A 225,111-nucleotide genomic window follows, 5' to 3' on the forward strand; every position below is an offset into this window, starting at 1 on the left:
GCCGCGGTGCACCTCGAAGTAGCCGAGCACCTCGTCGACGATGCGGTCGAAGTGCCGGGTCTTGTAGCCGTTGGAGGACTCGTGCGTGTTGCCGTGCATCGGGTCGCACTGCCAGACGACCTTCGCGCCGGCGGCGGTGACCTTGGCGACGATCGGCGGCAGCGCGTCCCGGACCCGGTGGTTGCCCATCCGGCTGATCAGCGTGAGCCGGCCGGGGATGTTGTCCGGGTTGAGCTTCTCGCAGAGCTCGATCGCCTCGTCCGGGGTGGTCGTCGGGCCGAGCTTGACGCCGATCGGGTTGGCGATGCGGGAGATGAAGTCGATGTGCGCGCCGTCGATCTGCCGGGTCCGCTCACCGATCCAGAGGAAGTGCCCGGACAGGCCGTACGCCTTGCCGTTGGAGATCCGGGTCAGCGCCCGGTCGTACTCCAGCGCCAGCGCCTCGTGCGAGCAGTGCAGCGTGACGGTGCGCAGCGCCTCGTCGTCGGTCATCCCGCAGGCCCGGATGAAGGCCAGCGCCCGGTCGATCTCGCGGGCGATCGCGTCGTAGCGCTCACCGGCCGGGGACCGCCGGACGAAGTCCTTGTTCCAGTCGTGCACGGCGTGCAGGTCGGCCAGCCCGCCGGCCAGGTACGCGCGGAGCATGTTCATCGCGGCGGCCGAGTTGGCGTACGCCCGGATCATGCGCTGCGGGTCGGCGACCCGCGCCTCCGGCGTGGCCTCCAGGGCATTGATCATGTCACCGCGGTAGGCGGGCAGGCCGCGGGCGTCGGTCGGCAGGGACCGGGGCTTGGTGTACTGGCCGGCGACCCGGGCGACCTTGACCACCGGCAGCGACGCGCCGTAGGTGAGCACGATGGCCATCTGGAGCAGCGTGCGGGCGTTGGCGAGCAGGTGGCTCTCGGTGTTGTCGGCGAAGGTCTCCGCGCAGTCACCGCCCTGGAGGAGGAACGCCTTGCCCTCGCAGACCAGCGCGAGCCGCTGCCGCAACTGGTCGACCTCGTAGGGCGCGACCACGGAGGGCACCGTGTCCAGCACCCGGCAGACCTCGGCGACCTGGGCCGGGTCGTCCCAGGGCGGGGTCTGCGCGCGCGGCAGCTCCCGCCAGCGGTCGAGGCCGAGGGCCGCGTCCTCGGCGGAGTCGGCGGTCGGGCGGCTGGTCTGCAGACCTGGGCTACCCACGGCGGGATGACTCAGCTGATGCCACTCATGGCGCATGAAGGAAAGCGTACGGCGACCGTCGCGATCACTCGCCGCCGAGGGGGATGGTTCCGGTCACTGGGAGGACACCGGCGAGGGCGCCATCGCCGGCGGCGCCGGCTCCGCCGGGTCGGCGGTCGGCTCGACCGCGCGCTCGCCGGGCGCCTCGCCGGAGATGCACCAGTCCGCGCCGTTGCGGGTGACGGTGAACAGCAGCGACCGGGCGGCCTTGCGCGAGCCGGCGGCAACCGTGATCGAGGCGCTGACCTCCTGGCCGTTCGGGCCGGAGCGGACCTCGGTGATCGTCGCCTCGGGCACCGTGAAGTGGTCGGCGAAGTCGCCGTTCGGGCCGGTGGCGGCGGAGTCGAAGGCGGCGTGCATGGGCGCGCAGAGCTGGCTGCGGCCGGCGGCGGCGTCGCGGGCGGTCAGCGCGTCCAGGTACGCCTGCACGCGTTCCCGGCTCTTGGCCGCCGCCTCCTCGGCCGGCGCCTTCCCGCTGGGCGGGGTGTCGCCGCCCTGGCCGCCCGAGCCGCAGGCGGCCAGAGCCGCCGGCAGGAGCGCGAGGAGGGCGAGCCCGGCGAACCGGTCCCGGTGGCTGCGACCCATCTGTCCTCCCGTCGCGTGGACTCGTCGAGCGGCGAGTGTGCCACATCCGGCCCGAGCGGCCGGGTGACTCCCCATCCTGACCCGGATCGGCGCACTCGGCCAGGACGGCACGCGGGCGGGGAGGGGCCGGTACGGCCCCTCCCCGCCGGGTGGGTGGTGCGTCGGCCCTCGGCTCAGCCGAGACCGCCCTTGATGGCGCCGATCAGCTCACCGTTGCTGGTGTCACCGGAGAGCTCCCAGAAGAACGCGCCACCGAGGCCCTGGCTGTTGGCGTAGCTCATCTTCCCGCCGATGGTCGACGGGGTGTCGTAGCTCCACCAGTTGCTGCCGCACTTGGCGTACGCGGTGCCGGCGACGGTGCCGGTGGCCGGGCAGCTGTTCTTGAGCACCTTGTAGTCCTCGATGCCGGCCTCGTAGGTGCCGGGGGCCGCGCCGGTGGCGCTGCCGCCGGGTGCGGCCTGGGTCACGCCGGTCCAGCCGCGTCCGTAGAACCCGACGCCGAGCAGCAGCTTGCTGGACGGTACGCCCTTGGACTTCAGCTTCTGGATCGCCGCGTCCGACCAGAAGCCCTGCTGCGGGATGCCCGCGTAGGAGTAGAGCGGCGAGTGCGGCGCGGTCGGCCCCTGGGCGTTGAAGGCGCCGAAGTAGTCGTACGTCATCGGCATCAGCCAGTTGAGGTTGTTCGCGGCGCCGGCGTAGTCGGTGGCGTCGATCTTGCCGCCGTTGCTGCCGTCGGCGGTGATCGCCGCGGTGACCAGGAAGCTGGAGCCGAACTTGCTCCGCAGCGCCGAGACCACGTTCTTGAACGCGTTCGGGCCGCTGGTGTCGCACTGGAGGCCGCAGGCGTTCGGGTACTCCCAGTCGACGTCGATGCCGTCGAAGACGTCCGCCCAGCGCGGGTCCTTGACCAGGGAGTAGCAGGAGTCGGCGAACGCGGCCGGGTTCTGCGCGGCCTGGGTGAAGCCGCCGGACCAGGTCCAGCCGCCGAAGGACCAGAGCACCTTCAGGTTCGGGTACATCTTCTTCAGCTTGCGCAGCTGGTTGAAGCTGCCGCGCAGCGGCTGGTCCCAGGTGTCGGCGACGCCGTCGACGCTGTCCGCCGCGGTGTACGCCTTCTCGTAGTCGGCGTAGCTGTCCCCGATGCTGCACCGGCCGCCGGTGGTGTTGCCGAAGGCGTACAGGATGTGGGTCAGCTTCGCGGCCGAGCCGCTGGTGTGGATGTTCTTGACGTGGTAGTTGCGGGCGTAGACGCCCCACTCGGCGAAGTAGCCGACGATCTTCTTGCCACCGGGCGGCGGCGTGGTGGGCGGCTGGGTGGTCGGCGGGGCGGTCGTCGGCGGCGCGGTGGTGGGCGGCGCGGTGGTGGGCGGCGCCGTGGTGGGCGCGGTGGTCGTCGGCGTGCCGCCGCCGGTGCAGGAGCCGCCGTTGATCGTGCAGCTCACCGGCGCCTTGTACGCGCCGGTGCCGTTGTAGCCCCAGCTGAAGCTGGCACCGGGGGCGAGCGTCGATGCCCAGCTCTTGTTGACCGCCACGTAGCGGTCACCGCTGCGGGTGATGTCGGCGTCCCAGGAGCTGCTGATCGAGGTGCCGGAGGGCAGCGTGAACTCGATGCGCCAGCCGTTGATTGTGGAGCTGGTGCCGTTGGTGACGGTCACCCGCCCCTCGTGGCCGGTCCCCCAGTCCTGCACCTTGGCGAACGTGGCGGTGACGCTGCCGGCGGCCGACGCGGTGGTCATGGGCACCGCGGCGACCGCGAGCGCGACCACGGCGCCGGTGGCCCACAGGGCCCGGCGGAGCGATCTCTTCATACGGCGTCCCTCCAATAGTTAGGAAACTTTCCAAATTGATTGCTGAGACGCTACTCACGCCGTCACCACTTCGTCAAGTTGTAGATGCGTCGATTTCACGGGTGACGCGGGACGGTGGGTGCGAGGGCCCGTAGCCTCGTCCCATGACCGTTTTCGACGTCCAGATCGACGCCCTCACCGGCGGCCCGGCCGACCTCGGCCGCTACCGCGGCCGCGCCCTGCTCGTGGTCAATGTGGCCTCCCGCTGCGGCCTCACCCCGCAGTACGCGGGCCTTCAGGAACTCGCCGACACGTACGCCGGACGCGGGCTGACGGTGCTCGGGGTTCCGTGCAACCAGTTCGCCGGCCAGGAGCCGGGCAGCGCCGCCGAGATCGAGGAGTTCTGCCAGGTCAACTACGGCGTGACGTTCCCGCTGACGGAGAAGGTCGACGTCAACGGGCCCGACCGGCACCCGCTCTACGCGGAGCTGGTGTCCACGCCGGACGCCGAGGGGCACACCGGCGACGTGCGCTGGAACTTCGAGAAGTTCCTCGTCGCGCCGGACGGCACGGTGGCCGCGCGGTTCGGCCCGCAGGTCACGCCCGAGGACCCCGAGCTGCGCGTGGCGATCGAAAAGGTCCTCCCGGCCTGACGGACGCACCCGTCGCCGGGCACGGCGAAGCGGCACGCCCCCATGGGAGGCGTGCCGCTGCCGCGGACCGGGTCAGCCGGCGGCAGACCGGAAGACCGGGTAGTAGCCGCCGGACTGCCCGGCGGCCGTCGGGTGGTACGACTTGCTCAGGCTCAGCACGTTCAGCGCGTGCAGCCACTTCGTCCCGTAGCTGCAGAGCTGGTGGCCGACGAAGATGGAACGCACGTCGGCGAAGGTGAAGCCGGCCGAGACGGCGGCCGTGCGGGTGATGTCGTCGAGCAGGTTGATACCCTCGTTGATCTTCGCGCGGGACGTCGCGCTCAGGCCGACGCAGGTGGTGCCGAGCTGGTAGAAGACCGGGTAGCCGACCACCACGACGCGAGCCGAGGGCGAGCGGCTCTTGATGCCGTTGTAGACGTTGGCGAGGCGGCCCGGCATCGAGGTGCGGGCCACGTTCATGGCGGACTGCACGGCCGCCACGCACTGGGTCTCCCCCTGGAGCACGCAGGTGCTCATGATGTTGGCGAAGCCGACGTCGTTGCCGCCGACCGTCACACTGACAAGCGTGGTGGTCGAGGAGAGCGCGGAGAGCTGACTGTTGATGACGTCCGCCGTGGTGGCGCCGGAGCAGGCGACCGACCGGTACGACGCGGGCTTGATGTTGGTGTTGTAGAGCGCCGGATAGGCGTTCGTGCTGCGTAGACAGTTACCGCTCTCGGATGTGTAGCTGTCGGCGCCGACGCCGGAGGCGTACGAGTCGCCGAGCGCGACGTAGCGGTCGGACGGGGCCGCCTGGGCGGGGGCGGCCAGAGACAGGGTGACCCCGACCGAGGCGGCCAGGGTCAGGGCGAGGGTGGCAAGACGGGATCTCCGCACGTCGCACTCCTGGGGGCGTGAAGTGGTGGTGAGAGATAGATATCAATAAGATCACAGCGCATGGAAGATCACCGATTTGCGGTCGGGCGCGCATAGCGACTTACGCCTACAAATCGTTGCCAGGCTTGCGGAGCGGCATGAAGGATTGTTCCGCCGGGAACGTCAGCCGCATCGCCGGGTCGGCGGTCTCCCGGAAGCCCAGGGCACGGTAGAGCGGGCGACCGGCCGCCGAGGCCCGCGGATTGTCCCGGGCGACGTCCTGCCAGCGGCCCGGCGGCGTCGGCACCCCGCTCATGCCGGCGAGCATCAGCCCGCGCAGCCGCACCAGCTCGTCGGCGTCGGACGGCACCGCCCGGCGCGCGTCACCCCACGGGCCGGCTCAGACCGGGCGGCGGCCGGCGAACCCGCACTCGACCCGGTGGTACCACCGGATGTCGGTGTCCCCCTCCAGCCAGCACCAGAGCACCGCCCGGCCGTCGCGCTCACCCGGGAAGTCGAGCAGCACCGGGGCGATCCCCTTGACCGCGATGTCGTGCTGGTGGAACTCGTCCACCACGAGATGCAGGCGCGCCTCCAGCGCCTTCACCTCGGCGAGCCCGCCGAGCGCGCTGACGCCGTGGTCGGCCAGGTCGACCCGCAGCTCGGCCAGGTCGGCCCGCAGCCGGATCAGCTCGTCGACGCGCGGCCGCAGCGTGGCCACCAGGTGTCGCGCCTGGGCGAGAGTGAACACCGGGCCAGTATGCGGCACGACCGTCCACGGGAAAGCACCCACACGCACCGGTGGGTCGGGCACGCGTTGGTGCAGGCGTGGCACCGCGTCCGGTGACCGTGCCGGTGTCACACCGACGGGTCCCAGGCCGCGAGCTGATCGAAGATGCGACGGTCGCCTTCGAACTGCAGGGAATCCAGCGGTATGCGGCCGTAGAAGAACAGGACCAGGTCACTGGCTGTGCCCCGGGCGGAGACGTCGGCCGTGTCCGGGGCCTCGCCGGCAGCGGGCGTGAGGTGGGCGACCTGCGCCCCGTCGGCGGACAGCCGGAGGCGCCAGGAGCGGCCCTCGACGGCGTGGTAGTCGACGACGGCGGGCTGGTGCGGCCAGGCGACAGTCGTCGCGCAGAGGGTGAACTGGCAGTCGTCGAAACCGTCGAGGGCGACCTCCTCCGGCAGTGGCTGCGGGGCACCCACCGTGAGCTGGACGTCGTAGGTGTGCACCGCGATCTCGGGAACCTGGCGCCGCGCCCAGGCACCGGCGGTCTGCGGTGACGGCGAGTCGTCCCACCACGTCCAGCAACCGCGATCCGGGCCGGCCTCACGCAGCGTGCTCGTCAGCTGCGCGACGGACTCGGTCCACCAGGCGAGCAGCGTCTCGCGTTCCCGGGGCGCACCCACTCCGTCCTCCCAGGCCGACTTCTCCGGCGGCCCGTCCGCAGGCCCCGCGGCGACGATCGCGGCTGTCTTGCGGCGGCCCGTGCCCACGTGTCGGACGAGATCGAACAGCGTCCGCTCCGGGTGGGTCGGAACCTTCATGTCGAGGCTGGGCGCCGCGGCGACAGCGGCGCGGAACGCGGTCGACCGTTCGCCGATGAGCCGCAGATGATCGGAGAACGTCAACGTCTTGTGCACGTCGGCTTTCTACCAGTGCGCCCGGCAACCGGACAGCGGTTTTCGCAGCCGACTGTCAGGACTGCACGCGTTCCGCCTCCTGCACGAACGTGTCGGCCCTCCGCGCGCCCATCCGGTCCAGCTCGTCCAGCACCGCGTCCACCCCGTCGGCGCCGACCAGCACCGTGACGCGCAACCGGGCGGCGAGGGGCTGGTCCTGCCAGTAGCCACGCGGCAGCAGGCTCGCCTGCGGTGTCGTCGTCGCCACGGCGGCGTCGCTGACGATGACCGAGATCGCACCCGCGCGCAGCAGCGCGTCGCGCAGGTCGGCGCTGTTCGCGGCCGGGTCCGGCTCCAGCAGCGCGGTGACCACCCGTACCCGCTGACCGGGCGGCACGGCCGGTTCGCCGGCCGGCGCCCCTGCGGTGCGACGCCGGGGCGCGCCCGGCGCGGTCAGGCTGGTGACCCCACCCAGGTGGTACGCGTCGGCACCCTGCTGCGCCTGGTCGAGGCGCTCCTGGTCGGCCGGCGGCACGCGCAGGCCGATGAGCGCCTGCACCCCGGCGGCGATCAGCCAGGTGAGGACGAAGGAGAACGCGACCACGCTCACCACGCCGACGAGCTGGCGCCACAGCAGGCCGCCTCCGCCGCCGAGGAACAGCCCGTCGGCGCCGAGCGGGTTGACCCCGCGGTTGCCGAACAGGCCGAGCAGGAGTGTGCCGAGCATGCCGCCGACGAAGTGCACGGCGAGCACGTCGAGCGCGTCGTCGAGGCGCAGCAGGTACTTCAGTTTCAGCGCGAAGTGGCAGACCAGGCCGGCCAGCGCGCCGATCGCGACGGCCGACGCCGCGTTGACGTACCCGGCGGTCGGGGTGACAGTGGCCAGGCCCGCGACCGCGCCGGAGACCGCGCCCACGACGGTGCTGTGTCCGTCGGTGACGCGTTCCAGCGCCAGCCAGACGAGCATCGCCGCGGCGGCGGCGAGGTGCGTGTTGAGGACGGCCTGCGCGGCCAGGCCGTTGGCCTGGAGGCCGTCGCCGCCGTTGAAGCCGAACCAGCCGAACCAGAGGATGCCGGCGCCGACGATGGTCAGCGGGATCGAGTTCGGTGGCGCGGCGGTGTGCGGCCAGTTCCGGCGGCGGCCGACGACGAGCAGCACGGCGAGGACGGCGGCACCGGCGCTGGCGTGCACGACCAGTCCGCCGGCCCAGTCCTGGGTGCCGAACTTCGCCAGCCATCCGCCGGGGTGCCACAGCCAGTGCGCGATCGGCGCGTAGACCACTATCGACCAGACCGCGAGGAACAGCACCCAGCCGCCGAAGCGCAGCCGGCCCGCTGTGGCGCCGGTGACGAGCGCCGGTGTGATCACCGCGAACATCATCTGGAACAGCACGAACGCCAGCGTCGGGATGGTGATCCGGCCGTCGACCACGTGCAGGTTGGGTGCGGGCGGCACCTTCAGGTCGGTGAGCCCGAACAGTTCCAGGTTGCCGAACAGCCCGCTGCCGGCGTCGTCGCCGAAGGCGATGGTGTAGCCGACGAGCACCCAGGTCAGGCTGACCACGCCGAGCGCGATCATGTTCTGCTGCAGCATCGCCAGCACGTTGCGGGTGCGGACCATGCCGCCGTAGAACGCGGCGAGCCCCGGTGTCATGAACAGGACGAGGCCGGCGCAGACGAGCACCCAGGCGGTGTCACCCGCGTTCGGAGCGGACACGGTTTCCCTCCTTCTCTCGCAGGTGGACGGAGTCACGGACGGTGTGCAGCACGCTGTCCTTCACTCGTTCGTGGTTGGGCACCGGCGCGAAGTGCCGGTCGGGCAGCAGCAACAGCCAGGTGGCGATGTTGAACGGCCCGGTCAGCACCGGGATGCCCAGCGGCGTGAGCATGGTGGTCAGCGCCATCTGCACGAACAGCGTCAGCGCGATCCCGAACAGCGTGTAGACGGTCACCCACGCGCCGGGACGGTGCGCGACAGCGCCCACCACGATCGCGGTCAGGACCGCGTTGAAGGCGAACAGCCCCTTGTCCAGCGACGCGCCGTCGGCGCCGAACCAGAGCGCCAGCAGTGTCGCGCCGACGGCGCCGATGACCGCGAACAGCGCCGACCACCGGGAGTTGATCAGCAGGGCGACGAGGATGAGCAGGCCGGTGACCCAGCTCTCGATCAGGTAGATCTGGGACACGCCCTTGAAGAACGTCGGGACGAGGCCCCAGTCGAACGTGCCGCCGGCCGACGATCCCTCACCGGGGAACTTCGGCGTCAGCTTGGTGAGCACCGTGAACCTGTCGAACTGGTACGCCGCCATCAGCAGGAACCACGTCGTGAGCACGAACGGGAACGTGTAGGCGGTCAGGTTCCAGCGTTTGAAGACGGCGTTGAGGGCGAGCGTGACCACGACCGTGCCGATCGCGCCGAGCACGAGGTAGAGCCACATCAGCGGGCGCTGGTCGAGGAAGGTGGGCACCGCGAGCCCGGTCAGCAGCGGGCTGAACCCGAACAGGCCCTTGCGCCAGCTCGACATGTCGACCCGCAGCGCCAGCGCGGTCGCGGTGCCCACGACCAGGCCGAGCACGCCGCCGCCGAACACCCGTGGTGTCCCGTTCTCGAACGCGCCCCAGGCGAGCGCGATCAGGATGAGCAGGCCGCTGAGCGGGTTGTTCTGGAGCACCACCTGGGCGGCGCCGCGCAGGCAGGCGTCGACGAACCCGGCCGCCGGGTTCCGGTCGGCCAGGTGGCGCCAGCCACGTCCGATGTCGGCCATCTCGCTGTCCTCCTGGTCAACGCCAGCTGAAGACCGGCGGGAAGGTGCAGCCGGTCACCTCTTCGCGGGCGGCGACGCAGAACGCGCGTACCGCGGCGCGGACCGGTTCGGTCTCCTGCCCGAGCACCTTGAACACCAGGCCGGCGTCGTTCGGCAGCCGGCTCACAGCGGTCGCCAGCGGTGTCCGCTCGTCCCACACGGGTGTCGCGGTCCGTTCGAAGACCCTCGCCGCCCGGTCGGGGTCGGTGAGCAGCACGACGTTGCCGAAGACGTGGAAGCGGTCCATCATCCCGATCCGCGACACCGGGAAGCGGCCGGGAGTGATCACGAACTTCTCGACGAACAGCGGGCGTCCGTCGGGCCGCCCGGCGCGCAGCGTGGTGGAGAACAGGTCGTACGCGAAGATCTCGCCGTCGCGGTAGTACTTGCGGCCGGGCTGGAGCACCTCGGCGTACAGCATTGTCGCGGTCTCCGGCAGCCGGACCACGGTGTCGGAGACGAACCGGCTGCGCCGGAACGGGATCACCGGCTCGGGCAGGAACTCCAGGTAGGCGTCGTCGGCCAGGGTGAAGCTCTGGGTCTGGGTGCCGTAGTTGGCGTCCATCTCCTGGATCTTGGTGGCGGCCTGGGTGACCAGGTGCGCCTGTGCGCCGGGCCCGAGGTCGACGTCCATGCGCAGCCGGTCGCCCTGGAGCACGCCGCCGGAGGTGGTGAGGATCATGACGCAGGGCAGGCCCGGCATCTCCTCGTCCCAGTACAGCGCGCGCTGCACCAGCAGCGGCGACTGCCGGTAGACGTCGCGCAGGATGGTCCGGTCCTCGCGCCGCTCGAACCCCAGCCGGAGGATGCCCACCTTGCCGTTCGCGGCGGCCGGCAGCTGCGCCGGCTGGTCCTGGTACGGCGCGAGTTCCCGGACGGAGTCCAGAGTGGTCATGCGAGCACTTCGGCGTCGAAGAGCGCGTTGCGGCGGACCAGGTCCACCAGGGCGTCGATGCCCTCGCCGGTCTTGCAGTTGGTGAACACGAACGGCTTGCCGCCGCGCATCAGCTCGGCGTCGCGGGCCATCACGTCCAGGTCGGCGTCGACGTACGGGGCCAGGTCGGTCTTGTTGATCACGAGGATGTCGGACTTGGAGATGCCCGGGCCGTTCTTGCGCGGGATCTTGTCGCCGGCCGCCACGTCGATCACGTAGATGAAGTAGTCGACGAGCGCGGGGCTGAAGGTGAGCGTGAGGTTGTCGCCGCCGCTCTCGATCAGCACGACGTCGCTGTCCGGGAACCGCGCCTCCATGTCCTCCACCGCGGCGAGGTTCATGCTGGGGTCCTCGCGAACAGCGGTGTGCGGGCAGGCGCCGGTCTCCACGCCGACGATGCGTTCCTCCACCAGCACGCCGGTCAGGGCGCGGCGGACGTGCTTGGCGTCCTCGGTGGTGACCACGTCGTTGGTGATGACCAGGATGCGCAGGCCCTGCTCGACCAGGCGGGGCACGACGGCCTCGATGATGGCCGTCTTGCCGCTGCCCACCGGGCCGCCGACGCCGATCCGACTCGCTGATTTCATTTGTGAAAGTGCCCTTCAGGTGGTGAGCGGGAGCGCTCAGCTCATGAACATCCGTACGTGTGCGTGCTGGTGCGCGCCGGCAAGCACGTCGAGGTGCGGCGCAAAGCTCTGCATGTCGTCGAGCCCGGCGGTCCGCACCTCCTCGTAGTCCTCGCCGACCCGCTCGTTGACCGCGAAGAGGATCGACTGGGTGTCGAGGTGGTCCACCCGCATCAGCCGGACCGCCGCGCCGAGCACCATGGAGGCCGCGCCGTACTGGTGGGCGGCGAACGCGTCCGCCTCGGCCACGCCGAGTTCGGCGAAGAGCACGCCGAGCGCGACCGGGTAGGTGACCGGGACTCCGGCGCCGCTCTCCGCGACCCGCTTGCGCAGCAGGGACTCCCCCACCACCCGTTCGGCGGCCTCGGCCAGCTTGCGCCCCATGCGGACCGTCATCGTCCGCGTCTCCTCATTGATCTTGCGCAGGTGTACGGCCTCGTCGGCCGCCCGGATCCGGTCGAGGTCACCGGCGCGGGCGGCGCGGTGCGCCACGAGCAGCGCCACCCCGTCACCGGTGGCGGCGGCACGGGTGACGGTACGCACGAACTCCTGCAACGTGGTCCGGTCGTGCACCGCGCCCTGCTCGACCGCCGTCTCCAGCCCGTTGGAGAAGGAGAAGGCGCCGACCGGGAAGACCGAGTCGCCGAACTGGAGCAGCTTCAGGGCCTCGGTCACCGTGGACACCCCGGCCCCTCAGTTCAGGTCGGCGGGCAGGTGCGTGTGCGGGGTCGAGTCGGCCCCGCCGAACAGGCGCCGCGACTCGTGCGGGGCCAGGTACGCGATGATCTCGGTGCCGGGGATGAACTCGTGGGTGAGACCGGTGAACGCGTGCGTGCGCATCACCGAGTCCATGACCTTGCGGTCCACGGTGAGCGGGACGTACATCTTGGTGCCCTTCACGACCGCCGGCCAGTGCTGGTTGCCGATCGCGTGGCCCAGTTCGACGGCCGAGCGGATCACCATGTCCATCGACTCGCCGTGCAGCGTGTCGAGGTGCACCACCATCACCTCGCCGAGCGCGATCCGGGCCACCACGGCGGTCGCGGTGGCGTCGTCCCAGGCCAGCACGTCGCCGTCGCGCAGCCGTACGCCGCGGGCCAGGGACAGCGCCAGTTCGGTGCCGAGGCTGGTGGTCCGGCGCAGCCGGCTCTTCTGGGCGTCCCACTGGTCGAGGACCAGGTCGTCGACCTTGGCCTCCCGGAGCCGCTCGGTCCAGGCCGGCTCGTTCACGTTGCCGAGTACCGTTTCGACGAGCATGTGTTCTCCTTTCACGCGACCCCGCCGCCGGCTCGGCCGGGAGCGGGCGCCGTGCCGGGTCAGCTGAAGAAGTAGAGCTGGCTGAGGGGGAGGTTCTTGGCCGCCGGCACCGTGGCGTGCACGCCGTCCATCTTCACGGCGAAGGTCTCCGGGTCGACCTCGAGCTTCGGCGTACGGTCGTTGCGCACCATGTCGCGCTTGGTCAGGTTGCGGCAGCCGTAGACCGGGATGACCTGCCGTTGCAGGCCCAGCTGCTCGGCCACACCCGACTCGTGCGCGGCGCGGGACACGAACGTCACGCAGTTCTTGGCGACCTGCGAACCGGTGGCGCCGAACATGGGCCGGTAGTAGACCGGCTGCGGCGTGGGCAGCGAGGCGTTCGGGTCACCCATGATCGACCAGGCGATCATGCCGCCCTTGAGCACCATCTTGGGCTTCGTGCCGAAGAACGCGGGCTCCCAGAGCACCAGGTCGGCGAGCTTGCCCGGGCTGACCGAGCCGATGACGTGCGAGACGCCCTGGGTGATCGCCGGGTTGATGGTCATCTTGGCGACGTAGCGCAGGACCCGGAAGTTGTCGTTGGCGTCGGAGTCCTCGGCCAGCTTGCCGCGGACGTTCTTCATCTGCCCGGCGAGCTGGACGGTGCGCAGCCAGGTCTCCCCCACGCGGCCCATGGCCTGCGAGTCGCTCTGCATCATCGAGATGACGCCCTCGTCGAGGAGCACGTCCTCGGCGGCGATGGTCTCGGTGCGGATCCGGCTCTCCACGAACGCGACGTCCGAGGGCACCTTCGGGTTGAAGTTGTGGCAGACCATGATCATGTCGTACAGCTCGGACTGGCTGTTGATGCCGTACGGCACGGTGGGCGTGGTCGACGCGGGCAGGACGTTCATCTGGCCGGCGACCTTGATGATGTCCGGCGCGTGCCCGCCGCCGGCGCCCTCGGTGTGGAAGGTGTGGATGGTCCGGCCCTCGAAGGCGGCGATGCTGTCCTCGATGTAGCCGCTCTCGTTGAGCGTGTCCGTGTGGATGCTGATCTGGACGTCGTACTCGTCGGCGACGGCCAGGCAGGACCGGATCACCGCGGGCGGCGCACCCCAGTCCTCGTGGATCTTGAAGCTTGGCACCCCGGCCATGATCTGCTCGACGAGCGGCGCCCGGCCGCTGCTGTTGCCCTTGCCCAGCAGGCCGATGTTGATCGGCAGGTCCTCGAAGGCCCGCATCATGTTCTGGATGTTCCACGGGCCGGGCGTGATGGTGACGCCGTTGGTGCTGTCGGTGGGCCCGGTGCCGCCGCCCCAGAGGGTGGTGACGCCGTTGCTGAGCGCGGCCCACACCTGCTGCGGGGTGACCAGGTGGACGTGCGCGTCGATGCCGCCGGCGGTCAGGATCAGGTGCTCACCGGAGATCGCGTCGGTGCCCGGACCGGTCACCAGGCCCGGGGTCACCCCGTCCATGATGTTGGGGTTGCCGGCCTTGCCGATCCCGGCGATCCTGCCGTCCTTGATCCCCACGTCCGCCTTGACCACGCCGAGCAGCGCGTCGACGATTGTCACGTTGGTGATCACCAGGTCCACCACGCCCTCGGCGCTGGTGGCCTGGCTGGCACTGCCCATGCCGTCGCGCAGGGTCTTGCCGCCGCCGTACATGACCTCGTCACCGAGGACCCGCAGGTCCTTCTCGATCTCGATGTAGAGGTCGGTGTCACCCAGCCGGATCTGGTCGCCCGTGGTCGGGCCGTACATTCCGGCGTATTCCTGCCGTGAGATCTGACTCATGCGTTATCGCTCCAGCTCTGGCGCGTCTGAGAGTGGCCGGGCTACTTGCCCTTGCCCTTGCCTTGGTCCTGGCCCTTGCCCTGGTCCTGCTGCTGCGACGTGGTCTTGAAGCCGCGCGTCTGGGCCTGGTGGAGCGCCTCTTCCCGGTCCGGCCGGTAGCCGGGGATCGGCCCGTCCCCGGTCCAGCCCTGGACCAGGCCGTTGAAGCCGTACACCCGCTGGGAACCGCCGTACGGGACGAGCTGGACGGTCTTGCGGTCGCCGGGCTCGAACCGGATCGAGGTGGTGGCCGGGATGTTCAGCCGCTTCCCGAACGCCGCCGGGCGGTCGAACTCCAGGAAACGGTTGGCCTCGAAGAAGTGGAAGTGGGAACCGACCTGGATGGGCCGGTCGCCGGTGTTGTGCACGACCACCTCGGTCACCGGCCGCCCGGCGTTGAGTTCCAGGGGTTGGTCGCTGAGCTTGTAGCCGCCGATGGGCCGAAGGTGCTTGGAGTTCGGTCCCGGGTGTTGCTTCGCCATGTCGCCCCCGCTCTGCCGGAGACCGTGGCCTCCGGTCGCTGCTCTACTGGATGGGTGAGTGGACGGTGATCAGCCGTGACCCGTCGGTGAAGACCGCTTCGACCTGGAGCATCGGGATCATGTCCGCCACGCCGGGGATCACGTCGTCCGCGGTGAGCACGTGGCTCGCGTCGTTCATGACCTCCTCGACGGTCTTGCCCTCGCGCGCGCCTTCGAGCGCCGCGGCGCAGATCACCGCCACGGCCTCGGGGTGGTTGAGCTTGACCCCGCGCGCCTTGCGGGCGTTGGCGACCATCGCCAGCGAGTGAATCGTCAGCTTGTCGAATTCCTTCGGCGTGAGATGCACGTCGCGATCCCTTCACGTACTTTCGGCTATGTCGTCACATTAGGAGGGGTTTGCCGGGAAAGTGGACTTTCAGCAAGATCTCAGGACGCGGCGTGCGCCCGCTTGCGCTTGTCGTAGCCGGCGACCCACATCTGCTGGATCTGCTCCAGCGTCCGGCCCCTGGTCTCCGGCAGGTAGCGCCGGACGAACAGGAAGCCGAGCACGCACAGGCCGGCGAACAGCGCGAACACACCCGACCGGCCGAGCGCGTCGAGCAGGCTCAGGAAGAACTGCGTGATCAGGTACTCGGTGCCCCAGTGTGTGGCGGAGGCGATCGCCACGCACCGCCCGCGGATCGGGCCGGGATAGATCTCGTTGATCACGGTCCACGCGGCCGGGCCGATCGACACGGCGTAGAAGGCGACGAAGAAGATCACGCCGACCAGCAGGAACAGGCCCGCGGTGGTGATCCGGCCGTCGCCGCGCCCGGCACCCGCGCCGAGGAAGCTGACGCTCACCACGGCGAGCGAGACCGCCATCCCGGCCAGGCCGACCAGCAGCAGCGGACGGCGGCCGACGCGGTCCAGCAGACCCACCGCGACGAGCGCGAACGCCGCGTCCACCGCGCCGATCGCCCAGGTGGTCGCGGAGAGCTGCGCCTCCGGGGTACGGAATCCGGCCGCCGCGAAGATCGAGTCGGCGTAGTAGATGATGCCGTTGATCCCGGTCGTCTGCTGGAACAGCGCCAGCCCCACGCCCAGCGCGAGCGGACGCCGCCACTGCGGGGACAGCAGCTCCCGCCAGCTCGCCCTGCGACCGTGCAGGCTCTCCTCGATCTCGTGCAGGCGCTGCCCCACCCGGTGTTCGGGAACTGTCCGGCACAACGACTCCCGGGCGCGGCGCCCGTCGCCCCGCTTGAGGTACCAGACCGCCGAGTCCGGCACCACGACGGTGACCAGGATCAGCGCCACGCCCAGCACGACAGCGGCGCCGAGCAGGTACCGCCACGACTCGCCGCCGGTGAACAGCTCGTCCGCCAGGTAGCCGATGAAGATCGCGAAGGTGGTCGAGAACTGGTAGACCGCGAGCAGGCCGCCACGGATGCGTTCCGGCGCGGTCTCGGCCGCGAACATCGGTCCGGCGACCGAGGCGACGCCGATGCCCACCCCGAGGAGCAGCCGCGCGCCGAGCAGGGCGCCGATGGTCGGGGCCGCCGCCTGCACGATCGTGCCGACGACGTACGCGCCGGCGGCCACCCACAGCGCGCCCCGCCGGCCGATCCGGTCGGCGAGGTGACCGCCGGCGAGCGCGCCGGCCAGTGCGCCGAGCGTCACCCAGCTCGCCGCCACCTCCACCTCGAAGGTGTCCACGTCGAACGTGCGCCGGATGTCGTGCAGCGCGCCGCTGATGACGCCCTGGTTGTAGCCGAAGAAGGCGCCGGAGAGGACGACGATCGACAGGATCGCCACGAGGTTGTGGCGGGGCGGCCGGTCGGCCGCGCGTCCGCTCGCCGCCATGTCACCCCGTCCGTCGGCGACCGCCCAGCGAAACGGTCGTAAACCTACATATACGACATATAGTAGGTTCGCCGCAGCGGCCCGACGGCGAAACTCCGTGCCGCTCCTGCACACGGACGGGGGAAGGGTGAACCGGTCGGCGCCGTACGGCTCCGCGGACTCCTACCGCGAGTTCCGCCACCCGCTCGCGGCGCTCGTGCTCGCCGTCGTCACCGCCGGCGCGCTGGACGCCTTCGCGTTCCTGCGGTACGGAGCGTTCGTCGCCAACCAGTCCGGCAACGCCATCTTCCTCGGCATGGGACCGGCCGGTGGGCATCCCACGTGGCCGGTGTCGGCGGCCTCGATCGTCGCGTTCGCCACCGCCGCCGGACTGGTGAACCTGCTCCGCCGCCGGACCCGGCCGACGGCGGCGCCGCTCGTCGACATCGCGGTCACCGAGGCCGCCATGGTCATCTGGACGGTGCTCAACCTGACGCTCGCGTACGGCCGGGACGGCACGGCGTCGCGGGTGCTGCTCGCCGCCGCCGGCGCGGTCGCCATGGGCAGCCTGACCACTGTGGCGAGCCGTACCGCGGGCATCGCGACGCCGATCACCTACCAGTCGGACACCACGACGAAGACCGGTGAGCGGGCGGCCCGCTGGCTGTTCGGCCCCGCCGCCGGCCGGGGCCGGGCCCGCCGGGGCACCCTGCTCGGACTGCTCGCCCTGGTCAGCTACAGCGTCGGCGGCGCGGTCGGCACGCTCGCCCAGCACCGGCCCCGCTGGGTGCCGCTGTGGGGGACGCTCGCCCTGGCCGTACTGATCCTGCTTCTCCGCCGGCACGGGCGGCCGGGACCGGCGTCGCGGCCCGGCTGAGCGTCAGTCGGCCTGGGCGGCGAGTTGCCGGGCCCGGTCCCGGGCCGCCTCCAGCGCCGCCAGCATGGCCGCCCGTACGCCGTGGTTCTCCAGCTCGCGGATCGCCGAGATGGTGGTGCCGGCCGGCGAGGTGACCGCCTCGCGCAGCTTCACCGGGTGCTCGCCGGAGTCACGCAGCATCACCGCCGAACCGATCGCGGTCTGCACGATCAGCTCGTGCGCCACCTGACGCGGCAGGCCGAGCAGGATGCCCGCGTCGATCATCGCCTCGACCAGCAGGTAGAAGTAGGCCGGACCGGAGCCGGAGAGCGCGGTGACCGCGTCCTGCTGCGACTCGGGCACCCGGACGGTCGAGCCGAGCGGGGAGAACATCTCCTCCGCCAGGGCCAGGTGCTCACCGGTCGCGTACGCGCCCGCCGAGATCGCGCTCATCGCCTCGTCGACCAGCGCCGGGGTGTTCGTCATGACCCGGACCACAGGGGTGCCCTCGGGCAGCCGGCGGTTGAAGAAGGCGGTCGGCAGGCCGGCGCAGAGCGAGATGACCAGCTTGCCGGCCGGCACCTTCGGGCCGATCTCGTCCAGCAGCGCGGCGGCGTCCTGCGGCTTGACCGACACCGCGAGCACCTCGGCCTCGGCCACCGCGGTGAGGTTGTCCACCACCCGTACGCCGTAACGGTCGGCCAGCTCCCGAGCCCGCGCCGGCCGGCGCGCGGTGGCGAGCAGCCGCTCCACCGGCCAGCCGGAACGCAGCAGCCCGGAGAGCATCAACTCGCCGATCTTGCCGGCGCCGATCACCGCGACCGTGTGCACCTGGCGTGCCATCAGCCGTACCCCTCTTCCCGGGTCACGTGGGCACGGCGTGGCGGGCCGGGTCGCCGGCCCGCCACGCCCGTGCGCCGTCGATCAGCTGCCGAAGAAGACCTCGGCCTCGGCGTACCGCTCCAGCGGCACGGTCTTCAGCTCGCGGGTGGCGTCGGCGAGCGGGACGCGGACGATGTCCGTGCTCTGCATCGCGACCATCTTGCCCCAGTCGCCCTCGTGCGCGGCGTCGATCGCGTGGAGGCCCAGCCGGGTCGCCAGCACCCGGTCGAACGCGGTCGGGGTGCCGCCGCGCTGGATGTGGCCGAGCACCACGGTGCGGGCCTCCTTGCCGGTCTTCGCCTCCAGCTGCTCGGCCAGCCACTGGCCGATGCCGCCGAGGCGGACGTGACCGAACGCGTCCAACTCCTGGTTGTGCAGGACCATCTGGCCGTCCAGCGGCTGGGCGCCCTCGGCGACCACGACGATCGGGGCGTACTGGTGCTGGAAGCGCTTCTCGACGTAGCCGGCGACCTGCTCGACGTCGAACTGCCGCTCCGGGAGCAGGATCACGTTGGCGCCGCCGGCGAGGCCGGCGTGCAGCGCGATCCAGCCGGCGTGCCGGCCCATGACCTCGACCACGAGCGTGCGGTGGTGGCTCTCCGCAGTGGTGTGCAGCCGGTCGATCGCCTCCATGGCGATGTTGACGGCGGTGTCGAAGCCGAACGTGTAGTCGGTCGCACCGAGGTCGTTGTCGATCGTCTTCGGCACACCGATGACGTTGACGCCCAGCTCGTGCAGCTTGGTGGCGACGCCGAGCGTGTCCTCGCCGCCGATCGCGATCAGCGCGTCCACGCCCTGGCCGGCAAGGTTGTCCTTGATCCGCTCCACGCCGTTCTCGATCTTGAACGGGTTGGTGCGGGACGAGCCGAGGATGGTGCCGCCGCGGGGCAGGATGCCGCGCACCTCGGCGATACCGAGCGGCTTGGTCAGGCCCTCGAGCGGGCCCTTCCAGCCGTCCCGGAAGCCCACGAACTCGTGACCGTAGGTGGCGACGCCCTTGCGGACCACCGCCCGAATCACCGCATTGAGACCTGGGCAGTCGCCGCCGCCGGTGAGCACGCCGATACGCATGATCTGCTCATCCTCCTGGAGCATCAGGTGAAGCCCGGATAAGCCCCAGGATATGTGTCAGATCAGACCATCGGCGCCGTTGCCGGCCCGGGGCGGGCCGTCACTGCGCACTGTAGTCGGCGCAGGTGTACGCCGACACCGCACCCCGGGCCGTTCCGGACGGCGGACGGGCTACCCGTCAGTAGCTGACCTCGTGGTTCTCCCCCGCCTTCGGCGGCTTGCCGGTCACCGCCGCCTTGGCGAAGCCGAGCAGGTTGACCACGGTGCTGCCGGGCGAGTCCCAGTACTCCGCCGACCCGGCGTGCACCTTGATCAACGTGATCCCGGGCGTGTCCAGCCCGTCCGGGAACCACGCCTTGAGCAGCGGGTTCCACAGCTCCTTCGCCCGGCCGGCGTCCCACTCCTCGGTGGCGGTGCCGGCGACCGACACCCAGGCGTGGCGGCGCTGGTCGGAGAAACCGACGTTCACCTGCGGGTTCACCCGGATCTGCCGCACCTTCGCCGAGTCGGCGTACGCGAAGAACCACAGGTCGCCGTCGAACTCCGCCTCCTGCAACCCCATCGGGCGGCTGACCAGACGCCCGTCCACGCCGGTGGTGGTGAGCAGGCAGATCCGGGCGTCCCGGATCAGCTCGGTGACCCGGCGGCGGGCGTCCGCGGCGTTGGTCGGCTCATTGCTCATGGGGCACTCCTGTCTCGGATCGGCGCAGATGCCGCTCCCGTGCCCTGGGCGGAACCGGTCAAACCTCCCGCGCCGTCATCGCCCGCCACCGCGCCAGGTTGTGCCGGGCGTCGACGAGCGCGTCGTGCCGGTCGGCCTCGGCGTCCGGCAGCCGGGGGCGGCCCCGGTCGTCCCAGAGCTGGCGCAGTTCCTTGGTGAAGCGGGGGATCTCCCGGGGCAGCGCCGGCATCGCGCCCCAGAGCTGGGCCAGCACGACGTGGTCGTAGGCGGCGTACCAGGCCCACAGCTCCAGCTGCTCGCCCGGCCGGTCCCGCACCGGCTCCAGCAGGAACTCGTGCAGGTCGTCGCGGATCCGCTCCCGGGAGCGCCAGGCCCGGTCGGCCGGCGAGGGCAGCTTGTCCAGCACGTTGCGCCGCACCCAGGGCACCGCCCGGGAGTCGTCGAACTCGGTGGAGACCGCGTAGAACTCGCGGCCGTACTCGTCGACGACGCCGATCGACACCAGGTCGACGATGCGGCCGTCCTCGATGAATTCGCAGTCGTAGAAATAGCGGTAAACCATCGCCCCCATCCTCGCCCATCACCGGCACGGGCCGGTCGCCGGGGCGTCCACCGAGGTCGGCGGGCGTGCTGGCGACGGCCGGGCATGGTCACGGAAGTGTTTCCGGGGGTGTACAGCACGCGACGAGACCGTCATGATCTGATGTGTACCGCCGTCGGGCGCCGAACCGGTTGAGCTGCCTCGTACCGGGACTGACAGCTTCACCCGGTGTGCGAGTCGTGACTTCTGACCGGGGAGGGGTTGAGCCGTGGAGTCTCGCCTGCCGGAGCCGGGTGACGCACTCACGGGTGTGGAGATGTTCGCCGGGCTTGAGCCGGAGGTGCGGCAGCGTGTCATCGCCGCGGCCGTACCGCGCACCTACCGCAAGGGCCAGCTGCTCTTCGTCGAGAACGACCCCGGCGAGTCGCTGATCGTGCTGCGCCGCGGCGCGGTGGCGGTGTTCCGCACCGCCCCGACCGGCGAGCGCGCGGTGCTGTCGGTGATCCGACCGCCGGACGTGCTCGGCGAGGTGTCCCTGTTGGACGCCTCCACCCGCTCGGCGTCGGCCGAGGCGATCGAGGACTGCGCCGCGCTGGCACTGTCCCGGCCCGCGTTCATGGAGCTGGTGCACTCCAACCCGCGCATCCTGGACGCGGTGATGCGCTCCCTGGGACAGCTGATCCGCCGGCTCACCGAGCAGAACGCCGACCACGTCTTCCTCGACCTGCCCGGCCGGGTGGCCAAGACGCTGGTCCGGCTGGCCGGCGAGAGCCAGGCCCCGATGATCACCATCGAGTTGAACCAGAGCCAGCTCGCCGAGATGGCCGGCGGTTCCCGGCAGAGCGTCAACCAGGCCATCGGCTCGTTCGCCAGCCGCGGCTGGCTGCGGACCGAGGGACGCCGCATCGTGGTCACCGACGTGGCCGCGCTGCGCCGCCGGGCCGGCATGAACGACCGCTGACACGACGACGGCGGGGGCCGGCGGTCGTCCCGCCGGCCCCCGCCGCGTTCGTCGTACGCCCGGTCAGTCGCTCTTGGTGTCGGCCGGGGGCGCGCTCGGACCCGGGCCGATCTTCGACGGGTCGGTCTTCTTCGGCGGGGTCGTCGTGGTGGTCGTGGTCTCGGTCGATCCGCTACCCGCGGGCTGCTCCACCATGCCTTTTTCCTCCAGTTCGGCGAGGGTGACAGCGTCCACGTCGACCGTGTCACCGACGGCCCACACCGTCCCCCGTGGATCGGTCCATGAGGCGGACAGCCGGACGTGCACGGCAATCTCCCTGTCGACGGGACTTCCTGCTAGGGGACACTAGACCCGGCCGAACAGCCGTGACGTCCCGCCGACCCGTCGGGTACCCGACTGCACGGCCGCGCGGGACACTGGGGACCTCACGCGTACGGAGCCGGACATCGACCTCACCTGTGGACACTGCGCCCGGACCGCCGGGCCGGACGACCGTTTCTGCGGCGGGTGCGGCCGTCCGCTGGCGGCGGCCTGCCCAGGCTGCGGCCACGCCAACGACACCGGCGCCAACTTCTGCACCAACTGCGGTCAGCCGCTGCGCGACCACGCGGTAACGGTGCAGGAGGACCGCCGCCAGGTGAGCGTGCTCTTCATCGACATCGTCGACTTCACGACATACGCCGAACGGGCCGACCCGGAGCAGGCCCGCAGCCTGCAACAGGTCTACTTCGCCACGGTGCGCCGGCTGGTGCACCAGTACGGCGGCGTGGTGGAGAAGTACATCGGCGACGCCGTCATGGCGTTGTTCGGCGCGCCGGTGGCCACCGACAACGACGCGCTGCGCTGCGTACGCGCCGGGCTGGAGCTGCAACGCAGCCTGGCCCGGCAGCCGGCCGGACCGCACCCGCCGCTCGGGTTCCGGGTCGGCATCGCCACCGGCGAGGCCCTGGTCGACCTGGCCGCGGCGCGCGACGGCGGCCAGGCGTTCGTCACCGGCGACGTGGTGAACACCGCCAGCCGGTTGCAGGGGCTGGCCCCGGTCGGCGGCGTGGTGGTCGACGAGAGCACCTGGGCGGCCACCCGGCGCGAGATGGAGTACGACGACCAGCCGCCGGTGACGTTGCGCGGCCGGTCGTCGGTGAGCCGGATCTGGCTGGCCGTACGGGCGCGGCCCCGGCGCGACGGGCAGACCGCCGAGCTGACCCCGATGGTCGACCGGGACCACGAGCGGGGCCTGCTGGTCAGCGCGTTGCACCGCACGCTGACCGAGCGCACCTCGCAGCTGCTCACCGTCTTCGGCCCGGCCGGGGTGGGCAAGAGCCGGCTGCTGCGCGAGCTGGCCCGGCACGCCGCCAGCCTCCCCGGCAACCAGGTCACCTGGCTGACCGGCCAGTGCCCGCCGTTCGGCGAGAACGTCACCTACGCGGCGCTGGCCGACATCGTCCGGAGCTGGGCCGGGCTGACCGGCGCCGACGACCCGGCCACCATCCGGGACCGGCTGCGCGAGCGACTGGGCCGCCTCGCCGACCCGCACGCGGTACGGCTGGCCGAGGCGCTGGGTCCGCTGGTCGGCGTCTCCGGCGAACGGCTCACCTCGGCCGAGACCGAGGCGGCGTGGCGGCGCTTCCTGCTCACGCTGGCCGGGACCGGTCCCACGGTGCTCGTCTTCGAGGACATGCACTGGGCCGACGAGGCGATGCTGTCCTTCGTCGAGCAGCTCGGCGCGGCGGCCCGCAACGTGCCGCTGCTCGTCGTCGCGACCGCCCGGCCGGAGCTGCGCGAACGGCACCCGGCCTGGACCGGCACGATCAGCGGAGCGATGTCCATCTCGGTGCCGCCGATGCACGACGGGGACATCGACACGCTCTACTCGCTGCTGCTCGGCCAGGCCACGCTGCCGCAGGACGCGCGCGCGCCGCTGATCGAGTTCGCCGACGGCAACCCGCTCTACGCCCAGGAGTACGCGCGGATGCTGCTCGACGGCGGCCTCGCCGAGCGGACCGCCGCGCTCGCGCTCGTCGACCCGGTCGGCGGAGCCGGGATGCCGCGTACCGTGCAGGCGGTCATCGCCAACCGGCTGGACCTGCTCGACCCGGCCGACCGCGCCGTGCTCCAGGCCGCCTCGGTGGTCGGCGTGCAGTTCTGGGCGGCGCCGGTGGCGCTGGCGCTCGGCCGCCCGACGGAGTGGGTCGAACGGGCGCTGCACCACCTCCAGCGCCGCGACCTCGTCTACGAGCTGCCCGTCTCGACCATGCCCGGTCAGGCGGAGTACCGGTTCCGGCACGTGCTGGTCCGGGACGTCTGCTATCAGCGGCTGCCCCGCGCCGAGCGGGTCGCCCGGCACCAGCGCGCCGCCGACTGGCTGGAGCAGCTCGCCGACGGCCGGCAGCACGACCTGGCCGAGGTGCTGGCCAACCATCGCTGGGCGGCGCACGAGATCGCCCGTACGGTCGGGCTGGACCAGGCCCCGCACGCCGCCGCGACCCGGTCCGCGCTGCACCGGGCCGCACGCCGGGCGTACGACCTGCACGCGCTGGAGACGGCGGCCACGCTGGTGGACCGCGCGCTGAGCGTGGAGTGCGGTCCGGACCCGGCACTCGAGCTGTTCCAGGCCGAGCTGGCGTTCTACCGGGACCGGGACGGCTTCCTCGACGGCGGCGGGACGGCGCTGCTCACCACGCTGGCCGGCCGGCTGGCCGACGCGGGCGACCGCCCCGGCGCGGCGAAGGCGTGGCGGCTGCTGGCCACGGCGGCCTTCGCGCGGGCCGACCGCTCGGAGTTGATGCGCTGCCTGGACCGGGCGATCGGGCTGCACGCCACGCTGCCGGACAGCGAGGACAAGGTGGGCGTGCTGCTGGAGCTGGCCCGGGCGCACATGCTCGACGCGGAGACCGAGCCGGCGTGCGTGGCCGCGCGTACCGCCGCCGAGCTGGCCGAGCGGCTGGGGCTGCGGGAGGCCCGGGCGAACGCGCGGATCACGCTCGCGGTGGTCCGTTACCAGGCCGGCGCCGAGGAGGCGTACGCCGAGCTGGCCGACGTGACCGAGGAGTGCCGGGTGGAGCGGCTGACCAGCCGCCGCCGCGCGGTGCACAACCTGGCCTGGGTGCTCCAGGAGGAGGGCGACCTGACCGGCTCGGCCCGACTGGTCGACGAGCAGCGCTCGCTGGACATGGCCGGCGAGCACGCCCTGACGGTGAACTTCAGCGACCAGTGGGCCCGCTCGTACTACAGCGGGGACTGGACGGCGGCGCTGCGGATGGCCGAGGGGTCGACCCGGCGCCCGACCGACGAGTGGGACCTGCACATCGTGGCCGTGTCCGGCTGGATCCGGGCGCTCGGCGACGACCCGGCCGGCCCGGACACCGGCGAGGACCTGGTGGACCAGGCGCTCGTGGCGGCCCGGCGCAGCGGGTTCCAGCGCGTGCTGCGCTCCACGCTGGCGCACGCCGCGCTCTGCCGCGCGGTGCAGGGCCGCCGGGACGAGGCGGTGGCGCTGCTGACCGAGCTGGACGAGGACTGGCGGCAGACCACGATGATCCCGTTCGCCGAGTGGGTGCCGGCGGTCGGTCACGTCGCGGCGCTGCTCGGCGGCGACGCCGCGGTACTGGTGCGCGATCTGCTGGCCCACGCGCCACGGGTGACCCGCTGGGCGCGGGAGGCCGGGCGGTCGGCCGAGGCGGCGCTGGCCCGGGACGACGGGGATCCCGCCCGGGCGGGCCGGCTGCTCACCGCCGCGACCGAGGGGTACGCGGAGATGACCGACGTCACCGACCAGATGATCGCCTCCGCGCTGGCGGTCGGGCCGCTGACCGAGGCGGACCCGGCGGCCGCGGCGGCGACGCTGGACCGGGTACGCGCGTTCGCCGGTCGGCACGCCGCCGGCGGGCTGCTGCGGATAGCCGGGGCGGGCTGAGGGTCAGGCCGGGACCGGCTGCCGTGCCGGGGCGCTCTTGGCCTTCTGGGCGTACGTGTCGACGTACTCGCGGCCGGACAGCTCCATCAGCTCGTACATGATCTCGTCGGTGACCGCCCGCTCGACGAACCGGTCGCCGGCCATCCCGGCGTAGCGGGAGAAGTCGAGCGGCGGCCCGAAGCGGATCCGCACCCGGCCCAGGTTCGGGACGATCTGGCCGGTGGGCTGGATCGCGTCGGAGTTGAGCATGGCCATCGGCACGACCGGGGCGCCGCTCTCCAGCGCCAGTCGCGCCACGCCGGTCTTGCCCCGGTAGAGCCGGCCGTCCGGCGACCGGGTGCCCTCCGGGTAGATCCCGGCGATGCCACCGGCGCGCAGCACCGAGAGCTGGGTGTCGAGGGCGGCCCGGGCGGCCCGCCCACCGGAGCGGTCGACCGGGATCGTGCCGGAGCCGACGAAGAACATCTTGGTGAGCCGGCCCTTGAGGCCCTTACCGGTGAAGTATTCGGCTTTCGCGATGAAGGTGACTTTTCGCTTGACGATCAGCGGCGTGAAGATCGAATCCGAGAAGGAGAGGTGGTTGCTGGCCAGGATCACCGGGCCGGTCTCCGGAACGTGCTCCAGTCCCTCGACCTGCGGGCGGAAGATCAACCTCAGCAGTGGGCCGAGAACGACGTACTTCAGCAGCCAGTACAGCACCGGCGTCCTTCCCGTGTCGGTGGCGGCAGACGGGTCGCCGCGTGGCCCCGCGGGCGCCGGCGGCGCCCTCGGGAGTCCGGGAAGAGGGTACGAACGACGAGCGGCACGCCACAACGCACTCCCGGAACCGGGCTCCGGCGTGTCACGATTCAGGGCACGGGCAGCGAACGGCGAAGGGGGTGTCCGGTGTCAGGGGGCGGGCCCCGTCGGGGACGACGGGACAACGGGCTCGACGCGGCCGAGTACGCGGTCGCGGGCGACGTCGATCCACGCGTCGGCGAGCACCTGCTCGACGTGCTCGCCGCCGGTGGCATCGCGGCCTACCTCCAGCCCTCGGCCGACCTGAACCCGGTGACCCGCACCACCACCGTCCCGGCCCGCCCGGTCGACCGGCTCTACGTCGACAGGTCGCACCTGACCACCGCCCGGGACTACCTCACCCAGCTCGCCGACGAGGGCGGCGGCGACCAGCAGCGCGCCGACGAGCCGGACATCGAGGCCGAGTGGGCGAAGATCGTCGCCGGTTTCCACACCGCGCCGAGCGCCGGCACTCACCCCTGGCCCGCCGCCGAGGACGTGGACGACCCGCCCGCGCCGGGCGCCGCCGCCGGCAGCCGCGCCGAGGAGCCGGCCGGCCCGACCGCCACCGACGTGCGCCGGCTGCCGTACGCGGCCGACATCTCCGGCGTCTCGCTGAGCCGGGACCGGCACGACGAGCCCTCGCTGCTGGACGGCCTGGACACGTTCGGCAACAACCTGCCCGACGAGGCGTCGGACGAGGAGCACTACACCCCGCCCCCGCCGCCCCCGCTGCCCCGCTTCTCCAAGTACGCGGTGCTCGGCGTGGCCTGTATCGTGCTCGGCTTCCTGCTGTTCCTGTCCCCCACCGTGGTGTCGCTGGTCGACCCGTCGGTGGTCACGCTGCTCGGCTTCACCGGCATCCTGGCCGGCTTCGTGATGCTGATCTGGCGGCTGCGCCCGGGCGACCGGGACGACCACGACCCGGACGACGGCGCCGTCGTCTGACACCGCGTCCCCGGCGCCGCCCGGATGGCGGGACGCCGCCCGCCCTGGGCGAGGGCGTAACAAGCGTGTAACTTACAGTCAGTAGGAATAGGCCGAACGTCACGTCCCGCACCGGCTGTCCGGCTTGCGTCTCCTTCCGGGTCGCCGGTCCCCTGCTGAGCGGAATGCCCGAGATGCGACAGAGCCCCCTCGTGGTGGTGGCCAACCGCCTCCCCATCGACGACAGCGTGGCGCCGGACGGCGCCTTCGAGTGGCGCCGCAGCCCCGGCGGCCTGGTGAGCGCCCTGCACCCGCTGCTACGGCACACACCCGCGACCTGGGTGGGCTGGGCCGGCGGCACCGGTCCCGCGCCCGAACTGCCGGACGTGGACGGCGTCCGGATGCACACCGTGCCGCTGAGCGCCGAGGACGTCCGCGACCACTACGAGGGCTTCGCCAACGCCACCCTCTGGCCGCTCTACCACGACGCCGTCGAGCAGCCGGAGTACCACCGCCGCTGGTGGGAGGCGTACCAGCGGGTCAACCAGCGTTTCGCCGAGGCCGCGGCCCAGGTGGCCGAGCCCGGCGGCCTGGTCTGGGTGCAGGACTACCACCTCCATCTGGTGCCCGGACTGCTCCGCGAGCTGCGCCCGGACCTGCGGATCGGGTTCTTCCTGCACGTGCCGTTCCCGCCGCCGGAACTGTTCATGCAGCTGCCCCGCCGGGCCGAACTGCTGCGCGGCATGCTCGGCGCCGACCTGGTCGGCTTCCAGCGCGCCCAGGCCGCGCACAACTTCGCCCAGCTCGCCACCAAGGTGCTCGGCCTGCCCGCCACCGACCGGCGGATCGGCGTGGACGGCCGGGTGGTGCGCATCGGCGCCTTCCCGGTCGCCATCGACACCGCCGAGATGTCCGCGCTCGCCGCCCGCCCCGAGGTCGCCGAGCGGGCCCACCGGCTGCGGCAGGATCTCGGCCGGCCCGAGCAGGTGATCCTCAGCGTCGACCGGATGGACTACACCAAGGGCATCGAGCAGCGCCTCAAGGCGTACCGAGAGCTGCTCGCCAACGGCGACATCAAGGTCCGCGACACGGTGCTGATCCAGGTGGCGGTGCCGAGCCGTGACCGGGTGGCGCAGTACCAGATCCTGCGCGACCGGGTGGAGCACCAGGTCGGCCGGATCAACGGCGAGTTCGGCCGGGTCGGCGAGCCGGCGATCCACTACCTCACCCAGCCGTTCGACCGCGCCGAACTGGTCGCGCTCTACCGGGTCGCGGACGTCATGGCGGTGACGCCGCTGCGCGACGGCATGAACCTGGTCGCGAAGGAGTACGTGGCGGCCCGGGTCGACGGCACCGGCGCGCTGCTGCTGAGCGAGTTCGCCGGCGCCGCCTCCGAACTGGAGCAGGCGTACCTGGTCAACCCGCACGACCTCGACGGCCTCAAGCAGGGCTTGCTGGCCGCGCTGCGCGCCGGCCCGGAGGACGTCGCGGCCCGGATGCGCGCGATGCGCGAACACCTGGCCCACAACGACATCCACGCCTGGGCGGCGTCCTACCTCAGCGCGCTGGAGGAGAGCGGAACGCTGGTCGGCCGCCGCCCCGCCACCCGGTGACCGGTGTCCCGGCGCTCACCCGAGTGCGGGCGCCGGGTCCTTGTCCAGCCAGTCCAGGATCGCGTCGATCGGCTCGCGCCAGCGGGCGTCGAGCATCAGGTCGTGCCCCATGCCGGGGAACAGCAGCGGCGCCGAGGCGTACCGCCGGGCGGCGCTGGTCAGCGCCGTTGCCGGCAGCACCCGGTCGTCCGGGCTGCCGAGCACCAGCACCGGTGGGCGGCCCACCGCCGGCTCCGGCGACCGGCCGGTCAGCAGCTGCCACTGCGCCCGCCGCCCGGCCCGGCCCAGCCGGGCCAGGTGCCGCCGCGCGTCGGCGTCCGGCAGTTCCCGGCTGAACAACTGCCGCCGGTTGAGCCGCAGCCCGGCGCCGAAGACCGCCGGCACCGTGCCGACCGGGTTGCGCCGCAACGCCGTCCCGAACGTCCCCCAGCCGCCGAGCACCGGCGCCACCAGCACCGCGGCCCGCGCCGGGTAGCGGGCCATCGCGTGCGCCACGACCCGGGCGCCGGCGCCGTGTCCCACCAGCACCGCCTGCCGCGGCAGGCTCGCCGCCACCTGCGTCACGTCATGGGTGTACGACCGCAGCGTCGCCTCCGGCGCCGGCTCGCTGTCGCCGTGCCCGCGCAGGCTCAGCGCGTACGCCGGGAAGCCGCGACCGGCGGCGTGCCCCAGCCAGTGCTCGGCGAACGCCCACGCGCCGTGCCCGAACCCGGGCACGAACAGCAGCGGCGGCTTCGCCTCGTCCCGCTCCGGCACGGCGGCGAGCACCTCTCGGCGGGCGGGCCGCTCCGGCCGGGCCCACTCCCAGGACCGGACCACCCGCACCCGCTCGGCCGTCACCGTGCCCGCCTTTCGTTCGCGACTGCGGGACTCCGCTGCGCTACGTTCCTCGCGCTCACCGTGCCCGCCTTTCGTTCGCGACTGCGGGACTCCGCTGCGCTGCGTTCCTCGCGCTCACCGGGTGCCCTCCTCCAGCTCGTGCAGCGCCCGCTGGAGCGCGCGCAGGTAGTCGGCGTGCCCGACCTCGAACCAGTGCCGGGTGCTGTCCTTGACCTTCGCCGAGTACCGCTCGCCGAGGCCGGCGCGGACCTTGCGGTCGAACGCGGCGGCCCGGTCCGGCCGGGTGGCGCGCAGCGTGAGCAGCCGGGCGAACAGCACGCTCTGCCAGTGCGAGATCGGGAAGATGCCGGAGTCCGGCTGCACCAGGCCGACCACGGCGAGCGTGGGATGACCGGCGGTGAACGCGTTGAGCCACAACCGGGGCCGCCCGGATCCGTCCTCGTCGCCGAGCACCTGCCCCTTGAGGAACTCGAAGCGCGGCAGGTAGCCGGTGGCGAAGACGACGAGTTCCGGGTCGATCCGGCGGCCGTCGGTCAGCTCCACCGCGCGGTCGTCGAAGCGGGCCACGTCCGGCACCGGTGTGACCTCGCCGTGGCCGACGTAGTAGACGAGCTGACTGTTGGCGATCGGGTGCGTCTCGTAGACCCGGTGGTCCGGCTCGGGCATGCCGAACCGGGTCAGGTCACCGACGGTCAGCCGCAGCGTCCAGTGGTAGAGCCACTGCCGTACGCGCAACGGCACCCGCAGCGCCAGCAGCGTGTCGTTGACCTGGTCGGCGGGGCGGCCGAGGACGTACTTCGGGGCGTACCAGTAGCCGCGGCGGGTGGAGTGCCAGCAGTGCGACGCCTGCTGGGCCGCCTCCACCGCGATGTCGCAGCCGGTGTTGCCGGCCCCGACCACGAGCACCCGCTTGCCGCGCAACTGCGCCGGGTCCTTGTAGGACGAGGCGTGCATGACCTCGCCGCGGAACTCCTCCAGCCCTTCGTAGCGGGGCAGCTTGGGCGACCAGTTGTGGCCGTTGGCGAGCACCACCGCGGCGTACCGGGAGGTGCGCTCGGGGCCGTAGCCGCCGGTGCTGCGCGTGGTCACGTCCCAACGGTCCCCCTCGACCGGCTCGACACGGACCACCTCGGTGCCGAACCAGACGTGCTGGCGCAGGTCGAAGTGGTCGGCGTACCGCTCGAAGTAGGACAGCAGCTGGCTGTGGTGCGGGTAGTCCGGCCAGTCGTCCGGCATCGGGAAGTCGGGGAACTGGGTGAACGGCCGGGACGAGATCAGGTGGGTGCTGGCGTACACCGGGCTGCGGTCGTGCCGCCAGTTCCAGGCGCCGCCGACGCCCGTCTCCCGCTCGTAGCAGTCCACGCCGAAGCCGGCCTCGCGCAGGTTCTTCACGGCGGTCAGGCCGCTGGCGCCGGCGCCGATGACGCAGACCGTTTCGCCCCGGTCGGAGACCGGGCGGTCGTCGCGGATCGGGACGTCCGTCCGGTCCGGATCGGGGCGGCCGGGGTCGGTGGAGGAGGACACCGCGAATTCTCCTTTGTGCGGCACGCGTGCCGGGTCGGAGCGAAATCCTGCCGAGAATGCCCGCCGTTGTCCAGCCACCGGATCCGGCGCCGCGCCCACCCGTCCGGTCCCCCTGACACAGCGTCACGCAGGGCCGGTCACCGAGCGTGGCTGGACCGGCCGCCCCGGAGGCGCACCCTCGTGTGCCCTTTGCTCTGCCGCCACGGACGCAGCACCGCCGCGGGCTGCGCTTTTGTCTCGCGGCCGTCCGGCCGGGACGCGGCCCGCCGGTCACGGCGGGTAGCTGATGCACATATGGCGGCAGAGCAAAGGCGGCGAGGGGATGGTCCTTCCGGCCGGCGGGCACCTGACCGTGTGTCACGGCCCCAGGCGGGCGTGACGCCGGTGGACCGCCGGGTCCGGGTACTCCCCCGGCGGTCCGCTCCGGTCAGGCGGTGGGCAGCAGCAGGTCGACCAGGACCGGGAAGTGGTCACTGGCCCGGCGGGCCGCCGGCGTGTCCACCACGTCGTAGTCGACCACTGCGATCCGGGGGTCGACGAACAGCGCGTCGATGCGGCGGCGCGGGTCGGAGCAAGAGAACGTGAGCCGGTCGGCCCGGTCGGCGGCGAGCGCCGTGTCGGTGAGCCCTTCGGCGAGCGTCTGCCAGGCCGGCCCGTCCGGGCCCTCGTTGATGTCCGCGCCGGCCACCACCGGTAGCGTGGACGCGGCCAGCTCCCGCTTGAACGCCGCCGCCTGGGCCGGACGCTCGGCCGGGTCGGTGGACAGGTGCGAGCCGGCCAGCAGCACGTCGACGCCGCCGACGCGGCACTGCGCGTACGCGGCGCCGCGCATGTGCCGTCCCGGCGTCAGCGGGTACCGCTGGCACCTGGTGTCGACGACCCGCACGCGCAGGCTGGTCAGCAGCACGTTGCCCAGCGACGGCAGGCCACCGGCGGCCACGACCATGCCGAACGACTCGGCCAGCGCGGCGGTCTTCTGCCGCCACCGGAACCGGCGCGGCCCCTCCTGGACGATCACCACGTCCGGCGCCGCCGTCCGGACCACCTCGGCCAGCGCGGCGGTGTCGTCGCGCTGGCTGTGGATGTTGTACGACACCACCCGCAGCGGCACACCCGCATCCGTCATGTCAGATCCGCCGGGCCAGGTCGGCGGCGCCGATGACGCCCGCGGTGTTGCCCAGCTCGGCCGGGCGCACCTCGGCGACGGGCAGGCGGCTGCGCTGGGCCAGCGCGTCGGCGAACGACCGCCGGGTCGGGCCGAGCAGCAGGTCACCGGCGTCGATCACGCCGCCGCCCACCACCAGCACCTGCGGGTCGAGGATCTGCGCCATGTCGGCGAGGCTCGTGCCGAGCCAGCGGCCGACCTGGGCGAACGACTCGGTGGAGACCGGGTCGCCGCCCTTGGCCGCAGCGGTCACCATCGGGCCGGTGATCGTCTCGGCCTCGCCCCCGGCCAGCTCCAGCAGCGCGGTCGCCCGGTGCGGCTCCTGCCGGGCGGCGGCGCGGGCGAAGCGGACCAGGGCGCTGCCGCTGGCGTACTGCTCGATGCACCCCAGCCGGCCGCAGCCGCACTGGTGGCCGTCCGGCACCGTGAGCATGTGGCCCAGCTCGGCGGCGATGCCGTTGGCGCCACGGACCAGGTCACCGCCGAGCACGATGCCGCCGCCGACACCCGTGCCGATGGTGAACATGACCATCGAGTCGTCGGCGTCGCGGGCCGCGCCGTAGCGGAACTCCGCCCAGGCGGCCACGTTCCCGTCGTTCTCCACGATCACCGGCAGGCCGGTGGCGTCGCCGACGTACGTCCGCAGCGGCTCGTCACGCCAGGCCAGGTTCGGGGCGAACAGCACGGTGGAGCGGGAGGCGTCGATCCAGCCGGCGGCGCCGATGCCGACCGCTTCCACGGCGTGACCGGCGGCCAGTTCGGTGACCACCTCGATGATGACGTCGCGGGTCTTGGCCACGTCGTCGGCGGGGGTGTCCCGTCGCGTCTGCACGAGTACCGTGCCGGCGTCGTCCACGACACCGCCGGCCACCTTCGTGCCACCGACGTCGACTCCGATGGTCAGCGTCACCGCTGCCACTCCCCTCTGCTGTGCTGCCCGGGGACCGGCCGAACCGGCCGTACGGTCCCGGGATGTCCGGTGGTCAGGCCCCGTCGCCTGGTGCGTCCTCGCCCACCTCTCCGGACGCCCGCGAGGCGGGCACCACGGGACGGCCGGCCGGTGGCCGGCTCGTCGCCGGCTCCGGCGGCCCGGCGGCGTCGGCGGCGGCACCCGAATCGGCAGCGCCCTCCCCCCGGGTGGCGGCGGACCACACGTCCTGCTCGGGTGCCGGCTGAGAATCATGCCCGGTACGGGTCGCCTCGCGCCACACGTGGTCCCCGGATCCGTCCGGCGCGGCGGCGGCGCCGTCGGCGGGGCGCTCCGGTTCGGCCGGGGTGAAGGCGCGCAGCAGGCTGGCCACCCCGGCCGCCAGGTCCCCGGCGCCGGTGGCGAGCCGCTCGGCGAATTCCGGACTCGGATCCCGCAACGCGGCGATACCGCGACAGACGGGGCACACACAGCATTCCGGCGAGCCGGTGGCGAAACCGGCGGGCGCGGGCGCCTGCGGAGCAGGTCCGGCGCCCGGCGGGGTGTGACCGAGGACACCGGAGAGGATCCCACCGAGCGGACCCCAGGCACCGGAGCCCGGTGCGGCGGCGGCCATCTTCGCGCCGGCGAGCAGTGTGGCGACGAGGCGCTCGGCCTCTTCCCGGGCCGAACCCGGATCAGTGGTGCCCATGGTTCGGCTCCTCCAGCGTGACTACCGGGACGACGGTCGGGTCTCCTGCGCCGCACCGGGTGCTTCTACCCGGCGCTTGAGCTGCTTCAACGCCGCGTCCATGATCATTTTCTCGGCCTTGCGGCGGAACATGCCGAGCATCGCCACGGACAGCTCCACCTCGAGGGTGTAGGTCACCGTGGTCGTCCCGTCCGGGTTGCCCGCCAGGTCGTACGACCCGCGCTGGGAGCGCTGCATCTTCGACGGGGCGACCAGGTGCCATTCGATCCGGGAGATGTCCTCGGCGTACTCGTAGGCCAGCACGTACTCGTCGGCCATCACGCCCGCGTCGAGGGTGAACCGGACCTGGCTGGCGTAGCCGTCCTCGTACTCCTCGATCACCTCGGCCCGGCGTACCGCCTCGGCCCACTCGGGATAACTCGGGAAGTCGCAGATGACGGCCGCCACCCGGTCCGGTGACGCGCCGATGATGATCGACTGGGTGGAGGAGTCCGCCATGGGGGGAGGCTACCCGGCCGACTCCCGGCCGGTCCCGCTCCACCCGCCGGACGGCGTCCCACCAGCCGGGCGGGCAACCTCCCTGGCAGACCCCCCGGGGTGTGCGGGTAGGTTTCGACAGAGCCGACCAGGCCGGCCCCGCCGGTAGAGCACGAGGGAGTGCAGGTGCGCGAGTTCTCCGTCCCGCCGATCGTCACCGTCGGCGACGCGGCCAACCTGACCGACCCGGTCTGGGAAAACGCCGAGGTCGCCCCGGACACCGTGCAGTTCGTCCGCCCCGCCGCGGGGACGGACGCGCGCGAGGATGTCACCTGCCGCCAGTTCCGCGACGAGGTCGTGGCGGTGGCACAGGGCCTGATCGCGGCCGGCGTCTCCCCCGGCGACCGGGTCGGCCTGATGAGCCGCACCCGCTACGAGTGGACGCTGCTCGACTACGCGATCTGGGCGGCCGGCGCGGTGACCGTGCCGATCTACGAGACCTCCAGCGCCGAGCAGGCCGCCTGGATCCTCGGCGACTCCGGCGCCGTCGCCGTCGTGGTGGAGAGCACCGCGCACGCCACCATGGTCGCCGGCGTCCGCGACCGGCTGCCCGAGCTGCGCGAGGTCTGGCAGATCGACCTGGGCGCGGTCGACGACCTGGTCGCCGCCGGCGCGTCGGTCGACCGGGCCGAGGTGGAGACCCGCCGCTCGCTGTCGAAGGCCGACGACGTCGCCACGATCATCTACACCAGCGGCACCACCGGCCGGCCCAAGGGCTGCGTGCTGACCCACCGCAACATCTACTCCGACATCGCCAACGCGGTGCCGGTGCTGCCGAACCTGTTCCGCCAGGGCGCCTCCACCCTGCTGTTCCTGCCGCTCGCGCACGCCTTCGCCCGGCTCATCCAGGTCGGCGTGGTGCACGCCCGGGCCACCATGGCGCACTGCGCGGACCCCAAGAACCTGGTCGCCGAACTCCAGGACTTCAAGCCGACGTTCGTGCTCTCCGTACCCCGGGTCTTCGAGAAGGTCTACAACGGCGCGCGGCAGAAGGCCGAGGCCGAGGGGAAGGGCAAGATCTTCGACCGCGCGGAGAAGGTCGCCATCGCGTGGAGCGAGGCCCAGGAGCTGCCCGGCGGCCCCGGCCTGGGCCTGCGCGCGCAGCACGCCCTCTTCGACAAGCTGGTCTACCGCAAGCTGCGGGCGGCGATGGGCGGCCGGTGCCGCGACGCCATCTCCGGCGGCGCGCCGCTGGGCGCGCGGCTCGGGCACTTCTTCCGCGGCGTCGGGGTGACCATCTGCGAGGGCTACGGCCTCACCGAGACCTCGCCGGCCGCCGCCGCCAACCTGCCCACCGGCACCCGGATCGGCACTGTCGGCCGCCCGCTGCCCGGCGTCACCATCCGGATCGACGACGACGGCGAGGTCCTGATCGCCGGCGACATCGTCTTCCAGGGCTACTGGCACAACGACGCGGCCACCGCCGAGGCGATCACCACCGACGGCTGGTTCCGCACCGGCGACCTCGGGAATCTCGACGAGGACGGCTACCTGAGCATCACCGGCCGGAAGAAGGAGATCATCGTGACCGCCGGCGGCAAGAACGTCGCCCCGGCGGTGCTGGAGGACCAGGTACGGGCGCACCCGCTGATCAGCCAGTGCGTGGTGGTCGGCGACCGGCAGCCGTTCATCGCCGCCCTGGTCACCATCGACGAGGAGGCGCTGCCGAAGTGGCTGGCCGGGCAGGGGCGCCCGGAGACCACGAGCATCGCTGAGCTGCGCGAGGACGCGGCGCTGCGCGCCGAGGTGCAGTCCGCGGTCGACCAGGCCAACCAGGCGGTCTCCAAGGCCGAGGCGATCAAGGTGTTCCGGATCCTGCCGCAGGACTTCACCGAGACCACCGGTGAGCTGACCCCGTCGCTCAAGGTCAAGCGTCAGGTCGTGCACAAGACGTACGCCTCGGAGATCGCCGAGATCTACCGCGGCTGACTACCATCCGTCACGTGCCCGCCTCCACATCCCGCCAGCCGTCGACACAGCCGCTCGCGGCGGCGGCTCGCGCGGTCCTCCTCGCGCTGGTCGCCACCCTGACCCTGTTCGCCACCCGCGACGCCGCCCAGCTCTGGTGGATCGCGCTGCTGGGCGTCGCTGGCCTGCCCGCCGTGCTCGCCCCACAACACCGGTTGCTCGCACCGATCAGCCGCTTCGCCGAGGTGGTGGTGCTCGGGCTGGCCGCCAGCCAGGTCGCCGCCGACACCCATCTGTCCGGCGTGACCGGCGGGCTGGGCGCCTCGGCGGTGCTGCCGTACCTCGCCGTGCCGGTCACCGTGACCGCGCTGAGCCGCCGGTTCCGCGAGGGCGCCGCGTTGCTCGCCGTGGCGGCGGCGACACTGCTGGCCAGCGCCGCGTTCACGCAGGTCGACGGCGGGCCACAGCTCGGCCAGGTCGGCTACCTCGCGGTCTGCGCCCAGTGGCTGATCCTGGCCGGTCTCGGCCTCTACACCGCGGGCACGCTCCAGCGCGTCATGCGGGTGCGCGGCGAGGGCAAACCCCAGCCGTACGCCGAGGCGACCCGCCTGCTCACCCAGCTGCGTACCGTCGCCCGCCAGCTGCCCGGCGCCACCCTGGACCCGGGCGGCATCTCCGAGCACCTGCTGGAGGAGCTGCGGGTGGTGGCCAAGACCGACCGGGGCGCGGTGCTGTCCGCCAGCGGCGGCGGCCGGCTCGTGGTGCTCGCGCAGATCGGCGCGGACCGGGTCGACTGGGAGACCACGCTCGACGCCGACTCGGCCATCGCCGACGCCTGGGCCACCCAGCAGCCGACCGTCTCGGCCCGCTCGCAGGCCCGGTCCCGGCACTCCGGCGAGGTCTCCGCGCTGATCGTCCCGCTGGTGGCGGGCGTACGCACGGTCGGCCTGGTGGTGATCGAGGCGGACACCGCCGCCGCGTACCCGCCGCCGGTGGTGTCCCGGGTGACGGCGCTGACCGGCCCGGCGGCGCTGCGGCTGGAGGCCGCGCTGCTCTTCGACGAGGTGCGCTCGCTGGCGACGAACGAGGAACGGCAGCGGCTGGCCCGGGAGATCCACGACGGGGTCGCCCAGGAACTGGTCATGGTCGGGTACGGCATCGACAACGCGCTGGCCACCGTGCACGAGGACGCCGAGGAGACCGCCGACTCGCTGCGTACGCTGCGCCAGGAGGTCACCCGGGTGATCACCGAGCTGCGGCTGAGCCTGTTCGAGCTGCGCAGCGAGGTGGACCGCCACGGCGGCCTGGCCGCCGCCATCGCCGAGTACGCCCGCACCGTCGGCGCCTCCGGCGGCCTGCGGGTGCACCTGTCGCTGGACGAGTCCACCGCCCGGCTGCCGGCCGCCACCGAGGCCGAGTTGCTGCGCATCGCACAGGAGGCGGTGACCAACGCGCGCAAGCACGCCGGCGCGTCGAACCTGTGGGTCACGTGCGAGGTGGATCCCCCGTACACCCGAATCGAAGTGTCGGATGACGGTCACGGCATCGGTGACCAGCGCCCGGACGGGCACTATGGCCTTGCGATCATGGCCGAGAGGGCGGAACGTATCCGAGGCCGGTTGGAGATCAGGCCGCGACAGCCTAGTGGGACGACTGTGGCGGTGGTGCTCGGTTCGTCGCCCCGGCGCGATAAGGTGCGCGGCAGCGCCGCAGCAGCAGAAGGGGAGTAACCCGAGGATGACCAGCAGTCCGACACCGGCCACCCGTACCAAGGTTCTCCTGGTCGACGATCACGACCTCATCCGCAAAGGGCTGCGTCACGCGTTCGAGCGCGACCGCCAGTTCGAGGTCGTGGGCGAGGCGGCGACCGCGGCGGAGGGCGTGCGCCAGGCCGGCGCGCTCCAGCCCGACGTGGTGATCATGGACCTCCGTCTGCCCGACGGCAGCGGCCTGGAGGCCACCCGCGCCCTACGCAAGTCCAGCGCGTCGATGGGCATCGTCGTGCTGACCATGTACGCCGGCGACGACCAGCTCTTCGGCGCCCTGGAGGCGGGCGCGAGCGCGTTCGTGCCGAAGACCGCCCCGGCCGACGAGGTGGTGGCCGCGGCCCGGCACGCCGCCTCCTCCCCCAGCGCGTTCACCGCGGCCGACCTGGCCGAGGCGATGAAGCGCCGGCTGGCACCGTCCGGCCCGCAGCTGTCCCCCCGTGAGGGCCAGGTGCTGCGGCTGCTCGCCGACGGCATGAGCGTGGCCGGCATCGCCAAGCAGCTGTTCGTCAGCGAGTCGACCGCCAAGACCCACATCTCGAAGCTCTACGAGAAGCTGGGCGCGGCCAACCGGGCGCAGGCCCTGATGACCGCGCTGCGGCTGGGGCTGCTGGAGGCCCCGGACGCCCCGAAGTTCTGAAGGCGTACCGCCGGAAGAGGCCCCGTCCGTCACGGACGCGGGCCTCTCGGCGTTCCCGGCCACCGCGTGGTCGCGTACGGTGAGCGGCCGGACGCATAGCGACGGTGGTCTTTGCACCGCGACGGCGGAGGGGCAGAATACCCGGGTGATCCGCGCGGCGGTGACGACCGCGTGTCGCCGACATCCGAGGGGCAGGACATGCAGCGGCCGGACTGGGCACCCGAGACGATCGACATCGAGCGCCCCAGCGTCGCCCGCATGTACGACTACTACCTCGGCGGCTCGCACAACTTCGCCGCCGACCGGGCGGCCGCCCGCGCGATGGTGGAGGCGGTGCCGGAGGCACCGCTGATGGCCCAGGCCAACCGCGCGTTCCTGCGCCGGGCGGTGCAGTACCTCGCCCAGGCCGGCGTCCGCCAGTTCCTGGACATCGGTTCCGGCATCCCGACCGTCGGCAACGTGCACGAGATCGCCCAGCGGATCGATCCGGAGTCGCGGGTGGTCTACGTCGACGTGGACCCGGTGGCGGTGGCGCACAGCCACGAGATCCTGGCCGGCAACGAGCACGCCACGGTGCTCCAGGAGGACCTGCGCAACCCGGAGGCGATCCTGGCCCACCCGGAGGTCACCCGGCTGCTGGACTTCACCCGGCCGGTCGCCGTGATGATCGTGGCGGTGCTGCACTTCGTCCCGGATTCCGACCGCCCCGAGGAGGTCCTGCGGACGCTGCGCGGGGCGCTGGCGCCCGGCAGCCACCTGGTGCTCTCCCAGGCCAGCGAGGAGGGCCGCGACGGCACCGGCGAACGGGCCGAGGCGGAGCGGGTCTACCGGCGTACCGACAGCCAGCTCTGGATCCGCAGCCGGGCCGAGCTGACCGCGCTGTTCGACGGCTTCGAGCTGGTCGACCCGGGTGTGGTGTGGGTGCCGCAGTGGCGGCCGGACTCCCCCGACCAGGCGGAGAACGCCGAGCGGGCCGTCTTCATGGGCGGGGTCGGGCGGCTCGGTGGGTGACGACGCGACCCGCTGCCGGCCCGGCGCGTTCGCCCGGGCCTGGGCCAAGGCGGTGTCCGGCACCAGCTACCTGCCGATGGCGCAGGCGCAGCTGGAGGAGATGCTGCAACGGCTCACCGAGCGGCTGGCCCAGGCTCTGCGCGCCGAGCCGTTCGACCTGCGGATCGGCCAGCAGGTCGGCGCCGAGCTGGTGCAGGCGCACATCGCGTCCGCGGAAGGGCTGGGCCGCACCGTCGAGGTGATCCAGCTGCGCCTGGTCCGCGACCTCGACCTGGTCGTCGACGACGTCGAGGACCGGATGGCGCGGCTGCTCGCCACCGTCGCCACCGGGTACGCCCGCGCGCTGCGCGACCGTACGCTCGACGAGCAGGAGTCCATCCGCCGCGCCGCCATGATGGCCCGTGCGCAGGCCGAACGGGCGCTGCGCGACAGCGAGGCCCGGTTCCGGCACCAGGCCACCCACGACCCGCTCACCGGCCTGCCGAACCGCACGCTGTTCACCGAACGACTGACCGACGCGATCACCGCGCCGGGCCGGGGCGCCGACCGGGTCGGTGTGTGCTTCCTCGACCTGGACCGGTTCAAGGTGGTCAACGACTCCCTCGGCCACCAGGTCGGCGACTCGCTGCTGGTGACTGTGGCCCAGCGCCTGCACCGCGCGCTCGGCGAGCACCTGGTGGCCCGGCTCGGCGGCGACGAGTTCGTGATCCTGGTCGAGCGCACCGCCGGCACCGACGACGCGGTGAAGGTCGCCGAGGCGGCGCTCGCCGCGGTACGCGAGCCGGCGCTCGTCGACGGCCACGAGCTGACCGTGTCCGCGAGCATCGGCATCGTGGAGCGCCCGGTCGCGGGCACCTCGCCGATGGACCTGATGCGCGCGGCCGACAGCACCCTGCACTGGGCCAAGGCCGCCGGCGGGGCCCGCTGGTCGCTGTTCGACGCCGACCGCAACCGCCGCGAGCTGGCCCGGTACGCGCTGTCCGCGGCGATCCCCGCCGCGCTGGACCGGGGCGAGTTCTACCTCGACTACCAGCCGCTGACCTCGTTGCGCGACGGGCGGGTGCTCGGCATGGAGGCGCTGGTGCGCTGGCGGCACCCGGAGCTGGGTGTGCTGCGGCCGGACAGCTTCATCCCGCTGGCCGAGGAGACCGGGTTGATCGTCCGGCTGGGCAGCTGGGTGCTGGCCGAGGCGTGCCGCGAGGCGGGCACCTGGCCGGGCCCGGACGGCGACGCCCCGTTCGTCAGCGTCAACCTCGCGGTCCGGCAGTTGCACCGCACCGACCTGGTGACCGAGGTGCGCGGCGTGCTCGGGCGCACCGGCCTGCCGCCGCACCGGCTGCAACTGGAGATCACCGAGAGCACGATGATGAGCACCGTGGTCGAGCCGGTGCGCGCCCTGCGGGTGCTCGGCGACCTCGGTGTCCGGGTCGCCATCGACGACTTCGGCACCGGCTACTGCAACCTCGCGTACCTGCGGGACCTGCCGGTCGACGAGCTGAAGGTGGCGGGCGAGTTCGTGACCGGCCTGCGCGCGCCGGGCAGTGGCACCGACGAGCGGATCCTCGCCTCGCTGGTGTCGCTGGCGCACGCGCTGGACCTGACCGTCACCGCCGAGGGCGTGGAGACGGCCGACCAGGCGGACCGGCTGCGCGCGATCGGCTGCGACGCCGGGCAGGGCTGGCACTTCGGCCGTCCCGGCCCGGCCGCGCCGCACCTGGGCCGGGTGCCCGCCCACGTCGACGCGGCCCCCTGACCCGGCCGGCCCGCGGCCTTCTGAGCCTGGTCGGCCCGCGGCCTCTTGACCCGCTCGGCGCGCGGTCAGCCGGCCAGCAGGGCAGCCATGCGCTGCGCCTGCGTCTCCCAACGCCACTCCCGCTCCACCCAGGCACGGCCGGCGGCGCCGAACTGCCGGGCCAGGTCCCGGTCGGCGAGCAGCGTGGCCACCCGGTCGGCGAGCTGGGCCACGTCCCGGCCGCCGACCACGTACCCGGTCTCCCCCTCCCGGACCGCGTCCGGCGCGCCGCCGGAGTCACCGGCCACCACCGGCAGACCGGTCGCGCTCGCCTCCAGGTAGACGATGCCGAGCCCTTCCACGTCCAGCCCACGGTTGCGGGTGCGGCACGGCATCGCGTAGACGTCGCCCGCCGCGTAGTGGGCGGGCAGCTCGGCCGAGGGCACCGAGCCGGTGAAGACCACGTCGCGTTCCAGCCCGGTCTGCCGGGCCAGCTTCTCCAGCGTCGAGCGGTACGGGCCGCCGCCGACCACGAGCAGCGCGGCGTCGGGCACCCGGCGGCGGATCTCCGGCAGCGCGCGGATCAGCATGTCCTGGCCCTTGCGGGGCACCAGCCGCGACACGCACACCACCACCGGCCGGTCGGCCAGCCCGAGCCGCGACCGGACCCGCCCGCCGTCGACCTCCGGGTGATAGGCGTCCACGTCCACGCCGGGCGCGAGCCGCCGCAGCTCGGTCAGCCCGTCCAGCACGCGGGCCAGCCGCGCCCGGGTGTACTCGCCGAGGTAGGTGGTCACGTCCACGCCCCGGCCGATCCGGCGCAGCGCCGACCGGGCGCCGGGGAGCGCCGCCCAGCCGACCTCGTGCCCGTGGGTCAGCGCCACCGCCCGGCGGATCCCGGCCCGCCGCCGCAGGCCCGCGGCGAGCAGCCCCAGCGGGGCCGCCGCGCCGAACCACACGGTGTCGCAGTCGTACGCGCGGGCCAGCCGCGCCGCCCGCCGGGCGATCAGCGGGGTGGGCAGCAGCACCCGGGTCCGCTCCCGCACCACCTCGAACGGCTGGTCGGCGTCGAACTTCTCCGCCCCGCGCCAGCTCGACGCGTACACCACCACCGAGCCGGGCTGCTGGCGCACGGCGAGGTTGTGCACGAACGACTGGATGCCGCCGGGGCGCGGCGGGAAGTCGTTGGTGATCAGCAAGGTGCGGCTCATCGGCCCGGCTCCCTGGCGTAGGCGCGGGCGGCTGCCATCCGCTCGACGGTGGACGGGTGGGTCGCCGACCAGAGGCGCTCCCAGCGCGGCGGGTCGGGGTCGGCCAGGTTCACGCCGGCCAGCCGCCGCTGCATCGCCTCGAACGTCGCCGGGTCGCCGGTGAGCGCCAGCGCGTGGGCGTCGGCGCGGGCCTCGATCCGGCGCGAGACGAGCGCCTGCGCCGGGGTGGCGAGCAGGCCGGCGACCGTGACCAGCGCGATCAGCAGCGGGAACGCCCGGGGCTGGGCGATCGAGTCGACGCCGGCGAGCCGCAGCAGCGGCGTCCAGGACCCGATCAGGTAGAGCGCCACCACCGCGGCGGCGGCACCGAGCGCGCCGAGCACCGTGCCGGTCCACACGTCCCGGTCCTTGGCGTGCCCCAGCTCGTGGGCGACCACGCTCGTCACCTCGGCCGGCTCCGCCTCGCGCAGCAGCGTGTCGTAGACGACCACCCGCCGCGTCGGACCGAGTCCGGAGACGTACGCGTTGACCGCACTGGTACGCCGGGACGCGTCGGCGACGAGCACGTCGCGCACCGGTACGCCGTCCCGGGCGGCCATCGCGGTCAGCTCACTGCGCAGCGGACCCGGCTCCATCGGCGTGAACCGGTTGAACACCGGCTCGACAAGCACCGGCAGCACGAACGACAGGACCACCACCAGGGCCGCCGCGCCGGCCGCGCCGAACGCCCACCACCAGCGGGGGGCGAACCGGACCACCGTGTAGAACCCGAGCAGGACCAGCGCGCCGATCACCGCGCTGACCGCGTACGACTTGAGCAGGTCGACCGCCCAGCCGCCCCAGCTCTGGGTGCTCAGTCCGTAGCGGACCAGCACGGTGCGGCGCCAGGCCGCGAACGGCAGCGTGAGCAGGTCGGCGAGGAACATGACGGCCAGCCCGCCGAGCACGGCCTGCGCGATCCAGTGCCCGCCGAAAGGCCGGCCGACCAGTTCGACCAGGCGCCCGCCCAGCGGGGTCAGCCCGAGCAGCAACGCCACCACCAGCCCGACTGCCAGCGCCGACCAGGCCGCCGGGCGCAGCGCGCCGTGGAACGCCCGGCCCCGGGTCACCTGCTCGGCCGGGAGATCCCGCAGCGCCGCGAGCTGGTCGGCGCGGGGTGCCGGCGGCCGGCTCCACGGCACCAGCAGCGCCACCGCCACGAGCAGCGCGACCACCAGGCCGCCCAGGGTCAGCAGCGCCCAGGCGCGCGGGGTCACCGACCCACCCCGCCGTCGTGCCCCGTCCGCGTCATGCCGCTCCCCTCCCGCCGTGACCGCCCATCCTATTGCCCGGCCCCGATCGCGGCCGCCATGGCCGGAGCACAGCCTGGCGACGCGGCCGGATACGACTCCGGCAGTTTCCCCGCGCGGTGGCCGACACAGCTCACACATCGAGCTGGGCGTGGCGCCCGGGGTGGACAGGTGGCCGTGAGCGTCGGCGGGCGGGCGGCTTCGGCTGATCCTTCACGAGGCGTGCGGGCCGACCGGAGCGGCGGGTGACAGGGGAACCAAGAGCGGCGCGCGTGGAGCGCCGAGCAGACAGGCGCCCCCGGGCGGCAGCAGACGTGTCAGGCGATCCGGCGACGGGCGGTACGGCGGGGCGCCGGTGCCCGTGCCGGCGCGGGAACCGCGACGGGCGCGGGTGGCAGCACCTCCACCTCGAATCCGGCCCGCGCGAACACCTCGATCGCCCGGTGCTCGGCCGGGCCCAGGTCGGCCGGGTCTGAGTCGAGCAGTGCGGTCACCAGGCAGCCGGAGCAGCCGGCGCCGCGGTTGCCGCAGGTGTCGCAGTCGATCAGCATCAACGCCTCCTGACGGGTCGCCGGTAGCGGTCGGGGAAGGGACCACCACCGTCGGTCACCGCAAGGCTATGCCGCGGGTATGACAGAACCGGACAACGAGGCAGCAGCCGGCCTGAAAACGATCAACCGGTCAGGACCGGGCCAGGCGCCGCAGCAGCGAGTCGGCGCCCAGCGGGTACGCGCCGTGCCGGCGTACCCCGTCGGCGACCTCGCGGTCGGAGGAGACGACGACCACCGGCCGCCCGGCCGGCTCGGCGCGGACCAGCCGGCGGATCAACTCGTCCGCCGTCTCGCCCTTGCGGGAGAACAGCACCCGCACGCCGCGCGGCGCCGGGGGCAGCCCGTGGATCCGCTCGGCGCCGTCGAAGACGACAGTGACCTCGTCCCCGGTCTGCGCGGCGATCCCGCCCAGCCCGGTGATCAGCCGCTTGCGCTGCTGCTCCAGCGACATCTCACCGAAGCCGCGCTTGGTCACGTTGTAGCCGTCCACCACCAGGTGCGCCCGCGGCAGCGCGAGCAGCTGGTCGAGGCGGGCCGGGTCGTCGGTGTCGCGGGCCCGCGTCGAGGGTCCGGCCGCAGCGGCGCCCGGCTGCTCGGCGAACGCGTCGGCGACGAAGTCGGCGGGGAGCTTGTCCACCGGGTCGAGCGCCAGCTCCCGGCGCAGCCCCACAGCGGCCTGGCCGATCGTCTCCAGCAGCAGCCACAGCCGCGCGTCGTCGACCGAGCGGGCCTCCTTGGCGCTGGCCCGGGCCACCCCGGCCGCGGCCTCCGCCTCGGCCAGCCGGGCCCGGGCGCGGCGCAGCTCGGCGTCCGCGTCGGCGGCGGCGCGGGCCGCCCGCCCCCGCTCGGTGGCGAGCGTCTCGGTGGCCTTGCGCTCGCGGGCCTGGGTCTCCCGGAGGGTACGGGTCAGCTGGCGGGCCTCCTCGCGGAGCTGACCCAGCTCCTCGCGGACCCGGGCCAGTTCGTCGCGCAGCTTCTCCGCCTCGACCCGGGCCACCGCCCGGTCGTGCTCGGCGCGAGCGGCCCGCTGCTCGGCCTCGCGTACAAGTTCGGCCACGACCGCGCTGTCGGCCTCGGCGCGTACCGCCTCGCCGCTGGCCTCGATCAGGTCCCGCCAGCCGCGGGGCCGGGCCAGGTAGGCCAGGGCGGCCACCTCGACCGGGTCGGCGGCGGCCGGCGCGGTGCCCTCGACGACCGCCGCGCCCAGGTCGCCGGCGTCGGCGAGCACCCGGGCCGTGATCCGCTGGCGGAACAGCGGGTCGGCGGTGAGCTGGGCGGCGATCGCGGGCGCGCCGAGGCGGGCGCGACGGTTCGGGGCGAACTTGGCGACCCGCCGCAGCGGCACCGGCACCTCGTCGGCGGGCAGGCCGGGCAGCACGGCGGCGGTCAGCGTGACGATCCGCTGCCGGACCGGCTCGGGCAGCACGGGCTCGGGCTCGACCGGTGGTGGCGCGTCCTCACCCGCGGGCACGCCGACCACCGGCTCCTCCACGGAGGAGCGGTCGTCGTACGGCTCGGTGAGGGGCATGAGGCAAGTCTCCCACCCCGAACGGGCCCACCGCCCGGTGAGTGAGCCGATCTCTCATCGTACCCCCGTGGTATCTCCTGGGACGGCAGTGACAGGAGTGTCGGACCGTGCCGCTAGCGTCCCGCTGGTGACACGAGCGGAGTACGTCCAGGAGTCGCTGGCCGGCCTGGACCCGGCGGGCAGCGGCGTCGACCCGGCGCTGCCGCTCTACGCGACCACCTTCGTGGTGGTCGACCTGGAGACCACCGGCGGCGCTCCCGACGGCGGCGGGATCACCGAGATCGGCGCGGTGAAGGTCCGCGGCGGCGAGGAACTGGGCGTGCTCGCCACGCTCGTCAACCCGGGCGTGCCGATCCCGCCGTTCATCACCGTGCTCACCGGCATCACCCAGGCCATGCTGCTGCCCGCGCCGCCGATCGAGCAGGTGCTGCCCAGCTTCCTGGAGTTCGTCACCGACGCCGTGCTCGTGGCCCACAACGCGCCGTACGACGTGGGTTTCCTCAAGGCCGCCTGCGCGAAGCACGGCTACCGCTGGCCCAACCCCCGGGTGCTGGACACGGCCGCGCTGGCCCGGCGGGTACTCACCCGCGACGAGGTGCCCAACCGCAAGCTGGGCACGCTCGCCGCCTACTTCCGCACCGCGACCCAGCCCAGCCACCGGGCGCTGGACGACGCGAAGGCCACCGTCGACGTGCTGCACGGGCTGATCGGCCGCCTCGGCGGGCACCGGGTCGACACGGTCGGCGAGGCGATCGAGTTCGCCCGCGCGGTCACGCCCACCCAGCGCCGCAAGCGGCACCTCGCCGACGGGCTGCCCAAGGTGCCGGGCGTCTACATCTTCCGGGCCGCCGACGACCGGCCGCTCTACGTCGGCACGTCCGGCGACATCGCCACCCGGGTCCGCAGCTACTTCACGGCCGCGGAGAAGCGGGCCCGGATCTCCGAGATGCTCGCCGCCGCCGAGCGCGTGGAGGCGGTCGAGTGCGCCCACTCGCTGGAGGCGGAGGTCCGCGAGCTGCGGCTGATCGCGGCGCACGCGCCGCCGTACAACCGCCGGTCGAAGTATCCGGAGCGCCAGGTGTGGCTGAAGCTCACCGACGAGGCGTACCCCCGGTTGTCGATCGTGCGTGCCCTCGCGCCCACCGACACGGCCTACCTGGGGCCGTTCCGGTCCCGGCAGGCGGCGGAGCTGGCCGCCGCCGGCTTCCACGACGCGGTGCCGCTGCGTCAGTGCACGCACCGGCTCTCCCGGCGCACCACCATGCCGGCCTGCGCGCTGGCCGAGCTGGGCCGCTGCCCGGCGCCCTGCGAGCACAAGATCACCCCCGAGGAGTACGACGACCGCGCGGCGACCCCGTTCCGCACCGCCACCAGCGACGACCCCGCAGTGGTGGTGGACGCGCTGCTCGCCCGCATCGAGGTGCTGTCGGCCGCCGAGCGGTACGAGGAGGCGGCCGTGGTACGCGGCCGGCTCGTCGCGGTGCTGCGCGCGGCGGTCCGGATGCAGCGGCTGGCCGCGTTGACCGGCATCGCCGAGCTGGCCGCCGCCCGTCCGGCCGCCCGGGGCGGCTGGGAGCTGGCGCTGATCCGGCACGGCCGGCTCGCCGGGGCCGGGGTGTCCCCGCCGGGTGTCCACCCGCGACCCACGATCGCCGCGATCCGGGCCACCGCCGAGACGGTGCTGCCCGGGCACGGTCCGGTGCCGGCCGCGACCGCCGAGGAGACCGAGCGGATCCTGTCCTGGTTGGAACGACCGGAGACCCGGCTGGTCGAGGCGACCGACGGATGGGCCTCGCCGGTGGCCGGCGCGGGGCGTTTCCGCGACCTGCTGACGAAGGCGGAGAACGGCGGATCCGCCAAACTCTCGACCGAACGCTCATGACCAACTGACCGATCGGACTACCTCGACTCCCTTAGTCTGTTAAAGGAGTGCAGACCTGCCCGATTCGCGGGCTCTGCTCCCGGTCGCCGGTTCCCGGTGGCCGAGGGCCGGGGTGAGGAGGTGTCCCAGGTGGACGTCGACGCCGGACACGGCGCCGCCCTGGGTGGCGCGCTCCCGACCCAGGGCGAACTGCCGCTCACCCGCCGCCTGCGTTCCCTGCTCACCTGGCCGACCGCGGACGGCGACCCGGTCACCACACTGGTCCGGGCCCACCGCGGCATCCACGCGAGCGCCGACGCCTCGGTGCTGCGCCGGGCCTACACGATCGCCGAGAACATGCACCGCGGCCAGTTCCGCAAGAGCGGCGAGCCGTACATCACCCACCCGCTGGCGGTCGCGCAGATCTGCGCCGACCTCGGCATGGACACCATCACGCTGGTCGCCGCCCTGCTGCACGACACGGTGGAGGACACCCGCTACACGCTCCAGGCGCTCCAGGAGGACTTCGGCCGTGAGGTCGCCCACCTGGTCGACGGCGTGACCAAGTTCGACAAGGCGTTCTACGGCAAGGCCGCCGAGGCGGAGACCGTCCGCAAAATGATCGTGGCGGCCGGCAAGGACGTCCGGGTCCTGGTGATCAAGCTGGCCGACCGCCTGCACAACATGCGTACGCTCGGCGTCCGCTCGGCCGCCTCCCGGGAGCGGATCGCCCGCAAGACCCAGGAGGTGCTGGTCCCGCTCTGCGACCGGCTGGGCATCCAGACGCTCAAACGCGAGCTGGACGACGTGGTGCTGCTGCACCTGCGGCCCGAGGAGCACGCGCGGATCGCCCGGTTCGTGCACGACCGGCCCGGCTGGGACGCCTACCTCGCCGACGTGGTCGCCCGCACCCGGGCGGCGCTGCGCCGCAACCGGGTCGACGCCGACGTCTCCCCCCGCCCCCGGCACCTCTACTCGATCTGGAAGGACACCGTCGCCGGCGACCACGCCGCCCCGTACGACCTGCCCCGCATCGCGATCGTGGTGGACGGGCCGGCGACCGACTGCTACGCCGCGCTGGGCGCCGTGCACGGGCTCTGGCGGCCGGTGCCGGGCCGGTTCAAGGACTTCATCGCCTCCCCGAAGAACAACCTCTACCGGTCCCTGCACACGAGCGTCTGCGGCCCCCAGGACCGCACGGTCGAGGTGCTGATCCGCACCACCGAGATGCACCGCTCCGCGGAGTACGGCGTGGCCGCCCACTACCGCTTCCCCCGGGCTGCGGGCCGGGGCGCGGACCGGGCGGACGAACTGGCCTGGCTGCGCCGGGTGCTCGACTGGGAACAGGAGACCGTCGACCCGACCCAGTTCATGGAGTCGCTGCGCTGCGACCTGTCCGAGGCGCAGATCCAGGTGGTCGCCGACGGGCGGCAGTTGGTGCTTCCGGCCGGGGCGACCCCGGTCGATCTCGCGTACGAGCTGGGCGCCGAGCGCGGCGACCACTGCCTGGCCGCCCGGATCAACGGCCGGCTGGCGCCGCTCTCCTCCGAACTGGAGGAGGGCGACGTGGTGGAGATCTTCACCGAGAACGACGCGGAGAGCGGCTTCGAGGCGGACGCGGCCCCGCGCGGCCCGCGCCGGGAGTGGCTGGGCTTCGTGAAGTCCCCGCACGCCCAGATGCAGATCAACCGCTGGTTCGCCGAGCACACCGAGCCGGGCATCTCGATCGCCGACAAGGTCCGGCTCGGCCGGGCCTCGATCGGCCTGGCGTTGCGCAAGCACAACCGGGGCCTGGCCAGCGACCTGCCACTGCTGCGGCTGTCCGAGGAACTGGGCTACCCCGACCTGGAGACGCTGTTGGTGGCGGTCTTCGACCGCACGGTCGAGCCGGACACCGTGGTCCAGCAGTTGATCGATCTGGTCGACCACCGGCAGTAGACGGAGCCGGCCCGCGCCGGGACCACTAGCCTGGACGGCATGATCCCCCGCGCACGTGCCACCGGACGGGCCCTCGGCTACAAGCTCTTCTACCGGCTGCCGGTCCCGCTGCGGCGACGGCTGGTCCGGCTGGCCGTGCCGAAGTACATCGTCGGCGCGGTCACGCTGCTCCGGGACGCGGAGGCCACCGGCGCGGGCCGGATCCTGCTGCTGCGCCAGCCGCCGGGCTACAGCTGGACGCTGCCGGCCGGGCTGCTGCAACGCGGCGAGGCCCCGGTGGTGGGCGCGGCCCGCGAGCTGTACGAGGAGTCCGGCGTCCGCCTGTCCCCCGACGTGCTGCGCCCGGCGGTGCCGAACGCGGTGGTGCACGCCAAGGGCTGGGTCGACGTGGTCTTCGAGGCGGAGGTGCCGGCGTCGACCACCGAACTGAAGGTGGACGGCGCCGAGGTCCTCGAGGCCGCCTTCCATCCGCTCGACGACCTGCCCCGGCTCAGCCGCGCCACCGCCAACCTGCTCGGGTACTACGGCATCGGCCCGCGCGCCGGCGAGAACCGACCGGCCGCGTGAGCACCCCGCACTCGGGCACTCCGGCCGCGGGTGTCGAGGTGTGCGCGGTGGTGCTGGCCGCGGGTGAGGGCACCCGGCTGCGCCCGCTCACCGAGCGGGTGCCGAAGGCGCTCTGCCCGGTCGGGAACGTCCCCCTGCTGGACCGCGCGCTGGCCCGGCTGGCCGGGCTCGGCCTGACCGGCCCGCAGCGGGTCGCGGTGAACGCCTGCTACCTGGGTGACCAGGTGGTCGCGCGGGTGGGCGGACGGGCCCACCTGTCGGTCGAGCCGGACGCTCCGCTGGGCACCGCCGGGGGCGTGGGCCGGCTGCGGGACTGGATCGCCGGCCGGGGCGTGCTCGTGGGCAACGCCGACGCGTACCTGGCCGACCCGCAGGCACCCCCCGGCCCGGACATCGCCGCGCTGCTGGACGGGTGGGACGGGCACGGCGTACGCCTGCTCGGCCGGCCCGCCGACGACCCGGACGCCCCCGGCACCTTCGCCGGCCACGACTTCGTGGGTTTCTCGCTGCTGCCGTGGCGGCTGGTCCGCGACCTGCCGGCCACGTTCGGCGACCTGGTCCGGGCGGTGTGGCGCCCGGCGGAGGCGGCCGGCGCGCTGACAGTGGTGCCGTACCGGGGCACGTTCTACGACACCGGCACCCCGGCCGACTACCTCGCGGCCAACCTGCACGCGGCCGGCCCGGGAGGGCTGGTGGACCCGGCCGCGACGGTGGACGGCCGGGTCAGGGCCTCGGTGGTCGGCGCGGGCGCGCGGGTGCACGGCGACGTCGACCGGTCCGTGGTGTGGCCGGGCGCGACCGTCGCGGCCGGGGAGCGCCTGCGTGAGGTGATCCGGGCCGGGGACGACCTGACCGTCCCGGCGGCGCGGTGAGGGGCTCGGGCTCTAGCATGGGCCTCGTCGCCGACGAACGGAGAACCGTCCCGTGATCACCGCGATCGTGCTGATCGACTGCGCCACCGACTCCATCCCCGAGGTGGCCGAGACCCTGGCCAACCTGCCCGGCGTCAGCGAGGTCTACTCGGTGGCCGGGCACGTCGACCTGATCGCCATGGTCCGGGTCCGGGAGTTCGAGCAGATCGCGCAGGTCATCGCCGGCAGCATCTCGAAGGTGCCGGGTGTGCTCAACACCGAGTCGCACATCGCGTTCCGCGCCTACTCCCAGCACGACCTGGAGGAGGCGTTCGCGATCGGGCTCGCGAACGCCGACTGACACGAGCCGGTGACCGGCCCACCCTCGCGGGCGGACCGGCCACCGTCGACCGTGCGGTACGTCAGCTCTGGCTGGGCACCGGGGTCTCCGTGGTGCCCGGAGCGGGCTCCTCGGTCTCGGTGCCGCCCGGAGCCGGCGACTCGGTGCCACCCGGGGACGTGGTGCCGCCCGGGCTGGGCGTGCCGCTGGCGCTGGTCTGCGGAACCGGGACACCCAGCGTCTGGGCCAGGGCCACGAGCGCGTCGTAGTGCGCCTGCAGGACCGGCAGCGCGTCCTGGGCGATCTGCACCACCGACTGCTCCGAGCCCTGCGAGATCTCGGTCTGGGTGGCCTGGATCGCCTGCACGTGACCGGCGAGCTGCGCGGTCACCCACGCCTTGTCGAACTCGGCCCCGTTCAGGTTGTTCAGCTTGTCGAGGACCTTCTGCTGGTCGGCGGTCGGATCGGCCGGCAACTGGACGTTGAGCTGCTGCGCGGTCGACTGCACCGTCTGGTCCAGCTGGGTGTGGTCCGTCACGAACATCTTGCCCAGGTCCTTGACCTGCTGGTTCTGGCCCTTCTGCTGGGCCAGGTTACCGGCGGTGATCTCGAACAGGTTGACCTGGTGCACCGCCTGCAGGTACTGCGTGTCCTGCGTCGACGGCTGCGCCGCAGCCTGCGACGCGGCGGCGGGCGCCAGCCCCACGACCACCAGCGCGGCCAGCAGGCCCAGGCGTTTGATTCCCAACATTCGTTCCTCCCCCATGAGACGTCGGACCGCACGGATACCCGGCTGACCGGGGTTATTCCTGCGATTCCACCCGTCCGTGTCGGGGGCGACGGCCGTCGGCGCACCGGTCGCCCGGCGTGAGCGGGAGGCAACGGGACGACCGGGCGGAAACGGCAGTGGCGCCCGCCGGAAGATCCGGCGGGCGCCACTGTCAGTCGTACCGGGGAGGGTCAGCGACGGCTCTCGCCGCTGCCGATCTCCTCCCGCTCCGGCCGGGCCTCGACCGGCGGGTGTCCCGGCGAGACCGGCGCCTCGGCCGGCTTCTCGATCGGGTAGAAGAAGCCCCGGATGGCCGGGCCGAGGGCACCGAGCCGGTTCATCTTCTTCGGCACCACCCAGCCGACGTAGTCCAGCGCCGGCGGGTGACCGTCGTGGCCCTCCGCCGAGGTGAGCGGCTGGTGGACCTCGACGAACCGGCCGTCGGGCAGCCGCTTGATGATGCCGGTCTCCACGCCGTGGGCCAGCACCTCCCGGTCGTGCTGCTGCAGACCCAGGCACATCCGGTACGTGATGTAGTACGCGATCGGCGGCAGGATCAGCAGCCCGATCCGGCCACCCCAGGTCATCGCGTTCAGGCTGATGTGGAACTTGTCCGCGATGACGTCGTTGGCGCCGGAGAGGGTCAGCACGATGTAGAAGGCGAGCGCCATGGCGCCCACGGCGGTCCGGGCCGGAACGTCCCGGGGCCGCTGGAGCAGGTTGTGGTGCTTGTAGTCCTTGAGGCGGCGCGCCTCCAGGAACGGGTACATCGTCGACAGGCCGACCAGGATTCCGGGTAGCACCACCGTCGGCCAGAACAACGGTGGAATCACGTACCCGTTGCCGATCGGGATGTGGATCTCCCAGCCCGGCATGAGCCGGGTCGAGCCGTCGAGGAACATGACGTACCAGTCGGGCTGGCTGGCCGCCGAGACCACCCATGCCTCGTACGGGCCGAACAGCCAGATCGGGTTGATCTGGAACAGGCCACCCATCAGCGCGATCACGCCGAAGACGACCATGAAGAAGCCGCCCTGCTTGAGCGCGTAGCGCGGGAACATCCGCTCGCCGACCACGTTCTCGTTGGTCCGGCCGGGGCCGGGCCACTGGGTGTGCTTCTGCTTGAACACCAGGCCGAGGTGCACGCTGATCAGCGCCACCAGCAGGCCCGGGACGAGCAGCACGTGGGCGATGAAGAAGCGGCTGATGATGATGGTGCCGGGGAACTCCCCGCCGAAGATCGACGAGCTGACCCAGGAACCGATCACCGGGATCGACAGGATGATCGCGGAGGCGATCCGCAGACCGGTGCCGGACAGGCCGTCGTCCGGCAGCGAGTAGCCGGTGAAGCCGGCCAGGAAGCCGACCCAGAACAGCAGCGAGCCGATGATCCAGTTGGTCTCACGCGGCTTGCGGAACGCGCCGGTGAAGAAGACCCGCAGCATGTGGACCACGATCGCGGCCATGAACAGCAGGGCCGACCAGTGGTGCATCTGCCGCATGATCAGACCACCCCGGACATCGAACGAGATGTCCAGGCTGGAGGCGTAGGCGGCCGACATCGGGGTGCCCCGCAGCGGCGCGTAGCTGCCGTTGTAGATGACCTCGGTCATCGCCGGCTCGAAGAAGAACGTCAGGAAGACGCCGGTGAGCAGCAGGACGATGAACGAGAACAGCGCGATCTCGCCGAGCAGGAACGACCAGTGGTCGGGGAAGACCTTGTTCAGCAGCTTGCGCAGGGGCGTGGCCACCTGGAAGCGGTCGTCCACCGCCCGCGCGCTCTTGGCCGGCAGCGCGGCCGCATCAAACTTTCGGCGCTTCATGGCCGCTCCCAGAAGTCGGGACCGATGGTCTCGGTGTAGTCGGACTTCGCCACGAAGAAGCCCTCCTCGTCCACCTCGATCGGCAGCTGCGGCAGCGGCCGGTTCGCCGGGCCGAAGATCGGCTTGGCGTTGTCGGTGATGAGGAACTGGGACTGGTGGCAGGGGCAGAGCAGCCGGTTGGTCTGCTGCTCGTAGAGGCTGGCCGGGCAGCCGGCGTGCGTGCAGATCTTGGAGAACGCGACGTAGTTGCCCCACATGTAGTCGCCGTGGCCCTTGCGCTCGTTCGCGGCGCGCGACTTCTGCGCGTCGTCCTCCCGCAGGTGGATGAGCAGGGTGGGCGAGTCGGCGTGCAGGTTGCTGACGCCGCCGTCGATGCCCGGGAACACGGTGAGCTGGCCGCCGACGCTGACGTCGGCCGGGCGGATCGGGCGGCCGTCCTCACGGATGAGCCGGATCTTCTTGCCGCCCTCGGCCGGCTGGAAGCCGGTGGTGAACATCTGGTTGTTCTTGTGCGGCTGCTCGATCAGGCCACCGATCAGCGGGGCCGCGGCCACCGCGCCCACCGGCGCAAGGCCGGCGAGCAGCGAGATGCCGAGCAGCGGCCGGCGGCGTACGCCCATCTCGTCGGCCAGGTAGAGCATGGTCTCGCCGGTGATCTTGCGACCCTCCGGGTCGTCGGCCTGGTCGTGCCGGTCCTGGATCGAGACCTCCTTGGGCAGCAGCTTCTTGCCCCAGGTCAGGATGCCGAAGCCGATGCCCAGCAGCGCCAGGCCCAGCGTCACGCCGAGCAGCGGCGTGTAGAGCTTGTCGCCACCGGTACCCGGCTCCCACTGCCACGGCCACCAGATGTAGACCACCAGGAAGGCGGTCGCGAAGACGCCGGTCAGCAGGAACATCAGGGCGACCGTACGGGTCAGCCGGCGCTCGGCCTTGCTGCCCGGGACCACCTGCGGCTCGTAGTGGACGATCTCGATGTCGTCGCGCCGCGCGCCCTCCTGGACGATGTCGAACCGGGAGAGCCGGGGGTCGTTCACGTCGAGCGGCTCCGGGCCCTGCTGGGCCTGGTGCTCGGTGTGGGTGCTCATGCCGTCACCTCGCTACGGGTGACGCCGGGGGTCGGCGCCACAGCACTGGAAGCATTGATCCGTCCGGTCACGACTTGCCCGCGATCCACAGGCTCGCGAAGACCAGCGCGACGATGCCGACCAGGAAGATCGCGAGACCCTCGGTCGACGGGCCGTAGCGGCCCAGGTTGAAGCCGCCCGGGTCGCCGTCGTGCTTCAGCGTCTCCTGGATGTAGGCGATGATGTCCGCCTTCTCCTCGGGCGTGATCTGGTTGTCGCCGAACACCGGCATGTTCTGCGGGCCGCTCAGCATCGCGGCGTAGATCTGCCGGTCGCTGGCCGGCGCCAGGCTCGGCGCGTACTTGCCGGAGGACAGCGCGCCGCCGCCGCCGCTGAAGGCGTGGCACTGCGAGCAGTTGATCCGGAACAGCTCACCACCGGTGGACAGGTTGGCGCCCTCACGCAGGTCCCCGTTGGGCACCTCCGGGCCGCCGCCGAGCTCCTGGATGTACTGCCCGAGCTGGCGCACCTGCTCGTCGGTGAACTGCGGCGGCTTGCGCATGGCCTGGGCCTCCTGCCGGGCCATCGGCATGCGACCGCTGCTGACCTGGAACTCGACCGAGGCCGCTCCGACGCCGATCAGGCTCGGACCACGGCCCTCGACGCCCTGGGCGTTGCGACCGTGACAGGTCACACAGCTCACGTCGAACAGCGCCTTACCCTCGTTGCCTGCGGCGGTCAACGGAGGGTTGTCCTGCGCCTGCACGCCGGGGGCGAAGACGGTGTAGGCACCGCCGGCCAGCATCAGCGCGGCGAACAGCCGGACCGCGGCGCCCAGCCGGCGGCGGCCCCTGCTGCGCACTACGGGCCGCCCGCGCAGCCGCGCGAGCAGACCGCGTCGGCGGTCGTTGTCAGAAGTCATGACCTGTGTCCTTAACCGGTTGGACCTTGTCTCAGGGGACGGAGCAGCGGCGCGGTTCGTGACGCGCCAAGATCACTGGAGCCAGTAGATCATGGCGTAGAGCGCGATCCACACGACGTCCACGAAGTGCCAGTAGTAGGACACGACGATCGCCGAGGTCGCCTGGGCTGGGGTGAACCGGCCCATCGTGGTACGGACCATGAAGATCACGAAGGCGATGAGACCGCCGGTCACGTGCAGACCGTGGAAGCCGGTGGTCAGGTAGAACATCGACCCGTAGCCGTCTTCGTTGATCTTCACACCCTCGTGCACCAGGGTCCGGTACTCGTTCAGCTGACCGAGCACGAAGATCAGACCCATCACGAAGGTGATCGTGAACCACCGGCGCAGAGCGTGGACGTCACCGCGCTCGGCCGCGAACACGCCGATCTGGCAGGTGATCGAGGAGAGCACCAGGATCACCGTGAACGTGGTCGCGTACGGGATGTTCAGCACCTCGGTGTGCTTCTCCCACTGCTCCGGCGCAGCCGCGCGGATGGAGAAGTACATCGCGAACAGCGCCGCGAAGAACATGAGTTCGCTGGAGAGCCACACGATCGTCCCGACGCTGACCATGTTGGGTCGGGTCAGGGAGTGGATCCGGCTCTTGTCAATGGCTGGGGCCGCAGTCACGCGGTCATTATTGCCCCTGACCGGGACCGACGATCAGCGGGGTGCCAAACCGAGCCCTTCCGTGGCCCGATAGTGGAGGTCCGCTTCGCCTGACCTACCCTGAAAAGCGTGCTGCACGTCGATCAGATCCGCGCCGTCACCTCGGCTGTTCCGGCGACGCTGGCGGCGGGAGGCGAGGGCGCCCCGCCGCCGTTCACCGTGGCCCGGGTCCTCACCGAGACCCGGCTGGACAGCTGGCTCACGCTGGGCATCGTCCTGGCCGCCGGTCTCTACCTCTACGGGGTGCACCGGCTGCGGCTGCGCGGCGACCGCTGGCCGGTCATCCGTACCGTGTCGTTCCTCGGCCCCGGCCTCGGCGGCATCGCCCTGGTCACGCTCACCGGCCTCGGCGCGTACGACACCGCGCTGCTCTCGGTGCACATGGTGCAGCACATGGTGCTGTCGATGATCGCGCCGATCTTCCTGGCGCTCGGCGCGCCGGTGACGCTGGCGCTGCGCACGCTGCCCGTGCGGCCCCGGAAGCGGCTGCTCGCGATCGTGCACAGCAAGGTGATCCGGATCTACAGCTTCCCGCTTGTGGCGTTCGCCATCTTCGTGGTGAACCCGTTCGCGCTGTACTTCACCGACCTGTACGAGTTCACGCTGCGCCACGAGTGGGCGCACGAGCTGGTCCACGCGCACTTCATCGCCACCGGCTGCGTCTTCTTCTGGCCGCTGCTCGGCCTGGACCCGCTGCCCGGCCGCTGGCCGTACCCGGGGCGCGCGCTGCTCATGCTGCTCTCGGTGCCGTTCCACACCGTCCTCGGCCTCACCATCATGCAGAGCACCACGCTGTTCGGCGGCGACTGGTACCCGTCGCTCAACCTGTCCTGGTCCGACCCGTGGAACGACCAGGTGGTGGCCGGGGGCATCCTGTGGGCCGGCGGCGAGTTCGTCAGCGTCACCATGCTCGCCGTCCTGGTCGTCCAGTGGGTCAAACAGTCCGAGCGCGAGGCCCGCCGGCTCGACCGCGAGCTGGACCGCCAGGAGGCCCGCGAGCGCGCCGCCGAGGCGAGCGCCTGAGGCCCGTTCCGGGGTACGCCCCGAGCCCGCCCGGGCGGGGCGACAGGCCGGATGTGACGCCCGCTACGATCAGCGGGCAGCTACGAGGTGGGAGCCACGTCACGATGAGCGATCGTCTTTGCACCGTCCTGCTCTACAGCGACGACCCGAAGGTCCGCGACCGCATGCGGCTCGCCGTGGGCACCCGGCCGGCGCCCGGCATCGAGATCGAGTTCGTCGAGGCCGACGAGTACAACGCCTGCATCCGGCTGGTCGACGACTACGAGATCGACCTGATGCTGCTCGACGGCGAGGCGAGCCCGGGCGGCGGCATCGGCATCGCCCGCCAGATCAAGGACGACCGGGACGACGCGCCGCCCACCTGCGTGGTGCTGGCCCGCGCCGCCGACCGCTGGCTGGCCGCGTACGCCGAGGTCGACGCCACGCTGACCCACCCGCTGGACCCGGTGGTCGCCGGCAGCACCGTGGCGGAGCTGCTGCGCCGCACCCACGCCGCGGCCTGATCCCCCGGCCTTCGCGCGCCACGGCGACGCGGCCGTGGCGCGCCCCAACCGCTTTCCTCACGCCGCTCGGGAGGCCCGCCATGGGCGAACGGACCTGGCCGCTTCTGCTCAACGCGCTGCTGCGCGGCGAGGAGCTCTCCACCGCCGACACCGCGTGGGCGATGGGTGAGATCATGGCCGGCTCGGCCACCCCCGCGCAGATCGCCGGGTTCGCCGTGGCGCTGCGCACCAAGGGTGAGACCCCCGCCGAGCTGGGCGGCCTCGTCGAGGCCATGCTGACCCGCGCGGTGCCGGTGCACCTGCCCGAGGACGTGCGCGCCACCGCGCTGGACGTGGTCGGCACCGGCGGCGACCTCGCCCACACGGTGAACATCTCCACCATGGCGGCCCTGGTGGTCGCCGGGGCCGGGGTCCGCGTGGTGAAGCACGGCAACCGGGCCGCCTCCTCCTCCTGCGGCACCGCCGACGTGCTGGAGCAGCTCGGCGTACCCCTTGACCTGGCGCCCGAGCAGGTCGCCCGCTGCGTCACCGAGGCCGGCATCGGGTTCTGCTTCGCCGCCCGCTTCCACCCCGGCATGCGCCACACCGGCCCGGTCCGGCGCGAGATCGGCGTACCCACCGCGTTCAACTTCCTCGGCCCGCTGACCAACCCGGCGCGGCCCCGCGCGGGCGCGGTGGGCTGCTTCGACAAGCGGATGGCCCCGGTGATGGCCGCCGTCTTCGCGGCCCGGGGCGACTCCGCGATCGTGGTACGCGGCGAGGACGGCCTGGACGAGTTCAGCACCGGCGCTCCCACCCGGATCTGGGTGGCGCAGCAGGGCACCGTCACGGAGGCCGTGCTGGACGCGACCGAGCTCGGCGTGCCCCGGGCCACCCTGGCCGACCTGCGCGGCGGGGACGCGGTCTACAACGCCGACGTCGTGCGCCGCCTGCTGGCGGGCGAGACCGGCCCGGTGCGGGACGCGGTGCTGGTCAACGCCGCTGTGGCGCTGGCCACCCAGGGCCCGCTCGACGGCGACCTGTACGAGGTGCTCCGGGCCAACCTGGACCGGGCCGCCGAGGCGGTCGACTCGGGCGGCGCCGCGGCCGCGCTGGAGCGCTGGCTCGAGGTGGCGCGCGCCGCCTGACGGCGGCCTGGCGCGGGTGTTGTCGTACCCGCGTGCCAAACTACACGGGAGTTATTTTCCGTTTTCGGTCTTTCCGTTTTCGGTCTTCGATCCGCCGGCCGGCGCCTCCCCGCCTCGGCCGGTGCCCGGAGCGAGAGGAGCCACCCGTGTCTGACCGCGAGCTGCACTGTGACACCTGCGAAGGCGTCGTGCTGTTCGAGGCGCCGCCGTGCGGCGACGGGCACGGCGCCGACTGCCCCGAGCTGATCTGCACCGGTTGCGGCGCTGCAGTGGTGATCGCCACGTTCGCCTTCCGCGAGACCCGCCTGTCCGGCCGCCGCGCCCGCCGCCCGTCCCACCCTCAGGCCGCCTGACCTTCAGGCCTTTTCGCGTCTTCGTCCTTCCGCGCCCACCCTTCCCGCGCCGCACCGCGCTCTTCCTGAGCCACGTCGTTCCCGCGCCGGGCCCTTCCTGCGCCGGGCCCTTCCTGCGCGCTACGCCTCCCCTGTGCCACACACCTTCCGCGCCGCGGCCCTTCTGCAGCCTTCCCGCACACCGCGCCGCGACTGTCCGCGCCTCTTACGCCTCCGCGCCGCACGCGCCCGCCGCCCTTCCATCCCCGCCACGCACAGCCCAGCGGTCCGCCGCTCGTGATCAAGGAGTTGGTGTCCCCCGCGGCCGTCCGGGCGGACACAAACTCCTTGATCACCGCCCGGGTGACCGGCAGGTGGTGGTGCTCCCCCGGATCAATGAGGCAGGGCGGGCGCCGGGAGCGCATCGGGCGTTGGGCTCGGGCGTGAGTGTCGGCGGTGGCCCCGTGACAACACCCGCGCCTCGGGAGCGGACTGCGGTTCCGCCCACCCCGGCCAAGCCGCGCGACGAGATCTTGGAAGGAGACGGCCCTCATGGGGGCCGTTTCCTTCCAAGATCTCTTGGGGTCCTGGTAAGTGGAACGCCGCTCTCGGCGAATGGAACAGCCCAGCGTGAGCCGGTGGTGCGCGTCGGAGGTGAGCGGGAGAGCGCCAGGCCGACCACGTCGGGCGGTGATCATGAGGTTGGCGGGGACAAAAGAGACCGCCGGCACCGCTAACTTCATGATCGACGGGGCAAGCCCCGAGCTGAGGCAGGGCGGAGCGAGACCTGGGGCCAGCGCGGGAAGGCGCGGGCGGGGAAAAGCAGCAGGCCCGCGGCCCCGGGAAGGGGGTGCGGGCCTGCGGCTGGTGCTTCGGGTCAGTGCTCGGCGGTGCGGCGGGTGCCCGAGTAGTACTCGAACAGCAGCCCGCAGGTGGCGAAGACGACCGCCACCAGGCCCAGCCCCAGCAGCCAGAACTGCCAGAACACCAGGCCGAGACCGGCGATCGCGGCGGCCAGCGCCAGACCGAACGGCCAGTAGCTGCCCGGGCTGAAGAAGCCGACCTCACCGGCGCCGTCGGCGATCTCGCCGTCCGGCCGGTCCTCGGGGCGCAGGTCGATACGGCGGGAGACGAACCAGAAGAAGCCGCCGCACATCGCGCAGAGCAGGAAGGACAGCAGCAGCGCCACAGTGCCGATCCACTCCACGTGACCGCCGCTGTCGGCGTACGTCCAGGCGCCGTAGAGGATCGTCGCGCCGAGGAGGAACGTGGCGATGGTCAGGAAGATCTTCCACTCGGTCTTCATGCCGGACCCCTCAGCTTCCCGCGCCGGCCGTCGCGTCGGACGGGTTGAAGTTGTTCACGTCGCGCCGGGTGTCGAACGGCTTGGTCTCGGTGGCGTACTCCGGCTCGCCGATCGCGCCGAGCGCCTCCTGGGTCGACTTGCCGGCCTTCTTGGCCGCCAGGAACTGCTCGTACTTCTCCGGCGAGACGACCCGCAGCTCGAAGTTCATGAAGGCGTGGTAGCTGCCGCACAGCTCGGCGCAGCGGCCGACGAACGCGCCCTCCTGGTCGATGCTGGAGACCTCGAACGTGTTGCGCACGTTGCCCGGCATGACGTCCCGCTTGAACAGCAGCTCCGGCACCCAGAACGAGTGGATGACGTCGCGGCTGGTCTCCTCGAAGCGGATCGAGCGGCCGCTGGGCAGCACCAGCACCGGGATGACCTCGCTGGTGCCGAGCACCGAGGCGACGGTGTTGGCGTCGCGGCCCTGGCCGTCGCGGTAGTTGAACTGCCAGTTCCACTTGAACGCGACGACCTCGACGGTGACGTCCGGGTTCTTCGACTCCTTCACCACGTCGGTCTGCACGACCGCCGTGTAGTAGAAGAGCACGGAGACCACGAGGATCGGCGCGATGGTGTAGAGGAACTCCATCGGCAGGTTGTAGCGGGTCTGCACCGGCAGCTCGTTGCCGCGCTTGCGGTAGCGGACCACGCACCAGAAGATCAGGCCCCACACGAACACGCCGACGGCGAGCGCCGCGATGCAGGACGCGATCCACAGGTCGTACATGCGGTGCGACTCGGGCGTGATGCCGCCCTGCGGCCAGCCGAACCCGCCGAACGCCTTGCCGACGTCACAGCCGGTGAGCGAGAGCAGCAGCGCGGCCGCGCCGAGACCGAGCCCGGCGATTCGACCAGCACCACGCCGCCGGCGTCCACCGGCCCCCGGGGAAGCGCTGTCCTGTACGGCCGAGCGCCGTACCTCCGAACTCCTTGCGACCACCTGGTCCTGCCTCCCTAGCGCGCCGCGGCGGTTGTTCTCCCTGACACCGACGGCAAAGGCGTCACCGACGGTCGCAGATTACTCGACCATGACCGGCCAGGCCGTCTTGGGGTCGCTGTCCACCCCCATCGGGGGGATCTTGGGCGTAACCGGGCGATAGCGTGGAGCGTCATGAGCGTCTCCCCGGTCTACCTGGACGCCGCCAGCGCGGCGCCGCTGCATCCGGTCGCACGGCAGGCGATGCTGGCCGCCCTGGACGACGGCTGGGCGGACCCGGCCCGGCTCTACTCGGCGGCCCGCCGGGCCCGACAGCTTCTCGACGCCGCGCGGGAGGCCGCCGCGCAGACGCTCGGCGTCCGCGCCGACGAGCTGTCCTTCACCCCCAGCGGTACGGCGGCAGCGCACGCCGCAGTGCTCGGCGGCCTGGCCGGGCGGCGGCGGGCCGGGGCGACGCTGGTGCACTCGGCGATCGAGCACTCGGCGGTGCTGCACGCCGCGCAGCGGCACACGGCCGCCGGCGGCGCGGCGGTGTCCGTACCCGTGGACCGGCTGGGCCGGCTGGACCTGGACGCCTGGGCGGCGGCGGTGGCCGCGCCCGGCGTGGCCACCGCGGCGCTGATCGGGGCCAGTCACGAGGTGGGCACGGTGCAGCCGGTGCCCGCGGCGGCGGAGCTGTGCGCCGAGGCGGGCGTGCCGCTGTACGTGGACGCGGCGCAGCTGGCCGGCCGGGCGCCGCTGCCGGCGGGCTGGTCGGTGCTGACCGCCAGCGCGCACAAGTGGGGCGGGCCGCCCGGCGTCGGGCTGCTCGTGGTGCGCAAGGGCACCCGCTGGGAGTCGCCGTACCCGGCCGACGAGCGGGAGTCGGGGCGTACCCCCGGGGTGGTGAACCTGCCGGCGGTGGTCGCGGCGGCGGCGAGCCTGCGCGCGGCGGCGGCCGACGCGGCGGCGGAGGCGGCCCGGCTGGGTCCGCTGGTGGACCGGATCCGGGCGCGGGTGGCGGCGGAGGTGCCGGACGTGGAGGTGGTCGGCGACCCGGTGGACCGGCTGCCGCACCTGGTGACGTTCTCCTGCCTGTACGTCGACGGCGAGGCGTTGCTGCACGCGCTGGACCGGCGCGGGTTCGCGGTGTCCTCCGGCTCGTCGTGCACGTCGTCGACGTTGCGTCCGTCACACGTGCTGGAGGCGATGGGGGTGCTGTCGCACGGCAACGTGCGGGTGTCGCTGCACCGGGAGACCACCGAGGCGGACGTGGAGCGGTTCCTGGCGGAGCTGCCCGGGATCGTGGCGGACCTGCGGGCGGAGGCGGGGGTGACGGACCTGTGAGTGAGCCGGACGAGGTGCTGGACTGCCGGGGGCAGCGCTGCCCGCTACCAGTGATCAATCTCGCCCGGCTGGTGCCCGGCCTGCCGGCCGGCGCGGTGGTGCGGGTGCTCGCCGATGACCCGGCGGCGGCGGTGGACATCCCGGCGTGGTGCCGGATGCGCGGCCACGAGTTCGTCGCCGAGCGCCCGGGGCCCGCCTACGACGTCCGGGTGAGCGGCTAGCGCAGGTAGGCGAGGATGCCGGGCAGCGGGTCGGCTGCCACCGCGGTGTCGACCACCAGGCGCGGGCCGATCAGCGGCTCGTACTCGGCGCGGCGGCGCAGCGTCAGCTCCCAGGTGCCGTCCTCGGGCGGGCGCGCGTCGACCCGGCGGCGGTGCTCCGCCTCGTCGCCGCAGTGCACCTCGATCACCCGCAGCGGCACGCCCGCGCGTTCGGCCACGTCGTGCCAGAGGCCCCGGGCGCTGGCGACCGGGTTCACCGCGTCGACGACCACGCTGAGCCCGAGGCCGAGTTGCACCTCGGCCAGCCCGGCGACCGCGCCGTAGGCGGCCATGCCGGGTACGTCGCCGGTGAGGCCGTAGCGGTGCAGGGCCCGTTCGACCGGGTCGACCGGCAGCACCGGGGCGCGCAGGGCGGTGCCGACGCGGGCGGCCAGGGTGGTCTTGCCCACGCCCGGCAGCCCGGCGAACGCGACGAGCACGGGACCGCCGGAGCCGGGGCGGACCTCCGGCTCCACCCCGCCGGCCGGGGCGGTCACAGCAGGTGCGGCCGGACGTCCTCGGCGGCCGCGTCACCGTACGACTCGGCGAGTCGCTTCACGAACAGGTCCCGGCGGACCTCGTACTCCTGGCCGCCGAAGTTCTCCAGCACGAGCGTGGCCAGCAGGCAGCCGACCTGGGCCGCCCGCTCCAGGCCGACGCCCCAGTCGAGCGCGGCGAAGAAACCGGCCCGGAAGCCGTCGCCGACGCCGGTCGGGTCGACCGCCTGGATCTCCCGCGCGATCGGCACCCGGATCGTGCCGATCTCCCGGCCGGCGATCTCCACGCCCTGCTTGCCCAGCGTGGTGACCCGCACCTTGACCCGGTCGAGCAGCTGCTCGTCGGTCAGGCCGGCCTTGCTCTGCAGCAGCGACTTCTCGTACTCGTTGGTCATCAGGTAGTCGGCGCCGTCGATCAGGCCGAGCACGTCCTCGCCGTCCATCCGGGCGAGCTGCTGCGACGGGTCGGCGACGAAGGAGTAGCCGCGGTCCCGGCACTCGCCGGAGTGCCGGATCATCGCGGCCGGGTCGTTGGCGCTGACCAGCACCAGGTCCAGACCGCCGAGGCGCTGCGCCACCGGGGCCAGCTCGATGTTGCGGGCCTCGCTCATCGCCCCGGCGTAGAAGGAGGCGATCTGGCACATGTCGGTGTCGGTGGTGCAGACGAAGCGTGCCGTGTGCGCGACCTCGCTGACGTGCACCGAGTCGCAGTCGACGCCGTGGCGCTCCAGCCAGGAGCGGTAGTCGGCGAAGTCGGCGCCGACCGCGCCGAGCAGCACCGGGCGCAGCCCGAGCTGGGCCATGCCGAAGGCGATGTTCGCCGCGGTGCCGCCGCGCCGGAGCACCAGTTCGTCGACGAGGAAGGACAGCGAGACCTTGTCGAGCTGGTCGGCGATGAGCTGGTCCGCGAAGCGGCCGGGGAAGCTCATCAGGTGGTCGGTCGCGATCGAGCCGGTCACGGCGATCTTCATGTCAACCCTCGGGGTCGGGAGCACGGCGCGGTCAGCCTACCGGCCCCCGGACCGGCCGGACGGCGGTCGGTCGGCAACCGGTCGATCGGCGCACATCCGGACGTCAGGCGCGGGTACGACGAAACGGCGGGCCGCCCCACTCGGGGGCGGCCCGCCGTTTCCGGTCGGCCGTCGACTCAGCTGAAGGAGTCGCCGCAGGCGCAGGAGCTGCCGGCGTTCGGGTTGTCGATGGTGAAGCCCTGGGCGTCGATCCGGTCGGCGAAGTCGATGGTGGCGCCGGCCAGGTAGGGGGCGCTCATCCGGTCGACGACGACCTCGACACCGTCGAAGTCGGTGACGACGTCACCGTCGAGCGAGCGCTCGTCGAAGAACAGCTGGTACCGCAGGCCGGAGCAGCCACCCGGCTGCACGGCGACCCGGAGCCGCAGGTCGTCGCGGCCCTCCTGCTCGATCAGGGCCTTGACCTTCTGCGCCGCGACGTCGGTGAGGACGACGGTGCTGGGGGCCTTGGCCTCGGTCGACTCGGTCTGCGCTGGCGTGGTCACGTGGAAGTCTCCCTGCGCGGTATGAGGTCCGGACGTCCTGGCCAACGCCGCACGTCCGCCAGTGATTCCCGGTGTGGTCCGTCTTTCGATCGTACGCCGCCTCCGGCGTCACCACCCGGCGGCGTGACCAGCGGAGCCGGTCAGCGGCTCCACTGCCGCGCCAGGCGGGCGCCGAGCGCGCGCAGCCCCTCGACCGGGCGGGTCATCGCCGCGTCCACTCCCCCGTGCTCCTCGCCGCCGAAGTGCTCCAACAGGCTGTACGCGTCGGTGACACCGGCCGCTGCCGCCTCCCGCCGCCCGGTGCTCACCCGTCCCGCCAGCACCACGCAGGGCACGCCCCGGTCCCGGGCGGCGCCGGCCACGCCGGCGACCACCTTGCCGCGCAGCGACTGGTGGTCGAACGAGCCCTCACCGGTGATCACCAGATCGGCCGCGTCGAGCGCGGCGTCCAGCTTCACCGCGCGGGTGACCAGACCGATGCCCGACTCGCACCGGCCGCCCAGCGCCAGCACGGCCGCGCCGAGGCCGCCGGCCGCGCCGCCGCCGGGCAGCGCGCCCAGCCCGGGCGGGCAGCCCGGCAGCCGCTCGGTCAGCACCTCCGCCCAGCGCTGCAACGCGGCGTCGAGCAGCAGCACGTCGGCCCGGTCGGCGCCCTTCTGCGGGCCGAAGACGCTGCTCGCGCCGTGCAGCCCGAGCAGCGGATTGTCCACGTCGGTGGCGGCGACGAGCGTCACGCCGCGCAGCCAGGGCTCGCCGTCGAGCGCGGCCGCCGCGGCGAGCGCCGCGCCGCCGTACGGCAGGGCCCGGCCGGCGCCGTCCAGCGGAGTGACGCCCAGCGGGACGAGCATCCCGGCGCCGCCGTCGTTGGTGGCCGAGCCGCCCAGCCCCACCACCGCCGTCCGCGCGCCCGCCTCGACCGCGGCGGCCACGAGCAGCCCCAGCCCGTACGAGGTGGTCGCCTTCGGATCGCGTTCGGCGGCGGTGAGCAGGTGCAGTCCGCACGCCTGCGCGCTCTCCAGGTACGCGGTTCCGTCGCCGGTGAGCAGGATCTCACCGGCGGCCGGACGGCCCAGCGGGTCGACGGTGGGTACCGGCACCCGGCACCCGCCGAGCGCCCCGGCGAGCACGTCGACGAACCCCGGCCCGCCGTCGGCGAGTGGCCGGAGCAGCAGATCGTCCCCGGGGGCGGCGTCACGCCATCCGTCGGCCACCGCGGCGGCCACGTCGGGGGCCGACAGCGTGCCGGCGAACTTGTCCGGGCAGAGCAGCACGCGCATGCGCAGCAGTGTGGCAGGCCACATCGGGGACGGCTGCGCCGTGGTCGCGCTGTGGGACCATGGGGGCGTGACTTCGACCTGGGTTGAGCCGTCCAACACCGCCACGGCGCTGCTGCTCCTCGGCCGCGGCAGCGACCCCGCCACCGAGCGTGGCGTGGAGTGTCCGGGTGATCTCCCCGCGCCGAGCGACCCCGGCCTGGTGGCCCGCGCCGCCGCCGCGAAGGCCGCGCTCGGCACGAAGGTGTTCGTCCTGGGCCACCACTACCAGCGCGACGAGGTGATCCAGTTCGCCGACGTGACCGGCGACTCGTTCAAGCTGGCCCGGGAGGCGGCCGCCCGGCCGGACGCGGAGTACATCGTCTTCTGCGGCGTGCACTTCATGGCCGAGAGCGCGGACATCCTCACCTCGGACGCGCAGAAGGTGATCCTGCCCGACCTCGCCGCCGGCTGCTCGATGGCCGACATGGCGGTGCTGTCGCAGGTCGAGGCCGCGTGGGACACGCTCACCGACTTGGGCATCGCGGCGGACACCGTGCCGGTGACGTACATGAACTCCTCGGCCGACATCAAGGGCTTCGTCGGTCGCAACGGCGGTGTGGTCTGCACCTCCTCGAACGCCAAGCGGGCCCTGGACTGGGCCTTCGAGCAGGGCCGCAAGGTGCTGTTCCTGCCCGACCAGCACCTCGGCCGCAACACCGCGGTGCTGGAGATGGGCTTCTCGCTGGACGACTGCGTGCTCTACGACCCGCACAAGCCGAACGGCGGGCTGGCCCCGGAGCAGCTGCGGGACGCGAAGATGATCCTGTGGCGGGGTCACTGCTCGGTGCACGGCCGCTTCACGCTCGACAGCGTCTACGACGTACGCGAGCGGGTGCCGGGCGTGAACGTGCTGGTGCACCCGGAGTGCCGCCACGAGGTGGTGAACGCCGCCGACCTGGTCGGCTCGACCGAGTTCATCATCAAGACCATCGAGGCGGCCCCGGCCGGCTCGGCGTGGGCGGTGGGCACCGAGCTGAACCTGGTACGCCGGCTCGCGCTGGCCCACCCGGACAAGCAGATCATGTTCCTCGACCGGGCGGTCTGCTACTGCTCGACGATGAACCGGATCGACCTGCCGCACCTGGTCTGGGCGCTGGAGGAACTGGTCGCCGGCCGCGTGGTCAACCAGATCACGGTCGACCCGGAGACCGCCCGGCACGCCCGGTCGGCGCTGGACCAGATGCTCGCCCTTCCGGGAGCCTGATCACCGTCGGTGACACCGCTGGCACGGAAACGCACCGGACACCCCGGTTCGTGCCCTCGCTGGCGATGTGACCGATTCCATTCCCGTCACGGAGGGCTATGCTGCCGGGGCGACGACACACGCGGCCCGTTTTCCCATGACCGCGTTCCGGGTAGCGATGAACTTCGTGCACCCATCACTAGACACGGCAACACCCAACGCGCTGGAGGTTGCGTTGACCGACGACGTCCTGGTCGTACACGGAGGCACTCCGCTTGAAGGGCGGATCCGCGTGCGCGGCGCGAAGAACCTGGTGTCCAAGGCGATGGTGGCCGCCCTGCTGGGCGACACACCCAGCCGGCTGTTCGACGTGCCCCGCATCCGTGACGTCGAGGTGGTCCGCGGTCTGCTCGGCCTGCACGGCGTCAAGGTCAGCGACGGCGACGAGGAGGGCGAGCTCGTCTTCGACCCCACGAACGTCGAGAGCGCCAGCACCGACCAGATCAACGTGCACGCCGGGTCCAGCCGGATCCCGATCCTGTTCTGCGGCCCGCTGCTGCACCGGCTCGGCCACGCCTTCATCCCCGACCTGGGCGGCTGCCACATCGGCCCGCGCCCGATCGACTTCCACCTCCAGGCGCTGCGCGAGTTCGGCGCCACTGTCGAGAAGACCCCGGAGGGCCTGCACCTGTCCGCGCCGAACGGGCTGCACGGCACGAAGTTCTCGCTGCCGTACCCGAGCGTGGGCGCCACCGAGCAGGTGCTGCTCACCGCGGTGATGGCCGAGGGTGTCACCGAGCTGCGCAACGCGGCGGTCGAGCCGGAGATCATCGACCTCATCTGCGTGCTGCAGAAGATGGGCGCGATCATCAAGGTGCACACCGACCGGGTGATCGAGATCCAGGGCGTCAAGAAGCTGCACGGCTACACCCACCGGCCGATCCCGGACCGGATCGAGGCGGCCAGCTGGGCGGCGGCGGCGCTGGCGACCCGCGGTCACGTCGAGGTGCTGGGCGCCCAGCAGGCCGACATGATGACCTTCCTGAACATCTTCCGGTCGGTCGGCGGCGAGTACGAGGTCACCGACCTGCGCCCGCCGCGCGGCGGCAGCGCGGGCCAGGAGGGCGGCATCCGGTTCTGGCACCCGGGCGGCGAGCTGAACGCGGTGGCGCTGGAGACCGACGTGCACCCCGGTTTCATGACCGACTGGCAGCAGCCGCTGGTGGTCGCGCTCACCCAGGCCCGGGGCCTGTCGATCGTCCACGAGACGGTCTACGAGCAGCGGCTCGGCTACACCGAGGCGCTGAACACGATGGGCGCCAACATCCAGGTCTACCGGGACTGCCTCGGCGGCACCCCGTGCCGCTTCGGCCGGCGCAACTTCAAGCACTCCGCGGTGATCGCCGGGCCGAGCAAGCTGCACGCGGCCGACCTGGTCATCCCGGACCTGCGGGCCGGGTTCAGCCACCTGATCGCGGCGCTCGCCGCCGAGGGCACCTCCCGGGTGTACGGCGTGGACCTGATCAACCGTGGCTACGAGGACTTCGAGGCTAAGCTGGCCGACCTCGGCGCGCACGTCGAGCGTCCCTGACCGTCCCGTTCCGCGCCGCGACAGCGCCTCTGTCGCGGCACCGCAAGACGGAAGCCGCGCCCGGTGCACCCGTGATGTGCACCGGGCGCGGCCGGTTGGCTACCCTTGCCGCGTGCCGTCGCTGTTTCGCCGCAAGTCCGCCGACCTCGTCGAGGAGTCCGTCACCACTGTGACGACCGACGAGGAGTCCGCCGACCGCCCCCGGGGCTACACGCCCAGCAAGAAGGAACTCGGGCAGGTCACACCGAAGCGCCCGGTCGCCGGTCGCCGGCCGACCGCGCCGGCCAAGCCGCTGACCAAGGAGGAGGCCCGCGCGCAGCGCCGCGCCGCCCGCGCCGAGGCCGCCGCCGAGTTCCGCCGCGAGGGCGGCCCGCGTGACCGGGGCCCGGAGCGGCTGCTGGCCCGCAACGTGGTCGACTCCCGGCGGACGATCGGCACCTGGTTCTTCGGCGGCGCGCTGATCGTGCTGTTCGGCTCCAACCAGGCCATGCCGCCGATCGTGCGGCTGCTGTCGAACGTGCTCTGGGGCGCGCTGGCGCTCGGTGTGCTGATCGACTCGGTGCTGATCTCCCGGAAGATCAAGCGGCTGGTCCGCGAGCGCTTCCCGAAGAGCACCGAGAAACTCGGCTCGCTCTACTTCTACGCGATCATGCGGTCGATCACGTTCCGCCGGATGCGCGCGCCCGCGCCCCGGGTGAACATCGGCGACAAGGTCTGACCGGGGCGACCCGGGCCGATCGGCCCCTCCCCGCCCCGGCGGGAAGGGGCCGTTCTCGTGCGGGTCGATGCCGCTCTCAGGCCACGCCGAGCAGGCGCAGCACCGCGGTGGTGGCCGCCGCCGCGACCACTACCAGCACGAACGGCGCCCGGCGCCAGGCCAGCAGCAGGCCGACGAGCACACCGGCGGGCCGGGCGTAGCCGGCGAAGCCCCCGGCCTCGGTGAGCGCAGCGGTGGCGGCCAGCGCGGCCAGCAACGTGGCGGCGCCGACCGGCAGCAGGTGACGGGCCCACTCAGGCAGGTCCAGCCGGTCCCGCAGCAGCACCCCGGCGACGCGGAAGCCGTAGGTGCCGGCGGCCAGCGCGAGGATCACGGCGATCAGCACGAGACCTCCCCGGCCCGCACACTCCGGCGATCAGGTGCCTCGTCAGCGGTCTCGGACGGCGCGGCGGGTGGGCGGCGGCGGGCCAGCAGGGGCAGGGCCAGCGCGGCGAGCGCGAGCAGCACCGGCAGCCCGGCCGGCAGCAACGGGGTCGCCAGCACGGCGAGGCCGGCGCCGACGAGCGCCACCCGGCGGGTCTCCCGGTCGCGCAGGCTGGGCAGCAGCAGGGCGGCCAGCCCGGCGGGGAAGGCGGCGTCGAGTCCCAGGGCGGCCGGGTCGCCAGCCGCGCCGCCGGCGAGCACGCCGAGCGCGGTGCCGGCGTTCCAGGCCAGGAACAGAAGCACCCCGGCGAGCCAGAACGCCCGGCGCCGTTCCGGCCCGGCCGGGCGGGCCAGCGCGAACGCGGTCGCCTCGTCGGTCATCAGGTGGCTGCCGAGCAGCCGCTGCGCGCGCCGGGAGCCGAGCGCGCCGCCGAGGGCCAGGCCGAACGGCAGGTGCCGGGCGTTGAGGAGCAGGCCGGCGAGAACTGCCGCGAGCGGACTGCCGGCCACGACGAGGCCCACTGCCATGAACTGGGCGCCACCGGCGTAGACGAACGCGGACATGGCGAGTGTGGCCCAGGCGGGCAGGCCGGCGGCCACCGCCACGGCGCCGAACGACGCGCCCACGGCGAGCATCGCCGCGCCGATGGCGGCGACGTCGCGGAGCACCCGGGCGTCGCCCGTTCGGTATGCCGTACGCATGTCCATTATCCTGAACGGGAGCACGCTGGTTCGTCAAACCGAACAAACCGACCGATGGAGCGAACAGATGGCGATCGACCCCGCTCCCCCACTCGCCACCATCGCCGCCGCGCTGCGCCGCGAGCGCGAACGGGCGGGCCTGACGCTCACCGAGCTGGCCCGCCGCGCCGGAATCGCCAAGTCCACCCTGTCCCAGCTGGAGTCCGGGTCCGGCAATCCCAGCGTGGAGACGCTCTGGGCGCTCGGCGTGGCACTGGACGTACCGTTCAGCCGCCTGGTCGAACCGCCCACCGCCGCCGTCCGGGTGGTCCGCGCCGGGCACGGGCCCCGGATCCGGTCCGAACACGCCGACTTCTCGGCCACCCTGCTCGCCGCCGGGGCGCCGCACGCCCGGCGGGACGTCTACGTGATGGAGCTGGAACCCGGCGCGGTACGGCTCGCCGAGGCGCACACCCCGCGCAGCGTCGAGCACGTCGTGGTCGCCGCCGGGCGGATGCGCGTCGGCCCCGAGACCGACCTGGTCGAGCTGGAACCGGGCGACTACGCCACCTTCCCCGGCGACACCCCGCACCGGTACGAGGCACTGGCCCCCGGCACCTTCGCCGTACTCGTCATGGAGCACCCGTGACCGCGGACGCGGCACCCCCGGCCGGCGCCCGGTAGAGCCGGGTCACCACCTCCTCGATGTCCGGCTCCACGATCGAGATGTCCCGCAGCGTGGTCAGGCCGGCCAGCCCGGCCACCACCTCGGCGACGCTCGCCCGTTCCAGCGCGAAGACCAGCCGCCGCCCGTCCGCCTCCACCCGCTGCACCGGCGCCCCGGGCAGCACCGGCGGCTCGGGCAGCGCCACGTCCAGCTCGGCGACCACCATCCGGCGCGAGCCGTACCGGCGGTGCAGCTCGGCGATCGACCCGTCGTGCACCACCCGCCCGTGGTCGATCACCACGAGCCGCCGGCACAGCCGCTCGATGTCGGCCAGGTCGTGCGTGGTGAGCACGAGCGTGGTGTCCCCGGCCCGGCCCAGCTCGGCCAGGAAGCCGCGCACCGCCTGCTTGCTCACCACGTCCAGGCCGATCGTCGGCTCGTCCAGGAACAGCACCTCCGGGCCGTGCAGCAGCGCCGCGGTCAGCTCGCCGCGCATTCGCTGGCCCAGCGAGAGCTGCCGTACCGGGATGTCCAGGAACCCGTCCAGGTCGAGCAGCTCCCGGCAGCGGGCCAGCCGGGCCGCGTGCGCGCCGGCCGGCACCCGGTAGACGTGCCGCAACAGGTCGAACGAGTCCCGCAGCGGCAGGTCCCACCAGAGCTGCGAGCGCTGCCCGAACACCACCCCGATCCGCAGCGCCAGCCGGGTCCGGTCGGCCACCGGGCGCAACCCGCACACCCGGGCCCGCCCCGCCGACGGCGTCAGCACCCCGGTGAGCATCTTCAGCGTGGTCGACTTCCCGGCGCCGTTCGGGCCGATGTAGCCGAGCATCTCGCCGCGCTCCACCCGCAGGTCGACCCCGTCGACGGCGGTCACCGTCCGCTTCTCGCGCCGCAGCGGCCCGGCCTTCACCCGTACCGTGAACTCCTTGCGCAGCCCGTCCATCTCGATGACGCTCATGACCCCGTACTCCGGTAGTGACGGACCCCGACGCGCCAGGCCAGGGTGGCCAGCGCCGCCGCGACCACCGCGACGCCCGGCGCGGCCCAGCCCGTCCAGGGCGGCAGGCCGAGCGGGTCGGCGCGGCCCAGCAGCGCCAGCGCCGGGTGGTAACTGACGAAGGCGAACCCCATCCCGTACGCGAACAGCGCGCGGAACCACCCGCCGTAGACGGTGACCGGGTACGAGGTGAAGTCGCGCCCGCCGTACGTGACCGCGTTGGCCAGCTCACCCGAGTCGACCCAGTAGAACGACACCGTGGCGGTCAGCACGAAGACCGAGCCGAAGAAGACCACGGCGGCCAGCGGGGCGACCACCGCCAGCGCGACCCGGCCCGGCGTCCAGTCGATGCCGGCCGAGACGAGTGCGAAAAGCAGCACTGCGAGCCCGAACACGGCCCGGGACAGCTTGCGCAGCGGCAGGTCCATCAGCAGCAGCTGCGGCAGCGCCCCGAGCGGGCGTACCAGCACGGCGTCGAAGAGGCCGGTGCGCACGTACCGGGGAAGCCGTTCGATGTTGCCGACCAGCAGGTCGGCGGTGGCGAAGCCGCACGACGACAGGCCGACCACGACGAGCGTCTCACGCAACGTGAAGCCGCCCAGCTCCCGCGTCACGCCGAAGATCACCAGGACGGTGACCACGTCGAACACGGTGGCGCCCACGTTGCCGACCAGGTCCACCACGAACGAGGTGCGGTACGCGGCCTGCGAGCGCGCCTGCGCACCGAGCAGCGCCCGGTACGCCCGTAGTTCAGCCACCCTGGACGCGCTGCCGCGCTCAGCCACCCTGCACCACCAAGCGGCGCTCGGCGCGGCGCTGCACCAGCCGGCACAGCGCCAGCAGCAGCACCGCCCAGCCGGCCTGCACCCCGACCAGCGTGAGCCCGGTGGACATCGGCTCCCGCTCGACGAGCACGTCCAGCGGCACCTGGAGGATGCTGGGGAACGGGGTCGCGTACCGCAGGACCGCCTCCAGCGGGCCGGGCAGGAAGCCGAGCGGGAAGTAGAGCCCGGCCAGCACGCCGGAGCCGAGCGTCCACAGGATCATCGGGCCGCGGACGTCCTGCAACCAGTACGCGGTGGCGTTGACCAGGTAGCGGCAGCCGAAGCAGACCACCACCGCGAGCAGCGCGGAGAGCAGGAACAGCGGCACCGTGGCCCAGTGCCGGGGCACGTACACGGCGAAGAAGAACGGGCCGACCACCAGCGGCGGCACCAGCCGGGCCAGCGACGCGAACCCGGCCCGGCCCAGGTCGGTGGCGAGGTAGCTGGTCACCGGATGCACCGGCCGCAGCAGGTCCGCGGCGACCTCGCCGGTACGGATCCGGTCGGCCAGATCGGTCCAGCCCCAGATCGCGATGACCGCCAGCAGCCCCTGTCCGGCCCAGACGAACGTGGCGAGCTGCGCTCGGTCGTACCCGGCGACGGTGCCCGCCGCACCTGCCGCCGCGAGGAAGATGTAGCAGCGCAGGAAGCCGAACACGGTGTTGGTGCACAACCCCGCCACGGCGGCCTGACGGTACGTCGCGTGGCGCCGGAACCCGGCCGCCGCGATCGCGCCGAATGTCCGAAACCATGGGGTAACGTGTGCGCCGGTGGGTGGTGCCACAGTGGCGGTGACCGAGCCCACGCCGTTACCCTCCTTCCGCAGCCACGACGTGCTGGACCGGGCGACTGTACCGGCATGTCCGGCGCCCCAGCGCGAGAATTTCCAATGAGGTGACACCGCCGTGAGCGAGCGACGCGAGCCGGCCCCGGGGCCGTCCCGCGCGAGCGGCGGGAGGGGTTGCCGATGAGTGGCTGGGGCAGCTGGCGCGAGCCGGCCGAACCGGCCTGGGCCGCCGAGCCCACCCACGAGTGGCAGCCGCAGTTCCCCGGACAGCGCTACCCGGGTGACATCGGCATCGAGAACCTGACGCCGCGTCCCCGCGCCGTGGTCGGCCGGGCCGAGGTACGCCCGGTCAGCCCCGCGCCCGACGTGGACACGTACCCGGTGAGTCCGGCCGGTCCGCACGGCGCCTACCCCGTCAGCGCCGGTCCACGCGATGCGCATCCGACCAGTCCCGCCGGTCCACGCTGGGCGGACCCGGTCAGCCCGGCAGGCCCGCACGACGCGTACCGGCCCGGCCCGGACGGGTACCCGGTCAGCCCGGCCGGCGCCCGGGACGGGTACCCGATCAGCCCGGCCGGCGCATACCCGACCAGCCCGGCCGCCCCACGCGAGGCGTACCCGATCAGTCCCGCGGTCCCGCCCGGCGTACACCCGACCAGCCCCGCCGGGCCACGTGGCGCGCACCCGACCAGCCCCGCCGGGCCACGCGGCGGGCACTCAGGCGGGTCGGCAGGCACACGCGGCACGTACCTGGACGGGCCGGCCGGCTCGCGCGGGACGTACCCGATGGGTGCCGCCGGGCCCGGCGGACAGCGCCTCGCGGGGCCGGACGAGCGGCGCGGCCATCCCGACGGCCCAGGCGCGGACGGCCGTCGGCCCCACCGCACCGGTCCGCCGCCGGAGCGGCTCGACCAACGCTGGGTACACCCCGACGGCGCGCCGCGCCGGGGCGCCCAGCCGGGCTGGATGCCGGAGCCGAACGAGAGCCCGCACCCCGCCCCCCGCCGGCCCGACCGCCCGGCGGACGGCAGGCGCGCTCCGGCCGACGGTCGTCCGGCGGCTTCCGGCGACCGATGGGGCACGCCACCCGACACTCGCCACGACCACTCCCCCGGCGGGCGTCGCGAACCCCTGCCCGACGGACGTCGCGGCCCCTTCCCGGAGCCGTCAACGAACGATCCCGGCCGTGGTCGGCGCGGTCCCGGCGTCGACCGGCGCGACGACGCGGTGCCACCGTCGGAGCGGAGCGCGGCCGGATGGAGCGATCCGGGCCGGCGTGAACCCGGCTGGTCCGAGCCGAGCCGGCGTGAACCAGGCCGGGGCGGGCCGGGCCACGACGGTCGGCGTGAGCCCGGCCGTGACGGCTGGCGCGAGCCCGGCCGTGACGGCTGGCGCGAGCCCGGCCCACCTCCCCCGGCGGACCGGCGCGAGCCGGCGGGTGGCCGGTGGGACGACCGGACGCCGGGTCGCGAGGCCGCCGCGTACCCGGACACGCAGCGCCGGGCACCGGAGAACGGGCGACCCGCGCAGCAGGGCGAGCCCGACCGGTACAGCGCACAGCCGCACCGTCCGGCTGACCCGCAAGCCGCCGCCCCGGCCCGGCCGGGCGCCGACCAGCGTTGGGAGCGCCCGCCGGCCGACCGGTCCCGCCCCCACCAGGGCGAGTGGCCGATCATCGAGCCGCGCCCCCGGCCGGAACACGACGTGCACCGGCCGGACGAGCGGGACCGGCCACCCGCGGATCGGCCGGCACCTTCCCGGCACCCGATGCCGCCAGCCGACGGCCCGCGCCTCGACGCGCGCCGCCCGGCCCAGGACGGTTCCGTCCGCCCGGACTCGCGCGACGCTCGGCCTGCCGGTGCCGGCGGACAGCCCGACGGCGCCGGTCCGCGTACCCAGCCCCACGCCACCCGGCCACCCACCGCCCCGCCCCGCCCGGACACCGCCCCGTCCCGCCCCGAGGCCGGCCGGCCGCAGCCGGAGCAGGACCGTCGCCGGCCGGACGAGGCCGGCGCGCGTCCCGAGTCCCGGCCGCGGCAGTGGCCGGTACGGCCCGACGAGCGCCGTCCGGCGTCCCCGGACCGGAACACGGCTCCGGCCGAGTCGGCCGACCGCCCGCGTGCCGACGACCGCCCCCGTCCCGCCCCGGTGGCCCCGGATCCGCTGTCGGCACAGCGCGCGCCCGTACGCCCCGGCGACGGCGCGCCGTCGACCGGCAACGCCCCGCTGCGGCCCGTGCCGCCGGTTGACGCGGGCGAGCGGCACCGGATGCCGGCACCGGACCCGTACGGCGCGCCTCCCGGTCACACGTCCCGCGTACCGGCGGGCCCGACGGTCGGCACGCCTTCGGATTCCACCTCCGGCGTGCCCGCTTCCGCGAGCCCGGCGGCCGGCGCACCTGTCTCGGGGACGCCGGATTCCAGCAGGCCCGTCTCCGGCGCGCCCGCCCCGGGCATGCCGCTTGCCGGCGCACCGGTCTCCGGTTCGGCCACGCCGGTCGTCGGCGCGCCCAGCAACGGCGCGCAGGCTCCGATCGGCACCGCACGGGCAGAGCGAAGCGAGGAGCCCACCCGCCCCGCGCCGCCGCGGGGACGCACGGAGGAACGCCAGGGCCCGCCTCCAGCCGGTCCGGTCCAGCCGGCCCCTGCCGCTTCGGCCCGTCCCGCACCGCCCGCCTATCCCGGCCCCGCCCCTGCCCGTTCGACCACGCCACCACCGATCGAACCGGCGGAGCGACCCGCCGGTCCGGAAGCACAGGCCGTGCGACGGTCCGCCGTCGAGCCGCAGGCGGGTACGCCCGGCCGTCCCGGGGCCGACGCGGACCGCGGCTCCGTGCCAGCCACCGGCACCCGACCTACGCCGGACACGGACGCCGGCCGTCCCGGAGCCGACGCGGCCGCCCGGCCCACGCAGGCGACGGACCGGCCCGAAGCCGACGGGAACACTCGGCCGGCGCAGAGCACGGACCGTCCCGGGGCCGACGCGGCCGCCCGGCCCACACACGCGACGAACCGGCCCGAAGCCGACCGGGACACTCGGCCGGCGCAGAACACGGACCGTCCCGGAGCGGACCGGGACGCTCGGCCGGCGCAGAACACGGACCGTCCCGGAGCGGACGCGACCACCGACCGGAGCGACGAGCCGTCGAAGAACGGCCACTCGGCGGAGAAGGCACCTCCGCCCTCCCCCGGCGCCGAGGCATGGTTCCGGCCGGCCCAACCCTCCCAGCCGACGGGAACCCCGGAACCGTCGGAGATCTTGGACGATTCCGGCCCCTCCGGGGGCCGTTTCGTACCAAGATCTCTCCCCGGCCACGACTCGATCGAGCGGTCGGATGGGGACCGCGGCGTGCCGCCGTCCGTCGGGACCTCGGCGGCTCCCCTCGGCGCGCCGCTGCCAACCATGCGCACCGTCGACGACGACGCCGCAGCCGTGGCGGAGGCTCCGCAAGCCGTGGCAGAGGCGCCCGGCGTGACGGAGGCGCCGGGACTCGACGGCGCCATCACAAGCGGCACGTCGACCCTGCCGAACGCCGGCATCACAAGCGGAACGCCGACCGTGCCGAACACCGGCACCGTCCCCGCCACGGATCCGGACACACCCGCACCCGCACCCGCCAGCTCCGGCGGACCCGCAAGCACCCTCGACACACCGCCGACACCGACACCGACACCGGCACCGGCAGCCGCGCCAGTCGTCCCCGCGTCCGCCGACGGCGCATCGGCCGGTGCTGCGACGACCACCGGCTCGCCGTCCGCATCCGTCGGCACGCCGATCATCCCGGCGGCCGAGCGGACGACGGCAGAGGTCGACACCCCCGCAACCGAACCCGACAGGTCGGCCGCTGATCCCGTACCGCAGGTCGCGGTGGCGGCGGCACCCGGCCTGCCCGGCCCCGGTCCGGAGCGCACTCCGCACGATGTCGTCTCCTTCGGCACCGCCGATGTCCGGCAGGACAGCGCGGCACCGCAGACCACCGCCGCCGAGCCGGCACTGGAGAGCCTCACCGAGGACACGGCCGAGGAACCGACTGCGATCGACGGCACCGCCGATGCCGACCGCACCGGGTCCACACCGCCCGCTCCCCAGCAGGCCGGCACAACGGCCGGCGCCGACGACGCCACGGCCGCGCAGGCTGCGCCCACCGCTGACGGGATCGCCAGCACACCCGCGGAGCATGTCAGCACCGCAACCGACACCGAGGGCGGCGGCACCACTCCCGGCGAACAGCCGCTCGTCGGCACTCCTCCGACCGGCACCGACCACAGCGACACCGTCGACGACGGACCAGGGAGCGCCCACCACCAAGACCAAGACCACGACCACGCCACGCCCGCGCGACAGGGACAGCCGCAGGCGCCGGCCCACACCGACAACGGCGAACCAACCCCGACCGGCACCGACGACGCGCAGGATCCGCGTACCCCCGAAGCCGGAACCGACGACGACGCGGAACCGGCGGCGGACGCCGAGCCGCCGCCTCCGGTCGACCCGGAGCAGGCCCTCGCCGCGGTCGGCTGGGAACTCGATCCGCGTACGCTGCGCGAGCAGGCCCCGGACCCGGCGCAGTTGCGGGTCATCCGGGACGGGCTGACCGGCAAGCTGGACACCACGCTCGACAACCGCAGCCGGGCCCGGCTGCTCAGCCTGCGCGCCGTGGCGTCCCGGATCCTCGGCGACCTCGATGACGCGCTCGGGGACGCGCGGCTGGCCGTCACGTACGCGGAGGCCACCGGCGAGTTCCGGCGGACCGCGCTGGCCCGCGCACGTCTCGCCGAGGCGCTGCGGTGGCGGGGTGACCACGCGGAGGCCGACCGGATCTTCGCCGAGGCGAACTCGCCGGAGCTGCCGGACCGGCTGCGCGCGCTGCTGCACGAGCACGCCGGGCGGTGCTGCTACGACCAGGGGCGGCTGACCGAGGCGTGCCTGCACTTCGAGCGGGCGCTGGACCTGCGTCACGGCGAGGACGCGCAGCTGAACGCCCGGGTCGAGGTCGCGCTGGACGCGGTCGCGGAGCGGGCCGCCGCCGACGGTTTCGGTCCCCCGCCGCGCCGGCCCGAGGAGGTGCTCGGCACCCCGCGTCCGCCGGTGGCGACGTTCGACGAGGAGCAGCGGCTCTGGGGGTACGCGGACGCCGACGGCGAGATGGTCATCGCGCACCGGTACGCCGAGGCGCAGCCGTTCCACGAGGGACTGGCCTGGGTACGGCGGCCGGAGGCGTCCCGGTGGGCGCTCATCGACACGTCCGGCGCGGCGCTGATCGAGGCGAACAACGGCTACCGGTCGGTGGTGCCCTTCTCGGAAGGGCTTTCCTGGGTGTCGATGGACGGCAAGGGCCGGTGGATGGCGGTCGACCGGATGAACATCGTGAAGATCCCGCCCGGGTACGAGGAGGCCCGGCCGTTCCGCAACGGCCTGGCGGCGGTACGGCAGAACGGCGGCTGGGGCGCGGTGGACCTCACCGGCGAGGTGGTGGTGCCGACCCGCTACCACCGTCTCGGCACGGTGCTCGCGGACGGGCGGGAGGTCGACGGTTTCACCGCCGACGGACTGGCAGTGGTCGAGCTGGCCGGCCGCCGGGGCGTGGTGGACCGGACCGGCCGGGTGATGGTGACGCCGGCGTACCCGACGGTGGTGGTGCATCCGGTGGCGTTCCTGGTCGCCACCGAGTCGGGCCGGTGGGGCGCGCTGGACCGGCGCGGCGAGCCGCTCATCGACCCGGTGCACCCGGGCCGCGCGGCGGTGGTCGCGGAGATCGACCGGTTGCTCGCCGACGCCAGCCCGGTGCTCTGACCCGCGCCCGCCACGCCACCCGGACCGGCACGCCACCGGACCGGCGGGCGACCTCGCGCCGGCCCGCTCACGCCGCCGGCGGAGGGCCGAGCAGTTCGATGCCGTTGCGGGCGGCGGCGTGCCCGAGCGCGGCCGGGTCGATCGGCGCCGGGTCGGGCAGCCGGCGGTGCGGCGCCGGTACGCCGGCTTCGGCGGCGAACCGCTCGAACCCGGCCGGCGTGGTGATCTGGAGCGCGCGCAACGGCTCGTCCGGACCGACCACGAAGGTGTGCGCCAGGCCCACCGGCAGCAGGACGAAGTCACCGGGACCCGCGGTGAGCGTGTCGCCGTCGCAGTGGAACCGAGCGGTGCCGGAGAGCAGGTAGAACATCTCGTCCTCGACCTGGTGGCGGTGCAGTGGCGGGGCGAAGCCGGGCGGGTTCACGAACTCGGCGACGGTGAGGCGGTCCCGGGTGTGCCGGCCCCCGGCTTTCAGCGTGCACAGGTTGCCGAGGAACCAGTACGCCTCGCCGTCGTCGGGGCCGAGCAGGTAGGGGCGGACGGACATGGCGGCCTCCAATTTCAGTGAACCTGAGAATATTCGATAGCCATGAGTCTAGTGAATAGATTGTTAGTATCGCGAGGTCATGGCTGGAGTCAAGGACGGCAAGCCGACGCGCCCCTACCGCTCGGCGGTGCGTGAGGAGAGCGCCCGGCGTACCCGGCAGGCGGTGGTGCGGGCTGCGACCGACCTGTTCGTGACGCGCGGCTACGCGGCGACGTCGCTGGCCGACGTGGCCGCCGAGGCGGGCGTCGCCCGGCCCACCGTGTTCGCCGCGTTCGGCTCCAAGGGCGCCCTGCTGCGCCAGGTGCTCGACGAGGCGCTCGCCGGTGACGACGAGCCGGTGCCGGTGGCGCGCCGCCCGTGGTTCCAGCCCGTCTGGGAGGCACCCGACCAGGGCGCGGTGCTCGACGCGTACGCCGGGGTCTGCACGCTGATCGGCCACCGTGCGGCCGGCGCCTTCGAGACGGTGCGCCGCGCGGCGGACGAGGCGCCCGAGGTGGCCGACCTGTGGGAGACGCTGCTGCGCAACCGTCGCGCGGGCGCCGCCATGGTGGTCGACCGGCTGCTCACCCTGGACGGCCCGCTGCGGCCGGGCGCCGGCGTCGAGCGCGCGGTCGACGCGCTGTGGTTCTACAACGACCCGGCGCACTACGCGGCGCTGGTGCAACGGTGCGGGTGGGCGGAGGAGAGCTTCCGGCAGTGGCTCGCCGCCCGGATGCGAGACGCGCTGGCGGGGTGAGCGCCGGACGGCGTCCGGGACCGGGCGGGTCTAGGGTCGGGAGCATGGAATTCCGTCACCTGGGCCGTTCCGGCCTGATGGTCAGCGAGATCTCGTACGGCAACTGGATCACCCACGGCTCGCAGGTCGAGGAGGACGCGGCCGTCGCATGCGTCCGCGCCGCCCTCGACAGCGGCATCACCACCTTCGACACCGCCGACGTGTACGCGGGCACCCGCGCCGAGTCGGTGCTCGGCCGCGCGCTCAAGGGCGAGCGTCGCGAAGGGCTGGAGATCTTCACCAAGGTCTACTGGCCGACCGGTCCCGGCCGCAACGACCGGGGTCTGTCCCGCAAGCACATCATGGAGTCGATCGACGGCTCGCTGCGCCGCCTGCAGACCGACCACGTGGACCTCTACCAGGCCCACCGCTACGACTACAGCACGCCGCTGGAGGAGACGATGGAGGCCTTCGCCGACGTCGTACGCTCCGGCAAGGCGCACTACATCGGCGTCTCCGAGTGGAAGGCGTCCCAGCTGCGCGAGGCGCACGCGCTCGCCCGCGAGCTGCGCATCCCGCTGATCTCGAACCAGCCGCAGTACTCGATGCTGTGGCGGGTCATCGAGACCGAGGTGATCCCCACCAGCGAGGAACTGGGCATCGGCCAGATCGTCTGGTCGCCGATGGCCCAGGGCGTGCTGTCCGGCAAGTACCTTCCGGGCCAGCCGCCGCCGGCCGGCTCCCGCGCCACCGACGAGAAGTCCGGCGCCGGGTTCATCGCCCGGTTCATGACCGACGACGTGCTGACCCGGGTCCAGCGACTCAAGCCGCTGGCCGAGCAGGCCGGGCTGACCATGCCGCAGCTCGCCGTCGCCTGGGTGCTCCAGAACCCGAACGTCTCCTCGGCGATCGTCGGCGCGTCCCGGCCGAAGCAGGTGCACGACAACGTGAAGGCGGCGGGCGTGAAGCTCGACGCCGACCTGCTCAAGGCGATCGACGAGATCGTCGAGCCGGTCACCGAGCGGGACGCGGCGAAGACCGAGAGCCCGGCTCAGCGCCCGTGACGTCGCGTCGTTCCCGGGCCGGCTCGCACCGGCCCGGGAGCGACCGGGTGGCTACTCCCAGAAGCGGATCAGGGCGTAGCCGATCTGGTACAGCTCGCGCGGCAGGCCGAGCGCGTCGCCGACGGCGAAGACCGCGCCGAAGAACACCCGGTTGATCTGCGGGCTCCACAGCAGCGCGAACAGCAGGATGAAGCCGTACGGGGCGAACAGGTCGTACATCCGCCGGTAGGCGGGGCTGAGCCAGGGCTGGAGCATGTTGCCGCCGTCCAGGCCCGGCACCGGCAGCAGGTTGAGCACGCTGGCGGTGAGCTGGAGGAACGCGAGCAGTCCGACGCCGGCCCAGAACTCCAGCGGCCCGCCCAGCTCCGGCCCCCACGCCACGGCTGCCACCAGCGTCAGCGTGAACAGCACGTTCGTGGCCGGCCCGGCCAGGCTGACGAGCGTGTGCCGCAGCCGGCCGGGGATGGCGTGCCGGTCCACCCAGACCGCGCCGCCGGGCAGGCCGATGCCACCGAGCAGCACCACGACCACCGGCAGCACGATCGACAGCAGCGGGCTGGTGTACTTCAGCGGGTTGAGCGTGAGGTAACCCCGGTGCGCGATGTCCCGGTCACCGGACCGGTACGCGACCACGGCGTGCGCGTACTCGTGCAGGCACAGCGAGACCAGCCAGCCGGAGACGACGAAGAGGAACACGTCGAAGCCGACGTTGCCGTACCGGTTCCAGGTCATCACCCCGGAAACGACGAAGAGCGCCACCAGGGCCAGGAAGATCGGGCTCGGCCGGAACGCCGCCCGGGGCACGCCGAGGATCAGCGGCTCGCCCGGGCGGTCGTAGCCGGTCATTCGGCCGGGGGTTGCAGGCTCATCCGGTAGTCCACCCGGTCGTCCTCGACCAGCACGACGGTGGTGACGCCGGATGCCGCGAGCTCCCGCCATGCCTGGCCGATCCACGACTCGGCGTCCGCCTGGCTCGGGAACGACTCTTCCGGCCCGTCGGCCGGGTCGCCGTTCGTGCCCTCGTACCGCCAGCTCCACGCCATGCCGCGTCTCCCCTCGCCGCCGTCGTCCCGTGGGACGCCAAACCTCCGCAAGCCTAGTCGGCCCCGCCGACGACGGCCCGCCACCACGTGGATCATGCCCACCACCACCGCGGCCCGCACCGTCGATCTTGCGGTTTCCGCCCCGGCAGAGCGGTCATTCCCGGCATCCCGAGGGCCGCAACTGCAAGATCAGCGCGGAGGGAGGGCGGAGGGAGGGCGGGGAGGGGCGAGCTGCCCGGAACGGGGGCGGGCGAACTAAGGTACGGGCATGTCCGTTGACGGGTGGCACACCCTCCTGGTGCTCGGCGGTATCCGCTCCGGCAAGTCCGAGTTCGCCGAGTCACTGGTCGCCGACGCGCCCACGGTCCGGTACGTGGCCACCGCCCCGGCCGGGGACCCGGAGGACACCGAGTGGGCGATCCGCCTCGCGGCGCACCGCGCCCGCCGGCCGGGGAGCTGGAGCACCGAGGAGACCGCGGCGGACCCAGGCCGGCTGGTCGAGGTCATCGCCGCCGCCGGGCCGAACGAGACGCTGCTCGTGGACGACCTGGGCGGCTGGGTGACTGTGCTGCTCGACCCGGCCCACCAGCCCGCCGACGACACCGCGACGATCGCCGAGCTGGCCGCGGCGGTGCGCTCCAGCACGGCCCGGCTGGTGCTGGTCAGCCCCGAGGTGGGTCTGTCCCTGGTGCCCACCACGCCGCTGGGCCGGGCGTTCACCGACGCGCTCGGCGCCACCAACCGCGCGGTCGCCGACGCCTGCGACGCGGTAGCGCTCGTGGTCGCAGGTCAGACCGCGTGGCTCAAGCCGGCCACCCCGGCCCCCGCGCACGCCGTGCCGCCCGCGGCCACGTCGCCCGAGACCGTGCCGGGCCGCGCCGCGGCACCCCGCACCACGCACAACCAGGCCGCGCCGACCCACACCGCGCCGGCCCAGGCCGTGCCGGCCGACCTCGGCGCCGGGGACGTGACGCTGCCCGAGGTGCTCACCCCGGCCGCCGCTCCGGTACCCGCCCCGGCCACGTCCAGCGAGCCCGGTGCGGGCGACTGGGCCGCGCCCACGATGGCGCTGCCGATGATCGCCACCGGTCTGGTCATCCAGCCGGGCATGGAACTGCCGATGCCGGACGACTACACCGGACCGCAGGCCGTCGACCGGCTCGCCACCCTCGACGTCCCGGGCGCCGGACTCGGCGTGCTGGAGCAGGTGGTCGGTTTCGCCGCCGCCACCCAGGGCACCTCGACGCCGCGTCCGTGGGACTCGGTGCGCGTACTGCTGATCCAGGGCGACCACGCGGGCGGCGCGTCGGCCGGCGCGACGCCCGGTGAGTCGGCCCGCCGCGCCCGGCAGGCCCGCGTCGGCCGGGGCGCGCTGGCCCGGCTCGCCGCCGAGAACCGGGCCGGTCTCCAGATCGTCGAGGCGCCCGCCTCGGCGCCGATGGAGGACGGCCCGGCCCTGTCCGCCGACGAGGTCGAGGCGGCGCTGCGCTACGGCTGGCGGCTCGCCGAGCAGGCCGCCGACGCGGGGGTGCAGCTGCTGGTGCTGGCCGCGTGCGGTGCGGGCGCCGAGGCCGCCGCCGCGGCGGTGCTCGCGGCCACCGCGGGCGCGGAGCCGCCGACGGTGCTCGGCCGGGTGGTCACCGAGCAGGGCGAGATCGACGACACCGCCTGGATGGTCCGCTGCGCGGCGGTGCGGGACGCGCTGCACCGCACCCGGCGCTCCGCCCGGGAGGCCAAGGACGTCCTGGCCGAGCTGGGCGGCGGCGACATCGCGCTGGCCACCGGCGTGCTGCTGGGCGCCACCGCCCGCAAGGTGCCGGTGCTGCTGGACGGGCCGGTCGGCACCGCCGCCGCCATGGTCAGCCGCGATCTGGCCGGTCAGGCCCGGCACTGGTGCCTGCTGCCCGACCACGGCGGCCGTCCGGGCGTGCGGCTCGCCGCCGACGTGCTCGGCCTGACCCCGCTGGTGGACCTGCGACTCGACCTGGGCGAGGGGGCGACCGCGCTGGCCGCGCTGCCGCTGCTGCGCTCCGCGCTGACGCTCGCCGCCACGCTGCCGGTGCACCCGTCGCTGGGCGGCCCCGACGACGAGGGCGGCACCGAGGACCAGGGCGGCACCGACGACGACGGCCGCGACGCCGACCGGACCGACGACGAACCGGACTTCACCGAGCCGGAGCCGGCCGGTCCGGGACCGACCACCGTCGGGGCCGACGAGCCGGTCCACCCCGGCCGACGTGCCGACTGAGGCGCGGCTCGCCGACGGCATCCGGCTGGCGCTCACCACGTTCACCACCGCCCCGGTACGCGCCGGCCGGGTCGACCGGGCCGCCGCCGGCACCGCGATGGCGCTCGCGCCGCTGGTCGGCGCGCTGCTCGGCGCCGTACTCGGCGGGGTGCTCCTGCTCACCGGCGCGCTCGCGCCACCCTTCGTCGCCGCAGTGGTCACCGTGGGGCTGGGCGCGCTGCTCACCCGGGGCCTGCACCTCGACGGGCTGGCCGACACCGTGGACGCGCTCGGCTCGTACCGGCGCGGACCGGCCGCGCTGGAGATCATGAAGCAGCCGGACGTCGGCCCGTTCGGGGTGGTCGCGCTCGTGGTCGTACTCCTGCTCCAGAGCGCGGTGCTCGCGGAGCTGGCCGGCCGGGACGCCCTCGCCGCGTTCGCCGCCGTGGTCGCGGCCACCGCGGCCGGGCGGCTCGCCGTCGGCCTGGCCTGCCGGCGCGGCGTGCCCGCGGCCCGGCCGGAGGGCCTGGGCGCGCTCGTCGCCGGCACGGTGGGCCGGGCGGCGCTGGCGCTCGGCGCGCTCGCCGTCGCGCTGGCGGCGGTGCCCGCGGTGCCGGACCGTCCGTGGCAGGGGCCGCTCGCCGTGCTCGGCGCGCTCGCCGTCGCGGCCGGGCTCCTCCGGCACCTGGTACGCCGCTTCGGCGGCATCACCGGCGACGTGCTCGGCGCGCTCGTGGAGATCGTCACCACGCTGTCCTACCTGGGACTGGCGCTGACCGGCTGAGCGCCGGCGGTCCGGGCGGGTAGCGTTCGGGGCGAGTGCACCGGCACGGTCGAGGGGGACGGCATGCTCATCACGGACGACTTCCTGCCGGTACCGGTGCCCGAGTCGCTCGACGCGACCTACCTGGTGCCGATCACCGGGCTGCCGAAGGTGAGCCCGAAGACCGCTGTGGAGAGGCTGGCCGGCCGGCTCGCCGAGCCGGTGCACGGGCTGGCCCGGCAGATGCTCGACAGCCCGCTGATGACCGTGGACACCCGCACCGTCGACGAGTTCCCCGAGTTGCCGCCGGACCTGCTCACCGCGTTCGGCGCCACCGAGGAGCAACTGGCCCGGCTGGCCGCCGCCACCCACCTGGTGGTGGTGCAGGCCGAGTACCGGCCCGGCTGGCCGCCCGCGCACGAGTGGGCCGCCCGCGCGGTGGCCGCGGCGGTCGCCGAGACGGTGGGCGGGGACGTGGTGGACGTCTTCGGGCTCCAGTTCCTGGACCCGGCGGCGGCGTTGCGCTCGCTGCCGGACGAGCAGGGCCGGATCCGGCTCGTCGACTGGGTGCTGGTGCCCTACTCCTCGGACTCCGACGGGCTGTGGTTCACCACGAAAGGGCTGCGCCGGTTCGGGCTGCTGGAGTTGCAGGCCCAGGGCGTACCGGACCACCTGACCCGGGCGTGGGGCGCGGTGATGACCGGCGCGGCCCGGCGGCTGCTGCGGGACTGGACCGACGGGCTCACCGGCGAGGAGGTGCCGGCGTTCGTGCAGCTGCCGGTGCTCGCCACGGTGACCGGGCACGACATCGCCGTGGCGTACGGCAATCCGGAGCAGCACGGCGCGACCGCGCCGGTGCTGCTGCGGCTGGAGCTGGACCCGGCCACCGATCCGGACGCCGACTCGTTCCTGAGCCTCAACCCGCCGCCCGGGCACCCGGGCCCGCCCGGCCGCTACTTCGCCGCCGCCTGCGCCACGCTGTTCAACGGCATCCAGCCGGACGTGCGCTACACCCGCACCGGTGACGCGATGAGCCGCGCGGTGGAGACCGCCCGCGCCGCGCTGGGCGACATCCGGGCCCGTTTCCTGGCCGGGCGGCTGCCCGAGGAGAGCCAGCTCGTGGTCAAGTACGGCCTGCCGGGCGACGACGGCCCCGAGTACGTCTGGGCCGGGGTGACCTCGTGGGACACCCCGGAACGGATCGTCGCCGCCAGCGCCAGCGACGCCAACACCGACCCGAGCGTGCGGATCGGCTCCCCCGTGGTGGTGGAGGCGTCGGACGTGGTCGACTGGGCCGTGCTGGACGGCACCGGAGTGCTGGAGGGCGGCTGGACGCAGGCAGTCCTCGACGCCGGGGAGCGCGGCGAGGACTGACCCGCGCGGCTCAGCGCACCGAGGGCTTGACGAACGGCGGCCTGGTCAGGCGCATCCGGGCGCGGCGGCCACGGATGTCCACCTCCAGCTCGTCGCCGTCGGGCAGCTTCGGGTCGGTGTCGACCAGCGCCAGCGCGACGCCGTGCTTGAGCGTCGGGCTGAACGTGCCGCTGGTGACGGTGCCGACCTGCCGGTCGCCCGCGTACACGGCCATGCCCGGGCGCGGGATGGCCCGGTCGACCGCGGTCAGGCCGCGCAGCGTACGGGCCGGACCGCCGGCCTTCTCGGCGCGCAGCGCGTCGCGGCCCCAGAACGCCGCCTTGTCCCAGCCCACCGCCCAGCCGGAGCGGCCCTGCACCGGGGTGATCTCCGGGGACAGGTCCTGCCCGTGCAGCGGGTAGCCCATCTCGGTGCGCAGCGTGTCCCGGGCGGCCAGGCCGCAGGCACGCACGTCGTCGGCCGCGGCGAAGATCGCGTCCCAGACGGCGACCGCGTGCTCGGACGCCACGACCAGCTCGTAGCCCAGCTCGCCGGTGTAGCCGGTGCGGCACACGGTCAGCTCCACCCCGTCCAGGCCGGCGATGGAGAAGCTCATGTAGTCGTGCCCGGTGGGCAGGCCGAGCGCGTCCAGCAGCTCCGCCGAACGCGGGCCCTGGACCGCGAGCACCGCGTACGCCTCGTGCTCGTCGGTGACGGTGACGCCCTCGGGCGCGGCGGCGCGCAGGCGGCGGGCCACCTCGGCGGTGTTGGCGGCGTTGGGCACCAGGAAGACGTGGTCGTCGGCGTGCAGGTAGGCGATGATGTCGTCCACCACGCCGCCGGTGGCGTCGTCGCAGCAGAGCGTGTACTGCGCCTGACCGGGGGTGATCCGGCCGAGGTCGTTGGTGAGGCAGGCGTTGACGAAGTCCGCCGCGCCCGGCCCGGTGACCCGGATCTTGCCCAGGTGCGAGACGTCGAACACGCCGACGCCCTCACGGACGGCCGTGTGCTCCTTGAGCACGCCGCCACCGGCGTACTCCAGCGGCATCTGCCAGCCCCCGAAGGGGGCGAACTTCGCGCCGAGCGCGGTGTGCCGCTCGTGCAGCGGGGATCGGCGCAGCCGGGTCTCGGCAGCGTCGGAGGTCACCTCGGTCATGGGTGGCAACTTACCGGCCCGGCCCGCTGTGGTTAGCATCGGCGGGATCCCGTCGGCACGCATCGGCGGGACAGCCACGCCTCCCGGCGGGTAGGTTGCCGCCGGAGACACCTTCATCGCCGGTACGCGACGACGCGGCCGGCCCGGCCCGCCCGGAGTAGCTTTCGTGACATCGCCCCGCACCACCCTCAGCCTGGTCGACACCGACCCCGCCGAACTCGCCGTCGACGCGATCGTGATCGGCGTGCACAGCCAGACCACCGAGCCGGGCAGCGGCGCACCCGCCCACGCCCTGCTGCTGGCGACCGGCGGGGAGAGCATCGCCGCCGCGTTCGACGGAAAGCTGACCGAGACGCTGGCCCTGCTCGGCGCGACCGGTGGCCCGGGCGAGGTGATCAAGCTGGCCACGCTGGGCACGGTGACCGCGCCGCTGGTCGTGGCCGTCGGCCTCGGCCCGGAGCCGTCGGGCGCCGCTCCGGCGCCGGAGTCGCTGCGCCGGGCCGCCGGTGCCGCGGTGCGGGCGCTGGCCGGCGCCCCGCGCGTCGCGCTGGCCCTGCCGCTGCCCGACGACGCCGACGCCCCGGCCGCGCTGCGCGCGGTCGCCGAGGGCGCGCTGCTGGGCGGCTACCGGTTCGCCGGCTACAAGACCAAGCCGCAGCCGGCCCGGCGCGAGCCGGTGGCCGAGGTGCTGGTGGCGGTGCCGGACGCGGCCGACGCGACCGCCCAGGCCGAGATCGCGCGGGCGCAGGCGGTGGCCGGTGCGGTGCGGACCAGCCGGGACTGGGTCAACACCGCGCCGAACGAGCTGCGTCCCCCGGCGTTCGCCGACGTCGTCTCCGCCGCCGCCCGCGAGGCGGGGCTGGAGGTCGAGGTGCTGGACGAGGCGGCGCTGGCGGCCGGTGGTTACGGCGGCATCCTCGCCGTCGGCCAGGGCTCCGAGGCCCCGCCGCGGCTGGTGAAGCTCACCTACACGCCGGACGGTGGCGGCAACGGCAAGCGGGTCGCGCTGGTCGGCAAGGGCATCACGTTCGACACCGGCGGCATCTCGATCAAGCCGGCGCAGGGCATGTGGGAGATGAAGTCGGACATGGCGGGCGCGGCGGCGGTCGGCGCGGCCATGCTGGCGGTCGCGGCGCTCAAGCCGTCGGTGACCGTCACCGGCTACCTGCCGATGGCGGAGAACATGCCGTCGGGCACCAGCTACCGCCCGGGTGACGTGATCAGCATGTTCAACGGCAAGAAGGTGGAGGTGCTCAACACCGACGCCGAGGGCCGGATGGTGCTGGCCGACGCGATGGCGCGGGCCTGCGCGGACGGCGCGGACTACCTGTTCGAGACGTCGACGCTGACCGGCGGGCAGGTGATCGCGCTGGGCAAGCGGATCGCCGGTGTGATGGGCACCCAGGAGCTGTGCGAGCGGGTGCGGGTGGCCGGTGACGCGACCGGCGAGCCGGCCTGGCCGATGCCGCTGCCGGACGACGTGCGCAAGGGCATGGAGTCGGAGGTAGCCGACATCTCGCAGGTCAACGCCGGGATGGACCGGGCCGGGCACATGCTCCAGGGCGGGGTGTTCCTGCGCGAGTTCGTGACCGACGACGTGGCGTGGGCGCACATCGACATCGCCGGTCCGGGCTACCACTCGGGCGAGGCGACCGGCTACTGGACCAAGGGCGGCACCGGCGTGCCGGTGCGCACGCTCGTGCACCTGGTCGAGGACGTCGCCGCCAACGGCTGACCGACTCGTACGAGAAAAGGGCTCCCGGCGTCGCCGGGAGCCCTTTTCCGTGATCTCAGTACAGCTCGGGGCGGCGCTTGCGACGCTCGTTGTAGTCGCGCATGCGCTGCGGATAGCCCATCAGCCGCACGTCGTAGATCGGGATGGCGATCCGGTGCGCCCAGCGGCGGGCCTCGTCCGGCCCGCCGACGCGCCGCCGGGTCCACTCGCCGTCGTCGGCGATCAGCATGATCGTGGTCTCGGTGACCGTCGTGCGGGGCTCGATGTACGCCTCGACGCCCTTCCGGGTCCGGACGAAGTTCTCCAGATGGTCCAGGTCGGCACGGTCGGCGGCGCGGTCGCGGCTCGCCGGGACCGCGCGCTTGCGTCGTCGGAACAGCCCCACCGAATCCACTCCTCCCCCACCGCCGTCATCGAGAACGGTGCCAAGGGTACGTGTCACCGACGTGTCGTTGGGCACCTCGGTACGCGCCCGGTCCGTGGTGGTGACAAGATGACCGAGGTGGGGTGTGTCTGTTACTCCGCCGTAACCCCCGATGCAGTGACGCGACCTGGGAGTTGGATGTGAGCGAGCCGAACGACACGACCTTCGACATCGTCATCCTCGGAGGTGGTAGCGGCGGCTACGCGGCGGCGCTGCGTGCCGCCCAGCTGGACCTCTCCGTCGCGCTCATCGAGAAGGGCAAGCTGGGCGGGACCTGCCTGCACAACGGCTGCATCCCGACCAAGGCGCTGCTGCACGCCGCCGAGATCGCCGACCAGACCCGCGAGTCCGAGCAGTTCGGTGTGAAGGCCGAGCTGGTCGGCATCGACATCACGGCGGTCAACTCGTACAAGGACGGCGTGATCTCCCGCCTGTACAAGGGCCTCCAGGGCCTGGTGGGCAGCAGCAAGAAGATCACCTTCGTGGCGGGCGCCGGCAAGCTGGTCGGCAAGAACGTCGTCGAGGTGGACGGCAAGCGCTACACCGGCCGCAACGTCGTGCTGGCCTCCGGCTCGTACGCCAAGAGCCTGCCCGGCCTGGACGTCGACGGCGAGCGGATCATCACCAGCGACCACGCGCTGACGCTGGACCGGATCCCGTCGTCGGCGATCGTGCTCGGCGGCGGGGTGATCGGCGTCGAGTTCGCCAGCGTCTGGAAGTCCTTCGGCGTGGACGTGACCATCGTCGAGGCGCTGCCCCGCCTGGTCGCCGCCGAGGACGAGGAGTCGTCGAAGGCGCTGGAGCGGGCGTTCCGCAAGCGGAAGATCAACTTCAAGGTCGGCAAGCCGTTCGAGAAGGTCGAGAAGACCGACAAGGGCGTGAAGCTGACCATTCAGGGCGGCGACACGGTCGAGGCCGAGCTGCTGCTGGTCGCCGTGGGCCGCGGCCCGAACACCGCCGGCCTCGGCTACGAGGAGCAGGGCGTCAAGATGGACCGCGGCTACGTGCTGACCGACGAGCGGCTGCGCACCAGCGTGCCGAACGTCTACGCGGTCGGCGACATCGTGCCCGGCCTGCAGCTCGCGCACCGTGGCTTCCAGCAGGGCATCTTCGTCGCCGAGGAGATCGCCGGGAAGACCCCGGCCGTGATCGACGAGGCCGGCATCCCGCGCGTCACCTACTGCGACCCGGAGCTGGCGTCGGTCGGCCTGACCGAGGCGAAGGCCAAGGAGCAGTACGGCGCCGACAAGATCAAGACCTACAACTACAACCTGGGCGGCAACGGCAAGAGCCAGATCCTCAAGACCGCCGGCCACGTGAAGCTGGTCCGGGTGGACGACGGCCCGGTGGTCGGCGTGCACATGGTCGGCGCCCGGGTCGGTGAGCTGATCGGCGAGGCGCAGCTCATCTACAACTGGGAGGCGTACCCGGCCGAGGTGGCGCAGCTCGTGCACGCCCACCCGACGCAGAACGAGGCTCTGGGCGAGGCGCACCTGGCCCTGGCCGGCAAGCCGCTGCACGCGCACGCCTGACACGACAACCGCGGCGTCCGGCGACGGGCGATGATCCCACCAGGGGAATGAAGGAGTCTGGAGAACATGCCGGTATCGGTCACCATGCCCCGGCTCGGCGAGAGCGTCACCGAGGGCACCGTCACGCGCTGGCTCAAGCAGGAGGGTGACACCGTCGAGGTCGACGAGCCCCTGCTCGAGGTGTCGACCGACAAGGTCGACACCGAGATCCCGTCCCCCGCGGCGGGCGTGCTGAGCCGGATCGTGGTCGGCGAGGACGAGACCGCCGAGGTCGGCAGCGAGCTGGCGGTCATCGCCGGCGAGGGGGAGGACGCCGGCGCGGCTCCCACCGAGGAGGCCGAGCCGGCCACCGAGCCGACGGCCGCCGCCGAGGGCACCGGTCCCGAGCCGGAGCAGCAGGCCGAGCAGGCCGCCGCCGAGCCGGGCGCCGAGGCCGAGCAGCCGGCCGTCGAGGAGCCGGCCCAGCCCGCCGCGTCGTCGGGCGAGGGCACGCCGGTGACCATGCCGGCCCTGGGCGAGAGCGTCACCGAGGGCACCGTCACCCGCTGGCTCAAGCAGGTCGGCGAGACCGTCGAGGTCGACGAGCCGCTGCTGGAGGTCTCCACCGACAAGGTCGACACCGAGATCCCGTCGCCGGTCGCCGGCACGCTTCAGGAGATCAAGGTCGCCGAGGACGAGACCGCCGACGTCGGCGCCGTGCTGGCGATCGTCGGGGTGGCCGGCGCCGCGCCCGCGAAGGCGGAGCCGAAGCCCGAGCCCGAGCCCAAGGCCGAGCCGAAGCCGGAGCCGAAGGCCGAGCCGAAGCCGGAGCCGAAGGTCGAGGAACCGACCCCCGGCGCGTCCTACAACGAGCCGGCCGCCGAGACGGAGCAGGCCGCGAAGCCGGCCAAGGCCGAGGCGGCGGCCCAGCCGGCCGCGCCGGCCGCCACGCAGCGCCAGAGCGTTCCGGCCGAGTACGGCGAGGACGCCGCCGGGTACGTGACGCCGCTGGTGCGCAAGCTCGCCGCCGAGCACGGCGTGGACCTGGGCTCGATCAAGGGCACCGGCGTGGGTGGCCGCATCCGCAAGCAGGACGTGCTGGAGGCGGCCGAGAAGGCGAAGGCCGCCAAGCCGGAGCCGGCTGCGGCCGCGCCGGCCGCCAAGGCCGAGGCCCCGGCCAAGCCGGCCGCCAAGCCGGAGCCGAGCGCCAAGCGGGGCACCACGGAGAAGCTGCCGCGGATCCGGGCCACCATCGCCAAGCGGATGCAGCAGTCGCTGCACGAGACGGCGCAGCTGACCACCGTCGTCGAGGTCGACGTCACCAAGGTCGCCAGGCTGCGGGCGCGGGCCAAGGACTCGTTCCAGGCCAAGCACGGCGTGAAGCTGTCCTTCCTGCCGTTCTTCGCGCTGGCCGCGATCGAGGCGCTTCAGACGTACCCGATCGTCCAGGCCAGCATGGACCTGGACGGCGGGACGATCACCTACCCGGCCGCGGAGCACCTGGGTATCGCGGTGGACACCGAGCGCGGGCTGCTCGTGCCGGTCATCCACAACGCCGGTGACCTCAACATGGGCGGCATCGCCAAGCGGATCGCCGACCTGGCCGAGCGCACCCGGGCCAACAAGATCACCCCGGACGAGATGGCCGGGGCGACCTTCACGATCACCAACACCGGCAGCCGGGGCGCGTTGTTCGACACCCCGATCGTGCCGTCGCCGCAGTCGGCGATGCTCGGCACGGGCGCCGTGGTGAAGCGCCCGGTCGTGGTCAACGACCCGGAGCTGGGTGAGGTCGTCGCGATCCGGTCGATGGTCTACCTGGCCATGTCGTACGACCACCGGCTGATCGACGGCGCCGACGCGGCCCGCTTCCTCACCGCGGTGAAGGAGCGGCTGGAGGGCGGCAACTTCGAGGCCGAACTGGGTCTGTAGATCCGAGACGGCGAGGGGGCGCGCGGCGACATGCCGCGCGCCCCCTTCGCCGTTTCCGCGGTCAGCCGCGCAGGTGCTCCTCGGAGACGGTCCAGAGCTGCTCGGCGGCCTCCGGGTCCCGGGCGTACGCGGCCCAGCCGGTGCGGGTGCCCGGCTGGTTCGGGCCGGCCTCCTGGCAGTCCTCGAAGTACCGGCCGCCGACGCCGTCGAGCAGGGGCGAGGTGGCGACCAGGACCGAGGTCGCCGCGCCCTGCTCGGGGGTCTTGAAGGCGGCCGCGTTGCCGCTGCGCATCCGCGCCAGTTCCTCCTCGCTGATGTAGCGCTGGAGGTTGGTCCGGATCGCGCCCGGCATCAGAGCGTTCGTGTAGATGCCGTCGTCGGCCCAGCGGCGGGTCGCCTCCACCGCGAACAGCACGTTCGCGGTCTTGGACTGCCCGTACGCCAGCCACGGGTCGTACGGCCGCTGCCGGAAGTGGATGTCGGAGAACACCACCGGTGAGCGCAGGTGGGCCGCCGAGCTGACCGAGACGATCCGTGCGCCGTCGGCCGCGGCGAGCGCCGGGCGCAGCCCGGTGGCGAGCGCGAAGTGACCGAGGTGGTTGGTCGCGAACTGCATCTCCCAGCCCTGCTCGGTGCGCATCTCGGGCGAGGCCATGATCCCGGCGTTGTCGACGAGCATGTGCAGCGGCCCGTCCCAGGTGCGGACGAACGCGGCCACCGAGGCGAGGTCGGCGAGGTCGAGCGGGGCGACCAGGATCCGGTCGTTGCCGGTGCTGCCGGTGATGTCGTCGGCGGCACGCTGCCCGGCCTCGGTGTTGCGTACGGCGAGTGTGACGTCCGCTCCGGCGGCGGCGAGCGCGCGGGCGGTCTCCACGCCGATCCCGGAGGCGCCGCCGGTGACGACGGCCCGGCGGCCGGTCAGGTCCAGGTCGCGGACCACCTCCAGGGCTGTGGTCTCGGCGGAGAACGGGGTGGTGACTGGTGTCGGGGTTGTCATGGTCCATCCTTGTCGGCGGCGACGCGGACCGATGTCCGCCCGCTACGATGAGAAGCGGAGGATCCTCCGTTACTCCGCCAGCATAACCGGAGGGGGCTCCGGTTACCACGGTGCCGGGCCGGCGACCCGGTCGAGGGAGGAGGGCCCGTGCCCGACCGACCGCTGCGCGCGGACGCGCTGCGCAACCGGCAGCGGCTGCTGGCCGCCGCGGTCCAGGCGTTTTCCCAGGACGGCCCGGAGGTAACGCTGGACCGGGTCGCCAAGGAGGCCGGCGTCGGCATCGGCACGCTCTACCGCCACTTCCCCAGCCGGGAGGCGCTGATCGAGGCGGCGTACCGCAACGAGCTGGAGAAGCTCTGCGACGCGGCGCCGGCACTGCTCGCGGCCCAGCCCGCCGACGCGGCACTGCGCACCTGGATGGACCGGTTCGTCGACTACCTCGCCACCAAGCGGGGCATGGCCGACGCGCTACGGCTGGTCATCGCCTCCGGCACCAACCCGTACGCGCAGAGCCGCGACCGGCTGCTCGCCGCGCTCGGCGAACTGCTCGCGGCCGGTGCCGCCGCGGGCGTCGTACGCGCCGACGTGGCCGCCGCCGACGTGCTCGCCAGCCTCAGCGGGGTCTCCCTCGTAGCGGGCGAGCCGGACCAGCGCGCCCAGGCCGGACGCCTGCTCGACCTGCTGATGGACGGGTTGCGTCACCGGCCGGGCTGACCGGAATCGGCCCGCGCCCCGGACCGGCGCTGACAGACTCGGCCGGTGGGCTCGTACGGGTGGCGAGGACGCCTGGGGCCGGCCGTGCCGGTGGCCCCGGGCGCCCGGGTCGACCGGTTCGAGATCTTCTTCGACCTGGTCTTCGTCTTCTCGTTCTTCATCATCACCCGGGCCACCGCGCTCCAGGTGACCGGCGGCGCGCTGCTGCACGCGCTGCTGGTCCTCGCCGTGCTCTGGTGGTCGTGGGTGGTGCACAGCGTGGTCGCCACCCGGGTACGCCTCGGCGAGGGCTTCGTCCCGGTGCTCATGACGGTCGGCATGGCCGCGCTGTTCACGTTCGCGCTGTCCCTGCCGCACGCGTTCCGCGACCCGCGCGGCAGCGCGGCCGGGCCGATGGTCGCGGCGCTCAGCTACACCGTCCTGCGGCTGGTGCACCTGCTGCTCTACCGGCACGCCGTCCGGGACAGCCCGAACGAGCGCCGGCAACTGATCCGGTTCGCCCCCGAGGCGATCGGCAGCACCGCGCTGCTGCTCGTCGCCGCACTGCTGCCGCCGAGGATCGACGACCTGTTCTCCGCCGCGGTGCTCCGGGACGTGCTGTGGGCCGGGGTCATCCTGCTCCAGTACGGCACCGGCATCCTCGCCGGCACCTGGGGCTGGGGCGTCGCGTCCGCCGAACACTGGACCGAGCGGTACGACCTCATTCTGATCATCGCCCTGGGCGAGTCGGTCATCTCGGTCGGCGTGGGCAGCAACCTGCTCGGCCAGCCGCCCACCTGGCCGGCCGTGGCGGCGGCGGTGCTCGGCATCTTCTTCACCGCCGCGCTCTGGTGGGCGCACTACGACATGGTCGGCCCGGCCGCCCGGATCGCGTTGCACGCCGCGCAGGACGGTCCCCGGGTGGCGATGGCCCGGGACGCGTACGCGTACCTGTTCCTGCCGATGATCGCGGGCATCATCCTGTTCGCGCTCGGCGCCGAGACGATCGTGCACGGGATCGCCGACCCGAACGTGCCGCCGAGCGAACCGGCGCACGGCCCGGGCGTGCCGCTGCTGTTCGGCGGCGTGATCTGCTACCTCTGCGGCAACATGCTGTTCCAGCTCCGCACCCTGCACACGGTGAGCTGGACCCGGGTCGGCACGGTGCTGCTGCTCGGCGTGACCATTCCGGTCGCGGAGCGGGTGCCGGGGCTGGCCGCGCTGGGCATGCTGACCGCGATCACAGTGGGCATGGTGGCCGTCGAGGTGATCGTCTTCGCCGAGGGCCGGCAGGCGCTGCGCAAGCTGATCTTCGAGGAGCGCACCAGCCACGAGGCGCACGAGGCAGCCTGGCGGGCCCGCTGGCACGAGCAGCCCGAGGACCGCGACGAGAACGGGTGAACCACCTGCGCCTCTCCCCCGCCGACCTGGCCCGCCTCGACGCGGTGTGACGTTCGGCCGTCGGCAGAATCGGCGCGCACGGGGTGGCCGGCGGTCCGGGGCGCGCCGATGCTGGACCGATGGCGACCTTCTCCGTACAGGCCCATCCCACCGACGCGGCGAGCTGGACCGAGCTGGCCCGTACCGTCGAGGCAGCCGGTTTCGACGCGCTGTTCGCGGCCGACCACCCCGGCGACTGCGCGTCGCCGTTCGTCGCGCTCGCCGCCGCCGCGGCGGTGACCAGCACGCTGGGCCTCGGCTCGTACGTCTCCAACGCCGGCGTCCGGGAGCCGATCCTGCTCGCCGCCGACGTGGCCACCCTGGACGTGGTCTCCGGCGGGCGGGCCCGGCTCGGCCTCGGTGCCGGCCACACGCCGGCCGAGTGGCGGGCCGTCGGGCGCGAGCGCCCGGACGTCGCCGGCCGGGTCCGCCGCTGCGTCGCGGTGGCCGAGGCGGTCCGGTCGCTGCTGGCCGGCCACGAGGTCACTGTGGACACCGAGGAGCTGACCATGCACGCGGCACGCCTCAAGGAGCCCCGGCCGGTCCAGGACCGGATCCCGCTCACCGTCGGTACCGCCAACTCGACCTTGCTGCGCTGGGCCGGGGCGCACGCCGACGTGGTCGGCCTGACCGGCTTCGGCCGGACGCTGCCCGACGGCCACCAGCACACCGTCCGGTGGCGGGCCGACCAGATCGAGGCGCAGCTCGCGCACGTGGCTGCCGGCGCGGCCGGCCGGGACACCCTGCCGGTCCTGGAGGCGCTGGTCCAGCACGTCGCCGTGACCGACGACGCCGAGGCGGCCGCCGCCGTGACGGCCGCCGAGACCGGACTCACGCCGGCGGAGGTGCTGGCCACCCCGTTCGTGCTGATCGGCACGCCCGACGAGATCGTCTCGACGGTGGCCGGGCACGAGCGCCGCTGGGGCGTCACCCGCTTCGTGGTACGCGCCGGGGCCGTCGACGCGCTCGCCCCGCTCCTGCCGCGGCTGGCCGGAAAAGAGCTGGACTTCGAGCACACTCGAAAGTGAACACTGTGCTCATGACGACGACACGACGGCTGGGCCGCAGCGGCATCGAGGTCAGCGCGATCGGCATGGGCTGCTGGGCGATCGGCGGCCCGCTCTGGGACGGCACCCAACCGCTCGGCTGGGGCGAGGTGGACGACGACGAGTCGGTGCGTACCGTCCACCGGGCCCTCGACCTGGGCGCGACGCTGTTCGACACGTCCAGCAACTACGGCGCCGGGCACAGCGAGCGGGTGCTCGGGCGCGCGCTGGCGGGCCGCCGGGACCACGCGGTCATCGCGACCAAGTTCGGCTACCCCACCGACGAGGCGACCCGGCAGGCCCTCGGCGAGGACGCCACGGCGGACTACGCCCGGCGCAGCCTGGAGGGTTCGCTACGCCGGCTCGGCACCGACCACGTCGACCTCTACCAGCTCCACCTGGGCGGCCTGCCGGTGCCGCAGGCACTGGACCTCGTCGGCACGCTTGAGGACCTGGTCGCGGAGGGGAAGATCCGGGCGTACGGCTGGAGCACCGACGATCCCGCCTCGGCGCGCGCCTTCGCGGAGGCCGGACCGCACTGCGCGGCGATCCAGCACGACCAGTCGGTGCTGCGGGACAACGCCGCGATGCTCGCGGTCTGCGCGGAGTTCGACCTGGCCGCTCTGAACCGGGGGCCGCTGGCGATGGGCCTGCTCACCGCGAAGTACCAGGACGCACCGACCGCCCGGGGCGACGACGACGTGCGCGGCGTGGCCCCGGAGTGGCTGGACTGGTTCACCGGCGGCGTACCGCGCGCCGAGTGGGCGCAGCGGGTGGCCCGGGTCCGCGAGGCGCTCACCGCCGACGGCCGCACCCTCGCCCAGGGCGCGCTGGGCTGGCTGCTCGCCCGCAGCCCGCACACCCTGCCCATCCCCGGCTGCCGGACCGTCGCGCAGGCCGAGGAGAACCTCGGCGCGCTGGCGTACGGGCCACTGGCGCAGGACGCGTTCGCCGAGGTGGAACGCCTGCTCGCCGACCTGCGTACCGCCCCGGCCGACGCCTGACCGCCCGGTCCCGCCGCGGGCCGTCCGGGTGCACCGCCACGATGTCGAAGGACTTGAGCGACGGCTCGGGCTCGAATGCGCGGCGGGCGTGACGAGTGAGTGATTTCGCTCAACGCATCCGAATCGCGCTCCGTACTCGAAGATGTGAGTATGCGGATCCTCATGGCCGGCGCGTCCGGTTTCCTCGGCACCCGACTGGTCGACTGCCTCACCGCGGACGGCCACCAGGTCACCCGCCTGGTCCGCCGCCCGCCGCGCACCCCCGTCGAACGGCAGTGGAACCCGTCCGCCGCGCAGCTCGATCCGCAGTGCGTCGCCGACGCCGACGCGGTGGTGAACCTGGCCGGCGCCGGGGTGGGCGACAAGCGCTGGAACGACGAGTACCGGAAGGTGATCCGGACCAGTCGGGTGGACAGCACCACCACGCTCGCCATCACGATCGCCGGCCTGCCCGCCGCCGACCGGCCCGCGGTGCTGCTGAACTCCTCCGCCGTCGGCTGGTACGGCAACACCGGCGACCGGGCGGTCACCGAGGAGGCGCCGGCCGGTGAGGGGTTCCTCGCCGACGTCTGCCGGGTCTGGGAGGCCGCGAGCCGCCCGGCCGAGGACGCCGGCGTACGGGTGGTGCGCCTGCGTACCGGACTGCCGCTGCACCGCGACGGCGGCCTGCTCAAACCGCAGCTCCTGCCGTTCCGGCTCGGTGTCGGCGGCAAGCTGGGCAACGGGCGGCAGTGGCTGCCGTGGATCTCGATGCGGGACTGGCTCGACGCCGCGAAGTTCCTGCTGGCTCGCGACGACGTGGCCGGCCCGGTGAACGTCGTCGGCCCGGCGCCGGTCACCAACGCGGAGTTCACGCGGGAACTGGCCCGGCAGCTGCACCGCCCCGCGATCATGCCGATCCCGGCAGTGGCGCTGAAGGTCGCGCTCGGCGGTTTCGCGCAGGAGGCGCTCACCAGCACGCGGGTGCTGCCCGGTGTGCTCGACAAGGCCGGCTTCTCCTGGGCGCATCCGGACCTGCCGGGCGCGCTGCGCGCCGCCCTCACCGGGTGAGCGAGGGCGGCGCGACGTGACGGATCAGCAGCCGATCACCCAGTACGCGGGCCCGGTCTGCTTCAGCGTGCTCGTGTAGAAGGTGTTGTAGAGGCCCATCCGCTGCCCGCTGCCGAGCGCGTAGGCGTACCCGCCGGACTGGTAGGCCCGCCCGGCCACCACGTGCGCGTAGTTGCTGGCGGTGACGCAGACCGGCGCGCCGGTCGGCGACGCGGTCGGGGTGGGCGACGCGGTCGCCGTCGGGGTCGGGCTCGGCGAGGCGCCGCCACCGCCGAGCCCGAAGAAGACCGCGTCCCGGTACGTCGAACAGATGGTGTCGAGGAAGTACGCCCCGGCGGTGCCGCACTGGTCCGCGCCCGTACCCGGGTCGACGGGGGTGCCGTGGCCCATCCCGGAGACCCGGTAGAGGCGGACCTGGTCGCTGCCGTAGACCTCCAGGCCCGTACCGGCAGGCAGCGTGGACGTGCTGGTCGGGGTAGTCGACACGCCCAGCACGTTCGTCCACTGGTCCCGCGACTCGGCGGCGTTCGCGGTGGCCACCGTGGTGTCGCTGGTGCCGTGCCAGATCGCCACGCGGGGGCGCTTGCCGGTGTAGCCGGCGTACGCGCCGCGGACGAGGTCGCCCCACTGTGCCGGGGTCTTGTCCACGCCCGGGTTCATGCAGCTGAACGCGGTGACGGTGCTGGTGGCGCAGCGGTACGGGATGCCGGCGATGATCGAGCCGGCGGCGAAGACGTCCGGGTAGGCGGCGAGCATGGCCGCGCTCATCGCCCCGCCGGCGGAGAGGCCGCTGACGTAGACCCGGGCTCCGTCGGTGCCGTAGTTGGTCTTGGCGTAGTCGACCATCTGCTTGATCGACAGCGCCTCGCCCTGGCCGCGTGCGGTGTCGCCGGTCTCGAACCAGTTGAAGCAGGAGTTGGCGTTGTTGCCGCTGGGCTGCTGCGGCGCGATGAGCGTGAACTTCCACTGGTCGGCGTACTTCTGCCAGCCGGAGTTGGCGACGTACGTCGAGGCGTTCTGCACGCAGCCGTGCAGCAGCACCACGGCGGGCGCGCCGGCGGGCAGGCCGTCCGGGCGGTACGCGTACATGGCCAGGTTGCCGGGGTTGGAGCCGAACCCGGTGACCTGGGTCAGCGAGGCGGCCTGGGCGGGGAGGGCGGCGACCAGGGCGGTGGCCGCGGCCAGCACGACCCCGGCCGTCGCCCCGGCGACGCGGGCGATGAGGGATGAGGAGCGGGGCACGGGACCTCCCGATCGTGGAATGTGAACTGAGTCACCTCCGAGTTGCCGCGACGTTACGGCCGCGTTTCGTCACACCGGAATGGCCGCCACTCACACATTCACGACCGCCGAAGTGTGCGGGCGAGTTTCGTGTCCGGGCGGTCTGCCCAGGTCAGGTTGGTAACGTCCGCTGCGTGCCGTCCTCCCCGTTCCCGGCCACCGGGCCGTCGCCGAGCCGCGTCCGTGACCGGCGCGCCGACCTGCTGGTCACGCTCGCCGCGCTGGCCCTGGCCCTCTGGGTGACGAGTGGCCTGTGGCGGGATCCCAACAGCCGCGCGATCACCGTCAACTCCAGCGACCAGGCGCTGTTCGAGTGGCTGCTGGCGTTCGGCGGGCACGCGCTGACACACGGGCAGAACCCGCTGTTCACCACGTTGATCAACGTCCCGGACGGGGTGAACCTCGCGGTCAACACGTCGATCACCGTGTACGCGGCGGTCTTCGCGCCGCTGACGTACCTGATCGGGCCGCCCGCGACGTTCCTGGTGATCCTCACGCTCAACCTCGCCGCCACGGCGGTGGCCTGGTACTGGCTGCTGAGCCGGCACCTGGTGCGCAGCCGGCTGGCCGCCGGTGTGGGCGCGCTGTTCATCGCCTTCTGCCCAGCGATGGTGTCGCACGCGAACGCGCACCTGAACTGGACCGCCGGCTGGCTGGTGCCGCTGCTGATCTGGGGCGTGTTCCGGCTGCGCCGCCCCGGCCGGGCCGTCACCGGCGGGATCGTGCTCGGCCTGCTGGTGGCGGTCGCGTTCTCGATCGCCGCCGAAGGGCTCTTCTTCACCGCGCTGGCGCTCGGCGTGTTCCTCGCGGTGTGGGCGCTGCATCCGGCCCGCCGGTCCGAGGTACGTGCCGCGCTGCCCCGGATGGCGGCCGGGCTGGGCGTGACAGCGCTCGTCGCCGGGGTGCTGCTGGCGTACCCGCTCTGGCTGCACTTCCTCGGACCGCAACGGTTCCACGGCACCGGCTTCGACCCGCTGATCCACTCCGAGGACATCGCCGCGTACGGGTCGTACCCGCGCCGGTCGCTCGCCGGCTGGGCCGGCTGGGGCACCTCGCTGGCGCCCAACCCGACCGAGGAGAACTCGTTCTTCGGCGTACCGCTGCTCCTGCTCGCGGTCGCGTGCTTCGCGCTGCTGTGGTGGCGCGCGGACCGCGCGTTCCGGGCCACGCTCGCGGCGCTCGGGGTGACCGCCGTGGTCTTCGCGGTGCTGTCGTGGGGGCCGACTGTCAAGTGGAACGGCCGCCGCTTCGACCAGACGCTGCCGTTCGGGGTGCTGGACAACCTGCCGGTGATCAACGCGGCGTTGCCGTCCCGGCTGGCGCTCGTCGTCGCGCCGGTCATCGGCCTGCTGCTGGCGTACGCGATCGACACGCTGCGCGCCCGGCCGCCACGGCACCGGGTGAGCGGGCTCGCCTGGACGCTCGGCTTCGTCGCCGCGTTGCTGCCGCTGGTGCCGACCCCGCTGCTGACCAGCGTCCGCGAGCCGATCCCGGCGTTCATCACCAGCGGCGCCTGGCAGCGCTACGTCCCGCCCGACGGGGTGCTGACCCCTCTTCCGCTGACCGTTGACGTCTACCCGGACGGGCAGCGCTGGCAGGCGTACGCGCTGGCGAACCGGCAGGGCGAGTTCCGGATCCCCTCCGGGTTCTTCCTCGGGCCGGGCGGACCGGAGGGCCGGGGCCGGATCGGCCCGGTGCCGCGCACCTTCGACTCGCTGATGGACCAGGCCGGCCGGACCGGGCTGGTGCCGATCATCACCGACGGCAGCATCCGCGAGTCCCGGGCGGACCTGCGCTACTGGGGGGTGCAGGCGGTCGTGCTGCCGGACCGGGTGCACGGCGCCAAGTTCGACGTCGACGAGGAGGCGCTGCGTCGCACCGCCACCGCGCTGCTCGGCCCGCCCGAGCGGGTGGAGGACGTCTGGCTGTGGCGGGTGCCGGAGTGATCGTCGCAGCGGTGCGATGGCGACGAGGCTCACGGGTCCGGTTCCCGGAGGGCGGGACTAGGCTGGACGGGTGAGCGTGACGACTTCCGGGCTGACCGCCGTCCGCGCCGGCCTGCTCGACTACCAGGCCGCCTGGGACGAGCAGCGCCGGCTGCACGAGGCGGTGGTGGCCGGCGAGCAGGGCGACACCGTGCTGCTGCTGGAGCACCCCAGCGTCTACACCGCCGGCAAGCGCACCGAGCCGTGGGACCGGCCGATGGACGGCACCCCGGTGGTGGACGTGGACCGCGGCGGCAAGATCACCTGGCATGGCCCGGGGCAACTCGTCGGCTACCCGATCGTCCGGCTGCCCGACCCGGTCGACGTGGTCGCGTACGTCCGCCGCACCGAGCAGCTGCTGATCGACGTCTGCGCCGAGTTCGGGCTGGCCGCCGGCCGGGTCGAGGGACGCAGCGGCGTGTGGGTGCCGGAGGACGACCGGGGCCCGGCCCGCAAGGTGGCCGCCATCGGCATCCGGGTGGCCCGCGGCGTCACGCTGCACGGCTTCTCCATCAACTGCGACTGCGACCTGGGCTTCTTCGACCGGATCGTGCCCTGCGGCATCCGCGACGCCGGGGTCACCTCGCTGACCGCCGAGCTGGGCCGACCGATTTCAGTCGCCGACGTGCTGCCCGTGGTCGAGCGGCACCTGCCGACGCTGACGCGGGTCTGAGCCCGGTGCGGCTCGACCTGGTCACGCTCGTCGTGGCCGAGTACGACCCGGCCGTCGCGTTCTTCACCGAGGTGCTCGGCTTCGAGCTGGCGGAGGACAGCCCGTCGCTGACCAACGACGGCCGGCCCAAGCGCTGGGTCGTGGTACGCCCACCGGGTGGAGGCACGGGCCTGCTGCTGGCCCGCGCCGACGGCGAGCACCAGGCAGGTGCGGTGGGCGACCAGACACACGGCCGGGTGGGCTTCTTCCTCCAGGTCGACGACTTCGAGGCGGTGTATCGGCGGATGGCCGACGCGGGCGTCGAGTTCGTCCGGCCGCCCCGCACCGAGCCGTACGGCCGGGTCGCGGTCTTCCGCGACATCGCCGGCAACCCCTGGGACCTGCTCGGTCCGGCCTGACCGCTCCTCGTCCCCTCGCCTCCCGCCCCTTGCCTCTCGGCCAGTCGTGTCCGGGCCGCCCGCCCGGCCCGTCCGCGTGGTCTCGCCCCCGACCACCGCGCATCCGCTCGGTGCGCGGTGGCCGACGGTGCGGGCCGTCGCCCGCCCGGAACCGCCTCGCCATCGGTCACGGTAAGTAACAAGGCCGTGTCCGCGGCATGTGACCTCCTGCCGACTTTGCTCTGCAGCCGGATCCGCGACGGTCACTCCCGGTCGATCGTTGCGCCCGTGGCTGCAGAGCAAAGTGCGCAGACACCCTTCCCTCCCTCCCGAGGGCCGTTCGCTATAACCCCTGCTCAGCGGGATTCGTCGGCGTAAAGAGCATCTCGACGACTCCGGATGCCCCATCACCGATCGTGACCACAAGGCTGCGGGGCTCCTCATCACTCTCAGTGGCCAAGCTGGGTCGGCTGCGGAGGGCGGCGGCTCGACCGACGGCTCTGGCGAGCCCGCGCCCCGACACCGGGACCGGGGCCGGCAGAGAGGAAGTCCGCCGCCGCGGGCCCGGCACGGAGCAAGCCGTACCGGCCGCAGCCGTCAGGGCGTGAGGCGGTGCAGGTCGCGCGGGAAGGCGGTCACCTCCCGGACGTTCGCCGCGCCCGTGAGCCGCGCGACGAACCGCTCCAGCCCGATCGCGAAACCGCCGTGCGGCGGCATGCCGTGCCGGAACGCGTCCACGTACCCGGCGTACGGCTCGACCGGCTCGCCCCGCGCCGCCAGGGCGGCCAGGTAGTCGGCGTGCCGGTGCAGCCGCTGCCCGCCGGTCACCAGCTCCACGCCCCGGAACAGCAGGTCGAAACCGTTCGAGTACGCGGGCCGGGCCGGGTCCGGGTGGGTGTAGAAGGGGCGCTTCGCCATCGGGTAGCCGGTGACGAAGAGGAAGTCGCTGTCGTGCTCCCGAAGCGCCCACTCCCCCAGCGCCCGCTCGTGCGCCGGCGCCAGGTCGGGTTCGTCGGCCGGCGCTCCGGCGATCTTCAGCGCGTCGGTGAAGTGCACCGCCGGAATCTCGGCCGGCACCTCCGGCACCGTCACGCCGAGCGTGGCCAGCGCACCGCCGACCCGCTCGGCGACTGTCGCCACCATCCCGGCCAGGGTGCCCCGCAGCACCGCCATCACGTCCCGGTGGTCGGTCACGAAGCCCAGCTCGACGTCGAGCGACGTGTACTGGGCCAGGTGGCGCACCGTGTCGTGCGGCTCAGCGCGAAACACCGGCCCCACCTCGTAGACCCGTTCGAAGACGCCGACCATGAGCTGCTTGTAGAACTGCGGCGACTGGGCCAGGTAGGCGGGCCGCCCGAACCAGTCCAGCGCGAACACGTTCGCCCCGCTCTCGGTCGACGAGGCGACCACCTTCGGCGTGTGCACCTCGACGAACCCCTGCTCGTCGAGGGTGGCCCGGAAGCCGGACACGGCCGCCGCCGAGATCCGCAGCGCGGCGGATCGGCTCGGGTGCCGCAACGCGGTCGCCGCGTGGTCGAGCTGAGTGGGCAGGGTGGCGGTGAGCGCCGGCCGGTACAGGTCGAACGGGGGCGCGACGGCGGGCGGCCCGAGCGGACGTACCGTCGGCTCGACGACCTCGGCCCCGGCGGGCGCGGTGGGGCTCGCGACCACCGTGGCGACCACCTCGACGACCGTCTCCTCGGTGAGCGCCTCGACCTGCTCGCGCAGGGCGGGCGCGGCGACCACCACTTGGGCGAGCCCGGCGGCGTCGCGGAGGATCAGGAAGGCCACCGACTTGAGCAGCCGGCGGCGGTGGACCCAGCCGGCGAGCCGCACGGTGGTGCCCACATGGGCGGGGAGTTGGGTGGACAGGATGCGTTGCACGACGACTACCTCCTCGGACCAATCGCAACGCGATCCCAGGGAGGTGTGGGCGAGCGGGAACCTCGCGGTGCCACCACACCTTCGCCCCCGACGGAGCGGGAGCCTCATTCGACGCCTTTTCACCGGGGCCGGCCGGGCGGGCTCTACTGGGCGCGACACGCCGTTCTTCCCGCAGCTCGGGAGGGTCTTCACGAACCGGCGCCAGACCGCCTCGCAGCGAACGGCGGCTCTCTCGACTGGCGGGATCGGTCCGTTACTCGGCTCCGTCACAGCTCTGCCCGGCACGCTAGCACCGCACGTGCCACGCTGTGACCGGGTTTTTTCGCCCCTGGTGTCCGGTGTCACAGCGATTCCGGCGTGACGGCCGTCGCCCGCCGTTCATCGACCGCCGCCGACCGGCGTACGCTCGGTTTTGTGACGATCGAGCAATCCGCGCCGACGACTGAGCAGGCAGCGCGCACCGCGACTGTCGCCCCGGAGGGGCGGCGGATGCTGCGGATCGAGGCGCGCAACGCCGAGACGCCGATCGAGCGCAAGCCGCCGTGGATCAAGGTCAAGGCCAAGATGGGCCCGGAGTACACCCAGTTGCGCGGGCTCGTCTCGCGCGAGGGGCTGCACACCGTGTGCCAGGAGGCCGGCTGCCCCAACATCTACGAGTGCTGGGAGGACCGGGAGGCCACCTTCCTCATCGGTGGTGACCAGTGCACCCGGCGCTGCGACTTCTGTCAGATCGACACTGGCAAGCCGGCCGAGTTCGACGCCGACGAGCCGCGGCGCGTCGCCGAGTCCGTCGCCGCGATGGGCCTGCGCTACGCGACCATCACCGGCGTCGCCCGCGACGACCTGCCCGACGGCGGGGCCTGGCTCTACGCCGAGACGGTCCGGCAGATCCACGCGCTGCAGTCCGGCTGCGGTGTCGAGCTGCTGATCCCCGACTTCAACGCCGTGCCGGAGCAGCTCGCCGAGGTGTTCGGCTCGCGGCCCGAGGTGCTGGCGCACAACGTGGAGACCGTGCCGCGCATCTTCAAGCGGATCCGCCCGGCGTTCCGCTACGAGCGTTCGCTGGACGTGATCCGCCAGGCGCGGGCCGACGGCCTCGTCACCAAGAGCAACCTGATCCTGGGCATGGGCGAGGAGCGCGCCGAGGTGTCCCAGGCGCTGCGCGACCTGCACGAGGCCGGCTGCGAGCTGATCACCATCACGCAGTACCTGCGTCCCTCCCCCCGGCACCACCCGGTGACCCGCTGGGTCAAGCCGGAGGAGTTCGTCGAGCTGCGCGAGGAGGCCGAGGAGATCGGCTTCGCGGGCGTGATGAGCGGCCCGCTGGTCCGCTCGTCGTACCGCGCGGGCCGGCTCTACCAGCAGGCGCTCGACGCCCGCCGGGAGGTCACCGTCGCCGGCTGAGGCCGGCCGACCACCGCGTCACCCGCCGCCGGCCGCCCGCCGGATGCCATGATCACAGGCATGACTGCCGGGGTACGCGAGGAGCCACGCGAAGCCGTGCGCCCTCGTACGCCCCGGCGGCTGCCGTTGCCGACGCTGCTCGCCCTGCTCGTCGGGTTCGCCGGGGTGGGCTACCGGCTGGCGCTGCTGTTCGCCGACGTCCCGCCCACCAACAGCGACGAGGCGACGATGGGGCTGGCCGCCCTGCACATCGCCCGCGGCGACGGCTTCCCGGTCTGGTTCTACGGCCAGGCGTACATGGGCACGCTGGAGGCGTACCTGGCCGCGCCGCTGGTCGCGCTCGCCGGGCCGTCGGTGCTCGTGCTGCGGCTGCCCACGCTGGCGCTGTACGCGTTGTTCCTGCTGCTGTCCTGGCGGCTGACCCGGCGGCTCGGCGGTGACCGCTGGTACGCCCTGTTCGTCGTCGCCGTGCTGGCGCTCGGCTCCGACCGGGTGGTGAAGAACCAGCTCATCGCCGGCGGCGGCTATCCGGAGCTGAACCCGGCCGGCACGGCGCTGGCGCTGCTCACGGTCGGGCTCTGCGTGACCGGGCCGGGCGCGCGGCTGCCCCGCTGGGCGGCCTGGGGACTGATCGCCGGGGTGCTGCTGTGGGTGGACCCGCTGATACTGCCGTACGTGCTGACGCTCGGCGCGCTGCTCGTGGCGTGGCGCCGGCGGGAACTGGCCGGCCGGGCCGGGTTCGTGCTGGCCGGCGCGCTGCTGCTGGGCGCGGCGCCGATGCTCGTGGACAGCATCCGGCACGGCCGCAACCCGGTCACCGCGGTGCTGGCGGCGGGTGGCTCCGGCGCTGCCGCGGACTGGGCGGACCGGCTGCACGGCGCGCTGGTCCTCGGACCGCCGCTGGCGATGGGCTTCTGCTCACCCGGCCGGTGTGCCACCTGGCAGCTCTGGTGGGCCGTCGCGTTCCCGGTGCTGCTGGTGCTCGCCGCGCTCGCCGTGTGGCGCACCCTCCGCCGTACTCCCGGCCGCTCAGGCTCGGCGGAGCGGGTGCCGGCCGGGGTGCGGCTGGCGCTGCTCGGCGGCGCGACGGGGGTGCTGGCCGCGTACGCGGTGAGCAACGCGGCCGGGCAGACGCCGATCGAGAGCAGCCGTTACCTGTCCTGCCTGGCGGTCGCCGTACCGGCCCTGCTCTGGCCACTGTGGCGGGCCGCTCGCCGGCCGACGGCCCGGGTGGCGGGGATCGCGGCGGTGGCGGTGCTCGCGGGCGTGCTCGGCACCGGCGCGGCAGCCACTGTGGACGTGATCCGGGCGGCGCCCGCCGTGCACGCCGAGGCCGACCGGCACCGGTCGCTCGTGGACACGCTCGGCGCGCTCGACGTCCGGCACGTACGCGGCGGCTACTGGACGTGCAACCGGCTCACCTACGCGACCGGCGAGAACGTGGTCTGTGCCGTGGTCGACGACGACCTGACCCCGGGTTTCGACAGGCTGCCCGCGTACCGGCGGGAGGTGGCGGCCGACCCGGACGCGGCGTGGGTGGCACCGGCCGGCTCGCCGCTGGCCGCGCGGCTGGACGAACGCCTCGGCACCGAATCCGGCGCGCTCGACGTCGTCACGGTGGCCGGCTGGCGGATCTACCTGCCACGCCGCTGACGCAGACGCGGCGCTACCGGGCGCGGCGCTGTGCCGGGGCGGGCGGCGAAACGTCGAGCAGGCCGAGGCGGTGGGCCAGCGCGGCGGCCTCCACCCGGTTGGTCACGTCGAGCTTGGCGATGATCCGGGACACGTGCACACTCGCCGTCTTCGGCGAGATGAACAGCCGCTCGGCGATCCGGCTGTTGCTGTGCCCCTCGGCGACCAGCCGCAACACCTCCTGCTCCCGGCTGGTCAGCAGGTCCGGCCCGGGTCGCCCGGTGCCCCGCAGCCCGACCCGGCGGGCCAGCGTCGCCGCCTGCTCGCCCAGCGGGGTGGCACCCAGCCGGGCGGCCAGCTCGGCCGTCTCGCGTACCGCGGCGGCGACCTCGTCCCGCTCGCCCGCCGCGGCGGCCGCCTCGGCCAGCCCGAGCAACGCCCGGCCCAGCGGGTACGGCTGCTCGGCCGCCCGCCACGCCGCCACGGACTCCCGCCACGCGGCGAGCGCCTCGACGGGACCGGCGGGCCCGAGCCCGGTCAGGACGGCGGTGACGTGCGCCGCGTGGGCGCGCTCGGCCGGGTGCTGGGCGGGCAGCGCGGCGGCAACCGCCGACACCTCGGCGGCCAGCGTCGCGTCCCCGGTCGTCGCGGCGGTACGCGCCAGCGCGTTCAGCACCGGCCAGCCCTCGCGCGGCAGGTCGGCCAGGTGCGCGTCGGCCAGGGCGGCGCGCGCTGCGCGTACCGCCTCCAGCTTGTCGTCGGCGGCGAGCGCGGCCTCCACGCGCAGCTCGTGCAGCGGCAGCCGGTGGTTCGGCCAGAGGTAGGGCCGGCTGAGGAACGCGAGCGCCCGCCCGACGACCTCGTCGGCGCCGGGATGGGCGCGGGCCAGGTGGAGCCCGGCGCGCAGTTGCAGCCAGTGCAGCCCGGACACGCCGGGCGGGTCGATGCGGGCCGCCTCGGCGCAGGTGGCGTCCGCCTCGTCCCAGCGGCCCAGCGCGATCAGCGCCTCGGCCCGGTTCGACAGCAGGTACGCCCCGATCGAGCGGCTGATGCCGACCCGGCGCGCCTCGCTCACCCCGGCCGCGGCTGCCTGTTCGGACTCGTCGTAGCGGCCCAGTTCGTAGAGCACGTCGGAGAGGAAGACCAGCGCGCTGACCAGGGCCCACGAGTCACCGGCGGCGCGGGCCCGCGCCTCGACCCCGCGCAGCTCGGCCAGCCCGCGCTCCGGGGTGCCGTCGAGGCGGTGCAGCAGGGCGATCCGGGTGGGCAGCAGCACCAGGTCGGTGCCGACCTCGGACGCGCCGGCCGCGGCTTCGGCGGCGACCGAAGCGGCCTCGCGTGGGTCGACCTTCATCAGGTGCGACGCGATGTCGGCCAGCACGGCGAACCGTTCCGGGCCGTCGGGGGCGCCGGCCGCCAGCCGGTACGCCTCGCGCAGCTCGGCCGCGCCGTCGCTCTTGCCGAGCAGCGCGAACAGCCGGCCGCGATGGTCGAGCAGGCGGGCGGCGCGCAGCGGTTCGGCGCCGGGGTCGACCTCGGCCAGCGCGGCCCGGGTGAGCGTGAGCGCCCGGCTGAGGTCACCGGCGGTGACCGCGGCGGTCAGCGTGTCCTCCAGCACCCGCAGGTGGTCCATGCCGAGCCGGTCGGCGGCGTCGGGCACCTGCTCCCACAGTTCGAGGACGCGCTCCAGCAGGCGGCTCTGCTCGGCGTACGCGTACCGTTCGGCCGCCGCCTCGGCGGCGACCCGGGCCGTGGTGAGCGCGCGCGGGTGGTCGTGTGCCGCGTACCAGTGGTGGGCGATCTCGGCCGGGGCGCGACCGACGGCGACCAGGTGGGGTTGGGCCTCGATCGCGGCGGCGTACCGGGCGTGCAGCCGCGCGTGCTCGCCGGGCAGCAGGTCGTCGTGCACGGCCTCGCGGACCAGCGCGTGCCGGAACTCGTAGTCGCCGTCCGGGTCGGCCACCACGAGCTGCCCGGCGACGGCGGCGCGCAGCGCGTCCTCCAGTTCGGCCTCGGGCAGGCCGGCCACCTCGGCGAGGAGCTGATGAGCGAAGCGGGTGCCCCCGGCGGCGGCGATCCGCAGCACCCGCTGGGCCGGCTCGGGCAGCCGGTCCACGCGGGCCAGCAGCAGGTCGCGCAGCGTCTCCGGGATGGTCGCGCAGCCGACCGGGCCACCGGCGGCGGCCAGCTCCTCGATGAAGAACGGGTTGCCCTGGGTGCGTTCGTGCACGTCGTCGACGGTCCGGGCGAACTGCTCGGCGCCGAGCAGGTCGGCCAGCACGGCGGCGGTGCCGTCGCGGTCGAGGCGGCCCAGCTCGATCCGGTCCACGCCGCGGACCCGGTCCAGCTCGGCGAGGAACGGCCGCAGCGGGTGCCCGCGGTGCAGCTCGTCGGTGCGGTACGTGCAGACCACGAGCAGGCGGGTGGCGCGGGCGGCCCGCACCAGGAAGCCGATCAGGTCCCGGGTGGACCGGTCGGCCCAGTGCAGGTCCTCGATCACCAGCACCAGCGGGCGTTCCTCGGCGATCCGCCGGAACAGGTCGGCGACCAGGTCGAACAGGTAGCCGCGCGGGGTGTCGGCGAGGGCCGGCCCGGCGGGCGCGGCGACGCCTGCCGGCATCCGGGCCAGTTCCGGCAGCAGCCGGGCGAACTCCGCCTCGTAGCCGGCGAAGGCGGCCGGCCCGTCGTGGCGCAGCACGTCGCGCAGCGCGGCGGCGAACGGGGCGAACGGCAGGCCGGCCTCGCCCAGCTCCAGGCACTGGCCGACGAGCAGGCGCGCACCGGCGGCGTCCACCTGCGTGCCGAACTCCTCCAGCAGCCGGGTCTTGCCGACACCCGCCTCGCCGCCGACGAGCACCGTCGCCGGCTCGCCGGACCGGGACCGGGCCAGCGCGTCGCCGAGCGCGGTCAGCTCGGTCCGGCGGCCGACGAGGACGGTGCTGGCGGCGCGTACGGTCACGCCGTCGAGCATGCCACGCGCCCCCGACGGCCCGACCGGGCCGATCGGGCGGCGCGTTGCCGCCGGTCCGGCCGCCCCCGTGACGGCCGGACCGGCGAGTTCCCCTGCGGCACCGGCCGCGCCCACGATCCCGGGGACGGCCGGACCGGCGAGTTCTCCTGCGGCACCGGCCGCGCCCACGATCCCGGCGACGGCCGCCGGTGCGGTCACCGGCGGGCGTCGGTGGTGCGGGCGCTGTGCTGCCGGCGGCTGAGCCAGCCGCGCGGGTGCCGGCGTGGCAGCGACCGGGCGAGCCGGTCCTGCGCGGCGTCGGCCTGCAACTCGGCGGCGTGGCTGCGGTGGATGCTGAGGATGAAGTCGGCGTCGTTACCGAACATCTCGGATCTCCCTTGTCGTGCGGTGTCGTTCCCTGTCGAGATCGACTCTCCACGCGAAGGTGCCCCCGGGGCATGGGTACGCCGCCTGATCTTCGCCCGTCCGGCCTCCTTACCGGCGGGCCGGTTCGGGGCGGCGCGGCCGTAAGGTACTCAGCCCTCGGCGGAAGAGGCGGCCACGGATCAACGTGATGTGCGCCGACCACTAGACTCTGCGGTATGGCAAAGCCCCAGGAGAAGGTCTCGTTCGGCCAGCGGCTGAAGCAGATCGGGATGGTGTTCCGGTTCACCGCCAAGCAGGACAAGTGGTTCGCGCCGCTGACCGCGGCGGCGGTGCTGATCCCGCTCGCGCTCACCGTGGTCGCGGTGATCGCCTGGGGCTGGATCTGGCTGCCGATCGGCATTCTGCTCGCCCTGCTGGCCGTGCTGATCGTGCTCAACCTGCGCTCCAACAAGGCGATGATGAACGCCGCCGAGGGGCAGCCGGGCGCGGCGGCGCAGATCATGGAGAGCATGCGTGGCGACTGGCGGGTCACCCCGGCGGTCAGCTCCACCACCCAGATGGACATGGTGCACCTGGTGGTGGGCCGGCAGGGCGTGATCCTGCTGGCCGAGGGCAACCCGCAGCGCGTACGCGGCCTGCTCGGCCAGGAGAAGCGCCGCCTCGCGAAGGTGATCGGCACCGCTCCGCTGCACGACTACGTGATCGGGCAGGGCGAGGGTGAGCTGCCGGTCCGCAAGCTGCGGATGACGCTGATGCGGCTGCCCCGCGCCCTGTCCCCCAAGGACGTCAACGCGCTCGACAAGCGGCTCAAGGCGCTCACCGCGCGGCCGCAGATGCCCAAGGGCGCGATCCCGAAGAACATGCGGCCGGCGCGCGGCGCGTTCCGGCAGACCCGGGGTCGCTGACCTTCGGCGTACACGAAGAAGGAGCCGGTCCCCGTGCGGGGCCGGCTCCTTCTTCGTGCGGGTCAGCGGCGCGGGGCGTCGGTGACGACCGACCCGGAGAGCCGGTCGTGCAGGCCGCGCCGATGCTCGTCCATCAGCAGGGCCGGCACCACGAGGGCGAGCAGGAGGCCGCGCAGCAGCCCTCGGAGCAGCCCGATCCGGCCGCCGTCGGCCCAGGACACGCAGCGCAGCCGGGTCAGGTACATGCCGGGGGTCTGGGCGAACAGGCCGATGAAGAAGCCGTACTCCAGGATCAGCACCAGGACCGGAGGCCAGCCGTCGCGGACCGGGTCGGAGAAGGCCCGGGCGACCATCAGGCACAGCACCCAGTCGATGATCAGGGCGCCGAAGCGGCGGCCGAGGCTGGGCGGGGTGAAGGCGGGGTCGGTGGCGGGCGGCACCGGTGTGGCGGCGGTATCGGTCACAGCGGCCAGGGTAGCGCCGCCGCGACCTCTGACGAAAAATACGACATTCAGCATCAGAGTGTGCCGGGATGACGCTCCGCAAGCGACGTAACACGGCGGAAACAGACGAGACACGGCCGGGCAACCCCCCGGCCATAGCGTCGCCAGTAGCCAGCTACCGGAGTGGACCTGCCAGGAGGACGTGTGTTCGCCAATTCCGAGGAACTCCTGCGATACCTCGCCAACGAGGACGTGAAGTTCGTCGACGTACGTTTCTGTGACCTGCCCGGCGTGATGCAGCACTTCAACCTGCCGGTCGAGTCGTTCGACGACAGCGTCTTCACCGACGGCCTCGCCTTCGACGGATCCTCGATCCGCGGCTTCCAGGCCATCCACGAGTCCGACATGCTCCTGCTGCCGGACGTCGCCACCGCCTTCATCGACCCGTTCCGCACCCAGAAGACGCTCGCGCTGAACTTCTTCATCCACGACCCGTTCACCCGCGAGGCCTACTCCCGCGACCCCCGCAACGTCGCGAAGAAGGCCGAGGCCTACCTCGCGGCCAGCGGCATCGCCGACACCGCCTACTTCGGCGCGGAGGCGGAGTTCTACATCTTCGACTCCATCCGCCACGAGACCTCGGCGCACCAGTCGTTCTACTACATCGACTCGATCGAGGGCGCCTGGAACAGCGGCCGGATCGAGGAGGAAAAAAAAAAGGGTTACAAGACCGCCTACAAGGGCGGCTACTTCCCGGTGCCGCCGGTCGACCACTACGCCGACCTGCGCGACCGGATCGTGCGGCGCCTCGTCGACGGCGGCTTCACCGTCGAGCGCTCGCACCACGAGGTCGGCACCGCGGGCCAGTCGGAGATCAACTACAAGTTCTCCACGCTGCTGCACGCCGCCGACCAGCTCCAGCTGTTCAAGTACATCGTCAAGAACGAGACCTGGGCCGCCGGCAAGACCGCGACGTTCATGCCCAAGCCGCTGTTCGGTGACAACGGCTCCGGCATGCACACCCACCAGAGCCTCTGGCGCGGCGGCGAGCCGCTGTTCTACGACGAGACCGGCTACGCCGGCCTGTCCGACACCGCCCGCTGGTACATCGGCGGCCTGCTGCACCACGCCCCGTCGCTGCTGGCCTTCACCAACCCGACGGTGAACTCCTACCGGCGTCTGGTGCCGGGCTTCGAGGCCCCGGTGAACCTGGTCTACTCGCAGCGCAACCGCTCGGCCTGCACCCGCATCCCGGTGACCGGCAGCAACCCGAAGGCCAAGCGCGTCGAGTTCCGGGTGCCGGACCCGTCGAGCAACCCGTACCTGGCGTTCTCGGCCATGATGATGGCCGGCCTGGACGGCATCAAGAACAAGATCGAGCCGCCGGCGCCGATCGACAAGGACCTCTACGACCTCCCGCCGGAGGAGTGGGGCGACGTCAAGCAGGTTCCGGGTTCGCTGCCGGAGGTGCTCAACGCGCTGGAGGCCGACCACGACTACCTGCTCGACGGCGGCGTGTTCACGCCCGACCTGATCTCCACCTGGGTCGACTGGAAGCGGGCCAACGAGGTCGACCCGGTGCGTCTGCGCCCGACCCCGCACGAGTTCGCGATGTACTTCGACTGCTGAGCACGTACGTCAGCACCGGCCGGGGCCGGCTCCGCGATAGCGGAGCCGGCCCCGGCCGTTTCACGCAGTGCGGCGACGCAACGCGGCCCGGACACCGACGATCGCGACGACCACCACCAGCACCGTCATCAGCACCGCGCCCGGCGCCTTGCTGAACCGGGCCAGGTTGGATCCGTCCGGCAGCGTGAGCAGCGAGGCCACCGCGCAGGGGGCCACGAACCAGACCTGCCGGGCCAGCGGCACCGCCGCGACCGCGAGCACTGTCAGCGGCCAGATCGCGTACCAGGGGTGGAAGACCGGGGCGAGCAGCACTGTGGCGGCGAGCGCCAGGCCCGCGCCGAGCAGCGCCACCCGGGGCCGGGCCGACGTCAGCCGGGCCACCCGCTGCCGGGTGTCGTTGAGCCGGCGCAGCGTCGTCCACGCCCACCACCAGAGCGCGACGAGCGTCCCGGCCAGCAGCACCAGCGCGACCGCCCGGACCACCGGTACCGCCGCCGGCCGCTGCCCGGCCAGCTCACCGGCGTAGTCGACGACGAACCCGATCGCGGTCGGCGGGGAGGTCCACTGCTGCGAGTCGCCGCTGTGGCCGAGCCCTCCGACCCAGCCCAGCCCGAGGCCGGTGGCGAGCGACACGAGGAGCAGCGTGCCGAGCACCGACGCGGCCAGCTGCCCGCCGTCGCGCAGCAGCGCCCGCCAGGTGTAGCGGCCGAGCACGGCGGCGAGCGCCGCGAACGGCAGCGCCACGACCGCGACCGCCTTCACCGCCACGGCCAGGCCCAGCAGCACCCCGGCCACCAGCAGCGCGCGCGGCTTGCCCGGCAGGCGGACCAGCACCAGCAGGCCGAGCAGGAGCAGCCCGAGCGCGAGCGCGTCGTTGTGCGCGCCCGCCACCAGGTGTACGACGACCAGCGGGCAGGCGAGCACCAGCCAGGCGGCCCGGCGGGTGGGCACCCCGGCGGCACGGGCCAGACCGGGCAGGCAGAGCGCGGTCAGGAGCACGCCGGCCACCGCGACCAGCCGCAGCGCCACGATCGTCCCGATCAGGCCGCCACCGGCGAGGACTGCGAGCCCGGCCAGCAGCACGAAGAACGGTCCGTAAGGCGCGGGGGTGTCCCGCCAGATCGGCGACACCGAGTCGGTCCACGGGCAGCCGGCCGCCGCGACCCCCACCCGGTACGGGCTGAGCCCCTGCGTCCAGGTCCAGCCCTGGCAGGCGTACGAGTAGACGTCGCGGCTGCCGATCGGCGGCGCGGCGAGCAGCGGCAGCGACCAGAGCCCGGCGGTCAGGTAGGCCCACCGGCCGGACGGGGCGCCCCACCGCAGCGACCACCAGGCGCCCACCAGCAGCAGCGTCCCGGCCAGCCAGCAGGCAAGCGTCACCGGCCCGTACGGTGCGTGCCAGATCGTGGCGAGCGTGCCGCGCGGGGGCGTGCCGGGCAGCGCGCCGCCGAGCCATCCGGCGACGGTGAGCAGCACGGCCCCGGCGAGGCCGGTGTAGCGGGCGAGACCGGCGGCGATCGGCCGGACGGGTCCGTCGGGCTCGCTCACCGGCACACTCCTCAGTCCACGGGAACCGGCTGCCGGCCCTTGCGAGCCGACCGTACCAACCACACGACCAGCCCGATCACGAACAGGGTCATCAGCGGCGCACCGGGCATCTTGGAGTACCGGGCCAGCCCGGTTCCGTCGGCCAGCACCAGGAACGACGACACCACTGTGACGATCGAGAACCACAGCGTGCGGTGCGCGGTGGCGGCGAGCACCGCGAGCGGCCACAGCCAGTACCAGGGGTGGAACAGCGGGGAGAGCGCGACCGTGGCGGTCAGCGCCAGCCCGGCGTGCCAGAACGGCTCGCCTCGGTGCAGCGACCGGAACCAGAGCCAGATCAGCACGGCGATCAGCACGACCATGCCGATCGCCCGGGTCACCGGCAGCGCGTCGACGTGCACGCCGAACGGCGCCAGCAGGTAGCCGACGGTCTGCCCCACCGCCGTCGGCGGCGACGTCCAGGCCACCACCAGCCCGCCCTGTTCCAGCCCGCTGATGAACCCCAGCCCCAGGCCGGAGGCGACAGTCACCGCGGCGAGCGCCGCGAGCGAGCCGCCGACCACCCACCCGCCGTCGCGCACGAGCGTCCTGATCCGGTACGCCCCGACGATCGCGGCCAGCGCGGCGAACGGCATCACGACCAGCGCGGTGACCTTGACGGCGGCGGCGAGTCCGAGCAGCGCCCCACCGGCGAGCAGTGGTCCGGGCCGCCCCGGACGGGCCGCCACCACCGCCAGCCCGGCGACCAGTAAGCCGATCATCAGCGCGTCGTTGTGCGCGCCGGAGACCAGGTGCACGGGCACCAGCGGGCTCGCCAGCGCCAGCCAGAGCGCCCGCCGCGGGGGCACCCCGCAGCGACGGGCCAGCACCGGCAGCGCCCACGCGATGAGCGCCACCCCGGCCACGGCGAGCACCCGGAACAGCGCGACGGCGGCGAGCAGCGAGCCGGTCGCCTCCACCACCGCGCCGGCGAGCAGCACGAACAGCGGCCCGTACGGCGCCGGGGTGTCCCGCCAGATGTAGGAGATCGTGTCCAGCCAGGGGCAGGGCAGCGCTGACACGCCCTGCTCGTAGGGGTTGATCCCGCCCGAGAAGCTGGCGCCCTGGCAGGCGTACGCGTACACGTCCCGGCTGCCCAGCGGCGGGGCGACCAGCATCGGCAGCAGCCAGAGCGCGACGGTGACCAGCACCCAGCGGGACGACGGCACCCGGTCCCGCAGCGACCACCACGCCCACGCCAGCAGCGCGGTGCCGACCAGCCACAACCCGATGATCAGCGGCCCGTTCGGGCCCTGCCAGATGCTGACCGGGGTGGGACGCAACTCGCCGTCGGGCAGGGCGCCACCGAGGAACGCGGCCACGGCGAGCAGCACCGAACCCGCCAGGCCGATCCAGCGCGAGAGGTGGTGAGGCACGTCCGACATGCTGCCAGTACGGTGGTTCGCGATCAGGAGGTGGGCATGCGGGGCGGTCGGGTGGTGGCGGTCTCCGCCGTGTCGGCGCTCGTCCTCGCCGTGCTCTACCTCGCGCTGCCGGCGACCGGCTCGGACCTGTCCGCGCAGGTCGCCCGCGCCGGTTTCTTCGCCGAGCACGGGGCCGCCCTGGTCGACCTGCGCTGGTACGGCGGCGTGCACCCGTGGGGCTACAGCCTCGTCTCGCCGCCGCTGATGGCGCTTCTCGGGGTACGCGTCACCGGCGCGCTCGCCCTGCTCGCCTCCGCCACCGCGTTCGCCGCCCTGCTGGTGCGGACCCGGGTGCCCCGGCCGCTGCTCGGCAGCCTGGTCGGTGTGGTCACGATCGCCGGCAATCTGGTCTCCGGCCGGGTCACCTACGCCCTCGGCGTCGCGTTCGGCTTGGCCGCGCTGCTCGCGCTCACGATCCCCGCCCGCCGCACACGCCTCGCCGCCGACGCTGATGCCGCCGGCGAGCCGGCCGATCCCGGCGTTGCCGGTGCCGGGCCGGTCGGGCCCGGCGCTCCCGGTCGTGGCCGGAGCGTCTGGGCGGCCGTCGCCGCCGGTGCCGCCGCGCTGCTCGCGTCGGCGGCCAGCCCGGTGGCCGGGCTGTTCGTCGGGCTCGCCGGCGTCGCGCTGCTGCTGACCCGCCGGTACGCCGACGGCCTGCTGCTCGCCGTACCGGCCGCCGCGCCGCTCGCCGTGACCGGGCTGCTGTTCGGCGAGGGCGGCTGGATGAACATCAGCACGGTCGACACCGTGCACGCCGTGGTGACGAGCCTGGTGGTGGCGGCGCTCGTGGCGTACCGGCCGGTGCGGGTGGGGGCGCTGCTGTCCGCGGCCGGGGTGCTGGCGTCGGCGCTGCTGCACACGCCGGTCGGGCTGAACGCCACCCGCCTGGTGGTGATGTTCGCGCTGCCGGTGCTGGCCGCCGCCGCGACGCTCCCCGCCCCGCTCTCCGATCGGCTCCGCGCCACCGGCCGGCGCTCCCGGGTCGTCGGCGCGGTCGGGCTGGCCGCGCTGCTGGCGGTGGTCTGCTGGTGGCAGCCGCCGGTGGTCACCGCCGACCTGCGCAGCGCCGACGATCCGACGGCCGACCCGGCGTACTTCACGCCGCTGCGCGCGGAACTGGCCCGGCGCGGGCTCACCGGGCGGGTGGAGGTGCCGCCGACCCGCAACTACTGGGAGGCGGCCCACATGGGGGATGTGCCGCTGGCCCGGGGCTGGCTGCGGCAGGCCGACATCGACCGCAACGCGCTGTTCTTCACCACTGTGCCCGGGGCGGACGGCACCGGCGTCCCGCTGACCCCGATCACCTACCGGGACTGGCTGGCCGACAACGCGGTGCAGTACGTGGCGGTGCCCGACGCCGAGTTCTCCTGGGTGGGGGCGTCGGAGGCGAAGCTGGTGGAGACGGGCCAGCCGTACCTGACCGAGGTCTGGTCGGACCGGCACTGGAAGCTGTACGCGGTGGCCGAGCCCACCCCGCTGGTCGGCGCGCCGGGCGAGCTGGTCCGCCAGGACGGCGCCTCGATCACGTTCCGCGCCCCCGCCGCCGGCCCGATCCCGATCCGGGTACGCCACGACCGCTGGCTCACCGCCTCCGGCGGCGCCGAGGTCACCCGAGACGGCAAGTGGACCACCGTAACGGTCCCCCGGGAGGGCACCTACACCCTCACAAGCTGACCCACCCGCCCTCGCCCTCGTCCCCCTGCCCCGCCGATCTTGCAGTTGCGGCCCCTCGGGAGCCGGAAGTGCCCCTTTCGCCGGGGCCACAAGTGCAAGATCGACGCCGAGGGGAGGCGGGGGCGGCGAGGGGGGCTAGAGGGGGGACTCCAGGATTCGCTGGACGACTGTGCGGGAGTGGCGGCCGGTGCGCAGGTACTCGTCGAGGAACTCGCCCTGGTCCTCGCGCCCCAGCAGCCGCACCACACCGGCCAGCTCCACCCCGTGCCGGGGCAGCTGGTCGCCGGCCCGGCCGCGTACCAGCATCAGCGCGTCACGCACCTCGGCGGCGAGCGTCCAGCCGGCGGCCAGCTCGGCGGCGTCGGAGGGGTCGAGCAGACCGGCGTCGCGGGCGGCGGCGAGGGCGTCGAGCGTACGGGTGCCGCGCAGCGCGGGCACCTGACCGGCGTACCGGAGCTGGAGCAACTGCACCGCCCACTCGACGTCGGCGAGACCGCCACGGCCCAGCTTGGTGTGGGTTGCCGGGTCGGCGCCGCGGGGCAGCCGCTCGGTCTCCACCCGCGCCTTGATCCGGCGGATCTCGACCACCTGCTCGCGGCTCAGCCCTTCGGCCGGGTAGCGCACCGGCTCGATCATGGCCTCGAACTCGGCGCCGAGGTCGGCGTCGCCGCAGACGAACCGCGCCCGCAGCAGCGCCTGCGCCTCCCACACCCGTGACCAGCGCGCGTAGTACTGGGCGTACGCGGCGAGGCTGCGGACCAGCGGGCCCTGCCGGCCCTCGGGGCGCAGGTCGGCGTCGACGCCCAGCGGCGGATCGGGGGCGGGCGCGGACAGCAGCCGGCGCAACTCCTCGGCGATCGCCTGTGCGGCGGCGCTCGCCGCGCTCTCCTCCACCCCGGGCGGCGGGTCGTAGACGAACAGCACGTCGGCGTCGGAGAGGTAGTTCGACTCGTACCCGCCGAGCCGCCCCATGCCGATCACCGCGAAGCGCAGACCGGGCGGTCCGGGGTGGACGGTACGGGCGGCGCGCAGCGCGGCGGCCAGCGTGGCGTCGGCGACGTGCGACAACGCGGTGCCGACCGCCGTCACGTCCACCACCGTGGGCCGGCGTTCCCCGCCGCCGACCGGGCGGGGGGTGAGCGGGGCGAGCGAACCGGCGCGGCTGAGCACGTCGGCGGCGGCGATCCGGACCAGCTCCCGGCGACGCAGCGCGCGGACCGCCCGGATCGCCTCGACCGGGTCGTCGTGGCGGGCGGCAGCCGCGGCGAAGCCCTCGACGAGCGTCTCCCGGGGACGCGGGGTCAGTTCGCTGTCCTCGGCGAGCAGCCGCAGCGCCTCCGGTTCGCGGGCCAGCATGTCGGCCGCGTACCGGGACGAGGACAGCACCCGGGCCAGCCTGCGCGCGACCGGGCCGGAGTCACGTAGCAGGCGCAGGTACCACGGAGTGCTGCCGAGCTTGTCGGAGACCTGCCGGTAGTTGAGCAGACCGCGGTCCGGCTCGGGGGCGTCGGCGAACTCGTCGAGCAGCACCGGCAGCAGCGTGCGCTGGATGGCGGCGGTACGGCTGACGCCGCCGGTGAGCGCCTGGAGGTGCCGCAGCGCACCGGCCGGGTCGGCGAAGCCGAGCACCTCCAGCCGGTGCCGGGCCGCCTCGGGCGTGAGGCGCAGCCCTTCGGCCGGCACCCGGGCCACGGATTCCAGCAGCGGCCGGTAGAGCAGTTTGGCGTGCAGCCGGCGTACCTCGGTGGCGTGGGTGACCCACTCGGCGCGGAACTCCTCGACGGCGCTTCGGCCCGGCGTGGCCGCGTAGCCGAGCGCGGCGGCGAGCCAGCGCAGCGCGGCCGGTTCGGTCGGCACGGTGTGGGTCCGGCGCAGGGCCTGGAGCTGGAGCCGGTGCTCGACGGCGCGCAGGAAGCGGTAGCCGCGCAGCAGCGCCTCCCCGTCGGCGCGGCCCACGTAGCCGCCGGCGACGAGCGCGCGCAGCGCCGGCACGGTGCCGGGCACCCGCAGCGACTCGTCGCCGCGGCCGTGCACGAGCTGGAGCAGCTGGACGGCGAACTCGATGTCGCGCAGCCCGCCCGGACCGCGCTTGATCTCGCGTTCCAGCTCCTTCGGCGGAACGTTGTCGAGGATCTTGCGGCGCATGGACCGGACGTCCTCGACCGCCTCGGGGCGTTCGGCGGCGGTCCACACGAGCGGCGCCAGCGCGTCGATCCACTCCTTGGCCAGCTCCAGGTCGCCGGCCGCCGGGCGGGCCTTGAGCAGCGCCTGGAACTCCCAGGTGCGGGCCCAGCGCTTGTAGTAGGCGAGGTGGCTGGCGAGCGTGCGGACCAGCGGCCCCCGGTTGCCCTCGGGTCGCAGCGCCGCGTCGACCGGCCAGGCCACCAGCCCGCAGATCTGGATCAGCCGGGTGGCGATCTGGGTCGCGGCGGGCAGGTCGTCGTCGGTCGCGGAGACGAAGATGACGTCGACGTCGGAGACGTAGTTCAGCTCGTCGCCACCGCACTTGCCCATCGCCACCACCGCCAGGCGGGGGCGCGACGTGCCCTCGGGCAGCTCGTCGGCGGCGATGTCGTAGGCGGCGGCCAGCGTGGCGTCGGCCAGCCCGGACAGCGCCGCCATGGTCTGCTCCAGGCCGCGCCCGCCGGTCAGGTCGGCCGCCGCGATCCGCAGCAGCGCGAGCCGGTACGCCTGCCGCAGCAGCGGGACAGCGCCGGTCATCGTGGTCAGCCGGGCGGCGACGCTCAGGTCGAGCCGCCCGTCCGCCGTGGGGGCGAGCCCGTCCGGCTCGGTCGCCAGCACGGCCCACTGCCCGGGGTTGGCGACCAGGTGGTCGCCGAGCGCGGAGGAGGCGCCGAGCACCGCGATCAGCCGGCGGCGCAGCCCGGGGTCGGCGGCCAAAGCGTCGCGTACGGCCACCTCGTCGCCGGAGCGCCGCTCGGACTCGACCAGCCGGTGCAGCTGGCGCAGGGCCAGGTCCGGGTCGGCGGCCCGGGACAGCGCGCCGAGCAGCTCGGCGGCGTTCTCGTCGGCGGGCTCCTGGGTGTCGGGCCGCCACAGGGCGAGCCCGTCCGGGCCGAGCAGGTCGGCGGCGCGGGTGGCGCCGTCGCCCTCGGCGAATCCGTAGCGGGCCAGGCGCCCGCGGGCCGGCCGGGTCACCGTCAGGCCCCGAGCAGCGGCAGGCTGCGGCGCGGATTGTCGTCACCGAGTTCGCCGAGCGCGAGCGCGGCGAACCGGATCGCGAACGGCTGCCACGCCTCCTCGACGTCGGCCATCACCCGGTCGCAGGCGGCCACCACCAGCTCCGGGTCGTAGTCCAGCTCGGCCAGCACGGCCGAGTCGCGGGACCACTCGGCGATCATCGCGGTGTCGCACTCGATGTGGAACTGCAGGCCCCAGGCCCGGTCGCCGAGGCGGAACGCCTGGTGCGGGTAGCGGGTGGACGCGGCCAGCAGCGTCGCGCCGTGCGGCAGCTCGGTGATCTCGTCGGCGTGCCACTGGAGCACGTCGGGCATCAGCGGCACGTACCGGAACAGCGGATCGTCCTCGGCGGCGTCGCGGCGGCCCACGAGCGCCGGGCCGATCTCCGGCCCGGACGGGCTGCGCTCGACCCGGCCGGCGTGCGCGGTGGCGAGCAGTTGCGCGCCGAGGCAGATCGCCAGCGTGGGCACCCGCCGGCGGACCGCCTTGCGCAGCAGCCCCTCCAGCGCCGGGAACCAGGGCGCGCCGGGACCGCCGTCGGACAGCGGGTACGCCTGCTGGTCGCCGCCGAGCACCACGAGTGCGGCGTACCCCTCCAGGTCGGCGGGGAGCGGATCGCCGGCGTGCGGACGCAGCACGCGCAGCTCAAGGCCCCCTTCGGTGAGCCACTCCCCCAGGCGGCGGAGGTCGTCGGTCGGGTCGTTCTCGATCACCAGCGCGGTCGCCACGACGTCGAGGCTAACCGGTGCGGCCGACAGGGCACGGTCCGGCAGGCCCTAGGCTCGCGATCGTGCCTGACGACTGCCTGCGCCCACCGGCCCTGCGTCCCGGCGACGCGGTGATGCTGGTGTCCCCGTCCGGGCCGACCCGCCCCGAACGGGTGGCCCGCGGCATCGAGCTGCTCACCGGCTGGGGGCTGCGGCCGGTGCCCGCGCCGAACGCGTACGCCCGGCGGGGTTACCTGGCCGGCGACGACGCGTTGCGGGCCGCGGACCTGAACGCGGCGTTCGCCGACCCGGAGATCCGCGGGGTGATCTGCACCCGGGGCGGCTACGGCGCGCAGCGGGTGGTCGACCTGATCGACATGGCGGCGGTACGCCGGGATCCGAAGGTGGTGGCCGGGTTCTCCGACATCACCGCGCTGCAGTTCGCGCTGTGGCGGGGCGCCCGGCTGGCCGGGGTGCACGGGCCGGGCGCCGCCTGGCGGGACGAGCGCACGCCGATCCGCTCGGCGGAGTCGCTGCACGCGGCGCTGACCAGCACCGAGCCGGTGACGGTGACGGCGGTGGAGGCGGAGGAGACGTACCCGGTGCGGGTGCCCGGGCGGGCCGAGGGCCGGCTGCTCGGCGGCAACCTGTGCCTGATCACCGCGTCGATCGGCACGCCGGACATGCCCGACCTGACCGGGGCGATCCTGCTGGTCGAGGAGGTGCAGGAGCCGCCGTACAAGATCGACCGGATGCTCACCCACCTGCGCCGCTGCGGCGCGCTGGACGGGATCGCCGGGGTGGCGGTCGGCCAGTTCACCGAGTGCGCGGACGGCTGGGACACCACTGTCGTCGACGTGCTCACCGACCGCCTGGGCGACCTCGGCGTGCCGGTCCTCGGCGGCCTGCCCGTCGGTCACGGCCCCGGCCAGCTCACCGTCCCGGTAGGCACCCCCGCCACCCTGGACGCCACCACCGGCACCCTGACGGTCACCCCCGCCGTCCGCTGACCGCCGACCCGGCCCGCCCACCCCACCCCGGCCCGCCCCGCCCCGCCCCGCCCCGCCCCGGCCCGCCCCGGCCCGCCCCGGCGATCATGAAGTTAGCGGCGGTTTGGAGATCCACAACTGCCGCTAACCTCATGATCAACGCGGCGGGGGGGCGTGATCAACGCGGCGGGGGCGGCGCGGGTGAGACGGGGGGCGGGGTCAGATGGGCCACGGCGCCGATCTCCAGGGCCGCCCAGACCGCGCCGTCGGGGGTGACCGTCAGGCCGTGGGGTTCGGACGCCGGGGTCGGCAGGTCGTGGGCGGTGATGTGGCCGTCGGGGTCGACGTGCCCGATGCGGTTGGCGCCCCACTCGGTGAACCAGCAGCCGCCCGCCGGGTCCGCGACGATGGCGTGCGGACGGGCCGCCCGGTCCGGCAACGGGATCTCGTCGATCCGCCCGTCCGGCGTGATCCGGCCGAGCTGCCCGGCGACGATCTCGACGAACCAGAGCGCGCCGTCGCCGCCCCGGGCGATGCCGACCGGTCCGGCCGCCTCGGTGGGCAGCGGATGCACCGTCACCGACCCGTCCAAGCCGACCCGGGCGATCGCGTTCGCCTGGTTGAGCGTGAGCCAGAGCGCGTCGTCCGGCCCGGCCGCCAGCATCGACGGGAAGCCCTTCTCGACCGGCAGCGGGAAGGACGTGACCTCCCCGTCGACGCCCACCCGGCCGACCGTGTCGTCGTTCATGCCGGCGTACCAGAGCGCGCCGTCCGCACCCACCGCCAGCCCGCACGGGCCGCAGCCGGGCGGCAACGCCACCGAGCTGGTCTCGCCGTCGACGGTGATCCGGCCGAGCCGGTCGTCGCCCGAGCGGGTGTACCAGTGCGCGCCGTCGGGGCCGCCGGCGATGATCAGCGGACGGCTGCCGGGCGGGTCGTCGCGGTAGGTCCGTACCTCACCGTCGAGGCCGAGCCGGGCGACGCCGCCGGAGCCGGCCAGCGTCAGCCAGAGGGCGCCGTCGGGCCCGACCGTGATCGAGTACGGCCCGGAGCCCGGCCCGGTGAGCGGGATCTCGCGGATGACGGGCTGTGTCATCGAGTGGCCTTTCCTCGGTTTTCGCCCAGCCTTGCGGGCGCTCCGACACCCCGGCAACACGAATAAAAAGGGCCTTCCGGGCGGGATTGCCAGCTCGCTGACAGGTTCACCACGGGTTGCCCCCAGTTCCGGCGACCACTGTCGGTGACGTCATCGCACCACCACCGAACAGGAGAATCGCATGATCCGCACGATGTCGAAGAAGCACCTGCTGGTCGGCCTGGCCGCCGCCGGTGTGCTCGGCGTCGGGATCGCCGCCCCGACGGTGGCGCTCGCCGACGACAAGAGCCCGAACCCGTCTTCGAGCGCCAGCAGCAGCACCGACCAGGGTGACGACCGCCGCCAGAAGCACGCCGACCGGCAGGCCGAGTTCGCCGAGGCGCTCGCCGGGGAGCTGGGCGTCTCGACCGACAAGGTCACCGCGGCGCTGGAGAAGCTGCACGAGCAGCGGCAGGGCGACCGCCCGGAGCGGCCGGAGCGGCCGTCGACCGAGGACCGGCAGGCCGCGCTGAAGGAGCGGCTGGACCAGGCCGTCACCGACGGCAAGCTCACCCGGGAGCAGGCCGACGCGGTGCTGAAGGCCGCCGAGGCGGGCGTGTTCCCCGGCCCCGGCAAGGGTGGCCACGACGGCAAGCCCGGCCACCACGGCAAGGGCGGCGACAAGGCCGACAAGGGCGCCGAGGCCGAGCAGGAGGGCCAGGGCGGCAAGTGACGTGGTGGCCCCGCCGCCCCTCACCGGCCGTTCCCTCCTCCTGGCCGGAGCTGAGCGGGGCCACCCCCGGTGGCGGTGCCCGAACGGGCACCGCCACCGCGCCGTTCCCGGTGCGGTCGTCGCAGTCCCGGCGACGACCGCACCCGACACACCGTCAGCCCTCGGCGGGCGGGGTGAAGACGCCGAACAGGTTGCCCGACGGGTCACGCAGCGTGGCGCGCACCAGGCCGGCCGGCGTGGTCACCGGCGCGGTCAGTACGACGCCGCCGGCCTCCTCGGCCCGGCGGCAGGTCTCCGCCACGTCGCCCACCTGGGCGTAGAAGGTCGCGTAGTTGCCGTCGTCGGTGCCCCGGATCGCGCCGCCGATCCCCGGCTCACCGCCGGCCGCCGTCTGCCGGTACGACCCACCCGGGCCGCCCTGCTCGAAACTCCAGCCGAACAGCTCGGAGTAGAACCGCTGCGCCTCGTCCGGGCGGTCGGAGCCGATCTCGAACCAGGTCACGGGCGTGCTGGACATGCTTCCTCCTGGGATTCGCGCCGGCGGTCGGCCGGCGTCGTCAGGATTCAGCGTGCTGCCGGGTCACGACAGCGTCCTGTCGGTGTTTCCACCCGGATCAGACCAGGGTGAGCGGGCGCACCCGGTCGACGGGCACGTCGAGGTCGCCGGGACGCAGCTCCCGGGTCACCGGCTCGGCCAGCGGGTGCACCGACACGATCCGGTCGGTGCGGAAACAGCGCAGACCGTCGCGCAGACGGCACCAGGCGACCAGGTACCAGTGCACCGAGTTGCCCAGGTAGGCAAGCGGCTCCACGTCGCGCGCCGAATCGGCGCCGCCGCGGTCGGCGTACCGCAGGCGCAGCACCCGCCCGGCGGCGACCGCGTCGGCGACGGCGGCCGGGACGGGCGTGCCCGGCCCGTCGCCGACCAGGTGCACCCGGCCGGCGAGCCGGTGCGCCTCGGCCGCCGCTTCGGGAGGCATCACCGCGACCAGCTTGCGCAGCGCGGCGCCGGCCGCCGGGGCGAACGGGGAACCGCCGAGCCGGTGCAGCGCGACGGCCATCGCCACCGCCTCGGCCGGGGTCAGGTTGACCGGCGGCAACGTGCGCGCCCGGTCGACCACGTAGCCGCCGGTGCGGCCCGGCTCGGCCCAGATCGGCACCCCGGCGCCCTGCAACGAGGAGATGTCGCGCTCGACGGTGCGGGTGCTCACCTCGAAGCGGCGGGCCAGCCAGGTCGCGCTGCGCGGGCGCGGCGAGACCGCCCGCAGCTCTTCGACCAGGGCGTAGAGGCGGTCGGTGCGGTTCACCCCCGGACGCTAACCCGGGGGTACGACACCCCTCAGGCGATGCAGGCGCAGACGATCAGCGCGGCGCCGAAGTGCGTGGCGGCGCTGACCCGGGCCGCCGGGTGCGGCTCGTCGGCGGCGATGACGTCGCCCAGCCGGCCCGGGGTGAGCAGGTCCAGCACCAGGAACGCGAGCGCCATCACCAGCAGGCCGACAAGCCCGAACACCACTGTGGACGCGAGCCCCTTGGCGAACGAGCTGTAGCTGGTCAGCACGGCGGTGAAGACGATGCCGGCGATACCGAGCTGGTTGGCGGCGAGCAGCAGCGCGGCGTTGCCGTTGCGGCGTACCCAGATCAGCTCCCGCAGCTTGCCCGGGGTGAGCAGGTCGACGAGCAGGAAGCCGGCGGCCATCAGCGCCACCCCGACGATCCCGAACACGATGCTCTGCCACGCCCCGTCGAGCAGATCTCCCAGCACCAACGCCTCCCCGGCTCACGCCGCCCGGCGGAGGTGCCGGGACGGTGCCGCAGACGATAGCGGCACCACGCCAGCGTGATCTAGAGAGAGAGGTAGCGCTGCCGCTCGTACGGGGTGACCTCGCGGCGGTACTGCTCCCACTCGGAGCGCTTGTTGCGCAGGAAGAAGTCGAAGACGTGCTCGCCGAGCACCTCGGCCACCAGCTCGGAACCGGCCATCACGTCGATCGCCTCGGCCAGGTTCTCCGGCAGCGCCTCGTACCCCATGGCGCGGCGCTCGGCGCTGCTCAGCGACCAGACGTCGTCCTCGGCGCCCGGGGGCAGCTCGTAGCCCTCCTCGATGCCCTTGAGGCCGGCGCCGAGCATCACCGCGAACGCCAGGTAGGGGTTGGTCGCGGAGTCCAGCGAGCGGACCTCGACCCGGGCCGAGTTCGGCTTGCCGTACGCGGGCACCCGCACCAGCGCGGACCGGTTCAGGTGGCCCCAGCAGACGTACGCCGGGCTCTCGGTGATGCGGTCCGGCAGCGCCTGCGGGAACAGCCGCTTGTACGAGTTGACCCACTGGTTGGTGACGGCGGTGTACTCCCGGGCGTGGGTGAGCAGCCCGGCGATGAACGACTTCGCGACCTTGGACAGCTTCATCGGGTCGCCGGCGTCGTGGAACGCGTTGCGCTCCCCCTCGAACAGCGACAGGTGGGTGTGCATGCCGTTGCCGGGCTGGTCGGTGAACGGCTTCGGCATGAAGCTGGCCTGCACGCCGGTGGAGAGCGCCACCTCCTTCACCACGTGCCGGAAGGTCATGATGTTGTCGGCGGTGGTGAGCGCGTCGGCGTAGCGCAGGTCGATCTCCTGCTGGCCGGGGGCGACCTCGTGGTGGCTGTACTCCACCGAGATGCCGATCCGCTCCAGCGCCAGCACGGCCTGGCGGCGGAAGTCCCGCGCCACGGCGTGCGTGGTGTGCTCGAAGTAGCCGCCGGTGTCCACCGGGACCGGCACGGAGCCGTCCTGCGGGCCGTTCTCCAGCAGGAAGAACTCGATCTCGGGGTGGGTGTAGAAGGTGAAGCCCTTGTCGGCGGCCCGGGAGAGCATGCGGCGCAGCACGTGCCGCGGGTCGGCCCAGGACGGGCTGCCGTCGGGCAGCGAGATGTCGCAGAACATCCGGGCGCTCTCGCCGCTGACCCCGCCCTCGAACGGGAAGACCTGGAACGTCGTCGGGTCCGGCATGGCCACCATGTCCGACTCGAAGACCCGGGCGAAGCCCTCGATCGCGGAGCCGTCGAAACCGATGCCCTCGTCGAAGGCCGCCTCCAGTTCCGCGGGGGCCACCGAGACGCTCTTGAGCGTGCCGAGCACATCGGTGAACCACAGCCGGACGAAACGGATGTCCCGCTCTTCCAGCGTACGGAGGACGAACTCCTGCTGACGGTCCACTTCCACCCCTCGTGACACGTACGTCCGCACCGGTCGGGCCGGCCCGGCCTGACCGCCCAGTCTCCACCGGGCTCGTTACGCCGACGTTACGCCCTCCCCGGCCGGCCGTCCCGCCGTGTCCACGGGGCTGGGACACGGGGGGCCGCGGCACCCGTATGCCGCAACCGGTCGGATTCGGCCGGGACGCCTGGGGGAAGATGGGGACATGCCCACCCTGCGTCTCGCCCTGTGCCAGGTCAACCCGACGGTAGGCGACCTCGCCGGCAACGCCGGTCTGGTCCGCGCGTGGACCCGTCGGGCCGCCGACGCCGGCGCCCAGCTCGTCCTGTTCCCCGAGCTGATGCTCACCGGTTACCCGGTCGAGGACCTGGTGTTCCGCCGCTCGTTCGTCGCCGCGTCCCGCGCCGCGCTGCACCGGCTCGCCGCCGACCTGGCCGCCGACGGCCTCGGTGACCTGCCGGTGCTGGTCGGCTACCTGGACGCGGACGGCCCCCCGCAGGTCAGCTCCGACGCGGAGCCGGGCCGGGGCGCCCGCAACGCGGCGGCGGTGCTGCACCGGGGCGAGGTGGTGGCCACCTACTTCAAGCACCACCTGCCCAACTACGGCGTCTTCGACGAGGACCGCTACTTCGTCCCCGGCGACACGCTCACCGTGGTGCGTGTGGGCGGGGTCGACGTGGCGCTGACCATCTGCGAGGACCTGTGGCAGGCCGGCGGCCCGTTCGCGGTGGCCCGCCAGGCCGGCGTCGGGCTGGTGCTGAGCATCAACGGCTCGCCGTACGAGCTGAACAAGGACGACGTGCGGCTGCCGCTGGTGCGCCGGCGCGCCGCCGAGGCCGGGGCCGCCGTCGCGTACGTGAACATGGTCGGCGGCCAGGACGAGCTGGTCTACGACGGCGACTCGATGATCGTCGCCGCGGACGGCACGTTGCTGACCCGGGCGCCGCAGTTCGTCGAGCACCTGCTGGTGCACGACCTGGAGCTGCCGGCGGCGGCCGGGGCGCCGGGCGGGGCCGGCGCGCTGACCGACGGGATGCGCGTGGCCCGCCACGAGATCCCGGCGATCCCGGCCGCGCCGGCCGGCCCGGCAGTCGACGGCGGGATCATCGAGCCGGTCGCCGACGAGGCCGAGGTGTGGCACGCGCTGGTGCTGGGCCTGCGCGACTACATCGACAAGAACCGCTTCCCCTCGGTGGTGCTCGGCCTGTCCGGCGGGATCGACTCGGCGGTGGCGGCGGCCATCGCCGTGGACGCGGTCGGCCCGGACCGGGTCGTCGGCGTCTCGATGCCCAGCCAGCACTCCTCCGAGCACTCCCGCACCGACGCCGAGGACCTGGCGAAGCGCACCGGCCTGGACTACCGGGTCGAGCCGATCCAGCCGATGGTGGACACGTTCCTGGCGAACATGTCGCTGTCCGGTGTGGCGGTCGAGAACCTCCAGGCCCGGGTACGCGGCGTGATCCTCATGGCGCTTTCGAACCAGGAGGGCCACCTGGTGCTCACCACCGGCAACAAGAGCGAGCTGGCGGTGGGCTACTCGACGCTGTACGGCGACTCGGTGGGCGGCTACAACCCGGTCAAGGACGTCTGGAAGACACTCGTGTGGCGGCTGGCGACGTGGCGCAACGCCGACGCGGCGCGGCGCGGGCAGACGCCGCCGATCCCGGAGAACTCGATCGGCAAGCCGCCGTCGGCCGAGCTGAGCCCGGGCCAGCTCGACAGCGACACGCTGCCCGACTACGACGTGCTGGACCCGATCCTGATCGGCTACGTCGACGGTGACCTGGGCCGGGACGGACTGGTCGAGTCCGGTCACGACCCGGCGGTGGTGGACAAGGTGCTGCGGATGGTGGATACCGCCGAGTACAAGCGACGGCAGTCCGCGCCCGGCACCAAGATCTCCATGAAGGCGTTCGGGCGGGACCGGCGGCTGCCGATCACCAACCGGTGGCGCGAGGACGGCTGACAGCTCCCCGGCCGGGGAGTGACATCCTCCACTCCGACCTGCCCGCGGCCCGCCGCCCGGTGCGACGATCGCGGGGAACCCGGGGACCGCGTGCGCGGCCTCGAGGAAGGAGATTGTCATGGTGGATTCCACCCCGGCCGAGGTGACCGCCCTCTACGGCGGGCCGGCCACCCGGCGGGTACGCACCCGGGACCTGATCGCCGCCAAGGAGCGCGGCGAGCGGTGGGCGATGCTGACCTCGTACGACCAGTACACGGCCTCGATCTTCGACCAGGCGGGGATCCCGGTGCTGCTGGTCGGCGACTCGGCGGCGAACAACGTCTTCGGCTACGAGACCACGCTGCCGGTGACCGCCGAGGAGCTGCTGCCGCTGGTGCGTGCCGTGGTACGGGCCACGAAGCACTCGCTGATCGTCGGTGACCTGCCGTTCGGCTCGTACGAGGAGGGGCCGGCGCAGGCGCTGCGCACAGCGGTGCGGTTCATGAAGGAGGGCGGCTGCCACGCGGTGAAGCTGGAGGGCGGGCGGCGCTGCGCCGCCCAGATCGAGGCGATCACCGGCGCCGGCATCCCGGTGATGGCGCACATCGGCTTCACCCCGCAGAGCGAGCACACGCTGGGCGGCTACCGGGTGCAGGGCCGGGGCGAGGCGGCCGAGGAGGTGCTCGCCGACGCGCGGGCGGTGGCCGAGGCGGGCGCGTTCGCGGTGGTGCTGGAGATGGTGCCGGGTGAGGTGGCCAAGCGGGTCACCGCCGAGCTGTCCATCCCCACGGTCGGCATCGGGGCCGGCCCGGACACCGACGGCCAGGTGCTGGTCTGGCAGGACATGGCCGGGCTGCGTACCGGCCGGGCGCCGCGCTTCGTCAAGCGGTACGCCGATCTGGCCGGCGCGCTCACCGACGCCACGCGCCGGTTCGCCGACGAGGTACGCGGCGGCGAGTTCCCGGCGGCCGAGCACACGTTCTGAGGCGGGTACGGCGGGAGCCGGCGCCGGCCGGCTCCCGCCGCGCTCGTCAGAGGTCGGTGACCCGGATGCCGGCGTGCGCCTTGTAGCGCTTGTTGATCGCGATCAGGTTGGCGGTGAACGCCTCGATCTGGTGGGCGTTGCGCAGCCGCCCGGCGTAGATGCCCCGCATGCCGGGGATCCGCGCGGCCAGCGCGCCGACCACGCCCACGAGTTCGCGGTCCTCGGTGCAGATCAGCACGTCCAGGTCGATCCGGTCGATCTCCGGGTCGGCCAGCAGCGGCGCGCTGACGTGGTTGAACGCGGCGCAGACCCGGGACTCGGGCAGCAGCGCGGCGGCCTGCTGCACGGCGCTGCCCTCGGCGACGTCGAGCGCGTACGGGCCCTGCTTGTCGAAGCCGAGCGGGTTGACGCAGTCCACCACGATCTTGCCGGCCAGCGGTCCGGCGAGCGCGGCGACGGTGGCCGCGTGCCCGTCCCACGGCACCGCCACGATCACCACGTCGCTGCGCCGCGCGACGTCCTCGTTGTCGCCGCCGGAGACGACGGCGCCCTCCGGTACGTGCGGCAGGGCGGCGATCTCGGCGGCGGCCTGGGTGGCCCGCTCCGCGGTGCGGGAGCCGATCAGCACGGTCTGCCCGGCCCGGGCGAACCGGTAGGCGAGACCCCGTCCCTGGTCGCCGGTGCCACCGATGATGCCGACGGTCAGCCCGGAGACGTCGGGCAGCGTGGTCGCGTCGTAAGCCATGGGCTCATCCTCGCAAAGCGGGGGCGCGCGCGGTGCATCCCGATGCTGTGACAATGGCCGCGCTGGTCACGCCCGTTCGAAGGCGACCCGGCGCTGGGCCGGGTCGGCGACCGTGAGGCGTACCCGGACGCGTTCGCCCAGCGGCAGCTCGCCGGTGCAGCGGGCGCGCACCGGCGGCTCGTCGAGCGCGATGGTGCCGCCGGGAGGACGGCCGGGGCGGCCGTTGCCCGCCGGGCGCGGTTCGTCCACGTCGAGCACCGCCGCCTCGAACGTCTCCCCCACCCGGTGCGCGAGCAGCACCGCCTCGGCCAGTTCCACAGCGCCCCGGGTGGCGGCGCCCGCCGTCCGGTCGGTCGCGGCCATCACCTCGGGCAGCTTCGGCAGCGCGGCCCGGACCTGCTCGGGCACCTCGCGGCCCTCGTGCAACGCCAGGCAGACCTCGGTGGCGTAGCGGTCGGCCAGCCGTCGCAGCGGCGCCGTGACGTGCGCGTACGCGGCCCCCACCCCGCCGTGCTCGGGCTGCTCGGGCAGCTCCCCGTCGAAAGCGGTGTACGCGGCGCCACGCATCAGCTCGGCGGCCTGGTCGACGAAGGCGGCCACCCGGGGCTGGGAGGTGTCCAGCCCGTCGAGCACCTGACCCACTGCCGTGCCGTCCGGCCAGGACACGCCGAGCGGGCCTGCGGCGAGCCGCAGGCGCTCGACCGCCTCCGGGCGGGGGCGGGGCATGGTGCGCAGCAGCCCGATCCGGCCGGCCAGCATGATGTCGGCCGCGGCCATGCCGGTCAGCAGCGAGATCTGGGCGTTGTGCTCCTCCATCGGCCCGGGGCCGCGCAGCACCAGCCGCCAGCCGTCACCGTCGGGCTCGACGTCCTGCTCCGGCAGCGGCAGGTTGATCGCGCCCCGGCTCAGGCCGCGCGCGGTGAGCAGCGCCCCGATCTCGGGCAGCAGGGCGATCGGCTCGGGCAGCCGACCGGCGTCGGCGTCGCGCTGCACGCCGCCGTAGTCGAGCTTGGCCCGGCTGCGCACGATCGCCCGCTCCAGCGTGACAGCGGCGGTGCCGCCGTCGGCGTCCAGGTCGACGGTCCAGAGCACGGCGGCCCGGTCGGCGTCGGGCAGCAGGCTGGCCGCTCCCTCGCTGAGCGTGTGCGGGTGCAGCGGCACGTTGCCGTCGGGCAGGTAGACCGTCTGCCCCCGGCGCCACGTCTCGGCCTCCAGGTCACCGCCGAGGCGTACGTGGGTCAGCACGTCCGCGATGGCGTACCGGACGCGGTAGCCGCCGCCGGGACGGCGGGTGAGGTGCATGGCCTGGTCGAGGTCGCGCGAGGTCGCCGGGTCGACGGTGACGAACGGGATGTCGGTCCGGTCGGCGACCGCCGGTGGCGGCGCGGCGGCGGCCGCGTCGGCCTCGCGCTGCGCCGCGGCCGGGAAGCTCTCGGGCAGTCCCAGCTCGCGGCGCAGCGCGCCGAAGTCGATACGGGGCGCCAGTACGCGTCGGATCACCACGGGGTAATCCTGACAGCGCCCCGCACGTTCCGCTCCCCGGAGGGAGCGGTGTCCGGGCGTCAGGCGCGGCGGGCCGGCGCCTTACGTGCGGTGGTGCTCTTCGCGGCGGTGCTCTTGCGGGCCGGCGTCTTCTTCGCGGCGGTGGTCTTCTTCGCCGTGGTGGTGGTCTTGCGCGCGGTCGTGGTCTTGCGCGCGGGCGCCTTCTTCGCCGCCGCCGTGCGCGCCGTGGGACGCGTCGAGGCGGTGGTCTTCTTCGCCGGCGCCTTCTTCGCCGCCGTGGTCTTCTTGGCGGCTGTGGTCTTCTTCGCCGCCGAGGTGACCTTCCGCGCGCCGGTGGTCTTCTTGGCCGCCGTCGTCTTCTTCGCCGCCGTCGTCTTGCGGGCCGGCGCCTTCTTCGCGGTGGCGGTGGTCCGGGCCGTCGTGGTCTTCCGGGCCGCTGTGGTCTTCTTCGCCGCCGCCGTCTTCTTGGCCGCTGTGGTCTTCTTCGCGGTCGTCTTCTTCGCGGTGGTCTTCTTGGCCGGCGCGCTCTTGGCGGTGGCCCGGCCGGCCGGAGCCGTACCGCCCGCGGTCTTCTTCGCCGTCGTCCTGCTGGTGGTGGTCTTGGTGGCCGGCGCCTTGCGGGCCGCCGACACGACCTTCCTGGCGGCTGCCTTCTTGGCCGCCGCCTTCTTCGCCGGTGTCCGTCCGGCGCCGGCGCCCGAGGCGTTCGGCGACGCCTTGGTGACCGTCGTCGTCCTGCCCGCGGCGGTCCTCTTCGCGGTCGTCCGTTTCGCGGCCGGGCGGGTGGCCTGCTGTGCTTCGGCCATCTCGGTTCCCTTTCCTGGGGACGTGCTCCCGCCCTCGCGGGAGCACGGATCACCTCGACGCGGGCCCTCCCGCGCCGTCTAGCGGCCCTCCCCGGCCCAACGGGCGTCCTCGGCGTCCCACGCGTCGTTCCGCTCCCGCACCGTCTGCAGGGCGTTGTCCGCGTCGGCGGCTGAGGCGTACGGTCCGAGAACGTGCTTGGCGGGGCACACGTCGGCATCGGTCTCGACCCGGTGGTGTCGCGTGCACCAGTAGTAGTGCCCACCACTTCCGTCGTCGCTCATGCGATCACTGTGCACCGGGAACCGCCCGGCCGCCACCGGAACGGCACAAATAGTCACGTGCTTCTCCACATTAGACCTGGTCGGGGCGGTTACGGCGGGGAACGGTGGAAGACCCGGAGATGCCCGCACTCGTCCGAACGGCCGGTACCGGCGCCGGTGGGAACCGGACAGGATCGGCGCTCGTGATCACCACGACGACGGGCACGGGGGCCTGTCCGCGATGCGGCGCGACGCCGGTGTCGCTGGACGGGGCGTTGCCCTGGTGTGCCGGCTGCGACTGGAACCTCGACACCTACGACGCGCGCCGCGCGCCGCCCGAGTTCGGCTGGTCCTGGGTCGACCGGCGGACCCACCGGCTCGCCGCGCGGCTCACCCGTCAGCAGTACGCCACCCTGCTCGGCCGGTCGCTGGAGTCGACCGGGCCGGGGCTCACCGGCGTCCTCGTCGCCGGCATCTCGGTACTGCTCCTGCTGGGCGTGGCGGGACTCGCCGTGGCCGGGGTGTGGCTGCTGTTCGCGTACCCCTTCCCGAACCTCGCGGTGGTCGGCGGCGTGGCGCTGATCGCGCTCGCGGTGGCGCTGCGGCCGCGTTTCGGCCGGCTCGACCGGGACCTGGACGTGCTCACCGAACGGGAGGCGCCGGAGCTGCACGCCCTGGTCCGGGAGGTGGCCACAGCGGTGGGCGCGCCGATGCCGCACGTGGTCGGCGTCGACGGCGACATCAACGCGTACGCGACGTCGGTGGGACTGCGCCGGCGGCGCGTGCTCGGCCTCGGGCTGCCGCTGTGGGGCGCCCTGGACGGACCGGCACGGGTCGCGTTGCTGGGCCACGAGCTGGGCCACTTCGTCAACGGCGACGTACGCCGGGGGCCGGTGACCCAGCCGGCGCTGACCATGCTCGGCAACGCCGCCGACCTGTTCCGCCCGCGGGGCGGGTCCGACGGTGGCGGGCTGCTCGTGATGGTCGGCGAGTGGCTCGGGCACCTGGCGTCCTGGACGCTGTCGCGGCTGCTGTTCGCCGGGCACGTGGTGCTGGTCGCCACCGCGCTGCGGGAGAGCCAGCGGGCCGAGTACCTGGCCGACGAGATGGCCGCCCGTGCGGGTGGCACGGCGGGCGCGACCCGGCTGCTGGACACGCTGCTGCGTACCGACTCGGTGGCCACGGCGGTGCGCAACGCGGTACGCGGCGGCCACGGGCCGGACACGTGGCGGGTGGAGACGGGTCGCGCGCTGGACGCGGCGGCCGGGCGGCTGTCGCTGGAACGCCAGCTCACCGTCCGGGAGGACACCTCGCTGTTCGCCACCCACCCGCCGACCGGCCTGCGGCACCGGATGCTCGGCGCGCGGCCCTGGCAGGACCCGGCGGTGACGCTGACCAAGGCCCGGGCCGCGCGGATCGACGCCGAGCTGGCCCGGCACTACGAGCGGGCCGGCCGGGCGCTGAGCTGGAACGCCTGACCGTCAGGCGGGGGCCGGGACGGACTCCGGGCCGGGTACGGCGGCAGGCGCCGGCCGGGCCGCCGCGATCGCGTACGCCAGGGCGTAGGGCGTGCCGGCCAGGTGGAACATCGGCTCGACGAGCACCCTGTCGGTGATGAGGAACCGTTCCCACCCGGTCGGCCGGGGCAGCCCGAACGACGAGTCGGTCCAGCAGGTGAACAGCCGCAGCGGCGCGGAGATCCGGTCCACCGAGTCCGGTGGCAGGCCATCCGCCACGGGTGCGGTGGCCGGGATCGAGGTGACCACCGCGAGGATCACCGCCGCGTCGGCCGCGACAAGCGCGCCGAGCAGCCCGGCCAGCCACGCGGCTCGGACCCGGCCCCGGCGCGCCAGCGCCCCGGCGGCCCACAGCGCCGCCGTGAGCAGCGCCAGCCAGAGCAGCAGCCCTGGTGCGCTCTCCCAGACGCGGCTCCCGCCCCGGCCGGCGAAGAGCGCCAGCGTCGCGGTCACCGTCGCGGCGATCGGCAGCACCACACCGAGCGCGGTGGGCAGCGCCCCCACGCGTACGGTCCGGCGCGCGGCCCGGGCGACGACGAGCGCGAGCGCCACGCCGAGCAGCGCGGTGAGCGCCGACCAGGTCGGCAACTGCGCGGCGGTGGCCCACGGCACGCGCATCTCCAGCCACCCGTGCGTCAGGCCCATCACCACGCCCGCGAGCGCGAGGACCGCGACGCAGGCCGGCGGCGCGAGCAGCAACACCCCTGCGGTACGCCCCAACCGCCGCGACCCGGCCCGGTCGGTCAGTGGCGTGGCCGCCCGGCCGGCCGCCAGGCTCGCGGCGAACCGCAGCATCCCCCACCGCCGCCCGGTCCGGGCCAGCTCGTGCAGCTCGGCGGCCCATTCCCGGGCCAGGTCGGCGCGCAGCTCCGCCGGCCAGCGGCGCACCGCGACCCGCAGCAGCAGCGCCGCCACCCGCCGGGTCACCACGCCGGTGCCCCGGCCGGGTCCGCGCCGCCGGCACGTTCGGAGGGTACGAGGGCGCGCAGTTCCGCCAACGCCAGCCGGGCCGACCGGATGCCCTCGCCGGTCAGCCGGTAGTAGCGGCGGGCCGGGCGTCCGGCGGCGACCGGGTCGACGTCCTCCCAGTCGGCGGCGAGCCAGCCGGCATCCTGGAGGCGGTGCAGCACCGGGTAGAGCGTCCCGCTGGGCAGGCCGGTGAGCCGCATCAGGTCGAGGCCGTAGCGCGGCGCCTCGGGCTCGACGAGCAGCGCCGCGAGCACCTTCGCCACCGGGATGGTCAGTCGCACGGGCACACTCTATCGGAACTCTACATAGGGTGAGGCGCACCGTCGTAGCAGGACAAACGGTGATCGACAATGGGACGCCATGGTCCCTTTGCCGGGACCGGCGGCCGGTCCGGCGGGGACCGCTCAGGTGGATCACCGGTGGCCCGGATGCAGGTCGGGACTCCATATGCGAGCCTCGACGGACCGAATCCGCTGCCCGCCCGCTCCGGCGGACAGCGGCCCGAGCTGGGGAGAGAAAATCGTGGGCAACCTTGACATCGCGCTGAAGAACGCGATGAACATCGACGGCGCGATCGGGGCCGCGCTCGTCGACTACACCAGTGGCATGACACTCGGCGTCGCCGGGGGCACCGGCGAGATCGACCTGACCGTCGCCGCCGCCGGCAACACCGACGTCGTACGCGCCAAGCTGCGCACCATCGAGATGCTCAAGCTCGACGACGAGATCGAGGACATCCTGATCACGCTCGGCAGCCAGTACCACCTGATCCGCCCGCTGAGCAACCGCACCGGCAAGGGCCTGTTCCTCTACCTGATGGTGAGCAAGAGCCGGGCCAACCTCGCGATGGCGCGGCACCAACTGCGCACGATCGAGGAGAGCCTGGAACTGTGAGCCGGGTGGACGACCTCCCCCGCCGTACGCGCGCCCAGTCCGGCACCCTGCCGCCACCACGGGCGCTTCCACAGTCGCTGGCCGGCAACCCGGCTCTGCCGTACCCGGCCATCAGCCAGGAACTCTCCGCGCTGCGGTTGCAGATCCCCGGCGTGCACGGCTGCGTCCTCGGCGGCGTCGACGGCCTGCTCGTCACGCACAACCTGCAGAACGGCGCCGACCCGGACGACCTGGCCGCGCTCGCCGCCACCATGTACGGGCTCGGCCGCCAGGTCGGGTCGCGGCTGGGACAGGGCGAGTTCCAGCAGTCGACGGTCCGCAACGCGGGCGGCTACCTCAGCGTCTACGCGATCAACGGAGAGGCACTGCTCGCCGTGATCGGCACGGACAGCATCAACGTGGCGCGGCTGCACCTGCACGCCCCGACCACAGCGGCCCGGCTCGCCGAGCTGCTCGACGACGTCAGCCCGGCCACGTCCTGACGTACGCCGGTCGTCCCGGTCCCACCCGTCCGGACCGGAGGCGACCGGCGTACCCCCGGGTTCTGGGCGCGGCGGTCGCGCGCCTTGTGCGGTGGCCGCCTGGCGCGGTCGCGCGCTTTGGCGCGGCGGGCGCGCGGTGCGGCGGTGGGCGCGGCGGGTCAGAGGCCGAAGCGGCCGGCCCACGCGGTCACGTCGGCCACCGTCGCGTTGCCGCCGCAGACCACCAGGCCCAGCCGGGCGTCGTCCCCCACCCGCTCGATCACCCGGCGGGCGGCAGGCAGCAGGCACCCGGCGGCCGGCTCGGCCCACACCTTGGCGTGCTCGGCCAACTCGACAGTGCCCCGCACCGCCTCGGCGTCGGAGACCACCAGGACGTCGCTGACCAGCGCCGTCACATGGTCGTAGGTGAGCTGCGAGACACTCGGCGCGCTGAGCGTGGTGACGATCGACGACAACGGCACCTCGACCGGGCCGCCCTTCGCGATCGCCTGCGACATCGCCTGCGCGCCCTCGGTCTCCACGCCCCAGACGCGTACCCCCGGACGCCGCGCCCGCAGCGCCGCCGCCACACCCGAGATCAGCGCGCCCCCGCCGATGCTGACCAGCACGTCGGTCAGCTCACCGGCGTCGTCGGCGAACTCCAGCCCGACAGTGCCCTGCCCGGCGAGCACAATCGGGTCGTCGAACGGGTGCAGCAGCGTCACGCCCTCGTCCCGCAGCCGGTTCATCAGTGCGAACGCGCCGGCCATGTCCTCGGTCAGCCGCACGTCCGCCCCGGCCGCGCGGGCCACCTCGACCGCCCGCGCCGGCGCCGTGCGGGGCATGACCACTGTCGCCGCCACCCCGAGCGCGCCTGCCATCACCGCGACCGCGATGCCGTGGTTGCCGCCGCTGACCGCGACGACCCCGGCCGCCCGCTCCGCGTCGTCCAGCGCGAGCAGCTTCGCCGCCGCACCCCGGGCCTTGAACGAGCCGGTACGTTGCAGCAGCTCCAGCTTGGCGATGACCGGTGCGCCGAGCAGCTCGGTCAGTCCCGGGCTGGGCACGGTCGGGGTGTGCACGACGACGTCGGCGATCCGGTCGGCGGCCGCCTGGATGTCCGCAAGCTCGATCACCACCGCAGCGTGCCACACCAGCCCTCGCACCCCGCGCCGTCCCCGCCGCGCGCCGTCGTCGCTCCGCGCTCGTCGTGGCCCGCGCTCGTGGCCCGCGCTCGTCGATCTTGGAGTTGTGGCGCCCAGAATGCCTCATCCGCGAAGTTCGGGCGGTGCCACAACTCCAAGATCGGCGGCTGGAGCTGGGGGGCGGCCGGCCGTTCGGTCGCTGTCACGATCGGCTGGCGGTCACCTCGGCGTCGCCGCGGAGGATGCAGAACTCGTTGCCCTCCGGGTCGGCGAGCACCACCCAGCCGGTGCCGTCGGAGTTGCGCCGGTCGGCCACCACTACCGCACCCAGCCCGGTCAGCCGGGCCAGCTCCTCGTCGCGCGTCCCCTCGACCGGGCGCAGGTCGAGGTGGATACGGTTCTTGACCTGCTTCGCGTCCGGCACCTCGATGAACAGCAGGCGGTGCCGCCCGTCCCGTGAGTAGATCACGCACTCCTCGTGGCCCGGCTCGTTCGGGTCGTCCGGGTCCTCCCGGTAGTCGAGGACGGACGCCCACCAGCGGGACAGGGCGTAGGCGTCGGCACAGTCCACGGTGGTATGGGACACGTAGGAGGTCATCACTGGATCATCGCAAGGTCTGGCGGGAGATGTTCCACCGCGCCGAAGGCGGGTACTCCCGATCGTGCGCATCTACATCGACGAGCCGAGGGCCGCAGAACTGTTCTGGGAGGGCATGCGGGAGGTGGCAGCCGGCGCCGCCCGGCATCAGGACGACGACCTGTACCGGGCGATCGTCAAGATCGGTCGAGGTGCGCTGGCTCAGGGCGGCGAGCTGGTGCCGCAGTGCGGCCTGTTCCTCCAGTGCCCGGTCTGCCAGGCGGTGGCGGGCCAGCGGTGCATCAACGTGCCGCGTCATCCTCTCCGCGAGAACCTCCTGCATCCGGAGCGCACCGAACTGGCCCAGATGGCACTGCGGGAAGAAGTACCGCTTCCCCCGCCGCTACGGGATGAGTGACCTGCTCTGAGGTCGGACCACGACGCGACCACTCACCAGCGTGAATCGACCCGATCCGCGCGCTCGGGTCGACAGGCTCGACTGCTCACAACGCGTCGCCGGCCGCCAGTCCGGCATCGAGCGCGGTCAGGAAGTCCAGCAACTCACGCCGGGCGGCCTCGTCATGTGTGCGGTGGTTCAGGAAGTCCGACGTGACGCAACGGGAGCTGTCCTCGACCGCCTCGATCAGCTCGGCCAGCTGAGCCATGGCAGTCCGAGACGCCCTGCGAGCAGGGGCCGGCCGGGCCTCATCACTGCTGGTAGCACAGCAGCGGCTCTTGGTTCCGCTTCAACTCAACGCGAAGTCCTTGATGCCGGTGGCGATCGCCGAGACGGTCCCGATCAGACCCGTCACGGTGGCCAACCTGGCAGCTGGGGTCGCCCATGTCCCACGACTGAACTCGGCCCATCGGCGGTTCCAGAAGAGCAGCTTGAACTTCTGCCATCTGTGCTCGCGTATGTGGCACCCGAGCAGCAGTCCGTAGGAGTTGTTACGGCAGAAGGCTCCCCGCTTGCGGGTACCGGCACCACACCACGCGGGTGCCTGTAGCAGCGACCATACGACCACTCCGGCGGACAAGAAGTAGAGAAGCTCAGGACCGGCGTTGCCGGACCACCAGACGGCCATCAACGCCAAGAGAGCGAGCAGTCCCCAGTACCGGCGAAGGATCTTCATACCGGATCAGTAGTTGATCGATGACGACCAGTAAACAGCTCTGACGGATGTTGGTCGTCAAGTGGTCATCCGGTCGGATGGCTGCTCGTGGGCCCCCAACGACCAAGTGCACCCGAAGAAACACCAGGTCGACCACCGCACGTAGATGGTTGACCTGGTGGGCGACGGACGAGTCGACCTGTACGCCGGATTCTGTGACCGGCACGCCCGTAGGCGCACCGGCGGCGGCCATCCATCTCGGCCTGCCGTTGCCGGCAGGCTCCAGCGGCCTACCCGCAGACATCGGGCGGGCAGCCCTCAAGCGTCTGCGCGGGTCGTCATCTTGCGGTGACGGCCCTTTCTTGGCCTTGCTCCGGGTGGGGTTTACCGAGCCACCCCGGTCACCCGGGGTGCTGGTGGGCTCTTACCCCACCGTTTCACCCTTACCGTCCCGTTACGGGCCGGCGGTCTGTTTTCTGTGGCACTGTCCCGCGGGTCACCCCGGGTTGCCGTTAGCAACCACCCTGCCCTGTGGAGTCCGGACGTTCCTCGGCGACGGGCCGGAGCCCGTCGACGCGACCGCCCGGTCGACTCGTCCGTCGCGCCCTCATCCTAACGACGTACGCGCCGCGCCCATTTCCGCCCCGGCGGGCCGAGCGCGGGGCGACGCCGTGACACAACGGGGGCGTACTAGCCTCGGGGGACCATGGACCTCTCCGACGCCGCGCTCCTGATCGCCGCCGGTCTCGCCGCGGGCACTGTGAACGCGGTGGCCGGCGGCGGCTCGCTGATCACGTTCCCGGCGATGATCGCCACCGGCCTGCCGCCGGTGGCGGCGAACGTCTCCAACTCGGTGTCGGTCTTTCCCGGGTACGTGGCGAGCGTTGCGGGCAGCCGGGTGGACCTGCCGCGCGGGCGGGAGCTGTGGTCGCTGCTGCCCACCGCCGTGCTCGGCACGATCGCCGGGTGCGCGCTGCTGCTGGCCACGCCGGCTCGGGCGTTCGAGCTGGTGGTGCCGTTCCTCGTGCTGGGCGCGACTGCGGTACTGGCGTTCCAGGGGCCGCTGCGCCGCCTGGTCGGTCACCCGGAGCGGTTGGGCGCGCGCCGCCGTACCGTCACGGTGCAGACCATGGTCGCGCTCGGCACTGTGTACGGCGGCTACTTCGGCGCGGCCCTCGGGGTGATGCTCGTGGCCGGGCTGGCGCTGGTGCTGGACGCGACGCTGGCCCGGGTGTCGGCGGTGAAGAACCTGCTCTCCGCAGTGGTGGGGCTGACCACGCTGGTGGTGTTCGCCCTGTTCGGCCCGGTGAACTGGGCGGCCGTCGCGGTGGTCGCGCCGGCCACCCTGTTCGGCGGGTACGCGGGCGCGCGGCTGGCCCGCCGGCTTCCGCAGGTGGTGTTGAAGACGGTGATCGTGGTGTTCGGCACCGCCATCGGCTTCTACCTGCTGTGGCGGGCGCTGACCTGACGCCGGCAGGCCGGGGCCAGCGTCCCGGTCAGTACGCCTCCCCCACCGGCTCCTCCGGCGCGTGTTCGGTCCGGCTGGCGGCCCGGTTCCAGATGACCCGTTCGCCGTAGCCGGCCGCCATCAGGTGACCGAACGCGAGGTAGGCGAGCACACCGGCGGCGAGCACGCCGAAGCCGACCCAGAACGGAAGCGCCAGGCTGTGCTCGGCCAGCTTGCCGGAGATGATCGGCGCGGGCGCGGCGGCGCCCCAGCGGACCAGGTTGAACGCGCCGGTGGCGACGCGCCGGTCGGCGGAGCCGAGCCCGAGCGCCAGGTCGGTCAGGTTGGCGTTCGCCAGGCCCATGAACAGGCCGGCGACGACGAGGACGACGAGCGACATGGCGGTGCCGGTGGAGGTGGCGAACAGGACCATGCAGACCAGCAGGCCGAGCAGGGCGACGCCGACGGTCTGCACCGCGCCGATGCGGTGTGCCAGCCGGTGCCCGATCAGGAGGATGCCGGCGGCCAGGCCGAGGCCCCAGCCGGTGAACGCCAGGCCCAGCGGGATGACGTCGAGGCGCAGGAACAGCGGCGTGTAGCCGAGCACGACGAAGAAGACGAAGTTGTACGCGGCGGTGACCACGCACAGCGTCACGAACGCTGGTCTGCGGTACGTGGAGAAGATCTGGCCGAGGCGTACCGGGGACTGTTTGTTGGCGGGTTCGCGCAGCTTGCGGGCGGCGACGCCGAGCGCCAGCACCATGAACACGCCGCAGACGAAGAACGGCAGCCGCCAGCTCACCTCGCCGAGCAGTCCGCCGATCAGCGGGCCGACCGCGAAGCCGAGCCCGAGCGCGGTCTCGAACAGGCCGACCACCCACTCGCGGTCGTTCGCCAGGTTGACCAGCACCACCATGGCGGTGGCGAAGAACATCGCGTTGCCCAGGCCCCAGACGCCGCGCAGCACGGAGAGCTGCACGATGTCGTTGCTGAACGAGGCTCCGATCGCGGCCAGGCCGACCACCGAGACGCCGGTGACGAGCACCGGCTTGAACCCGAACCGCCCGCTGGCGAGCGTCGCCGGGATCATGCCGACGGCCATGACCGCGATGTACGCGGTGAAGAGCAGCTCGACCTGCCAGGCGGTGACGCCGATGGCCTCGCCGATGGCGGGCAGGATCGGGTCGACCACGGCGATGCCGGCGATGGCGAGGAACGCGACGAGCGCGGTGGCGTAGATGGCACTGCGGTTGGGCTCGGATCGGCGATCCACTCCGCAACCTCCCAGATAGCTGTATGGTACAGGTATTTTTCTTGTATGGTACAGCTATGAGCGAGGACGTCCACGCCGCCGAGGTCACCCTCGGCCGGATCGAAACCGAGGTCGCGCTGCTGATGCGCCTGGGCGAGGCCACCCGCCGGGGCACCGGCACGATGGAGCACCGGCTGCTCGACCGCGCCGCGTACGTGATCCTGCGGCACCTCGACGCGGCCGGCCCGCAGAACGTCTCGGCGCTCGCCGCGCGGCTGAACCTGGACGGCTCCACAGTCACCCGGCAGGTCTCCGCGCTCCAGCGCGACGGGCTGATCTCCCGTACCCCCGACCCGGCCGACGGGCGCGGCACGGTGATCTCCACGACGGCGGCCGGGCTCCAGCGGATGGCCGCCGTGCGGGCGGCCCGCACCCGGCTGTACGGCGACATCCTCGCCGCCTGGCCCGAGGCGGACCGGGAGACGCTGGCGGACATGTTGCACCGCCTCAACGAGGCGCTCGACGCGCGCAACCGCCGCCGCTGAGGCGCGAGGCGGGCCCCCACCCGACGGGCGGGGGCCCGCCTCCCCTACGCCACCGGCTCGCGCGCGGAGTCCGCGTCGCGGTCGGCGCCGGGCGTGACGCGCGGGTCGCCCTCGTCGGCGAAGTAGTCGTCCGGCGTGGTGCCGTCCGGCCCGTCGGCCACCTTCGCGGCGCGCAGCACCAGCGTGAGCAGCGCGGCCACCACCAGGTTCACCAGCACCGCCACGATGCCCACGTAGATGGTCTTCGGCGTGTCGAAGCCGAACTTCTCCAACGGGAACGCCGACCCGGCGAAGTGCTTCTTCCCGGTCGCCGGGTTGCCGATCTGGTAGAGCATCCACATGCCGAGGCCCATGCCGGCCGCCCAGCCGGCGATCAGCGCGCCCCTGTGGAACCAGCGGGTGTAGAGGCCCAGCGCCACCGCCGGCAGCGTCTGGAGGATGATCACGCCACCGATGAGCTGCAGGTCGATGGAGAACTGCGGGTCGAGGAAGACGATGCAGGCCACCGCGCCGACCTTCACCACCAGCGAGGTGATCTTCGAGACGTTCGCCTCCTGCGCCGGGGTGGCGTCCCGCTTCAGGTACTCCTTGTAGATGTTGCGGGTGAACAGGTTCGCCGCCGCGATCGACATGATCGCCGCGGGCACCAGCGCGCCGATGCCGATGGCCGCGTACGCCACCCCGGCGAACCAGTCCGGGAACTGCTGGTCGAACAGCAGCGGCACCACCGTGTTGCCGTCGGTCGTGCCCTCCTTCGCACCGGGCAGCGGCTTCACGTTCGCCGCGATGGCCATGTAGCCGAGCAGCGCGATCAGCCCCAGCAGCAGGCTGTACGCGGGCAGCGCGGACATGTTCCGCTTGATCACGTCGCGGTTCCGGCTGGCCAGCACACCGGTGATGCTGTGCGGGTAGAGGAACAGCGCCAGCGCCGAGCCGAACGCCAGCGTCACGTACTGGATCTGGTTGTTCTGGTTGAGCAGGATGCCGTCGCCGGGCGCGGGTGACGCCTGGAACTTCGCGTCGGCGGCGTCGAAGATGGCGCCCCAGCCGCCGAGCTTGTACGGCAGCCAGATCACCGCGACCAGGATCACGATGTAGATCAGCGAGTCCTTGACGAACGCGATCAGCGCCGGCGCGCGCAGCCCGGACTGGTACGTGTACGCGGCCAGGATCGCGAACGCGATGATGATCGGCAGGTGCCGGGCCAGCGCGCTGTCCCCGGTCACGCCCATGGTCTTGAGCACCGCCTCGATGCCGACCAGCTGCAGCGCGATGTACGGCATGGTGGCGACGATGCCGGTGATCGCGACCAGCAGCGCCAGGATCGGCGAGCCGAACCGGTTGCGGACGAAGTCGGCCGGGGTGACGAACCCGTGCCGGTGCGAGACCGACCAGAGCCGGCACAGCACCAGGAACACCAGCGGGTAGATGACGATCGTGTACGGCACCGCGAAGAAGCCCGCCGCGCCGGCCCCGAAGATCAGCGCCGGGACCGCCACGAACGTGTACGCGGTGTAGAGGTCACCGCCGACCAGGAACCAGGTGATCCAGCCGCCGAAGCTGCGACCGCCCAGCCCCCACTCGTCCAGGTGGGCCATGTCCTTCGGTCTGCGCCACCGGGCCGCAACGAAACCCATGGCGCTGACCAGCAGGAACAGCAGTGAGAAGACGATGATCTCGGTGAGGTGGTCCCGCCACATCACTGTGCCCCCTTCGTTCGCGACTGCGGGGCTCGCAGGCCCGGCTCACTCCTCGCGCTCACCGGTCACCCCGCTTCTTCGTCATCTGGTAGACGAGCGTGGTGGTGCCGACGCCCAGCAGGATCCAGGCCAGTTGCAGCCAGTAGAAACGCGGGAACCCGAACAGCCGGGGCGAGTCGGCGTTGAACAGTGCCGGGATCAGCGGCACCACGATCGGGATGAAGAGCAACCAGTTCCAGGGACTCTTGTCCTTCGCCCTGGATCGCGCCGTGTGAAGCGCCTCCGGTTCCGGTGCGGCCATGTGACACCCTCCGGGCATTCGTAGCGGGCCATGTGACGGCCGGAGGCTACGACCCTGTGACGGGGGTCACGTCCGATCGGAGGATGCCGATGCGCCAAACGGCCGCCGACATGCGCCGAGCGGCCGTCAGACGTCCGTGAGGTGCGAGGTGTCGTTGACCGAGCGGACCGCTACGCCACCGTCCGGGTACAGGTCCAGCACCGAGATGCCCGCCGTGTCCAGGTAGAGCCGGTGCAGGAACGCGTCGCCGGCGGCGAGCGCGTCGCGCAGCACCAGCTTGATCGGCGAGACGTGGGAGACCACCACGACCGTCTCCCCCGGGTACGCCGACCGCAGCCGGTCGACCGCCCGCCCGGTCCGCTCGGCGACTGTCACGAACGACTCGCCCTTCGGCGGCGCGACCCGGGTGGAGGCGAGCCAGGCGTCCAGTTCGGCCGCCCAGCCCTCGCGTACCTCGGCGAACGTGTGCCCCTCCCAGACCCCGAAGTCGCACTCGATCAGGTCGTCGTCGGTGCGTACCGGCGGATTTCCGACCTGCGCGGCGACCGCCTCGGCGGTGGCCGTACACCGGGACAGCGGGGAACTGACCACCGCGGCGACGGACGGCGCCAGCGCGGCCACCCGGGCGGCGGTGGCCCGGGCCTGGGCCCGGCCGCGCTCGGTGAGCGGCACGTCGCCCCGGCCGGAGTAGCGCTTCTGCACGGTGCGCTCGGTCTCGCCGTGCCGCACGAGGATGAGCCGGGTGGCCTCCTCGGTCGGGCGCGGCTCCCAGGAGGCGGGCGTGGTCGCCGGGTCGGTGCCGGTGGCCCGGACGACCTTCGCCTCCCGCGCCGCGGCCTTCCCGGTGACGGCCGGTACGACGCCGGAGGCGGCGGCGTCCATTGCCGCGTTGGCAAGGGCGTCGGCGTGCCGGTTGCGTTCGCGGGGCACCCAGGTGAACCGTACGGCGGCGAAACGGCTGACCAGCCCGGCCGCCTGGGCGGCGAGCGGACGCAGCCCGGGGTGCTTGATCTGCCAGCGGCCGCACATCTGCTCGACGACCAGCTTGGAGTCCATCCGCGCCTCGACCTCGGCCGCGCCCAGCTCGGCGGCGGCCTCCAGCCCGGCGATCAGGCCCCGGTACTCGGCGACGTTGTTCGTCGCCGTACCGATCGACTCGGACCGCTCGGCCAGCACCTCGCCGGTCTCCGGATCCCGGACCACAGCGCCGTAGCCGGCCGGACCGGGGTTGCCCCGGGAGCCGCCGTCGGCCTCGATCACGACCGCGCGCACCGCCACGGCGGCTACAGTCCCGACTCGTTGGTCCGGACCATGATCCGCCGGCACTCCTCGCAGCGGACCACGTCGTCCGGGTCGGCCTTGCGGATGCGGGCCAGGTCGGCGCCGGACATCTCCAGCCGGCAGCCGCCGCAGCGGCCACCGGTGAGCAGCGCGGCGCCCATACCGGTGTCCTCGCGGATCTTGTCGTAGAGGCCGACCAGGTCCGCCGGGAGGTCACCGGCGAGCGGCTGGCGGGCCGTGCGCTTGAACTCCTCCTCCTTGGCGATCTCCGCCAGGGTCTCGTCGCGGCGCTGCTCGGTCGCGGCACGGCGCTCGCGGGTCTCGGCGAGCCGGCTCTCGATGCCGTCGAGCACACCCTGCGCGGTCTCCCGCTGCTCCATCAGCTCCAGCTCGGCGTCTTCCAGGTCGCTCTGCCGGCGGTTCAGCGAGACCAGCTCGTGCTGGAGCGCCTCCAGCTCCCGGGCCGGGCCGCTGCCCGAGGCCAGGCGGGCCTCGTCCTTGCTCTTGCGCGCCCGCACCTGGTCGACGTCCTTCTCGATCCGGGCGATGTCCCGATCCAGGTCGTCGACTGCCACCTGGGCGCGGACCCGCTCGTCCTCCAGCGCGGACAGCTCACGCGCCAGGGCCTCCAACTCGGCGCGCTCCGGCAGGCTGCGGCGGCGGTGCGCGAGCTGGGCCAGCGCGGTGTCGATCGCCTGGAGGTCGAGCAGGCGGCGCTGCACCTTCGGGTCAGCCTTCACGTCGGGGCTCCTTGTCGTCCGGCCGGGGCGCGGCGGCGTGCACGGTCCACGGGTCGGTGTCCAGGTCGGACACCACGGTCTCGACGTCCAGCTCGGCGGCCAGGAAGGCGGCCAGGTCGTCCAGCCAGGGTCGCTCCGTCGCCCAGTGGGCGGCGTCCAGCAGCGCCGGGCCACCGGCGGCGAGGTGTTCCCCGGCCGGATGGTGGCGCAGGTCCGCGGTGAGGAACGCGTCCACCCCGGCCGCGGTCGCCTCGGCGAGGAAGCCGTCCCCCGAGCCGCCGCTGACGGCGAGGGTACGAACCATACGCCCGGGATCCCCGGCGGCGCGAACTCCCCAGGCGGTGACCGGGAGCACGGCGGCGGCCAGCCGGGTCAGCTCGGCGAGCGTCATCGGGGTGGGCAGCTCACCGATGCGGCCGATGCCCCGGCCGGGCCCGGCAGCGGGCGAGCCGGGGCGGGGCGGGTGCAGCGGGCGCAGCCCGGTGAGCCCGAACCGGGCGGCGAGCGCGTCGGACACGCCCGGGTCGGCCACGTCGGCGTTCGTGTGCGCCACGTGCAGCGCGACGTCCGCCTTGATCAACCGGTGCACGATCCGGCCCTTGTACGTGGTGGCGGCCACCGAGGAGACACCGCGCAGCAGCAGCGGATGGTGCGCGACGATCATGTCCGCGCCGGCGTCGAGCGCCTCGTCCACGGTCTCCGGGACCACGTCCACCACGCAGGCGACCCGGCGTACCGGGCGGTCGGGCTCGCCCAGCACCAGGCCGACGCGGTCCCACTCCTCGGCCCAGGCGGGCGGATAACGGCGGTCCAGGGCGGCCACGACGTCGGCAACGGTTGTGCTCACGGGCGGCCAGCTTACCGGCGTCCGGGCCGGTACACGCCGTCCGTCGCCGGGCGAGGCCCCCGGCGTCCGCCGAGGGCCGCGCCCATCGCAGGTCAGCCGACCGGGGCGACCGGCCGGTCCGCGCCGCGCAGGGCGGCCAGGCCGGCGTCCCAGGGGAAGGCGTCCGCGCGCCGCTCCCCCGTGCCGGGCGGGTGCAGGCGTACGACGTGGTCGCCGAAGACCACCCGCACGCCCCACTGCCCGAGCCGGTCGAGGCTGGCCCGGAACGCCGGGTGCGCGGCCATCGCCTCGTTCGTGTACGGCACGGCAGCGATCGGCACCCCCATCCCCTGCGCCTCGATCAGCAGGCCGAGCGCCAGGGTGTCGGTGATGCCGACCGCCCACTTGTTGATCGTGTTGACGGTGGCCGGGCACACCAGCATGGCGTCGGCCGGGGGCAGCACGTCCAGGTCACCCGGGTTCTTGTAGTGCGTACGGACCGGATGCCCCGTCTGCCGGGCCAGCTCCGTCCGGTCGACGAACTTCGCGCCGTCCGGCGTGGTGACCACGCAGACCGCCCACCCCTCCCGCTGGGCGAGGTCGACCAGCCGGCCGACGTGACGGGCCAGCGGCGAACCGCAGGCGATGACGTAGAGCACGCGCCGGTGCCCGTTGGCGGTCTCCGGACCGCTCATACTCCGACTCCCATGTGCTCAGCCAACTCCGCGATCGGCGAAGGCGGCGCACCACGTGTGCGACGGAGAATCTCGGACATCAATTCGTGCGCTATCGGCCGGCACCGGATCTCGGAGGGCGCGAGCCGGTCACCGCGCAGCAGCATGTCCGCCGCGTTGGCGACGTCACCGATCTGGGAGTAGCCCCGGGCCAGGTCGAGCAGGTGGTGCGCGCGCCGCTCCGGCAGCAACGCGTTGAACGCGGGCTCGGACAGGCGCATGTGGGTCTCCACCGCCCGGCCGCCGTCGCCCAGCTCGACCGCCGCCGCCGCACGGTGCAGCTCCAGGTTGGTCGGGCCGAAGGAGGTCCAGTAGTGGTTGTGGTCGCCGCCGAGCATGGTGGCCGCCTCACCGGCGCCCGCGAGCAGGTCGTCCACCGTCGCCGAGTCGCCGATCCGGGCGGCGGCCATCGCACCCTGCAGCAGCAGCATGCCGTACACGGAGAGCCGTTCCGGCCGGACGTCGTTGTCGCCGCCGGGCGCGAGCCGCCCCGCGATGCGGACGTTCAGCTCCAGCGCGGGGCGGGGGCGGCCCATCGCGACGAGCGCGTTGCAGACCCGGGTGGTGGCGATGCCGGCCAGCAGCGGGTCGTCGGCCCGCTGGGCCACCGCCATCGACCGGTCGGCGGCGAGCCAGGCGAGGTCGCACTCGCCGAGCTTGCGCAGCACCGAGGAGGCGATCTGGTAGACCTGCCCGAGCAGGTGGGCGGCCTCGCGTACCTGGTCGCCGGCGGCGTAGCCGGCGTCCGCCGCCTGGGCGTCGCGCAGCAGCTTGGGCAGCGCGCGGGTGAGCATTCCGTACCGGCCGTACTGGTAGGTGAGCCAGGCGTGGTTCACGGCCTTGCGCATGTCGGCCAGCGGCGGGGGGTAGGGCGCCGCGTCGAAGTAGGCGCTCATCGAGTCGTACCGCTCCAGGGCGGTGCGGATCTCCTCCACCTCGACCTGGTCGATGCAGTTGAGCGCATCGGTACGCCGCTCCGGGTCCTTGCCGTGCAGCAGCTGCACGTCGATCTGGAGGATGTCGGCGATCTCGTAGAGCACGGAGAACTTGTCCAGCCGGCGCACGCCGCGCTCCACCTTGTCCACCCAGCTCTTGGACTTGCCGAGCCGGTCGGCGAAGACCTGCTGGGACATCTTGCGGCGGCTCCGCCAGTACGCCACCCGCCGGCCTGTGGGCAGTTCGTCCATTCCCGCTCCCTCCCCCTCACGGCGCCGGCCGGTCCCCCCACGTCCATCAGGCTCGCGCCGATCGCACAGGTTGTGCGTCCACCGTCCAGCCAATTCTCGTAGTTTTCGTGCAAGTTGCACCGACCGTTAGTCACCTCAACGAGCGTGGGTTACGGCAGTGACGGCTTTCGACGTGTTGCTTGTGGACGGTTCGGCTTGTGGACGGCTCGGCGGGACCAGAGGGGACGGCAGACATGTGGAGGAACGTCCGACCGCGCGTCGCTCACCTGTCGCCGCTGGAACGGGTCCGGCTGCGCCGCGTCGCGGTGCGGTACGCGCTGCACGACTGGCCGGTCACCCCCGGCGCCTGCCTGGCGAACAGCCGGTTCGTCTGCGGCCGGGCCGGCTGTCCCACGGTGGGCTGCCACCCGGCGCTGGAGGACTGGGAACACGCCGCCAGCGCCGACCCGGCCCGGGTGGCCACCTGGTGGCGCAACCGCCCGCACGGCATCCTGCTGCCCACCGGCCGCGCCTTCGACGTGCTCGAGGTCGCCGCCCACCTGGGCCGGCAGGTCCTGGAGGCGGTCGCCACCCACCCCGCCGGCTTCGGCGTACGCGGGCCGGCGCTGGTCACCCCGACCGGCCGCTGGATGTTCCTGGTCCGTCCCGGCGACCCGCTGCGGCCCGAGCTGGAGCACTGCTTCCACGTCGTGCGCCACGGACCCGGCTCGTGGATCCCCGCCCCACCGACCCGGCTGCCCGAGGGGACGGTGCGCTGGGTGGTCGCCCCGGAGCAGGCCCGTTGGCAGCTACCCGACTCGTACCTGGTGCAGAACGCGCTGATCGCCGCGTTACGGGCGGCCGGCGTGACGCTCGGCGCCGACCTGTTCCCCGGCCATCTCCCGCTGCCCCGCCGGGGCCGCTGACCCCGCCTCGCGCGGCCGGTGACCCCGCAACGCGTGGCCAATGCCGAGCATCCTGACTGGTCACGGCCGGTCCGGTGACCCGGACGGGTGGCCGATGCCGAGCGTCCTCCCTGGTCATGGCGGGTCCGGCGACCCGGACGGGTGGCCGACAGCGACCTCCCCGGCACCGGACTCGTTGTCCCTGGTGAAGGCGCGTGTGCGCCAGAGCGGGGGTTTGACCATGTCCAGGGACGACGCTGCCCGCCACACCGGCGGTACCGAGCCGGCGCGGCCCCGCCGCCGCCTGCACCCGTGGGCCTTCACCCGGCCCCTGGGCGTCCGCCCCGGCCGCCCCCGCCCCACCGGCTCCCGCCCCGCGATCCTCCATCGCCCCCTCCGCTGACCCACCCAGCCCACCCGCCTCCCCCCTCCTCGCCCGCCGCCGGTGATCAAGGGGTTTGTGTCCGCCCAGAACGCTCCGGAGGACACAAACCCCTTGATCACCGCGCCGAGCGCGGGCCGGGGGCGGGCCGAGCGCGAGGCCGGAGGCGGGCCGGGCGCGGGGCGGGCGCGGGGCCGGAGGCGGGCCGGGCGCGAGGCCGGAGGCGGGCCGGGCGCGAGGCCGGAGGCGGGCCGGGCGCGGGGCCGGGCGCGGGGCCGGGCGCGGGCCGAAGGCACCCAAGAGGCACGGGCAGGGCTGACGCCGGAGCGCGGGCCGGAGGCGACCCGCGGCGGCCGGAGGCTGGCCGAGGCGCCCAGGAGGCACGGGCAGGAGTGCTGGCGCCGAAGCGCAGCCGGAAAATCGACCGCGCCTGGCTCCCCGACGCATCGTTGATCATGAGGTTAGCGGTGCGACACGCCGGGCGGCGGTGCCGCCAACTTCATGATCGACGGGGCGAAGGGCGGGGCCGGGGGCGGGGCGGGGGCAGGGCGGGGCGGGGCAGGGCGGGGCGGGTCAGGAAGGCGGGAGGGTGGGGAGGGTGCGGGAGTGGTGCAGGTGGGCTTCCTCCGTCACCACGGCGTGCTGCCAGGGGGACGGCAGGCGGTCCAGCCAGGCCAGGCCCGGTGCGCCCATTGCCACAGCGGCTGTCGCGTACGCGTCGGCCACGCCCAGGTCCGGGCCCACCACTGTCACCGAACGCAGACCGGTCGCCGGTACGCCCCGGCGCGGGTCCAGCACGTGGTGGCCGCGCTCGTACACGCCGGAGGTGGCGACCGCGATGTCGGTGCCGGTCAGCACCAGACAGGTCGCCGCCGCGTCCCAGGGATGCCGCACCCCGATCCGCCACGGCTCACCGTCCGCGTCGTGGCCGCGTACGCGTACGTCGCCGCCCGCGTTCACGCAGTGGTTCGGTGCGCCCGCGGCCACCAGCCGGTCCGAGGCGACCTGCGCCGCCCAGCCCTTGACGTAGCCGGACGGGTCGAGCCGGCCCGTCGCGTACGCGTCGAAGAACCCGTCGGTGGCGGTCCACAGGTCGGCGCAGGCGGCCAGCACGGCCCGCAGGTCGGCGGAGGCGTCGGCGGCCCGCAGCTCGCCCCGGTCGACCCGGCACACCTCGCTGTCGTCGCGGTACGTGCTGAACCGCGCGTCCACCTCGCGCAGCCAGCCGAACGTGTCCTCGGCCAGCTCGTGCAGGGTCTCCGAGGGCAGGTCGTCGGCGACGTCGAGGCTGATCGCCGTACCCATGATGTGTTCGACCAGGCGCAAGCCGGGCCGGGCGGCCGGACCGGGACCAACGACGGCGGCACCGGCATGAGCCGGGACTGTCACGCCTTGTCCAGCGCGGCCTGCAACGACTGCTTGTACGCGGTGCTGGTGTAGGTGGCCCCGGACACGGTGCTCAGGTTGGCGCTCTGCCGGGCCACCACCTCGCCGGAGGTGCCGCTGTAGCGGGCCTGCACGTCGTCGCTGCGCTGCCCGGACTGCCCGCCCAGCGGCAGTCCGATACCCGTGGCGTCGACGATCCGGCTGCCGCTGAGCGTGATCCGGACCTGGAGTGAGCCGTACTCGTAGGTGACCGACGGCCCGGTCACGGTGCGGGTGGTGGCCTTCGGCGCGCTGGTGGTGGTCCGCGGCGCCGCCGGTGTGGTGCGGGTGCGGGTGCCACCGCGGCTGGCGGCGCTGCGGTCGGCGGACGGCTTCGGTGTCGGCTTCGCCGAGGCGCGCGGCGACGGGGTGACGCCGGGCGCGGAGCCGGTGGGCGACGGCGGTTCGGGCGCGGCCGAGCCGCCGGGCACGACCGGGGCCAGCGCGGCCGGTACGTCCGGCGTGGCCTGCCCGGCGCCGGGCGCGCCCTTGAGCACCACCAGTGCGGTGGTGCCGGCGGCCAGGCCGGTGATCGCGAGCAACGCGCGACGCATGGCGGTGCCTCTCCTACAGCTCGAACGCGGTCAGGTGGATCTGGCGACGCGGCACGCCTGCCGCCCGCAGTGCGGCGACTGCTTCGTCCACCATGCCGCCGGGGCCGCACAGGTACACGTCGCGGCGGGTCAGGTCGGGCACGAGGTGCCGCAGGCCCTCCGGGTTCATCACCTGGCGAGGGCCGGGGTCGTCGCGGCGGCCGACGACGTACCAGACGGAGGTCTGCCGGGCCTGCGCCAGCCAGTCCAGCTCCTGGTGCAGCAGGACGTCGGCCGGGGTACTCGCCCGGTAGATCAGCGCCGCGCCGGGCGGCAGTTCCTCCAGCATCGCCCGCAGCGGTGCGATGCCACTGCCGCCGGCGATGAGCAGCGCCCGTTCCCGGGTGCGGTGGGCGGCGGTGAACGTGCCCGACGGGCCCTGCGCCCAGACCCGGGTGCCGGGCGTGAGGTCGCGCAGCTCGGCGGTGTACCCGCCGACGACCTTGACGGTGATCCGCAGCCAGCGGTCGTTCGCGGCGGCGGAGACGGAGAACGGGTGCGACTGCCACCAGCAGCCGGGGTTGAGGAAGCGCCAGCGGAAGAACTGCCCGCCGAGCAGGTCGATCTGGTTGAGCCGCTGCCCGGTCAGGTAGACCGAGACGGTGTCCGGGCTCTCCGCCACCACGTCGGCGACGCGCAGCCGGTGCCGCAGGTTGAACACCAGCGGCGCGAGCACCCGGCCCCACACCAGCGCGGCCACGACCAGCAGGTACGCGGCGATCCAGCCGGTACGCACCGGGCCCGGCTCGTAGAGCTGCGCGCCGTTGCTGAACTGGTGCGCGTACCCGAGCAGCAGCGTGAGGTAGCTGGCGGCGTGCAGCAGGTGCCACAGCTCGTAGGGCAGGCGTCGGCGCACGGCGCGTACCGCGGTGAACGCGACAGTGACCAGGATGCCCGCGGCGACGAACGCGGAGACCATGTCCTCGTAGTCGGTCAGCAGCGCGCCGACCTCGCCGAGCACCGTCTTGCGTTCCTGCCGGGAGTAGCCGACCACCAGCAGCGACATGTGCGCGAGCACCGTCACCAGCAGTGTCGCGCCGAGATCCCGGTGCAGCCGGGAGATCCGCTCGCCGCCGAGCGCGCGTTCCAGCACGCCGAGCCGGCTCATCATCAGCACCTGCACCAGCAGCAGGTAGCCGGCGATCAGGCCGGTGATCCGGCCGCCCGCGGTGAGCAGGTCGGCGGTGCCGGCGAGCGAACCGGCCGGGGTGTCCAGCCACCACGGCAGGACCACGGCGACCAGGCCCAGCCAGAAGACCACGGCGAGGGCACGCCGGCCGCCGGGTCCGCGGCGCGGACGACCCGGGGGTACGGGGGCAGCCGGACGGCCGCCGTACGGGGCGGGATGCCCGGTACGGCGGCCGGCGGCGCGGGTGTCCTGGTACGTCACGCGTAGATCTTGACCGGGGTGAACTTCTGCCGGGGGAAGACCTTGTCCACCTGCGCGGCGGTCAGGCCGAAGCGGCCCTGCGCGACGGATCCGTAGACGTTGAACATGTTGTTGTATTCCGGCACGTCGCCGCTGTCCAGCTTGTCCAGCCCGTTCCAGGTGCCGAGCAGCGAGTTCGCGAGCTTGCGGCCGGACAGCACGGTGACCACGCCGCCGTGCCCGTGGTCGGTGCCGCCGCCGTTGGAGCCGACCCGGCGGCCGAACTCGCTGGACACCATGATGGTCACGTCCGCCGACCGGTCGCCCAGGTCGGTGAAGAACGCGGCCATGGCGCCGGCCAGTTCGTTGAGCCGCCGCCAGAGCTGGCCGCCCTCGCGGGTGCCCTGGTTCTCGTGGGTGTCGTAGCCGCCCATGCCGACGGTGGCCACCCGCACGTTCGCACCGCCCTTGATGAGCTGGGCGAGCTGCTTGAACGCGTTCCCGACGCCCTGGTACTGGACGCCCTCGGCGGCGGCGTACGGCTTGGCGGCGAGCTTCTGGGCGGTGGCCAGCGCGCCCATGCCCTCCTGCACCGCCTCCTCGACCGGGTGGTTGATGCCGGTGAACAGGCCGCGGATCGCCTTCTCGGTGGCCGCCCGGAACTTGTCGTCGCCGTTGAGCCGCAGGTCGCCGACGCTGTTGAGGGAGATCGCGCCGTTCACGCCGACGAGCGAGCGGGGCAGCGTGCTGCCGATGCCGACGCTGCGGAACGCGGTGCCCTTGCCGAGCGAGTCGACCAGGCTGTCCAGCCAGCCCCGGCCGCCGGTCTCACCCGGCAGGCCGCCCAGGTTGCAGGCGTCGGCGGCCTGGAAGTGGCTGCGGGACAGCCGCGGGTCGGACACGGCCGGCACGAAGCCGAGCTGACCGGCCTTGAGCCACTTCTCCAGCGGCGCGAACGCGCTGGTGAGCTTGAAGCCGCGGGCCAGCGCCAGCGAGTCCTCGCCCAGCAGCAGGTCGGGGCGGGCCTTGGCGAGCACCGGGTCGTTCGCCGGCGCGACCAGGCTCAGCCCGTCCAGCCCGCCGTAGAGGAAGACGTGGATCAGCGTGCCGGTCTTGGTCGCGGCGAACGACGCCGACGTGGTGACGAACTGCGCGGTCGCGAGCGCGGTCGCGGTCGCGGCGGCGCCGGCCACGAAGGTACGCCGGGTGACGCCCCGGCCGTCCTGCTGCGCCTCCTCGACCTCCTCCAGCCGGCGGTACCGGTCGGCCTCGGCCGCGTTCTCGGCCGCGACGATGTCCGCCTCCGCGCGCAGCAGCGCCTCGGCCGGGTTGTCGGCCAGCCGCCGCAGGTCGGGGCATTCGGGGTGCAGGGGGTACGGGTTCACGGTCATCTCCATCGAATGCCTCACCGGAGGTGGTGCTGGGGGGACGCGAGGATCGTCCGCGCGACAGCGGCGATGGCCCCGTTGAAGGTGGCGTCGACCTTGGCGCTCTCGGACACGCCGGCCACGGCGAGCACCAGCTTCTTCTCCTTGGCGCTGAGCTTCTGCTGCACCAGCCGCTGGGCGAGCGCGTCCACGTACGCCCCGGCGGTGGCCGGCGGCTTCGCGACCAGCTTCTCCGGCTTGGCGAAGGTGAACTGCTTGCGGTAGCCGGCGATCAGGTCACCCGCCTCGTTCCAGCCGTCGATCATGGTGCCGGCCGAGGTCCAGGCCAGGTAGACGTCGGCGTAGCCGTCCGGGGTGGGCTTGCCCATCGGGTACTGGCCGAGCTCGCGCATCTTGTCCTGGATCTGCCGCAGGCCCTGCCCGAACGGGGTACGCCGGTTGTCGCCGGAGTAGCCGGGGGCCGCCTCCGGCGAGACACCCAGCGCCCGGTACGTGGCGACCAGGTACTCCATCGGGCGGCGTACCTTCTGGCCGATCGCGGCCCAGAACTCCGAGGAGCTGAACAGCGTCGCCAGCACCGGGCGGATCTGACCCTTGTTGGTCGTGTACGCCTTCGCCAGCCGGTCCACCACGGACTTGGGCGGCGTGTCGGAGACGAACCGGGTGGCGAGGTTCTGTGCCACGTACCGCGCGGTCGACGGGTGCATCGCGATGTAGCGGATGTACGAGTCGATCACCTTGTCGGCGGCGACCGGGTCGTCGGAGTTGTTGGCGTGGCTGAACCCGAGGATCTTCACCTTGCCGAGATAGTGCCGCTCGGCGAAGAACTTGTACTTGCCGTCGGCGACGCCGCGTCCGGTCTGGAGCAGCGCGGCCTGGCGGACGTCCTTCTCGGTGTAACCGCCGTCGACGCCGACCGAGTACAGCTCCAGGTTCTCCCGGGCCAGGTTCTCGTTGACCGCGTCCTTACGCGAGTCGACCTGGTTCAGGTAGAGCAGCAGCGCCGGGTGCTTGTTCGCGGCGACGAGCATCTCCGGGTAGCTGCCCAGCGCGTGCTTGCGGATGACGTCGCGGTCGAACGCGTTGCGGTAGTTCTCTCCGCCGTCGAAGTCGGCGGCGACGTGCAGGAAGTCGTTCCAGAAGTCGACCATCACCTCGAACAGCTGGCGGTCGGACCAGATCTGGCGGGCGATGGTGGCGTCCACCGTCTCCCGGGCCGGGTCGACGCCCTTCTCGTTGAGCTGCTCGCGCTGGTCGCGGAGCTGCGTCGGGCTGAGCTTGAGCGACTGCAGCTCGGCCAGCTTCATCTCGGCCTTCGTCGGGGCGATCTTTTCCGGCTGGAGCTGCTCACGCAGCCAGTCGTCGATGCCGACGCGCTTGACCTCGGCCATCATCTTCGGCGTCGGACCGAAGGTGGTCCGGCTCAACAGGTGCCGGATCGGGTCCTTGGCGAGGACCGTCTTCACCGTCACCTTGGTCGCCGCGGCGGCTTCGGCCGGGCTGCCGTAGAGCCGGCCACCGGACGGCGCGTTGCGCTTGAGCGCCTCGCCGGCCCGGGAGCCCATGTAGCTCTCGTTCTGCTCGGTGTAGGTCCGTACCGTGCTGGGCTGCTGCCCGCTGGGCCGGGCCGCGTTGCCGTCGGTGGTCACGGTGCCGGTGGCGTCACCGGCCGGCGCGTCGCTGAACAGGCCGCGCACCTGCGGGGACAAGGCCAGGGCGGCGCCACCGGCGACCACCACGGCGCCGCCGAGGGTGGCGAGCGCACGGCGCCGGCCCCGCTTCGGGGCCTCGTCGCCGTCGTCGTCCAGGTCGGGCAGTCCGCCGCCGGGCGGCGGGCCGTACCCGCCTGCGGGCTGGGCGTGGCCGCCGGGCTGGGGGTAGCCGGCGGGCGCCTGTGCCGCGGGGGCGAAGCCGTTCGGCCCGACCCACTGCGGGCCCGACGCGGGGTTACCGCCGGCGTACGGCGCGGCGTGCGGATCGCGGTACCCGTCCGGATGGGGGTGCTGGTATCCGTCCCAGCCGCGGTCGTCCCGGGGTCGACGCGGTGGCACGTTCAGGTCGGCCATGTACCTATCCCGTTTTCTTCGAGCGCCGGCACGCCTGCCACCCGGGGGGTCGGGTGTGGCGCAGGGGCGGCGACGGTTGCCGGAGAGTTGCTACGGGAAAGTAGCCATACCGCCCCGCCCGCTCAAGGCGCGCCGATCGCGCTCGTGAGCGCACTTAAGACGGTGCTCAGGCCAACCGGGCAGGGCCCGTTCCGGCGGCGGGGGCGCGGCGGCCTCCGGAGCAGGGCCGACCCGGGCGCGCACGACCCGGATGCGAGGTTTCGCACCCCGGCGACACCGCCGGGCGCGTTCACCACCTCACCGAAACTTAAGGTACGGATAAGTGTGCGCTGAGGTCTCCGCACGGGTGCGTCCGCGCCTGTCCGCTCCGGCGAAACAGCAGCAGCGGCGGCGCGTGACCGGCCTCCGATCCGGGTATGCCGCCGAACCGCTGAAGCCGTGAGGGGAAGGCACCGCCATGCTCAGCCAAGAGGATCAGCGCAGGTTCGAACAGATCACCCGCCAACTGCGGGAGAGTGATCCACGGTTCTTCACCCGGTTGGACAACCGGATCAAGGGCCGCCGGGGCCGGTACATGATGCTGTTGACGATCGTGCTGTGGGCTTCGCTGCCGGCGATGACAGTGCTCGTCGGGAGGCTGGCCGGGGCTATCTGCGCGGTGGTGCTCGTCGCCAACGCCGCGGTGATGTGGCGCTTCCGCCGCCGGTTGCTGTAGCCGCGGGGACGCTCACCGTTCCCCGTCGTCGGCCTCCCTGGGGGGCGCGGCTTCGCCGCGGCTGAACTCCCGGTACGCCCGGCGCAGCCGTTCGGCCAGGCCCGGCCCGCCGACCGCGGCCCCGGGTGGGCCGAGCTGGCGCAGCAGCAGCTCCGGGCCGGTGGCGAGCGTGGGCGGTCGGTCCGGCAACGCCACCGGCGCCAGCCAGAACCGGTCCAGCTCGGCGTCCGGCTCGACCGCCGGCAACCCGGCCAGGGCCCGTGCCGCGCCGACCACCGGCACACCGTTCGCCGCGCCCGCGACCGATTCCGGCCCGGCCTCCGCGTCGCCGCGTCCACTGCGGTCGGCCGCCCGGCCGTCGGTCCCGTCCACGTCGCCGGCGCCGTCCGGGCCATCGGTCCCGGACGAACCGCCGGTGCCGAGCACGCCGCTGGTCCCGAGCGCGCCGCCGGTTGCGGCCGCGCTGCCCGGTGCCGCGCCGCGCAGCGTACGCAGCCGGTCGAGCAGCTCGGCGCGGGACCGGCCACGCCAGTGCAACAGGTGGAACGGGTCGGCGTCGAACGCCTCGGCGAGCAGGTAGAACGTGGCCGCCAGATGTTTGCACGGCACCGCGAAGTCGGGGCAGCCGCAGCTCTGGTCCAGCTCGTCGATCGCGGCCGGGAACAGCGGCGCGCCCGCGTCGGCGAACAGCTCCTCCAACTCGGCCGGCAGGTCACCGGCGAGCAGCCGGGCGCTGAAGAACGCCTGCCCGGCCAGCTCGGCCTCGATCCGCCGCCAGGTCTCCTCCGGGTACGCGGCCAGCCCGATCCGTACCGGGTAGGGGCGCGGCCGGGATCCCTGCACCTCGGCGGTGACCGTCCCCGGCGACACGTCCAGCCGGAGCACCTGCCCCCGGCGCGCGTACGCCCGGCCGCGGGTGAGCCGGGAGCCGAGCGCGAACGACTCCAGCACCTCGACGAAGCGCCGGGACCACCAGGACTGCCCGATCGCGCCCCGGGTGCTGCGCGCCCGCAGGCCGCCCTCGACCCGCACCGGCGGCCCGTAGTCCTCGAACCGGTCGGACGGGCTCACTCGACCACCGCCCCGGACTCCAGCCGGAACAGGTCGCGCAGCGTCTCGGTGGACAGCTCGGTGACCCACTGCTCGCCGCTGCCCACCACCGACCGGGCCAGGCTGCGCTTGTCGGCGATCATCGCGGCGACCTTCTCCTCGACGGTGCCGGCGCAGACGAACTTGCGTACCTGGACGCGGCGGCGCTGTCCGATGCGGAACGCCCGGTCGGTGGCCTGGTCCTCGACGGCCGGGTTCCACCACCGGTCCACGTGCACCACGTGGTTGGCCGCGGTCAGGGTGAGCCCGGTGCCGCCGGCCTTGAGCGACAGGACGAACAGCGGCGGCCCCTGCGGCGTCTGGAACCGGGTCACCATGGCGTCCCGTTCGGCCTTGCCGACGCCGCCGTGCAACAGCAGCACCTCCCGGCCGGTACGCGCCGACAGGTGCCCGCGCAGCATGCCGCCGAACTCGGCGTACTGGGTGAAAAGCAGCGCCTTCTCCTGCGCCGCGAGCACCTCGTCGACGATCTCGTCGAGGCGTTCCAGCTTGCCGGACCGGCCGTCCAGCGCGGAGCCGTCGTGCAGCAGCTGGGCAGGATGGTTGCAGACCTGCTTGAGGCGGGTCATGGTGGCCAGCACCAGCCCGCGCCGCTCGATCCCGTCGCTTGACTCGATCTTCGCCATCATGTCGTCGACCACTGCGCGGTAGAGCGCGGCCTGCTCGGCGGTGAGGTTGCAGACCACCTCCATCTCCAGCTTCTCCGGCAGGTCGGTGATGATCGTCGGGTCGGTCTTGAGGCGGCGCAGCACGAACGGGCCGGTGATCCGGCGCAGCCGCTCGGCCACCTCGGCGTCGCCGTGCCGCTCGATCGGTTCGGCGAAGCGCTTGCGGAAGGTCGCGGCCGGTCCGAGCAGCCCCGGATTCGCGAACTGCATGATCGACCAGAGGTCGGCGAGCCGGTTCTCCACCGGCGTACCGGTGACCGCGACCCGGTGCCGCGCGGGCAGCGACCGGACCGCCTCGGCCTGCCGGGTAGCGGCGTTCTTGATCGCCTGCGCCTCGTCCACCACCACCCGGTGCCAGTCGACGCCGGCCAGCTCGTACGCGTCCCGGGCCGCCACCGAGTACGTGGTGAGCACCAGGTCCGCCTCCTGAACGGCGGCGGCGAAGCCCTCGCCCCGGGCACGTTCGGCGCCGTGGTGCACGTGCACGCGCAGCCCCGGCGCGAACTTCGCGGCTTCCCGCTGCCAGTTGCCGACGAGCGACATCGGACAGACCAGCAGTGTGGGCCCCGTCTCCGGCGGGTCACCGGCGAGCAGCGCGAGCAGTTGCACGGTCTTGCCCAGGCCCATGTCGTCGGCGAGGATCCCGCCGAGCCCGAGCGACTGGAGGAACGCCAGCCAGGCCAGCCCGCGCCGCTGGTACGGCCGCAGCGTCCCGGCGAAGCCGGGCGGCGGGTCGGCCGGGGTGAGCCGCCGTTCCGCCTCGCCTGCCAGCAGCTCGCCCAGCGCGCCGTCGGCGACCACGTCCAGCACCGGCAGCTCACCGGCCCGGTCGTCACCGGACAGTCCCATCCGCAGCAGGTCGGCCACCGTCAGCTCGCCCGAGGACCGCAGCAGCTTCAGCCCGGCCTCCAGCCGCTGCGGGTCCAGCTCCACCCACCGGCCGCGCAGCCGGACCAGCGGCGACTTCAGGTCGGCCAGCGACGCCAGTTCCTCGGCGGTCAACGGCTGGTCGCCGAGCGCCAGCTCCCAGCGGTAGTCGACGAGCGCGTCCAGCCCCAGCTTCCCGGCGGTGGTGGCCACAGCGCCCGGCGCGGTACGGCTGCGAGCCCGCAACCGCGCCCCCAGCCGCGACGAGGAACGCCGCCACCACGACGGCAGCAGCACCCCGAACCCGGCCGCGTGCAGCACCGGAGCGCCCTCGCGCAGGAACCGGTGCGCGCCCTCGGCGTCCAGCTCCATGCCTTCGGGCGCGGCGGTACGCAGGGCGGCGTCCACCTCGGGCCACAGCCGGCTGGCCCGGCCCAGCTCGGCCAGGAGTGTCTCCTGTGGCTCCACGCCGCGGGCGGCCAGCGCCGGCGCGGGCCGCTGCCAGATGTGCGCGGCGTCCACCACGAGGCCCGGCTCGTCGGCCGGGTGCAGGCCGAACTCGACCCGCCAGACGGCGTCCTCGACCAGTTCGGCGACCGGGTCGACGGCCGGCTCGACGAGGCGGAACGTGGCCCGTACCGCGCCGCCCGCCGCGTCGCGCTGCCAGGCGTCCAGTTCGTCGCGCAGCGTCGCCAGCGCGTCCGGCTCGGCCGGGAAGGCGCGTTCCGGTCCGGTGAGCGCGGCCAGCCAGCGCGGCACCGCGCCGACCGGGCGCATCCCCCGGTGCAGCCGGGTGTCGGCGAGCGCCACCCGGGCGGCCGCGTCGACGAGCCCGTCCAGCGCCTCCGCGACCAGATCACCGGCCCCGACGTCGTCGGCCCGCCCGGCCCACTCGTCGTCCGCCGGACCGCTCGCCCCGCCTCGCCGGGCCGCCCCTCCCGGCGGGCGCACGACGCCGCCGCCCGTCCGTGCATCTGCCAGCCCCGAGACGGCCACCGCGCCGGCTGCCGCCGCGACGGCAGCCGGCCCACCCGAAGCCTCCGGTCGCCATTCCCGGGCGGAGCGGGCCGCCGGTGGCAACGCCAGTGCCAGGTCACGCGCCCAGGCCGCGTCGGTGCCGGTGAGCAGCGGGCGCCAGAGCGCCCGCGCCGTCACCACGTCGTCCGCGCCCACCGCCCGCAGCCGCCGCCCGGACCCCGCCGCACCGGGCGGGCCGCCTCGGGGGTACGCGTCGAGCACGCCGGGCAGCAGCCGGCCGCGTGTGACCAGGTCGGCGGCGAAGTCGGCCAGCTCGCACAGGTGCCGCAGGCTCGCCCCGACCGGGCCCGGCATCGGCGCGCGCAGCAGCGCGTAGGCCTCGTCCGGGGCGTACCCCAGGGCGGGAGCCCGCCATCCGGCGCGGGTGACCGGGCCGCGGACCGGTTCCCCGACGGTGGCCCGGACCAGTTCCGGCGAGTCCAGCGGCGAGCCGGCCCGGGTCGGCAGGTCCAGCAGTACGGAGATCGGCTCCCCCGGCACGCCGAGCGCGGCGGCGAGCGTGGCGTGACCGGCGGCGAACGGGTGCGGGCGCTCGCGCGGGACGCGGCCGGGACGGCGGGGCGCGCGGGCCGGGAGTGTGCTGTCCTCGGCCCACAGGGCGAGCCCGGCGCCGGGCAGCCACAACCCGTGGATGACCAGCACTTCTCCCCCTCGCCGACGCCGGGGCCGGAAGACGGCGCCCGGGGAGTCAGGATAGGCCGCCGGGCGTCGCTATCGTCGGCGCCATGGTCGACCTCCTCGTGATCGGCGGGCTCGGCGTGGACGTCCGCGCCCGGGTGCCCGCCCTGCCGCCGCCCGTCGCCGACTCGCTGCTGGTGCCGCCGATCGACCTGCGGATCGGCAACACCGGCGCCGGGGTGGCCCTGGCCGCGCACGCGCTCGGCCTGCGGGTGGCGCTCGTCGACGTGCTGGGCGCCGACCCGGCCGGGGACGTGGTGCGGGCGGCGCTGGCGCGCACCACGATCCGGACCACGCTCGCCGACGCGCCGGCCGGGACCCGCCGCTCGGTGAACCTGGTCGACCCGGCCGGGCGGCGGATGTCGCTGCACGACCCGCGTCCGTGGTCGGGGCCGGCGCCGTTCGGCGAGGCGGAGCTTGCCGCGCTCGTCGCCGAGGCGGCCCACGTCCACCTGTCGATCATGGATTGGGCCCGGGACGCGCTGTCGGTGCTGCGCGCGGCCACGTCGGTCTCCACCGACCTGCACGACTGGGACGGCGAGAACGACTACCACCGCCCGTTCGCCCGGATCGCGGACCTCGTCTTCGTCAGCGACACGCGGCTCGGCGAGCGGGCCGCCACGGAGGCGGCCCGGCTGGCGCCGCGCACGGTGCTGGTCACCGGCGGGGCGGCCGGCGCGACGCTGCACACCCCCGGCGCGCCGCCCGCGCACGTGCCCGCCGCCACCCCGCCCGGACCGGTGGTGGACACCAACGGCGCCGGGGACGCCTTCGCCGCCGGGGTGATCGCCGCCCGGCTGCGTGGCGCGGGCGTCCTCGACGCGGCCCGGTACGCCGCCCGGGTGGCCGCCGCCGCGTGCACGTACGACGGGATGGAGTACCCGGACGGGCTGCTGCCGCGCGACTAGGACGTCACATCCAGCCGGTCTCGCCGTCGGTCAGCTCACGCAGGATGTCGGCGTGCCCGGCGTGCCGGGCGGTCTCCTCGATCAGGTGCACCAGCGCCCAGCGCAGCGACACCTCACCGAGCTGCGGGTGCGGCACCACGTGGCCGAGGTCGAACCGCGCGGCGATCTGGCGGGACCGGTCGCAGGCCGCCTCGTACGCAGCGGCCAGCGCCTCGACCGTCTCGCCGGGGCGCAGCGTGAAGCTGGCGTCGGCGTCGGCCTGGGAGTTCACGTAGACGTCGCCCGGCTCGGGAGCGAACAGGCAGCGGAACCAGTTCCGCTCGACCACTGTCAGGTGCTTGAGCAGCCCGGCCAGGGTGGTCAGCGAGGGCACCAGGCGTCGGGTTGCGTCGGCGTCGGTCAGGCCGCGCGCCTTGCTCAGCACGTTGGCACGGTGGAAGTCGAGGAACGCGTCGAGGATCGCCCGTTCGTCGCCCGTGCGGGCGAGGACCGGACCGAGTGCCGGATCGATCGTCGGGTGCGCCATCCCCGGACCCTAGTACGCGGTGTGTCCGATCCGCTGCCCCGCGTGATCCCCTGCGCGGGCGGGCCGGCCGGGGCACGATGGGCGCATGGCTTCCACGGTGCAGATCCCTCTGGTGGGCGGCGCGGCCGACGGCGAGACCGTCACCGTCGAGCTGGACAGCAACGGCCGCCCGCCGCTGACCCACCACCACCTCGGGTCGAAGGGACTCGCGGAGGCGCAGATCTACGAGCTGGAGTCGGACGACCAGCCGGGCCGGGAGTGGGTCTACGCCTGGCGCGGCCCGGCGGTCTGACGGCCCGGCTCACACCGCCGGCGTCAGTGTGCGGGCCCGGATGCTGTCCAGCACGCTGCGGGTCACCTGGGAGGTGCCGCGTGCCTGCTCGCAGACCTCCGCGACCCGGCGCGCGGTCTCGTCGGCCCGCGCCGCCCGCTCGTCCCACAACCGGTCCACCTCGGCCAGCAACGGGCCCTCCACCTCCCGTTCCACGCCGCGCAGCGCCGGCACACCGAGCCGCTGGGCCAGGTCGAAGACCTTGCCGGCGTACGGCAGCGGCAGGAACGGCGTGCCCATCATGGCCGCGAAGATCAGGAAGTGCAGCCGCATGCCGACCGCGAGGTCGAAGTGGCGCATCAGCCCGAGGATCTGCGCCGGGCGGTAGTCCCCGTGCAAGATCCGGCCCCGGTCGGCGGCGGTCATGTGCGACAGCACACCGTGGGAGTGCCGGATGTCGTCGCGCTCCATCGGCACGAACAGCACGTACGCGTCGATCCGGTGCACCAGGAAGTCACCGATCTGGGCGAGCAGGCGGTGGTAGCCGTCCACGTCGAGCCGTTCCGCCGCCCGGCCCGGCTCGCGCACGCTGAGCCCGACCAGCCGGGAGCCGGCCGGCACGCCCTCCTCACGCAGCCACTGCTGGGGGAACTCCTCCGGTTCGAGCAGGAACGCCGGGTCGGCGGTGACGGTGATCGGGTTCACCAGGCCGGCCTCCTCCAGCACCATCCGCGACTCCTGGTCGCGGACCGTCACCTCGACGGCCTGCGCCAGCGTCTCGCGCACCATGCCGCTGTCCAGCGTGTCGCTGAGCGGGCCGACCCCGACCGCGTAGGTGATCAGCGGCAGCCCTCGCTCCTGGGCGACCCGGACCACCCGCAGGTAGCGCCGGGCCTCCTTGTCGTAGAGGATCCCGCCGCCGCCGAGGATGAGCAGGTCGAGCTGGTTGAGCACCGGGGACGAGTCGACCCGGCTGACGCCCTCCCACGGCACCGCCTCGACCTCGGGGTGGGCCAGCGCGGTGTGCGCCGGGTTGCGGGAGAAGACGATGATCCGGGCGTTGGGCTCGTGACGGCGCAGATCGTCCAGCAGACCCGTGAGGATCGCCTCGTCGCCGAGGTTGCGACCGCCGTAGGAGCCGAGCACGCCGATGGTCAGTCCGGTGCGTTCCCTCATCCGTTGCTCCTTCCCAGGGGCGTCCGCGCCAGCGTTCCCGCTGGCCGCCCCGGCTTAACGTGCGCCGGGAGGGGCGAGGGCGCTCAGCCGGTGGCGCCGCCGACCAGACGGGAGACGATGTCGGAGACCACCTGATCGGTGTCGAACCCGGCGTCGATCGAGGTGGTGAGCAGGTCGAGCAGGAGCCCGTCGACCGCGTAGTGCAGCAGCGCCACCTCGTACGCCCCGCCGGGCAGGCCGGCGGCGAGGTGGTGGGCGACGTCGTCGGCGTACCCCTGGCGCAGCACGCCGCCGAGCGCGGACCGCAACTCGGGGCGGCGGGCGGCCTCCAGCCGCAGTTCGAACAGCGCCCGGGTGAGGCCCGGCTCGCGGGTGGTGCGCGCGACGATGTCGCGCAGGTAGTCGGTCATCAGCGCGAGCGACGGCTCGCGGCGCCCGAGGTCGGCGAGCACGGCCGGGTCGGGCGCGATCCGGGCGAAGATCCGCTCGGCCAGGCCGGCGAGCAGCGCCGCGCGGGACGGGAAGTAGTTCGAGGTGGTGCCGGTGGGCACGCCCGCCTCGGCGTCGACCGCCCGGTGGGTCAGCCCGCGCGCGCCCGCGTCGGCGAGCACCCGCAGGCCGGCGTCGGCGAGCAGGGTACGGCGTTCCGGATTCCTGGCCACGCGAACACACTAGCAACAACCACGACAGGTGTTGTACATTCATCTCCGAACCACGACAGCCGTCGTGGATCACCTCGGATATCGGAGCCGGTTTGCGCAAGCTCGTCTACTTCGTCGCCAGCACCCTCGACGGTTTCATCGCCGCGCCCGACGGGACGTTCGACTTCCTCCCACTGACGCCCGACCTGGCGCCCCACCTGGTGGCCGACTGGCCCCAGACGCTGCCCACGTTCGCCCACGCCCAGCTCGGCATCGACTCCCCGCCGAGCGGCCGCTTCGACACGGTGCTGATGGGCCGCGGCAGCTACGAGCCGGGCCTGAAGCTCGGCGTCACCAGCCCGTACGCCCACCTGGAGCAGTACGTGTTCAGCCGCTCCCTGCCGCCGGCCGACTACCCGGACGTGAACGTCGTCGACGGTGACCCGGTGGCCCTCGTCCGCGAGCTGAAGACCCGCCCCGGGCGCGACATCTGGCTCTGCGGCGGCGGGCAGCTCGCCGGTCAGCTCCTCGACGAGATCGACGAGATGGTGGTCAAGCTCAACCCGGTGGTCGTCGGCAGCGGGATCAAGCTCGTCGACAGCGGCTTCGATCCGCGGCGGCTCACGCTCACCTCGGCGCGCCCGTTCGACGCCGGCGTGGTCGTCCTTCACTACACGCGCAACGATTAACCCGGTTGCCCCGGACGGCGGGCGGCACGCACCGTGGGACCGTGACGAAGACCCGGCTGCACTGGCACGAACTGCCCGCACACGTACGCGACGGGGTCGAGGCCGTCCTCGGCGACCGGGTGGTGGCGGCGCAGTCCCAGTCGGGCGGCTTCTCCCCCGGCACCGCCGACCGCGTCCGCACCGCCGGCGGTGGCCGGGCCTTCGTCAAGGCGGTCAGCCCGGCGCAGAACGACCGCAGTCCCGACCTGCACCGCGCCGAGGCCCGCATCGCCGCCGCCCTGCCGCCGGACACGCCCGCGCCCCGGCTGCTCGGCAGCTACGACGACGGGCACTGGATCGCGCTGGTCTTCGCCGACGTCGGGGGCCGGCACCCGGTCACCCCGTGGCGGGCCGACGAGCTTGCCGCCGTGCTGTCCACGCTGGAGACGATGGCCGCCGCGCTCACCCCGGCGCCCGCCGCCGCGACCACCCCCACCGCCGCGGAACAGCTCGCCCACGACTTCGGCGGCTGGCGGCGCCTCGCGGCCGACCCGCCGGCCGACCTCGACCCGTGGACCCGGTCCCACCTGCCCGAACTATGCGCTGCCGCCGACCGGGGACTGGCCGCGCTCGACGGCGACACGCTCTGCCACGTCGACGTCCGCGCCGACAACCTGCTGCTCGGCCCGGACGGATCGGTCACCGTCGTCGACTGGCCGTGGGCGTGTCGCGGGCCGGCCTGGCTGGACACGCTGCTCACCGTCGTCAACGTGCAGGTGTACGGCGGGCACGACCCCGACGCGCTGCTGGCCGCCCGGCCGCTGACCGCGGGTGTCGACCCGGCCGACCTGACCGGAGTGCTGGCCGGGTTCACCGGGTTCTTCCTCGACGGCGCCCGCCAGCCACCGCCACCGGGCATCCCGACCGTGCGGGCGTTCCAGCGCCTACAGGGCGAAGCTCTGCTCCCCTGGCTCACCCACCGCCTGACCCCCTGACCGCCCCCGCCCCCGCCCCCGCCCCCGCCCGGCGATCTTGCGGTTTCGGCCCCTGGGATGTCGCTTTGGCGCGCTTTGTCAGGGCCGGAAGTGCAAGATCAACGCGATCGAGAGGGCTGGCAGCGTGGCGGTGCACGGCGCGGGCTCAGCTGGAAGCGGGGACGCCCAGGGGGTCGGCGAACAAGGGTGAGAAGCCCAGTTCGGCGGCGCCGATCAAGGTCGCGTCGTAGCCGAGCGCGGACACGCGCAGCCGGGCCTTGTCGCGGGAGATGGGCAGCACGTTCGCGGCGATGCGGCTGCGGACGTGACTGGCGCAGACCGGGAAGACCTCGCTGAGCGTGCCCCCGAAGATCACCACGCCGGGGTTGAACAGGTTGATCACGTTCGCCACGCCGATGCCCAGCCAGTCACCGATGTGCCGCAGCGCGTCCTGCGCGGCCGGTTCTCCGCGCACGGCGGCGGCGACCACAGCGCGTACCGCCTCGCGCCCCTTCTCCTGCGCCGGGCGGCCCGCGACGTCGAGCAGCGCCCGCTCACCGACCTCGGCCTCCAGGCACCCGCGCGAGCCGCAGCCACACGGCCGCCCCTGGTACGGGTTCACGAGCATGTGCCCCACCTCGGAGGCGTACCCGCCGTCGCCGTCGAGCAGTTCCCCGCCCACGATGATGCCGCCGCCCACGCCCACGTCGCCGTGCAGGTAGACCAGGTTCTGCACCCCGACGCCGGCGCCGCGCTGATGCTCGGCCAGCGCCCCCAGGTGCGCCTCGTTGCCGACCAGGACCGGCAGGCCGAGATCCAGTCGCCCGGCCAGCTCGGCGCCGAACGCCTGGTCCACCCACCCCATGTCCGGTCCGAACCGGACCATCCCGTCGCCCGGCCGGATCATCCCGCAGTAGGAGGCGCCCACGCCGACGCACACCGATCCGGGTGGCGCGGCGTGGTGCAGCGCCCGCCCGAAGTCGGCGAGCACCGAGACCACGGAGTCGAGGTCGGCCCCGGCCCGTGGCCGTTCCGCCTCCAGCCGCGCCGACACCACACCGCCGAGCCCGACGCGGGCGGCCACGAGACGGTCCACAGCGATGTCGAAGGCGATGACGTAGACGGCGTCCGAGGCCGGCCGGACCACATGCGAGGGACGTCCCGCCCGGCCGCTTCCGCCGGCCCGAACCTCCCGGACCAGGCCGGCCGCCGCGAGTTCCGCAGTGAGTGCCATGACCGTGCTGCGGTTGACGCCCATCCACTCGGCCAGCTCGACGCGGGTGACCGGGCCGGTCAGGTGGACGCGCCGCAACAGCGCGCCGAGGTTGGCTCTGCGGCTGTCCCCCTGCGCGTGCCGGTCCACTGCCAGACCTTTCAGCATCGACCACTCCGTCGGATGGCGACTGGCTCGTGGCCCGAGGATAGTTCCCACACATCGACGGGTGCCAGCGCCCGCCGCGGGGACGGCCGCCTCAACCATCGAGGGCCCGACCGGCGTTCATTGCGGTGAGGGGGTGGGCATGTCGGAGTCGTTCCGGGAGTTCGTGGTGCAGCGGTCACCCGCGTTGTCGCGGACCGCGTACCTGCTGACCGGCGATCACCAGCTCGCCGAGGATCTGTTGCAGAGCGCGCTGGCGCGCACCTACCGCCACTGGCGGCGGATCCGTGACGGGGATCCGGAGGCGTACGTACGCCGGGTCATGTACCACCAGCAGGTCTCCTGGTGGCGCCGTCGGCGGGTGGTCGAGCGGCTGGACGCGACGCCGGCCGAGCGTGGCGGCGGCGACCACAGCGAGGAGACGGCGCTGCGGCTGAGCGTGGTGGCGGCGCTGCGGCGGCTCACCGCGCGGCAGCGGGCCGTGGTGGTGCTGCGGTACTACGAGGACCTGACCGAGGCGCAGGTGGCCGAGACGCTCGGCTGCTCGGTGGGCACCGTGAAGCGGCACGGGCACGACGCCGTACGCCGGCTCCGCGACCTGGTCCCCGAACTCCTGGAGCGGACTCCGGAGAGGAGCGAGCGATGAGCGTACGGCTGCGGGAGGCGTTGCGGGAGGCGGCGGCCGAGGTGCCCGCGTACCCGGTCCACGACCGGGCGGTGCGGACCGCGCGGCGCACGCGGTGGCGGGCCGCCGCGACGGTCACGGCGGTGCTGGCGCTGGTGGCGGCCGTGCCGCTGACGGTACGCGGGGACGGCCGGACCGCGCCGGCGGGCTCGGACGGGGCGGCGCTGCCGGACCGGCTCGGGCTGCCGCCGTTCGGCGCGTTGCGGGCCACCGACCGGCCCGCGCTCGGCCCGGCGTCGGTGGTGTTCAGCGGGCAGGCGCGCGGGCTGACCGGCCTGCTCGACGAGAACGGCACTGTCGGCATCGTCGGGGCGGACGCGGACCGGTACCGGACGTGGACGGTGGGCTTCGAGGTGCCGGCCGGGGAGGGGGTGCTGCTGTCCCCGGACGGGCGGTTCCTCGCGGTGCCGGACGGGTCGCCCACCAGCCCCGGCGTGGACGTGATCGACCTGGCCCGCGGCACGGTCCGGCGGCTGCCCAGCCCTCGGCCGGGCAGTGTGGCGACCACGCCGGCCGGGTGGGCGCCGGACGGGTCCGCGCTGGTGGTCGTGGACACCACTCCGGCGAATCCGGAGGTCAGCGCGCACGTCAACACGCTCAGCCTGGTGCGGCTGGACACCGGCCGGGCGGTCCGGCTGCTGGAGACCACGCAGGTGCCGGTGTTCGGCTCGCCGGTGGCGTTCGACGCCGACGGGTCGCGGCTGGCCTACCAGGTCGGCACGAAGGTGCTCGTGAGCAGCCCGGACGGGCGGCAGCTCTCCTCGTTCGCGTTGCCGCCCGACACCGCGCTCGCAGGCAAGGGGGCCTGGCTGCCGGACGGCTCGCTGGCGCTGGTCGGGCACGAGGTGGCCGCCGACCGGTGGCGGCTGCGCCGGGTCGACACCGACGGCCGGGAGCTGCCCGCGCCCCCGCTGGCCGCCGTCTCGGGCGTGACGGCGATCCGACTGCTCGGCTGGCTGCCGGACGGGACCGCGTGGGTGGTCGCGTACCGGCCGGAGCCGAGCGCGCCGAGCTGGTACGCCGACGGGCTGGAGATGGACCAGCGGACCGCGTACGGCAACGTGCGGTCGATCCGGGTCCTGGGCCTGACACCCGGCGCCGCCGCTCCGGTCACGCTGCTCACCGCGCCGGACCAGGTGCTCGCCGTCGACGTGGCGGACTCGGTGGTGCACGCCGGCCGGGTCCGCGAGGCCGATCCGCCGTCGGGCCCGGGTGGCCGGGCGTGGTGGGGTGCGGGCCTCGTGGCGCTGGCGCTCGGCGGCCTGGCGGCGTACCGGTGGCTGCGCCGCCGGCATCGGTGACGCGGGTGGAACGCCACGGGTGTCTCCCGAGGCCGGGAGACACCCGTGATGTTCCAGCCGTCGCGGGCTGACCGCTACTCGGCTTCGCGGACCGGGCTCTGCGGGACCACCATCACCGGCCGGTGGGCGCGGTGCAGCGTGGCCATGGCGACGCTGCCGAGCAGGATCTTGCGGACCGCGGTCCGGCCGCGCGAGCCGACCACGACCAGGCTCGCCTTGCGCTCGGTGGCCACAGCGGAGAGCGCGTCGGCCACCGCGCGCCCGGGAGCGCCGCCGCCGGCGCGTACGCGGACGGTGGTCACCGGCTGCCCGTCGACCGTCTCCGGGACGGACGTGTCCCCCTCGTCGCCGTCCACGACGACCAGGACGATCTCCCGCTCGGGGAAGAGGCGGCGGGCGGTGCCGAGCGCGGCCTCGGACCCGGCCGAGGCGTCCCAGCCGACCACCACCGGCCCGGCGGCGAGCGCGTCGTACTCGTCGGTCAGCAGCGGGTGCGGCACGACCAGCACGGGACGCGGGCTGTAGTGCACGGCCATGTCGGAGACGCTGCCGAGCACCGCGCGGGCGCCGCCGAGGCCCCGCGAGCCGAGCAGCAGCACGTCGGCCTGCTTCTCGTCGGCCAGTTCGGCGAGCCGGAGCCCTTCGCCGCCGTAGCTGCGGCACACGAGCGGCTCGGCGTCCCAGCCGGCGGCCCGGCCCAGCATCACGCCGACGGACGTCATCCGGTCGGCCTCCCGGCCGCCCTCACGCTCGATCGCCTCGACGAACACGTTGATGTTGCGGGTGCCGGTCCAGAGCCGCTTGCGCAGTTCCTCGCTGGCGAACGGAGGCGTCCACAGATGCCCGATCCACGCGTGCGCGCCGGGGAACAGCAGCGCGCCCGCCTCGATGGCGGCGCTAGCGGCCGGAGACCCGTCGTAACCCACCACCACTTGCCTGCCGTGCTCGTCGCTCACCGCACCAAACCTCTCTCACCGACGACATCTCACAAGATCGTATCCGGGCCCGGACCGCGTCCGAGCCGGATCATCCGCCACGGAATCATCGGTACGCTGGGCGGATGAGCACCCCGGACCTGTCGTACCTACTCGACCACACCAGCCACGTGTTGCGTACCCGGGTGGCGGCGGCGCTCGCCGAGATCGGGCTGACCGCCCGGATGCACTGCGTGCTCGCGCACGCGCTGCCCGAGGAGCGTACGCAGATCCAGCTCGCCGAGATGGGCGACATGGACAAGACGACGATGGTCGTGACGGTGGACGCGCTGGAGCAGGCCGGGCTGGCGGAACGGCGTCCGTCGCGTACCGACCGGCGGGCCCGGATCATCGCGGTCACCGACGAGGGCGCACGGATGGCCGCGCGCAGCCGGGAGATCGTCGACCGGGTGCACGCCGAGGCGCTGGCCAGCCTGCCGGACGACGAGCGGAAGGTCTTTCTGCGTGCGCTGGAGCGCCTGGCCGCCGGCCACCTGGCCACACCGGTGCAGAGCCCGAAACCGGCCCGCCGAGCCCGCCAATAGTCCCTCAATAGATTGTCTGTAACGGAACTATCCGTTACGGTCTCTCCTGTCGCACCTCTCGACAGGAGGACTCCATGTCCGCTCCCCGCTCCCGGCGGCTCGCCCTCGGCGTGCTCGCCACCAGCGCCCTGATGACCATCCTCGACGGCAGCATCGTCACCGTGGCGATGCCCGCCATCCAGCGCGACCTGCGCTTCTCCCCGGCCGGCCTGAGCTGGGTGGTCAACGCGTACCTCATCGCGTTCGGCAGCCTGCTCCTGCTCGCCGGCCGGCTCGGCGACCTGATCGGGCGCCGGGCGATGTTTCTCGGCGGCACCGCGCTGTTCACAGCCGCCTCCGTGCTGGCCGGGCTCGCGGAGAACAGCACCACGCTCGTCGCGGCCCGCTTCCTCCAGGGCGTCGGCAGCGCGGCGGCCACAGCGGTGAGTCTCGGCATCCTGGTCACGCTCTTTCCCGACGCCGCCGAGCGGGCGCGGGCGTTCGCCGTGTTCGCGTTCACCGGCGCGGCCGGGGCGGCCATCGGCCAGGTCGCCGGCGGCCTGCTCACCGACGCGCTGGGCTGGCACTGGATCTTCCTGATCAACGTGCCGATCGGCCTGGCCACGATCGCGCTCGCGGTCCGCACGCTGCCCGCGGACCGGGGCCTGGGCCTGGCCGCCGGAGCCGACGTGGCGGGCGCGCTGCTGGTCACCACCGGGCTCGTGCTCGGCATCTACACCGTGGTCACGATCGAGCGGTACGGGGCGACGTCGGCGCACACGCTCGGCCTGGGCACGCTCGCCGTGGCGCTGCTCGCCGGTTTCGTGGTCCGGCAGGCCACCGCGCGCCGCCCGCTCATGCCGTTGCGGCTCCTGCGCTCGCGCGGCGTCGCGGTGGCGAACCTGGTCCAGGTCCTCACCGTCGCCGCGACGTTCGCGTTCCAGGTCCTCGTCACGCTCTACCTCCAGCAGGTGCTCGGCTACGACGCCACGCGCACCGGACTGGCGCTGCTCCCGGCCGCCGTCGTCATCGGCGCGGTGTCGCTCGGCGTCTCGGCCCGGCTCAACGCCCGCTTCGGTGAGCGGGTCGTGCTGATCGCCGGGCTCGTGTTGCTCGCCGCCATGTTCGCGCTGCTGACCCGGGTGCCGGTGGACGGCCGGTACCTGCGCGACGTGCTCCCGGTGATGCTGCTCGCCGGCGGGTTCGGGCTGGTGCTGCCGGCGCTCACCGCGCTCGCCATGTCCGCCGCCCGCGCCGAGGACGCCGGACTCGCCTCCGGGCTGTTCAACACCACCCAGCAGCTCGGCATGGCGTTCGGCGTCGCGGTGCTGTCCACGCTGGCCGCCGCCCGGACGGCGGACCGGGTCGCGCTCGGCGACGACCAGGCCGCCGCGCTGACCAGCGGATTCCACCTGGCGTTCGCGGTCGGCGCCGGGCTGCTCGTGGTCGCCGTCGTGCTCGCGTACGCGCTGCTGCGCCCCCGCACGGCGGAGCGCGCCGACGCCCCGGCGCTCGTGGGGTGAGTCAGCCGGGGGCGCGGGCCGGATGAGTGAGGAACGGCAGCACCGCCGCCGGCAGCGCCGGTGAGGCAACCACGTCGTAGTGGGTGAGCCCGGGCAGCACCGCGAGCCGGGACGCGGGACGGCCGGCGCCGTCGCCGCCCGCGTCCCGGTGGCCGCCGCCGAGCAGGCCGAAGAACTCCGCCGCATGGCTCACCGGGATCTCGTCCGCGTCGGCGAAGACCAGCAGCACCGGCATCGGCAGCGCGGCCACCTCGGCGGACCAGTCGTAGTCCCGCCGCAGCAGTTCCCCGCTGCGCGCCCAGAGCAGGGGCCAGTCCTGCGGGCGGGGCGCGACCCGCGCGTACCGCTCGTACGACGGGGTGCCGCGCATGCGTTCGGCGACGCGCTCGTCGTGGGCGGACATCGCGGCGACCGTCTCCGGGTACCAGCCGCCCCGCCGGAACGGCGTGGAGACGAGCACCAGGCGGCGGACCCGGGCGGGGTGCTGGATCGCGGTACGCAGGGCCACCCCGCCGCCGAGCGAGTAGCCGAGCACGTCGGCCCGCGGCAGGCCGAGCCGGCGCAGCAGGCCGGCCACGTCGTCGGCCATCGACTCGTACCGCAGCGGCCGGTCCAGACCGCCGGTGCGGCCGTGGCCGCGCAGGTCGACGGCGATCAGCCGGCGGCGCGCGGCGAGCGCCTGCCGGACCGGCGCGAACGTCTCCGTCGACCCGTATCCGCCGTGCAGCAGGACCAGCGGCCTGCCGGTGCCGTGCTCCTCGTACCAGATCCGCAGCCCGCCGACGTCCGCATAGGTCACCAGCCGATCGTCGCGCCCCCGGCGCCGTGGCGGGCCCGTTCGCGGACGCCCCTCAGCGGGACGCGCGGGGGCGGGCGCGCAGGTGGGCGCGTTCGCCCTGGCTGCCGAAGAGGCTGAGGAACTCCACCCCCTCGCTGTCGGCGCGGCCGAACCAGTGCGGTACGCGGGTGTCGAACTCGGCCGCCTCACCGGGTTCGAGCACCAGGTCGTGCTCGCCGAGCACGAGCCGCAGCCGTCCGTTGAGCACGTAGACCCACTCGTACCCCTCGTGGGTCTTCGGCTCGGGCTCGGACCGCCCGCCGGCCGGGATGATCAGCTTGTACGCCTGGATGCCGCCGGCGCGACGGGTGAGCGGCAGCATGGTCATCCCGAACGCGGCGACCGGCCGCAGGTGGACGCGCGGGTCGCCGGTGGGCGGGGCGCCGACCAGCTCGTCGAGCGTGACGCCGTGCGCGCGGGCCAGCGGGAGCAGCAGTTCCAGCGTCGGCTTGCGGCCGCCGGACTCCAGCCGCGACAGCGTGCTCACCGAGATGCCGGTGGCGGCGGAGAGGTCGGTGAGGGTGGTCTCCCGCTCGCGGCGCAGCGCGCGCAGCCGAGGGCCGACCGCGTCGAGGGCCTGGTCGAGGTCGTCGTCCATGCCCACCAGTTTGCCACATCAGCAACAGAGTTTGCGGTTCTGCCGGGCCTCGCCGCAATCTGGTCGCGGAGGTGGTCACGATGACCGAGAGCTACGAGGTACTGGTGATCGGCGGCGGCGCGGCCGGGCTCAGCGGCGCGCTGATGCTGGCCCGGGCACGCCGGTCGGTGCTGGTGGTGGACGGGGGCGAGCCGCGCAACGCGCCCGCCGACGGGGTGCACGCCCTGCTGGGGCACGACGGCGTGCCGCCGGCCGAGCTGCTGGCGCGCGGCCGGGACGAGGTGCGCCGCTACGGCGGGCACCTGACCGAGGGCCGGGTCGAGACGGTGGACCGCGACGGCGCCGGGTTCGCGGTGGTGCTCGCCGACGGCCGCCGGGAACGCGCCGGCCACGTGCTGGTCGCCACCGGCCTGGTCGACGAGCTGCCCGAGGTGCCCGGCCTGCGCGAGCGCTGGGGGCGGGACGTGGTGCACTGCCCGTACTGCCACGGCTGGGAGGTGCGCGAGCGGCCGATCGGGGTGCTCGGCACCGGCCCGATGTCGGTGCACCAGACGCTGCTGTTCCGGCAGTGGAGCGACGACGTGGTCTACCTGCGGCACACCGCGCCGCCGCTCACCGAGGAGCAGGCCGAGCAGCTCGCCGCGCGCGGCGTGCCGGTGGTCGAGGGTGAGGTCGCGGCCGTCGAGACGGACGGGGACCGGCTGACCGGGGTACGCCTGCGCGACGGCCGCACTGTCGACCGCGAGGTGCTCACCGTCGCGCCCCGGATGGTGGCGCGGACCGGGTTCCTGGCCGGACTGGGCCTGCACCCGCAGCCGCACCCCAGCGGGATGGGCGAGTACCTGCCGGCCGGCGAGGCGGGGCGTACCCATGTGCCCGGGGTGTGGCTCGCCGGCAACGTGACCGATCTGTCGGCGCAGGTCGGGGCCGCCGCGGCGGCGGGTGCCTGGACCGCGGCGATGATCAACGCGGACCTGGTGCAGGAGGAGACCCGCCGGGCGGTCGAGGCCCGGCGTGGCGCGCGGGAGGGTGGGTGACCACGAATCCTCCCTAACCTGACAATTCTTCCCCTAGGTTGAGTCGGAGAGGGCAGTCGGAACCTGGGGGGCGACGTGGAGGGCTATCCGGCGATCGAGGATCACGGGCTCATCGGCGACCTGCAGACCGCGGCGCTGGTGACCTGCGACGGCACGATCGACTGGTTCTGCGCGCCGCGCTTCGACTCGCCGAGCATCTTCTGCGCGCTGCTCGACAAGGACAAGGGCGGTTTCTTCCAGATCGCCCCGCACGAGGTCCGGTACGTCACCAAGCAGCTCTACCTGCCCGGCACGCCGATCCTGATCACCCGGTTCATCAGCGCGGACGGCGTCGCCGAGGTGATGGACTTCATGCCGGTGACCGGCGAGCGGGTCACCGACTCGCACCGCGTCGTACGCATGGTCAACATGGTGCGGGGCACCATGCGCTTCCGGGTGGAGTGCCGGCCGCGCTTCGACTTCGCCCGGGAGAGCCACGAGCTGGAGCGGCACCGCAACGGCTACCTGTTCCGGAGCCGGTCGGCGACGCTCGCCTTCAACCCGATCGATCCGGTACGGCAGCTCTGGGCCAAGACCGGCGAGATCCGCATGGAGGACGGCGACCTGATCGCCTACGGCACGTTGCAGGAGGGCGACACCGGCGGGGTGGTCCTGGAGACCGGCAGCGAGGAGCCCCGGATCATCCCGCCGGAAGAGGTCCAGGGCATGTTCGAGTGGACCCGGGACTACTGGCGGCGCTGGGTCGAGCGCTCCCGCTACACCGGGCGCTGGCGGGAGATGGTCGAGCGCTCGGCCATCACGCTCAAGCTCATGACGTACGCGCCGACCGGCGCGATGATCGCCGCGCCGACCGCCGCGCTGCCCGAGTTGGTCGGCGGCTCCCGCAACTGGGACTACCGCTACACCTGGGTACGCGACACCTCGTTCTCCGTGCACGCGCTGCTCGGCCTCGGGTTCACCGAGGAGGTCAGCCGGTACATGGACTGGCTGGACGAACGCATCCGCGAAGCCGGCGACCACCAGGACCCACTGAAGATCATGTACCGGGTGGACGGCTCCTCGGACCTGCACGAGGAGGTGCTCGACCACCTGGAGGGCTACCGCGGCTCCCGGCCGGTGCGGATCGGCAACGGCGCGGCCGACCAGATCCAGCTCGACATCCACGGCGAGGCGCTCTACGCCATGCACCTCGCCGACGAGCAGGGCATCCGGGTGTCGCACCAGGTGTGGAAGAGCACCGTGCGGCTGATCGACTGGCTCTGCCACAACTGGGACCAGCGCGACGCCGGGATCTGGGAGAGCCGCCACCACCCCCGCAACTACACGTTCGGCCGGGTGATGTCGTGGGTGGCGCTGGACCGGGCCATCCGCCTGGCCACCCGCACCGGCCGGCCCGGGGACATGAGCTGCTGGACCGAACAGCGCAACCGGATCTACAACCAGGTCATGGCCCGCGGTTTCCACCGGGAACGCGGCAGCTTCGTGCAGGCGTACGACGAGAACGTGCTCGACGCCGCTCTCCTCTACATGCCGGCGGTCGGCTTCGTCACGCCCACCGACCCGCTGTGGTTGTCCACCCTCGAGTCGATCGAGCGGGACCTGGTCTCGGACAGCCTGGTCCACCGGTACGACCCGGTCCACTCCCCCGACGGGCTCCCCGGCCACGAGGGCACGTTCAACATGTGCACGTTCTGGTACGTGGAGGCGCTGGCCCGCTCCGGCCGGCTGGACGACGCCCGGCTCACCCTGGAGAAGATGTTCACCTTCAGCAATCACCTCGGCCTCTACGCCGAGGAGATCGCCGCCACCGGTGAGCAGATCGGCAACTATCCGCAGGCGTTCAGCCACCTCGCCCTGATCAACTCGGCGCTGGCGGTGAACGACCTGCTCGACGCCGAGGCCTCCGCCCGCCTCCGCCGGTAACTGCGGTGATCTCCGGCCCGGACCCGGGTACTGTTGACCGCATGAGGTTCTACGCCGCTGTCATGAAGCCCTGGTCCCTCCGCTGACGGCGGCAGGGTGACCGGCTTCTTCTGACGTACCAGCTCTGCTCCGCCGTCCCGGCGTTCCCGCCGGGCGGTGTCCTCGCGCTGCCCGGCTCCACGACGAGCCGAAGAGCGGACTGTGCACAACCTCGACAACATTCCTTCCTTCCCATCCACCTCGGGCGGTTCGCTGCCCGCCGGGCACCGGGCGCACGTGCGGGCCGACTGCGTCCGCGTCGTACGCGGCGGCCGGGTCGTGCTGTCCGACGTCAGCGTGACCGTCTCCGCCGGTTCCCGGCTCGCAGTCGTCGGCGAGAACGGCCGCGGCAAGACCACCCTGCTGCACGTGCTGGCCGGCCTCATCGCGCCCGACCAGGGCGTGGTGGAACGGCTGGGCACGATCGGCGTCGCCCGGCAGAACCTGGAGTCGCGCCACGGCGAGACAGTGGGCACGCTCGTCCGGGAGGCGATCCGGGAGTCCGAACGCGCGCTGCGGGCGCTCGACGAGGCGACGATCGCGCTCACCGAGGGCCGGGCGGGCGCGGACGACGCGTACGCGGCCGCCCTCGACGCGGCGACCCGGCTGGACGCCTGGGACGCGCAGCGGCGCGTCGACGTGGCGCTGGCCGGCCTCGACGCATGCCCGGACCGGGACCGGCAGCTGGCCACGTTGTCCGTCGGCCAGCGCTACCGGGTACGGCTGGCGTGCCTGCTGGGAGCGCGGGTCGACCTGCTGATGCTGGACGAGCCGACGAACCACCTCGACGCCGAAAGCCTGGCCTTCCTCACCGCCCGGCTACGCGACCACCCGGGCGGCGTCGTGCTGGTGACCCACGACCGCGCCCTGCTGCAGGACGTCGCCACGGAGTTCCTGGACCTCGACCCCAGCGCGGACGGGCGCCCGCGCCGCTACGCCGGGGACTACGCCGCCTGGCAGGACGGGCGCCGCCGCGACTTCGCGCACTGGGTACGCGACCACGAGGCGCAGCAGGCCGAGCACCAGCGGCTGGCCGACGGGGTACGGGAGGCGCGGGACCGCCTCAGCACCGGCTGGCGGCCGGAGAAGGGGCACGGCAAGCACCAGCGCCAGTCCCGCGCGCCCGGACTGGTCCAGGCGCTGCGCCGCCGGCAGGAGGCGCTCGACGCGCACCGCATCACCGTGCCGGAGCCACCGCAGCCGCTGCGCTGGCCACCGCTGGACACCCGCGCCGGACTGCCGATCCTGCGATGCCACGACGTCACGGTGGCCGGGCGCCTGCGTACCCGGGTCACGCTCACGCTCGACGGCGGGGACCGCCTGCTGGTGACCGGACCCAACGGCGCGGGCAAGTCGACGCTGCTCTCCGTGCTGGCCGGCGACCTCACGCCGTCGACCGGGGAGGTCCGCCACCTGTCCGGCGCGCGCGTCGCGTACCTCGGTCAGGAGGTGCCCGACTGGCCACCGGCGCTGCTCGCGCACGACCTGTACGAGCAGCACGTGGGCCGGCTCCGCTCCAGCGGGCGCGTCGGCTCCGGCACGGCCCTGCCGCTGAGCGCGACGAACCTGCTCGACGCCGAGGCCCGGCGTACCCCCGTCGGCCGGATGTCGCACGGACAGCAACGGCGGCTGAACCTGGCGCTGCGCCTGGCCGAACGTCCCGACCTGCTGATCCTCGACGAACCGACGAACCACCTGTCGGCGCCGCTGGTCGACGATCTCACCGCCGCCCTGCTGACGACCCGGGCGGCGGTGGTCGTCGCCACCCACGACCGGCAGATGCTCCAGGACCTCGCGGCCTGGCCCACGCTGCCGCTCACCGCCCTGGCGCCGTCAGGTCGTCCGGTCACTTCCGAGCGATATGACTGGGAGTCATAAATATGCCTCTCAGTCATATCGACTTCTCGCCACCCCTTCCTCACCGGGCTGGACTCGCTGGCTACCGTGGATGTCCGGGGCAGTCGGCGAAGGAGCGGCGGGATGGCTGTCGACGGAGCAGGCGCCGGCCCCGTCGGCCGCCCCTCGCGCTACGAGGAGGTCGTCCTCGGCCTGCTACGGGGCGAGGGGGCGACCGTGCTGACAGCCGGCCTCTGGCTGCTCGTCACGTCCCTGTTCACCGCGCTGTTCCTGACCTTCGTCGGATGGCAGGTGTGGGAGAACCGCACGCTGGAGACCAGGGGCCGGATCGGCGACGCGCAGGTGGTGCGCGCCAACTACGAAGGGCGCGGCAAGTCCCTGAACGTCGTCTACCTGTCGGGGCCGGTGGGCACGGCGGCGATCCTGGAGAACCCGGTGCACCGGCCGGCCGCGGGCGACGTGACAGCGGTCCGGTACGACCCCCGGCACCCCACCCACCTGCGGGAAGCGGACGCGCCGATCTGGCGGTGGCCGGACTTCCTGGTGACCGTGCCACCCGCGGTGGCAGGCTGCCTCGTCGTACCGGCCGAGTGGATGCGGTTCCGGCGGCGGCTGCGGGAGCGACGCGTCTGAGCAGTCACCACCCCTGCGGACCGGCCTCCCGGGTCCACCCGACGAAACGGCGGTGCAGCGCGCCGGCAGGTGCCCAGGGCATGTCCTCGGAGGCTTGCACGAGATAGGCGCCGAGATACAGAGCCAGCGAGACCGGCGCACCGGCGTACTCCGCCCGCAGTTCCCGCCTGCGGGTGGGGCACGGCCACGGCAGGTCGCAGCCGCCGCAGCTCCAGACCGGCATGACCGGGCCGTGGGTGGTCACCGCGCACCCTCCAAGAACCGCGCGGTGATCGCCCGCGCCTGCCGACTCGTCGCCCATTCCGCCTGCCAGCATGGGTACGGCGTAAGCCGCGACCACCACGCCCGGCACCCGGCACACATGCCGTCGAGTCCCCGCACGTGTACCGCGAGGATCATCTCCTCCGGCCCGGCGATCACTTGTCGCTCGCCTGTGGCCAGTGACCACGATTGATCGGAAGCCGATGCCGCGAATGACAGGGCAGGTCGGCTCCGCACCGGCAGACCCGTCTCCACCGCCGCCAGCACCACACCGGCCGATGCCGCCGGGCGAACGTCAACGCGGCGGCGGACAGGTAAGCGTCGTACGAGACGCGGCGCTCCCGCGAGGCGTCGCCGTCCGGGGACCGTTGCCCGCCTCGCGCCTGGTCCAGCAAACGACGTCTGGCGATCTCCTGCTCCATCGCCTGGATGCGCTCGCCGAAGCCGGACACCGTCGACGGCGGAAGGTACCGACCGACGAGCCGTCGCAGGAGCCCAATGGTCACCGTCATCTGTCCGGCCCTCCGTGGTGAGGGCACGGAGGACACCTGCTGATGTGCCTATCCGCGCCCGGTGGAGATCCAGCGTCACGCCGAGCGCGTCCACGATCCAGGAGGTGACTGTCCGCTAACCAGGTGTGCTGTCCGCTGTCGATCGGCGGGTGGGGGCGTACTCGACGCACAGGTCACGCAACATCGCGGCCTCCGGCACGCCCGACTGCTCCACCTTCGCGAGCAGTTCCGCGGCTCGCCACCAGTTCGACGGCACCACCCGCCCGGACGCCACCGCCTGCGCCCCGAGCGCAACCGCCTCATCCGGCTGGTCGGCGGCGACCAGGGCAAGTCCGAGGTCGAGACGCGCCGACGCGGAACGGCGAGGACGCGCTCCCCCATCACCGTGCGGGTCCAGATCGGTCAGTACCGCCCGCGCCACCTGCTCGGCAGCCGGGTCACCGGCCCACGCCAACGTCGTGGCCATATAGGCGGCGGCCTTCGCGGGATCGTAGCGGTAGTGATGCTCGGCCCGTTCCGGAACGGGCAGATTCGCCGTCAACCGCTCCACCCGCTCCAGCGCTCGCCGGGTGGCGGCCACATCACCGATCCGCGCCCACGCGCGAGCTTCCTGGGCAGTCGCCTGAATCCTGGCCGAGCTGCCTTTCGGCGCGACCCGCTGTGCTTGATGAGACAGATCGAGTGCCGTCCGGTAGTCACCTTGCGTCAACACGTCCCAGGCCCGGGTCTCCAGACACCACGCCTGGATCTCCGCATGCTCGGCGTGTTCGGCAAGCTCACGAGCAGCACGCAGATGGGCAGCCGCCGCACCGCGCTGCCGCAGGTCGATGTGAACGGTGGCCCGCAGCACCGCCAACCAACCGCCCGCAACCAACAGCCGACGCTGCTGAGCAAGCGTGACCCGTCCGTCCAGCAGCCGCACCACATAGGCCAGATGTCGCCGCACCAGCGGCAACAGATCCGCCGGCGCCATAGTCGGATAGGAGGTGGCGAGGTCGTCGACGCCCTGCTCGATCCGTTCGAGCACCTCACCGCTGACATCACTGGCGGCAACCCTCGCCCGCAACTCGCCCGCCTCGGCCGCATGGTCGATCGGCGCATCGACCAGCCGAGCAAGCACACCTCCGGCGTCGAGAATCCGGTCCAAGTGGCGCGCCGTGTCGACAGTCGGAGCCTTGAGCCCTGCTTCCAGCTCGTGCAGATGGCTCTTGCTTCGATGGGCGAGCTGCCCGAGGGACCGAAGCGACAGACCACGCCGCTCCCGAAACTCGCGCAGAGCTGCCCCGAAGCGCGGATCGACGGAGGAAGCCATAGCCCAGCTCCAAGCTCAAGAGGCCCGGCGAACTCACCCGGCCGCCATTCTGTCGACCGTACCCCGAAACGCCGCTCGTCGATGACCTACGAGCCACGCACCAACGGTGACACCACTGCGACACAGCGCTATCGTGTCGCTCATGGCCGCTCCCGACACGGCCCTGGGCGCCCTCCATGACGGGATGCGCATGAGCCAGGACGACTTCGCACGCGCGCTGGAGGTCGTCACCGGCCTGCCCATCTCACTGCTCGGCTTCGCCGCGGTGCCCGGTGGGCACGTGGCCGACGACCAACAGGGTGGCCACGACCTGGCCTCACCCGTGTCGAACCTGGCCACGCCGACGCCGGCTGCCGAGCCCAGCACGGCGCACAGGTCGTACGAGGGCGTGTGGCTCAGCCGCTACCAGTACTACTCCAGCGGCCGGGAGGAGTCCTTCGCCGGACAACACTTCGTCGTCCTGCTGCAGCACGGTGACAGGCTGACCGCGCGCAGCCTGCCCGGATCGGCGTCCTCGTCTCTGTCGCTGGACCTGACCGTGGACGGTGCCGTTGTCACCGGCACCTGGGTGGAGCAGACCGACCCGGCCGGCTACTACCGGGGTGCCCACTATCACGGAGCGATCCAGCTTCTGGCCGAGCCGCCGGGCCGACGGTTGGCCGGGAAGTGGGTCGGGTTCGGCAAGGACATGGATGTGAACACCGGCCCGTGGGAGCTTGTCTTCCGCGACGCGTCGACCTCGAAGGCGACGCTGGACCGGTACAACACCTCAGCGACATAGCGCCGTGGCCTTGTTCTGGCGCCGACTACTCTGCACTCGGGGTTCAACACGGCACGGCGTCCGGATCCAGCGAAACGCCCGGTGCCCCCGACACAACAGGAGAGCGCTGTGACAATCCGCGCCACGGGCCACCCACTGACCCGACTGGAAGCCGCCCAGGCGCAGGCGGAGCACGTACTCGGTCCTCGCAAGGCGAAGCGGATCGCGACGTTCGGCAACGGCGGCCTGTACGTCCGGGCCGGCACCGGGGCACAGATCATGGCCTGGCTCGTCGACTTCACGGTGTTCCTGTTCGGTGTCGGGGCGGGCGTCGTCGCCCTGGCCCTGGTGGACCGCGCGGTCACCCTGTCCGACAACCTCGCCGCCGGGGCGAGCCTCTCGTTGCTCGTGGTGGTGCCGCTGCTCTACGGCCTCTGCTACGGCAACGGCCGGGCGCTCGGCGCGCTGCTCACCGGCACCCAACTCGTACGAGCCCGGGACGGCGGCCGGATCGGCCTCAAGGCGTGCTGGGCCATGCTGGTCCGGACGCTGTTGATGCCGGTGCTGGTCGTCGTGCTGGTGGTGACCGCGTTCAGTACCGGATCCTCAGACGCGCCCGGTTCGCTCGTGCGGACCACCATCGATCCGGGTGCCACCCGGCGGCTCCACGACGCGGGCATTCGCTGACCCGTCGCGCAATCGCGTCCCCATGGGCGGACACGGCCCCGCGTACCGCCTAGCCTCTCGGGGATGGAGCGACTGCGCGACCTTGCCGTCCGGCTGGCGATGGACGAGCCGGTCGGCGACGACCTGGCGATGGCAGCCGCGCATGCTCTGGCCCGTGGTGTCGACTCGCCGAGCCTGCGTGAGCTCGCCGGTCTGTCGAAGGGCCAGTCCCGGGAAGCCGTCGACCTGTTCCGGCAGGCGATGGAGGAACTCGGCTCGCCGGTCCCGGACGAGAGCGGCGCCCGGCTGCACCTCATGCGGGCGGCAGCGGCGAGCATCATCGACGGAGAGGGCGATCCCGAGGACCTGGCGCACGAGATCTACTGGCAGTCGTCCTACTTTCCCTCGGAAAAGCTGCGCGAGGTGGGCTACCGCTTCCTGCACCTGTACGCCGATTGCGGCGCAGCGCCGGATCGGACGGAGGAGGCGGTGGCGGCCATGAAGGAGGCGGCGCGGTCGTTCCTGCACGACCATCTATCACCTCCTCGTCCGTCAACTCGGGCTGGTTGAAGAACATCAGGGTGATGACGTCCGGGCAGCGCAGGATCCGCAGCCCGAAGGGTACGGCTCCAAGCCTGATCTCCAGCCATCCGCCGCTCGCCGGGCCTCTTGCTATCGGCGTTGCTGTCACCCCAAGAGCGATGTGCCCCTGACGCCAGATCAGCTTGTGTATGGTCCGCCGAGTGATCATCAAGAGGGCCAACCGCCGGCGAGGGTCGACGTCTCGATGGCCGCTGTTCGCACCGGCCGTCGCGGTCGGCCTACTGGTGCTCGGGTTGACGCTCAACGCCGTAACAGTCCTCTATGACCTCACGCACTGGGACGTCGTGTACCACGTGTCGCCGGAGGAGGCAGCGAACCGGAACGGGCTTGCCGACCTGAGGGCCGAGGTCGTCGGCCGGCTGACGGTGGTCCTGTCCGGTCTCGCTATGGCCGGCCTGCTCCTGTCGCTGGTGGGTCTCGTGCGAGGCAGAGCGTGGGCACATACGATGACCTGCATCCTGACCATTCCAATGGCCCTCTGCTGCGGCCAGGCGTTCATCGCAAATCGGGGCTCGTTCGCCGGAAGCCCTGACAACCCGAACGCGCCTCAGCACACCTCGGCACCGAGCGGGATCCGCCTCGCTGACTCGCTGGGGCCACCGTTACTCGTGGGAGCAGCGATCGTCGTCCTGATTCTGCTGTTCCTACCTGCCATCTACCGGCGGTTCCACCCGACGAAAACGACGTAGTAAGAGCGTTTCCGCTTGATCAACAGCGGCGCAGCCACCAGGGGTCGTGACCGGGCGTTTGAGGATCGTGATGGGTACGCCTCAACAGAGCGTCGTCCAGGCGGTCGACAACGGCTCGAAGCTCTCGGCTGGCATGGCTTGGCAGCGAGACGATTGCCTCTTCCAAGCGCAGTCGTGCCCAGGCTTCGCCACAGCAGGAACAGGCGAACTCCGCTTCCCACGGCTTCCACCGAAGCCGGCTGCCGTACGCATGCGCGCCCCAGATCCTGACGGCGGCGGCCACCGTGCCCGGGAGCCACCGCCGCCCTTCCACCAGACGGATGGCAGCGTTCGCGGGACCGGAGAGTCCAGGAACATCCCGATAACGGGCCCACGGGCTTCGCGTGATGCGCACGCGGCGGCGAAGTGATCGGGGCTGCGGCTGCCTACGAGGCACTGCCCCTTCGGTAGAGAATCACACCTCAGATCCTCGCATGAAGGTCAACAGGGCGCAGGTCGGTCGCCCCGAACCCATCGACGTCAGAAATGGCGGGGTCGCGCAGTTCTCGAACGAGGACCAGTGCCCTGCCCCACGATGCATCGTCCAGTTCCACAGCCCCGGAGGGTACGGCTCCGAGCCTGATCTCCGGCGGCTCATTCGTTGTCGAGGCGCCCTGGAACCAGCCTTGACCGGCTGCCTCACAGTGGGGGCAGGCATCTCACCCAGGGAGGTCGAAGTGCGCTGGCTCAGCGTTCTGATCATCATCGCGGCGGCCGTCGCTGCGGTCGCACTGTGGCGCCATAGCCGGAAGACACCAGTCGACGGCGGCCAGGTGCGTGACCTCCAGGCATCCGCCGAGGCCCGCCGCAGGCTCGACGACCATCGGAACCGGACGGACGGCGGCAACACCGGCAGCGGTGGCGTCGGTGGCTGGAGCGCCTGACCTCATTGCAGGTCGTCAACGGGCTACTCGTGCTGTCACCGCACCGGCGGTTTGGCTGGCGTGAGCGGCGGGTGCGGCCGGTTCGGAGCTGCGAGCTGTCGCTTGCTCTCCCGTGTCGTCCGCCGCTAGTCGCGGCTGCGGCTTCCGCAACGCGGCAAGAACACCTGTTGTTGAATCAGCTCGAGTCGGCGGCCAACCCCGCCTGCTGATTTGCCTCTGCCTTTGGCAGTCCGGACGCTTGAAGCACGTCGCTGATGGCAAGGCGCAGCCGGGAAATGAGGACCATCTCGCAGAATCCGATCTCTTCGGCGCAGGCCTGGTTGACCTCCTCGATGGCCTGTTGCGCCCGCGCGCGTGCAAGGTCGGGCTCTCGGCCGGCGACGAAATCGCGATGCAGCAGCCGCACCGCTTGGCCGAGGTGCTCGATCGACGCTGAGAGGCCGGCGGGTACGGGTTCACGCAGCCGTACCGCCGATACGACCCAGTGCGCCAATTCGCGGCTGTTGGAGTAGGCGGATTGGAGGTGCTCGGAGGCGCGCTGATACCGGCGCAGGATGCCCAATCGTCGCCACCGCCAGGGTGAGAGAAGCGCGATCTCCCCCGCCGCGGCGACCATCTCGATCGTCTTGTCTCTTTCCTGCTCTACCGCGATCAGGCGCTGCAAGGCGTCGTCGGCCTGTTGAACCTCACGCCGATCCAACGCCTCGGCGACAGCCGTGAGAGCACGGGCGAAAACATCCAGCGACGGACCGGCAGAGCGGTGCACGACGCGCACAGGGTTGGCCGGCAGGATCAGCAACGCCACGGCGATGGCCGTCGCGCCCCCGATCAACGCGTTGACCGTCCGCGCCACAGCCAGGTGGGATTGCTGCGCAGTCAGCGTCCCCAGCAGCACCGCGGTGCTTCCTGCGTGCACCATCACGGCGCCGCCCCCGCGAATCACGGCTACCGACGAGATCGCGAATGCCACGATCACGGCGATCTGTATCGGCCCCGTCCCGATGGCGAAGATGATCAACTGCCCGGCCGCCACCCCGAGGATCACCCCGGCGATGAGTTCCGCCGCTCGCCTGATCCGATTGCCGAGGGCTGCTGCGACCGTGCCGATCGAGGCGGCTGGGGCGAACAACGCCTGTGGATTGTGCAGCACGTCGCTGGCGATGAACCAGGACAATCCAGCGGCCACACCCGCCTGAACAGCGATTATGGAGTACGTGCGAAGCCGCTCGAAAGCTTCCCGGCCTTCTCGTTGCACCATCTCTGGCCGCAAACCCGGGTCCACGGTAGCCACGTCTCACCTCCGAGGAGCAGTGCAGGCGAGGGTTACGTCTGCGGCAACCGCTCGGGGGAGGTAGCGGTCCTGCGAGGTGTGGCCTGGCAGCGTAATGCAGCGCCGGCCCGGTAGGGCATTCCCGCAGGCGCGGAAGCGCTTCCTGGTCAGAGGCCACAGGCTCATTCTCCCGGACCCCAGCCGCCCTGGTCCCGGCATCAATGGCAACGGATCTAACACGTGGAGCCCGTCGAGTCACCGCCCCGGGGAGTGATCTTCTCGGGACGGTTCCCGCTGATGTGAAAGGTGGGCGCGGCAGGTTTCGAACCTGCGACCCCTCGCTTGTAAGGCGAGTGCTCTCCCACTGAGCTACGCGCCCGGAACGCCCGTACGGCGGGCCGGAGCGGCCAGCTTACCTGCCCGCCTCCGGCCCGGTCGAACGACGTACCTGGGTGTGGGACTCAGGCAGCGGCGGCCTCGGCCAGCGCCTTGCGCCAGCCCTGCTGATCGCGCGCCTCGCCGGGCATGTTCATCTCCGCGAAGCGGACCACGCCGGCCTTGTCGATGACGAAGGTGCCCCGGTTGGCGATGCCCGCGACGTCGTTGAAGACGCCGTACGCCTGGGCGACCGCGCCGTGCGGCCAGAAGTCGGCGAGCAGCGGGAACTGGAAGCCCTCCTGCTCGGCCCAGATCTTGTGGGCGTACACGGAGTCGACGCTGACGGTCAGCACCTGGATGTCGTCGTTGGCGTACTCGTCGAGGTTGTCCCGCACCTCGGACAGCTCGCCCTGGCAGACGCCGGTGAACGCGAGCGGGTAGAAGACGAGCAGCACGGTCTTGCGGCCACGGAAGTCGGCGAGCCGTACCTCCTGGTTGTTCTGGTCCTTGAGCAGGAAGTCGGGCGCTTCGGCGCCAACCTCGACGGGCATGTGCGCTCCTACTTCTTGCTCTTGGAGCCGCGCCGCATGACCAGGCGGGCTCCGCTCCAGTCGCGGCCGGCGTTGATGGTGGAGGTCTGCTGGAGGCCGGCGGTCTGCGCGCTCTCCGCGACCTCGCTCGGCTCGACGTGGCCGTCGCGGCCGGCCTTCGGGGTCAGGAGCCAGACCACGCCGTTGTCGGCGAGCGGCCCGAGGGCGTCCACGAGGAGCTCGAAGAGGTCACCGTCGCCGTCGCGGTGCCAGACCAGAACCGCGTCGACCACCTCGTCGGTGTCCTCGTCGACGAGTTCCCCACAGCGGTCGGTCAGGGCGTCCCGGAGATCGGTGTCGACGTCGTCGTCGTAGCCCATCTCCATGACGACCATGCCCGGCTCGATACCGAACCGGTCCGCCAGGCTGCGTACCCCGTCGGCCTGGCCAGCGGTCGCGCTCACTGTCGCGTGCCTCCTCATCTATCCCTGCTCGTGGCGTCGGGTGACACCGTCGGGCCCAGTCCACACAGTTGCGGCTCGCCGCGCAAGTGGCGCACCGGGTGGAACGGAATTTACCGTGCCAGCAGCGTACGGGCACCCTGGGTGATGGCTTCCTCGGAGACCAGAACCTGACGAGCGGCCGGACCTAATGGTACAAACGAGTCAAGTCCGGCCACACGGCGCGCGGCGCCGACGTACCCGGTGTCGACGAGCGCGGACACCACGCCCTCGCCCACCCCGCCGGAGCGTCGCGTCTCGTCCACCACCAGCACCCGGCCGGTCGCCGAGGCCTCCCGGATGATGTCGGCCACCGGCAGCGGGGCCAGCCAGCGCAGATCCACCACCCGGCTGCCCACGCCCTCCGCGGCGAGGGTGGCCGCCGCGCGCAGCGACATCCGCACCCCGCTACCGAAGGTGATGATGGTGAGGTCCTCGGCCGAGCCGATCCCGTAGACGCGGGCCCGCCCGATCGGCACGTGCCGGTCCGCCCAGGCACCCGGCTCGGCGTACTCGGCGGTCCACTCGTCGTCACCGTCGGTGTACAGGTCGCGGACGTGGTAGAGCGCGATCGGCTCCACGAAGACGCAGACGCTGCCGTCCACGCGGGCCGCCGCCAGGCAGGTACGCAGCATCGGCGCGGCGTCGTCCGGCCGGGCCGGCACGGCCACCACCAGCCCCGGCACGTCCCGCAGCGCCCCCAGCGAGCTGTCGTTGCGGTCGTGACCGCCGAGCCCCTCCGGGCTCGCCAGGCCGGGCACCCGCACCACCATCGGGTTGCGGAAGGCGCCCCGGGACAGGAACCGCAGGGTGGCCGCCTCGCCGCGGAGCTGGTCCTCGGCGCCGTGCAGCGACGTGAGGTGGCGGATCTCGGGCACCGGCAGCAGTCCGGCCAGCCCGGCGCCCAGCCCGAGGCCGAGGATCGACGTCTCGTCCGGCAGCGTGTCGAACACGCGCGCCGCCCCGAACCGGTCCCGCAGCCCCTCGGTCACCCCGTACGCCCCGCCCCGGGCGGCCACCTCGTGGCCGAACACCGCCGTACCGGGATGGTCGAGCATGCCGTCGGCGAGCGCGGCGTTGATGCTCTGCGCCAGCGTCAGCGGGCCGGTCAGCTCCGGCGGCTTGCCGCCGAACGCCTCCGCCCGCGCTCCGGCGCCCGGCCCGGCCGCGTGTGCCGCCGCCTCGGCGACGGCGCGGGACACCCGGACCGGCCGGCGCGGCGCCAGTTCCCGCACGATCTCGACCGGGGACGCGAGCTTCGGCTCGTCCAGCACCTCCTCGGCGACGCGGCGCAGTTGCCAGCCCCGCTCGTCGTAGCGGGCCAGCAGTTCCTCGCCACTGGCGTACCCCGAGGTCACCAGCAGCCGCGCGGTGGCCAGCAGCGGGTCGCGGGCCGCATCGCCGCCGTCCTGGCCCATCAGCCGGACGGTGCTCAGGTGCAGCACGGCGGGCCGGCGCTGCCGGCGTACCCAGTCCGCCGCCTCCGCCGCGACCCGGTAGGCCGCGGCCACGTCCGTGCCGTCGGCGGCGAAGTACCGGATGCCGGGCCGCGACCGCAGCGTGGCGGCCACCCAGCCCTCGGCGGAGGCGCCGCTGTCCGCGCAGACGAACAGCACCGGGATCCGCAGGCCGGTGTGGTCGTACCAGCCGGTCGTGTTCAGCGCGGCGGTCGCGGTGGCGTGGTCGACCGCGCCGTCGTCGAAGGAGCAGACCACCACGGCGTCGGCGGGCCAGGGGGCCGCCTCGGCCTCGCCGTCGGCGGGCCGCGCGCCGCGGCGCAGCCGCTCCAGCGCGAGCCCCAGGCCGACGGCGCGCGGCAGGTGCGAGCCGGCGGTCGGGGTGGTCGGCACGACCGCCAGGTCGGCGCGGCCGAAGACCTTCGCCCGCCCGCCGGCGGCCGGTTCCTCGGCGGAGGCGACGATGCCGCGCAGCACGTCGCGCGCCGCCGCCGCGTAGGCGTCGTCGGGCGCGGGCTGCGGCAGATCGGGTACGACGACAGTCGCGTCCCCGTCCGCGTCCACGACGATCCCGGCGCCCACGGGAAGGCTCCCCGCCTCCTTCTCCCCCGGGTCAGCGTCCTCCCCCGGGTCAGCGTCGAGATCTTGGTACGAAACGGCCCCCATAGGGGCACTTTCGCTCCAAGATCTTTCCGGTCCCGGAGAGGCGGCGGGGTCGGGGTCGGGGGTGGCGGGGGACGACGGGGTGGCGGGAAAGGCGCCGGCGGCCTGGGCGGCGCGCAGGCAGTAGAACGCGCCGGAACGGGCGTGCAGCAGCGCCGGGTCGGTCGGCCGCAGCGCGGCGGCCACCGCGGCGTCGCCCTCGTGACCGGCCGACTCGACAGTGAAGTACCCCTCACCGAAGCCGGACAGCCACCGCCCGGCCAGGTCGAGCAGCCGGCTGGTCAGCTGCGCGTCGAACAGGGCCAGCGCCTGCGCCCCCGTCAACGGCCCGCCGTCGGGCAGCGGTTCGCCCAGGTCGCGCCGCTGGTCGGGCGCCCCGAGCGCGGCCAGTTCGGCTCGGAGCCGGTCGTCGAGATCGTGCGGGGTGGTCACGCGGACAGCATTACCGACTCGGGCCCGCCTCGCCCACTCGGACACGTTCCGCCCGGCGTGGCTCAGACCTGGCCACACTCCTGCGGGCAGCCTCCGTCGGAGATCTTCAGCACCAGGTCCCGCAGTGTGGCCAGTTCGTCGGTGCTCAGTCCGTCGAGGAGTCGGGAGTCCGACATCACCTGGCGGAGCCGGTCGCGTACCTGCCGCCCCCGCCCGGTGACCACGAGCGCCTTCTGCCGCCGGTCGGCCGGGTCGGTACGCCGTTCCACCAGCCCGGCCTGCTCCAGCTTGTCGGCCAGGCCGGTGACGTTGGACCTGTCGCAGCCGAGCTGCTCGGCGAGGTCCCGGGCCGGGAGGGGGCGGTCCGGGTCCAGCTGGTGCAGCGCCCGGGCGACCGCCGGGGTGAGACCCAGCGCCGCGATCCCCTCGTCCTGGTGGTGCCGCACCGCGGCGGCGACGTGCAGGATCCGGCGCATGGTCTCCCCGGCCAGGCCGGCCCGGTCACGGGCGGTGGGAACGATGGAATGCGCCATCCGTTCATGTTATGGCGAAGTCGATCTTCGATCAGCCGAACGGTCAGGCACCTCGTGCAACCGATTGCCGATCATGAAGCGCTGTTCGGCGAGAACTCACGGCCGGTCGTCCGCGCGCCACGTTCCGGCCACCGACGTCCGTGCGACGGCCCGGAACTCGGCGCGGCCGGGCGCGCGAGGCCGGTCCGGCCGGTCAGCCGGCCAGGAACGAGAAGCGCACCTGACGGTCGGGGTTGTCCCCGTTGGTGTCGACCAGGCAGATCGACTGCCAGGTGCCGAGCTGGAGCCGCCCGCCGAGCACCGGCAGCGTCGCGTACGGCGGCACGAACGCCGGTAGCACGTGGTCGCGGCCGTGCCCGGGTGAGCCGTGCCGGTGCCGCCACCTGTCGTCGGTGGGGAGCAGGTCGTCGAGCGCCCGCAGCAGGTCGTCGTCGGACCCGGCGCCGGTCTCGATGATCGCCAGCCCGGCGGTGGCGTGCGGGACGAAGACGTGCAGCAGGCCGTCGCCGGCCCCGGACACGAACCGCTCGGCCTCGCTCGTGATGTCCCGGACGGTCGGCCGGGAGCCGGTCCGGACGGTGATCACCTCACTGCGCATACGGCGCATTCTGCCGCAGTGCCCGGTTCGCCGCCGCGTCCGCCGATAGCGCATCCGGTGATCGCGCAAAGTTACTGATGGGTACCTGTGTTCAGCGTCGCGTCTGGGGGTGGGAGAGGTGACGACACGCGCCACCAGGGGGCAGGATGGCGCTAGAGACCTATCCCACACAGAACCGAGGGAACGCCTGTGGCTACGGAACGCAAGCGCCCGGTGATCACCGCTGGTCTGCCGAGCCAGCTTCCGGACATCGACCCTGAAGAGACCAGCGAATGGGTCGAGTCGCTCGACGGTGTCATCGACGAGCGCGGGACAAAGCGAGCCCGCTACGTCATGCTGCGCCTGCTGGAGCGGGCCCGCGAGCGGCAGGTCGGGGTGCCGTCCCTGACCACCACCGACTACATCAACACGATCCCGCCGGAGCGCGAACCGTGGTTCCCGGGTGACGAGCACGTCGAGCGGCGGCTGCGGGCGTACATCCGGTGGAACGCCGCGATGCTTGTGCACCGGGCGCAGCGCCCGGAGATCGGCGTCGGTGGGCACATCTCCACGTTCGCCAGCTCGGCGTCCCTCTACGAGGTGGGCTTCAACCACTTCTTCCGGGGCAAGAACCACCCGGGCGGCGGTGACCAGATCTACTACCAGGGTCACGCCTCCCCCGGCATGTACGCGCGGGCGTTCCTGGAGAGCCGGCTCAGCGAGGGCCAGCTCGACGGCTTCCGGCAGGAGCTGTCGCACCCCGGTGGCGGGCTGCCGTCGTACCCGCACCCGCGGCTGATGCCGGACTTCTGGGAGTTCCCCACCGTCTCCATGGGCCTCGGGCCGCTGAACGCCATCTACCAGGCGCGCTTCAACCGCTACCTGCACCACCGGGGCATCAAGGACACCTCCCAGCAGCACGTCTGGGCGTTCCTGGGCGACGGTGAGATGGACGAGGTCGAGTCGCTCGGCGCGATCGGCGTGGCCGCCCGCGAGGAGCTGGACAACCTCACCTTCGTGATCAACTGCAACCTGCAGCGCCTGGACGGGCCGGTCCGCGGCAACGGCAAGGTCATGCAGGAGCTGGAGGCGTTCTTCCGGGGCGCCGGCTGGAACGTCATCAAGGTGGTCTGGGGCCGGGAGTGGGATCCGCTGCTCGCCGCGGACACCGACGGCGCGCTGGTCAACCTGATGAACACCACGCCCGACGGTGACTACCAGACCTACAAGGCGGAGTCCGGGGCGTACGTCCGGGAGCACTTCTTCGGCCGTGACCCGCGGACCCGCAAGATGGTCGAGGGGCTGACCGACGACGAGATCTGGAACCTCAAGCGGGGTGGCCACGACTACCGCAAGCTCTACGCGGCCTACAAGGCGGCCACGGAGCACACCGGCCAGCCCACAGTGATCCTCGCCAAGACGATCAAGGGCTGGACGCTCGGTTCGCACTTCGAGGGCCGCAACGCCACGCACCAGATGAAGAAGCTGACGCTGGATGACCTGAAGCTCTTCCGCGACCGCCTCTACCTGGACATCCCGGACAAGCAGCTGGAGGAGAACCCGTACCTCCCGCCGTACTACACCCCGGGCGAGAAGTCGGACGAGATCACGTACCTGAAGGACCGGCGTCAGCAGCTCGGCGGCTACCTGCCCACGCGCAGCACCGCGCGCAAGACGCTGACCATCCCGGGCACCGAGCGGTTCTCCGACGTCAAGCGCGGGTCCGGCAAGCAGAAGGTCGCCACCACGATGGCGTTCGTCCGCCTGCTCAAGGACATCATGAAGGACAAGGAGTTCGGCAAGCGCTGGGTGCCGATCATCCCGGACGAGGCCCGTACCTTCGGTATGGACTCGCTCTTCCCGACCCAGAAGATCTACTCGCCGCACGGCCAGCGCTACACCTCGGTGGACCGGGAGCTTTTCCTGTCCTACAAGGAGTCGACCACCGGCCAGATCCTGCACGAGGGGATCAACGAGGCCGGGTCGGTGGCCTCGTTCACCGCCGCGGGCACGGCGTACGCCACCCACGGCGAGCCGATGATCCCGCTGTACATCTTCTACTCGATGTTCGGCTTCCAGCGCACCGGCGACGGGTTCTGGGCGGCGGCGGACCAGATGGCGCGGGGCTTCGTGCTCGGCGCCACCGCCGGCCGGACCACGCTCAACGGTGAGGGCCTCCAGCACGAGGACGGCCACTCGCTGCTGCTCGCCGCCACCAACCCGGCGGTGGTCTCCTACGACGCGGCGTTCGCCTTCGAGCTGGCGCACATCGTGGAGAACGGCCTGCACCGGATGTACGGCGAGGAGCAGGAGAACATCTTCTACTACCTCACCATCTACAACGAGCCGATCTTCCAGCCGGCCGAGCCGGAGGGCGTGGACGTCGAGGGCATCCTCAAGGGCATCCACCGCTACTCCCCCGCGCCGCAGGTCGGCGACGACGCGCCGAAGGCGAACATCCTCGCCTCCGGCACCGGCATGCAGTGGGCGCTCAAGGCCCAGCAGCTGCTCGCCGAGGACTGGGGCGTATCAGCCGACGTGTGGTCGGTGACGTCCTGGACCGAGCTGCGTCGCGACGCGGTGGAGTGCGAGGAGCACAACCTGCTCAACCCGGGCGAGGAGCCGCGGGTGCCGTACATCGCACGGAAGCTGGCCGACGCCGACGGGCCGAAGGTCGCGGTGAGCGACTGGATGCGCGCGGTACCGGACCTGATCGCCCGCTGGGTACCCGGGGACTACACCTCGCTCGGCACCGACGGCTTCGGCATGTCGGACACCCGGCACGCGCTGCGCCGCCACTTCCACGTGGACGCCGAGTCGGTCGCGGTCGCCACGCTGCGCCAGCTCGCGCTGCGCGGCGTGGTGCCGGCCCACGTGCCGGCCGACGCGGCCCGCAAGTACGCGCTGGACGACGTCAACGCCGCCCCGGTCGGCGAGACCGGCGGCGACAGCTAGTACCCGTCACACGAGAAGGGCCCGGCGCCAGGCGCGCCGGGCCCTTCTCGTCCCCCGATGCGACGACGGCCCGGCGTCCCTGGCGGGAACGCCGGGCCGCCACCATCGCGGGCGACGCCGGGACGGGCTCGGTCAGCCGACGGCGGCCAGGTCGGTCAGCCGGGCCAGCGAGTCCTCCAGGTCGGCGCCGACCCGGCGCAGGCCGAGCCGGAGCAGGGCCGCCTTGACGGGTCCGGCGGGCCACCGCACGACGATCAGGCGTACGACGGTGCCGCCGGCCTCCTCGTCCGGGGTCAGCTGGACGTAGATCTCGGTGCGCGCCTCGGCCCGGGCGCCGGCGCCCTTCGCGCGTTCGCGCCAGCCGATCAGGGTCGGCTCCTGGAAGGCGATCACCTCGGCCTCGTGCGCGGCGCCGCGTCCGGCCTGGACCAGCTGCCGCCGCCCGAATCCCTCCCCGGACAGGACTTCGGCCGCGCGGACTCCCGCCAGCCAGGCCGGCAGCTGCTCGGCTCGCTGCACGACGTCCCAGACCACTTCCACCGGCGCCGCCACGTGTGCGCTGCGTTCCACGAGGATCATGAGTATCTTTCCCCCACTTAAATCACATCCGCGATATTCGGCACTCTATGTGTAAATCGGACTTAAGCGGACGGGTTCGGATAAGACACGCCGAACGCCCTTGCGCTGCCCACTCATCCCGGCCTATGGCGCGGCGGTCCGTCGAGCCCTAGAGTCGCGAGCACGCTTCATGTCTTGGAGGGTGCCTTGACGACCGCGCCGATGCCCGAGTTCCCCGCCGGCTTCCGCTGGGGTGTCTCCACCTCCGCGTACCAGATCGAGGGTGCGACCACTGCCGACGGTCGCGGGCCGTCCATCTGGGACACGTTCGCCCACGACCCGGGTCGGATCGCCGACGGCAGCACCGGCGACGATGCGTGCGACCACTACCACAGGTACGCCGAGGACACCGCGCTGCTGGCCGGGCTGGGGGTGTCCGCGTACCGGTTCTCGATCGCCTGGCCCCGGATCCAGCCGGCCGGCACCGGGCCGGCCAACGCCCCCGGGCTCGACTTCTACGACCGGCTGGTGGACGGCCTGCTCGACGCCGGCGTGGACCCGGTCGCCACACTGTTCCACTGGGACCTGCCGCAGGCTCTGGAGGACGCCGGCGGCTGGCTGAACCGGGACACCGCCGCCCGCTTCGCCGAGTACGCCGACCTGACCGCGGCCCGCCTCGGCGACCGGGTGAAGCTCTGGATCACGCTCAACGAGCCGTTCATCCACATGAGCCTCGGCCACGGCACGGGCGAGCACGCCCCCGCCCGGACGCTGCTGTTCGACGCCTTCCCGGTGGCCCACCACCAGCTCCTCGGGCACGGTCTCGCGGTCGCCGCGCTTCGTGCCCGCAGCACGTCCCCGGTGGCGATCGCCAACAACTACTCCCCGGTGCGGCTCGCCGGCGACACCGACGCGGACCGGGCCGCCGCCGCGGCGTACGACGCGCTGCACAACCGACTGTTCACCGAGCCGCTGCTCGGACGCGGCTACCCGGACGCGCTCGGCCCCGACCCGGCCGTGGTGCGCGACGGCGACCTGGACGTCATCGCCGCCCCGATCGACGTACTCGGCGTCAACTACTACAACCCGACGGGCATCGGGGCGCCGGAGGCGGATTCGCCGCTGCCGTTCGAGATCGTGCCGCTCGACGGCTACCCGCGCACCGCGTTCGACTGGCCGGTGGCCCCGGACGGGCTGCGTGAGCTGCTGCTCCAGCTGCACGAGCGGTACGGCGACGCGCTGCCGCCGATCCAGGTCACCGAGAGCGGCTGCGCGTACGACGACGCGCCCGGCGTCGACGGCCGGGTGCACGACCCGGAGCGGATCGCGTACCTGGACGGGCACGTGCGCGCCGTGCACCAGGCGATGGCCGAGGGCGTGCCGGTGACCGGGTACTTCGTCTGGTCGCTGCTGGACAACTGGGAGTGGGCCGAGGGCTTCACCAAGCGGTTCGGCCTGGTGCACGTCGACTTCGACACGCAGCGGCGGACGCCGAAGTCGTCGTACACATGGTTCCGGGACCTGGTCCGGCGATGACCACCGTGAACCCGACGCCGGCCTCGCTGCCGGCGGCGCTCGCCGAGCCGACCGTCCCGGTGCGGCGGGGCTGGATCGCGCTGATCTTCGCGGCCAACCTGGGCGTCTGGATGGCGTTCTTCACCCCGATCCAGGTGCTGCTGCCGCAGCAGGTGGAACGGATCGCCCCGGCCGACAAGGAGGCCATGCTGGCGGTGGTCACCGGCTTCGGCGCGCTCGCCGCGGTGCTGGCGAACCCGCTGGCCGGGGCGCTGTCCGACCGCACGTCGCTGCGGCTGGCCAACCGGCACTTCGGCCGCCGGCACGTCTGGACCGCGCTCGGCGCGGTGATCGGCGCGCTCGCCCTGGTGCTGCTGGCCCGGCAGAACACCATCGCCGGGGTGGCGGTGGCCTGGGTGGCCGCGCAGGTCTGCTTCAACGCGATGCTGGCCAGCCTCACCGCCGCGATCCCGGACCGGGTGCCGGTGGCGCAGCGCGGCGGCGTGTCCGGCTGGGTGGGCATCCCGCAGGCACTGGGCCTGGTGCTCGGCGCCGTGCTGGTGACCGCCGTGGTCACCGGGAACGCCGCCGGGTACGCGGCGATCGCGCTCGCCGTGCTGCTGCTGTCGCTGCCGTTCGCGCTGCTGACCCAGGACGACCCGCTGCCCCGGGAGCACCGGCCCCCGCTGCGCCTGCGGTCCCTGTTCGCCTCGATGTGGATCAGCCCGCGCCGCCACCCCGACTTCGCCTGGGCCTGGTTCACCCGGTTCCTGGTGCAGACCGGCAACGCGCTGGGCACGCTGTACCTGCTCTACTTCCTCACCGACGGGGTACGGGTGGCCGACCCCGAGGGCTCCCTGCTGGTGCTGATCCTGCTCTACACGGTCGGCATGATGCTCACCGCTGTGGTCGCCGGGCGCATGTCCGACCGCTCCGGCCGACGCAAGGTCTTCGTGATCGCCTCCGGGCTGATCATGGCGGTGGCGGCGGTGCTGCTCGCGGTGGCGCCGACCTGGCCGATGGCGATGGTGGCGGCGCTGCTGCTCGGCGCGGGGTACGGCGTCTACCTGGCGGTGGACGCCGCGCTGATCACGCAGGTGCTGCCCGCCGCGACGAACCGGGCAAAGGACCTCGGCGTGATCAACATCGCCAACTCGGCGCCCCAGGTGCTCGGGCCGGCGCTGTCCGCGCCGATCGTGGTGCACCTCGGCGGCTATCCGACCCTGTACGCGGTCACCGCGGCGGTCACGGTGCTCGGCAGCGCCCTGGTGGTGAAGATCAAGGCGGTGCCCTGACCCGGCCCCCTGCCGGAAACCCGTCGCGGCCCGCCGTAGGCTGGGGGGCGTGACGGTACGTGTACGCTTCGCCCCTTCCCCGACCGGTATGTTCCACGTCGGCGGCGCCCGCTCGGCGCTGCAGAACTGGATCTTCGCCAAGCAGCAGGGCGGGGTGTTCGTGCTGCGCATCGAGGACACCGACGCGGCACGTAACCGGCCCGAGTGGACCGAGGGCATCCTCTCCGCGCTCGACTGGATCGGCATCGCCCGGGGCAGCTACGAGGGCCCGTACTACCAGTCCTCGTACGCGGGCGAGCACCGGGCCGCCGCGCAGCGGCTGTACGAGGGCGGCCGGGCCTACTACTGCGACTGCACCCGCGAGGACGTGCAGGCGCGTACCGGCCCGCAGCAGCGCGGCTACGACGGGTTCTGCCGCGACCGCGGCCTGGAGCCGGGCGAGGGCCGGGCACTGCGCTTCCGTACCCCGGACGAGGGCGAGACCGTGGTGGTCGACCTGGTGCGCGGCGAGCCGACGTTCGAGAACAAGCTGATCGAGGACTTCGTCATCGCCCGCGGTGACGGCTCCCCGGTGTTCCTGCTGGCTAACGTGGTCGACGACATGTCGATGGGGATCACCCACGTGATCCGGGCCGAGGAGCACCTGCCGAACACCCCGAAGCAGCAGCTGCTGTGGGACGCGCTCGGCGTCAAGCCGCCGGTCTGGGCGCACGTGCCGGTGGTGGTGAACGAGAAGCGGCAGAAGCTGTCCAAGCGGCGGGACAAGGTCGCGCTGGAGGCGTACCGGGACGAGGGCTACCTCGCCGACGCGATGCGCAACTACCTGATGCTGCTGGGCTGGGCGCCGTCGGGCGACCGCGAGATCGTGCCCTGGTCGGTGATCGAGGAGGAGTTCCGGCTGGACGAGGTCAACCCGTCCCCGGCGTTCTTCGACGAAAAGAAGCTGCGCGCGTTCAACGGCGACTACATCCGGGCGCTGCCGGTGGCGGACTTCGTCGAGGCGTGCCGGCCGTGGCTCACCGGCACCGGCACCATCGCCCCGCCGCCGTGGCAGCCCGACGAGTTCGACCCGGCCGCGTTCGCCGCGGTGGCCCCGCTCGCGCAGACCCGGATCGCGGTGCTCAGCGAGATCGTGCCGAACGTCGACTTCCTGTTCCTGGCCGACCCGCTGATCGACGAGGCGGCCTGGGCTAAGGCGATGAAGGAGGGCGCCGCCGACCTGCTGGACGCGGCGATCGGCGCGTTCGAGGCGCTGGAGTCCTGGGACGCCGAGTCGCTCAAGGCCACGCTGGAGGCGGTCGGCGCGGAGCGCGGGCTGAAGCTGGGCAAGGCGCAGGCGCCGGTACGCGTCGCGGTCACCGGGCGCACCGTCGGCCTGCCGCTGTTCGAGTCGCTGGAGGTGCTCGGCCGCGACCGTACGCTGACCCGGCTGCGCGCCGCCCGCGTACGCCTGGTCTGAGCGGTCAGCGGCCGGCGGCGCGACGGCGCAGCAGCAGTCCGCCGCCCAGCGCGGCCAGCACCACCACGGCTCCGGCCGCCCACAGCCAGCCCGTACCCCCGTCGTCGTCCGTCCCGGCGGCGGCCGGGGTCGGGCTCGCCGGGGTCGGCGCGGCGCTGGTCGGCGCGACGGTGGTGGGCGCGACGGTGGTGGGCGCCGCGCTCGCCGACGGCGACTCCGCCGGGGTGCCGGTGGTCAGGGTGAACCGGATCTCCCCCTTGACCGGATGGCCGTCGTCGGACGCCAGCCGGTAGGTCACGATGTAGAGACCGGCCGCGCCCGGCCGGAACGGGACCGTCACACGCTTGCCGGAGAAGGCCGGCGGGCCGCCGGTCGCGGCCACGTTGTCCGGGCCGGTGACGGTGACCTCGGTGGTCGCCTCCTTCGGCGTGGCGAGGAACCGCAGCTCGATTCGCTCCGGTGCGACGGCCAGCCGGGCCCCGTCGCGCGGATCACTGCCGGTCAGCGAGTTGTGCGCGGCGGCTGGCGCGGCCGGCAGCAGCGTCGACGCCACCACCACCCCGAGCACCACCGCCCAGGTACGCGCCACACGGGCGACCCTGCCCCCCATGGTTCCCTCCGTCCGGGTAGGATCCGGCCGATGATCATCGACCGTTCATTGGTCGGTCTCAGCTCGCAGATAGTTCCAAATACTCTTCCACCAGCTGCAACCGAGCGCCGTTCTGCGGAGTCTTGTGGTGGACACCGGTCCAGTGTGACCTGCAGCGGAAGCCAGCCATCGAACGGGGCGAGGAGGCGGCGATGATCCGAAGGGTGAGACGGCTGCTGATCGCCGTGACCGGGGGCGTGGCGGCCCTGGCGTGCACGCTGGCCCTGGCCGGCACGGCGGCGGCCCAGGCGGCGCCCAAGCCGAAGCCGGCTCCGACCGGCGTCGACATCAGCGGCGAGCGGCTCGACGCGCCGCTGAAGCTGCGCACCGACACCAGCCCGAACGAGGTCAACCTGGTGATCGACCAGGTCAGGTGGCTGGGTACGACCGGCCAGTTGCGCGGCCCGGCCGCGAAGGATCTGGGTCCGAAGTACACGGTGGTGGTGCTCGCCGCCGCCGGTCCGCAGCGCACCTACGACCTGTTCCCGCTGGCCAAGGGCGGTCCCCGGATCTACCGGCCGGGCAAGCAGCCGGACCTGAGCAGCACCCGGGCCGGCTGGTTCTTCGGCCGGCTCAACATGCCCGAGACGCTGCGCTCGGTCGGCGTGCCGATGCCGGCGCAGTTCGACACGCTCGCCGGCGGCGTCGGCGGCGGCGAACGGGTGCTTCCGGAGGAGGCGCTCGACCCGGTGCACAACCTCGACACCGCGCTCGGCGAACTCCAGCGGCTGCTGCTGCTCAACGTGGGCATCGTGCTGGTCATCACCGCCGGGCTGGCCGGCATCGCGCTGCTGGTCCGCCGCCGCACCCGCTGAACCGCGGCAGGCGCCGCGTCAGCACCAGCGGCGCGGCGGGCGCTCCCGGCGGGTGGTCCGGTTGCTCGGGCGTACCGCGCCGTGACGGTGGCCGCCCGCCCAGCCCGCCAGGCCGCTGCGGCAGCTCCGGTCGGCCGGTTCTTCGTCGGCCGGGTGCGCCGGCTCCGCCGCCCGCTGCCGGGGCACACCCGGCTCGTCCTCGGCGCGCTCCGGCGCCCGGCCGGCCGGCTGCTCCCCCTGCTGGTTGAGGCACGGCCGGCGCGGGTGTGTGGCAGTCGCCGGCTGGTCGTGGCCCCGTCGGCATGCTTCACCCTGGGCGCAACCGTGCTCGGCCTCCCCCTGCGCCATCCCGGCCCCCCTCACGCGTCGCCCTCGCCCGCCCGGCCGGAGTCTGGCCCGGCGTGCCCTGACACCGTACTGGCCCGGCCGAACAAGATCGTCAGCGCGTACCGGTGGAGATCCTCACGCGGCGGCGGGCCCGTCACCTCGATGTGGATCCGCTGGTCACGCCGTGTCAGGCTGGTGCGGTGAGCGAACCGGGCGGAACGGAGACGTCGGCGACGCTGCGCCGCATCGAACGGGCGGCGGGCGGGCTGGCCACCGCCAGCGTGGCCCGGATGGACGAGACGCTGCCGTGGTTCCGTGAGCTGCCCGCCGACCAGCGCTCCTGGGTCATGCTCGTCGCCCAGGCCGGCGTGCGCTCGCTGGTGCAGTGGCTGCGCCAGGGCGGCGGCGCGACCGACCGCACCCAGGAGGTGTCAGACGAGGTCTTCGCCGCCGCGCCGCAGGCGCTGGCCCGCTCGATCAGCCTCCAGCAGACCGTGGCGCTGATCAAGGTGACCATCGACGTGGTCGAGGAGCAGGTGTCGGAGCTCGCCGTGCCGGGCGAGGAACAGTCGCTGCGGGAGGCGGTGCTGCGCTTCTCCCGGGAGATCGCGTTCGCCGCCGCGCGGGTCTACGCCCGGGCCGCCGAGAGCCGCGGCTCCTGGGACGCCCGGTTGCAGGCGCTGCTGGTCGACGCGCTGCTGCGGGGCGACTCCCCGGACGTGCTGGCCAGCCGGGCCGCCGCGCTGGGCTGGACGGACGCGCCGCCGGTGGCGGTGGCGGTGGGCCGCTCACCCGGCGGCGAGGTGGCGGCCGTGCTGCACACCGTCTACCGGCAGGCCCGGCGGATCGGCGTCGAGGTGATCGGCGGCGTGCACGGCGACCGCCTGGTCATCGTGCTGGGCGGGGCGGCCGATCCGGTGGCGGCCACGGAGAAGCTGCGTACCGCCTTCGGCGAGGGGCCGGTGGTGGTCGGCCCCGCGGTGCCCAGCCTGGACGAGGCCACCGAATCGGCGCGGGCGGCGCTGGCCGGGTTCCGGGCCGCGCCGGCCTGGCCGACCGCGCCGTGCCCGGTCGCCGCCGACGAACTGCTCCCGGAACGCGCGCTGGCCGGCGACACCGAGGCCCGCCGCCGGTTGCGCCACGACGTGTACGCGGCACTGGCCCGCTCCGGCGGCGAACTGCTGGAGACGCTCGACGCGTTCTTCGCCGCCGGCGGCACGCTGGAGAGCGCGGCGCGGGCGCTGTTCGTGCACCCGAACACCGTGCGCTACCGGCTGAAGCGGATCGCCGAGGTGACCGGCTTCTCGCCGCTGGCCCCGCGCGACGCGTTCGCGTTGCAGGTCGCGCTGACGGTGGGACGCCTCGACCCGGTGGTGCCGACGGTCTCCGATCGGCGATGATCGCCGACGATCTTTGTAGGTTTCCTCTAAAGGTTCTAGTGCGGTTTCGTGCCGTACGTTACAGCGCGGCACGCCGGTATCCGTCAGAGTCGTACACGTGCTCGCCGTACTCTCTCCCGGACAGGGTTCCCAGAAGCCCGGCTTCCTCACGCCCTGGCTCGACCTCCCCGGCGCCGAGGCGCGTCTGCGCTGGTGGTCGGCGCTGGCCGGGGTGGATCTGATCCACCTGGGCACCCGGGCGGACGCGGACGAGATCAAGGACACCGCCCGCACCCAGCCGCTGCTGGTCGCCGCCGCACTGCTCGCCGCCGAGCACCTGCCGATGCACGACGTCGGGCTGGTCGCCGGGCACAGCGTCGGTGAGCTGGGTGCCGCCGCGCTGGCCGGGGTGCTGCCGGCCGAGTCCGCCGTGACGCTCGCCGGCGTACGCGGGCGGGAGATGGCCGCCGCCTGCGCGCTGGAGCCGACCGGGATGGCCGCCGTCCTCGGCGGTGACCCGGACGAGGTGATCGCCGCGCTGACGGCGCACGGGCTGCACCCGGCCAACCGCAACGGGGCCGGTCAGATCGTGGCCGCCGGCGCGGTCGAGGCGCTGGACAAGCTGGCCGCCGAGCCGCCGGCCCGGACCCGGGTCATCCGGCTCCAGGTCGCGGGCGCGTTCCACACGCCGTACATGGCGCCCGCCGAGACCGCCCTCGCCGCGGTGGCCGCCGGTGTCCCGGCCTCCGCACCGGCCCGGATCCTGCTGTCCAACCTCGACGGCGCACCGGCCGGGCACGGCCCGGAGACGGTCCGGCGGCTGGTCCGGCAGGTGACCGCGCCGGTCCGCTGGGACCTGTGCATGCGGACGCTGGCCGACCTCGGCGTCACCGGCGTGATCGAGCTGCCGCCGGCCGGCACCCTGGCCGGGCTGGTCAAGCGGGAACTCAAGGGCGAGGGCGCACCCGAGATCGTCACCCTGAACACCCCGGCCGACCTGCCTGCCGCGCACCGCCTGATCGCCCGGCACGCCGGCCCCGCCGCCCGCCCGGCCGCGCCGTCGTTCCGGGTGGTCGTCTCCCCCGCCGCCGGTCGCCTCGACCGCTCGGCCGGACCGGCCGAGGGCACCGAGGTACGCGCCGGACAGGTCCTCGGCCACGTCGCCACCGGCCGGGGGCCGGTCGAGGTGACCGCGCACGACAACGGGCCGCTCGTCGAGTGGCTCGCACACCACGACGACCCGGTCGCACCGGGCCAGCCCCTCGTCCGCATCGGAGGAACGCACTAAATGGCCGGCAGCCGGATCGTCGCGATGGGGCACTACCAGCCCTCCCGCGTCGTCACGAACGACGAGATCGCGCAGATGGTGGACACCAACGACGAGTGGATCCGGGACCGGGTCGGCATCGTCACCCGGCGGATCGCGGGCGACGAGACGGTGGCCGACATGGCAACCGCCGCCGCCGGCAAGGCGCTCGCCAACTCCGGCCTCACCGCCGCCGACATCGACCTGGTGGTGGTGGCCACCTGCTCGTCGGCGGACCGCAGCCCCAACGTGGCCTGCCGGGTCGCGGCCAAGCTGGGCATCAACGCGCCCGCGGCCTTCGACCTCAACACCGCCTGCTCCGGTTTCGCGTACGCGCTGGGCACGGTGGACCACGCGATCCGGGCCGGCGCGGCGCGTAACGCGATAGTCGTCGGCGCGGAGAAGCTCTCCGACCTGACCGACTGGACCGACCGCTCGACCTGCATCATCTTCGCCGACGGCGCCGGGGCGGCGGTGGTCACCGCGACCGCCGACGACGAGCCGGCCGGGATCGGGCCGGTGGTCTGGGGTTCCGCGCCGGAGAAGAGCGACGCGGTACGCATCGAGGGCTGGCAGCCGTACATCACGCAGGAGGGGCAGTCGGTGTTCCGCTGGGCCACCACCGCGATCGCCCCGCTCGCGCTGCAGGCCTGCGAGCGCGCCGGTGTGCATCCGTCGGAGCTGGCCGCGTTCGTGCCGCACCAGGCCAACGCCCGGATCATCGACGGCATCGCCAAGCGGCTGAACATCCCGGACGCGATCATCGCCAAGGACATCGTCGAGTCCGGCAACACGTCGGCGGCGAGCATCCCGCTGGCCCTGTCGAAACTGGTCGAGCGGCGCGAGGTGCCCTCGGGCGCCCCGGTGCTGCTGTTCGGCTTCGGTGGCGGCCTGACCTACGCCGGTCAGGTCGTGCGCTGCCCCTGAGACCCCCTCGGGCGCGAACGCGCCGAGGTGTGTGACCGGCGACGCCGGTGACACGTGACCCCCGATGAGAGGAACCAACCGCAATGACCCGTGACGAGATCACCGCCGGCCTCGCCGAGATCCTCGAAGAGGTTGCCGGCGTGAACCCGGACGACGTGGCCGAGGGGAAGTCCTTCACCGACGACCTCGACGTCGACTCGCTCTCCATGGTCGAGGTCGTGGTGGCGGCCGAGGAGAAGTTCGGCGTCAAGATCCCGGACAACGAGGTGCAGAACCTCAAGACCGTCGGGGACGCGGTCAGCTACATCGAGGCGCAGTCCTGATCATGAGTCGTCCCGACGTCGTCGTCACCGGGCTCGGCGCGACGACCCCGCTCGGCGGGGACGTCGCGTCGACCTGGGACGCCATGCTCGCCGGCCGCTCCGGGGTGAGTGCGCTCACCCAGGAGTGGGCCGCGCAACTGCCCGTCCGGATCGCCGCCGAGCTGGCGGTCGACCCGTCCGAGGTGCTGGACCGGGTGAAGCTGCGCCGGCTGGACCGCTCGGAGGCGATCGCCATCATCGCCGCCCGGCAGGCGTGGGCCGACGCCGGTCTGGACGAGGCCGGGCCGGACCCGGAGCGGCTGGCGGTCAGCGTCGGCTCGGGCATCGGCGGCGCCACCACCCTGCTCGCCCAGGACGACATCCTGGAGGCGTCCGGACCGCGGCGGGTCTCCCCGCACACCATCCCGATGCTGATGCCGAACGGCCCGGCCGCCTGGGTCGGTCTGGAGCTGGGCGCCAAGGCCGGCGTGCACACGGTGGCCAGCGCCTGCGCGACCGGCGCGGAGGCGATCGCGCTGGGGCTGGACATCATCCGCGCCGGCCGGGCCGACGTGGTGGTGGCCGGCGGCACCGAGGCGGTCATCCACCCGCTGCCGATCGCCGGCTTCAGCTCGATGCGGGCCATGTCGACCCGCAACGACGAGCCGGAGCGGGCCTCCCGGCCGTGGGACTCCGGCCGCGACGGCTTCGTGCTCGGTGAGGGCGCGGGCGTGGTGATCCTGGAGCGCGCCGACCACGCCGCCGCCCGGGGCGCCCGGGTGTACGCGCGCCTGGCCGGCGCGGGGATCACCTCCGACGCGTACGACATCGTGCAGCCGCACGCCGAGGGCGAGGGCGCGATCCGGGCCATCGCCCGGGCGGTCGCCGACGCGGACGTGGCCCGTACCGACATCGTGCACGTCAACGCGCACGCCACCTCCACCCCGGTCGGGGACATGCTGGAGATCGGCGCGCTGCGTCAGGCGGTCGGCGACCACCCGGTGCTCACCGCCACGAAGTCGATGACCGGGCACCTGCTCGGCGCGGCCGGCGCGCTGGAGTCGATCGCCACCATCCTGGCCATCCGGGACGGCGTGATCCCGCCGACGATCAACCTGGACGACCCGGACGAGGGCCTGACCCTGGACGTGGCCGCGCACAAGGCGCGTCACATGGAGATCCCGGCGGCGCTGAACAACGCGTTCGGCTTCGGCGGGCACAACGTGGCGCTGGTCTTCACCCGCCCCTGAGCGGACGTGCGAAAGGGCCCCTTCTCCGTCGAGAAGGGGCCCTTCCCTATCTCTCAGCCGCGATTGCGGGGGTGCTGCCGGGCGGTCCGCTCGTTGCCCCGCCGGTAGTTGCCGGTCCACCGGGCCATGGTCAGCTGCGGGTCGTCGCCGACCTCGGCCAGGAACTGCGCGGCCCGGCCGCCGCGCAACGTGCCGGCGACCCGGCCGTGATGCGTGATGACCACCGTGCCGTCGGCGCGCTCGACGTAGCGGAAACCCTGTGCTGCCTCTCCCATGGGCGCCACCCTGCCAGCCGGGGCCGCCCGGACGCACCCCGGTTTCGGCGCGGCCGGGCGGGCGGCCGGGTCAGGTGCGGCAGGTGGTGGCCGGCAGGCCGGAGACCGGCACCGGGGAGCGCCCGGCCGGGCGGGCCTTGCCGGCGAGCACCGCCGCGAGCCCGGCCATCGAGGCGCGGGTGGACGAGTAGGTCGCCATCAGCGTCGGGGACTTCGCCCCGGACAGCACGTACGGCATGTCCATCGCCACCGTCACGGCGGCGTCCGCGCGCAGGTCCTTCGCGCCGTCGCCGTACCCGACCAGGTGCACCACCGTGCCACCGGAGGGCACCACCTTGACCCCGGCCGCGGTGAGCGCCTCGGTCAGCAGCTTGCGGGTGCGCTCCCGGCCGCCGGAGGAGGTCACGCTCACCGGTCCGCTCACCGCGCCCCCGCACTTGCCGCGCAGCACCGTCACGGCGGCGGTGGCCAGGTCGTCGGCGGCCTTGCGGTGTGCCGCGCCGTCGAGCGTGGACAGCGCGGGCGCGTCCCGCCCGGCCAGCCGGAACTTCATGGTCAGCACCCGGGTGACCGCCTCGACCAGGCGGGCGCGGGGCAGCGAGCCGTCCTTGAGCGCGGCGAGCAGCCCGTCGTACGCCTGCTTGACGTTCGGGGTCATCAGGATGAGGTCGTTGCCGGCGTTGAGCGCGCGCACGGCTGCCTCGCCCGGCGACCACTTCTTCGCCGGGGCCATGTTCATCCCGTCGGTGATCACCACACCTTGGAAGCCCATCTGGCCGCGCAGCACGTCGGTGAGCAGCTTGCGGGAGAACGTCGCGGGGGTGCCCGGATCGACGGCCTTGACGTCCAGGTGGGCCGACATCACCGCCATGGCCCCGGCCCCGATCCCGGCCCGGAACGGCGGGAACGCGAGGCGGTCCAGTTCGGCGCGGGACTGCTTGATCACCGGCAGTTCGGTGTGCGAGTCCTCGGCGCTCAACCCGTGCCCGGGGAAGTGCTTGACCGCGGCGCCGACGCCCTCCGCCTGCAGGCCGCGTACCGCGCCCGCCACCTGCGGGGACGCGGTCGCCGGGTCGGCGCCGAAGGAGCGGGAGCCGATCACCGTGCTGCGGGCCGCCAGCACGTCGGCGACCGGGGCGAAGTCGAGGTTGATGCCCATCGCGGCCAGCTCGGCCCCGGCGGCACGCCAGGCGGCCTCGGTCAGCGCCGGGTTCCCGGCGGCGCCGGCGGCGAGCGGGCTGGGCAGCAGCGTCACCCCGTCGGTGATCCGGGTGACCACGCCGTACTCCTGGTCGGTGCCGATCAGGAAGGGCGCGCCGCCGGCGGGCAGCTTGCCGGCGGCGGCGCGCAGCCCGTCGGTCAGCGCACGGACCTGCTTGGGGTTGTCCACGTTCGTGGTGGCCTGGTTGCCCGAGGTCGGGTCGTCGGCGCTGAAGCCGACCAGGATCAGCCCGCCGAGCCGGTACTTCGCCACCATCTCGGCGGGGGTGTCGACCCCGGCGAGCGCCCGGTTCCCGGCCGCCGACCCGGCCGAGACCTCGGTGGCCGAGCTGCCGTACGCGTACGGCATCAGCACCTGCCCGACCAGGTCCTCGTCGCTCAGCGTGCCGGCGAGCGCGGTGGCCCGGGCGGCCGGATCGGCGGCCGGCGGGTCACTCGGCGCGGGCCCGGCCGACGACGGCGCCGGACTCGACGGGGCGGGCCGGGGCCGGTCCGGCCCGTCCGAGCACCCGGAGACGAGCAGCGCGGTCAGTGCGGCGAGCGCGACGGCGGAGCGCCGCGGGGAAATCGACACGCGGCCCACCGTATCGGGGCAACTCGGCCGCCGTCACCCGACCCGGGTGAGCAGCGTCACCGGCGCGCCGTCCCCGGCGTACCGGTAGGGCTCCAGTTCGGCGTCCCAGGCGGTGCCGAGCGCCTTGTCCAGGGCGTGGGCCAGCGCCTCCGGGCTGCGCGCGGCGGCCATCAGGCTGCGGAGCCGGTCCTCGCCGAGCTGGATGTCGCCGGCCGCGCCGACCGCGGCGCGGAACAGGCCGCGGCCCGGTACGTACATGAAGCGCTCGCCGTCGACGCCGGGACTGGGTTCCTCGGTGACCTCGAAACGGATCATGGGCCACTGCCGGAGGGCAGCGGCCAGCTCCGCGCCGGTCCCCGGGCTGCCGGTCCAGCCGCACTCGGCGCGACGGGCGCCCGGATCGGCGGGCTGCGCCGTCCAGTGCAGGTTGACCGGCGCGGCGAGGACGCGCGCGATCGCCCACTCGACGTGCGAGCACACGGCGAGCGGGGTCGAGTGGACGTATACGACGCCACGCGTTGGCACGGTGACCTCCCGGTGAGCCGAGGTGCGTCTTCCCCTACGACCTCGTCCTACCGAGTGGTACCTGGCACACATGATGACTCTTGTGACTGGTGGTGCGCCAGCGAATCGGAAAATTCGCCGGGCCGCGGGGCGGGAAATACCCGGGTGGTGGACCCGGTTATGCCCTCTGACGCCGCGACGACCAGCCAGGTGTCGTGGTCGTGTACAGTTCTCTGGGCGGTTCTCTGTGCCGCCGTACATCTTCGCGGGCCGGCGCCCACCCGGGCGTCACTCGCACAGCCCCCGGACGGCCTTCCGTCCCCACCGTACGTCTGCAAGGAGTACCTCCGTGGCGAGCAACACCTCTAAGACCGCGCGCGCGTCCGTCCGGGCCGGCCAGGCTGGCCAGGGTGGCGCCCTCAGCGTGCTGGGCGAGTTCAAGTACCTGATCCCGCTCAACGGCGGCAAGCACGCCTACGTGCGTAACCTGACCAACGGCAAGACCGCGCACCTGCGCACCGACTCCGACGCCTTCGTCGAGGAGATCCGGGTGCTGGCCGCCGCCGGCCACGCCGCCAAGATCCGCGCCGAGATCAACGGCCTGGCCGCGTCCTACCCGGACCACGGCTGGGACGCCACCGAGAAGCGCCTGGTCGAGGCCGGCGTCTTCGAGGGCTGAGCGCCCTCACCCGCACCACCGCGACCGCCTGCCGGGATCACCCCGGCGGGCGGTTTCGCGTCTGCTCCTGCGGCAGCAGTGTGACCTCGCCCGTGGCCAGGTCGTAGAGCGCGCCCTCCACAGCGATTTCACCGGCCTCCACCGGCCCGGCCAGCCGGTCGTCGGAGCGCAGCGCGGCCACGGTGCGCCGGACGTGGCGGCGGATCGCCAGCGGGTGCGCGTCCGGGTCGTCCACCCCGACGTCGATGACCGCCGGGGCGATCCGGTCCACCACGTACGCCAGGTCCCCGCCGGGGCGCCGCCCGGTGCGCAGCGCCTCGACCGTCGAGCCGACCGCGCCGCAGCGCTCGTGGCCCAGCACCATCACCAGGCGTACGCCGAGCTGCTCCACCACGTACTCGATCGAGCCCCGGACGGCCCGGTCCAGCACGTGCCCGCCGGTACGGATCACGCAGATCGAACCGAACGTCTGGTCGAAGATCGCCTCCAACGGCACGCGGGAGTCGATACAGCCCAGCACCACCGCGTACGGCTGCTGGTCGCCGGAGGCCACCGCCGCGGCGGCGGTGACGTCGTGCCCGTGCACCGGCTGCCCGCTGACGAAGCGGCGGTTGCCGGCAAGCAGCTCGGACAGCGCGGCGCGCGGGCTGCGGGCGGTGGACGGCATACCTCCCAGCCTGGTCACCGATCCGACGCCGTGGGGCCGGACGGGAATCTTCTCTCCGGGCCGGTTGCCGTGGTCTCATGGCGGGTAACGCCGGTGTCACCGCCGGGTCATCCGGTGGACACACATCGGCGGGCCCGGGAGGTGGACGATGCCGGACCTGGAACTGCGGCTTCCGGACGACGTACGTCTGCACGTCACGGTCACCGGGCCGCTCGACGCCGAGGTCACCGCAGTCCTGCTGCACGGCTGGACGCTCGACGGGCGCAGCTGGCACCGCCAGGTCGCGCAGCTGCGGGAGCGCTTCGGCGGCCGGGTCCGGGTGGTCACCTACGACGCGCGCGGCCACGGCCGGTCGAGCTGCCTGTCGCTGCGCGACGCCACCCTCGCCCAGCTCGGCGACGACCTCGCGGCGGTGATCGACGAGATCGTCCCGTCCGGTCCGGTCGTCCTGGTCGGGCACTCGATGGGCGGGATGACGGTGATGGAGTACGCCCACCGCCACCCCGACCGGTTCGCCGCGCGTACCGCCGGTCTGGTCTTCGTCTCCACCACCGCGGAGGGGCACACGCACACCGCGTACGGCCTCTCCCCCCGGATCACCCGGCTGATCCGCCTGGCCGAGACCACCGGCGCCGGTGTGCTGGCCCGGTGCGGCGGCTGGCGGCCCCCGCACGCGCTGCTGCGCGCGCTGCGCCCGAGCATCCGCTGGATGCTGTTCGGCGACCGCTGCGACCCGGCGGACATCCGGCTCGTCACCTCGGCGGTGGCCCGGGCCACGCTGCGCTCGATCGGCGGTTTCCGCGCCTCGATCGGCGCCCAGCACCGGCTGGAGACGCTCGCCGCGCTCGGCGGGCTGCCGGCTGCCGCGCTGGTCGGGGACCGGGACCGGCTCACCCCGCCGCCCTGCGCCGAGTCGATCGCGGCGGCGCTGCCCACCACGGAACTGACCGTGTGCCCGGGCGCCGGGCACATGCTCATGATGGAGCGCCCCGACGAGGTGAACGCCGCCCTCTCCGGCGTGCTGGACCGGGTGCTGGCCGGCCGCCCCGCGACCCGCATCTGAGCGTCCCCGACCCCGGGCGGCACCGACGTACGCCACGTGCGCGGCATGCCCCGGCGTGCCGGTTGCCGGCGGCCCGTACCCTCATTCAGCCCGTCGTGCCCTCCGAACACAGGAGCATCCGCGTTGACCGACCAGACCACGCTGGACCGGGAGATCGCCGCCGAGCAGCGCCACCTCGACCGGGTGTACGCCCGGCTGGCCGAACTGCGCCGGTCCGCGGCCGAGGCTGAGCGGGAGGGCTACCGGCTGGCCCGGGTCGGCAACTTCGGCGCGCTGGTCGAGCGGGATGCGATGGTCTTCCACGCCGCCCAGCGCCGGCACGTGCTGGACGCCGAGCACGAGGGGCTGGTGTTCGGCCGGCTGGACCTGCGTACCGGGCAGGTGCTGCACGTCGGCCGCCTCGGTGTGCGGGGCGTGGAGGCGGAGACGCTGGTGGTGGACTGGCGGGCACCCGCCGCCGCCGCGTTCTACCAGGCCACGCCCGCCGAGCCGCGCGGCGTGGTGCGCCGGCGCACGATCCAGTCCGCCTCGGAGAAGGTCACCCGGATCGAGGACGACCTGCTGGACCCGGAGGCCGCGCCGCCGGACATGGCGGTGGTCGGTGACGGGGCGCTGCTGGCCACGCTGTCGCGGGCCACCGGCCGGGGCATGCGGGACATCGTCGCCACCATCCAGCGCGAGCAGGACGAGGCGATCCGCTCCCCCGGCAACGGCGTCACGATCGTCTCCGGCGGCCCGGGCACCGGCAAGACGGCGGTGGCGCTGCACCGGGCCGCGTACCTGCTCTACTCCGACCGGGCCCGGTACGCCGGCGGCGGCATCCTGGTGGTCGGCCCGTCCGGCGTGTTCGTCGAGTACATCGCCTCGGTGCTGCCCTCGCTGGGCGAGGAGACCGCCACGCTGCGCTCGCTCGGCTCACTGTTCCCGGGCCTGTCCGCGTCCCGGACCGACCCGCCGGACGTGGCGGCGGTGAAGGGGTCGCTGCGGATGCGCCGGGTGCTGGAACGCGCGGTACGCGACGCGGTGCCGGACTCCCCGGCCGAGCTGCGCCTGCTCTACCGGGGCGAGCTGCTGCGTCTGGAACGCCCCGCGCTGGACGCGATCCGGGACCGGACGCTGGCCCGGGGCGCGCGCCGCAACGAGGTACGCCGGGCAGCGTTCGACGCGGTGCTCGCCGCGCTCTACGCGCAGGCCCGCACGCTGCGGGTGGGCCGGCTGCCGGAGCAGCCCGCGTTCGAGGACGAGATCATCGAGCGGCCGGAGTTCCGCGAGTTCCTCAAGGCGTGGTGGCCCCGGCTGCACCCGCGGCACGTGCTGGACTGGCTGGCCCGCCCGGACCGGCTTCGCCGCTACGCCGGGGGGATCCTCTCCTCGGCGGAGGTCCGGCTGCTCGGCGACGCGTACCGGAGCCTCGCGAGCGAAGGGCTGACGGTGGCCGACATCGCGCTGCTGGACGAGCTGGACGCGCTGCTCGGCAAGCCGGTGCAGCGGGCCCGGCCCAAGCGCGACCCGTACCAGCTCGCCGGTGGCGTGCGCGAGCTGAGCACGTACGCCGACCGGCAGCGCGCCGCCCGCGCGGCGGCACGGGAGCGTCCGACCGACTACCGCGACTACGCGCACGTGGTGGTGGACGAGTCGCAGGACGTGTCGCCGATGCAGTGGCGGATGATCGGCCGGCGCGGGCGGCTGGCGTCCTGGACCGTGGTCGGCGACCCGGCGCAGACCGCCTGGACCGGCGATCCGCAGGAGCTGGACCGGGCCCGTGACCAGGCGCTGGGCCGGCGCAAGCGGCACCGCTACGAGCTGACCACCAACTACCGCAACTCGGCGGAGATCTTCGCGGTGGCGGCGGCGGAGATCCGCCGGCTCTACCCGGACCTGCCGCTGCCCGACGCGGTGCGGTCCACCGGTGTGCCGCCGGTCGAGCGCACGCTGCCCGCCGCCGACCTGCCGGCGGCCACCGTCGAGGCGGCCGAGGCGCTGCTCGCGCAGGTGGAGGGCACGGTCGGTGTGATCACGCCGGTGCCGCGCCGGGACGAGGTGGCCGGCTGGCTGGGCGCGCTCGGCGCGGGCCGGCTCCAGGTCGTCACCAGCCTTGAGGCCAAGGGCATGGAGTACGACGGCGTGGTGCTGGTGGCGCCGAGCGAGATCCGGACCGACCCCGGCTCGGGTGTACGCACGCTCTACGTGGCGCTGTCCCGGGCGACCCAGCGTCTCACCACGCTCGACCCGGTGGGGTGAGTGGCCCCGCCGCCACCCGCCGTTCACTTGCATACATAGCGATGTGAACATACATTGGGCCGGGCCGGTACGCGGCAGGGAGGGTGTTGGCGTGGGCGCAGGTCATGACCACAGCGGCGCGGTGGCCAACGCGGCACACCGCCACCGCGGCCGCCTCTGGGCCGCGTTCGCGCTGCTCGCCGCCCTGATGGTGGTCGAGGCGGTGGCCGCCTTCACGACCGGCTCACTGGCGCTGCTCTCCGACGCCGGGCACATGTTCACCGACGTCCTCGGCATCGGCATGGCCCTCGCGGCGATCACCGCCACCCGGCGCGCCGGCACCGACCCGCAGCGCACGTTCGGGCTCTACCGGCTGGAGGTGCTCGCCGCCCTCGCCAACGCCGTGCTGCTCGGCGCCGTCGCCATCTACGTCCTGGTCGAGGCGGTACGCCGCTTCGGCGAGCCGCCGGAGGTGCTGGCCGGCCCGATGCTCGTGGTGGCGGTGCTCGGCCTGCTCGCCAACATCGTGGCCTTCGCGCTGCTGCGCGCCGGGTCGAAGGAGAGCATCAACCTGCGCGGGGCGTACCTGGAGGTGCTCGGCGACCTGCTCGGCTCGCTCGGCGTGATCGCCGCCGCGCTGGTCATCACGGTGACCGACTGGTGGTGGGCGGACCCGCTCGTCGCCGTCGGCATCGGCCTGTTCATCCTGCCGCGCACCTGGCGGCTCGGCCGGGCCGCGCTGCGCATTCTGGTGCAGGCCGCGCCGGAACACCTCCAGGTGACCGCCGTGCACGACCGGCTGGCCGCCGTGCCCGGCGTGGCCGAGGTGCACGACCTGCACGTCTGGACGCTCACCTCCGGCATGGAGGTGGCCTCGGCGCACCTGACCACCGACCCGGGCGTGGACCCGGCCGGGGTCCTGGCCGCCGCGCGGGCGGCCCTGCACGAGGACTTCTCCATCGATCACGCCACGTTGCAGGTCGAACCCGGAGCGTCGGCCGGAGTGTGCGGACAGACCGAGTGGTGATTAGGACACACTTAAATCACTGTGGTTATTGTAGTCTTATGCCGGTTTTGCCCCGCCTAGTGGCACTACTCCACGGAGCCGTGCCCGGGCAGCGCCGGTAGTCTCGGTCGCGGCCGCACCCGCGGGCGCCACCGGCCCCGGTGGGGCGGCCGTCGCCTAATCGTCCGCAGGGACGAGCCGGGGAACCACGTACGTGGGGTGCATCCGCGTCAGCGGTAGGGATCTTCCGTCCCGAACCCGTCAGCTAACCCGGTCGGCGCTGACGGAAGGACGTGTGAATGCCCCCAGTGGCACCTGTACGACGGACGGCCGCCCGGTTGGCGGCCCTGCTCGTCGCGACGCTGACCCTCGGCGTCGCGACCGTTCCGGTCTCCCCCGCCTCGGCGGCCCCGGCGACCGGCCTGCTCGCCGCCGCACCCGGTGACGACGAGGGCGGCACCCCCGAACTGCGCGCACAGCTCGACGCGGCCAGCAAGGGCTGGCTGGAGGCGAAGGCCGCGCTGAACCGGTCGGTGAGCCGCCAGAAGCAACTCAACGAACAACTCAAGACGGTCGGCGCCGAGCTGGCCGTCCGGGACGCCAAGGTCGGCGAGATCGCCGCTGTGGCGTACCGCAACGGCCGCCTGGGCACCGCCGGGGCGCTGCTCGGCAGCAGCAGCCCGGAGGGCTTCATGGACCGGGCCGCCGCGCTGGAGCAGGTCGCCGCGCACGAGGACCGCACACTGCGCGACCTGATCACCACCCGGGACGAGGCCACCCGCACCCGTGCCCAGCTCGACGGCGAGATCCGCGAGCAGCGCAAGCAGGTGGCGGTGATGGGCAAGCGCAAGGAGCAGGCCGAGCGCGCCCTGGAGGTCGCGAACGACCGTGCCTCGCGCAGCAGCAGTGGCGGCGGCAGCGTCCAGGGCACCTCCAGCAAGAACGCGAAGCCCGCGCCGCGCAACTCGGACGGCTCCTGGCCGTCGGAGTCGTGCAGCGTCAACGACCCGACCCCGGCGAACGGCTGCATCACGCCGCGCACGCTGCACGCGCTGCAACAGGCCAAGGCGGCGGGCTTCACCCGGTACGTCTCGTGCCACCGGCCCAGCGGCTCGGGTGAGCACCCGAAGGGGCGGGCCTGCGACTTCGCCGCGCAGAAGAGCGGCTTCGGCGGCGTGGCCACCGGCGGCGACCGGACGTACGGCAACAACCTGGCCGCGTACTTCGTGCGCAACGCCGACCCGCTCGCCGTGCTCTACGTGATCTGGTTCAAGCAGATCTGGCTGCCCAGCAGCGGGTGGAAGGCGTACAGCGGCGGCAACGGCGACCCGTCCAGCGACCACACCAACCACGTGCACCTGTCGGTGTACTGAGCGCACCCCGAGGGCCGGCCGGATCAGGCCGGCCGGCCCTCCAGGGTCGCTCCCAGACGCGCCGCCAGGCCCAGGTGAGCCGCCCGGGCCTGGCGGAACGCGTACCCGAACAGCGGCGCCGGCGCGCTGAGCGTGATCTCCACATCGATGCGTACCGTGCCGTCGGGCTCGTCGCGCAGCCGGGTGTGGTTGCGTACCGTCGTCGCGGGCTGCTGCCGCGCCACGGTGACCACCTCGTCCTCGCCGGCGATCAGCACGTCCGCCTGGTACGTGACCGGGAAGTGCAGCGGGCCGAGTTGCAGCCGGTCGGTGATCGCGTAGCTGGCCAGCGCGCCCGGCCGGGCCGGCAGCTTCCGGACCCGGACGATCAGCGGATGCAGCTCACCCTGGCGACTCAGGTCACCCAGCAGGGCCACCGCTTCGGCCCGGCTGCAGCGGGCCTGCACGGTGTAGCTGAAGCTGTCGCTGCTCTGCAAGCGGGCCCCCTCGCCGTCGTGCGTCGCGACGATCGTCCCGTACCGACGCCGGACTGGCAACGGGTAGAAGGTCCCCTGGCCGCAGGGGGTGTGAACGGCGCTCAAGCGCCGGGCAGCACCTCGGGGGTGTCGTCGGCGAACCACGGCTCGGGCGCGCCGAACAGGCCGAGCAGGCCGGTCACCCAGAGCTGCCGGTGCACGAACCGGCTCGGCTCGGTGACCACGAGCTTGACGCCGCTGACCTCGCAGGTCTGGAAGCCCGCGACCATGGCGCTGATGCCGACCGAGTCGATGAACGTGACGAGCCGCATGTTCAGCTCGATCCGCGCGGGTCGGCCCTTCGCGAGCACTTCGGCGACCGCTTCCCGCACCTCGTACGCGGTGTCGACGTCGATCTCCCCACGGGGCGAGATCTGGACGACACCACCCGGCCGCACCGACTTCACGATCGACAGGCTCACGCGAGCACCTCCACTCGCCCATGACGGGCGCCTCATCAGTACGCGGGCCGCGACCGAGAGTATTCCTCCAACGGCCCGGTCGCCACCCCCCGGGATGAGCAATTCGCGAACTGGGCACACCTGGGCGTACCAATCCGGAACTCCGGGTTCCAGTTTCCTCTGTATGGCGGGTCGCGGCCAACCGTGCGACCGGGCGGTCCCGCCGATCCGCCGACCAGGGTAGCGGGCGTACGCACGTCCCGTCGGCACCGGTCCCGGCGCGTTCGAGTGGTTCGTCCCGTTCACCGCCCGGGCCGCCCGTGACACGGGGCATGGTTTGCCGGGCGCGCCGGTGGGGCACTGCCCGAGACAGTGAACCCGCCGGATGGACACCGGAGTCCGAAGTGGCCGCCGGCCTTCGGCACCCGAGGAGGTAGAACGATGTTCGGATCCAACCTGCTGGACCGCCGGGGCAAGGCCGAGCGGGTCGCCGACCAGGCGTGGCAGCATCTGCTCTCCGCCGCCGGTTCCGCCGGTGACAGCGTGCGCGACGCCACCCGTACCGCCCGCCGCAGCTCCTCCGGCCTGGCCGACGACGCCACCGACCTGGTCGGCTCCGCCGCCGAGGAGGCACGCCGCCGGGCCGGTCTCGCGTTCGACGCGCTCGCCGGCCGCCGGCCCGCGCTGCCCTGGACGCTGCTGATCGCGGCGGCGCTCGCCGGCGCGGCGATCGGCTGGGCTGCCGGCACCGCGGCGCGCGCCGCCGGCAGCCGGGACCGCGCCGCGGACGAGATCGAGTTCGTGGACGTGGACCGGCCGAACTCCCCGGCCGGCCTGGACGGCTGACCCACCCGTACGACACGACGACGGCCGCTCCCGGGACTCCCGGGGGCGGCCGTCGTGCTCCCTCACCCGGACCGGGCGAGGGCGGCTCACCCGGGACACGCGCAGGATCGCGGGTGCGGGACCACGTGCCCGCGCCGCGATCGACGGAGAGGGAGAGCCGGATGGCCACCGACACGATCACGCGTACCGACCGGGACATCCAGTCCGCCGTGCTCGACGAGCTGACCTGGGAGCCGCGGGTCGGCCCGGACGAGATCGGGGTGACCGTCACCGAGGGCGTGGTGACGCTCACCGGCCGGGTGGACAGCTACGCCAAGAAGTGGGCCGCCGAGCGGGCCGCGCACCGGGTCGCCCGGGTCCGCGCGGTCGCCAACGACCTCGCCGTCCGGATCGACACCGCGGCCGGGCGGGAGGACCCGGAGATCGCCGTCGCGGCCGTACGGGCGCTGGAGTGGGACGCGTTCGTGCCGATTGAGGCGTTGCAGGTGACGGTGGCCGACGGCTGGGTCACGCTGCACGGCGAGGTCGAGTGGGAGTACCAGCGGCGGGCCGCCGAACGGTCGGTCGCCCGGCTCACCGGCGTACGCGGGGTGAGCAACGGGATCGCCGTACGCCCGGCGGTGCACGCCGACGGCCGCGACCTGGCCGAGCGGATCGTGGACGCGCTGGCCCGCAACCGCGCCACCGAGGCCGAGGAGGTCGACGTGCGGGTGCACGGCGACACGGTGATGCTGGACGGGCAGGTCCACTCGGCCGGCGAGCGCGAGGAGATCGAGCGGGTGGTGTGGAACGCCCCCGGCATCCGGGAGGTGCACAACCACCTCGTCGTGCGCTG

The 225,111-nt window shown here is 73.4% G+C and carries 214 protein-coding genes, 1 tRNA gene, 1 other RNA gene, 1 pseudogene and 1 riboswitch (2 of these 218 cut by a window edge); of the genes and pseudogenes, 94 read left to right on the forward strand and 123 right to left on the reverse strand.

What is annotated here, in order from left to right; translation table 11 throughout:
* The 3 genes from GA0070562_RS14035 to GA0070562_RS14045 all read right to left on the reverse strand — a co-directional run.
* Positions 1–1,218, reverse strand: partial view of a class II 3-deoxy-7-phosphoheptulonate synthase gene (locus GA0070562_RS14035; RefSeq protein ID WP_091420887.1) — the 5' portion only. 189 nt of this gene lie to the left of the window's left edge; the window shows 1,218 of its 1,407 coding nt (coding positions 1–1,218); the start codon lies at positions 1,216–1,218; its stop codon lies beyond the left edge, outside the window.
* Positions 1,219–1,275: 57 nt separating this feature from the next.
* A complete protein-coding gene (locus GA0070562_RS14040; protein WP_091420891.1) occupies positions 1,276–1,806 on the reverse strand; it encodes a hypothetical protein in 531 nt (176 codons plus the stop codon).
* Positions 1,807–1,979: 173 nt separating this feature from the next.
* On the reverse strand, positions 1,980–3,614 hold the full coding sequence (locus tag GA0070562_RS14045) for a glycosyl hydrolase family 18 protein (protein ID WP_091420894.1): 1,635 nt from the start codon (positions 3,612–3,614) through the stop codon (positions 1,980–1,982).
* A gap of 143 nt (positions 3,615–3,757) precedes the next feature.
* Here GA0070562_RS14045 and GA0070562_RS14050 point away from each other — a divergent pair, with 143 nt between their 5' ends.
* The gene (locus tag GA0070562_RS14050; protein ID WP_091420897.1) at positions 3,758–4,246 is read left to right on the forward strand and encodes a glutathione peroxidase; all 489 of its coding nucleotides are present in this window, start codon (positions 3,758–3,760) and stop codon (positions 4,244–4,246) included.
* Between the two features lie 72 nt (positions 4,247–4,318).
* On the opposite strand, the gene GA0070562_RS14055 is transcribed toward GA0070562_RS14050, so the two are convergent.
* The 14 genes from GA0070562_RS14055 to GA0070562_RS14120 form a co-directional block, all read right to left on the reverse strand.
* Entirely contained in the window at positions 4,319–5,122 is an 804-nt protein-coding gene (locus tag GA0070562_RS14055; protein WP_091420901.1) for an SGNH/GDSL hydrolase family protein, read from the reverse strand.
* A 106-nt stretch (positions 5,123–5,228) separates the two neighbouring features.
* Positions 5,229–5,471 carry a hypothetical protein gene (locus GA0070562_RS14060; protein WP_091420905.1) on the reverse strand — a complete coding sequence of 81 codons (243 nt, stop codon included), beginning with the start codon at positions 5,469–5,471 and terminating at the stop codon, positions 5,229–5,231.
* Between the two features lie 30 nt (positions 5,472–5,501).
* Positions 5,502–5,852, reverse strand: coding sequence for a DUF2203 domain-containing protein (locus GA0070562_RS14065; protein WP_036342567.1), 351 nt, complete (start codon positions 5,850–5,852; stop codon positions 5,502–5,504).
* A gap of 107 nt (positions 5,853–5,959) precedes the next feature.
* Entirely contained in the window at positions 5,960–6,745 is a 786-nt protein-coding gene (locus GA0070562_RS14070) for a maleylpyruvate isomerase family mycothiol-dependent enzyme (RefSeq protein ID WP_091420910.1), read from the reverse strand.
* A 55-nt stretch (positions 6,746–6,800) separates the two neighbouring features.
* Complete coding sequence (locus GA0070562_RS14075; protein WP_091420915.1) at positions 6,801–8,441, reverse strand: ammonium transporter; 1,641 nt, start codon at positions 8,439–8,441, stop codon at positions 6,801–6,803.
* Positions 8,419–9,489: an urea transporter gene (gene yut / locus GA0070562_RS14080; protein ID WP_091420918.1), complete on the reverse strand. Its 1,071-nt coding sequence runs from the start codon at positions 9,487–9,489 to the stop codon at positions 8,419–8,421. Before yut ends, GA0070562_RS14075 begins: the two co-directional genes overlap by 23 nt.
* Positions 9,490–9,505: 16 nt before the next feature.
* Entirely contained in the window at positions 9,506–10,423 is a 918-nt protein-coding gene (locus GA0070562_RS14085; RefSeq protein ID WP_091420922.1) for an urease accessory protein UreD, read from the reverse strand.
* A complete protein-coding gene (ureG, locus tag GA0070562_RS14090) occupies positions 10,420–11,049 on the reverse strand; it encodes an urease accessory protein UreG (protein WP_091420925.1) in 630 nt (209 codons plus the stop codon). The genes GA0070562_RS14085 and ureG overlap by 4 nt, the downstream gene beginning before the upstream one ends.
* Before the next feature lie 36 nt (positions 11,050–11,085).
* Positions 11,086–11,763 (reverse strand): urease accessory protein UreF, encoded by a 678-nt coding sequence (locus tag GA0070562_RS14095; RefSeq protein ID WP_254663794.1) that lies wholly within the window; start codon positions 11,761–11,763, stop codon positions 11,086–11,088.
* A gap of 18 nt (positions 11,764–11,781) precedes the next feature.
* Positions 11,782–12,345, reverse strand: a complete 564-nt coding sequence (locus GA0070562_RS14100; RefSeq protein WP_091420930.1) for an urease accessory protein UreE — start codon at positions 12,343–12,345, stop codon at positions 11,782–11,784.
* 59 nt (positions 12,346–12,404) lie between these two features.
* Positions 12,405–14,123 (reverse strand): urease subunit alpha, encoded by a 1,719-nt coding sequence (locus tag GA0070562_RS14105; protein WP_091420933.1) that lies wholly within the window; start codon positions 14,121–14,123, stop codon positions 12,405–12,407.
* 41 nt (positions 14,124–14,164) lie between these two features.
* Entirely contained in the window at positions 14,165–14,644 is a 480-nt protein-coding gene (locus GA0070562_RS14110) for an urease subunit beta (RefSeq protein ID WP_091420936.1), read from the reverse strand.
* A 43-nt stretch (positions 14,645–14,687) separates the two neighbouring features.
* Entirely contained in the window at positions 14,688–14,990 is a 303-nt protein-coding gene (locus tag GA0070562_RS14115; RefSeq protein ID WP_013287657.1) for an urease subunit gamma, read from the reverse strand.
* Between the two features lie 80 nt (positions 14,991–15,070).
* Positions 15,071–16,486, reverse strand: a complete 1,416-nt coding sequence (locus tag GA0070562_RS14120) for a sugar porter family MFS transporter (RefSeq protein WP_091420939.1) — start codon at positions 16,484–16,486, stop codon at positions 15,071–15,073.
* A 127-nt stretch (positions 16,487–16,613) separates the two neighbouring features.
* Between GA0070562_RS14120 and GA0070562_RS14125 the strand changes: the two genes are divergently transcribed.
* Positions 16,614–17,342, forward strand: a complete 729-nt coding sequence (locus GA0070562_RS14125) for a YoaK family protein (protein ID WP_254663795.1) — start codon at positions 16,614–16,616, stop codon at positions 17,340–17,342.
* A gap of 3 nt (positions 17,343–17,345) precedes the next feature.
* On the opposite strand, the gene proC is transcribed toward GA0070562_RS14125, so the two are convergent.
* The 4 genes from proC to GA0070562_RS14145 form a co-directional block, all read right to left on the reverse strand.
* Entirely contained in the window at positions 17,346–18,164 is an 819-nt protein-coding gene (gene proC, locus GA0070562_RS14130; protein WP_091420946.1) for a pyrroline-5-carboxylate reductase, read from the reverse strand.
* A gap of 81 nt (positions 18,165–18,245) precedes the next feature.
* Positions 18,246–19,274 carry a 6-phosphofructokinase gene (locus tag GA0070562_RS14135; RefSeq protein WP_091421978.1) on the reverse strand — a complete coding sequence of 343 codons (1,029 nt, stop codon included), beginning with the start codon at positions 19,272–19,274 and terminating at the stop codon, positions 18,246–18,248.
* 178 nt (positions 19,275–19,452) lie between these two features.
* Positions 19,453–19,956 carry a pyridoxamine 5'-phosphate oxidase family protein gene (locus GA0070562_RS14140; protein ID WP_091420950.1) on the reverse strand — a complete coding sequence of 168 codons (504 nt, stop codon included), beginning with the start codon at positions 19,954–19,956 and terminating at the stop codon, positions 19,453–19,455.
* Between the two features lie 58 nt (positions 19,957–20,014).
* Positions 20,015–20,518 carry a polyadenylate-specific 3'-exoribonuclease AS gene (locus GA0070562_RS14145; RefSeq protein WP_091420952.1) on the reverse strand — a complete coding sequence of 168 codons (504 nt, stop codon included), beginning with the start codon at positions 20,516–20,518 and terminating at the stop codon, positions 20,015–20,017.
* A gap of 247 nt (positions 20,519–20,765) precedes the next feature.
* Here GA0070562_RS14145 and GA0070562_RS14150 point away from each other — a divergent pair, with 247 nt between their 5' ends.
* A complete protein-coding gene (locus GA0070562_RS14150; RefSeq protein WP_013287664.1) occupies positions 20,766–21,458 on the forward strand; it encodes a Crp/Fnr family transcriptional regulator in 693 nt (230 codons plus the stop codon).
* A 63-nt stretch (positions 21,459–21,521) separates the two neighbouring features.
* Here the strand turns inward: GA0070562_RS14150 and GA0070562_RS14155 are convergent, their stop codons facing one another.
* Complete coding sequence (locus GA0070562_RS14155) at positions 21,522–21,764, reverse strand: hypothetical protein (RefSeq protein WP_073831519.1); 243 nt, start codon at positions 21,762–21,764, stop codon at positions 21,522–21,524.
* Positions 21,765–21,903: 139 nt separating this feature from the next.
* Here GA0070562_RS14155 and GA0070562_RS14160 point away from each other — a divergent pair, with 139 nt between their 5' ends.
* Positions 21,904–25,371, forward strand: a complete 3,468-nt coding sequence (locus GA0070562_RS14160; protein WP_091420957.1) for an ATP-binding protein — start codon at positions 21,904–21,906, stop codon at positions 25,369–25,371.
* Positions 25,372–25,374: 3 nt separating this feature from the next.
* On the opposite strand, the gene GA0070562_RS14165 is transcribed toward GA0070562_RS14160, so the two are convergent.
* Complete coding sequence (locus GA0070562_RS14165; RefSeq protein ID WP_091420960.1) at positions 25,375–26,070, reverse strand: lysophospholipid acyltransferase family protein; 696 nt, start codon at positions 26,068–26,070, stop codon at positions 25,375–25,377.
* 186 nt (positions 26,071–26,256) lie between these two features.
* On the opposite strand from GA0070562_RS14165, the gene GA0070562_RS14170 reads away from it, so the two are divergent.
* Both GA0070562_RS14170 and GA0070562_RS14175 read left to right on the forward strand, forming a co-directional pair.
* Positions 26,257–27,096, forward strand: coding sequence for a DUF308 domain-containing protein (locus tag GA0070562_RS14170; RefSeq protein WP_091420963.1), 840 nt, complete (start codon positions 26,257–26,259; stop codon positions 27,094–27,096).
* 173 nt (positions 27,097–27,269) lie between these two features.
* Positions 27,270–28,688, forward strand: coding sequence for an alpha,alpha-trehalose-phosphate synthase (UDP-forming) (locus GA0070562_RS14175; RefSeq protein WP_091421981.1), 1,419 nt, complete (start codon positions 27,270–27,272; stop codon positions 28,686–28,688).
* A gap of 15 nt (positions 28,689–28,703) precedes the next feature.
* Here the strand turns inward: GA0070562_RS14175 and GA0070562_RS14180 are convergent, their stop codons facing one another.
* From GA0070562_RS14180 to GA0070562_RS14205, 6 genes are all read right to left on the reverse strand, one after another.
* Entirely contained in the window at positions 28,704–29,528 is an 825-nt protein-coding gene (locus tag GA0070562_RS14180; protein WP_091420967.1) for an alpha/beta hydrolase, read from the reverse strand.
* A gap of 114 nt (positions 29,529–29,642) precedes the next feature.
* Positions 29,643–31,052, reverse strand: a complete 1,410-nt coding sequence (locus tag GA0070562_RS14185; protein ID WP_091420972.1) for a flavin-containing monooxygenase — start codon at positions 31,050–31,052, stop codon at positions 29,643–29,645.
* A 427-nt stretch (positions 31,053–31,479) separates the two neighbouring features.
* Positions 31,480–32,178: an endonuclease/exonuclease/phosphatase family protein gene (locus GA0070562_RS14190; RefSeq protein ID WP_091420975.1), complete on the reverse strand. Its 699-nt coding sequence runs from the start codon at positions 32,176–32,178 to the stop codon at positions 31,480–31,482.
* Position 32,179: 1 nt separating this feature from the next.
* Positions 32,180–33,127, reverse strand: coding sequence for an ROK family glucokinase (locus GA0070562_RS14195; protein ID WP_091421984.1), 948 nt, complete (start codon positions 33,125–33,127; stop codon positions 32,180–32,182).
* Positions 33,128–33,200: 73 nt separating this feature from the next.
* Positions 33,201–33,836, reverse strand: coding sequence for a hypothetical protein (locus tag GA0070562_RS14200; RefSeq protein WP_091420978.1), 636 nt, complete (start codon positions 33,834–33,836; stop codon positions 33,201–33,203).
* 21 nt (positions 33,837–33,857) lie between these two features.
* Positions 33,858–34,334, reverse strand: coding sequence for an SRPBCC family protein (locus GA0070562_RS14205; protein ID WP_091420982.1), 477 nt, complete (start codon positions 34,332–34,334; stop codon positions 33,858–33,860).
* A 165-nt stretch (positions 34,335–34,499) separates the two neighbouring features.
* On the opposite strand from GA0070562_RS14205, the gene GA0070562_RS14210 reads away from it, so the two are divergent.
* The 5 genes from GA0070562_RS14210 (at position 34,500) to GA0070562_RS14230 (ending at position 41,451) form a co-directional block, all read left to right on the forward strand.
* Positions 34,500–36,302 carry an AMP-dependent synthetase/ligase gene (locus GA0070562_RS14210; RefSeq protein WP_091421988.1) on the forward strand — a complete coding sequence of 601 codons (1,803 nt, stop codon included), beginning with the start codon at positions 34,500–34,502 and terminating at the stop codon, positions 36,300–36,302.
* Between the two features lie 14 nt (positions 36,303–36,316).
* Entirely contained in the window at positions 36,317–38,011 is a 1,695-nt protein-coding gene (locus GA0070562_RS14215) for a sensor histidine kinase (protein ID WP_091420985.1), read from the forward strand.
* A 7-nt stretch (positions 38,012–38,018) separates the two neighbouring features.
* Positions 38,019–38,687, forward strand: a complete 669-nt coding sequence (locus GA0070562_RS14220; protein WP_013287678.1) for a response regulator transcription factor — start codon at positions 38,019–38,021, stop codon at positions 38,685–38,687.
* A gap of 198 nt (positions 38,688–38,885) precedes the next feature.
* Entirely contained in the window at positions 38,886–39,698 is an 813-nt protein-coding gene (locus GA0070562_RS14225; RefSeq protein ID WP_091420988.1) for an SAM-dependent methyltransferase, read from the forward strand.
* Entirely contained in the window at positions 39,691–41,451 is a 1,761-nt protein-coding gene (locus GA0070562_RS14230; protein WP_091420993.1) for a putative bifunctional diguanylate cyclase/phosphodiesterase, read from the forward strand. Before GA0070562_RS14225 ends, GA0070562_RS14230 begins: the two co-directional genes overlap by 8 nt.
* A 65-nt stretch (positions 41,452–41,516) precedes the next feature.
* Here GA0070562_RS14230 and GA0070562_RS14235 read toward each other — a convergent pair whose 3' ends face one another.
* The 4 genes from GA0070562_RS14235 to GA0070562_RS14250 all read right to left on the reverse strand — a co-directional run bounded on the left by GA0070562_RS14235 (position 41,517) and on the right by GA0070562_RS14250 (position 46,009).
* Positions 41,517–42,641, reverse strand: a complete 1,125-nt coding sequence (locus GA0070562_RS14235; protein ID WP_091420996.1) for a glycosyltransferase family 4 protein — start codon at positions 42,639–42,641, stop codon at positions 41,517–41,519.
* Complete coding sequence (locus tag GA0070562_RS14240) at positions 42,638–43,897, reverse strand: M48 family metallopeptidase (RefSeq protein ID WP_091421000.1); 1,260 nt, start codon at positions 43,895–43,897, stop codon at positions 42,638–42,640. Before GA0070562_RS14240 ends, GA0070562_RS14235 begins: the two co-directional genes overlap by 4 nt.
* A gap of 350 nt (positions 43,898–44,247) precedes the next feature.
* Positions 44,248–44,481 carry a hypothetical protein gene (locus GA0070562_RS14245; RefSeq protein WP_091421003.1) on the reverse strand — a complete coding sequence of 78 codons (234 nt, stop codon included), beginning with the start codon at positions 44,479–44,481 and terminating at the stop codon, positions 44,248–44,250.
* 130 nt (positions 44,482–44,611) lie between these two features.
* Positions 44,612–46,009, reverse strand: coding sequence for an NYN domain-containing protein (locus GA0070562_RS14250; RefSeq protein ID WP_091421006.1), 1,398 nt, complete (start codon positions 46,007–46,009; stop codon positions 44,612–44,614).
* Between the two features lie 127 nt (positions 46,010–46,136).
* Here GA0070562_RS14250 and GA0070562_RS14255 point away from each other — a divergent pair, with 127 nt between their 5' ends.
* From GA0070562_RS14255 to GA0070562_RS14275, 5 genes are all read left to right on the forward strand, one after another.
* Positions 46,137–47,891, forward strand: coding sequence for a DEDD exonuclease domain-containing protein (locus tag GA0070562_RS14255; protein WP_091421009.1), 1,755 nt, complete (start codon positions 46,137–46,139; stop codon positions 47,889–47,891).
* Between the two features lie 129 nt (positions 47,892–48,020).
* Positions 48,021–49,808: a RelA/SpoT family protein gene (locus GA0070562_RS14260; protein WP_091421992.1), complete on the forward strand. Its 1,788-nt coding sequence runs from the start codon at positions 48,021–48,023 to the stop codon at positions 49,806–49,808.
* 39 nt (positions 49,809–49,847) lie between these two features.
* The gene (locus tag GA0070562_RS14265) at positions 49,848–50,375 is read left to right on the forward strand and encodes an NUDIX domain-containing protein (RefSeq protein WP_091421012.1); all 528 of its coding nucleotides are present in this window, start codon (positions 49,848–49,850) and stop codon (positions 50,373–50,375) included.
* Positions 50,372–51,247, forward strand: coding sequence for a nucleotidyltransferase family protein (locus tag GA0070562_RS14270; RefSeq protein ID WP_091421016.1), 876 nt, complete (start codon positions 50,372–50,374; stop codon positions 51,245–51,247). Before GA0070562_RS14265 ends, GA0070562_RS14270 begins: the two co-directional genes overlap by 4 nt.
* 52 nt (positions 51,248–51,299) lie before the next feature.
* On the forward strand, positions 51,300–51,587 hold the full coding sequence (locus tag GA0070562_RS14275; RefSeq protein WP_013287689.1) for an Lrp/AsnC family transcriptional regulator: 288 nt from the start codon (positions 51,300–51,302) through the stop codon (positions 51,585–51,587).
* Positions 51,588–51,648: 61 nt separating this feature from the next.
* On the opposite strand, the gene GA0070562_RS14280 is transcribed toward GA0070562_RS14275, so the two are convergent.
* The 5 genes from GA0070562_RS14280 to ctaE all read right to left on the reverse strand — a co-directional run bounded on the left by GA0070562_RS14280 (position 51,649) and on the right by ctaE (position 56,816).
* Positions 51,649–52,317, reverse strand: coding sequence for a DUF4142 domain-containing protein (locus GA0070562_RS14280; protein ID WP_091421019.1), 669 nt, complete (start codon positions 52,315–52,317; stop codon positions 51,649–51,651).
* 209 nt (positions 52,318–52,526) lie between these two features.
* Positions 52,527–54,158: a cytochrome bc1 complex cytochrome b subunit gene (qcrB, locus tag GA0070562_RS14285; RefSeq protein ID WP_091421022.1), complete on the reverse strand. Its 1,632-nt coding sequence runs from the start codon at positions 54,156–54,158 to the stop codon at positions 52,527–52,529.
* Positions 54,155–55,243, reverse strand: coding sequence for a cytochrome bc1 complex Rieske iron-sulfur subunit (gene qcrA, locus GA0070562_RS14290; protein ID WP_091421026.1), 1,089 nt, complete (start codon positions 55,241–55,243; stop codon positions 54,155–54,157). The genes qcrB and qcrA overlap by 4 nt, the downstream gene beginning before the upstream one ends.
* 67 nt (positions 55,244–55,310) lie before the next feature.
* The gene (gene qcrC / locus GA0070562_RS14295) at positions 55,311–56,144 is read right to left on the reverse strand and encodes a cytochrome bc1 complex diheme cytochrome c subunit (protein WP_091421029.1); all 834 of its coding nucleotides are present in this window, start codon (positions 56,142–56,144) and stop codon (positions 55,311–55,313) included.
* Positions 56,145–56,216: 72 nt separating this feature from the next.
* Positions 56,217–56,816: an aa3-type cytochrome oxidase subunit III gene (gene ctaE / locus GA0070562_RS14300; RefSeq protein ID WP_091421033.1), complete on the reverse strand. Its 600-nt coding sequence runs from the start codon at positions 56,814–56,816 to the stop codon at positions 56,217–56,219.
* 108 nt (positions 56,817–56,924) lie between these two features.
* On the opposite strand from ctaE, the gene GA0070562_RS14305 reads away from it, so the two are divergent.
* The 4 genes from GA0070562_RS14305 to GA0070562_RS14320 all read left to right on the forward strand — a co-directional run bounded on the left by GA0070562_RS14305 (position 56,925) and on the right by GA0070562_RS14320 (position 59,861).
* Complete coding sequence (locus GA0070562_RS14305; RefSeq protein ID WP_091421037.1) at positions 56,925–57,878, forward strand: cytochrome c oxidase assembly protein; 954 nt, start codon at positions 56,925–56,927, stop codon at positions 57,876–57,878.
* 104 nt (positions 57,879–57,982) lie between these two features.
* Positions 57,983–58,381 (forward strand): response regulator, encoded by a 399-nt coding sequence (locus GA0070562_RS14310; protein ID WP_091421042.1) that lies wholly within the window; start codon positions 57,983–57,985, stop codon positions 58,379–58,381.
* 80 nt (positions 58,382–58,461) lie between these two features.
* Positions 58,462–59,508, forward strand: a complete 1,047-nt coding sequence (gene trpD, locus GA0070562_RS14315; RefSeq protein ID WP_091421045.1) for an anthranilate phosphoribosyltransferase — start codon at positions 58,462–58,464, stop codon at positions 59,506–59,508.
* Positions 59,509–59,654: 146 nt separating this feature from the next.
* Positions 59,655–59,861 (forward strand): hypothetical protein, encoded by a 207-nt coding sequence (locus GA0070562_RS14320; RefSeq protein WP_091421048.1) that lies wholly within the window; start codon positions 59,655–59,657, stop codon positions 59,859–59,861.
* Between the two features lie 856 nt (positions 59,862–60,717).
* Here the strand turns inward: GA0070562_RS14320 and GA0070562_RS14325 are convergent.
* Both GA0070562_RS14325 and ctaC read right to left on the reverse strand, forming a co-directional pair.
* Entirely contained in the window at positions 60,718–61,146 is a 429-nt protein-coding gene (locus tag GA0070562_RS14325) for a cytochrome c oxidase subunit 4 (RefSeq protein ID WP_091421051.1), read from the reverse strand.
* A 10-nt stretch (positions 61,147–61,156) separates the two neighbouring features.
* Positions 61,157–62,128, reverse strand: a complete 972-nt coding sequence (ctaC, locus tag GA0070562_RS14330) for an aa3-type cytochrome oxidase subunit II (protein WP_091421055.1) — start codon at positions 62,126–62,128, stop codon at positions 61,157–61,159.
* A 171-nt stretch (positions 62,129–62,299) separates the two neighbouring features.
* Here ctaC and GA0070562_RS14335 point away from each other — a divergent pair, with 171 nt between their 5' ends.
* Both GA0070562_RS14335 and GA0070562_RS14340 read left to right on the forward strand, forming a co-directional pair.
* Positions 62,300–63,451 carry a cysteine desulfurase family protein gene (locus GA0070562_RS14335; RefSeq protein WP_091421058.1) on the forward strand — a complete coding sequence of 384 codons (1,152 nt, stop codon included), beginning with the start codon at positions 62,300–62,302 and terminating at the stop codon, positions 63,449–63,451.
* Positions 63,448–63,672: a sulfurtransferase TusA family protein gene (locus GA0070562_RS14340; RefSeq protein WP_091421062.1), complete on the forward strand. Its 225-nt coding sequence runs from the start codon at positions 63,448–63,450 to the stop codon at positions 63,670–63,672. Before GA0070562_RS14335 ends, GA0070562_RS14340 begins: the two co-directional genes overlap by 4 nt.
* Here the strand turns inward: GA0070562_RS14340 and GA0070562_RS14345 are convergent.
* From GA0070562_RS14345 to GA0070562_RS14360, 4 genes are all read right to left on the reverse strand, one after another.
* Positions 63,669–64,208 (reverse strand): P-loop nucleotide/nucleoside kinase family protein, encoded by a 540-nt coding sequence (locus tag GA0070562_RS14345; RefSeq protein ID WP_091421065.1) that lies wholly within the window; start codon positions 64,206–64,208, stop codon positions 63,669–63,671. The genes GA0070562_RS14340 and GA0070562_RS14345 overlap by 4 nt on opposite strands.
* The gene (locus tag GA0070562_RS14350; RefSeq protein WP_091421069.1) at positions 64,205–65,179 is read right to left on the reverse strand and encodes a carbohydrate kinase family protein; all 975 of its coding nucleotides are present in this window, start codon (positions 65,177–65,179) and stop codon (positions 64,205–64,207) included. The genes GA0070562_RS14345 and GA0070562_RS14350 overlap by 4 nt, the downstream gene beginning before the upstream one ends.
* Positions 65,180–65,355: 176 nt before the next feature.
* A complete protein-coding gene (gene erpA, locus GA0070562_RS14355; protein ID WP_091421072.1) occupies positions 65,356–65,724 on the reverse strand; it encodes an iron-sulfur cluster insertion protein ErpA in 369 nt (122 codons plus the stop codon).
* A gap of 140 nt (positions 65,725–65,864) precedes the next feature.
* Positions 65,865–67,025, reverse strand: a complete 1,161-nt coding sequence (locus tag GA0070562_RS14360; RefSeq protein WP_091421075.1) for a glycerate kinase family protein — start codon at positions 67,023–67,025, stop codon at positions 65,865–65,867.
* Positions 67,026–67,068: 43 nt separating this feature from the next.
* Between GA0070562_RS14360 and nadA the strand changes: the two genes are divergently transcribed.
* The 3 genes from nadA (at position 67,069) to GA0070562_RS14375 (ending at position 70,532) form a co-directional block, all read left to right on the forward strand.
* Positions 67,069–68,244 (forward strand): quinolinate synthase NadA, encoded by a 1,176-nt coding sequence (nadA, locus tag GA0070562_RS14365; protein WP_175438735.1) that lies wholly within the window; start codon positions 67,069–67,071, stop codon positions 68,242–68,244.
* Positions 68,245–68,458: 214 nt separating this feature from the next.
* Positions 68,459–69,814 carry a UDP-N-acetylglucosamine 1-carboxyvinyltransferase gene (gene murA / locus GA0070562_RS14370; RefSeq protein ID WP_091421084.1) on the forward strand — a complete coding sequence of 452 codons (1,356 nt, stop codon included), beginning with the start codon at positions 68,459–68,461 and terminating at the stop codon, positions 69,812–69,814.
* 112 nt (positions 69,815–69,926) lie between these two features.
* The gene (locus GA0070562_RS14375; RefSeq protein ID WP_091421087.1) at positions 69,927–70,532 is read left to right on the forward strand and encodes a DUF3043 domain-containing protein; all 606 of its coding nucleotides are present in this window, start codon (positions 69,927–69,929) and stop codon (positions 70,530–70,532) included.
* Between the two features lie 76 nt (positions 70,533–70,608).
* Here the strand turns inward: GA0070562_RS14375 and GA0070562_RS14380 are convergent, their stop codons facing one another.
* Positions 70,609–70,917: an AzlD domain-containing protein gene (locus GA0070562_RS14380; protein ID WP_091421090.1), complete on the reverse strand. Its 309-nt coding sequence runs from the start codon at positions 70,915–70,917 to the stop codon at positions 70,609–70,611.
* Complete coding sequence (locus GA0070562_RS14385) at positions 70,911–71,657, reverse strand: AzlC family ABC transporter permease (protein WP_091421093.1); 747 nt, start codon at positions 71,655–71,657, stop codon at positions 70,911–70,913. Before GA0070562_RS14385 ends, GA0070562_RS14380 begins: the two co-directional genes overlap by 7 nt.
* Positions 71,658–71,724: 67 nt before the next feature.
* On the opposite strand from GA0070562_RS14385, the gene GA0070562_RS14390 reads away from it, so the two are divergent.
* The gene (locus GA0070562_RS14390; RefSeq protein ID WP_091421096.1) at positions 71,725–72,285 is read left to right on the forward strand and encodes a helix-turn-helix domain-containing protein; all 561 of its coding nucleotides are present in this window, start codon (positions 71,725–71,727) and stop codon (positions 72,283–72,285) included.
* On the opposite strand, the gene GA0070562_RS14395 is transcribed toward GA0070562_RS14390, so the two are convergent.
* The 4 genes from GA0070562_RS14395 to GA0070562_RS29940 all read right to left on the reverse strand — a co-directional run bounded on the left by GA0070562_RS14395 (position 72,269) and on the right by GA0070562_RS29940 (position 77,427).
* Positions 72,269–73,261, reverse strand: coding sequence for an ABC transporter ATP-binding protein (locus GA0070562_RS14395; protein ID WP_091421099.1), 993 nt, complete (start codon positions 73,259–73,261; stop codon positions 72,269–72,271). The two genes, GA0070562_RS14390 and GA0070562_RS14395, sit on opposite strands and share 17 nt — an antisense overlap.
* Positions 73,258–74,058: an ABC transporter permease gene (locus GA0070562_RS14400; RefSeq protein WP_091421103.1), complete on the reverse strand. Its 801-nt coding sequence runs from the start codon at positions 74,056–74,058 to the stop codon at positions 73,258–73,260. The genes GA0070562_RS14395 and GA0070562_RS14400 overlap by 4 nt, the downstream gene beginning before the upstream one ends.
* A gap of 19 nt (positions 74,059–74,077) precedes the next feature.
* Positions 74,078–74,929, reverse strand: a complete 852-nt coding sequence (locus GA0070562_RS14405) for an ABC transporter permease (RefSeq protein ID WP_091421107.1) — start codon at positions 74,927–74,929, stop codon at positions 74,078–74,080.
* Between the two features lie 2,285 nt (positions 74,930–77,214).
* The gene (locus GA0070562_RS29940) at positions 77,215–77,427 is read right to left on the reverse strand and encodes a hypothetical protein (protein ID WP_139135455.1); all 213 of its coding nucleotides are present in this window, start codon (positions 77,425–77,427) and stop codon (positions 77,215–77,217) included.
* Positions 77,428–78,778: 1,351 nt separating this feature from the next.
* Here GA0070562_RS29940 and GA0070562_RS14410 point away from each other — a divergent pair.
* Positions 78,779–80,704 carry a WG repeat-containing protein gene (locus GA0070562_RS14410; protein ID WP_225853400.1) on the forward strand — a complete coding sequence of 642 codons (1,926 nt, stop codon included), beginning with the start codon at positions 78,779–78,781 and terminating at the stop codon, positions 80,702–80,704.
* 67 nt (positions 80,705–80,771) lie between these two features.
* On the opposite strand, the gene GA0070562_RS14415 is transcribed toward GA0070562_RS14410, so the two are convergent.
* Positions 80,772–81,251, reverse strand: coding sequence for a cupin domain-containing protein (locus GA0070562_RS14415; RefSeq protein ID WP_091421110.1), 480 nt, complete (start codon positions 81,249–81,251; stop codon positions 80,772–80,774).
* Between the two features lie 79 nt (positions 81,252–81,330).
* Here GA0070562_RS14415 and GA0070562_RS14420 point away from each other — a divergent pair, with 79 nt between their 5' ends.
* On the forward strand, positions 81,331–81,987 hold the full coding sequence (locus tag GA0070562_RS14420) for a TetR/AcrR family transcriptional regulator (protein ID WP_091421113.1): 657 nt from the start codon (positions 81,331–81,333) through the stop codon (positions 81,985–81,987).
* 44 nt (positions 81,988–82,031) lie between these two features.
* A complete protein-coding gene (locus tag GA0070562_RS14425; RefSeq protein ID WP_091421116.1) occupies positions 82,032–83,030 on the forward strand; it encodes an aldo/keto reductase family protein in 999 nt (332 codons plus the stop codon).
* Between the two features lie 51 nt (positions 83,031–83,081).
* On the opposite strand, the gene GA0070562_RS14430 is transcribed toward GA0070562_RS14425, so the two are convergent.
* Both GA0070562_RS14430 and GA0070562_RS14435 read right to left on the reverse strand, forming a co-directional pair.
* On the reverse strand, positions 83,082–83,876 hold the full coding sequence (locus GA0070562_RS14430) for a site-2 protease family protein (RefSeq protein WP_091421120.1): 795 nt from the start codon (positions 83,874–83,876) through the stop codon (positions 83,082–83,084).
* Complete coding sequence (locus tag GA0070562_RS14435; protein ID WP_091421123.1) at positions 83,873–84,073, reverse strand: hypothetical protein; 201 nt, start codon at positions 84,071–84,073, stop codon at positions 83,873–83,875. The genes GA0070562_RS14430 and GA0070562_RS14435 overlap by 4 nt, the downstream gene beginning before the upstream one ends.
* Before the next feature lie 268 nt (positions 84,074–84,341).
* Between GA0070562_RS14435 and GA0070562_RS14440 the strand changes: the two genes are divergently transcribed.
* The 3 genes from GA0070562_RS14440 to GA0070562_RS14450 all read left to right on the forward strand — a co-directional run bounded on the left by GA0070562_RS14440 (position 84,342) and on the right by GA0070562_RS14450 (position 88,437).
* The gene (locus GA0070562_RS14440; RefSeq protein WP_091421127.1) at positions 84,342–86,321 is read left to right on the forward strand and encodes a bifunctional adenosylcobinamide kinase/adenosylcobinamide-phosphate guanylyltransferase; all 1,980 of its coding nucleotides are present in this window, start codon (positions 84,342–84,344) and stop codon (positions 86,319–86,321) included.
* Entirely contained in the window at positions 86,311–87,084 is a 774-nt protein-coding gene (gene cobS / locus GA0070562_RS14445) for an adenosylcobinamide-GDP ribazoletransferase (protein WP_091421129.1), read from the forward strand. Before GA0070562_RS14440 ends, cobS begins: the two co-directional genes overlap by 11 nt.
* Positions 87,085–87,147: 63 nt before the next feature.
* On the forward strand, positions 87,148–88,437 hold the full coding sequence (locus tag GA0070562_RS14450) for a DUF2314 domain-containing protein (protein WP_091421131.1): 1,290 nt from the start codon (positions 87,148–87,150) through the stop codon (positions 88,435–88,437).
* A gap of 10 nt (positions 88,438–88,447) precedes the next feature.
* On the opposite strand, the gene gcvT is transcribed toward GA0070562_RS14450, so the two are convergent.
* Positions 88,448–89,572 (reverse strand): glycine cleavage system aminomethyltransferase GcvT, encoded by a 1,125-nt coding sequence (gene gcvT, locus GA0070562_RS14455; protein ID WP_175438736.1) that lies wholly within the window; start codon positions 89,570–89,572, stop codon positions 88,448–88,450.
* A 166-nt stretch (positions 89,573–89,738) separates the two neighbouring features.
* Here gcvT and GA0070562_RS14460 point away from each other — a divergent pair, with 166 nt between their 5' ends.
* Positions 89,739–91,307 carry a leucyl aminopeptidase gene (locus GA0070562_RS14460; RefSeq protein WP_091421134.1) on the forward strand — a complete coding sequence of 523 codons (1,569 nt, stop codon included), beginning with the start codon at positions 89,739–89,741 and terminating at the stop codon, positions 91,305–91,307.
* A 55-nt stretch (positions 91,308–91,362) separates the two neighbouring features.
* Here the strand turns inward: GA0070562_RS14460 and GA0070562_RS14465 are convergent, their stop codons facing one another.
* Positions 91,363–91,692: a hypothetical protein gene (locus GA0070562_RS14465; protein WP_091421137.1), complete on the reverse strand. Its 330-nt coding sequence runs from the start codon at positions 91,690–91,692 to the stop codon at positions 91,363–91,365.
* Between the two features lie 179 nt (positions 91,693–91,871).
* On the opposite strand from GA0070562_RS14465, the gene lpdA reads away from it, so the two are divergent.
* Positions 91,872–93,263 (forward strand): dihydrolipoyl dehydrogenase, encoded by a 1,392-nt coding sequence (lpdA, locus tag GA0070562_RS14470; protein WP_091421141.1) that lies wholly within the window; start codon positions 91,872–91,874, stop codon positions 93,261–93,263.
* Between the two features lie 66 nt (positions 93,264–93,329).
* Positions 93,330–95,174, forward strand: a complete 1,845-nt coding sequence (gene sucB / locus GA0070562_RS14475; protein WP_091421147.1) for a 2-oxoglutarate dehydrogenase, E2 component, dihydrolipoamide succinyltransferase — start codon at positions 93,330–93,332, stop codon at positions 95,172–95,174.
* Positions 95,175–95,235: 61 nt separating this feature from the next.
* Here sucB and GA0070562_RS14480 read toward each other — a convergent pair whose 3' ends face one another.
* A complete protein-coding gene (locus GA0070562_RS14480) occupies positions 95,236–96,171 on the reverse strand; it encodes an SDR family NAD(P)-dependent oxidoreductase (protein ID WP_091421151.1) in 936 nt (311 codons plus the stop codon).
* A gap of 147 nt (positions 96,172–96,318) precedes the next feature.
* On the opposite strand from GA0070562_RS14480, the gene GA0070562_RS14485 reads away from it, so the two are divergent.
* From GA0070562_RS14485 to GA0070562_RS14505, 5 genes are all read left to right on the forward strand, one after another.
* Positions 96,319–96,885, forward strand: coding sequence for a TetR/AcrR family transcriptional regulator (locus GA0070562_RS14485; RefSeq protein WP_091421155.1), 567 nt, complete (start codon positions 96,319–96,321; stop codon positions 96,883–96,885).
* A gap of 45 nt (positions 96,886–96,930) precedes the next feature.
* On the forward strand, positions 96,931–98,265 hold the full coding sequence (locus GA0070562_RS14490) for a low temperature requirement protein A (protein ID WP_091421158.1): 1,335 nt from the start codon (positions 96,931–96,933) through the stop codon (positions 98,263–98,265).
* A gap of 119 nt (positions 98,266–98,384) precedes the next feature.
* Entirely contained in the window at positions 98,385–99,332 is a 948-nt protein-coding gene (locus tag GA0070562_RS14495) for an LLM class flavin-dependent oxidoreductase (RefSeq protein ID WP_091421163.1), read from the forward strand.
* 11 nt (positions 99,333–99,343) lie between these two features.
* Complete coding sequence (locus tag GA0070562_RS14500; protein ID WP_091422002.1) at positions 99,344–100,354, forward strand: aldo/keto reductase; 1,011 nt, start codon at positions 99,344–99,346, stop codon at positions 100,352–100,354.
* A gap of 150 nt (positions 100,355–100,504) precedes the next feature.
* Positions 100,505–101,404: a TIGR01777 family oxidoreductase gene (locus GA0070562_RS14505; protein ID WP_091421166.1), complete on the forward strand. Its 900-nt coding sequence runs from the start codon at positions 100,505–100,507 to the stop codon at positions 101,402–101,404.
* A 24-nt stretch (positions 101,405–101,428) separates the two neighbouring features.
* Here GA0070562_RS14505 and GA0070562_RS14510 read toward each other — a convergent pair whose 3' ends face one another.
* Positions 101,429–102,646, reverse strand: a complete 1,218-nt coding sequence (locus GA0070562_RS14510; protein WP_091421169.1) for an extracellular catalytic domain type 1 short-chain-length polyhydroxyalkanoate depolymerase — start codon at positions 102,644–102,646, stop codon at positions 101,429–101,431.
* 173 nt (positions 102,647–102,819) lie between these two features.
* Between GA0070562_RS14510 and GA0070562_RS14515 the strand changes: the two genes are divergently transcribed.
* The 3 genes from GA0070562_RS14515 (at position 102,820) to GA0070562_RS14525 (ending at position 105,741) form a co-directional block, all read left to right on the forward strand.
* Positions 102,820–104,631: a DUF6311 domain-containing protein gene (locus GA0070562_RS14515; protein ID WP_091421173.1), complete on the forward strand. Its 1,812-nt coding sequence runs from the start codon at positions 102,820–102,822 to the stop codon at positions 104,629–104,631.
* A 70-nt stretch (positions 104,632–104,701) separates the two neighbouring features.
* Positions 104,702–105,343, forward strand: a complete 642-nt coding sequence (gene lipB / locus GA0070562_RS14520; RefSeq protein ID WP_091421176.1) for a lipoyl(octanoyl) transferase LipB — start codon at positions 104,702–104,704, stop codon at positions 105,341–105,343.
* A 5-nt stretch (positions 105,344–105,348) separates the two neighbouring features.
* Positions 105,349–105,741: a VOC family protein gene (locus tag GA0070562_RS14525; RefSeq protein WP_091421178.1), complete on the forward strand. Its 393-nt coding sequence runs from the start codon at positions 105,349–105,351 to the stop codon at positions 105,739–105,741.
* A 576-nt stretch (positions 105,742–106,317) separates the two neighbouring features.
* On the opposite strand, the gene aspS is transcribed toward GA0070562_RS14525, so the two are convergent.
* Positions 106,318–107,604, reverse strand: coding sequence for an aspartate--tRNA(Asn) ligase (gene aspS, locus GA0070562_RS14530; RefSeq protein WP_091421182.1), 1,287 nt, complete (start codon positions 107,602–107,604; stop codon positions 106,318–106,320).
* A gap of 357 nt (positions 107,605–107,961) precedes the next feature.
* Between aspS and lipA the strand changes: the two genes are divergently transcribed.
* Together lipA and GA0070562_RS14540 are read left to right on the forward strand one after the other, a co-directional pair.
* Positions 107,962–109,008: a lipoyl synthase gene (gene lipA, locus GA0070562_RS14535; RefSeq protein WP_175438737.1), complete on the forward strand. Its 1,047-nt coding sequence runs from the start codon at positions 107,962–107,964 to the stop codon at positions 109,006–109,008.
* A gap of 60 nt (positions 109,009–109,068) precedes the next feature.
* Positions 109,069–110,661, forward strand: a complete 1,593-nt coding sequence (locus GA0070562_RS14540) for a DUF423 domain-containing protein (protein ID WP_254663796.1) — start codon at positions 109,069–109,071, stop codon at positions 110,659–110,661.
* A gap of 13 nt (positions 110,662–110,674) precedes the next feature.
* Here the strand turns inward: GA0070562_RS14540 and GA0070562_RS14545 are convergent, their stop codons facing one another.
* Positions 110,675–113,809 (reverse strand): ATP-binding protein, encoded by a 3,135-nt coding sequence (locus GA0070562_RS14545; RefSeq protein WP_254663797.1) that lies wholly within the window; start codon positions 113,807–113,809, stop codon positions 110,675–110,677.
* Complete coding sequence (locus GA0070562_RS30250; RefSeq protein WP_175438738.1) at positions 113,806–113,976, reverse strand: hypothetical protein; 171 nt, start codon at positions 113,974–113,976, stop codon at positions 113,806–113,808. Before GA0070562_RS30250 ends, GA0070562_RS14545 begins: the two co-directional genes overlap by 4 nt.
* Positions 113,977–114,192: 216 nt before the next feature.
* Here GA0070562_RS30250 and GA0070562_RS14550 point away from each other — a divergent pair, with 216 nt between their 5' ends.
* Positions 114,193–114,882, forward strand: coding sequence for a DUF4191 domain-containing protein (locus GA0070562_RS14550; protein WP_013287747.1), 690 nt, complete (start codon positions 114,193–114,195; stop codon positions 114,880–114,882).
* A gap of 62 nt (positions 114,883–114,944) precedes the next feature.
* Here GA0070562_RS14550 and GA0070562_RS14555 read toward each other — a convergent pair whose 3' ends face one another.
* Positions 114,945–115,400, reverse strand: a complete 456-nt coding sequence (locus GA0070562_RS14555) for an RDD family protein (RefSeq protein ID WP_091421189.1) — start codon at positions 115,398–115,400, stop codon at positions 114,945–114,947.
* A 129-nt stretch (positions 115,401–115,529) separates the two neighbouring features.
* Here GA0070562_RS14555 and glnA (GA0070562_RS14560) point away from each other — a divergent pair, with 129 nt between their 5' ends.
* Complete coding sequence (gene glnA, locus GA0070562_RS14560; protein WP_091421193.1) at positions 115,530–116,954, forward strand: type I glutamate--ammonia ligase; 1,425 nt, start codon at positions 115,530–115,532, stop codon at positions 116,952–116,954.
* A gap of 60 nt (positions 116,955–117,014) precedes the next feature.
* Here glnA (GA0070562_RS14560) and mptB (GA0070562_RS14565) read toward each other — a convergent pair whose 3' ends face one another.
* Both mptB (GA0070562_RS14565) and mptB (GA0070562_RS14570) read right to left on the reverse strand, forming a co-directional pair.
* A complete protein-coding gene (mptB, locus tag GA0070562_RS14565) occupies positions 117,015–118,502 on the reverse strand; it encodes a polyprenol phosphomannose-dependent alpha 1,6 mannosyltransferase MptB (RefSeq protein WP_091422013.1) in 1,488 nt (495 codons plus the stop codon).
* Positions 118,503–118,513: 11 nt separating this feature from the next.
* Positions 118,514–119,926: a polyprenol phosphomannose-dependent alpha 1,6 mannosyltransferase MptB gene (gene mptB / locus GA0070562_RS14570; RefSeq protein ID WP_091421197.1), complete on the reverse strand. Its 1,413-nt coding sequence runs from the start codon at positions 119,924–119,926 to the stop codon at positions 118,514–118,516.
* Between the two features lie 36 nt (positions 119,927–119,962).
* Between mptB (GA0070562_RS14570) and GA0070562_RS14575 the strand changes: the two genes are divergently transcribed.
* On the forward strand, positions 119,963–121,639 hold the full coding sequence (locus tag GA0070562_RS14575) for a hypothetical protein (RefSeq protein ID WP_091421201.1): 1,677 nt from the start codon (positions 119,963–119,965) through the stop codon (positions 121,637–121,639).
* Between the two features lie 135 nt (positions 121,640–121,774).
* Here GA0070562_RS14575 and GA0070562_RS14580 read toward each other — a convergent pair whose 3' ends face one another.
* Entirely contained in the window at positions 121,775–124,798 is a 3,024-nt protein-coding gene (locus GA0070562_RS14580; RefSeq protein WP_091421205.1) for a bifunctional [glutamine synthetase] adenylyltransferase/[glutamine synthetase]-adenylyl-L-tyrosine phosphorylase, read from the reverse strand.
* Positions 124,799–124,800: 2 nt separating this feature from the next.
* The gene (locus tag GA0070562_RS14585; RefSeq protein ID WP_091421208.1) at positions 124,801–125,568 is read right to left on the reverse strand and encodes a type 1 glutamine amidotransferase; all 768 of its coding nucleotides are present in this window, start codon (positions 125,566–125,568) and stop codon (positions 124,801–124,803) included.
* A 113-nt stretch (positions 125,569–125,681) separates the two neighbouring features.
* On the opposite strand from GA0070562_RS14585, the gene GA0070562_RS14590 reads away from it, so the two are divergent.
* Positions 125,682–126,557 carry a S66 peptidase family protein gene (locus GA0070562_RS14590; RefSeq protein WP_393352549.1) on the forward strand — a complete coding sequence of 292 codons (876 nt, stop codon included), beginning with the start codon at positions 125,682–125,684 and terminating at the stop codon, positions 126,555–126,557.
* Positions 126,558–126,714: 157 nt separating this feature from the next.
* Here GA0070562_RS14590 and GA0070562_RS14595 read toward each other — a convergent pair whose 3' ends face one another.
* Positions 126,715–127,632, reverse strand: a complete 918-nt coding sequence (locus GA0070562_RS14595) for a Vgb family protein (RefSeq protein ID WP_091421211.1) — start codon at positions 127,630–127,632, stop codon at positions 126,715–126,717.
* A gap of 181 nt (positions 127,633–127,813) precedes the next feature.
* Here GA0070562_RS14595 and GA0070562_RS14600 point away from each other — a divergent pair, with 181 nt between their 5' ends.
* Complete coding sequence (locus GA0070562_RS14600) at positions 127,814–128,344, forward strand: hypothetical protein (protein ID WP_091421214.1); 531 nt, start codon at positions 127,814–127,816, stop codon at positions 128,342–128,344.
* A gap of 154 nt (positions 128,345–128,498) precedes the next feature.
* Here GA0070562_RS14600 and GA0070562_RS14605 read toward each other — a convergent pair whose 3' ends face one another.
* The 4 genes from GA0070562_RS14605 to glnA (GA0070562_RS14620) form a co-directional block, all read right to left on the reverse strand.
* A complete protein-coding gene (locus GA0070562_RS14605; RefSeq protein ID WP_091421219.1) occupies positions 128,499–128,861 on the reverse strand; it encodes a VOC family protein in 363 nt (120 codons plus the stop codon).
* Between the two features lie 97 nt (positions 128,862–128,958).
* Entirely contained in the window at positions 128,959–129,651 is a 693-nt protein-coding gene (locus tag GA0070562_RS14610; protein WP_091421225.1) for a helix-turn-helix transcriptional regulator, read from the reverse strand.
* A gap of 32 nt (positions 129,652–129,683) precedes the next feature.
* Complete coding sequence (locus tag GA0070562_RS14615; RefSeq protein ID WP_091421231.1) at positions 129,684–130,109, reverse strand: DUF350 domain-containing protein; 426 nt, start codon at positions 130,107–130,109, stop codon at positions 129,684–129,686.
* A gap of 80 nt (positions 130,110–130,189) precedes the next feature.
* Positions 130,190–131,539, reverse strand: coding sequence for a type I glutamate--ammonia ligase (glnA, locus tag GA0070562_RS14620; protein WP_091421234.1), 1,350 nt, complete (start codon positions 131,537–131,539; stop codon positions 130,190–130,192).
* A gap of 205 nt (positions 131,540–131,744) precedes the next feature.
* Between glnA (GA0070562_RS14620) and GA0070562_RS14625 the strand changes: the two genes are divergently transcribed.
* Together GA0070562_RS14625 and panB are read left to right on the forward strand one after the other, a co-directional pair.
* Complete coding sequence (locus tag GA0070562_RS14625) at positions 131,745–133,505, forward strand: NAD+ synthase (RefSeq protein ID WP_091421237.1); 1,761 nt, start codon at positions 131,745–131,747, stop codon at positions 133,503–133,505.
* Positions 133,506–133,623: 118 nt separating this feature from the next.
* Entirely contained in the window at positions 133,624–134,469 is an 846-nt protein-coding gene (gene panB / locus GA0070562_RS14630) for a 3-methyl-2-oxobutanoate hydroxymethyltransferase (RefSeq protein ID WP_091421240.1), read from the forward strand.
* Positions 134,470–134,515: 46 nt separating this feature from the next.
* Here panB and npdG read toward each other — a convergent pair whose 3' ends face one another.
* From npdG to GA0070562_RS14650, 4 genes are all read right to left on the reverse strand, one after another.
* On the reverse strand, positions 134,516–135,214 hold the full coding sequence (gene npdG / locus GA0070562_RS14635; RefSeq protein ID WP_091421243.1) for an NADPH-dependent F420 reductase: 699 nt from the start codon (positions 135,212–135,214) through the stop codon (positions 134,516–134,518).
* A 66-nt stretch (positions 135,215–135,280) separates the two neighbouring features.
* Positions 135,281–136,717: an RNB domain-containing ribonuclease gene (locus GA0070562_RS14640; RefSeq protein WP_091421245.1), complete on the reverse strand. Its 1,437-nt coding sequence runs from the start codon at positions 136,715–136,717 to the stop codon at positions 135,281–135,283.
* A 59-nt stretch (positions 136,718–136,776) separates the two neighbouring features.
* Positions 136,777–137,523, reverse strand: coding sequence for a histone (locus GA0070562_RS14645; protein ID WP_091421247.1), 747 nt, complete (start codon positions 137,521–137,523; stop codon positions 136,777–136,779).
* A gap of 78 nt (positions 137,524–137,601) precedes the next feature.
* Complete coding sequence (locus tag GA0070562_RS14650) at positions 137,602–137,805, reverse strand: hypothetical protein (RefSeq protein ID WP_030273123.1); 204 nt, start codon at positions 137,803–137,805, stop codon at positions 137,602–137,604.
* Positions 137,806–137,987: 182 nt separating this feature from the next.
* On the opposite strand from GA0070562_RS14650, the gene GA0070562_RS14655 reads away from it, so the two are divergent.
* A complete protein-coding gene (locus tag GA0070562_RS14655; protein ID WP_254663798.1) occupies positions 137,988–139,262 on the forward strand; it encodes a M48 family metalloprotease in 1,275 nt (424 codons plus the stop codon).
* A gap of 3 nt (positions 139,263–139,265) precedes the next feature.
* Here the strand turns inward: GA0070562_RS14655 and GA0070562_RS14660 are convergent, their stop codons facing one another.
* On the reverse strand, positions 139,266–140,228 hold the full coding sequence (locus tag GA0070562_RS14660; protein WP_091422024.1) for a hypothetical protein: 963 nt from the start codon (positions 140,226–140,228) through the stop codon (positions 139,266–139,268).
* Entirely contained in the window at positions 140,225–140,551 is a 327-nt protein-coding gene (locus GA0070562_RS14665; RefSeq protein ID WP_091422020.1) for a PadR family transcriptional regulator, read from the reverse strand. Before GA0070562_RS14665 ends, GA0070562_RS14660 begins: the two co-directional genes overlap by 4 nt.
* Positions 140,552–140,792: 241 nt before the next feature.
* On the opposite strand from GA0070562_RS14665, the gene GA0070562_RS14670 reads away from it, so the two are divergent.
* Positions 140,793–141,164: a hypothetical protein gene (locus GA0070562_RS14670; protein WP_013287772.1), complete on the forward strand. Its 372-nt coding sequence runs from the start codon at positions 140,793–140,795 to the stop codon at positions 141,162–141,164.
* Positions 141,165–141,169: 5 nt separating this feature from the next.
* Entirely contained in the window at positions 141,170–141,646 is a 477-nt protein-coding gene (locus tag GA0070562_RS14675) for a roadblock/LC7 domain-containing protein (RefSeq protein ID WP_225853410.1), read from the forward strand.
* 158 nt (positions 141,647–141,804) lie between these two features.
* Here the strand turns inward: GA0070562_RS14675 and GA0070562_RS14680 are convergent, their stop codons facing one another.
* Together GA0070562_RS14680 and GA0070562_RS14685 are read right to left on the reverse strand one after the other, a co-directional pair.
* On the reverse strand, positions 141,805–142,761 hold the full coding sequence (locus tag GA0070562_RS14680) for a threonine/serine dehydratase family protein (protein ID WP_091422026.1): 957 nt from the start codon (positions 142,759–142,761) through the stop codon (positions 141,805–141,807).
* A 211-nt stretch (positions 142,762–142,972) separates the two neighbouring features.
* The gene (locus GA0070562_RS14685; RefSeq protein ID WP_091421254.1) at positions 142,973–143,368 is read right to left on the reverse strand and encodes a VOC family protein; all 396 of its coding nucleotides are present in this window, start codon (positions 143,366–143,368) and stop codon (positions 142,973–142,975) included.
* 64 nt (positions 143,369–143,432) lie between these two features.
* On the opposite strand from GA0070562_RS14685, the gene GA0070562_RS14690 reads away from it, so the two are divergent.
* Complete coding sequence (locus GA0070562_RS14690) at positions 143,433–143,765, forward strand: zinc finger domain-containing protein (RefSeq protein ID WP_091421256.1); 333 nt, start codon at positions 143,433–143,435, stop codon at positions 143,763–143,765.
* A gap of 85 nt (positions 143,766–143,850) precedes the next feature.
* On the opposite strand, the gene GA0070562_RS30255 is transcribed toward GA0070562_RS14690, so the two are convergent.
* The 3 genes from GA0070562_RS30255 to rnpB all read right to left on the reverse strand — a co-directional run bounded on the left by GA0070562_RS30255 (position 143,851) and on the right by rnpB (position 145,054).
* Entirely contained in the window at positions 143,851–144,012 is a 162-nt protein-coding gene (locus GA0070562_RS30255) for a DUF6331 family protein (protein WP_175438730.1), read from the reverse strand.
* Between the two features lie 81 nt (positions 144,013–144,093).
* Positions 144,094–144,480, reverse strand: coding sequence for a hypothetical protein (locus tag GA0070562_RS14695; RefSeq protein ID WP_091421258.1), 387 nt, complete (start codon positions 144,478–144,480; stop codon positions 144,094–144,096).
* Positions 144,481–144,645: 165 nt separating this feature from the next.
* Positions 144,646–145,054: RNase P RNA component class A (rnpB, locus tag GA0070562_RS14700), an RNA gene on the reverse strand.
* A 111-nt stretch (positions 145,055–145,165) separates the two neighbouring features.
* On the opposite strand from rnpB, the gene GA0070562_RS14705 reads away from it, so the two are divergent.
* Positions 145,166–145,927, forward strand: a complete 762-nt coding sequence (locus GA0070562_RS14705; protein ID WP_091421261.1) for a sulfite exporter TauE/SafE family protein — start codon at positions 145,166–145,168, stop codon at positions 145,925–145,927.
* A 28-nt stretch (positions 145,928–145,955) separates the two neighbouring features.
* On the opposite strand, the gene GA0070562_RS14710 is transcribed toward GA0070562_RS14705, so the two are convergent.
* Positions 145,956–147,179, reverse strand: a complete 1,224-nt coding sequence (locus GA0070562_RS14710) for an MFS transporter (protein WP_091421264.1) — start codon at positions 147,177–147,179, stop codon at positions 145,956–145,958.
* A 56-nt stretch (positions 147,180–147,235) separates the two neighbouring features.
* Here GA0070562_RS14710 and GA0070562_RS14715 point away from each other — a divergent pair, with 56 nt between their 5' ends.
* Entirely contained in the window at positions 147,236–147,703 is a 468-nt protein-coding gene (locus GA0070562_RS14715) for a MarR family winged helix-turn-helix transcriptional regulator (protein WP_091421267.1), read from the forward strand.
* 44 nt (positions 147,704–147,747) lie between these two features.
* Here GA0070562_RS14715 and mctP read toward each other — a convergent pair whose 3' ends face one another.
* From mctP to GA0070562_RS14750, 7 genes are all read right to left on the reverse strand, one after another.
* Positions 147,748–149,403 carry a monocarboxylate uptake permease MctP gene (gene mctP, locus GA0070562_RS14720; protein ID WP_091421270.1) on the reverse strand — a complete coding sequence of 552 codons (1,656 nt, stop codon included), beginning with the start codon at positions 149,401–149,403 and terminating at the stop codon, positions 147,748–147,750.
* Positions 149,404–149,461: 58 nt separating this feature from the next.
* On the reverse strand, positions 149,462–149,704 hold the full coding sequence (locus tag GA0070562_RS14725) for a DUF3311 domain-containing protein (protein ID WP_091421272.1): 243 nt from the start codon (positions 149,702–149,704) through the stop codon (positions 149,462–149,464).
* A 126-nt stretch (positions 149,705–149,830) separates the two neighbouring features.
* Entirely contained in the window at positions 149,831–150,982 is a 1,152-nt protein-coding gene (locus tag GA0070562_RS14730; protein ID WP_091421274.1) for a bifunctional RNase H/acid phosphatase, read from the reverse strand.
* Positions 150,983–150,987: 5 nt separating this feature from the next.
* A complete protein-coding gene (locus GA0070562_RS14735) occupies positions 150,988–151,725 on the reverse strand; it encodes a zinc ribbon domain-containing protein (protein ID WP_091421276.1) in 738 nt (245 codons plus the stop codon).
* A complete protein-coding gene (locus GA0070562_RS14740) occupies positions 151,715–152,572 on the reverse strand; it encodes a Nif3-like dinuclear metal center hexameric protein (RefSeq protein ID WP_091421278.1) in 858 nt (285 codons plus the stop codon). The genes GA0070562_RS14735 and GA0070562_RS14740 overlap by 11 nt, the downstream gene beginning before the upstream one ends.
* A gap of 92 nt (positions 152,573–152,664) precedes the next feature.
* A complete protein-coding gene (locus GA0070562_RS14745) occupies positions 152,665–153,246 on the reverse strand; it encodes a flavoprotein (RefSeq protein WP_091421280.1) in 582 nt (193 codons plus the stop codon).
* Positions 153,243–154,472, reverse strand: a complete 1,230-nt coding sequence (locus tag GA0070562_RS14750; protein WP_091421282.1) for a helix-turn-helix domain-containing protein — start codon at positions 154,470–154,472, stop codon at positions 153,243–153,245. Before GA0070562_RS14750 ends, GA0070562_RS14745 begins: the two co-directional genes overlap by 4 nt.
* A gap of 233 nt (positions 154,473–154,705) precedes the next feature.
* Between GA0070562_RS14750 and GA0070562_RS14755 the strand changes: the two genes are divergently transcribed.
* A complete protein-coding gene (locus GA0070562_RS14755; protein WP_091421284.1) occupies positions 154,706–155,377 on the forward strand; it encodes a bifunctional DNA primase/polymerase in 672 nt (223 codons plus the stop codon).
* Positions 155,378–156,311: 934 nt separating this feature from the next.
* On the opposite strand, the gene GA0070562_RS14760 is transcribed toward GA0070562_RS14755, so the two are convergent.
* The 5 genes from GA0070562_RS14760 to GA0070562_RS14780 all read right to left on the reverse strand — a co-directional run bounded on the left by GA0070562_RS14760 (position 156,312) and on the right by GA0070562_RS14780 (position 162,579).
* The gene (locus tag GA0070562_RS14760; protein ID WP_091421286.1) at positions 156,312–157,043 is read right to left on the reverse strand and encodes an FAD:protein FMN transferase; all 732 of its coding nucleotides are present in this window, start codon (positions 157,041–157,043) and stop codon (positions 156,312–156,314) included.
* Between the two features lie 80 nt (positions 157,044–157,123).
* Positions 157,124–157,717: an FMN-binding protein gene (locus tag GA0070562_RS14765; protein WP_091421288.1), complete on the reverse strand. Its 594-nt coding sequence runs from the start codon at positions 157,715–157,717 to the stop codon at positions 157,124–157,126.
* 13 nt (positions 157,718–157,730) lie between these two features.
* Positions 157,731–159,146: a ferredoxin reductase family protein gene (locus GA0070562_RS14770; protein ID WP_091421290.1), complete on the reverse strand. Its 1,416-nt coding sequence runs from the start codon at positions 159,144–159,146 to the stop codon at positions 157,731–157,733.
* Positions 159,143–160,516 carry a DUF1501 domain-containing protein gene (locus tag GA0070562_RS14775; RefSeq protein ID WP_225853402.1) on the reverse strand — a complete coding sequence of 458 codons (1,374 nt, stop codon included), beginning with the start codon at positions 160,514–160,516 and terminating at the stop codon, positions 159,143–159,145. The genes GA0070562_RS14770 and GA0070562_RS14775 overlap by 4 nt, the downstream gene beginning before the upstream one ends.
* A gap of 14 nt (positions 160,517–160,530) precedes the next feature.
* The gene (locus tag GA0070562_RS14780; protein ID WP_091421294.1) at positions 160,531–162,579 is read right to left on the reverse strand and encodes a DUF1800 domain-containing protein; all 2,049 of its coding nucleotides are present in this window, start codon (positions 162,577–162,579) and stop codon (positions 160,531–160,533) included.
* Positions 162,580–163,036: 457 nt separating this feature from the next.
* Between GA0070562_RS14780 and GA0070562_RS14785 the strand changes: the two genes are divergently transcribed.
* Positions 163,037–163,294, forward strand: coding sequence for a DUF3040 domain-containing protein (locus GA0070562_RS14785; protein WP_091421296.1), 258 nt, complete (start codon positions 163,037–163,039; stop codon positions 163,292–163,294).
* A 12-nt stretch (positions 163,295–163,306) separates the two neighbouring features.
* Here GA0070562_RS14785 and GA0070562_RS14790 read toward each other — a convergent pair whose 3' ends face one another.
* Together GA0070562_RS14790 and GA0070562_RS14795 are read right to left on the reverse strand one after the other, a co-directional pair.
* Positions 163,307–164,365, reverse strand: a complete 1,059-nt coding sequence (locus GA0070562_RS14790; RefSeq protein ID WP_091421298.1) for an SWIM zinc finger family protein — start codon at positions 164,363–164,365, stop codon at positions 163,307–163,309.
* On the reverse strand, positions 164,362–167,619 hold the full coding sequence (locus GA0070562_RS14795) for a DEAD/DEAH box helicase (RefSeq protein WP_091421300.1): 3,258 nt from the start codon (positions 167,617–167,619) through the stop codon (positions 164,362–164,364). The genes GA0070562_RS14790 and GA0070562_RS14795 overlap by 4 nt, the downstream gene beginning before the upstream one ends.
* 83 nt (positions 167,620–167,702) lie before the next feature.
* Between GA0070562_RS14795 and GA0070562_RS14800 the strand changes: the two genes are divergently transcribed.
* Positions 167,703–168,563 carry a carbohydrate kinase family protein gene (locus tag GA0070562_RS14800; RefSeq protein ID WP_091421302.1) on the forward strand — a complete coding sequence of 287 codons (861 nt, stop codon included), beginning with the start codon at positions 167,703–167,705 and terminating at the stop codon, positions 168,561–168,563.
* 4 nt (positions 168,564–168,567) lie between these two features.
* On the opposite strand, the gene GA0070562_RS14805 is transcribed toward GA0070562_RS14800, so the two are convergent.
* Entirely contained in the window at positions 168,568–169,089 is a 522-nt protein-coding gene (locus tag GA0070562_RS14805; RefSeq protein WP_091421304.1) for a DinB family protein, read from the reverse strand.
* 85 nt (positions 169,090–169,174) lie between these two features.
* On the opposite strand from GA0070562_RS14805, the gene GA0070562_RS14810 reads away from it, so the two are divergent.
* Complete coding sequence (locus GA0070562_RS14810) at positions 169,175–169,381, forward strand: hypothetical protein (protein ID WP_091421306.1); 207 nt, start codon at positions 169,175–169,177, stop codon at positions 169,379–169,381.
* A gap of 9 nt (positions 169,382–169,390) precedes the next feature.
* On the opposite strand, the gene GA0070562_RS14815 is transcribed toward GA0070562_RS14810, so the two are convergent.
* Together GA0070562_RS14815 and GA0070562_RS14820 are read right to left on the reverse strand one after the other, a co-directional pair.
* Positions 169,391–170,536 carry a polysaccharide pyruvyl transferase family protein gene (locus tag GA0070562_RS14815; protein WP_091421308.1) on the reverse strand — a complete coding sequence of 382 codons (1,146 nt, stop codon included), beginning with the start codon at positions 170,534–170,536 and terminating at the stop codon, positions 169,391–169,393.
* 83 nt (positions 170,537–170,619) lie between these two features.
* On the reverse strand, positions 170,620–171,198 hold the full coding sequence (locus GA0070562_RS14820; RefSeq protein ID WP_091421310.1) for a TetR/AcrR family transcriptional regulator: 579 nt from the start codon (positions 171,196–171,198) through the stop codon (positions 170,620–170,622).
* A 92-nt stretch (positions 171,199–171,290) separates the two neighbouring features.
* Here GA0070562_RS14820 and GA0070562_RS14825 point away from each other — a divergent pair, with 92 nt between their 5' ends.
* Both GA0070562_RS14825 and GA0070562_RS14830 read left to right on the forward strand, forming a co-directional pair.
* Complete coding sequence (locus GA0070562_RS14825) at positions 171,291–171,866, forward strand: dihydrofolate reductase family protein (RefSeq protein WP_091421311.1); 576 nt, start codon at positions 171,291–171,293, stop codon at positions 171,864–171,866.
* Between the two features lie 41 nt (positions 171,867–171,907).
* On the forward strand, positions 171,908–172,840 hold the full coding sequence (locus GA0070562_RS14830) for a phosphotransferase (protein WP_091421313.1): 933 nt from the start codon (positions 171,908–171,910) through the stop codon (positions 172,838–172,840).
* A 145-nt stretch (positions 172,841–172,985) separates the two neighbouring features.
* Here the strand turns inward: GA0070562_RS14830 and GA0070562_RS14835 are convergent, their stop codons facing one another.
* Positions 172,986–174,200, reverse strand: coding sequence for an ROK family transcriptional regulator (locus GA0070562_RS14835; RefSeq protein WP_091421315.1), 1,215 nt, complete (start codon positions 174,198–174,200; stop codon positions 172,986–172,988).
* 139 nt (positions 174,201–174,339) lie between these two features.
* Here GA0070562_RS14835 and GA0070562_RS14840 point away from each other — a divergent pair, with 139 nt between their 5' ends.
* Positions 174,340–174,843: a SigE family RNA polymerase sigma factor gene (locus GA0070562_RS14840; protein WP_091421317.1), complete on the forward strand. Its 504-nt coding sequence runs from the start codon at positions 174,340–174,342 to the stop codon at positions 174,841–174,843.
* Entirely contained in the window at positions 174,840–176,183 is a 1,344-nt protein-coding gene (locus tag GA0070562_RS14845) for a TolB family protein (protein WP_091421319.1), read from the forward strand. Before GA0070562_RS14840 ends, GA0070562_RS14845 begins: the two co-directional genes overlap by 4 nt.
* A 74-nt stretch (positions 176,184–176,257) precedes the next feature.
* Here GA0070562_RS14845 and GA0070562_RS14850 read toward each other — a convergent pair whose 3' ends face one another.
* Positions 176,258–177,139: a universal stress protein gene (locus GA0070562_RS14850; RefSeq protein WP_091421320.1), complete on the reverse strand. Its 882-nt coding sequence runs from the start codon at positions 177,137–177,139 to the stop codon at positions 176,258–176,260.
* Between the two features lie 104 nt (positions 177,140–177,243).
* Here GA0070562_RS14850 and GA0070562_RS14855 point away from each other — a divergent pair, with 104 nt between their 5' ends.
* A complete protein-coding gene (locus GA0070562_RS14855) occupies positions 177,244–177,702 on the forward strand; it encodes a MarR family winged helix-turn-helix transcriptional regulator (RefSeq protein WP_091421321.1) in 459 nt (152 codons plus the stop codon).
* 74 nt (positions 177,703–177,776) lie between these two features.
* Positions 177,777–179,204 carry an MFS transporter gene (locus GA0070562_RS14860; protein ID WP_091421322.1) on the forward strand — a complete coding sequence of 476 codons (1,428 nt, stop codon included), beginning with the start codon at positions 177,777–177,779 and terminating at the stop codon, positions 179,202–179,204.
* 1 nt (position 179,205) lies between these two features.
* Here the strand turns inward: GA0070562_RS14860 and GA0070562_RS14865 are convergent, their stop codons facing one another.
* A complete protein-coding gene (locus GA0070562_RS14865) occupies positions 179,206–180,003 on the reverse strand; it encodes an alpha/beta fold hydrolase (RefSeq protein ID WP_091421323.1) in 798 nt (265 codons plus the stop codon).
* Positions 180,004–180,055: 52 nt separating this feature from the next.
* Positions 180,056–180,640 (reverse strand): helix-turn-helix domain-containing protein, encoded by a 585-nt coding sequence (locus GA0070562_RS14870; protein ID WP_091421325.1) that lies wholly within the window; start codon positions 180,638–180,640, stop codon positions 180,056–180,058.
* A gap of 80 nt (positions 180,641–180,720) precedes the next feature.
* On the opposite strand from GA0070562_RS14870, the gene GA0070562_RS14875 reads away from it, so the two are divergent.
* From GA0070562_RS14875 to GA0070562_RS14890, 4 genes are all read left to right on the forward strand, one after another.
* A complete protein-coding gene (locus tag GA0070562_RS14875; protein ID WP_091422030.1) occupies positions 180,721–181,677 on the forward strand; it encodes an NAD(P)/FAD-dependent oxidoreductase in 957 nt (318 codons plus the stop codon).
* A 75-nt stretch (positions 181,678–181,752) separates the two neighbouring features.
* Entirely contained in the window at positions 181,753–183,600 is a 1,848-nt protein-coding gene (locus GA0070562_RS14880) for a glycoside hydrolase family 15 protein (RefSeq protein WP_091421329.1), read from the forward strand.
* Between the two features lie 201 nt (positions 183,601–183,801).
* Complete coding sequence (locus tag GA0070562_RS14885) at positions 183,802–185,517, forward strand: ABC-F family ATP-binding cassette domain-containing protein (protein ID WP_254663799.1); 1,716 nt, start codon at positions 183,802–183,804, stop codon at positions 185,515–185,517.
* A gap of 102 nt (positions 185,518–185,619) precedes the next feature.
* Positions 185,620–186,129: a hypothetical protein gene (locus tag GA0070562_RS14890; protein ID WP_091421331.1), complete on the forward strand. Its 510-nt coding sequence runs from the start codon at positions 185,620–185,622 to the stop codon at positions 186,127–186,129.
* Between the two features lie 4 nt (positions 186,130–186,133).
* Here GA0070562_RS14890 and GA0070562_RS14895 read toward each other — a convergent pair whose 3' ends face one another.
* From GA0070562_RS14895 to GA0070562_RS14910, 3 genes and pseudogenes are all read right to left on the reverse strand, one after another.
* Complete coding sequence (locus tag GA0070562_RS14895) at positions 186,134–186,373, reverse strand: hypothetical protein (RefSeq protein WP_091421332.1); 240 nt, start codon at positions 186,371–186,373, stop codon at positions 186,134–186,136.
* Positions 186,370–186,750, reverse strand: a pseudogene (locus GA0070562_RS30985) (hypothetical protein); the annotation flags it as partial. The pseudogene GA0070562_RS30985 and the gene GA0070562_RS14895, both read right to left, overlap by 4 nt.
* 267 nt (positions 186,751–187,017) lie before the next feature.
* Complete coding sequence (locus tag GA0070562_RS14910; RefSeq protein WP_091421336.1) at positions 187,018–188,214, reverse strand: helix-turn-helix domain-containing protein; 1,197 nt, start codon at positions 188,212–188,214, stop codon at positions 187,018–187,020.
* 133 nt (positions 188,215–188,347) lie between these two features.
* Here GA0070562_RS14910 and GA0070562_RS14915 point away from each other — a divergent pair, with 133 nt between their 5' ends.
* The 4 genes from GA0070562_RS14915 to GA0070562_RS14930 all read left to right on the forward strand — a co-directional run bounded on the left by GA0070562_RS14915 (position 188,348) and on the right by GA0070562_RS14930 (position 190,932).
* A complete protein-coding gene (locus GA0070562_RS14915; protein WP_370013350.1) occupies positions 188,348–188,995 on the forward strand; it encodes an XRE family transcriptional regulator in 648 nt (215 codons plus the stop codon).
* 108 nt (positions 188,996–189,103) lie between these two features.
* Positions 189,104–189,661: a hypothetical protein gene (locus GA0070562_RS14920; RefSeq protein ID WP_225980410.1), complete on the forward strand. Its 558-nt coding sequence runs from the start codon at positions 189,104–189,106 to the stop codon at positions 189,659–189,661.
* Positions 189,662–189,724: 63 nt separating this feature from the next.
* The gene (locus GA0070562_RS14925; protein ID WP_091421339.1) at positions 189,725–190,210 is read left to right on the forward strand and encodes a hypothetical protein; all 486 of its coding nucleotides are present in this window, start codon (positions 189,725–189,727) and stop codon (positions 190,208–190,210) included.
* Between the two features lie 173 nt (positions 190,211–190,383).
* Positions 190,384–190,932 (forward strand): hypothetical protein, encoded by a 549-nt coding sequence (locus GA0070562_RS14930; protein ID WP_139135458.1) that lies wholly within the window; start codon positions 190,384–190,386, stop codon positions 190,930–190,932.
* Positions 190,933–191,393: 461 nt separating this feature from the next.
* Here GA0070562_RS14930 and GA0070562_RS30905 read toward each other — a convergent pair whose 3' ends face one another.
* Complete coding sequence (locus tag GA0070562_RS30905) at positions 191,394–191,525, reverse strand: hypothetical protein (RefSeq protein WP_276526479.1); 132 nt, start codon at positions 191,523–191,525, stop codon at positions 191,394–191,396.
* Between the two features lie 123 nt (positions 191,526–191,648).
* Between GA0070562_RS30905 and GA0070562_RS30260 the strand changes: the two genes are divergently transcribed.
* Positions 191,649–191,855 carry a hypothetical protein gene (locus tag GA0070562_RS30260; RefSeq protein ID WP_091421342.1) on the forward strand — a complete coding sequence of 69 codons (207 nt, stop codon included), beginning with the start codon at positions 191,649–191,651 and terminating at the stop codon, positions 191,853–191,855.
* Positions 191,856–192,030: 175 nt separating this feature from the next.
* Here GA0070562_RS30260 and GA0070562_RS14940 read toward each other — a convergent pair whose 3' ends face one another.
* From GA0070562_RS14940 to GA0070562_RS14970, 7 genes are all read right to left on the reverse strand, one after another.
* Positions 192,031–193,146 (reverse strand): FUSC family protein, encoded by a 1,116-nt coding sequence (locus GA0070562_RS14940; RefSeq protein ID WP_223201351.1) that lies wholly within the window; start codon positions 193,144–193,146, stop codon positions 192,031–192,033.
* A gap of 286 nt (positions 193,147–193,432) precedes the next feature.
* Positions 193,433–193,504: transfer RNA gene (locus GA0070562_RS14945), tRNA-Val, on the reverse strand.
* Between the two features lie 82 nt (positions 193,505–193,586).
* Positions 193,587–194,054 (reverse strand): peroxiredoxin, encoded by a 468-nt coding sequence (locus GA0070562_RS14950; RefSeq protein WP_091421344.1) that lies wholly within the window; start codon positions 194,052–194,054, stop codon positions 193,587–193,589.
* An 8-nt stretch (positions 194,055–194,062) separates the two neighbouring features.
* Positions 194,063–194,497, reverse strand: coding sequence for a DUF3052 domain-containing protein (locus tag GA0070562_RS14955; protein ID WP_013287823.1), 435 nt, complete (start codon positions 194,495–194,497; stop codon positions 194,063–194,065).
* 110 nt (positions 194,498–194,607) lie between these two features.
* Positions 194,608–197,085, reverse strand: a complete 2,478-nt coding sequence (locus GA0070562_RS14960; protein ID WP_254663800.1) for a transketolase C-terminal domain-containing protein — start codon at positions 197,083–197,085, stop codon at positions 194,608–194,610.
* A 62-nt stretch (positions 197,086–197,147) separates the two neighbouring features.
* Complete coding sequence (locus GA0070562_RS14965; RefSeq protein ID WP_091421348.1) at positions 197,148–197,618, reverse strand: MarR family winged helix-turn-helix transcriptional regulator; 471 nt, start codon at positions 197,616–197,618, stop codon at positions 197,148–197,150.
* A gap of 193 nt (positions 197,619–197,811) precedes the next feature.
* Positions 197,812–198,216, reverse strand: coding sequence for a secondary thiamine-phosphate synthase enzyme YjbQ (locus tag GA0070562_RS14970; RefSeq protein WP_030271630.1), 405 nt, complete (start codon positions 198,214–198,216; stop codon positions 197,812–197,814).
* Between the two features lie 189 nt (positions 198,217–198,405).
* On the opposite strand from GA0070562_RS14970, the gene aceE reads away from it, so the two are divergent.
* Positions 198,406–201,150, forward strand: a complete 2,745-nt coding sequence (gene aceE, locus GA0070562_RS14975; RefSeq protein WP_091421350.1) for a pyruvate dehydrogenase (acetyl-transferring), homodimeric type — start codon at positions 198,406–198,408, stop codon at positions 201,148–201,150.
* Positions 201,151–201,282: 132 nt separating this feature from the next.
* Here the strand turns inward: aceE and GA0070562_RS14980 are convergent, their stop codons facing one another.
* A complete protein-coding gene (locus GA0070562_RS14980) occupies positions 201,283–201,729 on the reverse strand; it encodes an SRPBCC family protein (protein ID WP_073831293.1) in 447 nt (148 codons plus the stop codon).
* Between the two features lie 201 nt (positions 201,730–201,930).
* Between GA0070562_RS14980 and GA0070562_RS14985 the strand changes: the two genes are divergently transcribed.
* The 3 genes from GA0070562_RS14985 to gltX are packed head-to-tail and all read left to right on the forward strand — an operon-like array spanning position 201,931 to position 205,977.
* On the forward strand, positions 201,931–203,244 hold the full coding sequence (locus GA0070562_RS14985) for a GH1 family beta-glucosidase (protein ID WP_091421352.1): 1,314 nt from the start codon (positions 201,931–201,933) through the stop codon (positions 203,242–203,244).
* Entirely contained in the window at positions 203,241–204,518 is a 1,278-nt protein-coding gene (locus GA0070562_RS14990) for an MFS transporter (RefSeq protein ID WP_091421353.1), read from the forward strand. The genes GA0070562_RS14985 and GA0070562_RS14990 overlap by 4 nt, the downstream gene beginning before the upstream one ends.
* 49 nt (positions 204,519–204,567) lie before the next feature.
* The gene (gene gltX / locus GA0070562_RS14995; protein WP_091421356.1) at positions 204,568–205,977 is read left to right on the forward strand and encodes a glutamate--tRNA ligase; all 1,410 of its coding nucleotides are present in this window, start codon (positions 204,568–204,570) and stop codon (positions 205,975–205,977) included.
* Between the two features lie 4 nt (positions 205,978–205,981).
* On the opposite strand, the gene GA0070562_RS15000 is transcribed toward gltX, so the two are convergent.
* On the reverse strand, positions 205,982–206,587 hold the full coding sequence (locus tag GA0070562_RS15000) for a copper resistance CopC family protein (RefSeq protein ID WP_091421358.1): 606 nt from the start codon (positions 206,585–206,587) through the stop codon (positions 205,982–205,984).
* Positions 206,588–206,778: 191 nt separating this feature from the next.
* Between GA0070562_RS15000 and GA0070562_RS15005 the strand changes: the two genes are divergently transcribed.
* Entirely contained in the window at positions 206,779–207,441 is a 663-nt protein-coding gene (locus GA0070562_RS15005) for a hypothetical protein (RefSeq protein ID WP_091421361.1), read from the forward strand.
* An 18-nt stretch (positions 207,442–207,459) separates the two neighbouring features.
* Here GA0070562_RS15005 and GA0070562_RS15010 read toward each other — a convergent pair whose 3' ends face one another.
* Positions 207,460–207,789, reverse strand: a complete 330-nt coding sequence (locus tag GA0070562_RS15010) for a hypothetical protein (protein WP_091421363.1) — start codon at positions 207,787–207,789, stop codon at positions 207,460–207,462.
* Between the two features lie 104 nt (positions 207,790–207,893).
* On the opposite strand from GA0070562_RS15010, the gene GA0070562_RS15015 reads away from it, so the two are divergent.
* The 5 genes from GA0070562_RS15015 (at position 207,894) to fabF (ending at position 212,932) form a co-directional block, all read left to right on the forward strand.
* Positions 207,894–209,168, forward strand: a complete 1,275-nt coding sequence (locus GA0070562_RS15015) for a PucR family transcriptional regulator (protein ID WP_276526480.1) — start codon at positions 207,894–207,896, stop codon at positions 209,166–209,168.
* 97 nt (positions 209,169–209,265) lie between these two features.
* On the forward strand, positions 209,266–210,435 hold the full coding sequence (locus GA0070562_RS15020) for an acyltransferase domain-containing protein (protein ID WP_091421366.1): 1,170 nt from the start codon (positions 209,266–209,268) through the stop codon (positions 210,433–210,435).
* A complete protein-coding gene (locus GA0070562_RS15025; RefSeq protein WP_091421369.1) occupies positions 210,436–211,380 on the forward strand; it encodes a beta-ketoacyl-ACP synthase III in 945 nt (314 codons plus the stop codon).
* A gap of 83 nt (positions 211,381–211,463) precedes the next feature.
* The gene (locus GA0070562_RS15030; protein ID WP_007072348.1) at positions 211,464–211,703 is read left to right on the forward strand and encodes an acyl carrier protein; all 240 of its coding nucleotides are present in this window, start codon (positions 211,464–211,466) and stop codon (positions 211,701–211,703) included.
* A 2-nt stretch (positions 211,704–211,705) separates the two neighbouring features.
* A complete protein-coding gene (gene fabF, locus GA0070562_RS15035) occupies positions 211,706–212,932 on the forward strand; it encodes a beta-ketoacyl-ACP synthase II (RefSeq protein WP_091421371.1) in 1,227 nt (408 codons plus the stop codon).
* A 53-nt stretch (positions 212,933–212,985) separates the two neighbouring features.
* On the opposite strand, the gene GA0070562_RS15040 is transcribed toward fabF, so the two are convergent.
* The 3 genes from GA0070562_RS15040 to GA0070562_RS15050 all read right to left on the reverse strand — a co-directional run bounded on the left by GA0070562_RS15040 (position 212,986) and on the right by GA0070562_RS15050 (position 215,527).
* A complete protein-coding gene (locus GA0070562_RS15040) occupies positions 212,986–213,207 on the reverse strand; it encodes a hypothetical protein (protein ID WP_091421374.1) in 222 nt (73 codons plus the stop codon).
* A gap of 70 nt (positions 213,208–213,277) precedes the next feature.
* Positions 213,278–215,002 carry a glycoside hydrolase family 3 protein gene (locus GA0070562_RS15045; protein WP_091422048.1) on the reverse strand — a complete coding sequence of 575 codons (1,725 nt, stop codon included), beginning with the start codon at positions 215,000–215,002 and terminating at the stop codon, positions 213,278–213,280.
* Between the two features lie 33 nt (positions 215,003–215,035).
* Entirely contained in the window at positions 215,036–215,527 is a 492-nt protein-coding gene (locus tag GA0070562_RS15050; RefSeq protein ID WP_013287841.1) for a DUF3145 domain-containing protein, read from the reverse strand.
* Positions 215,528–215,855: 328 nt separating this feature from the next.
* Here GA0070562_RS15050 and GA0070562_RS15055 point away from each other — a divergent pair, with 328 nt between their 5' ends.
* Entirely contained in the window at positions 215,856–216,185 is a 330-nt protein-coding gene (locus tag GA0070562_RS15055) for a hypothetical protein (RefSeq protein WP_013287842.1), read from the forward strand.
* 37 nt (positions 216,186–216,222) lie between these two features.
* On the opposite strand, the gene GA0070562_RS15060 is transcribed toward GA0070562_RS15055, so the two are convergent.
* Positions 216,223–216,852, reverse strand: coding sequence for a carbonic anhydrase (locus tag GA0070562_RS15060; RefSeq protein WP_091421377.1), 630 nt, complete (start codon positions 216,850–216,852; stop codon positions 216,223–216,225).
* 148 nt (positions 216,853–217,000) lie between these two features.
* On the opposite strand from GA0070562_RS15060, the gene GA0070562_RS15065 reads away from it, so the two are divergent.
* The 4 genes from GA0070562_RS15065 to GA0070562_RS15080 all read left to right on the forward strand — a co-directional run bounded on the left by GA0070562_RS15065 (position 217,001) and on the right by GA0070562_RS15080 (position 222,514).
* Positions 217,001–217,915, forward strand: coding sequence for an alpha/beta fold hydrolase (locus tag GA0070562_RS15065; RefSeq protein ID WP_091421381.1), 915 nt, complete (start codon positions 217,001–217,003; stop codon positions 217,913–217,915).
* A 123-nt stretch (positions 217,916–218,038) separates the two neighbouring features.
* Entirely contained in the window at positions 218,039–220,156 is a 2,118-nt protein-coding gene (locus GA0070562_RS15070; RefSeq protein ID WP_091421383.1) for a HelD family protein, read from the forward strand.
* Between the two features lie 91 nt (positions 220,157–220,247).
* Positions 220,248–221,162: a cation diffusion facilitator family transporter gene (locus GA0070562_RS15075; RefSeq protein ID WP_091421387.1), complete on the forward strand. Its 915-nt coding sequence runs from the start codon at positions 220,248–220,250 to the stop codon at positions 221,160–221,162.
* Between the two features lie 143 nt (positions 221,163–221,305).
* A riboswitch (cyclic di-AMP (ydaO/yuaA leader) is annotated at positions 221,306–221,436 on the forward strand.
* A 4-nt stretch (positions 221,437–221,440) separates the two neighbouring features.
* Positions 221,441–222,514 (forward strand): coiled-coil domain-containing protein, encoded by a 1,074-nt coding sequence (locus GA0070562_RS15080; RefSeq protein ID WP_091421390.1) that lies wholly within the window; start codon positions 221,441–221,443, stop codon positions 222,512–222,514.
* Between the two features lie 23 nt (positions 222,515–222,537).
* On the opposite strand, the gene GA0070562_RS15085 is transcribed toward GA0070562_RS15080, so the two are convergent.
* Together GA0070562_RS15085 and GA0070562_RS15090 are read right to left on the reverse strand one after the other, a co-directional pair.
* A complete protein-coding gene (locus GA0070562_RS15085) occupies positions 222,538–222,990 on the reverse strand; it encodes an SRPBCC family protein (RefSeq protein ID WP_091421393.1) in 453 nt (150 codons plus the stop codon).
* A gap of 101 nt (positions 222,991–223,091) precedes the next feature.
* On the reverse strand, positions 223,092–223,451 hold the full coding sequence (locus tag GA0070562_RS15090; protein ID WP_091421396.1) for an STAS domain-containing protein: 360 nt from the start codon (positions 223,449–223,451) through the stop codon (positions 223,092–223,094).
* A 420-nt stretch (positions 223,452–223,871) separates the two neighbouring features.
* On the opposite strand from GA0070562_RS15090, the gene GA0070562_RS15095 reads away from it, so the two are divergent.
* Together GA0070562_RS15095 and GA0070562_RS15100 are read left to right on the forward strand one after the other, a co-directional pair.
* Positions 223,872–224,276 (forward strand): hypothetical protein, encoded by a 405-nt coding sequence (locus GA0070562_RS15095; protein WP_091421399.1) that lies wholly within the window; start codon positions 223,872–223,874, stop codon positions 224,274–224,276.
* A 161-nt stretch (positions 224,277–224,437) separates the two neighbouring features.
* Positions 224,438–225,111, forward strand: the 5' portion of a protein-coding gene (locus GA0070562_RS15100; protein ID WP_091421401.1) for a BON domain-containing protein. Its footprint extends 1 nt past the window's final position; only the first 674 of its 675 coding nucleotides appear in the window; it begins with the start codon at positions 224,438–224,440; the stop codon is cut by the window's right edge — 2 of its three bases fall inside, at positions 225,110–225,111.

The organism is Micromonospora tulbaghiae (assembly GCF_900091605.1).
GTDB classification, from domain to species: domain Bacteria; phylum Actinomycetota; class Actinomycetes; order Mycobacteriales; family Micromonosporaceae; genus Micromonospora; species Micromonospora tulbaghiae.

What these genes read in the sequence shown, in the direction of transcription:
- GA0070562_RS14040 (WP_091420891.1), bottom strand. Translation starts at nt 1,806, where the DNA reads ATGGGTCGCAGCCACCGGGACCGGTTCGCCGGGCTCGCCCTCCTCGCG.
- GA0070562_RS14045 (WP_091420894.1), bottom strand. Translation starts at nt 3,614, where the DNA reads ATGAAGAGATCGCTCCGCCGGGCCCTGTGGGCCACCGGCGCCGTGGTC.
- GA0070562_RS14050 (WP_091420897.1), top strand. Translation starts at nt 3,758, where the DNA reads ATGACCGTTTTCGACGTCCAGATCGACGCCCTCACCGGCGGCCCGGCC.
- yut (WP_091420918.1), bottom strand. Translation starts at nt 9,489, where the DNA reads ATGGCCGACATCGGACGTGGCTGGCGCCACCTGGCCGACCGGAACCCG.
- GA0070562_RS14085 (WP_091420922.1), bottom strand. Translation starts at nt 10,423, where the DNA reads ATGACCACTCTGGACTCCGTCCGGGAACTCGCGCCGTACCAGGACCAG.
- ureG (WP_091420925.1), bottom strand. Translation starts at nt 11,049, where the DNA reads ATGAAATCAGCGAGTCGGATCGGCGTCGGCGGCCCGGTGGGCAGCGGC.
- GA0070562_RS14100 (WP_091420930.1), bottom strand. Translation starts at nt 12,345, where the DNA reads ATGCTCGTCGAAACGGTACTCGGCAACGTGAACGAGCCGGCCTGGACC.
- GA0070562_RS14105 (WP_091420933.1), bottom strand. Translation starts at nt 14,123, where the DNA reads ATGAGTCAGATCTCACGGCAGGAATACGCCGGAATGTACGGCCCGACC.
- GA0070562_RS14110 (WP_091420936.1), bottom strand. Translation starts at nt 14,644, where the DNA reads ATGGCGAAGCAACACCCGGGACCGAACTCCAAGCACCTTCGGCCCATC.
- GA0070562_RS14120 (WP_091420939.1), bottom strand. Translation starts at nt 16,486, where the DNA reads ATGGCGGCGAGCGGACGCGCGGCCGACCGGCCGCCCCGCCACAACCTC.
- proC (WP_091420946.1), bottom strand. Translation starts at nt 18,164, where the DNA reads ATGGCACGCCAGGTGCACACGGTCGCGGTGATCGGCGCCGGCAAGATC.
- GA0070562_RS14135 (WP_091421978.1), bottom strand. Translation starts at nt 19,274, where the DNA reads ATGCGTATCGGCGTGCTCACCGGCGGCGGCGACTGCCCAGGTCTCAAT.
- GA0070562_RS14140 (WP_091420950.1), bottom strand. Translation starts at nt 19,956, where the DNA reads ATGAGCAATGAGCCGACCAACGCCGCGGACGCCCGCCGCCGGGTCACC.
- GA0070562_RS14145 (WP_091420952.1), bottom strand. Translation starts at nt 20,518, where the DNA reads ATGGTTTACCGCTATTTCTACGACTGCGAATTCATCGAGGACGGCCGC.
- GA0070562_RS14175 (WP_091421981.1), top strand. Translation starts at nt 27,270, where the DNA reads ATGCGACAGAGCCCCCTCGTGGTGGTGGCCAACCGCCTCCCCATCGAC.
- GA0070562_RS14190 (WP_091420975.1), bottom strand. Translation starts at nt 32,178, where the DNA reads ATGACGGATGCGGGTGTGCCGCTGCGGGTGGTGTCGTACAACATCCAC.
- GA0070562_RS14200 (WP_091420978.1), bottom strand. Translation starts at nt 33,836, where the DNA reads ATGGGCACCACTGATCCGGGTTCGGCCCGGGAAGAGGCCGAGCGCCTC.
- GA0070562_RS14205 (WP_091420982.1), bottom strand. Translation starts at nt 34,334, where the DNA reads ATGGCGGACTCCTCCACCCAGTCGATCATCATCGGCGCGTCACCGGAC.
- GA0070562_RS14220 (WP_013287678.1), top strand. Translation starts at nt 38,019, where the DNA reads ATGACCAGCAGTCCGACACCGGCCACCCGTACCAAGGTTCTCCTGGTC.
- GA0070562_RS14225 (WP_091420988.1), top strand. Translation starts at nt 38,886, where the DNA reads ATGCAGCGGCCGGACTGGGCACCCGAGACGATCGACATCGAGCGCCCC.
- GA0070562_RS14235 (WP_091420996.1), bottom strand. Translation starts at nt 42,641, where the DNA reads ATGAGCCGCACCTTGCTGATCACCAACGACTTCCCGCCGCGCCCCGGC.
- GA0070562_RS14245 (WP_091421003.1), bottom strand. Translation starts at nt 44,481, where the DNA reads ATGCTGATCGACTGCGACACCTGCGGCAACCGCGGCGCCGGCTGCTCC.
- GA0070562_RS14250 (WP_091421006.1), bottom strand. Translation starts at nt 46,009, where the DNA reads ATGCCCCTCACCGAGCCGTACGACGACCGCTCCTCCGTGGAGGAGCCG.
- GA0070562_RS14265 (WP_091421012.1), top strand. Translation starts at nt 49,848, where the DNA reads ATGATCCCCCGCGCACGTGCCACCGGACGGGCCCTCGGCTACAAGCTC.
- GA0070562_RS14280 (WP_091421019.1), bottom strand. Translation starts at nt 52,317, where the DNA reads ATGTTGGGAATCAAACGCCTGGGCCTGCTGGCCGCGCTGGTGGTCGTG.
- qcrB (WP_091421022.1), bottom strand. Translation starts at nt 54,158, where the DNA reads ATGAAGCGCCGAAAGTTTGATGCGGCCGCGCTGCCGGCCAAGAGCGCG.
- qcrA (WP_091421026.1), bottom strand. Translation starts at nt 55,243, where the DNA reads ATGAGCACCCACACCGAGCACCAGGCCCAGCAGGGCCCGGAGCCGCTC.
- qcrC (WP_091421029.1), bottom strand. Translation starts at nt 56,144, where the DNA reads ATGACTTCTGACAACGACCGCCGACGCGGTCTGCTCGCGCGGCTGCGC.
- GA0070562_RS14310 (WP_091421042.1), top strand. Translation starts at nt 57,983, where the DNA reads ATGAGCGATCGTCTTTGCACCGTCCTGCTCTACAGCGACGACCCGAAG.
- trpD (WP_091421045.1), top strand. Translation starts at nt 58,462, where the DNA reads ATGGGCGAACGGACCTGGCCGCTTCTGCTCAACGCGCTGCTGCGCGGC.
- GA0070562_RS14325 (WP_091421051.1), bottom strand. Translation starts at nt 61,146, where the DNA reads ATGAAGACCGAGTGGAAGATCTTCCTGACCATCGCCACGTTCCTCCTC.
- GA0070562_RS14335 (WP_091421058.1), top strand. Translation starts at nt 62,300, where the DNA reads ATGAGCGTCTCCCCGGTCTACCTGGACGCCGCCAGCGCGGCGCCGCTG.
- GA0070562_RS14350 (WP_091421069.1), bottom strand. Translation starts at nt 65,179, where the DNA reads ATGAAGATCGCCGTGACCGGCTCGATCGCGACCGACCACCTGATGAGC.
- GA0070562_RS14360 (WP_091421075.1), bottom strand. Translation starts at nt 67,025, where the DNA reads ATGTGGCCTGCCACACTGCTGCGCATGCGCGTGCTGCTCTGCCCGGAC.
- GA0070562_RS14385 (WP_091421093.1), bottom strand. Translation starts at nt 71,657, where the DNA reads ATGCGTACGGCATACCGAACGGGCGACGCCCGGGTGCTCCGCGACGTC.
- GA0070562_RS14390 (WP_091421096.1), top strand. Translation starts at nt 71,725, where the DNA reads ATGGCGATCGACCCCGCTCCCCCACTCGCCACCATCGCCGCCGCGCTG.
- GA0070562_RS14395 (WP_091421099.1), bottom strand. Translation starts at nt 73,261, where the DNA reads ATGAGCGTCATCGAGATGGACGGGCTGCGCAAGGAGTTCACGGTACGG.
- GA0070562_RS14415 (WP_091421110.1), bottom strand. Translation starts at nt 81,251, where the DNA reads ATGTCCGTCCGCCCCTACCTGCTCGGCCCCGACGACGGCGAGGCGTAC.
- GA0070562_RS14420 (WP_091421113.1), top strand. Translation starts at nt 81,331, where the DNA reads ATGGCTGGAGTCAAGGACGGCAAGCCGACGCGCCCCTACCGCTCGGCG.
- GA0070562_RS14425 (WP_091421116.1), top strand. Translation starts at nt 82,032, where the DNA reads ATGGAATTCCGTCACCTGGGCCGTTCCGGCCTGATGGTCAGCGAGATC.
- GA0070562_RS14430 (WP_091421120.1), bottom strand. Translation starts at nt 83,876, where the DNA reads ATGACCGGCTACGACCGCCCGGGCGAGCCGCTGATCCTCGGCGTGCCC.
- GA0070562_RS14435 (WP_091421123.1), bottom strand. Translation starts at nt 84,073, where the DNA reads ATGGCGTGGAGCTGGCGGTACGAGGGCACGAACGGCGACCCGGCCGAC.
- GA0070562_RS14440 (WP_091421127.1), top strand. Translation starts at nt 84,342, where the DNA reads ATGTCCGTTGACGGGTGGCACACCCTCCTGGTGCTCGGCGGTATCCGC.
- GA0070562_RS14450 (WP_091421131.1), top strand. Translation starts at nt 87,148, where the DNA reads ATGCTCATCACGGACGACTTCCTGCCGGTACCGGTGCCCGAGTCGCTC.
- gcvT (WP_175438736.1), bottom strand. Translation starts at nt 89,572, where the DNA reads ATGACCGAGGTGACCTCCGACGCTGCCGAGACCCGGCTGCGCCGATCC.
- sucB (WP_091421147.1), top strand. Translation starts at nt 93,330, where the DNA reads ATGCCGGTATCGGTCACCATGCCCCGGCTCGGCGAGAGCGTCACCGAG.
- GA0070562_RS14480 (WP_091421151.1), bottom strand. Translation starts at nt 96,171, where the DNA reads ATGACAACCCCGACACCAGTCACCACCCCGTTCTCCGCCGAGACCACA.
- GA0070562_RS14495 (WP_091421163.1), top strand. Translation starts at nt 98,385, where the DNA reads ATGGCGACCTTCTCCGTACAGGCCCATCCCACCGACGCGGCGAGCTGG.
- GA0070562_RS14500 (WP_091422002.1), top strand. Translation starts at nt 99,344, where the DNA reads ATGACGACGACACGACGGCTGGGCCGCAGCGGCATCGAGGTCAGCGCG.
- GA0070562_RS14505 (WP_091421166.1), top strand. Translation starts at nt 100,505, where the DNA reads ATGCGGATCCTCATGGCCGGCGCGTCCGGTTTCCTCGGCACCCGACTG.
- GA0070562_RS14540 (WP_254663796.1), top strand. Translation starts at nt 109,069, where the DNA reads ATGACTGCCGGGGTACGCGAGGAGCCACGCGAAGCCGTGCGCCCTCGT.
- GA0070562_RS30250 (WP_175438738.1), bottom strand. Translation starts at nt 113,976, where the DNA reads ATGTTCGGTAACGACGCCGACTTCATCCTCAGCATCCACCGCAGCCAC.
- GA0070562_RS14550 (WP_013287747.1), top strand. Translation starts at nt 114,193, where the DNA reads ATGGCAAAGCCCCAGGAGAAGGTCTCGTTCGGCCAGCGGCTGAAGCAG.
- GA0070562_RS14555 (WP_091421189.1), bottom strand. Translation starts at nt 115,400, where the DNA reads ATGCTGAATGTCGTATTTTTCGTCAGAGGTCGCGGCGGCGCTACCCTG.
- mptB (WP_091421197.1), bottom strand. Translation starts at nt 119,926, where the DNA reads ATGTCGGACGTGCCTCACCACCTCTCGCGCTGGATCGGCCTGGCGGGT.
- GA0070562_RS14575 (WP_091421201.1), top strand. Translation starts at nt 119,963, where the DNA reads ATGCGGGGCGGTCGGGTGGTGGCGGTCTCCGCCGTGTCGGCGCTCGTC.
- GA0070562_RS14590 (WP_393352549.1), top strand. Translation starts at nt 125,682, where the DNA reads ATGCTGGTGTCCCCGTCCGGGCCGACCCGCCCCGAACGGGTGGCCCGC.
- GA0070562_RS14595 (WP_091421211.1), bottom strand. Translation starts at nt 127,632, where the DNA reads ATGACACAGCCCGTCATCCGCGAGATCCCGCTCACCGGGCCGGGCTCC.
- GA0070562_RS14600 (WP_091421214.1), top strand. Translation starts at nt 127,814, where the DNA reads ATGATCCGCACGATGTCGAAGAAGCACCTGCTGGTCGGCCTGGCCGCC.
- GA0070562_RS14605 (WP_091421219.1), bottom strand. Translation starts at nt 128,861, where the DNA reads ATGTCCAGCACGCCCGTGACCTGGTTCGAGATCGGCTCCGACCGCCCG.
- GA0070562_RS14625 (WP_091421237.1), top strand. Translation starts at nt 131,745, where the DNA reads ATGCCCACCCTGCGTCTCGCCCTGTGCCAGGTCAACCCGACGGTAGGC.
- panB (WP_091421240.1), top strand. Translation starts at nt 133,624, where the DNA reads ATGGTGGATTCCACCCCGGCCGAGGTGACCGCCCTCTACGGCGGGCCG.
- npdG (WP_091421243.1), bottom strand. Translation starts at nt 135,214, where the DNA reads ATGGCTTACGACGCGACCACGCTGCCCGACGTCTCCGGGCTGACCGTC.
- GA0070562_RS14645 (WP_091421247.1), bottom strand. Translation starts at nt 137,523, where the DNA reads ATGGCCGAAGCACAGCAGGCCACCCGCCCGGCCGCGAAACGGACGACC.
- GA0070562_RS14650 (WP_030273123.1), bottom strand. Translation starts at nt 137,805, where the DNA reads ATGAGCGACGACGGAAGTGGTGGGCACTACTACTGGTGCACGCGACAC.
- GA0070562_RS14685 (WP_091421254.1), bottom strand. Translation starts at nt 143,368, where the DNA reads ATGACCTCCTACGTGTCCCATACCACCGTGGACTGTGCCGACGCCTAC.
- GA0070562_RS30255 (WP_175438730.1), bottom strand. Translation starts at nt 144,012, where the DNA reads ATGGCTCAGCTGGCCGAGCTGATCGAGGCGGTCGAGGACAGCTCCCGT.
- GA0070562_RS14695 (WP_091421258.1), bottom strand. Translation starts at nt 144,480, where the DNA reads ATGAAGATCCTTCGCCGGTACTGGGGACTGCTCGCTCTCTTGGCGTTG.
- GA0070562_RS14705 (WP_091421261.1), top strand. Translation starts at nt 145,166, where the DNA reads ATGGACCTCTCCGACGCCGCGCTCCTGATCGCCGCCGGTCTCGCCGCG.
- GA0070562_RS14715 (WP_091421267.1), top strand. Translation starts at nt 147,236, where the DNA reads ATGAGCGAGGACGTCCACGCCGCCGAGGTCACCCTCGGCCGGATCGAA.
- mctP (WP_091421270.1), bottom strand. Translation starts at nt 149,403, where the DNA reads ATGTGGCGGGACCACCTCACCGAGATCATCGTCTTCTCACTGCTGTTC.
- GA0070562_RS14725 (WP_091421272.1), bottom strand. Translation starts at nt 149,704, where the DNA reads ATGGCCGCACCGGAACCGGAGGCGCTTCACACGGCGCGATCCAGGGCG.
- GA0070562_RS14745 (WP_091421280.1), bottom strand. Translation starts at nt 153,246, where the DNA reads ATGAGCGGTCCGGAGACCGCCAACGGGCACCGGCGCGTGCTCTACGTC.
- GA0070562_RS14750 (WP_091421282.1), bottom strand. Translation starts at nt 154,472, where the DNA reads ATGGACGAACTGCCCACAGGCCGGCGGGTGGCGTACTGGCGGAGCCGC.
- GA0070562_RS14755 (WP_091421284.1), top strand. Translation starts at nt 154,706, where the DNA reads ATGTGGAGGAACGTCCGACCGCGCGTCGCTCACCTGTCGCCGCTGGAA.
- GA0070562_RS14760 (WP_091421286.1), bottom strand. Translation starts at nt 157,043, where the DNA reads ATGGGTACGGCGATCAGCCTCGACGTCGCCGACGACCTGCCCTCGGAG.
- GA0070562_RS14765 (WP_091421288.1), bottom strand. Translation starts at nt 157,717, where the DNA reads ATGCGTCGCGCGTTGCTCGCGATCACCGGCCTGGCCGCCGGCACCACC.
- GA0070562_RS14775 (WP_225853402.1), bottom strand. Translation starts at nt 160,516, where the DNA reads ATGACCGTGAACCCGTACCCCCTGCACCCCGAATGCCCCGACCTGCGG.
- GA0070562_RS14780 (WP_091421294.1), bottom strand. Translation starts at nt 162,579, where the DNA reads ATGGCCGACCTGAACGTGCCACCGCGTCGACCCCGGGACGACCGCGGC.
- GA0070562_RS14785 (WP_091421296.1), top strand. Translation starts at nt 163,037, where the DNA reads ATGCTCAGCCAAGAGGATCAGCGCAGGTTCGAACAGATCACCCGCCAA.
- GA0070562_RS14800 (WP_091421302.1), top strand. Translation starts at nt 167,703, where the DNA reads ATGGTCGACCTCCTCGTGATCGGCGGGCTCGGCGTGGACGTCCGCGCC.
- GA0070562_RS14805 (WP_091421304.1), bottom strand. Translation starts at nt 169,089, where the DNA reads ATGGCGCACCCGACGATCGATCCGGCACTCGGTCCGGTCCTCGCCCGC.
- GA0070562_RS14810 (WP_091421306.1), top strand. Translation starts at nt 169,175, where the DNA reads ATGGCTTCCACGGTGCAGATCCCTCTGGTGGGCGGCGCGGCCGACGGC.
- GA0070562_RS14815 (WP_091421308.1), bottom strand. Translation starts at nt 170,536, where the DNA reads ATGAGGGAACGCACCGGACTGACCATCGGCGTGCTCGGCTCCTACGGC.
- GA0070562_RS14835 (WP_091421315.1), bottom strand. Translation starts at nt 174,200, where the DNA reads ATGCTGAAAGGTCTGGCAGTGGACCGGCACGCGCAGGGGGACAGCCGC.
- GA0070562_RS14840 (WP_091421317.1), top strand. Translation starts at nt 174,340, where the DNA reads ATGTCGGAGTCGTTCCGGGAGTTCGTGGTGCAGCGGTCACCCGCGTTG.
- GA0070562_RS14845 (WP_091421319.1), top strand. Translation starts at nt 174,840, where the DNA reads ATGAGCGTACGGCTGCGGGAGGCGTTGCGGGAGGCGGCGGCCGAGGTG.
- GA0070562_RS14855 (WP_091421321.1), top strand. Translation starts at nt 177,244, where the DNA reads ATGAGCACCCCGGACCTGTCGTACCTACTCGACCACACCAGCCACGTG.
- GA0070562_RS14860 (WP_091421322.1), top strand. Translation starts at nt 177,777, where the DNA reads ATGTCCGCTCCCCGCTCCCGGCGGCTCGCCCTCGGCGTGCTCGCCACC.
- GA0070562_RS14870 (WP_091421325.1), bottom strand. Translation starts at nt 180,640, where the DNA reads ATGGACGACGACCTCGACCAGGCCCTCGACGCGGTCGGCCCTCGGCTG.
- GA0070562_RS14875 (WP_091422030.1), top strand. Translation starts at nt 180,721, where the DNA reads ATGACCGAGAGCTACGAGGTACTGGTGATCGGCGGCGGCGCGGCCGGG.
- GA0070562_RS14890 (WP_091421331.1), top strand. Translation starts at nt 185,620, where the DNA reads ATGGCTGTCGACGGAGCAGGCGCCGGCCCCGTCGGCCGCCCCTCGCGC.
- GA0070562_RS14910 (WP_091421336.1), bottom strand. Translation starts at nt 188,214, where the DNA reads ATGGCTTCCTCCGTCGATCCGCGCTTCGGGGCAGCTCTGCGCGAGTTT.
- GA0070562_RS14925 (WP_091421339.1), top strand. Translation starts at nt 189,725, where the DNA reads ATGGAGCGACTGCGCGACCTTGCCGTCCGGCTGGCGATGGACGAGCCG.
- GA0070562_RS14950 (WP_091421344.1), bottom strand. Translation starts at nt 194,054, where the DNA reads ATGCCCGTCGAGGTTGGCGCCGAAGCGCCCGACTTCCTGCTCAAGGAC.
- GA0070562_RS14965 (WP_091421348.1), bottom strand. Translation starts at nt 197,618, where the DNA reads ATGGCGCATTCCATCGTTCCCACCGCCCGTGACCGGGCCGGCCTGGCC.
- GA0070562_RS14970 (WP_030271630.1), bottom strand. Translation starts at nt 198,216, where the DNA reads ATGCGCAGTGAGGTGATCACCGTCCGGACCGGCTCCCGGCCGACCGTC.
- GA0070562_RS14980 (WP_073831293.1), bottom strand. Translation starts at nt 201,729, where the DNA reads ATGATCCTCGTGGAACGCAGCGCACACGTGGCGGCGCCGGTGGAAGTG.
- GA0070562_RS14985 (WP_091421352.1), top strand. Translation starts at nt 201,931, where the DNA reads ATGCCCGAGTTCCCCGCCGGCTTCCGCTGGGGTGTCTCCACCTCCGCG.
- GA0070562_RS14990 (WP_091421353.1), top strand. Translation starts at nt 203,241, where the DNA reads ATGACCACCGTGAACCCGACGCCGGCCTCGCTGCCGGCGGCGCTCGCC.
- GA0070562_RS15000 (WP_091421358.1), bottom strand. Translation starts at nt 206,587, where the DNA reads ATGGGGGGCAGGGTCGCCCGTGTGGCGCGTACCTGGGCGGTGGTGCTC.
- GA0070562_RS15005 (WP_091421361.1), top strand. Translation starts at nt 206,779, where the DNA reads ATGATCCGAAGGGTGAGACGGCTGCTGATCGCCGTGACCGGGGGCGTG.
- GA0070562_RS15010 (WP_091421363.1), bottom strand. Translation starts at nt 207,789, where the DNA reads ATGGCGCAGGGGGAGGCCGAGCACGGTTGCGCCCAGGGTGAAGCATGC.
- GA0070562_RS15025 (WP_091421369.1), top strand. Translation starts at nt 210,436, where the DNA reads ATGGCCGGCAGCCGGATCGTCGCGATGGGGCACTACCAGCCCTCCCGC.
- GA0070562_RS15030 (WP_007072348.1), top strand. Translation starts at nt 211,464, where the DNA reads ATGACCCGTGACGAGATCACCGCCGGCCTCGCCGAGATCCTCGAAGAG.
- fabF (WP_091421371.1), top strand. Translation starts at nt 211,706, where the DNA reads ATGAGTCGTCCCGACGTCGTCGTCACCGGGCTCGGCGCGACGACCCCG.
- GA0070562_RS15040 (WP_091421374.1), bottom strand. Translation starts at nt 213,207, where the DNA reads ATGGGAGAGGCAGCACAGGGTTTCCGCTACGTCGAGCGCGCCGACGGC.
- GA0070562_RS15060 (WP_091421377.1), bottom strand. Translation starts at nt 216,852, where the DNA reads ATGCCGTCCACCGCCCGCAGCCCGCGCGCCGCGCTGTCCGAGCTGCTT.
- GA0070562_RS15065 (WP_091421381.1), top strand. Translation starts at nt 217,001, where the DNA reads ATGCCGGACCTGGAACTGCGGCTTCCGGACGACGTACGTCTGCACGTC.
- GA0070562_RS15080 (WP_091421390.1), top strand. Translation starts at nt 221,441, where the DNA reads ATGCCCCCAGTGGCACCTGTACGACGGACGGCCGCCCGGTTGGCGGCC.
- GA0070562_RS15095 (WP_091421399.1), top strand. Translation starts at nt 223,872, where the DNA reads ATGTTCGGATCCAACCTGCTGGACCGCCGGGGCAAGGCCGAGCGGGTC.